Origin of the sequence: Pseudomonas sp. Q12-87, from assembly GCF_001269755.1 — a bacterium.
GTDB lineage: Bacteria > Pseudomonadota > Gammaproteobacteria > Pseudomonadales > Pseudomonadaceae > Aquipseudomonas > Aquipseudomonas fluorescens_S.
In genome coordinates this window covers 1-228,714 of sequence record NZ_LHVI01000020.1, presented here as the reverse complement: position 1 = coordinate 228,714, position 228,714 = coordinate 1, and the positions used below count along the sequence as shown (strand labels likewise).

198 protein-coding genes and 2 pseudogenes (1 of these 200 only partly in view) are annotated in these 228,714 nt (G+C 61.1%); 117 read left to right on the top strand and 83 right to left on the bottom strand.

The genetic code is table 11. From position 1 onward, the window contains the following. The 3 genes in view from AD663_RS14655 to AD663_RS14645 are tightly spaced (at most 44 nt apart) and all read right to left on the bottom strand, a layout consistent with a single transcriptional unit that may run on beyond the window. Positions 1–874 carry the 5' portion of an aldehyde dehydrogenase gene (locus AD663_RS14655; protein ID WP_053214014.1) on the bottom strand. Its footprint begins 608 nt before the window's first position, so the window shows 874 of its 1,482 coding nt (coding positions 1–874); its start codon is at positions 872–874; its stop codon lies beyond the left edge, outside the window. After that, on the bottom strand, positions 871–1,704 hold the full coding sequence (locus AD663_RS14650; protein ID WP_053214013.1) for an alpha/beta fold hydrolase: 834 nt from the start codon (positions 1,702–1,704) through the stop codon (positions 871–873). The genes AD663_RS14655 and AD663_RS14650 overlap by 4 nt, the downstream gene beginning before the upstream one ends. 44 nt (positions 1,705–1,748) lie before the next feature. Continuing rightward, entirely contained in the window at positions 1,749–2,339 is a 591-nt protein-coding gene (locus AD663_RS14645) for an amino acid synthesis family protein (RefSeq protein ID WP_003182108.1), read from the bottom strand. Positions 2,340–2,973: 634 nt separating this feature from the next. Here AD663_RS14645 and AD663_RS14640 point away from each other — a divergent pair. Genes AD663_RS14640 through AD663_RS14630 form a run of 3 tightly spaced genes read left to right on the top strand, consistent with a single transcriptional unit; the run spans position 2,974 to position 6,128 of the window. Next, positions 2,974–4,383 (top strand): circularly permuted type 2 ATP-grasp protein, encoded by a 1,410-nt coding sequence (locus AD663_RS14640; RefSeq protein WP_003182106.1) that lies wholly within the window; start codon positions 2,974–2,976, stop codon positions 4,381–4,383. A 3-nt stretch (positions 4,384–4,386) separates the two neighbouring features. After that, positions 4,387–5,337, top strand: coding sequence for an alpha-E domain-containing protein (locus AD663_RS14635; protein WP_003182105.1), 951 nt, complete (start codon positions 4,387–4,389; stop codon positions 5,335–5,337). Then, the gene (locus tag AD663_RS14630; RefSeq protein ID WP_003182103.1) at positions 5,334–6,128 is read left to right on the top strand and encodes a transglutaminase family protein; all 795 of its coding nucleotides are present in this window, start codon (positions 5,334–5,336) and stop codon (positions 6,126–6,128) included. The genes AD663_RS14635 and AD663_RS14630 overlap by 4 nt, the downstream gene beginning before the upstream one ends. 114 nt (positions 6,129–6,242) lie before the next feature. On the opposite strand, the gene AD663_RS14625 is transcribed toward AD663_RS14630, so the two are convergent. Next, a complete protein-coding gene (locus AD663_RS14625; protein ID WP_053214012.1) occupies positions 6,243–6,986 on the bottom strand; it encodes a GntR family transcriptional regulator in 744 nt (247 codons plus the stop codon). Between the two features lie 134 nt (positions 6,987–7,120). Here AD663_RS14625 and AD663_RS14620 point away from each other — a divergent pair, with 134 nt between their 5' ends. The 4 genes from AD663_RS14620 to AD663_RS14605 all read left to right on the top strand — a co-directional run bounded on the left by AD663_RS14620 (position 7,121) and on the right by AD663_RS14605 (position 12,146). Beyond that, positions 7,121–7,960 (top strand): ABC transporter ATP-binding protein, encoded by an 840-nt coding sequence (locus AD663_RS14620; RefSeq protein ID WP_003182099.1) that lies wholly within the window; start codon positions 7,121–7,123, stop codon positions 7,958–7,960. After that, positions 7,957–8,958 carry an ABC transporter substrate-binding protein gene (locus tag AD663_RS14615; RefSeq protein ID WP_053214011.1) on the top strand — a complete coding sequence of 334 codons (1,002 nt, stop codon included), beginning with the start codon at positions 7,957–7,959 and terminating at the stop codon, positions 8,956–8,958. Before AD663_RS14620 ends, AD663_RS14615 begins: the two co-directional genes overlap by 4 nt. Before the next feature lie 7 nt (positions 8,959–8,965). Continuing rightward, positions 8,966–9,715, top strand: coding sequence for an ABC transporter permease (locus tag AD663_RS14610; protein ID WP_003182096.1), 750 nt, complete (start codon positions 8,966–8,968; stop codon positions 9,713–9,715). Between the two features lie 61 nt (positions 9,716–9,776). Next, positions 9,777–12,146: a hypothetical protein gene (locus AD663_RS14605; protein ID WP_053214010.1), complete on the top strand. Its 2,370-nt coding sequence runs from the start codon at positions 9,777–9,779 to the stop codon at positions 12,144–12,146. A 37-nt stretch (positions 12,147–12,183) separates the two neighbouring features. On the opposite strand, the gene AD663_RS14600 is transcribed toward AD663_RS14605, so the two are convergent. The 13 genes from AD663_RS14600 to AD663_RS14540 form a co-directional block, all read right to left on the bottom strand. After that, positions 12,184–13,239, bottom strand: coding sequence for a hypothetical protein (locus AD663_RS14600; protein WP_053214009.1), 1,056 nt, complete (start codon positions 13,237–13,239; stop codon positions 12,184–12,186). A gap of 32 nt (positions 13,240–13,271) precedes the next feature. Beyond that, positions 13,272–15,083, bottom strand: a complete 1,812-nt coding sequence (locus AD663_RS14595) for a hypothetical protein (RefSeq protein WP_003182092.1) — start codon at positions 15,081–15,083, stop codon at positions 13,272–13,274. A gap of 3 nt (positions 15,084–15,086) precedes the next feature. After that, entirely contained in the window at positions 15,087–16,388 is a 1,302-nt protein-coding gene (locus tag AD663_RS14590; protein ID WP_003182091.1) for a hypothetical protein, read from the bottom strand. Between the two features lie 18 nt (positions 16,389–16,406). Further along, the gene (locus tag AD663_RS14585; protein WP_003182090.1) at positions 16,407–17,330 is read right to left on the bottom strand and encodes a hypothetical protein; all 924 of its coding nucleotides are present in this window, start codon (positions 17,328–17,330) and stop codon (positions 16,407–16,409) included. Positions 17,331–17,392: 62 nt separating this feature from the next. After that, on the bottom strand, positions 17,393–19,774 hold the full coding sequence (locus AD663_RS14580; RefSeq protein WP_053214008.1) for a hypothetical protein: 2,382 nt from the start codon (positions 19,772–19,774) through the stop codon (positions 17,393–17,395). Positions 19,775–19,786: 12 nt separating this feature from the next. Next, on the bottom strand, positions 19,787–20,926 hold the full coding sequence (locus AD663_RS14575; protein ID WP_053214007.1) for a hypothetical protein: 1,140 nt from the start codon (positions 20,924–20,926) through the stop codon (positions 19,787–19,789). Next, positions 20,896–22,350 (bottom strand): alkaline phosphatase family protein, encoded by a 1,455-nt coding sequence (locus AD663_RS14570; protein ID WP_053214006.1) that lies wholly within the window; start codon positions 22,348–22,350, stop codon positions 20,896–20,898. The genes AD663_RS14575 and AD663_RS14570 overlap by 31 nt, the downstream gene beginning before the upstream one ends. Beyond that, positions 22,340–23,569, bottom strand: coding sequence for a metabolite traffic protein EboE (eboE, locus tag AD663_RS14565; RefSeq protein ID WP_003182086.1), 1,230 nt, complete (start codon positions 23,567–23,569; stop codon positions 22,340–22,342). The genes AD663_RS14570 and eboE overlap by 11 nt, the downstream gene beginning before the upstream one ends. Continuing rightward, complete coding sequence (locus AD663_RS14560) at positions 23,566–24,450, bottom strand: TatD family hydrolase (protein ID WP_003182085.1); 885 nt, start codon at positions 24,448–24,450, stop codon at positions 23,566–23,568. Before AD663_RS14560 ends, eboE begins: the two co-directional genes overlap by 4 nt. A 38-nt stretch (positions 24,451–24,488) precedes the next feature. Next, complete coding sequence (locus AD663_RS14555) at positions 24,489–25,262, bottom strand: EboA domain-containing protein (RefSeq protein ID WP_033046043.1); 774 nt, start codon at positions 25,260–25,262, stop codon at positions 24,489–24,491. After that, positions 25,259–26,149, bottom strand: coding sequence for a UbiA family prenyltransferase (locus AD663_RS14550; protein WP_053214005.1), 891 nt, complete (start codon positions 26,147–26,149; stop codon positions 25,259–25,261). Before AD663_RS14550 ends, AD663_RS14555 begins: the two co-directional genes overlap by 4 nt. Beyond that, positions 26,146–28,020, bottom strand: a complete 1,875-nt coding sequence (locus AD663_RS14545; RefSeq protein ID WP_053214004.1) for a 3-dehydroquinate synthase — start codon at positions 28,018–28,020, stop codon at positions 26,146–26,148. Before AD663_RS14545 ends, AD663_RS14550 begins: the two co-directional genes overlap by 4 nt. A gap of 247 nt (positions 28,021–28,267) precedes the next feature. Further along, a complete protein-coding gene (locus AD663_RS14540) occupies positions 28,268–29,071 on the bottom strand; it encodes an AraC family transcriptional regulator (protein ID WP_033046042.1) in 804 nt (267 codons plus the stop codon). Between the two features lie 95 nt (positions 29,072–29,166). Between AD663_RS14540 and AD663_RS14535 the strand changes: the two genes are divergently transcribed. Both AD663_RS14535 and AD663_RS29325 read left to right on the top strand, forming a co-directional pair. Continuing rightward, positions 29,167–30,126 carry a threonine dehydratase gene (locus AD663_RS14535; protein WP_003182079.1) on the top strand — a complete coding sequence of 320 codons (960 nt, stop codon included), beginning with the start codon at positions 29,167–29,169 and terminating at the stop codon, positions 30,124–30,126. 263 nt (positions 30,127–30,389) lie between these two features. Continuing rightward, positions 30,390–30,899, top strand: a complete 510-nt coding sequence (locus tag AD663_RS29325) for a hypothetical protein (RefSeq protein ID WP_083455152.1) — start codon at positions 30,390–30,392, stop codon at positions 30,897–30,899. A 14-nt stretch (positions 30,900–30,913) separates the two neighbouring features. Here the strand turns inward: AD663_RS29325 and AD663_RS14525 are convergent, their stop codons facing one another. The 5 genes from AD663_RS14525 to AD663_RS14510 all read right to left on the bottom strand — a co-directional run bounded on the left by AD663_RS14525 (position 30,914) and on the right by AD663_RS14510 (position 34,478). Further along, positions 30,914–31,561, bottom strand: coding sequence for a helix-turn-helix domain-containing protein (locus tag AD663_RS14525; protein WP_003182077.1), 648 nt, complete (start codon positions 31,559–31,561; stop codon positions 30,914–30,916). After that, the gene (locus AD663_RS29090; RefSeq protein WP_003182076.1) at positions 31,558–31,719 is read right to left on the bottom strand and encodes a hypothetical protein; all 162 of its coding nucleotides are present in this window, start codon (positions 31,717–31,719) and stop codon (positions 31,558–31,560) included. Before AD663_RS29090 ends, AD663_RS14525 begins: the two co-directional genes overlap by 4 nt. A 120-nt stretch (positions 31,720–31,839) precedes the next feature. Continuing rightward, the gene (locus tag AD663_RS14520; protein WP_003182075.1) at positions 31,840–32,553 is read right to left on the bottom strand and encodes an ABC transporter ATP-binding protein; all 714 of its coding nucleotides are present in this window, start codon (positions 32,551–32,553) and stop codon (positions 31,840–31,842) included. Between the two features lie 14 nt (positions 32,554–32,567). Next, the gene (locus tag AD663_RS14515) at positions 32,568–33,425 is read right to left on the bottom strand and encodes an ABC transporter permease (RefSeq protein ID WP_003182074.1); all 858 of its coding nucleotides are present in this window, start codon (positions 33,423–33,425) and stop codon (positions 32,568–32,570) included. 60 nt (positions 33,426–33,485) lie between these two features. Further along, positions 33,486–34,478: an aliphatic sulfonate ABC transporter substrate-binding protein gene (locus AD663_RS14510; protein WP_003182073.1), complete on the bottom strand. Its 993-nt coding sequence runs from the start codon at positions 34,476–34,478 to the stop codon at positions 33,486–33,488. A 315-nt stretch (positions 34,479–34,793) separates the two neighbouring features. Here AD663_RS14510 and AD663_RS14505 point away from each other — a divergent pair, with 315 nt between their 5' ends. The 3 genes from AD663_RS14505 (at position 34,794) to AD663_RS14495 (ending at position 38,167) form a co-directional block, all read left to right on the top strand. Then, a complete protein-coding gene (locus AD663_RS14505) occupies positions 34,794–35,741 on the top strand; it encodes an ABC transporter substrate-binding protein (RefSeq protein WP_053214003.1) in 948 nt (315 codons plus the stop codon). Positions 35,742–35,994: 253 nt separating this feature from the next. Next, complete coding sequence (locus AD663_RS14500; RefSeq protein ID WP_256217215.1) at positions 35,995–37,284, top strand: APC family permease; 1,290 nt, start codon at positions 35,995–35,997, stop codon at positions 37,282–37,284. Between the two features lie 100 nt (positions 37,285–37,384). Then, the gene (locus AD663_RS14495) at positions 37,385–38,167 is read left to right on the top strand and encodes an EAL domain-containing protein (protein ID WP_053214002.1); all 783 of its coding nucleotides are present in this window, start codon (positions 37,385–37,387) and stop codon (positions 38,165–38,167) included. Positions 38,168–38,181: 14 nt separating this feature from the next. On the opposite strand, the gene gstA is transcribed toward AD663_RS14495, so the two are convergent. Further along, entirely contained in the window at positions 38,182–38,787 is a 606-nt protein-coding gene (gene gstA, locus AD663_RS14490) for a glutathione transferase GstA (RefSeq protein ID WP_053214001.1), read from the bottom strand. A gap of 144 nt (positions 38,788–38,931) precedes the next feature. On the opposite strand from gstA, the gene AD663_RS14485 reads away from it, so the two are divergent. Further along, complete coding sequence (locus AD663_RS14485) at positions 38,932–39,858, top strand: transcriptional regulator GcvA (RefSeq protein WP_003182068.1); 927 nt, start codon at positions 38,932–38,934, stop codon at positions 39,856–39,858. 60 nt (positions 39,859–39,918) lie between these two features. Here the strand turns inward: AD663_RS14485 and AD663_RS14480 are convergent, their stop codons facing one another. From AD663_RS14480 to AD663_RS14425, 12 genes are all read right to left on the bottom strand, one after another. After that, the gene (locus AD663_RS14480) at positions 39,919–40,896 is read right to left on the bottom strand and encodes an aliphatic sulfonate ABC transporter substrate-binding protein (RefSeq protein ID WP_053214000.1); all 978 of its coding nucleotides are present in this window, start codon (positions 40,894–40,896) and stop codon (positions 39,919–39,921) included. A gap of 111 nt (positions 40,897–41,007) precedes the next feature. Beyond that, positions 41,008–43,512 carry a TonB-dependent siderophore receptor gene (locus AD663_RS14475; RefSeq protein WP_053213999.1) on the bottom strand — a complete coding sequence of 835 codons (2,505 nt, stop codon included), beginning with the start codon at positions 43,510–43,512 and terminating at the stop codon, positions 41,008–41,010. Between the two features lie 36 nt (positions 43,513–43,548). Further along, on the bottom strand, positions 43,549–44,046 hold the full coding sequence (locus AD663_RS14470; protein WP_053213998.1) for a RidA family protein: 498 nt from the start codon (positions 44,044–44,046) through the stop codon (positions 43,549–43,551). Between the two features lie 25 nt (positions 44,047–44,071). Then, a complete protein-coding gene (locus AD663_RS14465) occupies positions 44,072–45,646 on the bottom strand; it encodes an FAD-dependent oxidoreductase (RefSeq protein WP_053213997.1) in 1,575 nt (524 codons plus the stop codon). Between the two features lie 33 nt (positions 45,647–45,679). Next, on the bottom strand, positions 45,680–47,812 hold the full coding sequence (locus AD663_RS14460; protein WP_003182058.1) for a TonB-dependent receptor: 2,133 nt from the start codon (positions 47,810–47,812) through the stop codon (positions 45,680–45,682). 468 nt (positions 47,813–48,280) lie between these two features. Continuing rightward, positions 48,281–49,240: a D-isomer specific 2-hydroxyacid dehydrogenase family protein gene (locus AD663_RS14455; RefSeq protein WP_003182055.1), complete on the bottom strand. Its 960-nt coding sequence runs from the start codon at positions 49,238–49,240 to the stop codon at positions 48,281–48,283. Beyond that, complete coding sequence (locus tag AD663_RS14450) at positions 49,237–50,424, bottom strand: acyl-CoA dehydrogenase family protein (protein ID WP_053213996.1); 1,188 nt, start codon at positions 50,422–50,424, stop codon at positions 49,237–49,239. Before AD663_RS14450 ends, AD663_RS14455 begins: the two co-directional genes overlap by 4 nt. 69 nt (positions 50,425–50,493) lie before the next feature. Next, positions 50,494–51,504, bottom strand: a complete 1,011-nt coding sequence (locus tag AD663_RS14445) for an ABC transporter substrate-binding protein (protein WP_053214075.1) — start codon at positions 51,502–51,504, stop codon at positions 50,494–50,496. Between the two features lie 14 nt (positions 51,505–51,518). Continuing rightward, positions 51,519–52,868: an LLM class flavin-dependent oxidoreductase gene (locus AD663_RS14440; protein WP_053213995.1), complete on the bottom strand. Its 1,350-nt coding sequence runs from the start codon at positions 52,866–52,868 to the stop codon at positions 51,519–51,521. A 12-nt stretch (positions 52,869–52,880) separates the two neighbouring features. Next, positions 52,881–53,834, bottom strand: a complete 954-nt coding sequence (locus tag AD663_RS14435) for an ABC transporter substrate-binding protein (protein ID WP_053213994.1) — start codon at positions 53,832–53,834, stop codon at positions 52,881–52,883. Between the two features lie 95 nt (positions 53,835–53,929). Beyond that, a complete protein-coding gene (locus AD663_RS14430) occupies positions 53,930–55,513 on the bottom strand; it encodes a rhodanese-related sulfurtransferase (protein WP_053213993.1) in 1,584 nt (527 codons plus the stop codon). Continuing rightward, on the bottom strand, positions 55,510–56,118 hold the full coding sequence (locus AD663_RS14425; RefSeq protein ID WP_053213992.1) for a cysteine dioxygenase: 609 nt from the start codon (positions 56,116–56,118) through the stop codon (positions 55,510–55,512). The genes AD663_RS14430 and AD663_RS14425 overlap by 4 nt, the downstream gene beginning before the upstream one ends. A gap of 240 nt (positions 56,119–56,358) precedes the next feature. Between AD663_RS14425 and AD663_RS14420 the strand changes: the two genes are divergently transcribed. Further along, positions 56,359–57,264 (top strand): LysR family transcriptional regulator, encoded by a 906-nt coding sequence (locus AD663_RS14420; RefSeq protein WP_053213991.1) that lies wholly within the window; start codon positions 56,359–56,361, stop codon positions 57,262–57,264. Between the two features lie 117 nt (positions 57,265–57,381). Next, positions 57,382–58,176, top strand: a complete 795-nt coding sequence (locus AD663_RS14415; RefSeq protein ID WP_053213990.1) for a class II aldolase/adducin family protein — start codon at positions 57,382–57,384, stop codon at positions 58,174–58,176. A 164-nt stretch (positions 58,177–58,340) separates the two neighbouring features. Here the strand turns inward: AD663_RS14415 and AD663_RS14410 are convergent, their stop codons facing one another. Then, positions 58,341–59,429, bottom strand: coding sequence for an LLM class flavin-dependent oxidoreductase (locus AD663_RS14410; RefSeq protein ID WP_053213989.1), 1,089 nt, complete (start codon positions 59,427–59,429; stop codon positions 58,341–58,343). Between the two features lie 382 nt (positions 59,430–59,811). Between AD663_RS14410 and AD663_RS14405 the strand changes: the two genes are divergently transcribed. The 10 genes from AD663_RS14405 to AD663_RS14360 all read left to right on the top strand — a co-directional run bounded on the left by AD663_RS14405 (position 59,812) and on the right by AD663_RS14360 (position 69,627). Beyond that, entirely contained in the window at positions 59,812–60,696 is an 885-nt protein-coding gene (locus AD663_RS14405) for an ABC transporter permease (protein ID WP_003182034.1), read from the top strand. A 1-nt stretch (position 60,697) separates the two neighbouring features. Beyond that, positions 60,698–61,510: an ABC transporter ATP-binding protein gene (locus tag AD663_RS14400; RefSeq protein ID WP_003182033.1), complete on the top strand. Its 813-nt coding sequence runs from the start codon at positions 60,698–60,700 to the stop codon at positions 61,508–61,510. Further along, on the top strand, positions 61,503–62,555 hold the full coding sequence (locus AD663_RS14395) for an ABC transporter substrate-binding protein (protein ID WP_053214074.1): 1,053 nt from the start codon (positions 61,503–61,505) through the stop codon (positions 62,553–62,555). The genes AD663_RS14400 and AD663_RS14395 overlap by 8 nt, the downstream gene beginning before the upstream one ends. 48 nt (positions 62,556–62,603) lie before the next feature. After that, the gene (locus tag AD663_RS14390; RefSeq protein WP_053213988.1) at positions 62,604–63,416 is read left to right on the top strand and encodes an energy transducer TonB; all 813 of its coding nucleotides are present in this window, start codon (positions 62,604–62,606) and stop codon (positions 63,414–63,416) included. 84 nt (positions 63,417–63,500) lie between these two features. Next, complete coding sequence (locus AD663_RS14385) at positions 63,501–64,226, top strand: MotA/TolQ/ExbB proton channel family protein (protein ID WP_003182027.1); 726 nt, start codon at positions 63,501–63,503, stop codon at positions 64,224–64,226. A 1-nt stretch (position 64,227) separates the two neighbouring features. Further along, complete coding sequence (locus AD663_RS14380) at positions 64,228–64,629, top strand: biopolymer transporter ExbD (protein ID WP_003182025.1); 402 nt, start codon at positions 64,228–64,230, stop codon at positions 64,627–64,629. Positions 64,630–64,845: 216 nt separating this feature from the next. Beyond that, positions 64,846–66,900, top strand: a complete 2,055-nt coding sequence (locus AD663_RS14375; RefSeq protein WP_053213987.1) for a pyridoxamine 5'-phosphate oxidase family protein — start codon at positions 64,846–64,848, stop codon at positions 66,898–66,900. A gap of 168 nt (positions 66,901–67,068) precedes the next feature. Beyond that, entirely contained in the window at positions 67,069–67,698 is a 630-nt protein-coding gene (locus tag AD663_RS14370) for a glutathione S-transferase family protein (protein ID WP_053213986.1), read from the top strand. 88 nt (positions 67,699–67,786) lie between these two features. Continuing rightward, positions 67,787–68,707 carry a LysR family transcriptional regulator gene (locus AD663_RS14365; protein WP_053213985.1) on the top strand — a complete coding sequence of 307 codons (921 nt, stop codon included), beginning with the start codon at positions 67,787–67,789 and terminating at the stop codon, positions 68,705–68,707. After that, a complete protein-coding gene (locus AD663_RS14360; protein WP_003182019.1) occupies positions 68,707–69,627 on the top strand; it encodes a LysR family transcriptional regulator in 921 nt (306 codons plus the stop codon). The genes AD663_RS14365 and AD663_RS14360 overlap by 1 nt, the downstream gene beginning before the upstream one ends. On the opposite strand, the gene AD663_RS14355 is transcribed toward AD663_RS14360, so the two are convergent. Then, positions 69,624–70,529 carry an AraC family transcriptional regulator gene (locus tag AD663_RS14355; protein ID WP_003182017.1) on the bottom strand — a complete coding sequence of 302 codons (906 nt, stop codon included), beginning with the start codon at positions 70,527–70,529 and terminating at the stop codon, positions 69,624–69,626. The two genes, AD663_RS14360 and AD663_RS14355, sit on opposite strands and share 4 nt — an antisense overlap. Before the next feature lie 110 nt (positions 70,530–70,639). Between AD663_RS14355 and AD663_RS14350 the strand changes: the two genes are divergently transcribed. After that, positions 70,640–70,987, top strand: coding sequence for a carboxymuconolactone decarboxylase family protein (locus AD663_RS14350; protein WP_003182015.1), 348 nt, complete (start codon positions 70,640–70,642; stop codon positions 70,985–70,987). A 113-nt stretch (positions 70,988–71,100) separates the two neighbouring features. After that, a complete protein-coding gene (locus AD663_RS14345) occupies positions 71,101–71,634 on the top strand; it encodes a DUF488 family protein (protein WP_003182013.1) in 534 nt (177 codons plus the stop codon). A 1-nt stretch (position 71,635) separates the two neighbouring features. Here the strand turns inward: AD663_RS14345 and AD663_RS14340 are convergent, their stop codons facing one another. Further along, complete coding sequence (locus tag AD663_RS14340; protein ID WP_003182011.1) at positions 71,636–72,583, bottom strand: DMT family transporter; 948 nt, start codon at positions 72,581–72,583, stop codon at positions 71,636–71,638. 74 nt (positions 72,584–72,657) lie between these two features. Between AD663_RS14340 and AD663_RS14335 the strand changes: the two genes are divergently transcribed. Further along, positions 72,658–73,512 carry a LysR family transcriptional regulator gene (locus AD663_RS14335; protein ID WP_003182009.1) on the top strand — a complete coding sequence of 285 codons (855 nt, stop codon included), beginning with the start codon at positions 72,658–72,660 and terminating at the stop codon, positions 73,510–73,512. 52 nt (positions 73,513–73,564) lie between these two features. Here AD663_RS14335 and AD663_RS14330 read toward each other — a convergent pair whose 3' ends face one another. Both AD663_RS14330 and AD663_RS14325 read right to left on the bottom strand, forming a co-directional pair. Beyond that, positions 73,565–74,929, bottom strand: a complete 1,365-nt coding sequence (locus AD663_RS14330) for an OprD family porin (RefSeq protein ID WP_003182006.1) — start codon at positions 74,927–74,929, stop codon at positions 73,565–73,567. 220 nt (positions 74,930–75,149) lie between these two features. Then, a complete protein-coding gene (locus tag AD663_RS14325; protein WP_003182004.1) occupies positions 75,150–76,856 on the bottom strand; it encodes an amidase in 1,707 nt (568 codons plus the stop codon). A gap of 238 nt (positions 76,857–77,094) precedes the next feature. Here AD663_RS14325 and AD663_RS14320 point away from each other — a divergent pair, with 238 nt between their 5' ends. From AD663_RS14320 to AD663_RS14290, 7 genes are read left to right on the top strand one after another with little or no spacing between them, the layout of a single operon-like run. Then, the gene (locus AD663_RS14320) at positions 77,095–77,772 is read left to right on the top strand and encodes a thermostable hemolysin (RefSeq protein WP_053213984.1); all 678 of its coding nucleotides are present in this window, start codon (positions 77,095–77,097) and stop codon (positions 77,770–77,772) included. Next, positions 77,762–79,243 carry an AMP-binding protein gene (locus tag AD663_RS14315; RefSeq protein ID WP_003182000.1) on the top strand — a complete coding sequence of 494 codons (1,482 nt, stop codon included), beginning with the start codon at positions 77,762–77,764 and terminating at the stop codon, positions 79,241–79,243. The genes AD663_RS14320 and AD663_RS14315 overlap by 11 nt, the downstream gene beginning before the upstream one ends. Further along, complete coding sequence (locus tag AD663_RS14310) at positions 79,240–79,899, top strand: TenA family transcriptional regulator (protein WP_003181999.1); 660 nt, start codon at positions 79,240–79,242, stop codon at positions 79,897–79,899. The genes AD663_RS14315 and AD663_RS14310 overlap by 4 nt, the downstream gene beginning before the upstream one ends. A gap of 2 nt (positions 79,900–79,901) precedes the next feature. After that, positions 79,902–80,711, top strand: coding sequence for an SDR family oxidoreductase (locus AD663_RS14305; RefSeq protein WP_003181997.1), 810 nt, complete (start codon positions 79,902–79,904; stop codon positions 80,709–80,711). Continuing rightward, positions 80,708–81,352 (top strand): tetratricopeptide repeat protein, encoded by a 645-nt coding sequence (locus AD663_RS14300; protein WP_003181995.1) that lies wholly within the window; start codon positions 80,708–80,710, stop codon positions 81,350–81,352. The genes AD663_RS14305 and AD663_RS14300 overlap by 4 nt, the downstream gene beginning before the upstream one ends. 11 nt (positions 81,353–81,363) lie before the next feature. Then, the gene (locus tag AD663_RS14295) at positions 81,364–82,026 is read left to right on the top strand and encodes a response regulator (RefSeq protein ID WP_003181993.1); all 663 of its coding nucleotides are present in this window, start codon (positions 81,364–81,366) and stop codon (positions 82,024–82,026) included. Further along, complete coding sequence (locus tag AD663_RS14290; RefSeq protein ID WP_003181991.1) at positions 82,023–83,390, top strand: ATP-binding protein; 1,368 nt, start codon at positions 82,023–82,025, stop codon at positions 83,388–83,390. Before AD663_RS14295 ends, AD663_RS14290 begins: the two co-directional genes overlap by 4 nt. 86 nt (positions 83,391–83,476) lie before the next feature. Here the strand turns inward: AD663_RS14290 and AD663_RS14285 are convergent, their stop codons facing one another. The 3 genes from AD663_RS14285 to AD663_RS14275 form a co-directional block, all read right to left on the bottom strand. Further along, the gene (locus AD663_RS14285) at positions 83,477–83,908 is read right to left on the bottom strand and encodes a DUF6691 family protein (RefSeq protein WP_003181989.1); all 432 of its coding nucleotides are present in this window, start codon (positions 83,906–83,908) and stop codon (positions 83,477–83,479) included. Between the two features lie 2 nt (positions 83,909–83,910). Further along, on the bottom strand, positions 83,911–84,345 hold the full coding sequence (locus AD663_RS14280; protein ID WP_003181987.1) for a YeeE/YedE family protein: 435 nt from the start codon (positions 84,343–84,345) through the stop codon (positions 83,911–83,913). A 76-nt stretch (positions 84,346–84,421) separates the two neighbouring features. Continuing rightward, positions 84,422–85,345 (bottom strand): universal stress protein, encoded by a 924-nt coding sequence (locus tag AD663_RS14275; protein ID WP_003181985.1) that lies wholly within the window; start codon positions 85,343–85,345, stop codon positions 84,422–84,424. Between AD663_RS14275 and AD663_RS14270 the strand changes: the two genes are divergently transcribed. The 3 genes from AD663_RS14270 (at position 85,344) to AD663_RS14260 (ending at position 87,869) form a co-directional block, all read left to right on the top strand. Then, positions 85,344–85,610 carry a hypothetical protein gene (locus tag AD663_RS14270; RefSeq protein WP_033046039.1) on the top strand — a complete coding sequence of 89 codons (267 nt, stop codon included), beginning with the start codon at positions 85,344–85,346 and terminating at the stop codon, positions 85,608–85,610. The genes AD663_RS14275 and AD663_RS14270 overlap by 2 nt on opposite strands. Further along, complete coding sequence (locus AD663_RS14265; protein ID WP_003181983.1) at positions 85,607–86,851, top strand: DUF4010 domain-containing protein; 1,245 nt, start codon at positions 85,607–85,609, stop codon at positions 86,849–86,851. Before AD663_RS14270 ends, AD663_RS14265 begins: the two co-directional genes overlap by 4 nt. Positions 86,852–86,957: 106 nt before the next feature. Next, entirely contained in the window at positions 86,958–87,869 is a 912-nt protein-coding gene (locus AD663_RS14260) for a universal stress protein (protein ID WP_003181981.1), read from the top strand. Between the two features lie 48 nt (positions 87,870–87,917). Here AD663_RS14260 and AD663_RS14255 read toward each other — a convergent pair whose 3' ends face one another. Next, positions 87,918–88,481 (bottom strand): GNAT family N-acetyltransferase, encoded by a 564-nt coding sequence (locus AD663_RS14255; RefSeq protein WP_003181979.1) that lies wholly within the window; start codon positions 88,479–88,481, stop codon positions 87,918–87,920. 233 nt (positions 88,482–88,714) lie between these two features. Here AD663_RS14255 and AD663_RS14250 point away from each other — a divergent pair, with 233 nt between their 5' ends. Further along, on the top strand, positions 88,715–89,605 hold the full coding sequence (locus AD663_RS14250) for a universal stress protein (RefSeq protein WP_003181976.1): 891 nt from the start codon (positions 88,715–88,717) through the stop codon (positions 89,603–89,605). A 55-nt stretch (positions 89,606–89,660) separates the two neighbouring features. On the opposite strand, the gene AD663_RS14245 is transcribed toward AD663_RS14250, so the two are convergent. The 3 genes from AD663_RS14245 to AD663_RS14235 are packed head-to-tail and all read right to left on the bottom strand — an operon-like array spanning position 89,661 to position 93,297. Then, positions 89,661–90,671 (bottom strand): FAD:protein FMN transferase, encoded by a 1,011-nt coding sequence (locus AD663_RS14245; RefSeq protein WP_050551574.1) that lies wholly within the window; start codon positions 90,669–90,671, stop codon positions 89,661–89,663. Then, on the bottom strand, positions 90,622–92,802 hold the full coding sequence (locus AD663_RS14240) for a PepSY domain-containing protein (RefSeq protein WP_053213983.1): 2,181 nt from the start codon (positions 92,800–92,802) through the stop codon (positions 90,622–90,624). The genes AD663_RS14245 and AD663_RS14240 overlap by 50 nt, the downstream gene beginning before the upstream one ends. A gap of 24 nt (positions 92,803–92,826) precedes the next feature. After that, positions 92,827–93,297, bottom strand: coding sequence for a DUF2271 domain-containing protein (locus AD663_RS14235; RefSeq protein ID WP_003181971.1), 471 nt, complete (start codon positions 93,295–93,297; stop codon positions 92,827–92,829). Between the two features lie 205 nt (positions 93,298–93,502). Here AD663_RS14235 and AD663_RS14230 point away from each other — a divergent pair, with 205 nt between their 5' ends. From AD663_RS14230 to AD663_RS14195, 8 genes are all read left to right on the top strand, one after another. Continuing rightward, a complete protein-coding gene (locus AD663_RS14230; RefSeq protein WP_003181969.1) occupies positions 93,503–94,162 on the top strand; it encodes a response regulator transcription factor in 660 nt (219 codons plus the stop codon). Further along, positions 94,159–95,499, top strand: coding sequence for an ATP-binding protein (locus AD663_RS14225; RefSeq protein ID WP_003181966.1), 1,341 nt, complete (start codon positions 94,159–94,161; stop codon positions 95,497–95,499). Before AD663_RS14230 ends, AD663_RS14225 begins: the two co-directional genes overlap by 4 nt. A gap of 174 nt (positions 95,500–95,673) precedes the next feature. Next, positions 95,674–96,405: a GntR family transcriptional regulator gene (locus AD663_RS14220; RefSeq protein ID WP_003181964.1), complete on the top strand. Its 732-nt coding sequence runs from the start codon at positions 95,674–95,676 to the stop codon at positions 96,403–96,405. Between the two features lie 132 nt (positions 96,406–96,537). Then, entirely contained in the window at positions 96,538–97,827 is a 1,290-nt protein-coding gene (locus AD663_RS14215) for an MFS transporter (RefSeq protein ID WP_053213982.1), read from the top strand. Between the two features lie 28 nt (positions 97,828–97,855). Beyond that, the gene (locus AD663_RS14210; RefSeq protein WP_053213981.1) at positions 97,856–98,686 is read left to right on the top strand and encodes an amidohydrolase; all 831 of its coding nucleotides are present in this window, start codon (positions 97,856–97,858) and stop codon (positions 98,684–98,686) included. A 156-nt stretch (positions 98,687–98,842) separates the two neighbouring features. Then, positions 98,843–101,026 carry a PAS domain S-box protein gene (locus tag AD663_RS14205; RefSeq protein ID WP_003181960.1) on the top strand — a complete coding sequence of 728 codons (2,184 nt, stop codon included), beginning with the start codon at positions 98,843–98,845 and terminating at the stop codon, positions 101,024–101,026. Next, positions 101,023–101,394 carry a response regulator gene (locus AD663_RS14200; protein ID WP_003181958.1) on the top strand — a complete coding sequence of 124 codons (372 nt, stop codon included), beginning with the start codon at positions 101,023–101,025 and terminating at the stop codon, positions 101,392–101,394. Before AD663_RS14205 ends, AD663_RS14200 begins: the two co-directional genes overlap by 4 nt. Before the next feature lie 128 nt (positions 101,395–101,522). Beyond that, on the top strand, positions 101,523–101,966 hold the full coding sequence (locus AD663_RS14195) for an HIT family protein (RefSeq protein WP_053213980.1): 444 nt from the start codon (positions 101,523–101,525) through the stop codon (positions 101,964–101,966). Positions 101,967–102,005: 39 nt separating this feature from the next. Here the strand turns inward: AD663_RS14195 and AD663_RS14190 are convergent, their stop codons facing one another. Beyond that, positions 102,006–102,863, bottom strand: coding sequence for a LysR substrate-binding domain-containing protein (locus AD663_RS14190; protein WP_003181954.1), 858 nt, complete (start codon positions 102,861–102,863; stop codon positions 102,006–102,008). 238 nt (positions 102,864–103,101) lie between these two features. On the opposite strand from AD663_RS14190, the gene AD663_RS14185 reads away from it, so the two are divergent. Genes AD663_RS14185 through metC form a run of 9 tightly spaced genes read left to right on the top strand, consistent with a single transcriptional unit; the run spans position 103,102 to position 113,243 of the window. Next, on the top strand, positions 103,102–103,944 hold the full coding sequence (locus AD663_RS14185) for a transporter substrate-binding domain-containing protein (RefSeq protein ID WP_053213979.1): 843 nt from the start codon (positions 103,102–103,104) through the stop codon (positions 103,942–103,944). A gap of 54 nt (positions 103,945–103,998) precedes the next feature. Continuing rightward, entirely contained in the window at positions 103,999–104,850 is an 852-nt protein-coding gene (locus tag AD663_RS14180; RefSeq protein ID WP_053213978.1) for a transporter substrate-binding domain-containing protein, read from the top strand. Further along, the gene (locus AD663_RS14175; RefSeq protein ID WP_053213977.1) at positions 104,847–106,271 is read left to right on the top strand and encodes an FAD-binding oxidoreductase; all 1,425 of its coding nucleotides are present in this window, start codon (positions 104,847–104,849) and stop codon (positions 106,269–106,271) included. The genes AD663_RS14180 and AD663_RS14175 overlap by 4 nt, the downstream gene beginning before the upstream one ends. Beyond that, the gene (locus AD663_RS14170) at positions 106,268–107,479 is read left to right on the top strand and encodes an aminotransferase class I/II-fold pyridoxal phosphate-dependent enzyme (protein WP_053213976.1); all 1,212 of its coding nucleotides are present in this window, start codon (positions 106,268–106,270) and stop codon (positions 107,477–107,479) included. Before AD663_RS14175 ends, AD663_RS14170 begins: the two co-directional genes overlap by 4 nt. Then, positions 107,476–108,210: an amino acid ABC transporter permease gene (locus AD663_RS14165; RefSeq protein WP_003181949.1), complete on the top strand. Its 735-nt coding sequence runs from the start codon at positions 107,476–107,478 to the stop codon at positions 108,208–108,210. Before AD663_RS14170 ends, AD663_RS14165 begins: the two co-directional genes overlap by 4 nt. Then, positions 108,200–108,988, top strand: a complete 789-nt coding sequence (locus tag AD663_RS14160; RefSeq protein WP_003181948.1) for an amino acid ABC transporter permease — start codon at positions 108,200–108,202, stop codon at positions 108,986–108,988. Before AD663_RS14165 ends, AD663_RS14160 begins: the two co-directional genes overlap by 11 nt. Next, on the top strand, positions 108,975–109,811 hold the full coding sequence (locus AD663_RS14155; protein WP_003181947.1) for an amino acid ABC transporter ATP-binding protein: 837 nt from the start codon (positions 108,975–108,977) through the stop codon (positions 109,809–109,811). The genes AD663_RS14160 and AD663_RS14155 overlap by 14 nt, the downstream gene beginning before the upstream one ends. A gap of 30 nt (positions 109,812–109,841) precedes the next feature. Continuing rightward, positions 109,842–110,441, top strand: a complete 600-nt coding sequence (locus AD663_RS14150; RefSeq protein ID WP_003181946.1) for a hypothetical protein — start codon at positions 109,842–109,844, stop codon at positions 110,439–110,441. Positions 110,442–110,486: 45 nt separating this feature from the next. Continuing rightward, positions 110,487–113,243 carry a cystathionine beta-lyase gene (gene metC, locus AD663_RS14145; protein ID WP_053213975.1) on the top strand — a complete coding sequence of 919 codons (2,757 nt, stop codon included), beginning with the start codon at positions 110,487–110,489 and terminating at the stop codon, positions 113,241–113,243. A 58-nt stretch (positions 113,244–113,301) separates the two neighbouring features. Here metC and AD663_RS14140 read toward each other — a convergent pair whose 3' ends face one another. The 8 genes from AD663_RS14140 to AD663_RS14105 all read right to left on the bottom strand — a co-directional run bounded on the left by AD663_RS14140 (position 113,302) and on the right by AD663_RS14105 (position 121,201). After that, the gene (locus AD663_RS14140; protein WP_003181944.1) at positions 113,302–114,171 is read right to left on the bottom strand and encodes a GyrI-like domain-containing protein; all 870 of its coding nucleotides are present in this window, start codon (positions 114,169–114,171) and stop codon (positions 113,302–113,304) included. 123 nt (positions 114,172–114,294) lie between these two features. Beyond that, positions 114,295–115,374, bottom strand: coding sequence for an ABC transporter ATP-binding protein (locus AD663_RS14135; protein WP_053213974.1), 1,080 nt, complete (start codon positions 115,372–115,374; stop codon positions 114,295–114,297). 30 nt (positions 115,375–115,404) lie between these two features. Then, entirely contained in the window at positions 115,405–116,358 is a 954-nt protein-coding gene (locus AD663_RS14130; RefSeq protein ID WP_053213973.1) for an SIS domain-containing protein, read from the bottom strand. A 24-nt stretch (positions 116,359–116,382) separates the two neighbouring features. Next, positions 116,383–117,258 carry a carbohydrate ABC transporter permease gene (locus tag AD663_RS14125; protein WP_003181941.1) on the bottom strand — a complete coding sequence of 292 codons (876 nt, stop codon included), beginning with the start codon at positions 117,256–117,258 and terminating at the stop codon, positions 116,383–116,385. Then, positions 117,258–118,163, bottom strand: a complete 906-nt coding sequence (locus AD663_RS14120) for a carbohydrate ABC transporter permease (protein WP_053213972.1) — start codon at positions 118,161–118,163, stop codon at positions 117,258–117,260. Before AD663_RS14120 ends, AD663_RS14125 begins: the two co-directional genes overlap by 1 nt. After that, complete coding sequence (locus AD663_RS14115; RefSeq protein ID WP_053213971.1) at positions 118,163–119,425, bottom strand: extracellular solute-binding protein; 1,263 nt, start codon at positions 119,423–119,425, stop codon at positions 118,163–118,165. The genes AD663_RS14120 and AD663_RS14115 overlap by 1 nt, the downstream gene beginning before the upstream one ends. Positions 119,426–119,474: 49 nt before the next feature. Beyond that, positions 119,475–120,404: an N-acetylglucosamine kinase gene (locus tag AD663_RS14110; RefSeq protein WP_053213970.1), complete on the bottom strand. Its 930-nt coding sequence runs from the start codon at positions 120,402–120,404 to the stop codon at positions 119,475–119,477. After that, positions 120,401–121,201 (bottom strand): DeoR/GlpR family DNA-binding transcription regulator, encoded by an 801-nt coding sequence (locus AD663_RS14105; RefSeq protein ID WP_003181937.1) that lies wholly within the window; start codon positions 121,199–121,201, stop codon positions 120,401–120,403. The genes AD663_RS14110 and AD663_RS14105 overlap by 4 nt, the downstream gene beginning before the upstream one ends. Positions 121,202–121,333: 132 nt before the next feature. Here AD663_RS14105 and AD663_RS14100 point away from each other — a divergent pair, with 132 nt between their 5' ends. Then, positions 121,334–122,614: a D-tagatose-bisphosphate aldolase, class II, non-catalytic subunit gene (locus tag AD663_RS14100; protein ID WP_003181936.1), complete on the top strand. Its 1,281-nt coding sequence runs from the start codon at positions 121,334–121,336 to the stop codon at positions 122,612–122,614. A gap of 51 nt (positions 122,615–122,665) precedes the next feature. Here AD663_RS14100 and AD663_RS14095 read toward each other — a convergent pair whose 3' ends face one another. Further along, positions 122,666–122,959, bottom strand: a complete 294-nt coding sequence (locus AD663_RS14095; protein ID WP_003181935.1) for a hypothetical protein — start codon at positions 122,957–122,959, stop codon at positions 122,666–122,668. Positions 122,960–123,134: 175 nt separating this feature from the next. Between AD663_RS14095 and AD663_RS14090 the strand changes: the two genes are divergently transcribed. The 5 genes from AD663_RS14090 to AD663_RS14070 all read left to right on the top strand — a co-directional run bounded on the left by AD663_RS14090 (position 123,135) and on the right by AD663_RS14070 (position 128,931). Next, positions 123,135–123,479 (top strand): cupin domain-containing protein, encoded by a 345-nt coding sequence (locus tag AD663_RS14090; RefSeq protein WP_033046035.1) that lies wholly within the window; start codon positions 123,135–123,137, stop codon positions 123,477–123,479. 325 nt (positions 123,480–123,804) lie between these two features. Next, positions 123,805–124,287: a formate dehydrogenase subunit gamma gene (locus AD663_RS14085; protein ID WP_003181934.1), complete on the top strand. Its 483-nt coding sequence runs from the start codon at positions 123,805–123,807 to the stop codon at positions 124,285–124,287. Further along, complete coding sequence (locus tag AD663_RS14080) at positions 124,281–125,840, top strand: NADH-quinone oxidoreductase subunit NuoF (RefSeq protein ID WP_053213969.1); 1,560 nt, start codon at positions 124,281–124,283, stop codon at positions 125,838–125,840. Before AD663_RS14085 ends, AD663_RS14080 begins: the two co-directional genes overlap by 7 nt. Beyond that, positions 125,837–128,713: a formate dehydrogenase subunit alpha gene (fdhF, locus tag AD663_RS14075; protein ID WP_053213968.1), complete on the top strand. Its 2,877-nt coding sequence runs from the start codon at positions 125,837–125,839 to the stop codon at positions 128,711–128,713. The genes AD663_RS14080 and fdhF overlap by 4 nt, the downstream gene beginning before the upstream one ends. Continuing rightward, a complete protein-coding gene (locus tag AD663_RS14070; RefSeq protein ID WP_003181931.1) occupies positions 128,710–128,931 on the top strand; it encodes a formate dehydrogenase subunit delta in 222 nt (73 codons plus the stop codon). Before fdhF ends, AD663_RS14070 begins: the two co-directional genes overlap by 4 nt. A gap of 174 nt (positions 128,932–129,105) precedes the next feature. Here AD663_RS14070 and AD663_RS14065 read toward each other — a convergent pair whose 3' ends face one another. The 5 genes from AD663_RS14065 to gcvA form a co-directional block, all read right to left on the bottom strand. Then, positions 129,106–129,426: an isochorismate lyase gene (locus tag AD663_RS14065; protein ID WP_053213967.1), complete on the bottom strand. Its 321-nt coding sequence runs from the start codon at positions 129,424–129,426 to the stop codon at positions 129,106–129,108. Between the two features lie 60 nt (positions 129,427–129,486). After that, positions 129,487–130,005 carry a cysteine hydrolase family protein gene (locus AD663_RS14060; protein WP_053213966.1) on the bottom strand — a complete coding sequence of 173 codons (519 nt, stop codon included), beginning with the start codon at positions 130,003–130,005 and terminating at the stop codon, positions 129,487–129,489. 258 nt (positions 130,006–130,263) lie between these two features. Then, a complete protein-coding gene (locus AD663_RS14055; protein ID WP_003181925.1) occupies positions 130,264–130,545 on the bottom strand; it encodes a hypothetical protein in 282 nt (93 codons plus the stop codon). Positions 130,546–131,199: 654 nt separating this feature from the next. After that, positions 131,200–132,339 (bottom strand): epoxide hydrolase family protein, encoded by a 1,140-nt coding sequence (locus tag AD663_RS14050; protein ID WP_053213965.1) that lies wholly within the window; start codon positions 132,337–132,339, stop codon positions 131,200–131,202. Between the two features lie 2 nt (positions 132,340–132,341). Further along, a complete protein-coding gene (gcvA, locus tag AD663_RS14045; protein ID WP_053213964.1) occupies positions 132,342–133,247 on the bottom strand; it encodes a transcriptional regulator GcvA in 906 nt (301 codons plus the stop codon). A 105-nt stretch (positions 133,248–133,352) separates the two neighbouring features. On the opposite strand from gcvA, the gene AD663_RS14040 reads away from it, so the two are divergent. From AD663_RS14040 to AD663_RS14025, 5 genes and pseudogenes are all read left to right on the top strand, one after another. Beyond that, on the top strand, positions 133,353–133,961 hold the full coding sequence (locus AD663_RS14040) for a LysE family translocator (RefSeq protein WP_053213963.1): 609 nt from the start codon (positions 133,353–133,355) through the stop codon (positions 133,959–133,961). A gap of 75 nt (positions 133,962–134,036) precedes the next feature. Beyond that, a pseudogene (locus AD663_RS14035) lies at positions 134,037–134,240 on the top strand (contractile injection system protein, VgrG/Pvc8 family); the annotation flags it as partial. A 2-nt stretch (positions 134,241–134,242) separates the two neighbouring features. Continuing rightward, positions 134,243–134,371 (top strand): annotated as a pseudogene (locus tag AD663_RS28390) (glyoxalase); the annotation flags it as partial. A 94-nt stretch (positions 134,372–134,465) separates the two neighbouring features. Continuing rightward, positions 134,466–135,086: a TetR/AcrR family transcriptional regulator gene (locus AD663_RS14030; RefSeq protein ID WP_003181913.1), complete on the top strand. Its 621-nt coding sequence runs from the start codon at positions 134,466–134,468 to the stop codon at positions 135,084–135,086. Positions 135,087–135,341: 255 nt separating this feature from the next. After that, the gene (locus tag AD663_RS14025; RefSeq protein WP_003181911.1) at positions 135,342–136,613 is read left to right on the top strand and encodes an OmpP1/FadL family transporter; all 1,272 of its coding nucleotides are present in this window, start codon (positions 135,342–135,344) and stop codon (positions 136,611–136,613) included. 16 nt (positions 136,614–136,629) lie between these two features. Here AD663_RS14025 and AD663_RS14020 read toward each other — a convergent pair whose 3' ends face one another. Then, on the bottom strand, positions 136,630–138,096 hold the full coding sequence (locus AD663_RS14020) for an efflux transporter outer membrane subunit (protein ID WP_053213962.1): 1,467 nt from the start codon (positions 138,094–138,096) through the stop codon (positions 136,630–136,632). A gap of 207 nt (positions 138,097–138,303) precedes the next feature. On the opposite strand from AD663_RS14020, the gene AD663_RS14015 reads away from it, so the two are divergent. The 5 genes from AD663_RS14015 to AD663_RS13995 all read left to right on the top strand — a co-directional run bounded on the left by AD663_RS14015 (position 138,304) and on the right by AD663_RS13995 (position 145,930). Then, positions 138,304–139,410 carry an efflux RND transporter periplasmic adaptor subunit gene (locus AD663_RS14015; RefSeq protein ID WP_053213961.1) on the top strand — a complete coding sequence of 369 codons (1,107 nt, stop codon included), beginning with the start codon at positions 138,304–138,306 and terminating at the stop codon, positions 139,408–139,410. Continuing rightward, on the top strand, positions 139,407–142,487 hold the full coding sequence (locus tag AD663_RS14010) for an efflux RND transporter permease subunit (RefSeq protein WP_053213960.1): 3,081 nt from the start codon (positions 139,407–139,409) through the stop codon (positions 142,485–142,487). The genes AD663_RS14015 and AD663_RS14010 overlap by 4 nt, the downstream gene beginning before the upstream one ends. Positions 142,488–142,519: 32 nt before the next feature. Continuing rightward, positions 142,520–143,806, top strand: coding sequence for a beta-ketoacyl-ACP synthase II (fabF, locus tag AD663_RS14005; RefSeq protein WP_053213959.1), 1,287 nt, complete (start codon positions 142,520–142,522; stop codon positions 143,804–143,806). A gap of 218 nt (positions 143,807–144,024) precedes the next feature. Beyond that, positions 144,025–144,858: an oxidoreductase gene (locus AD663_RS14000; protein ID WP_053213958.1), complete on the top strand. Its 834-nt coding sequence runs from the start codon at positions 144,025–144,027 to the stop codon at positions 144,856–144,858. A gap of 85 nt (positions 144,859–144,943) precedes the next feature. Next, complete coding sequence (locus AD663_RS13995) at positions 144,944–145,930, top strand: MDR family oxidoreductase (protein WP_003181899.1); 987 nt, start codon at positions 144,944–144,946, stop codon at positions 145,928–145,930. Positions 145,931–146,058: 128 nt separating this feature from the next. Here the strand turns inward: AD663_RS13995 and AD663_RS13990 are convergent, their stop codons facing one another. Next, on the bottom strand, positions 146,059–146,661 hold the full coding sequence (locus AD663_RS13990) for an XRE family transcriptional regulator (RefSeq protein WP_003181898.1): 603 nt from the start codon (positions 146,659–146,661) through the stop codon (positions 146,059–146,061). Positions 146,662–146,822: 161 nt separating this feature from the next. On the opposite strand from AD663_RS13990, the gene AD663_RS13985 reads away from it, so the two are divergent. The 10 genes from AD663_RS13985 (at position 146,823) to AD663_RS13940 (ending at position 156,200) form a co-directional block, all read left to right on the top strand. Beyond that, on the top strand, positions 146,823–147,518 hold the full coding sequence (locus tag AD663_RS13985; RefSeq protein WP_053213957.1) for a B3/4 domain-containing protein: 696 nt from the start codon (positions 146,823–146,825) through the stop codon (positions 147,516–147,518). Between the two features lie 161 nt (positions 147,519–147,679). Continuing rightward, on the top strand, positions 147,680–149,059 hold the full coding sequence (thrC, locus tag AD663_RS13980) for a threonine synthase (RefSeq protein WP_053213956.1): 1,380 nt from the start codon (positions 147,680–147,682) through the stop codon (positions 149,057–149,059). Positions 149,060–149,097: 38 nt separating this feature from the next. Continuing rightward, the gene (locus AD663_RS13975; protein ID WP_053213955.1) at positions 149,098–149,535 is read left to right on the top strand and encodes an Lrp/AsnC family transcriptional regulator; all 438 of its coding nucleotides are present in this window, start codon (positions 149,098–149,100) and stop codon (positions 149,533–149,535) included. 276 nt (positions 149,536–149,811) lie between these two features. Beyond that, positions 149,812–151,230, top strand: coding sequence for an aldehyde dehydrogenase family protein (locus AD663_RS13970; RefSeq protein WP_053213954.1), 1,419 nt, complete (start codon positions 149,812–149,814; stop codon positions 151,228–151,230). Between the two features lie 49 nt (positions 151,231–151,279). After that, positions 151,280–152,482, top strand: a complete 1,203-nt coding sequence (locus AD663_RS13965; RefSeq protein ID WP_003181888.1) for a PLP-dependent aspartate aminotransferase family protein — start codon at positions 151,280–151,282, stop codon at positions 152,480–152,482. A 141-nt stretch (positions 152,483–152,623) separates the two neighbouring features. Beyond that, on the top strand, positions 152,624–152,941 hold the full coding sequence (locus AD663_RS13960; protein WP_003181886.1) for a multidrug efflux SMR transporter: 318 nt from the start codon (positions 152,624–152,626) through the stop codon (positions 152,939–152,941). 173 nt (positions 152,942–153,114) lie between these two features. Continuing rightward, positions 153,115–153,897: a transporter substrate-binding domain-containing protein gene (locus tag AD663_RS13955; protein ID WP_003181884.1), complete on the top strand. Its 783-nt coding sequence runs from the start codon at positions 153,115–153,117 to the stop codon at positions 153,895–153,897. A 52-nt stretch (positions 153,898–153,949) separates the two neighbouring features. Then, positions 153,950–154,678 (top strand): ABC transporter permease, encoded by a 729-nt coding sequence (locus AD663_RS13950; protein WP_003181882.1) that lies wholly within the window; start codon positions 153,950–153,952, stop codon positions 154,676–154,678. Next, positions 154,675–155,385 carry an ABC transporter permease gene (locus tag AD663_RS13945; RefSeq protein WP_003181880.1) on the top strand — a complete coding sequence of 237 codons (711 nt, stop codon included), beginning with the start codon at positions 154,675–154,677 and terminating at the stop codon, positions 155,383–155,385. The genes AD663_RS13950 and AD663_RS13945 overlap by 4 nt, the downstream gene beginning before the upstream one ends. Before the next feature lie 53 nt (positions 155,386–155,438). Then, complete coding sequence (locus AD663_RS13940) at positions 155,439–156,200, top strand: ABC transporter ATP-binding protein (RefSeq protein WP_003181878.1); 762 nt, start codon at positions 155,439–155,441, stop codon at positions 156,198–156,200. 18 nt (positions 156,201–156,218) lie between these two features. On the opposite strand, the gene AD663_RS13935 is transcribed toward AD663_RS13940, so the two are convergent. The 5 genes from AD663_RS13935 to AD663_RS13915 all read right to left on the bottom strand — a co-directional run bounded on the left by AD663_RS13935 (position 156,219) and on the right by AD663_RS13915 (position 161,254). Further along, the gene (locus AD663_RS13935) at positions 156,219–157,169 is read right to left on the bottom strand and encodes an alpha/beta hydrolase (protein WP_003181876.1); all 951 of its coding nucleotides are present in this window, start codon (positions 157,167–157,169) and stop codon (positions 156,219–156,221) included. A gap of 52 nt (positions 157,170–157,221) precedes the next feature. Continuing rightward, positions 157,222–158,244, bottom strand: coding sequence for a transketolase family protein (locus AD663_RS13930; protein WP_003181874.1), 1,023 nt, complete (start codon positions 158,242–158,244; stop codon positions 157,222–157,224). Then, positions 158,241–159,089 (bottom strand): transketolase, encoded by an 849-nt coding sequence (locus AD663_RS13925; RefSeq protein ID WP_003181872.1) that lies wholly within the window; start codon positions 159,087–159,089, stop codon positions 158,241–158,243. The genes AD663_RS13930 and AD663_RS13925 overlap by 4 nt, the downstream gene beginning before the upstream one ends. A gap of 17 nt (positions 159,090–159,106) precedes the next feature. After that, the gene (locus AD663_RS13920; protein ID WP_003181870.1) at positions 159,107–160,408 is read right to left on the bottom strand and encodes an MFS transporter; all 1,302 of its coding nucleotides are present in this window, start codon (positions 160,406–160,408) and stop codon (positions 159,107–159,109) included. 96 nt (positions 160,409–160,504) lie between these two features. After that, positions 160,505–161,254 (bottom strand): SDR family NAD(P)-dependent oxidoreductase, encoded by a 750-nt coding sequence (locus AD663_RS13915; protein WP_003181868.1) that lies wholly within the window; start codon positions 161,252–161,254, stop codon positions 160,505–160,507. A 188-nt stretch (positions 161,255–161,442) separates the two neighbouring features. Here AD663_RS13915 and AD663_RS13910 point away from each other — a divergent pair, with 188 nt between their 5' ends. After that, on the top strand, positions 161,443–162,360 hold the full coding sequence (locus AD663_RS13910; protein ID WP_033046508.1) for a LysR substrate-binding domain-containing protein: 918 nt from the start codon (positions 161,443–161,445) through the stop codon (positions 162,358–162,360). A gap of 365 nt (positions 162,361–162,725) precedes the next feature. On the opposite strand, the gene AD663_RS13905 is transcribed toward AD663_RS13910, so the two are convergent. The 4 genes from AD663_RS13905 to AD663_RS13890 form a co-directional block, all read right to left on the bottom strand. Next, positions 162,726–163,871, bottom strand: coding sequence for an MFS transporter (locus AD663_RS13905; RefSeq protein ID WP_003181863.1), 1,146 nt, complete (start codon positions 163,869–163,871; stop codon positions 162,726–162,728). Between the two features lie 140 nt (positions 163,872–164,011). Next, positions 164,012–165,247 (bottom strand): aromatic ring-hydroxylating dioxygenase subunit alpha, encoded by a 1,236-nt coding sequence (locus tag AD663_RS13900; protein ID WP_003181861.1) that lies wholly within the window; start codon positions 165,245–165,247, stop codon positions 164,012–164,014. 194 nt (positions 165,248–165,441) lie between these two features. Continuing rightward, on the bottom strand, positions 165,442–166,803 hold the full coding sequence (locus AD663_RS13895; protein ID WP_003181859.1) for an MmgE/PrpD family protein: 1,362 nt from the start codon (positions 166,801–166,803) through the stop codon (positions 165,442–165,444). A 131-nt stretch (positions 166,804–166,934) separates the two neighbouring features. After that, complete coding sequence (locus AD663_RS13890; protein ID WP_003181858.1) at positions 166,935–167,891, bottom strand: LysR substrate-binding domain-containing protein; 957 nt, start codon at positions 167,889–167,891, stop codon at positions 166,935–166,937. 365 nt (positions 167,892–168,256) lie between these two features. Here AD663_RS13890 and AD663_RS13885 point away from each other — a divergent pair, with 365 nt between their 5' ends. The 9 genes from AD663_RS13885 to AD663_RS29610 all read left to right on the top strand — a co-directional run bounded on the left by AD663_RS13885 (position 168,257) and on the right by AD663_RS29610 (position 178,028). Continuing rightward, on the top strand, positions 168,257–169,291 hold the full coding sequence (locus tag AD663_RS13885; protein ID WP_003181855.1) for a glycine betaine/L-proline ABC transporter ATP-binding protein: 1,035 nt from the start codon (positions 168,257–168,259) through the stop codon (positions 169,289–169,291). A gap of 46 nt (positions 169,292–169,337) precedes the next feature. Beyond that, on the top strand, positions 169,338–170,291 hold the full coding sequence (gene proW, locus AD663_RS13880) for a glycine betaine/L-proline ABC transporter permease ProW (RefSeq protein ID WP_003181853.1): 954 nt from the start codon (positions 169,338–169,340) through the stop codon (positions 170,289–170,291). A 41-nt stretch (positions 170,292–170,332) separates the two neighbouring features. Then, positions 170,333–171,358, top strand: a complete 1,026-nt coding sequence (proX, locus tag AD663_RS13875; RefSeq protein ID WP_003181851.1) for a glycine betaine/L-proline ABC transporter substrate-binding protein ProX — start codon at positions 170,333–170,335, stop codon at positions 171,356–171,358. A gap of 98 nt (positions 171,359–171,456) precedes the next feature. After that, positions 171,457–172,527 carry a GlxA family transcriptional regulator gene (locus AD663_RS13870; RefSeq protein WP_003181849.1) on the top strand — a complete coding sequence of 357 codons (1,071 nt, stop codon included), beginning with the start codon at positions 171,457–171,459 and terminating at the stop codon, positions 172,525–172,527. Positions 172,528–172,629: 102 nt separating this feature from the next. After that, positions 172,630–173,949, top strand: coding sequence for an FAD-binding oxidoreductase (locus AD663_RS13865; protein WP_033046026.1), 1,320 nt, complete (start codon positions 172,630–172,632; stop codon positions 173,947–173,949). A 46-nt stretch (positions 173,950–173,995) separates the two neighbouring features. Continuing rightward, the gene (locus tag AD663_RS13860; RefSeq protein ID WP_053213953.1) at positions 173,996–175,324 is read left to right on the top strand and encodes an MFS transporter; all 1,329 of its coding nucleotides are present in this window, start codon (positions 173,996–173,998) and stop codon (positions 175,322–175,324) included. Positions 175,325–175,365: 41 nt separating this feature from the next. Beyond that, the gene (locus tag AD663_RS13855) at positions 175,366–176,268 is read left to right on the top strand and encodes a dihydrodipicolinate synthase family protein (RefSeq protein WP_053213952.1); all 903 of its coding nucleotides are present in this window, start codon (positions 175,366–175,368) and stop codon (positions 176,266–176,268) included. A gap of 1 nt (position 176,269) precedes the next feature. Continuing rightward, on the top strand, positions 176,270–177,760 hold the full coding sequence (locus tag AD663_RS13850) for an aldehyde dehydrogenase (protein ID WP_003181840.1): 1,491 nt from the start codon (positions 176,270–176,272) through the stop codon (positions 177,758–177,760). 106 nt (positions 177,761–177,866) lie between these two features. Next, the gene (locus AD663_RS29610; protein ID WP_083455151.1) at positions 177,867–178,028 is read left to right on the top strand and encodes a GntR family transcriptional regulator; all 162 of its coding nucleotides are present in this window, start codon (positions 177,867–177,869) and stop codon (positions 178,026–178,028) included. 218 nt (positions 178,029–178,246) lie between these two features. On the opposite strand, the gene AD663_RS13845 is transcribed toward AD663_RS29610, so the two are convergent. Next, entirely contained in the window at positions 178,247–179,161 is a 915-nt protein-coding gene (locus AD663_RS13845) for a LysR family transcriptional regulator (RefSeq protein WP_003181839.1), read from the bottom strand. A 258-nt stretch (positions 179,162–179,419) separates the two neighbouring features. Here AD663_RS13845 and AD663_RS13840 point away from each other — a divergent pair, with 258 nt between their 5' ends. The 4 genes from AD663_RS13840 to pgm all read left to right on the top strand — a co-directional run bounded on the left by AD663_RS13840 (position 179,420) and on the right by pgm (position 185,846). After that, positions 179,420–180,445 (top strand): zinc-dependent alcohol dehydrogenase family protein, encoded by a 1,026-nt coding sequence (locus tag AD663_RS13840; RefSeq protein ID WP_003181837.1) that lies wholly within the window; start codon positions 179,420–179,422, stop codon positions 180,443–180,445. 680 nt (positions 180,446–181,125) lie between these two features. After that, complete coding sequence (locus AD663_RS13835) at positions 181,126–182,616, top strand: hypothetical protein (protein WP_003181836.1); 1,491 nt, start codon at positions 181,126–181,128, stop codon at positions 182,614–182,616. 96 nt (positions 182,617–182,712) lie between these two features. Beyond that, positions 182,713–184,110, top strand: coding sequence for a PLP-dependent aminotransferase family protein (locus tag AD663_RS13830; RefSeq protein ID WP_003181834.1), 1,398 nt, complete (start codon positions 182,713–182,715; stop codon positions 184,108–184,110). Positions 184,111–184,199: 89 nt separating this feature from the next. Continuing rightward, positions 184,200–185,846 (top strand): phosphoglucomutase (alpha-D-glucose-1,6-bisphosphate-dependent), encoded by a 1,647-nt coding sequence (gene pgm, locus AD663_RS13825; protein ID WP_003181831.1) that lies wholly within the window; start codon positions 184,200–184,202, stop codon positions 185,844–185,846. Between the two features lie 95 nt (positions 185,847–185,941). On the opposite strand, the gene AD663_RS13820 is transcribed toward pgm, so the two are convergent. After that, positions 185,942–186,637 (bottom strand): pirin family protein, encoded by a 696-nt coding sequence (locus AD663_RS13820; protein ID WP_003181829.1) that lies wholly within the window; start codon positions 186,635–186,637, stop codon positions 185,942–185,944. 234 nt (positions 186,638–186,871) lie between these two features. Between AD663_RS13820 and AD663_RS13815 the strand changes: the two genes are divergently transcribed. Continuing rightward, on the top strand, positions 186,872–189,343 hold the full coding sequence (locus AD663_RS13815; RefSeq protein ID WP_053214073.1) for a UvrD-helicase domain-containing protein: 2,472 nt from the start codon (positions 186,872–186,874) through the stop codon (positions 189,341–189,343). 109 nt (positions 189,344–189,452) lie between these two features. On the opposite strand, the gene AD663_RS13810 is transcribed toward AD663_RS13815, so the two are convergent. Together AD663_RS13810 and AD663_RS13805 are read right to left on the bottom strand one after the other, a co-directional pair. Further along, on the bottom strand, positions 189,453–189,731 hold the full coding sequence (locus AD663_RS13810) for a DUF1652 domain-containing protein (protein ID WP_003181824.1): 279 nt from the start codon (positions 189,729–189,731) through the stop codon (positions 189,453–189,455). A gap of 194 nt (positions 189,732–189,925) precedes the next feature. Beyond that, entirely contained in the window at positions 189,926–191,389 is a 1,464-nt protein-coding gene (locus AD663_RS13805) for an MFS transporter (RefSeq protein ID WP_083455150.1), read from the bottom strand. A gap of 134 nt (positions 191,390–191,523) precedes the next feature. Between AD663_RS13805 and AD663_RS13800 the strand changes: the two genes are divergently transcribed. The 8 genes from AD663_RS13800 (at position 191,524) to AD663_RS13765 (ending at position 204,425) form a co-directional block, all read left to right on the top strand. Beyond that, a complete protein-coding gene (locus AD663_RS13800) occupies positions 191,524–192,429 on the top strand; it encodes a LysR family transcriptional regulator (RefSeq protein ID WP_053213951.1) in 906 nt (301 codons plus the stop codon). 333 nt (positions 192,430–192,762) lie between these two features. Then, complete coding sequence (locus AD663_RS13795) at positions 192,763–194,220, top strand: serralysin family metalloprotease (protein WP_003181819.1); 1,458 nt, start codon at positions 192,763–192,765, stop codon at positions 194,218–194,220. A gap of 57 nt (positions 194,221–194,277) precedes the next feature. Continuing rightward, entirely contained in the window at positions 194,278–194,703 is a 426-nt protein-coding gene (locus AD663_RS13790) for an AprI/Inh family metalloprotease inhibitor (RefSeq protein ID WP_083455149.1), read from the top strand. Positions 194,704–194,854: 151 nt separating this feature from the next. Beyond that, a complete protein-coding gene (locus AD663_RS13785) occupies positions 194,855–196,630 on the top strand; it encodes a type I secretion system permease/ATPase (protein ID WP_003181815.1) in 1,776 nt (591 codons plus the stop codon). Then, positions 196,627–197,952: an HlyD family type I secretion periplasmic adaptor subunit gene (locus AD663_RS13780; protein ID WP_053213949.1), complete on the top strand. Its 1,326-nt coding sequence runs from the start codon at positions 196,627–196,629 to the stop codon at positions 197,950–197,952. The genes AD663_RS13785 and AD663_RS13780 overlap by 4 nt, the downstream gene beginning before the upstream one ends. Before the next feature lie 14 nt (positions 197,953–197,966). Continuing rightward, positions 197,967–199,310, top strand: a complete 1,344-nt coding sequence (locus AD663_RS13775) for a TolC family outer membrane protein (RefSeq protein ID WP_053213948.1) — start codon at positions 197,967–197,969, stop codon at positions 199,308–199,310. A gap of 144 nt (positions 199,311–199,454) precedes the next feature. Further along, positions 199,455–202,475 (top strand): autotransporter serine protease, encoded by a 3,021-nt coding sequence (locus AD663_RS13770; RefSeq protein WP_256217216.1) that lies wholly within the window; start codon positions 199,455–199,457, stop codon positions 202,473–202,475. Between the two features lie 96 nt (positions 202,476–202,571). Further along, positions 202,572–204,425, top strand: coding sequence for a polyurethanase (locus AD663_RS13765; protein WP_053213946.1), 1,854 nt, complete (start codon positions 202,572–202,574; stop codon positions 204,423–204,425). A 104-nt stretch (positions 204,426–204,529) separates the two neighbouring features. On the opposite strand, the gene AD663_RS13760 is transcribed toward AD663_RS13765, so the two are convergent. Then, positions 204,530–204,754 (bottom strand): YgdI/YgdR family lipoprotein, encoded by a 225-nt coding sequence (locus AD663_RS13760; protein WP_003181803.1) that lies wholly within the window; start codon positions 204,752–204,754, stop codon positions 204,530–204,532. Between the two features lie 223 nt (positions 204,755–204,977). Here AD663_RS13760 and AD663_RS13755 point away from each other — a divergent pair, with 223 nt between their 5' ends. The 3 genes from AD663_RS13755 to AD663_RS13745 all read left to right on the top strand — a co-directional run bounded on the left by AD663_RS13755 (position 204,978) and on the right by AD663_RS13745 (position 210,914). Next, positions 204,978–206,630 (top strand): VRR-NUC domain-containing protein, encoded by a 1,653-nt coding sequence (locus tag AD663_RS13755; RefSeq protein WP_053213945.1) that lies wholly within the window; start codon positions 204,978–204,980, stop codon positions 206,628–206,630. Then, positions 206,627–208,921, top strand: a complete 2,295-nt coding sequence (locus AD663_RS13750; protein WP_053213944.1) for an ATP-dependent DNA helicase — start codon at positions 206,627–206,629, stop codon at positions 208,919–208,921. Before AD663_RS13755 ends, AD663_RS13750 begins: the two co-directional genes overlap by 4 nt. 61 nt (positions 208,922–208,982) lie before the next feature. Further along, complete coding sequence (locus AD663_RS13745) at positions 208,983–210,914, top strand: PAS domain-containing sensor histidine kinase (RefSeq protein WP_003181798.1); 1,932 nt, start codon at positions 208,983–208,985, stop codon at positions 210,912–210,914. A gap of 35 nt (positions 210,915–210,949) precedes the next feature. Here AD663_RS13745 and AD663_RS13740 read toward each other — a convergent pair whose 3' ends face one another. Further along, positions 210,950–211,180: a hypothetical protein gene (locus tag AD663_RS13740; RefSeq protein ID WP_003181795.1), complete on the bottom strand. Its 231-nt coding sequence runs from the start codon at positions 211,178–211,180 to the stop codon at positions 210,950–210,952. A 150-nt stretch (positions 211,181–211,330) separates the two neighbouring features. Here AD663_RS13740 and AD663_RS13735 point away from each other — a divergent pair, with 150 nt between their 5' ends. Then, positions 211,331–211,867 (top strand): hypothetical protein, encoded by a 537-nt coding sequence (locus AD663_RS13735; RefSeq protein WP_003181793.1) that lies wholly within the window; start codon positions 211,331–211,333, stop codon positions 211,865–211,867. A 22-nt stretch (positions 211,868–211,889) separates the two neighbouring features. On the opposite strand, the gene AD663_RS13730 is transcribed toward AD663_RS13735, so the two are convergent. Then, the gene (locus tag AD663_RS13730) at positions 211,890–213,227 is read right to left on the bottom strand and encodes a sodium:proton antiporter (protein WP_053213943.1); all 1,338 of its coding nucleotides are present in this window, start codon (positions 213,225–213,227) and stop codon (positions 211,890–211,892) included. A 345-nt stretch (positions 213,228–213,572) separates the two neighbouring features. On the opposite strand from AD663_RS13730, the gene AD663_RS13725 reads away from it, so the two are divergent. The 4 genes from AD663_RS13725 to ligD are packed head-to-tail and all read left to right on the top strand — an operon-like array spanning position 213,573 to position 219,728. Next, positions 213,573–214,958 carry an iron-containing redox enzyme family protein gene (locus AD663_RS13725; RefSeq protein ID WP_053213942.1) on the top strand — a complete coding sequence of 462 codons (1,386 nt, stop codon included), beginning with the start codon at positions 213,573–213,575 and terminating at the stop codon, positions 214,956–214,958. A gap of 9 nt (positions 214,959–214,967) precedes the next feature. Then, complete coding sequence (locus tag AD663_RS13720) at positions 214,968–215,948, top strand: class I SAM-dependent methyltransferase (protein WP_053213941.1); 981 nt, start codon at positions 214,968–214,970, stop codon at positions 215,946–215,948. After that, on the top strand, positions 215,941–217,104 hold the full coding sequence (locus tag AD663_RS13715) for a carboxylate-amine ligase (protein WP_053213940.1): 1,164 nt from the start codon (positions 215,941–215,943) through the stop codon (positions 217,102–217,104). Before AD663_RS13720 ends, AD663_RS13715 begins: the two co-directional genes overlap by 8 nt. Next, on the top strand, positions 217,101–219,728 hold the full coding sequence (gene ligD, locus AD663_RS13710) for a DNA ligase D (RefSeq protein ID WP_053213939.1): 2,628 nt from the start codon (positions 217,101–217,103) through the stop codon (positions 219,726–219,728). Before AD663_RS13715 ends, ligD begins: the two co-directional genes overlap by 4 nt. Before the next feature lie 156 nt (positions 219,729–219,884). Here the strand turns inward: ligD and AD663_RS13705 are convergent, their stop codons facing one another. Both AD663_RS13705 and AD663_RS13700 read right to left on the bottom strand, forming a co-directional pair. Then, positions 219,885–224,030, bottom strand: a complete 4,146-nt coding sequence (locus AD663_RS13705) for a CheR family methyltransferase (protein WP_053213938.1) — start codon at positions 224,028–224,030, stop codon at positions 219,885–219,887. A gap of 144 nt (positions 224,031–224,174) precedes the next feature. Beyond that, positions 224,175–224,786 carry a Yip1 family protein gene (locus tag AD663_RS13700; RefSeq protein WP_053213937.1) on the bottom strand — a complete coding sequence of 204 codons (612 nt, stop codon included), beginning with the start codon at positions 224,784–224,786 and terminating at the stop codon, positions 224,175–224,177. A 166-nt stretch (positions 224,787–224,952) separates the two neighbouring features. Here AD663_RS13700 and AD663_RS13695 point away from each other — a divergent pair, with 166 nt between their 5' ends. The 3 genes from AD663_RS13695 to AD663_RS13685 are packed head-to-tail and all read left to right on the top strand — an operon-like array spanning position 224,953 to position 226,439. After that, a complete protein-coding gene (locus tag AD663_RS13695) occupies positions 224,953–225,453 on the top strand; it encodes a CinA family protein (RefSeq protein ID WP_003181779.1) in 501 nt (166 codons plus the stop codon). Between the two features lie 9 nt (positions 225,454–225,462). After that, the gene (locus AD663_RS13690; RefSeq protein ID WP_003181777.1) at positions 225,463–225,981 is read left to right on the top strand and encodes a hypothetical protein; all 519 of its coding nucleotides are present in this window, start codon (positions 225,463–225,465) and stop codon (positions 225,979–225,981) included. An 8-nt stretch (positions 225,982–225,989) separates the two neighbouring features. After that, a complete protein-coding gene (locus AD663_RS13685) occupies positions 225,990–226,439 on the top strand; it encodes a DUF421 domain-containing protein (RefSeq protein ID WP_003181775.1) in 450 nt (149 codons plus the stop codon). Between the two features lie 695 nt (positions 226,440–227,134). On the opposite strand, the gene AD663_RS13680 is transcribed toward AD663_RS13685, so the two are convergent. After that, on the bottom strand, positions 227,135–227,992 hold the full coding sequence (locus tag AD663_RS13680; RefSeq protein ID WP_053213936.1) for an SDR family oxidoreductase: 858 nt from the start codon (positions 227,990–227,992) through the stop codon (positions 227,135–227,137). 189 nt (positions 227,993–228,181) lie between these two features. Here AD663_RS13680 and AD663_RS13675 point away from each other — a divergent pair, with 189 nt between their 5' ends. Next, a complete protein-coding gene (locus AD663_RS13675) occupies positions 228,182–228,586 on the top strand; it encodes a VOC family protein (RefSeq protein WP_053213935.1) in 405 nt (134 codons plus the stop codon). Positions 228,587–228,714: the final 128 nt, after the last annotated feature.

The following is a 228,714-nucleotide window of genomic DNA, read 5'->3' as shown; positions in this document are numbered from 1 at the left end:
AGCGCGAACCGGAGACGCAGCTCTGGCCCGATGCGGCATAAATGCCGGCAATCGCACCGTTGATGGCGCTGTCGAGGTCGGCATCGGCAAAAATGATATTCGGCGATTTGCCCCCCAGCTCAAGGGACAGCTTGGCGAAGTTCTCGGCGCTGCTGCGCACCACATGGCGGGCCGTGGCGGCGCCGCCGGTGAAGGCGATCTTGCGCACCAGCGGATGGCGGGTGAGGGCGGCACCGGTGCTGGGGCCGTAACCGGTGACGACGTTGACCACCCCTGGCGGAATACCCGCTTCCAGGGCCAGGCGCGCCAGTTCGAGAATGGTCGCCGAGGCGTGTTCCGATGGCTTGATGACAATGGTGTTGCCCGCCGCCAGCGCCGGCGCCAGTTTGATCGCCGTCAGGTACAGCGGGCTGTTCCAGGGAATGATCGCCGCGACCACACCCATGGCTTCGTGCACGGTGTAGGCAAACAGGTCGGGTTTGTCCAGCGGCAGGGTGCCGCCTTCGAGCTTGTCGGCCAGGCCTGCGGTGTAGTGGAAAAACTCCGGCAGGTAACCGACCTGGCCGCGAGTTTCACGGATCAGCTTGCCGTTGTCGCGGCTTTCCAGCTGGGCCAGTTGTTCTTTGTTTTCGGCGATCAGATCGCCCAGGCGCCGCAGCAGTTTGCCCCGGGCGGTGGCGGTCAGGCCACGCCAGGCGGGGCTTTCAAAAGCGCTCTGGGCGGCCTGCACGGCACGCTCGACGTCGGCTTCATCGGCGTCGGGCAACTCGGCCCAGGGTTGCGCCAGGGCCGGGTTCAGGCTTTCAAAGGTCTTGCCGGACAAGGCATCGACCCATTCACCGCCGATGCACATCGAAAAACGTGCGAGTGTCATGCAACGATCCCCTTTATTGGATTTTTCTGGGTGCTTGCCGTGTCGAGAAAGGTCAGCAGCAACTGGTTGACCAGGCGCGGCGACTCTACCGGCATCATATGCCGTTGCTCGGCGAGCACGGCAACCGTGGCGCCGGGAATTCGCTCGGCCAATTGCTGGGCCATTTGCGGCGTCGAGCCCGGGTCCAGTTCGCCGGTGGCGATCAGCGTCGGCACCTGGATGTTGCCCAGGTCCTCGGCGCGATACATGTCCTGGGTGGCGAACAACTCATAGGTGGTCAGGTAACCCTGGGGATCGTTCCCCGCCAGGGTCTGGCGCAGCGCGGCGATCTGCGCCGGGTTCGCCGCCTGGTATTCACGGCTGAACCAGCGCGACAACGCGGCTTCGGCATTGGCGTCCGGTCCGTGTTCGGCGGCCTGGGCGGTGCGGGCGATCACACCGGCGCGCTGTTCGGCGCTGCGGTTGAACACACTGTTGAGCACCACCAGGCCTTGCAGGCGTTGCGGATAGTGCAAGGCAAACGCACGGGCCACCAGGCCGCCCATGGAAAAGCCGATCACCGTTGCCTGAGGCAGTTGCAGGTGATCGAGCAGCTCCAGCAACTGGTCGGCATACCCGAGCAACGGCGTGCCGCTTGGCGGACGCGGGCTGGCGCCATGGCCAAGCATGTCGTAGGCAATTACACGGTACTTCGTGGCCAGGCCAACGACCTGGCCGCCCCACATTTCTTTGTTCAGGCCCACGCCGTGGATCAAGACCACGGGCTGGCCTTGGCCGGTTGCCAGGTAACTGGTGCCGGCCGGGGTGAGTTCAGCGGTGAGCCGAATCATGGAGCGCTCCTGCATGCCTTTTTATTGTGGTTGCCCGGCCTGGATCACTGCGCGTTTTCGGCGGCCAATTCTTCCAGATCGATATAGCGGTTGCCGATGCGCGGGTGCAGGCGTCCACCATCGGCGCAACCCAGCACCACGACGATCTCGTCGGCGCGCGGCGCGTCTTCGATCTGCATTTCCAGGGTGATGTAGTGCGAACGCAGGCCTTCGTCATCCTTGTGCATCATCGGAATCTGGATCGAGGTACCCGGGCCGCCGCGCTTGTTGGTAAAGCTCAGGTAGCTCTTGGCCTTGACCGCTTCACGGTAATGGTTGCCGAAGCGCAGGGTATGGATCACGGCGGAAGCGTGCTCGATTTCACCGTCGGCGCCCACCACGGCAGCCTTGCCATAGGCTTCGATTTTTTCCGCGCCGCCAATGATGCCCACCAGGCGCTCGACCATCAGCGCGCCGAGGTCGGAGCAGTTGGCGCGGATCTCAGGCTTGAGGTCTTCCACGAAGCCCCGGCCCAGCCAAGGGTTTTTCATGACCACCGCCAGCCCGACCATGGTCACCGGCTTGTCGGTGGCCTTGCCGCCTTCGATGAAGGTTTCTTCGACATAGCTGACGATCTTGCGAATTTCGAAACTCATGAGCTGCTCCCTGGGAGGATGGAATGTGTCAGTGCGTATGATGGTATACCATAATACTGAAGACGCAAATCCCCCCTGTCGATTTGCATTCGGGAGGCGACCGAAGGCCTGATGGAACGGCTGATCCTGGAGCGGCCCCGCATCATCGCGGGGCGGACGGGCTCTCGCTCGTGCATCGTTATGGGGCGCGGCGTGCCCCAGGGGTTGCGATGCCCGGCGGCGCCAGGGCGGTACGGCGCGTTCGCTCGGTAAATGAGTAGAAACTTCCCCGTTGCGGGTCGCTGGTATCAGCCAGGCCCCAGTCGTGCGAGCGCGGCGCCCGCGCAAAAGCCATGCAGGACGATGCGAGGGCAGAGGATTTATGGGGTTCTATTCATGAATGTCGCCAGATCGAAGAATAAATTCGCCTTTCGCCTGCCCTGCAATTGTTTTTCTATTAATGGAATGAGCCGCTACGCTTAGGCACAGCCTTTGCTAAGCATTCATTGGCCGGGTTTAAAGCACGGCGCCCCAATTCGCGATGCCCATCCATGGAGGATTCCCAGAACCGCACTCATCAAGACAAGGCAAGGCCAGACCATCGGAATGACGAAGTAATAAGAAATGCCGTGTAGAACGCGGCTGGGAGTTGGCTATGCCCCACGCTTTTTTCAATGAAATGTATGACGCCCAGGGTAACTGCCGCCCGCACTACCAAGCCTTTTCACGCTGGCTGGCGGACACCCCCCTTGAACTGCTCGAACAACGCCGCCGCGAAGCTGACCTGTTGTTCCATCGAGCCGGTATCACCTTCACCCTCTATGGCGACGAGCAGGGCACCGAGCGCTTGATCCCGTTCGACATCATTCCCCGCAGCATCAAGGCCAGCGAATGGCAGACCGTCGAGCGTGGCTGCATTCAGCGAGTCCAGGCTCTGAATATGTTCCTGGCCGACATCTACCACGGGCAACACATCCTCAAAGAGGGAATCATCCCGGCGGAACAGGTACTGGCCAACGAGGGTTACCAGATCGCAATGCAGGGCCTGAACCTGCACCGTGGCACCTACGCCCATATCGCCGGCGTCGACCTGGTTCGCGACGGTGACGGCAGCTACTACGTGCTGGAGGACAATTTGCGCACGCCCAGCGGCGTGAGCTACATGCTCGAAGACCGCAAGATGATGATGCGCCTGTTCCCTGAGCTGTTCGCCGCCCAGCGCGTGGCGCCGATCGATCATTATCCGAACCTGCTCCTCGACACCCTCAAGAGCTCCAGCCCGCTGGACAACCCCACCGCCGTGGTCCTGACCCCGGGTCGTTTCAACAGTGCCTATTTCGAACATGCGTTCCTGGCACGAGAAATGGGCGTGGAGCTGGTGGAGGGCGCCGATCTGTTCGTGCGTGACGACCATGTGTACATGCGCACCACCGCCGGCCCTCGGCAGGTGGATGTGATCTATCGCCGACTTGACGACGCCTACCTCGACCCGCTGTCGTTCAACCCCGATTCCATGCTGGGCGTGCCCGGGCTGATCGCAGTTTACCGAGCGGGCAATGTGGTGCTGGCGAACGCGGTTGGCACAGGCGTCGCCGATGACAAGTCGATCTACCCCTACGTCGACGAGATGATCCGCTTCTACCTCACCGAAGAACCGATCCTGAAGAACGTGCCCACCTGGCAATGCCGCAAGCCCCAGGACCTGTCCCATGTGCTGGCGAACCTGCCCGACCTGGTGGTCAAGGAAACCCAAGGTTCCGGCGGCTACGGCATGTTGGTCGGCCCGGCCGCCACGGCCGCGGAGATCGAAGATTTCCGTGCTCGGCTCAAGGCCCGCCCCGAAGCCTACATCGCCCAGCCGACCTTGAGCCTGTCCACGTGCCCGACCTTCGTCGAGAGCGGCATCGCGCCGCGCCACATCGACCTGCGTCCGTTCGTGCTGTCGGGCAAGGAAACCCGCCTGGTGCCAGGCGGGCTGACCCGCGTGGCGTTGCGCGAAGGCTCGCTGGTGGTCAACTCGTCCCAGGGCGGCGGCACCAAAGACACTTGGGTAGTGGAGGACTAAGACATGCTTTCAAGAACCGCTTCGGACCTCTATTGGATGTCCCGCTACTTGGAGCGCGCCGAGAACCTGGCGCGCATGCTTGAAGTCAGTTATTCGTTGTCGCTGATGCCTCAGGCCGGACGCAGCGATGGTCATGCCGAACTGGCAATGTCGCTGTTGGCGGCTGGCACGCTGGATGACTACAACGCGCGTTATGACGCCCTCAACAGCGAGCGCATGCTGCATTTCTTTGCCCTGGATGAAACCAATCCCGGCAGTATCTACAGCTGCCTGCGGGCGGCACGGGCCAATGCCCATGCGGTGCGTGGACGCATCACTGCCGACATGTGGGAGAACATCAACGCCACTTGGCTGGAGATGCGCAACATTGCCAGCAACGGGCTGGGCCGCTACGGCATCAGCCATTTCTGCGAATGGGTCAAGGAGCGCTCGCACCTGTTCCGCGGCGCGACGTCGGGCACGATCATGCGCAACGACGCCTACTGCTTCATTCGCCTCGGGACCTTTATCGAGCGGGCGGACAACACCTTGCGCCTGCTCGACGCGCGCTACGAAATGTTCGGCGAGGAGTCGGAAGAGGTCAGCGACAACTCGGCACGCGGTTACTACCAGTGGAGCGCCTTGCTGCGGGCCTTGTCTTCATTCGAGGCGTTCAACGAGATCTACCGTAACGCGCCCAACGCCGAACAGGTCTCGGAAATGCTCTTGCTGCGGGCCGACGTACCGCGTTCGCTGCACGCCTGCATCGAGGAGCTGGACCACATCCTCGCCAGCCTGCCCGGCAACAACGGCAGGCCGGCGCAACGCCTGGCCGCTGAGCTGAACGCACGCCTGCGTTATTCCGGAATCGATGAGATCCTCGCGTCGGGCCTGCATCAATGGCTGACCGAACTGATCGACCAGATCCGCCACTTGGGCCAGACCGTTCACGAGTCTTACCTGGAGGTCGTATGAAACTGTCCATACGCCACGACACCACTTATAGCTATGCCGATGAGGTGTGCACCAGCATCCAGTTCCTGCGCTTGACGCCCAAGGACAGCCAGCGCCAACGCATTCTTGAATGGCACTTGGAGCTGCCGCGGTTGGTGCGCAGCCAGATCGACCCCTACGGCAATATCCTGCACGTGATGACCATGGACGAACCCCACGGCGCCTTGGTGCTGACGGCTTACGGTCAGGTGCAGATCGATCAGACCGTGGAGAAGGAGACAGACAGCCAGTCGCCATTGCCGTTTCTGCGCACCAGCCGCCTGACCCAGGCCGATGACGTGCTCAGCGCGTTTGCCTTGGAGCAGTGCGGGGCACGGCGTGATCGTGCGGCGCTCACCGACTTGATGAACGCTCTGGCTGCACGCATGCCCTACAGCCCTGGCACGACGGCGGTCAGCAGTACGGCCGCCGAGGCGTTTGCCGGTGGGACGGGGGTTTGCCAGGACCATACCCACGCGTTCCTGGCGTGCGCGCGCAGCCTGGGTATTCCGGCGCGTTATGTCTCCGGTTATTTGTGTACCGAAGATGAGAGCCACCTGGCGAGCCACGCTTGGGCTGAAGCCTGGCTGGATGACGGCTGGTACAGTTTCGACGTGACCAATCGCCTGACCCGTCCCGACCGCCACCTGAAACTGGCGGTCGGCCTGGACTACCTCGACGCCTGCCCGGTACGCGGCATGCGCCGGGGCGGCGGGGCAGAGCAGATGCAGGCGCGGGTCCAGGTGAACTCGATGGTGCAGGTGCAGCACTGATCAAGAGACGTTAAGGCTGAAGGCCTCATCGCGAGCAAGCTCGCTCCCACAGGTTCCGCACTTTGGATCCCTGTGGGAGCGAGCTTGCTCGCGATGGCGGTGTGTCAAATGACATCAACCGCTCGAACCGGATTTGAACACCCCGCTGAGGACGAAAGCGTAGCGCTCCGGGCGGATAAAGAATGTCGTGCGGTCGCAGCAGCGGCCATCGGCAAAATAGGACGTGCGCTCCATGACCAACAACGCGGCCCCGCGCTTGATGTGCAGCGCGTTGGCCAAGCTCTTGTCGGCTTCTTGGGCACGGATGGCCAGGTCGGCACGGGTAACCGCCATGCCGGTGATTGACTCGAGGATGGAGTAGATCGGCTGATGTTCGACTTCCGCCCAGGCCACGCTGCCCAGCTCGGCGGGCAGATGACTGCGTCCCAGGGCGATAGGTTCATCGTCGACCAGGTGCAGGCGCTCCAGCAGCAGGCAGTCGCCCGTCGCTTCGAACACCCCGCGCAGGTTTTCTGGAACAGGCTGCAAGGTATGGCTGAGCACCCGCATGCTCGGTTGCAAGCCCTGCAACAACAACGCCTCATGAAAGCTGCGCAACGCATCGAGGCCGTGGCGTACCTGCTTGGCCGCGACAAAGGTGCCTTTGCCCTGTTTGCGTTCCACCACGCCGTCATCGCTGAGCTTGCCCACCGCCAGGCGGACCGTGACGCGGCTGACCCCGAACCGCTCGCCCAATTGCGCCTCGGACGGCAGCTTGCCGCTGGGCTCGAAGTCGCCGCGTTGAATTTCCTCCAGCAACCGATGGGCAATCTGTTCGTAAAGCGAGGTGGTGCTGTCGCGCAGAATGGACGTGGACACTGTCAGCTTCCATGGCCTTGAGTGGGGCAGGGTGCCTTCACTTCTAAGGTTATAAAAATAGGTTATTGGGACAACTTGTATTAATACGTATTATGTCAGGCATTCCCATTGTAAACGACCTGACGACACTTGCCATGCTCAAACCACTTTCTCACCCAAGGCCGCAGGCCGACGCGTTGACGGTCGATGGCATCAGCTTCAGCTACCCCAACGGGCATCGGGTGTTTTCCTCGTTCAGCCTGAACGCCAAGCCCGGCGAGTTCGTCGCCATCCTCGGGCCGTCCGGCTGCGGGAAAACCACCTTGTTGAACCTGCTCTCAGGTTTCGTTCAGCCACAAAGCGGCCGGGTCACCCTCAACGAGACCGCGGTACGCCCGGAGCGTTCTGAGTTGGGGTATGTGTTCCAGGCGCCGCAACTGTTTCCCTGGTTGAGCGCCCTGGAAAACGTCCGTTTCGGCCTGCGGATGAGCGCCCAAACCGACGAATCGCAGCAGCGTGCGCAGGCATTGCAATACCTGCGCCTGGTCGGTCTGGAAAGTGCGGCGCAGCGGTTGCCGCACCAGCTTTCCGGCGGGATGCAGCAGCGTGTTTCCCTGGCCAGGACCCTGGCATTGGAACCCAGCGTCTTGCTGATGGACGAGCCGTTCGCCGCGCTCGACGCCATCAGCCGCAACAGCATGAACGAAGAGACCTTGCGCATCTGGGCCGAACTGGGCCAGACGGTGCTGTTCATCACTCACGACATCGATGAGGCGGTGTTCCTGGCCGATCGGGTCATCGTGCTCAACATCGCGCCCGGCGGTATTCATAGCGAGCTGGAGATCGACCTGCCGCGCCCTCGCACCCATCTGAAAACCCGTCGCCTGCCCGCGTTTCTCGATTACCGCAACGAGCTGATGGAGCGCATCGCCTACGTGATGGACGCGCCCCACACCACTGTTCACCCCACCCCTCGACTCGAGCTGACCGCATGATCAAACGTTCGCTGCTTGCCCTTACCTTGTCTGCCGCCACGTTGGCCGGCAGCACGTTCGCCGTGGCCAACGAGGAGAAAACCTTGCGTGTCGGGTATGTCTTCGCCATGGCCAACGCGCCGGCGCTGATTGCCGACAAACAGGGTTACTACCGCGAGGAAGGCTTGAATGTCGACCTCAAGGCGCTGGGCGATGGCCCGGTGATCCAGCAGGCGCTGGCCGCCGGCGAGCTGGACATGGCCTACGTCGGCACGCCGCCGGTGTACCAGTGGTTTTCCCGGGGGCTGCAAAGCCGGATCCTGGCGAAGGTCAACTACGGTCAGGCTGCGGTGATTGTCGACGCGAAAAGCCCGATCACCGCCCTGGAAGCACTCAAGGGCAAGAAACTCGCCGGAGTGAAGAAGGGCAGCGGCATGGATGTGCTGTTGCGCGGTTATGTGCTGAAGGAAAAGGCCGGGCTCGATCCTGACAAGGACCTGGACATCATCGACATGCCGCCGGGCAACATGAACGCCGCTCTGGAGCGCGGTATCGTCGACGCCGCGTTTTCCTGGGAACCCTTCGTCAGCCAGTCGGTGCTGCGCGGTTCGAGCCGGATCCTGCTGGATGTGAACCAGGCGCTGCCCCAATACCCGTGGTACGTGGTGATTGCCTTGCCAAAGACCTTGCAGGAACGCCCGGACGATGTGGTGAAGCTGCTGCGTGCCCATCGCAAGGCCATTGCCTTCCTCAACGAACATCCCGCCGAGTCGAACCGGCTCATTGCCGAGGCATTCAAGCTTGAAGCGGTGCAAGGCCCGGACGGCAAGACCATCGCCCCCGAAGCCATCGTCGCCCAGGCCCGCACCCGACTGGGCTGGTCGGCGGACTTGCAGGCGACGGATATCCAATTCATCCAGCGCCTGATGGACTACTCCCATGATCTGGGTTTTATCGACACCACGCTCAAGACCGAACAGATCGTGGATACCTCCTTCCTGGAAAAAGCCGCGCATTGAGTCCGTCATGTCCTTGCCAAAACCGAACTGGGGATGGGCGTCGCTGCCGTTCCTGCTGTTGATCTGGGTGGCCCTGGCCAGCCGCTTTCCCACCTACATCCTGCCGCAGCCCTGGGATGTCGCTCGCGAGGCCGTGCGCTGGCTGGGCGATCTTTCGCTGTGGCAACACCTGCGAGCCAGCGTCCTGGAAGAACTGGGTGGTTTCTGCGCGGCGGTGGTCGTTGCGCTCCTGCTGGGAACGGCCGGTGGATTGTCCTCACGCTTTCGCGACTTCATTTCGCCGCTCAACAGCTTGTTCATGGCCATCCCACCCATCGCTTGGGCGCCGCTGATCATGATCATTTTCGGCCTGGGTTATGTCTCCATCGTGCTGGTGATTTTCATCGCCGCGATGTTCCCCATGGCGGTGACCATCCAGGAGGGCGTACAGAGCATTCGCGGCGGTGAAGTCCGAGCGGCGCGCACCCTGGGCGCCAATTCGTGGCAATTGCTGGCTCATGTCTACCTGCCGGCCTCGTTGCCGTTCGTGACCGCCGCCTTGCGCATCGGCTTCAGCCAGGGCTGGAGGGCGTTGGTCGCGGCGGAAATGATCGGCGCTTCCCAGGGCATCGGCTGGATGGTGTCCACTGGCGGGCAGATCGGCAACAGCAGCCAGGTACTCCTGGGCATCGTCGTGATCGGCCTGATTGCCTGGCTGATGGAAAGTTTTGTGTTCCGGCGCATCGAGCGCCACTACCAGAAATGGCGCGTGCAATAAGCCCGGCCCCTAGCCTCTCAATTCCTTCAAATCTTCAGTGAACCATTGCCCGAGGTGTCATGTGAGTAACGTTTTCGATCCCCGCGAAGCCGGGCACTACATCGCCCCGCAAGGCCTGTACGAGCGCAACAAGCAACGCCCGTTCCTGGGCAGTGTCCACTGCGACCGGGACACGCTGGTGGCCGGGCAATGGGATGAAATCACCCTGGTCTACGAGGTCGGCGGCAGCGGCCTGGCAGACGGTGCCTGGCTCAAGCTGGCCTTCAAGTTCTACTCGGACTGGGCCTTGTTCCAGACCTCGAACCCGGCCGGCCCCAACTATGTCAGCGCCGAATATCACGCCGGCGAGTTGGTGCCCGGCCAGAGCCAGGCCACGGTGCAGCACCTGAAAGTGCGCTTCGACCAGAAGGGCCATGAACGACCATTCCAGAAGGCGATCATCATCGACATCGTCGACGGTTATCTGAATCCGGGAGACAAAGTCATCATTCGCCTGGGCGACCGTCGCCAGGGCGGCGCCGGAACGCGGGTGCAGAGCTTCGTCGAGAAAGACTTCCGCTTCCGCCTGTTCATCGACCCATTGGGCAGCTCGAAATTCGCCGAGGTGCCGGGCGACCCATTGTTGGATATCGTGCCGGGGCCGGCGCAGAGCGTGCAGGTGATCGTCCCTCGGCTGGTCAGTGCGGGGGAGGCGTTCGATGCGTTGGTCAGGGTCGATGACGCCTGGGGCAATACCTGCCGCCACTTGCCGTTGAGCGGCGTGCTGACCCTTGTCGATCCTGAAGGGGGCGAGCGACGACAGCCGTTCACGTTGGCGGCTGAAGGTTGGGCGACGGCTCGGCTCGAGGGACTCGTACTCGGTACCGTGGGAGAGTGGCGGCTGTGCGCCGAAGTGGATGCGCCTTTTGTTCGCGGCGCCCAGGCCTTCGTCACCGTCGATCCGGCCGGCACAGCCTTGCGCCCGCTCTACGCCGACCTGCACGTACACTCCGATGACACCGTGGGCACCAATGATACGTTGTACAACCTCAGCTACGGCCGTGATGTCGCCGGGCTCGACATCCTCGGCTACACCGCCAACGACTTCAACATCACCGAGCAGCGCTGGGACCAGGCGGTCAGGCTGATCCACGAACTCAACGAGCCGGGCCGCTTCGTTTGCTATCCCGGCACCGAGTGGTGCGGTAACTCCTGCGCGGGCGGGGATCGTAATGTGGTGTTCCTCCATGACCGCAAACCCGAGTTCCCTTTTGACAACCAAGGGCGACTGGTGCGCTCCTTCGAATGGAACGAGTTCACCGCCGGCACCATCAAGCCGGGCGCCTGGCCGGTGGACGAGTTGTACGCGGCCTACGCCAAGGACCCCGAAGGCCACCTGATGATGCCCCATGTGGGCGGTCGCCGTTGCAATCTCGACTGGCACCATCCCGAGCTTGAGCGGCTGATCGAGGTTGGCTCGGCCTGGGGTCAGTTTCATTGGGTCTATGCCGAAGCCCTGCAGCGTGGCTATCGGGTCGGTGCTGCGGCCAACAGTGATGAACACCAGGGCCGTTGCGGTGGCGGCGTGCCGGCCACGGCCGTGTTCGGCTCGCGGGGTGGGCTGACCGGCGTGGTCGCCAGCGGTTTTGACCGGGCCAGTGTCGGCAAGGCCCTTCGTGCCCGGCGCACCTTTGCCACGACCGGCGAGCGCTCGTTTGCCAGCTTGCGCCAGGGTCGCCATTTTATGGGCGAGGTCTTCACTGCCGATTCGAAGGCTGTGCTGGATTATCGGCTATTGGGGGAGTCCGGTTGGGAGCAGGTCGATTTGTTCGACGGCGACCGATTGATCTGGTCGCGCAACCTGCATCAGGAGCTGGGGTTTTCCACGCAACGCATTCGCCTGCGCCTGGGCGGTGCGCGGATCAAGGATCGTTATCGCGGCGCCTACTGGACCGGCGAGATCCGCATCACCGGGGCGGTTATCAACGGTTTCCGCGTCTTGGGCCTGGATCATCCCGAGCAGACCGTCTGGCGCAAGGAGGCCACGGTCCTGGCCTTTCGCACCGACACCAACGGCGACACCGACAGCATCGAAATCGACCTGTCGCAACTGGCCGGCGCGACGCTGCAGGTCCACAGCCGCATCGATAACTACGTCAAGGTTGGCGATCCGTCTGAACCGCAACCCTACGTGCATGCCCCCACGGTGCTGATCGAGGTATCCGGCGAACAGCTGCTGGCGCAATCGCAAGTGATCCAAGAGCTACCGGGGGCGGAACTGAAGGTGTCCCTGGAAAGAACCACCGCTGCGCCGTTGCCGCGTGAGTTGCAAGGGACAATCGAACTGGCCCGGTTGAACCTGGAACCCGGCCGCGAACATCCATTGTTCATCTGCGCCCGCCAGCGCGATCAATCCCGCGTCTGGACCTCGGCATTGTTCCTTACGCTGTAGGCGCCCGGGCCGCCGCACTGAACCTGCCGGTATGGGTTCAGAGCTGCACCCGACGAAGCCTGCCTCTTAATGGCACTACCTTTTCATCTGGGGTCGGCAGGGGGCGACCGAGCAGCCCCATGCCTTCGCTGATCAATACCGCGTCTGGCAGCAGGCACAGGTTGGAAGGGGTATCCAGGCCGCGGGCGAGCACCGTGACCTGGGCCGTTGGCAAGTTGCAGCCCAGCAATCGCCCGCTGAAGCGGGTAAAGCCGCCATGCAAGGGTTCGCCATTCCAGTCGGGCGGCAAGGGCTGTTGCAGGCCCTCGCAGAGTTCCAGCACCAACAGGTTCCCGTCGGGGCGCAGCGCTAACCCGGTGGGCAATTGCAGGCCGCGTATCAAGACGTCGATCTCGCCGGTGGCGGGCCATACCCGAACCACCTGGCCTGCCTTCTCGGCGAAGTCGATGCCCTTGCGGGCCGGGTCGTCGTGCAGTTCTCCCGAGAACAGGCTGATCAGCACGGCGTCCGTCGCCGGTTCATACACCAGCGTAACGGGAACGGCTTCCTGGCCTTGGTCCAGTTCGGGCAGTTCGGCCAACACGCGCTCCACCTGACCGGTGGCGAACTCCACCAACTGATTGGTATCGGGCTTGACCGCGAGCCAACTGCGGCGGGTCGGGTGATAGCACAGCGCATTCAGGTTGCCACGGCTATGGAACACCGGTTCGGGCGGTGTGTATTGCAGGTCCAGCAGCTTGGAACCCTCGACATAATCGGTCTGGCTGACCAGGCAGCGCCCGTCACCGAAAGCGACGTCCGACACGCCCATGATTTCATCACGCATCATGCGCGCCTGCATGTTCATGGCGCGAAAACCATCGGCGACTGTTTCGCGGGGCAGATAGGCGCCCGGTTGGTGCGGATCCGCTCGCAATCGACTGATGCGGCCGCTGAAGGGCTGGTCGGGCAGCCCCGTGCCGGCTTCGGTGAACAACAGGCTGCCGTCGGCCTCCAGGCACAGGCCACGAGGGTTCAGCAGGTCCTCGGCGATGATTGTGCTCGGGCGCAAGGTTTCGCCCGGCTGGGCGGGGATATGCAGGGGCGCGGGCATAGGTTCTCTCCATGAACAAAAAGGGGACGCTTTCATTGCGGTGCTTGCCACGGTTCACCGGTGAGATAGGCCCGCAGCAGTGCCCGCTGGCAAGGCGACATCGAGCGCACCACGGGCATGAACAGCGTAGTGCCTTTGTAGGCATCGGAGGTGCGGGCGAGGATCGGGTTCTTCGCGCCCATGATGGCGTCGGGCTGATTCAGCGGGATGTAGCGCGACATGGCGGGGAACGCCAGGTAGTGAAAACGCAGGACGTTGGGGTACATCAGCGGCCAGGTGATGATGGTGCCCTTGGGAATGCCGAAGTCGGCCTGCGCGTATTTGCGAAAGTTGGTGAAATAACTGCTGCTTTCAAGACCATTGGCCGTGCAGGTCAGGGCGACGAAACCCGCCTGGGCGGCGCTATTGGACTTGAGGCTCACTGGAAAACTGACTGAGAGCTGACCGGCGGTTACGCTCAGCGAGGCCGGGAAATCGAGGAAGTCCCAATATTGCGGCTCGTCATACGATGCAATCGCCGACGCTTGCAGGCCGATTTCGGTCGTGGCGGGGACGGGGCCGCCCAGGAATCTGACTTGAAGGGTGATCGACAGGCCGTTGGCGTAGTCCTCCAGGTAGACGTTGCGCTGGTCGGCGTAGAGCCGATAGGGCGATTCCGTGGCTTGCAAAGTGGTGTTGGCAACCTTGCCAGGCGCACTGATCGTCAGGACGGTGCTCTGTGCCGCCAGCTTCTGGCTGGCGGTCATGGGCAGGTCGACGATACCGCCATAGACGTAGTAGTCGAGCAGGGGAGAGCTGGTCGGCTCGAGGGTGGCCAACACGGTAGTGCCTGCGCTGATAGTCACGGGGCCATAGTTCGCGTTGGGCCCGATAGGGCTGGTGATGTCGTCCCTGACGGCCCTGAAGGTTTCCTTCGGAATGACATTCACCATGTCGATGCTCAGGTAGCCGTTGGTGCCTAGCTCGGCATAGCCGGCATTGCTCGTATCCTGGTTGACCAACTGCCGGCCCGGCTGGCAGTTCAGCGGCTCGTCGGCGAAGGCCGGGGCCAACGTGCCGATGACACGGCCGATGCTGGGGTTGGGGGTGTATTTACCGGCGGCGTAATCGGCGTCCAGTTGGGCGGTGGTCATCGTGGGGCACATTTCGAACATGACGAAACGCAGGACGATGCCCGTCGCGCCCGGTGCCTGGATGATCGAGCGCAGGCCGCTGCTGTTCTGGTTCCAACTGACGATGCTGCTCAAGGGGAACGTCAACTGGAACGTGCCGCTGGCGTGGAACGATCCTGGCGCGTCCATTTTCGCCGGCAACAGCACACGTCCCTCCACGTCAAAACTGTTGCACACGGTATTGCTGCGGATCAGCAATTGGATGTTGTCGTTGCCACCGATCTGCAGGCCGCCGACGAAGATCTGGGTCGTTGTCGAGGCGGTGGGGTCCAGGTCCACCATCATCGGGCCGGAAACGGGGCCCTGGCCGGTTACCGGATCCACCGAGCCGAGCAGGTACACGGCCTGGCCCACCAGGTCGCCGGTGGTGTTGATGCTGCCTGGATTGCCCTGGGAGCTGATCAAGGCGTTCTGCATGTCGACGACGTGCTGCCCGTAGTGGTTCCAGCCACCGAGGGTGTATTTGTCCTTGCCTTGGGGGGTATTGATGATGTCGTTCAGTTGATCGTCGGTGCAGGACTGGGCACTCGGCGCCACGGTCGAGGTGGTCAGGTCGAAGAGCGGCCATGCCGGATTGCCGTCATAAGCAATGGTGCGCGAGTTGTTCGGGACGCTGACGTCGGTGCGGATACCGCCCCAGAAGTTCAGCCGTGGTCCATTGAGAATGCTCATGATCTATTTCCCGTCCTGGGTGGTTTTGGCGGCAGGTGCGTTGGCGAATTTGAACAGGTAGGAATAATCGGCCTTGTAGGGGCTTTTGACCGGTGTCGCCATCGAGTGGCAATTCATGCAACTGCTGTTGGGCTGGATGTAGCTTTCCATGGTCACGTTGGCCGAAAGGGCGGGTGTCGGCTGGCCCAGCGGGTTGCTGGGATTGTCCGGCATCAACGGGCGCTGGGTGGTGATGAGCTGGTAGTACTTCAAGGCGCTTCGTTGCAGCCCCGGGTCGCTGCGGTAACGGCTGTTGACGCCATTGGTGATGTCAGCGATCGGGGTAAACCGGTTGAGCGGGTTCGGGGTCTGGAACGTGGTGCCGGGTTTCGGCACGCAGACAAGATGTGTGCCTTGGGTCTGCCAGTCGCAGGGCGATTGGTTGAGGGTGGCAGGGGGCGCGGTGGCGTTGAAGTAGGAATAGGCGATGCCGGAAGTCGGTTGGTCAACCCATTGACCGTTCACCAGTGCCTTGGATGGGACGTTGTCGATCTGCTCGAACGTCGACCAGATCCACTGCGGATAGCCGTTCACCTTGGTGATGATGTGCAGGCCCACCAGGCCCAGGTAGGCCTCGGTGACACCCGTGCGCTGGCCCTGGTCGTCGAACGTGGCCACGCGGGCGAGCATGGTCAGGTAGTGGCTGGCGTTGTCATGGGGGGTGAGGATGCGCCAGCTCGATTTGACCTCGATAACGCCATTGGGGAAGAGGATGTTGCTGGCCTTGGAAACCACCGCGGCGTTGTAGAAGCTGTTGGCAACGATGTAGTTGTAGGAGGTTTCGTTGGCGGAGATGTCGTAGTACGTCGGGTTGCCGGCCTGGTCGATCAGCCAGCCGCCGACGGCTTGGTCGACGGCATTCACCTGGCTGCTGTTTTTCAGCGCGGCGATGTTGATGATGCCCAGGCTCTTGGCAAGCTGCGGGGTGTTCCATGGGCCTGGATCAGCCCCCTGTGGCAGGAAGATTTCTTCCACGGTCTTGTAGGTCTGCCAGACGGTGTAGCCAGGGTCCCCCGGTTGTTTGCTGCAGTCGGGATCGCCGCGCTGCCCCGCCTGGACGGGCCAGTTCAGCGCTATGAACAGCTGCCAGCTGTATTGATCGAACAGGTCCTGACTGGCTGTGGCGGTTGGTGCTGAGCTGGGAGGCTGGCAATTGAGATTCGTGGCGAGCGCTGACGGCGTGGCTTGCTGGGACTGCTCCAGTGCCAGGCCCGGCAGGCTGGCCAGGCCCAGCAGTATCAGGGTGAAACGGATTGTGGTTTTCATGGCGATCCTTCGACGGGGTCAGGGTTTGCGCTGCATGAGCTTGTTCCACTGGGCCTTCTGGCCGTTGCCCTGCGAAGCCGGCGGCTCGAACAGTTGGCAGGGCGGAGGATTTGCCGGGCACATCGCGGCCACCTGCGCCCAGGTCTTGGCAGGGTCGGGTTTGGCGATGCGAAAGTGGGTGTAGTTCTGGCTGACGATAGGGGCGTTGGCGACGCTGGCGTCACCGGAGAAAAAGAACGACTGGGGCTGCCGGTAAAGCGGCTGTCCGGACATTTTCTTGTAGAAGGCATAGCCGAACAGGATCGGACCTTGCGGCGAGTCCAGGTCCAGGGCGTAGGCCTGCACGCTGCCATCGAGGTTTTTGCTGCGCGCGGCGCTGTAGGGCAGGTGCTGGATGAAGTCTTGCCGCGGCGGATGATTCATCGGCGAAAACATGCAGCAGGCTGGCATGTCCTTGGGGCGATCTTGCGGGTAGGTCAGGAAGTACGCCTTGTTGCCCAGGGACACGAAGGAGCAGGTGTAGTTGTTGTTCTTGATCGGGAAGATCGGCAGGCAGTATTTCTCGTAGTGCTCCATCATCGCCCCGAAGCCGTCGCCATCGGCCGGGATATAAGCCGTGTCGTAATAGCTGGTGCCCCGGGAGACGGTGTAGTCCGCCGGTGTCAGCGTGGCCGGGGGATTGCTGTAGGGCGGCGGGTTTTTTTCGTAGTTGTGCATTACCCGGTACATGGTCCAGTCGCTGATCCAGGCCGCCGGGAAAAACGGATCGGAAGGCTCGCCCGGGGTACGTTTGGCGATGCAATTGCCGTTCTGTTCGTTGCAACCCTCGGTGTTGTGCACGCCCATGGTGAAGTACACCACGCCGCTGTCCTGTTGGGCAAAGAGCCCCGGACTGAACAACAGGATCAGTAACAACAGTCGGTTCAAAATGCAGGCTTTCATATCGACACTCCTGTGCAGTGCCGGGCGGCGGGCTCGCCACCCGGTGATCCTGGGCGAAATCGTCAAAGGCCGTTGTAGTCACTCATGCTGAGTTTCTTGGGCGGATAGTTGAATTTCACCAGGCGCTTGGCCCACAGCTCCAGGACGGCGCGGCGGCTTTGGGACATGTCCCGGGTGATGGGCATCGCAAGGGTGCTCTGGTCCTGGTAATCCTTGCTGATCAGCAAGATCAATTGGTCGACTGCGCCCTCCACGCGCGTCCGGGAATTGAGCGGCATGAACTTGTTCATGATGGGGTACAGGTAATAGAAGGTCTGCAGGATCTTTGGATAAATGAACTTGTCCCACAGCAGCTCTGGAGCGTTTGTCTTCTCGTAGATGGCGTTCCAAGTGTCGATGAAGTCCTGTTGCAACTGCATGTCCAGTGGCAGCACCCGTATCGGTGCGAGGAAGTCGACGTAGGCCTGGGTGATCGGGAAGCTGAACGGAATGGCCGGTTTTTTGCCGTTCTCCTGCACGAAGAAGCGCAAGGTAGGGAAGCCTGGCGCCACTGCCCGGCAGCCTATCTGGGCGATGCCTTGGGCGTTGGTGGTGATGACGGCGTAGGAGTAACTGACGCTGCTGGCCTTCTTGTCCTGCAGTGTACCGGTGCCATTGATGCCTTTGTCGAAGACCAGGCAGGGGCGCAGGTCGACGGCGACCGGGGTACCGGACGTTCTGAGGAAGTCTTGATACCCGACCGGGTTGCCCACGGGTTCGGGCACGTCCTGCAGGTCGGTCAGCCGGCGACCGCTGCCGGTGCTTCGATAGAGGGCGACCTTAGGTGCGTCGATGAACTGCGGCAGGTTGGCTGTATTGTTGATACGGGCCGACGGGTAGTCGTAGAACAGCGTGAAATCGGCCGCATTACTGAAAGCCAGGTAGTAATGGCTGCTGGTCACCATGTAGGGATTGCCGTACTCCGCCACATACAGCGTGGTGTTGACGGCCGGCAGACCATTTTTCTGCACCATGATGCTCAGCGTCTTGCGGTCACCGACATCGATGAAGCTGCCGCTCTCGATGACTTCCGCGGTCCACAGTTGCTGGCCGGCGGCCATCTTCGGAGGGGCGGCCGGGATGCGCTGTTGCAGCAGCAGAGGACCGGACTGCAGCAGTGCCTTGGCTTCGGGGTTGAGCGTGAGGTCGAGGATGCCTGAACGTAGCTCGAAAGCCGATTGCTGGTATTTATCGAAGCCGAAGCCGATCCCCGCCATGAACCGTCCCTTCTGGCGCACGCCCAACAGGTAGTCTCCGGCGTGGAATTTCTCAGGGACCAGGATGTCGGCTGCGGGGTCCACGGGATAACACGGGAACGTGTTGCTCAGGTCCAGCGACAGGGTATTACCGTTGATCTGCGCCGAGATCACCCCCAATGGGACACTATGATTTCCATCGGGACCCGGTTGAACGACCGAGATTGGCTGGGTGGGTACCAGGCGGACCCCGGCGGGAGCGGTGGGGTATTCGTTGGCGAGCCACAGACCGAGCACCGCCGAGGTGCGGCTGTAGGCGGGGTTGAAGAAAATCTGGTTGACGTTGTTCAAACCTTCCCTGTACAGGTCACGCACTTTCGCCATGATGTCCGGGTGGTTGGAACGGGTGTTGGGGCGCTGCGTGTAATCGTTGAACACACCGTTCTTGTCGTAGCAGGTCAGGTAGGTTGAAAATCGGAACATCAGACCCTGTGCCCCTTGCTGCGTCATCTGCTGCTGGAGGTTGGCCAGCAGACGCGAGCTGCCAATCGCCCATTCCAGGTTCTCCTTCGGAAAGCAGGTCTGCCAGGTGGTGCTGATGTTCACCAGGCTACCCAGGGCTCCCCAATTGAAGTTCAGGAAGCGGTCCATCATCCGATACTTGCGGTTGAGGGTCAGGCCGCAGGACGTATCCCCCAGCACCAGTTTGTCGAAATACAATGCCGTGAACGTGTTCTGCCATGGGCTGATGTCCACGAAGCGCGCCGGGGTCGGGGCGGAGCTGCCCAGAGGGCTGCCGAGTAAGTGGTATTGCGCGCCGATCAGCGAATCCTGATCGATATAGGTATTGGCCTGCAGCTCGCCACCGATGATGGTCGAGGTGGTTTTCCCGTAGTTCACCAGACCGCAACCGTTATCACCGAACAGATCCCATTCGGCGGGCATGTACGGGTCATGCTTCGGATTGATATTGCCTGGCACTTGTTGCACATAGATCGGCATGTCGGCCATGTACTGCGTCGAGAGAGTCCATGGCATCAGCCTGTCGGGGGCATTGTGGGGGTCGATGCCGAAGTGCTTCACGAACGGCCAGTTGATGTCCATGTTGACCGCGTCGTACAGCGGGAACATGTCATTGTTGTTGGCCGTCGGCGGGTTCCAGAACATCTCGCCGTTGAGGTAGATGCGGGGGAAATTCAATATGCTCATGTCGTGCTCTCCTTAGCGTTGCCACTGGGCGTGTTTCAACGACCAGACAAAATCCAATTTTTTGTAGCCGACGAAGGCCTTCTCCGGCAGCGGTGTAGTGGGATAGGTGAGACCGCCTGAGGTCGGGATGGCGAAACTGAAGTAACCGTTGTTCTTCGAGTAGGCGGCGGTGCCGTGGCAAGCCAGGCAGGACGAAGTGTCCTGGAATGCCGACTCCAACTGCGAGTTAGCCAGGACCTGGGTAATGGGCTGGAATTGCACGCCGATCAACTGGTACTTCGACAGCGTCGGGTTATTGGCCTGGAACCGGGCGTTGACCGGTTTGGCGTCCGCTGTCGGCCCGGTGCTGTTTGTCATCGGCGCAGGCGGATAGTCCTTGTTCACGGTGTACTTGGGGTTGTTGAGATTTTCGAAGGTGGTCCAGACCCAGTCGGGGTTCAGTTTGTTGACCACATGCAAACCGCTCAACGCCGCATAGCCGACCTTGTACCCGGTGCCCACGGCGTAGTAGGCCTGGGCCACGTAGTAGCCATCTTTTTCCAGCTGCTTCTTGTAGTTCGCGTCCGTGCCGATCCACAGCCAGGCGGTTTTCAACTCCCAGGCCGTGACCGGAAAGTTCAGGTTGCTTGTCAGGGCCTCTTGACCATTCACGTTGTAGACATTGGTTTTTACGATGTAGTCGTAGGTGTCCTGGCCCATCAGCAGTTGAAAGCGCACTACGTGACCTTGTTGTGCGGCAGGCACGGCAACGCCGCCCATGGCCAGGCTCAGGCCGTCGACCTGCTGTACGGCGTTGATGTTATGCAGGAGACGGTTCGGGTCCAGCCCCAGGGCTTTGGCTTGCCTGAGCACCTCGCTCGGTGGCTTCATGCGGCTGTCATACGAACCGGGGTTGGCGCCATTGGCCAGATAGACCTGATCGGAAGGCTTGAACAGCTCCCACTGACGGCTGTAACCCTTGGCGTCGGACTGGTTCAAACAGACGAACCAGTTCCAGGCCATGGTCTCGGGGCTGTCGGTAAACGCCTTCCGGGTCGTGTTGATGTCGGCTCCAAATTGCAGGAAGTTGCTGCAATTGAAGTTATTGGCGTTCTGTGCCTGGGCCAAACCGGCCAGGGCACTTAGAACAGTGATGGAAATGGCTCGCCGCATGGAAGCTCCTTGGCATTCGCCGTATCGGCATGAGGGTGCCCCAGGAAATGTTCGAGGAGCAGTTGCTTCACCGCCGTGGCCGCAAGGTGCTGTGGCAACGGCAGATCACAATTAGTGATGAGCAGCGGGCCTGTCGTTTTACTCGCGGGCAGCCGACCGTGGCTGCCGCGGACCAGGCGGGTGTCCAGTGGAATCAGGTCCATGTAGTAGCGAAAGCCGAGCTTTTTCTGCAGCAGACGGCGCGCCACTTTCAATTTCGGGAAGCGAATGGCCGGGTCGACGAACAGCTCGAGCGGGTCGTAGCCCGGCTTGCGATGGATGTCCACGGTGCGGGCAAAATCCGGGGCCTTGCGATCGTCGAACCAGTAGTAGTAATCGAACCAGTAACCGGCTGCGGCCACGGCCACCAGCTCACCGCTGCGAGGATGATCAAGCTGCCAGGCCCGTTGCTCGGTTTTATCCAGCACCCGTTCGACGCCGCTCTGGCGCTGCAACAGCGCCTTGACACGCGGTATGTCCTGCGCCTGTTTCACGTAGATATGCGCGATCTGATGATCGGCCACGGCAAAGGCCGCACTGGCACCAGGATCGAGCAATTCCCAGGTCAATGATTGGCGCACCTGCAACAGGTCTTCGGCCCGCAACACTCGGTTGATGGAAACGGACTGCGTGACGGCCTCGATCCCGTATTCGGACAGCAGCATCACCGCCGCGCCTTGGGCCTGGGCAAAGGCGAGCAGACGGCCCACCTCACTGTCGATGGCCCGCACCTCGTCGGCGATCGACGGGTGATCGGGCCCCAGGCGTTGCAGGCTATAGTCGAGGTGGGGCAGGTAGATCAATTGCAGATCGGGGCGGTCGAGCTGGAATTCAGCGATGGCGCAGTCGACGATCCAGCGGCTTGAGGCGATGCCGGCCGCCGGGCCCCAGAAGCCCGGGAAGGGAAACTTGCCGATCTGCTGTTCGATACGCTCGTGCAACGAGGCCGGCGTCGAATACAGGCCGAACTCCTTGCGGCCATCAGCCGGGTAGTGCGGTCGCGGGGTGATGGCAGCGTCCACATCCGCATACATGTTGTACCACCAGAACAACTGGCTGCAGCGAAACCCGGGCCGCTGGCGCTTGATGGTCTGCCAGACCTTTTCCCCTTGGATCAACGCGTTGGGTTGCAGCCAGAAACGCACTTCGGCCTGATCGCGCAAATACCAGCCATTGCCGACAATGCCGTGCTCCGATGGCGGCAATCCGGTGAGGATCGAGGCCTGCACTGTAGACGTGACGGCCGGGAACACCGGCTGCAACGTGGCCATTTTTGCGGTCTTCAACAGGGCGTTGATGTGCGGCGTCGCATCCCCGAGCAAGGCGGGCGTCAGACCGACCACATTAATCAGCAGCAGCGGCTGACAAGGCTGTTCAGAGGACATCGGCGCAGGCCTCCAGCCCATGGGGCTGCAGCAACTGCCGCTGCCGTAGTTGCTCTTCGACCCAACGCAGTTCGGCCACGATTCCCTGGAGTTGAGCGTGCTCGGTGGTGGGGCGCAACTGGCTGGGCAGGACGCCCCAACTGTAGGTTTCCACTTCGAGTACCGGGCGAAAATCCCCATGGTCCGCGAGGAAGTCGAAGGTCTGCGACAGGGCAATCTGGCTGCCGCTGAGTTCCGGCAACAGCAATTGCTCGCTGAACAGCGGGATGTGGAAATGAATCCTCAATTCGGGGTGGGAAAACTGGTTATTCTCATGCTCATCCAGGGCTGCGGGCAGGTCCGGCCAGGCCGATAATGGGGACTGGCCATCGCGTGCCTTCACTTGATGCAGGTAGGTCGGCTCGGCAAAGCTGCTCAATGTCTTGAGTACGTGCTCGCGGCGCTGGGCATCTTGAGGCAGGCGACAGATCAGGGCGTTGGACAGCTGGATCTTGCCGATGGGGACCTGGGCCTGACGCAGCCGGGCCAGCGATTCATAGCAGTTTTCGAACATCACCGCCTGATGGCAGACGTCAAAGCACAACGCCAGATGTTCATGGTGTGGGTCCATGGCCTGCCAGTGGCGGAAGAAGGCGATGGCTTGGTCGGTGTTTTCCAGCACGCAATCGGGCTCCATCTCCAGGCAGACCAGGATTTTCTTGCCCGTCTCCCGTTGCAGCCGGGCCAGCGCGGCGGTGAGCTCGCGCAGTTGTTGCTCGGCCTGTTGCTGCAACGTCGGGCTCCAATGGGCGGCGTAGCCCAGCGGCACGCTGGAGATCACCCCCTGGTGACAGTCCGCTGGCAGGGCCTGGGCGAGAAACCGGGCCAGGTCCATGCTGTACGCCAACCGCTGGGGGGCGGCCCAACTGGGCCGGTAGACGTCGGCTTTCACTGCGCCCTGGTGAAACTGGCCGTAGGGAAACCCGTTGAGCGAGGTCAGGCGCAGCCCGCTGCGTTGCAGCAGGTCGAGGAAGTCGGTGCGTGCCGAGGCGTGTTGGAGTTCGGCGGCGGCGCGGGCGCTGATCCACATTCCGCTGTCCTGCCTGTCCAGCCCGCGCAGGGTTCGTACGGTCTGGAAATGCCGGTCGATGGATGCACGCAGCCCGCCCAGGTCATGGGTCGGGTGCACGTTGCTGCAATAACCGATCTGCGTGGCAGTCCAACCCATGGCAGCGCTCATTTGATCACCGGCTCCTGGCCGCGCAGGGCCGAGTTTTCCTGCCACTGCCGCCGCTGGTCGATAGGCAGGGGCGTGCCGACCAAGGCTTTGTCCAACTGGCCGCTCTGGGCAAAAAAGTCCACCGGGTTATGGAACAGCACTTGCTCGACCTGGGCTTCGCTGAAGCCGGCCGTCAGCATCGCCTGGCCGGTCTTGGGCACCTTGAGCGGGTCGCTGATGCCCCAGTCGGCGGCGCTGTTGACGACCATTTTTTCGGTGCCGTACTGCTGCAGCAGGGCGACCATGCGCTGTTCCGACATCTTGGTGTTGGGGTAGATGGAGTGGCCGCGCCAACAGTCGCTGTCCAGCACCAGGGGCAGTGTCAGTTCATTGAGGTGGTCGATGATCACCAGATGTTCGGCGATACCGACCTCGCGAATGACCGCAAGGGTGCGTTTGGTACCGCCGATCTTGTCGCGGTGCGGCGTGTGCACCAGCACCGGCAGATTGAATTGCCGGGCCAGCTCCAATTGAGCGGCGAGGAAGCGATCCTCCTCCGGCGTGATGTCGTCGTAGCCGATTTCGCCCACTGCCACCACACCGTCCTTCACCAGGTAGCGCGGCAGTATCTCGAGCACCTCATTGGCCACCGACAGGTCGTTGGCCTCCTTGGGGTTCAGGCCGATGGTGCAGAAGTGATGAATGCCAAACATGCTGGCGCGAAAACGCTCCCAGCCCAGCAGTGTGTCGAAGTAGTCAATGAAGCTGCCGACACTGGTCCTGGCCTGGCCCTGCCAGAAAGCCGGCTCGATGATCCCGGTGATGCCGGCGGCCGCCATGTTCTGATAGTCGTCGGTGGTGCGGCTGACCATATGGATGTGCGGGTCGAAGTACTTGAGCATGGTGAATCCTCGTCGTATGGGCAGGGACGGGCGGGGCATCAGTTCGGCGAAGGGCCGTCCAGGTGAACCCGCCATTGCAGCGGCAAGCGTTGTTGCTGGCTCAGGCCGGCCAGGCGCTGACGTTGCGCCGGGCTCAGCAGGTCGAAGGCGATCACGTGGGGCAAGCCGGCGGACACCGTTCGTTCGGCGGCGAGTTGTTCGTCCAGCAGGTCGAGGGCCAATTGATTGAGGGTGACGCCTTGTCGGTGCGGCAGGCCGACCAGGCGCCGCACATCGAGGCCCATGCCCAGCGCCTTCAACACCAGTTGGTTGAAGGCTCGTTCGTCGTAATGACGCGACGGGTAGGCGTTGTCCAGGGCGAGGGCGGCGAACACCTGGCTGTTGCAGGTGCGCCCGGCCTGAAGCGCAAGGTCGACGCACACCCCACGGCTATCGAACCAATCGAGGGCTTTCAAGGTGGCGATCTTTTCCTGATCGTCGCCCCACAGGAACAACTGGCGTAGCAAGGGCACTTGTTCGCCGAGGGGCTGCTGCTCCAGCACTTGGGCCAACATCAATGCCCGCGCCAGTTGCACGTTGCTCCAGCCCTCGCTGTCGGGCAGCGCACACTCTTTGAGGTTGCGTTTGCATTGGCTGCTCAAGCGCGCTGCGGTGTTGGCGTCCGGGCGTTGGGCAAGCTGCTCTTGGGCCTGACGCCACCAGCGCCGTTCGATTTCATCGAGCGGATGGGTGAAGTTTTGGCGTTGCGTGTTCAGGCAGTCGTGGCGCATTTGGAGGGCCGGCGATGCCTGCGCCGTGAGGTCCGTGTTCATGTTGGTTTGACCCAGCGCTGGAAATGAGGGAGCAGGAAAAACACCAGTACACAGAGCAGGCTGCCCAATGGTTGGTCAGCCACGGCCAGCACGAGGGCATCGAACAGCGGCAGGGCCGCCAGGCCTGCGCCGATAAAGGCGCGGACCTGTCGTTGCCGCGGGTTGGCGAGGTTGCGCCAGTAATGCCAGCCCAACCAGCCGAGCCATATCAGTAACACCGGCCAAAACCAGACGTTGTCGCTATAGATCGCCAGGGCGAGCGGACTCAGCATCAGCAACAGGGGCAGGCGGCTGATCAGTTGGTTGCGGTGTTCCTGGCGAGCCAGGTAGGTCAGGCCGCTGATGTAGACGCCCAGCAGCAGGGCACAGAGCCAGATCGGTTGCGCCGGCACCGCCAGGCTTGCCGCTGCGGTGAGGTAGAGCGCCGAGCGGCAGGCACCCATCAGCCAGACACTGTGGGCGTATTTCTTGTGCAGCAGGTTGTAGCCCAGGATGCAGCTCACCAGCAGGATGGCGCTGCCGACCAGCCAGTGCGGCTGCTCGATCAGCCGGCTCAGGCCCAGCAGCGAGGCCGCGGCCAGCACCAGCAGCAACGCCGTGGCCAACCGTACTTGCTGGCGGCTGACCAGGCCCAGGGCAATCGGCCGCGGATTATGATGTTGTTGGTCCCAGTCGGCGTCCAACAGATCATTCAGCAACATACCGGCCAGGTATAGCAGCGACAATGCTGCCAACAGCAGGATCCACACCAGGGAAGACGGCGGTGCCAAGCCGCCGGCGCTGCTGGCCAACAGGGCGGCGGCCAGGGTATTGGTCCACACCGTGGGCAGGTTGGACACGCGGCCGAGGGTCATCCAGGCCTTGAGGTCCAGCGACGCCTGGCTCATTGCGCACACCCCTCGTTCAGGGAAAGTCCAAGGTCGACCTGGGTGGACAGCCGCTGTAGCGCCTGCTCCATTCGTGCGGTATCGATTTCGTGCACGTCCACCGACTCACCGATCCGGTTGAGCATGGGGATGGAGAGTTGGCCGCCCAGATGCTGGCGGAACTCCTCCAGCCCGAGCAAAACCTGCGAGCGCCCTTGGGCGTCTTTCAAGGTCAGTTCCGGCGGGTTCAGGCAGAAACCGAGCTTGAGCAGCAGATGCAGCAGCCGTTCGGTGTCGCTGTCGCTCAACAACCCCAGGGCGTTGGCATAGAGCCCGTCAAGGGCCATGCCCACCGCGACGGCTTCACCGTGGCGTAGCCGATGGTGGCTGAGGTTTTCCAGTTTGTGGGCGGCCCAGTGCCCGTAGTCCAAGGGGCGCCCGTTGCCGCGCTCGAACGGGTCACCGGCGCCTGTGATGTGCGCCAGGTGCAATTCGGCGCAGCGGCGGATCGCGTAGCGGCTGGCTGGATGATCGAAATGGGCGAGGGCGTCGGCCTGTTGCTCCATCCATTGGAAAAAAACCTGGTCTTTGATCAGCGCCACCTTCACAGCCTCGGCCAGCCCGGCGATCTGGTCGCGTCGGGTCAGGCTGGTGAGCAATTGGAAGTCGTTGATGACGGCGGTGGCGGGGTAGAACGCTCCCAGCAGGTTCTTCTGGCCGAAGGCATTGATGCCGTTTTTCACACCGATACCGGCGTCGTTCTGGGCGAGCACCGTACTGGGGATACGTATCAGGCGAATGCCGCGGTGAAACGTCGCGCAGGCGTAGCCCACCGCATCCAGCACTGCGCCGCCGCCCAGGGCCAGCACATAGCAATGCCGGTCCAACCCATGCTGCAGCATGTCGCTATACAGGCGTTGCAACACTTGCGAATCCTTGCTCGACTCGCCGGCTGGGACCGCGATTGTCGGGGCCTGCAGATGCAGATCCGGGAAATGGCTGGCGAAGTAAGCGTTGATTTGCACGGGCAGTTGCGGGGCGCTTTGCAGCAACTGTTCATCGGCGAATACCAGCACCGTCACCGGCCCCCTGTGCCCAGCCATGAGTTGGTGGTGCAGGCAGGGATTGAGCGGATCGAACAGATGATCGGTAAACAGCACCGGGTAGTCGTAGCTGACCTTGAAGCGTCCGTGCAAGGGTGGGTCCGCGTCGTGCCGGCGCAGGGACTTGAACAGGCTGTAACCAGCGATAAAAAGCCCCGGCAATACCATGCTGGCGAGCAGCGTCACCAGCAACGCGTTCTGTTCGACGAGGAAGGCGCCGATGGCGGTGTAGGCCAACGCGAGACCGGCGTTGGCCAGCGTGGTGACCAGGATGAACGGGCGCAGTGGATAGCGTTGCATGCCGGCGGCGACGACCGATGTTTCCGCGAGGACCGGCACGCCGCGCAGACAGATCAGCGAGAGCGTGCCCAACCGATAGGCCAGTTGCCCCGGTTGGCGCTGATGCAGGCCCAGGCGGCCGGATAGCAGGCGTAGATAGCCGGCGCCCAGCGCATAGCCCAGTCCGGCGCCAAGGCACAGCCCGATGAAAATCGCCAGGTAACCCCCCAGGCTGCCGAGCATGGCCACGGCCAGCAGCGCGACCATGCTCGATGGGACCGGCAGCACCACGTCCAGTGCCAGCAGGGCGATCAGCAGCAGCGCCAGGTTGAATTTCTGCGAGGGTGTGGAGGGCAGGTACAGGTTGAGATGGGCCAGGAAATCCTGGATCTGTTGTTCGAACAACAGGAAGCTGGCGATCACCAGGCCAGAAAAGCAAACCAGTGACAGCCAGAAATGTCCGGCTGCTCCTCTTTGCGAGAGCAAACGATACCCACGGCCATGCTTCATCAAGCATCCCTCTTGTTGTTATGACTGATTCCATGTCAGTAATTGAAAGCAACGCCGAGTGTATGTTTTAGGTCGATGGACGCCTCGCCCGAGGGGCTGGTTTAGATGCGGTTCATGAAGTGGTGGGAGACAGGGTTGAATCTAGACGGCCAACGTATATTTGCAAGGCCATCTGATGGCAATTTGATTTGAAGCCGGATTTAGTCGCCGAATGATTGGCATCAGCCGATTGCCCGGCTCGTCACGGTTATCTACGCAACCGCGCCGGGCTGATGCCCAGGCGTTGCTTGAACACCGTGGTCATGTGCGCCTGGGAATTGAAGCCGCAGGTGTGGGCGATCTCGCTCAGCCTGGCGGTTGAGTCGCGCATCAGGGCCCTGGCCTTGGCGAGGCGTCGGTCGATCAGGTAACTGTGTGGGCTCTTGCCGGTTACATGTTTGAACGCCCGCATGAAATACCCTTCGGACAACCCCAGCAGGTCAGCCATCGCCTGCACCTCCAGCGGGCCTTCGAGGCCGGCATCGATGAATTCGTCGAGCAGGCGCATCCGGTTGCCGGTGATGGACGCTGGCGAGGAGGCCGGAGAGGTTTCGCTTCCCTTCACCCGCAGCGCCAACCCGAGCGCCCAGGCCTCCCAATCGTCCTCGACGCCGGGATGCAACAGCGCGCGGCGCATTCGCAGGGCGAGGGCAATGGCCTGTTGGTCGATACGGTTGTTGAATGCATGCGGTCCCTCCAGCGTAGCGCCGTCGGTGCGCATGAGCCGCAGGTATTCGCCGCCCATGGGCGACTCGGAAAATACATCACACCCGACCGGGACAAACGCCAGGCCATTGGGCATGGCCTCGAACGGCAGCACCCGGTCGCTGCCAATGGCGTGCCGGCCGCGCTGGCTGTCGAAGGCAAAACCGATCGCCGACTGGGTCGCTACATAGCGGGTGGCGTAGGCGCAGCCGGGCAGCAATTCGATCGCCCAAGGCCCTGCCTCGATCCGACGGACCGGTTCTGGCGGGAGGGGCGGCTGGCGATTTCGATGGCTCATGAGCGCCATAGTAGTGAAGACCGGGCATAAAAGTCAGGTCGGTTTTTTGAAAGCCGGCCTGTGATGCCCGTGGCTAGACTGGGCAAAAACCAGGAGGCACAGCCATGCACAAACTGACGCGCGACGATATCGAACAGGCGGCACGCCACGTGTACCAATTCATGCCCGCAACCGCGCAATACGCCTGGCCGTTATTGGCACAACGGCTTGGCTGCACGGTATGGGTCAAGCATGAAAACCACACACCCACCGGTGCTTTCAAGGTGCGCGGCGGCCTGACTTTCATGCACTGGCTCAAACGCACACACCCTCAGGTCAAGGGCATCGTCACGGCGACTCGGGGCAACCATGGCCAGAGCCTGGCACTGGCGGCCAGCGCACTGGGGCTGAAAGCCTTGATCGTGGTGCCCAATGGCAATTCACTGGAAAAGAACGCTGCCATGCGTGGCTTCGGCGGCGAAGTGGTCGAGCATGGCCGCGATTTCGATGAGGCCCGAGACGAGGCGGCACGCCTGGCGCAGGTGCATGATCTGTTCCTGGTGCCGCCGTTCCACAGCGAGTTGGTCAAAGGCGTGGCGACCTACGCCCTTGAATTGTTCGAGGCTGTGCCGGACCTGGACACCGTCTACGTGCCCATAGGCTGTGGCTCGGGCATATGCGCAGTGATCGCCGCCCGCGATGCCCTGGACTTGAAAACCCAGGTGGTTGGGGTGGTGTCCAGCGAGGCGACGGCGGCGAAGTCTTCGTTCGAGACGGGAACCCTTTGCGAGACCGCTTCGGCGAATACCTTTGCCGACGGCCTTGCGGTACGCAAACCCATTCCCGAGGCTTTCGCCATTTATGCGGCGGGCGCGGCGCGGATCGTGTCGGTCAACGATCATGAAATTGCCGAGGCCATGCGCGTCTACTACACCGACACCCATAACCTTGCCGAAGGAGCAGGGGCAGCAGCCCTCGCCGCGCTTATACAGGAGCGCGAAGCGATGAAAGGGAAGAAGGTGGCTGTGATTCTTTCGGGCGGGAATATCGATCGACCGGTGTATGCGAACGTGATGAGTGAATAGGTTAGAACGTTTATTTCTTACGGTTATTAATATAGGCGATAATTGCATATCCATGACCGTGGAATCGAAGCTGTCGTTTGTGGATTTTCTGCAATCGAATCCATACCCGCGCAGCGGCAGATAAACCGGCATTCTTCGCCCCGTTTAGACTGCTTGAACGTTCATTCCAGCTGTTCGATCGCCATCTTGTTGGACGCGGGCCGATGCTTAGAATCGCCCCCATCAGCTTCGTCCAACTACCGATCCTTACAGGAAACACCACCATGATGAACGCCATGCAAATGCAAATGCCGATGAACGCCAACATGCCGATGATGCCCATGATGGGCATGCCGATGATGATGGCGACCATGACCTGCGAAATGATGGACGACGGCATGATGTGCAAAATGATGCCTGCCGCCGGCATGGACATGGCCATGTTCAAGAACAGCGCCGACATGATGCAGATGATGATGAACTGCGGCATGCCGATGATGATGCACTGCGGCAACATGAGCATGATGTGCATGTCCTCGGCGAGCATGGCCATGCCGATGTCGAGCATGATGATGCCTATGCCGATGATGGGCATGCCGATGCCATCGATGAAGTGCGTGATGGAATGCACCGTGATGGCCGACTGCATGATGTGCAAGGTCATGCCGATGGCGGGCATGAACATGGACATGATGAAAAACTGCTGCGCCCTGATGATGAAAATGATGAGCGACTGCAGCATGCCGATGATGATGAGCTGCAATGGCATGCCAGTGATGTGCTGCACCTGCTGATCGCAGCCGGGCTTTCAGTCCAGGCGTTCCGGGTAGGTCACCACCAGGTACGCCACCGCTTCGCTGTCGGCCGGGTTGCGATAGCGGTGCGGCTGGTCGGCGTAAAACAGGATCGAGTCGCCCGTGGAAAGTAGATAGCGTTCCTCATTGACGCTGATTTCCAGCACCCCTTGGGACACCACCAGGTTTTCCTGGACGCCGGGGCCGTGTCCCTCGGACTGCTCCTCACCCAGCGGGCTGAGGCGCAATTCGTAAAACTCCGATTGGCGTGCCACGTCGAAAGGAAACAGGGTACGGCTGACAAAGGCACCGTTGGCGCTGACCAGGCGTTTGCTCTGGCTGGCCGACAGCACCGCCACACCTTCGAAGGCACGGTGTTCGAGAAACGCCGCCACCGACACTTTCAGACCCTTGGCAATCTTGCACAGCACCTTGATCGAGGGCACGCTGCGCCCGGACTCGATCTGCGCCAGCATCGCCCGGCTCACTCCGCATTGGCGGGCGAGGGCGTCGAGGGACAGGTGCCGCTTGCCTCTGAGGCGTTGCAGGTTCTGCGCGACCCGTTCGCAGATCGGATCTTCATCCAAGGCTTCCAGGTTATTCAGATCCACTTCGGGTTCGTCGGCGCTCGCCAGAAAGCGCGAGGGTTCCTGGGCGCTCACGCGTGGTACGTCTTGGTCGGCTGGGTTGCCTGGACCCATTGGAACGCCTGGTAACCCGCATTGCGCGCATACATTTCCCACATGGCCCGCGCCAGTCGCTGGGCTTGCTTGCGCTTGCGGTACTGGACGAGGTCGATAACGTTGTCAGTCTGTTTCATAAGGCACTTCGCTGTCGTGACCAATGGGACGGGATGGGTTGAGAGTACGTGGTTATGTTTATAACCATAAATACTGATTGTTTATTTATTAATTCATTTACGTTATTAGAAATCGCCCGCTCAAATTACATGGGCGCGATGCAATTCGGTCAGGCACAACGCTTTTAGCTGGGCCAGCAGCGAGTCCCGGCGATCACGCGGATGGTTGAGTCGCACGCTCAACTCTTGGCGAATGCTGCTGGGGCGGTTGTCCATCACCAGTACCCGGTCGCTCAGGTACAGCGCCTCGTCGACATCGTGGGTCACCAGCAGCAGGGCAATGGCGTGACGCTGGGCCAATTGCAGCAACAGGTCTTGCAGTTTCATCCGGGTAAAGGCGTCCACCGCGCTGAACGGTTCGTCCAGCAACAGCACCCGTGGCCGCGAATACAGCCCGCGGGCGATGGCCACCCGTTGCGCCATGCCACCGGACAGCGTCTTGGGCAACGCAGCGGCGAAGCCCGCGAGACCGACTTCCTCGATCAATTGTGCGACCCAGGCCTTGTCGTAACGGTCGTCATCAACGAACCCGATGTTCTGCTCCACCGTCAGCCACGGCATCAAGCGCGGCTCCTGGAACACGAACGCCAAGGGCTCGGTACGGCTGAGCAGCCGCCCTTCGAAGTCCGTTTCCAGGCCGGCGATGATGCGTAGCAAGGTGCTTTTGCCGCAGCCGCTGGGGCCCAGCAGGCTGACGGTTTCCCCTGGTTGCAGTTGCAGGTGGATATTGTCGAGGACCGTGGTGGCGGCGAAGGTCTTGCGCTCGACATGGATGTCCAGCAGGGCTTGGGTCATGGTCAATCCTTGGTCTAGGTGCTCTGGCCATTGAAGGTGTCGCGCCATGCCAGCCAGCGCTTTTCCAGGCTGGCAAGAATGCCGTCGCTGAGCTTGCCCAGCACGGCGAGCACGATGATTGCGGCAAGCACGATGTCCGGCCGCGACGTTTCGCGACCGTCGCTGAGCAGGTAGCCCAGGCCTTTGGTCGCGGCGATCAGTTCGGCGGCCACGAGGAACATCCAGGCCAGGCTCATGCCGCTGCGCAGGCCGGTGAACAGGCCGGGCAGGGCGGCCGGCAGGAGAATCCGCCGCACCAGGCGCCGGCGACTGAAACCGTACATCTGGCCGACCTCCACGAGCTTGCGGTCGATGTTGCGTATCGCCGCCACGCCGTTGAGGTAGACCGGAAAGAACGCACCTATGGCGATCAGCACCACTTTTGAGGTTTCGTCGATGCCCAGCCACAGCAGGAGCAACGGCACCCAGGCCAGGCTCGGGATCGAGCGCAGGCCGGCGAAGGTTGGCTCAAGGTAGGCCTCGGCTTCCCGGCTCAAGCCGACCCAGGCAGCGAACATCAACGCCAGCCCCGCACCGATGGCAAAGCCCAGCAGGACCCGCAGCAGGCTGGCGCCGATGTGCTTCCACAGCGCGCCTTCGGCCAGGTCACCCAAGGTCATGGCGATCTCGCTGGGGGCCGGCATCTGGTAGGAGGGCAGCCAACCGATGCGCACGATGATCTCCAGGACCACGATGATCAGCACCGGCAGGACCAAGCCTTTGGCCCGCAATTGCCAGCGAGCGGAGTCGAACAGGGGAATCTTGCCCGATGCGGACAGAGCCAATCGAGCGTCCAGATGTTTGCCGGTGAGGTCATTGCTGTTGCGGCTCATGGGGTTCTCCGGCAACGCCGGATTCGCGCCTGGCGCGGACCCGACGTCGCGTGGCGATGGTTATTGACGGGCCACGGCCTGCTGCAGGCCGGTGTCGAGCAGTTGGTCGATCACCTGATCCACGTTTACCCCACGACGCACCAATTCCTCTGAGACCAGGATCGGCGCGGCAGCTTTGGAGGCCAATACATCCTTGGCACTCAACTGCGGACTGCCCAAGTCAGTGCGTGACAGTTGCAGTTTGGCCACTTCGAGCGGCAGTCCGGATTCGTCCGCCAGCAGCGTGGCCAACGCTTGCGGATGCTGCACCGACCACTCGCGAGCCTGCTCATACGCGGCGAGGACGGTCTTGATGGTTTGCGGGTGCTCCTGGGCATATTTCTCCGTGACGCTGACCACGCCATAGCTGTTGAAGCCAGGGTTGCGGTACAGCAGGCGCGAGCCGGCCTGCACTTCGCTGGCGGCCATGTGTGGGTCGAGGCCGGCCCAGGCGTCGACGTCGCCTTTCTCCAGGGCGGTACGCCCGTCCGGATGCTGCAAATGCACCAGCTCCACGTCGTCTTTTTTCAGCCCGGCCTGTTGCAGGCTGCGCAGGGTGAACAAATAGGGATCGGTGCCTTTGGTGGCGGCGATTTTCTTGCCCTTGAGGTCGGCGATGGTCTGGTAGGGCGAGTCCTTGCGCACCACCAGGGCGGTCCATTCGGCGCGACTGTAGACGTACACCGATTTGATCGGGCTGCCGTTGGCCCGGCTCAGCACGGCGGCAAGGCTGGCGGACGAGGCGAAATCGACACCGCCGCTGTTGAGGTACTCCAGGGAGCGGTTGCTGCCCTGGCTGAGAACCCAGCTCACCTTGGTCTGGGGGAGGGCTTTTTCCAGATAGCCGAAGTGCTTGAGCACCAGGCTGACCGGTGAGTAATAGGCGTAGTCCAGGTGCACTTCGGCGGGGTCGCTGGGCGCAGCCTGTGCCAGCGATTGCAAGCTCAGGGCCAGGGCGCAGGCACTGAGCAGGTGGCTGGCACGGACCAGCGAGAAGCGAAAGTCGAATTTCATGGAGCTGCTCCAGATAAGGCGGCGAATAGGCGTCTTTTTTATTTCCAAAAGATCGCCAAGCAGGAAGAAGTCCTGCATCCAAGGAATATCGCAAACTCTGTGCCACGGCCGGGAAACGGCCGGTTTTCGCGCAGCTGTGGAATGCCGGACGCAACGGCGATGTTGCCCAGGCAACAGTCTGTTGTGTCGCTGTTGCTGGCCCGACACTGTTCGATTTCCGACTATGAGCTTATGCGTTTATAGAATTTCAAACGCCTTCCATGAGCGCGTTATGTTCTATGTAACTCATCCAACCACTTATTCCCAGGAACCCTCATGAAGCTCTCTCGCTGCCTGCGCCGCTTGATCACCGGCACGTTGTTCGCCGTTCCCTTGGCCCAGGCCGCCGAGCCGTTGGTACTCCACGTCGGCGACCAGAACTATTACAACGTGCGGGCTTCGGTAGAGGCTTCGGGCGTACTCGAAGGCGCGTCCTACAGCGTCGACTGGAAACACTTCCAGGCTGCTGCGCCCCTGGCCGAGGCGTTGAGCACCGGTGACCTTGATGTGGGTTTCCTCGGCGATTCGGGCTTTTTGTTCCTGGCGGCGAAACAGGCCCCGGTGAAGTTGATCGGGGTCTCGCGACAGAACCCGGACACCATCGCACTGCTGGTGCCCAAGGACTCACCTGTCAAGACCATCGCTGATCTCAAGGGCAAGAAAGTCACCTACTGGCCCGGCGCCTGGAGCCAGCAGCTGACCTTGCGGGCGTTGGAGCAAGCCGGTCTGCCCGCGAATCATGTCGAGTTCATCAAGCTGATGCCCATCGATGCGGCCGCGGCGTTGCCCCAGGGCAGCATCGATGCCTTTCCGGTGTGGGAACCCTATATCTCCCAGCAGATCCTGTTTTCCGGTGCCCGGCCGATCCTGACGGCGAAGAACCTGATGCCCGGTCTCAGCGCCATTGCCGCGTCGACACCGGCCATTGACAGCAAGCGCGAGGCCCTCGCCGATTTTCTTGGACGTGTGAAGCAAGCCCGCGCCTGGGTCGACAACCACACCGACCAATACGCCGACCTCTGGGCGAAGAAAGCCAATCTTGACCAGAACGTCTCGCGCCACTGGCTGCGCCAGGCGCATATGAGCATCGGCCCGGTGGACCAACAGGCCGCCGCTGACCTTCAGGGCACGGCGGACTTCCTGTTCAAGGTCAAGGCACTGCCGACTCCGCTGGCTACGGCCGGGATCATCGACACGTCGTTCAGCCAGGCCTTGAGCCGCTGAATCGAGGCGTCACCCACCCGCCATCGCCTGCCCGTTCGCCATGACGGCGCTGTGCTCCAGGCCCCGGATAGCGGGCCTGGCGCCAACATTTATGAACTTTCCCCCGGTGAATATTTCCACTGCTCAGAGAGTCATGCCATTGCCTGGCGCGGAGCCTGGCATTGCGTCACTGCATGACCATTGCCTGAGCCAGAACATGAATGTGACGCCTCCCCAATCCAGGGCCAAACTGCGGCGAGCCGTGAGCGGATCGATGCTGTTTTTTTTCATTCTCGGTGATGTCCTCGGTGCCGGGGTCTATGCACTCGCCGGGACCATCGCAGGGCGCGTCGGGGGCGCAATCTGGGTGCCGTTGTTGCTCGCGCTGTTTTTCGCGATGCTCACTGCCGGCTCATATGCCGAACTGGTGACGAAGTACCCGCAGGCCGGTGCGGCTTCGGTATTTGCCGAGAAAGCCTATAAGGCTCCGCTGATTTCTTTCCTGGTCGGTTTTTGCATGCTGGCCGCTGCGGTGACCAGTGCGGCCGGTCTCTCCCTGGCCTTTGCCGGCGATTATCTCGGGGCATTCGTCGACGTCTCGCCCCGCGTCGCGGCGTTGGCTTTTCTGGTGGTGATAGCGCTGTTGAATGCCAGGGGCATCAAGGAGTCGCTCGGGGCGAACCTGGTGATGACGATCATCGAGCTTTCCGGCCTGATCCTGGTCATCGTGGCGGCAATCTGGTTTTTCAGGTCTGGACAGGGACACTTGGACAGCGCCCTGCAATTCAAGCCTGGCGTCAGCCCCTGGCTGGCGGTGTTGGCAGCGGCGTTGCTGGCGTTCTATTCGTTTGTCGGCTTCGAGACATCCGCCAACCTCGCCGAGGAAATACGCGACGTGCGCCGTGTCTATCCGCGCGCATTGTTCGGCGCGTTGCTGGCCGCTGGCATCGTCTACATGGCGGTAGGGGTCGCCGCTTCCTCGGTGTTGTCCATGGATCAACTGGTTGCGACCTCGGCGCCTTTGCTTGAGGTCGTGCGGGTGTCGGGGATCGATGTTTCGCCACGGGTGTTCGCGTTCATCGCACTCATAGCGGTCGCCAACGGTGCGTTGTTGACGCTAATCATGGCGAGCCGGCTCACCTACGGGATGGCCTGCCAGGGTCTGTTGCCGGCACCCCTGGCGAAGGTCCTGTCCAAGCGGCGGACACCGTGGGTGGCTATCGTTGCCACGACCCTGGTGTCCATCGCGCTGACCCTGACAGGCACGCTCGCCACGCTGGCCGAGACGGTCGTCCTGTTGCTGCTTTTCGTATTTTTGAGTACCAATCTGGCGGTATTGGTGCTGCGGCGTGACAAGGTTGCGCAAGATCACTTTCGGGTTCCGACCTGGGTGCCTGTCCTGGCCATCGTCTCGTGCTTGTTGTTGCTCAGCCAGCAAAGCCTGGAAACCTGGTTGCGCGGTGCAGCCATGGTCTTGGCCGGTGTGCTGTTGTATGCCTGCACGCGCATGGCCATGCCGATGGCAAAAGCCAGGCTAGGCGGTGGGTCCGGGCCTTCGCCATGACCGAGGTGCTTCAGAAAGGCCGGCGCTTGCCGATTCATGTGGCGTTGGCTAGCGTGCTTCGCAACGGCAGGGTTCCCGCCACAGTAATGGAATATTGATCATGACCGACCGTTTACCCCCCACGTTCAAATCCCTTGGCTGCGCTGAATGTCGTGACCATGACGCACTCGGGTTTGACTTCACCATGGCGTTCCAGCCCATTTTCAATGTCCGTACCGGCGCAACGTTTGCTTATGAGGCCTTGGTGCGCGGCGTGAATGGGGAGTCGGCCGGTTATATCCTGGGGCTGGTGAATGACGGCAACCGCTATCGGTTCGACCAGGCGTGTCGGGTAAAGGCCATCGAAGAAGCCGCCAGGCTGGGCATCCTGGACATTCCGGGCTGCCTGTTGAGTATCAATTTCCTGCCGAACGCCGTGTACCGGGCCGAGACCTGCATTCGCGCCACGCTGGAAGCCGCTCGCCTGGCCAGCTTTCCACCCGACCGGCTGATGTTCGAAGTCACCGAGGGCGAGAAACTGGACCATCCCGACCACCTCAAGTCGATTTTCGTGGAGTACGAGCGCCAGGGCTTCACCACCGCCATCGATGATTTCGGTTCCGGCTATTCGGGCCTCAACTTGCTGGCCCTGTTCCAGCCCCAAGTGTTGAAGATCGACATGGCGCTTACCCGCAACCTCGATCAAGACCCCGTCAAGCAAGCGATCGTCGAGGGCATCATCCTGGTTGCGAGGCGCCTGGGGATCGTGGTCATCGCCGAAGGTATCGAGACCCAGGAAGAAAGCGCGGCGCTTTTGGACCTGGGCGTCGAATTGATGCAGGGGTTCTTGTACGCGCGGCCGCAGGTGGGCCACCTTCCTACGTACAGTTTTGACTTGAAGTAGCGCGTAGCCGCCGGCTATGACGCCGCCGCTTCCGCAGCCATGGCAACCCCCACGCTCGGACGTGCGCGAATACGTGCCATGAACGACGCGAGTATCGGCCAATCCTCGATCTCGATATGCAATGACGGCAACCAGCCAAGAACGGTGAACAAGTAGCAGTCGGCCAGGCCGAAGCTGCCCATCAAGTAGTCCTGCTGCTCCAGGGACTGGCTGAGGTAATCCAGGCGTTTGAACAGCTTCTCGCGCAAGATGGCTTTGGTCCCTTGGGCAATGTCAGCGTTGAACAACGGGGCACTGCCGCTGTGAATCTCCGAGCTGATGAAATTCAACCATTCTTGCAGGCGGGCCCGTTCCCAGGTGCCGTTGGCCGGTGCGAGCGCATTGCCCGGTACAAGGTCGGCCAGATACTGGACGATGGCAGGCCCCTCGGTCAGCACGTTGCCGTTATCCAACATCAGGGCCGCCACGTAGCCCTTGGGGTTGATGGTCAGGAAATCCACGCCGTTGGCGGTTCGCTTGGTCTTGTTGTCGACCCGGATCAATTCGAACGGCAAGTTCAATTCACGCAGCACGATGTGCGGGGACAGTGAACAGGTCTGCGGAGCGAAATACAGTTTCATGGTTGTCCTCAGGTACGCATGGACGTTCACCGAGGCAGGGCAGCGCCCCGGTACGTGCCGTTAGAATCCGCGAGCGCGGTAGCATTTTCAAAGGACATCTGTGGTGCTAGCTTATGACAAAATCTCATGAGCACCCTGATCCCAATGGCCACCCGACTCCCTTCCCTCAATGGCCTGAAAGCGTTCGAATCAGCCGCTCGGCACATGAGTTTTACCCAGGCCGCGCTGGAGCTGAATGTCACCCAGACGGCCGTCAGCCATCAGATTCGCCGGTTGGAAGATGAGCTGGGGGTGCGCTTGTTCCTGCGGCTCAAGGATGGGCTGGCCTTGACCCGTGAAGGCCAGGCGTATTTTCCTGACGTTCGCTCGGCATTCCAGGCGTTGCGGTACGCCACCGGGCAGTTGCTGGAAACCGACAGTCACCATGTCTTGACGATCAGTACGCTGGTTTCGTTTGCCTCCAAATGGCTGTTGCCTCGATTGGCATCCTTCCAGCAAGCGTTTGCGGATATTGATGTGCGTATTACGGCTTCCACTGAGATGGTCGACTTTCGCAAGGGCGGGATTGACGCGGCTATTCGCTACGGCACCGGTGACTGGCATGGGCTGCGCTCGGACTGGCTGATGTCCGATGAGGTTTTCCCGGTGTGCAGTCCTGAATTGTTGAAAGGTCCCAACGCCCTCAAGGATCCGTCCGATCTGGCCCATCACACGTTGCTGCAGGTCAGCGGGATGACCCATGACGATTGGAACCTTTGGTTGACTGCCGCCGGCCAGCCGAAAAAACAGGCCGAAGGCTCGCGGCTGACCTTCGACCTGGCCATGATGGCGGTCCAGGCTGCGGTCGACGGCCTGGGTGTCTGCATCGGCCGCTCGACCTACGTCGATGACGACCTGAAGGCGGGGCGGTTGGTTGTGCCCTTTGATCTGAGGCTGAAGTCGGATCTCGGGTTCTATCTGGTGACGCCCCATGAACTGGCGAACACCAGGAAAGTGCTGGCGTTCAGGACCTGGCTGATGGATTTGGCCGGTCAACCGGACACGCCGAAGGTCGATGCATTTCTCCGATAGCAGCAGCTTTGCATGACCTTCGCCTGATGGTCCGCCGCAGAAAAACCGCACCTTTGGCCCTTACGGCTTCCAGACCTCCACGTCGTGGGCATCCACCGCGTTGGGCAACAGCCCGGCGGTGAAGAACGCGTCGGCAATTTTCTGTTGTTCGCCAAGCTGATCGGCCTTCACCGGTTGGACCTGGTAGCTGCGATGGGTGTTGGCCGCTTCGACTGTTTCCACATCGAGATTACCCCACAGCGGGCCTAGGACTTGGGCCGCATCGCGCGGGTGTTTTTTTGCCCAGTTGCCGGCCTCCTGCAGTTGCTCGTAAACCAGTTTGAGAACCTCGGGGTGTGCCTTGGCGTAGCGTGTGCTGGTCAGGTAATAACGCTTGTAGCTGGCCAAGCCGCTACCGTCGGCCAGGGTGCGCGTCGGCAATTGACGCTGCACGCCACTGAGGAAGGGCTCCCAGGTGACCCAGGCGTCGACTTTGCCGTTCTCGAAGGCGGCCCGGCCATCGGCAGGGGACAGGTAGGCGGGCTCGATGTCGGAAAACTTCAGGCCGGCCTTGTTCAGCGCGGCGATCAGCAAATAGTGGGCGCCCGCCGCCTTGGTGACCGCGACTTTCTTGCCTTTCAAATCCGCCAGTTGCTGTAGCGGTGAATCCTTGCGCACGACGATGGCCTGGGCGGAAGGCGAGGGCGCTTCCTGGGCGAAGTAGGTGAGCCTGGCCTGAGCGGCCTGGGCAAAAATCGGCACTGTATCCGCCACGTCGGCGCTGACATCGACGTTGCCAACGTTCAAGGCTTCCAGCAACGGCAAGCCGCTGGCGAACTCGTGCCAGCTCACGTCGATATCTGCCTTGGCGAGGGCTGCTTCCAGCTTGCCTTGGGTCTTGAGCAAGGTGATCAGGGTCGATGATTTCTGGTAACCGATGCGCAGGGTTTCCCGCGCCTGGGCCGGGAGAACCAGGGACGACAAGACCAGCGCAACGATCACGCCGGCCAGGGCGGGGCGACGCAATATCGCCCCGGGATGGTTGATGAGTCTTGACATGGCATGCTCGACATTTGACTAAGGAATGGGTGAAGCGCCACTGAATCCTATGGTTATAAAAACCAATTTATAAATACTTTTTATGCATTAGCTTAGGCGGCTTTGCCTCCATCAAAACGCATATTGCAGGCGCGTGTAGTAATACCCGCCGGTGAAGCCGAAGGGCGAATAACTGCCCCAGTTATCGCCGAACGATGAATTGCTGACACCGATGTGGTCGGGGTATTTGTCGAACAGGTTCTGCGCGCCCAGGGCGACCGTCAGTTGCTTGTTGATCGCATAGGCCACGTCCAGGTCGGTGATCCATTTGGCGGAATAGTCGCGATCCAGGCTTGAGTCACTTGAGCTGTTGACTTCGGTGTAGGTGCCATAGCGGGTCAGGCGCAGGTTGACGTCGAAATCGTCGACGGCCCAGTCGGCGGCGAAGATCATCTTGCTGCTGGGGGACGTCTTGGTGATCAACGCCTGCGATTGACGTCCGAGCAACTGGTAGCCGCTGCCCAGGGCGGTCAGTTGCGAGGGCGTGTCGTTGACGCTGAGGATTTTCGTGTGGTTGTAGTTCAGTGCGGCGGTCCATCTCACCGATCCGTAACGCTCCAGGTTTTGCCGATAGTTGCCGACCACATCGACCCCGGACGTCCGGGTATTGGCGCCATTAGTGAAGTACTGGGCACCGGCCGTGGCCGGCACGCCGATGCTGTCGAGCAGGGCGGCGACGCCCGGGCCCTGGAAGCGTTCGCTGAGCGCCAGGCGGTCGCGCAGGTTGATCACGTAGCCGTCCACGGTCAGGCTCACGTCTTCGCTGGGCGTCACGGCGAAGCCGAGGCTGAAATTGGTAGAGCGCTCGGGTTTCAACGATTCGGCGCCGAGTGCCTGGGCACCGGCTGAATCCACCGGCAGGATCACATAGTTGTAGGGCTGGTAGACGCCGTTGATGGTGTCGAACCCGGTCGAGCGGGCGGTAAAGATCTGGTTGGCCAGCGAGGGCGCGCGAAAGCCGTTGCTGATGGTGCCGCGCACCGCGAACACCGGGTTGAATTCATAACGCGTGCTGAGCTTGCCGCTGCGGGTGCCGCCGACGCCTTCGTTGTAATGCTCGTATCGCGCGGCCAGCCCGAGGTACCACTGCTCGATGGGGTAGAAGCCCAGGTCGATGTAGCTGGCGACACTGTTGCGGCTGACTTTCTGCGCGTCTTCAGGGGTAATGCCGTTAGTGACCTGGGCGCCGGGGTCGGGGCGTTCCCCGGCACGTGGATGGCCGGCCGGGAACACATAGCCGCCATCGATGTAGGAGGCCTCGGAGCCGGCACGGGTCTCGTAGCTTTCCCGGCGATGCTCCAGGCCAAGGGCGACATCCAGTGGTTTTGCCAGGCCGATCTCGTAGCTGTTCTTCAGGTCCAGGTTGCTGGTCAACTGATCGGCGATATAGATGCCCGAGGTGAACTTGTTCGGCGTGTTTTCCCCCAACGACGGGTTCTGGTTGTTGTAGGTGCGTTGCTTGGCGTAGTTACGCCCGTAGGTGCTGCTCAGGTCCCATGCCCAGCCGCCGAAGTCCTCGCCCTTGGCGCCGAAGACGGATTGGAAGTCGGTTTCGTTGACCAGCCAATAGGGGCTGTAGCCATCGGGATAACCGTTGGGGCCGGTGGTAATGGTGTTACGGCCGCTGGGCAGGCGGAAATTCTGGCCGTCGTTGTTTTCCCGCGTCGCCAGGGTGGAGAACGAATAGAGCGTCACGGCGTCGTTCAACGGTAGGTCGAGGTTGTAGCCGACATCGGCCAGCTGGCTGCGGGGCAGTCCGTAGCCCTTGTAGGTGTGGTGGCTGGCATCGGCCTCGCGCGGGTCGGGCGACCCGTCGGCCTGGGGATAGTAATGGGCGCTGTAGCCGTTGCTGCCGGCCTTGTTGTCGCGCTCCTGGTAGCGGGTGTCGAACGAGACATTCAGCACGCCCGCTTCGCCCACTTCAAAGCCATAGTTGAGCGCTTGCTGCGCGGTGCCGCGCTTGCCGTCGTAGCCCTGGCCAAGGGTGGTGTCGGAACTGCCGCCGGTGGTCTGCTTGAGGATGATGTTGATCACCCCTGAGATGGCATCTGAGCCGTACTGCGCCGCCGCGCCGTCGCGCAATACCTCGATATGATCGACGGACGCCACCGGGATCAGGTCGAGGTCGCTGGGCGCAGCGCCGCTGTTGATGCCATTGATGTTCAGCGTGGCGCTGGTGTGCCGGCGCTTGCCGTTGACCAGCACCAGCACATGGGATGCGGTCAGCCCACGCAGGGTGGCCGAGCGCACCACGCCGCTGGCATCCCAGCCGGCTCGGTCGGGCAGGTTGAAAGAGGGGATGAACTTGCTCAGCGCCTCCAGCAGGCTTGGCTTGCCCACTGCGCGCAGTTGCTCGCCGGTGACTACGTCGATGGGGGTCGGGCTGCTGGTCACGGTGCGCTCGACCGTGCCACGGTTGCCGGTGACCACCACTGTTCCCAGGGTAGGCGCTCCGCTCTCGGCGGCCTCGAGATTGAACGAGGCGAGGCCACAGGCGATCGACAACGGTAGCAGCAGCGGGCGATAGGCGGGCACGCCGAGGCGCCCGGTACGTGGGTCATTAAGGCAGTTGGACATGGGAGGGATGCTCCTGAAGATCGGTTGGGACCCGTGTCACTTCTTGCGAGCGGCGACGGCTTCGATTTCCACCAGGCCGCCGGGCAGCGGCAGCGCGACGACTTGCACGGCGGTGCGCGCCGGTTTGTTCGGCTGTTCGGCGCTGCCGAAAAACGGCGTGTAGCCTTCCTGCAGTCCGGCGAAATCAAGCTTGCCGCCCTTGGCCGGATCGCCCACCAGGAACACTCGCAACTGCACCACATCCCCCAGGCCCAGCCCCTGGCTTTGCAGCACACCCTTGAGCTTGTTGAGGATCGAGGTGGTCTGGGTCGCGGTATCGCCATAAGCGGCAAACGAGTCCTTCGGCGCTTTCGGGTCATGCAGGTCGGCGAGCAGCCCGCTGACGAACAGCAGGTCCGTCTGGGCCGGCACCGACACGGCCAGGGAAATCGGGAAGTTGGAATTGGGCAACGCGATGCGCTTGATCTCGTCGGCGTGGCTGGCGGAAACGGTGGCGGTCATGAGCAATCCTGTGAGCAGCGTCAGTGGTTTCATCGATAAGTCCTTTATGGGAAACAAGTCAGGCAGCAACACCCGGTTGCTGGCGCTCGGCATGCCTGCCGATCAACGAGACAATCCGCCGCGCCGAGTCGGCGGCGGTGTTTTGCCAGATGCCGACGCCACCATGGGCGAGGGCATCGCTGGCCAGATAGGTGCGGCCTTGGGGTTGGTTGAGGATCTGGTAGGCCTGCTCGCCCACTTCATCGTTAACGATCCAGGGGCCTTTGCTGTAGGGCACTTTGGACCAGTTGATGGCCACCGGTTTCTGCAGCTTGGCGCTGTGGCCGGGGTGTAGCAGCTCGACGGCTTGGCGCGACGAAGCAAACTGCTCGGCCAAGGATTTCTGGCTGAAGGACTGCGCGGCGTCGCTGGTGTTATAGGCGGCTACGAGAATGCCTTGGGCGCTGTTCAGTCGGTCGCTGGGGTACCAGAGGCCTTTGACTTCATGGTCCAGGTAGGACAGCCCGCCGAAGATGTTGAAGTCGGTTTCCCAGAAGCGCGGCGACTGCCAGGCCACTTTGTTCGCCTGATCGCTTTGCGCGCTGAGGATCGCTTGCTTGAAGGACGCGCTGAAGTTGCTCGGTACCTTGGCCAACAGCGGCAGGGGCACGGTGACGATGGCGTAGTCGGCGCTCAGGGTCTGGGTCTTGCCGGTCTGGCGGTCCCGGTAGGTGATGCGGCTGCCTTGCTCGGAGGTCTGGATATCGCTGACTTCGGCCTGCAACCGCACCGAGTCCTTGAGGTGTTCGTAGAACGCGTGGGGAATCCGGTCCATGCCGCCCACCGGTTGGAACATGGTCGAGGAAAACTCGGGGATTTCATCGAACACCAGTGCGCCCCAGAGCTTGGGATTGAGCAACGTCTGCAACTCCAGCGGCGTGCGCGTGACGCCGGTTTGGTCGCCCGCGCCAGGAATGCGCGTATACCCCGAGCGCACCGAGCCCTTGTATTTAAAATCCGTGTTGAGGTCGCCGTAGACCTTGAGGAAATTCAGCAACGCCTGGCGATCATCGACGCTCAGATCCTGGTCCAGGGCCTTGCGGCTGACGGTGCGCGCCAGCAGCTCGGACAGTTGCCCGCGGGTGTCGTTGACTGCCTGGCGCAACTGGAATGCCGGCTGGCGAGCGTCCGGCAAGGCCAACGCGTTGCGACTGCTGTTAACCAGCACTTGCAGCTCGACGCCCAGTTCGCGGCAATAGCCGAGGATTGTCTGGTGGTGGCTGGGAATGCGCGCGGGGCCGGCATTGAAGAACTGCCCGTCATCGAAATCCACGGTCTGGCTGATGCCGTCGTCGAACTGGACCTGTGTCCCGCGTCGCAGGGTCCAGTTGCGCCCGCCGACCCGCTCGCGGGCTTCGAGGACCGTCACGGTGAAGCCGGCCTTGCGCAGTTCATAGGCACTGACCAGCCCGGAAATACCGGCGCCGACCACCACCACATGCTTGCCTTTGCCACTGCTGCCCAACTGCAACGGGCTGAAGGTGGCGGCCACGGCCTGAGGCGTGAGCCCCAGCGCATCGAGTGCGCCAACAGCGGCGCTATAGCCGCCGACGGCGGCAATACGGGAAATCATTTGCCTGCGAGTGAAAGCCATGAAGTGCTCCTTGGCATGCTTGCCGATCAGGGGTCAGAGGTCGTAGCGCACCGACAACAACAGGGTTCGCGGATCGTTGACGGAGTAGTAGCGGGCACCGCTTGCGGGTACATAGCCGACTGCTTGCGGGTAGGCGCGGTCGAGCAGGTTTTTCACCGACAGCGTGGTGGTCCAATGACCGTCACCGGAGATGTAGCGGGTGTTGGCGTTCCAGAACGTCTGCTGGGGAATTTCCTGGACGTCATCGTTCAACGCATTGGCGTAGGACTTGGTCTGGAACTGCGCGTCGGTGCCCGCCAGCCACGTGCCGGGCAAACCGGCCGGGATGGTGTAGTTGAGGCCAACACTGGTGTTCCAGCGCGGCGAGTACACCAGCTGCTTGCCGTTGGCATCGACCCCGGCGCCGCTGGCGTTTTCGAAATCGTCGTACTGGCTTTGCAGGTAGCCGAGGTTGAACGTCAGTTGCAGGTCGTGGGTCAACGCCGTGAGGGTTTCCAGCTCGACGCCGTAGGTGTGGGCCTGGCCGACGTTGGTCCGCAGGCTGACGCCCAGCGCTGGGTCGTAAGCGTTGGTTTGCAGGTCCTTGTAGTCGTTGTAGAACAGCGCGAGGTTGGCACGCAGGCGACGGTCGAAGAAGTCGCCCTTGAACCCGGTTTCCCAGGTGGTGACGTCTTCCGGAGAAAACGCCTGCTCGGCGGCGGCCTGGGTCGGCGCGCGGTTGTCGTACCCACCGGCCTTGAAGCCTTTGGCGACGTAGGCGTACTGGTTGAGGTGCGGTGTCCAGGCGTATTCGAAGCCGAGTTTCGGGCTGGTGGATTGCCAGGACTTGCTTGAATCGGCGCTGAAGTTGGTGCCGGTGATCTGCCGGTCGGTGTTGACCACGTAATTGGTGTAGTCGAAGTTCTTGTGTTCGCGAGTGAACCGCAGGCCGGCGATCAGTGACAGTTGCTGCGTGACCTTGTAACTCCCCTGGCCATACAACGCGTAGCTCTCGGTATTGGTCGTGCTGTATTGACCCTGGCCGATCACCCGATTGCGCGCAACCGAATAGGTCAGGCTGTCGCGCTCGGCGTCGAATTTTTCCCGGTACAGGTACAGGCCAGTGCTGAAACTGAAATCGTCATAGTCGCCGTTGAGCTGGAATTCCTGGGTGGCATAGTCCTGCTTGTAGGTGATCAGGCTGTTCTGGATAAGGGCCGCCTGTCCGGAATTGTCATAGTCCACCGGCTGGTTGAAGGCCGAATAGGCCGTTACCGATTTGAAACTCAGATGATCATCGAGGGTGTAGATCGCCCGCAGCACCGAGCTGCCCTGGTCGAGGCGGTTCTTCGGGTTGAGGCTGCTGTAGCTCTTGAACTTGTCGAAGTGGCCGTCGGCGTCGAAGGGGGTATAGCTGGTGGTGTCGCCACGGTCGAAGGTGCCGGCCAGCGTCAGTTGCACATCCCAGGGCGAGTCGATGGGGTTGAAACGCAACTTGCCGCGGTAGGACTGCAGGTCGACATTATTCACGTCCTCGCCGCGGGTGGGGTTGGAGACGGTGCCGTCGCGGGTCAGGCGAATCGCCGAAAAGCTGCCGAACAGGGCGTTGTCCACCAACGGGCCGCTGATCAATAGCCGGCCGTTCTGTGCGTTGTAGTTGCCGGCGCCGAGTTCGAAGAACCCGCGGGTTTCCTGGGTCGGATCACGGGTGATCACGCGGATCGCGCCGGCGCTGCTGTTGCGCCCGTAAAGCGTGCCCTGGGGGCCGCGCAGGACCTCGACGCGCTCGACATCGTTGAAGTCGAGCATCGAGGAAATCGCCCGGGGGATGTACAAGTCATCGGCATAGACCGCGACGGCGGCTTCCTGGATTGGATCGGTCTCGCCGATGCCACGAATGCCGTAGGTCTGGGCGCTGTAAGAGATCGACTGGCGACTGAGGGTCAGGTTCGGTACCTGCCCTGAAAGGTCGCGGATGCTCTTGATCTGCTTGTCTTCAAGGGCGTTTTCATCGAACGCGGAAATCGCCAGCGGGGCTTTCTGCAAGTCCTCGCTGCGGTGTTCGGCGGTGACGGTGACAACGGGCAGGGCACCATCCTTGGTGTTTTCTTCGGCGTGAGCCGACAGCCCGAACAGGGCCAGCGATACGGCCAATGCCAAGCGGTTTGATGTGAAGGTGTCATGCATGGTGAGCCCCGGGTATGTAGATGCTGCGTGGGTGTTGTCTTTTTTTGGGCAAAGCGTTGCCGTAGTCATGGCGGTGAATGCCATGGCGGCGGTGGCTCGGGCCGGTTTCAGGTTTGGGTGTGCAGGTGACCGTGGGGTGGTGTCGGCCGGAAAAACATAGCGTTCCGAGAGCCTCCACCTGGTCAGGGGTCGGTGATGGTTGTAACAGTATTTGTATAATAGATCGTTGTAAAAGTCCGATTTGTTATAAGTTAATTATAAAAAATAGACATTAAATATTGATGTTAAATGCGGAAAGCTGATATTCGCAGTGCACAACCCTGTGGGAGCGAGCCTGCTCGCGATAGCGGATTCACAGTCAACGTCCATATGACTGACACACCGCCATCGCGAGCAAGCTCGCACAGTTGTTTGGGGTGGTTTCAAGAAATTCCATGCCCGCCAGATACCTCTGGGAGCATGCGGTTTTCAGTAGCCGCGCCGCACGTTGGCCAGGTTCTCCGGCGCCAGCCCATTCAGGAAGCGCTCAAGATTGGCCAGGAAACTGTCGGCTATTTCATGACGGCTATTGCTGGAAATCGCCGAAGTGTGGGGCGACAGGCGCACCCGGGGGTGGGAGTAGAGCGGATGGCCGTCGGGCAGCGGTTCGGGATCGGTGACGTCCAGTGAGGCCAGGCCGAGGGTGCCTTCGTCCAGGGCGTCGAGCAAGGCCCCGTGGTCCAGCAGGCCGCCACGCGCGATGTTGATCAGGTGCAAACCCGGCTTGGCACTGGCGAGCACCGGGCGGTTGACGATATGCCGGGTTGCGTCAGTCAGGGGCGCGGCCAGCACCAGGTGATCGGATCGGCAAAACAACTGATGGATGTCCTGCGCGGCCTCGACGCCCTCTACCTCGAACGGCGTCTGGCTTTGCCGCAACGCCAACACGTTGATGCCCAGGGCGTGGGCCTTGGTCGCCAGGCTGCGGCCAATCGCACCAAAACCAAGAATGCCCAGGGTACTGCCCTTGAGTGGCGTCAGGGCGCTGAATTGCCATTGCGAATCATGCACCCAGATATCCGGCAGGCGTTTGGCTGCCGCGAAGATCGACGCCAGGGCGAATTCGGCGATGTTGTCGGCGGCGCTGCCCCGGGAGGTGCTCACCGGCGGGCCGTTGAACAGCCATCCGGGGTAGAAGTCGATGCCCGAAGACACCACTTGAATCCATTTCAGTGCGTACGGCCAGCCCGGCGGCGGTGTGTCCGGAGCCAGGTAGCCTCGCACGTTGATAGGGCGGGCCAGCAAGACACTGACTTCGGCCGGCAGGTCGCTGGGCACGCCGGCCGGTACATCGAGGACTTGCGCGCCCGGGTGCGTCTGTTCGAGGCGTTGGCGGATCACATCGTTGAAGTCTTTATCCAACTGGCTGGCAATCACGAGCGTGCTCATGCAAGGTCCTTTTTCTGGCGTTGGGCAAACACCGCTTTGCCGACGCCTTGCAGCACGGCGTCGTTTTGCGGGGTGTGGACGCGACTGCACAGCACGTCGCGGTAATGCCGCTGCAGCGGATTGTGTCGCGACAGGCCGGGGTTGCCCGACGCTTCGATGGCCAGCTCGACAGCGCGGATGGCGTTACCGGTCACCAGATATTTCAGTTGCGCGGCATGGGCGGCCGGGGTTCGCCCTTCAGCGGCGGCATCCAGCAGGCTGCGATTGGCGAACAGCAAGGTGTCGATGTGCCCGAGGATTTCCTGGAAACGTGGCAGGGTCGACAACGCAGCACCGAGGTTGGACGGTTTGCGCTGTTCCAGCCATTCCACGAACCAATCCCGCGCAGCCTGGGCGACGCCGTCGTAGACCGCCGAGAGCAACACCGACATCCACAGGAAGCCGTCGCCGTCCAGCTCGGGTTGCGGCGCGCTCCAGCGGCTGACGCTGACGGCGTGATCCAGTGGCACCAGCACGTTGTCGAACAGTACTTCGTGGCTGCAAGTGGCGCGCATGCCCAGGTGATCCCAGTCGTCGATGATGCTGATTCCGGGTGTGTCCTTGTGGACCAGCCAAGCCCCCACCAACGGATCTTCGTCGGTGCTGCGTGCCCAGACGCTGAACCAGGTCAGGCCGTGGCTGCCGGTGGAGTAAATCTTGCGCCCGCTGATGCGCCAGCCTTCGGAGGTGCGCCTGGCGATGGTCGCCGGCAGCCCGCCACGGGCCGGAGTGCCCAGGTCGGGCTCGACACGCAGGGCATTGATCAGCGCGCCTTCGCGCACGGCATCCTGGGCCACGCGCAAGCGCAATGCCTCGGGCCAGTTCCGATTATCCTGCAGGCGCGAATGCTGAAGGTACTGCATCACCAGAATCAATGCAGTGGAAGGCTCGCCCTTGGCGACCGCACTGATCACCTTGCGCGCCTGCACCAGGCTCGCGCCGCCACCGCCCAATGCCTTGGGCACCGTCAGGGCCAGCAGGTCATGCTTATGCAGCAGTCTGAAATTGTCCTGGGGAAAGGCGCCGGTCTCGTCATAGATGTGCGCCGTAGCAGCCAGTTGCTGGCTTAAGCGTTCGAGCAACGTGTCGAAACCGGCTGCATCAACCGATTGCAGCGAGGGTGGACGTGGAGAAGGAAGACTCATGGTGCGTTCACTCGATCAAAAGGGTGAGAACCAGATGCGGCCCTTGGGGTGAGGCATCAGAGGCAGGGCTCATATCGGCAACAGGCGGAAATTGCGGTCCCACAGCGGACTCACGTCGAGGCGTTCGCTCAGCACGCCGGCGTTGAAGAACAGGTCGGCGACCTCCTGTTGCGAGGCGATGGCCTGGTCGCTGACTTCGACGACTTTCCACGGCTGGCTGCGGTTGTTGTACATGTCCAGGAACACGGCTTTATCCACGCCCAGCAACTGCGCCGACTTGGCAGCCCAGGGTTCGGGGTTGTTGTTGATCCATTCCAGGGTGCGCGCCTGCCGCTGGATATAGTCCTGGATCGCCTGCTTGCGCAGTGGGTCTTCCAGGGCGGCAGGCCTGGCGGCGATCAGGTAGTTGCCCGAGAGGTAGCCCAGGGCGGTTTTCAATACCCGGGCGCCGCTGCGGAACTTCGCCAACTGGATGAATACGCCGTAGATCACCCACGCATCGAGCTGGCTGCTCTGGAAGGCGGTGAAGCCATCCTGGGGGGTGAGCGCCACCGCCGTGATGTCGTTCATGGTCAGGCCTTGTTCCTTCAAGGCCTTGATCAGAAAGTAGTGGGACGTGGTGGAGCGCACATAGCCGACGCGCTTGCCGCGCAGTTGCCCGATCGATTCGAGGGCGGAATCCTTGGGAATCAGAATCACCTGGTTGTTCACATCACCATGTAGCACTGCGATCAGGCGCGGCTGACGGTGGCTCTGGATGGAAAAGATCGGCGGTATTTCGCTCATGCCGCCCACGTCCAGGCCGCCCGAGGCCAGTGCTTCGACGATCAGGTTGCCGCCCGCGAACTCGGCGTATTCGACTTTGTAGGGAGTATTGCCGGTGCCGGCCTCGTCGACGAAATAAGAGTCCTGGCCCCGGTAGGTTGCGACACCCAGCGTCAGCTCAGAAAGGCCTTTGCCTTGGGCGAAGGCACGTGGGGAGAGCCCCAGGGCAGACAGCCCCAACGCGCCCAGGGCGATGGAACTGGCCGTAAGGAAATCGCGACGATTGAACGGCCCTGCCGTAAGGTTTTTGATCATGGTCGGGCGCTCGCTCATGCCACGGCCTCGCGGGTCGGTTCGCTGGCCCGGGACTGTGCGTAACGGTTGGCGGGCACTGGCAGGCCAAGGTTGTCGCGCAACGTATCGCCGTTGTATTCGCGGCGAAACAATCCGCGCTGCTGCAGGACAGGCACCACGAGTTCGGTGAAATATTGCAGGCCGTCCGGCAGTAGCGAGTTGATGATGAAACCATCGGCCGCGCCGTTCTCGAACCAGGCTTCAATGGCGTCGGCCACCTGTTCGGGAGTGCCGACAAAGTCTCGCCGTGGCTGGGAGAAACGCAGGGCGACTTCGCGCAAGGTCAGGCCTTCGTCCCGGGCCAATTGCTTGATCCGGTCCGAGCCGCCTTTCTGGCTGTTGGCGCCCAGGTCGCCCAGTTCAGGGAAGGGCGCATCCAGCGGATATTGGCTGAAATCATGGTCATTGAAGGGGCGGCCAAGGGCGACGATGGCATCTTCGATGCTCACCAGTGCCACCGCTTGTTGGTAGCGGTCTTCGACTTGCGCTTCATCGCGCCCGACGATCGGGCGGATGCCGGGCAGGATCGACAGCGCCTGAGGATCGCGCCCGAAGCCCTGGGCGCGTTTTTTCAGGTCCTGGTAATAGGCGCGCGCTTCGTCGAAGCCCTCGGCGCCGACGAAAATGGCGTCGGCATTCCCGGCGGCGAAGTTGCGCCCGTCCTCGGATGTGCCGGCCTGGAAAATCACCGGCTGGCCCTGGCGGGAGCGGGCGATGTTAAGGGGGCCTTTCACCGAGAAGAATTCGCCCTTGTGCTCCAGGGCATGCAGTTTGCCGGGGGTGAAGAATTCACCCGTCTGCTTATCGTAGGCGAAGGCGTCGTCTTCCCAGGAATCCCACAAGCCCTTGACCACCTCCACGTGTTCCTTGGCGATCCGATAGCGCACGGCGTGCGGCGGGTGCTCGGTCTTGCCGAAGTTGTCAGCGGTGCCGCTGAGCCACGACGTCACCACGTTCCAACCGGCTCGCCCACCGCTGATATGGTCCAGCGAAGCGAACTGGCGCGCCACTTGGTAGGGCTCGGTGTAGCTGACCGTCACCGTCGCCACCAGGCCGATGTTCGACGTCACTACCGCCAACGCCGAGAGAACGGTCAGCGGCTCGAAGCGGTTGAGGTAATGCGGACTGGATTTTTCATGAATGTGCAGGCTGTCGGCGATGAACACGAAATCGAACTTGGCGCCTTCGGCCAGTTGCGTCTGTTGCTTGTAGAAACCGAAGTGGGTGCTGGCATTGGGCAGCGCCTGCGGATGGCGCCATTCGCCCCAGCCGTGGCCGACGCCGTGGACCATTGCACCGAGTTTCAGTTGGCGTTGTTTGCTCATGGTTCTGCTCCTTTAGCGTGAGGCCTGGGCGAGTGGGGCACGCAGGGTGTTGAAGCTCTTGTCGAAGCCTTGCGAGACGTCAATGCGGCGGGTCAGCAAGCCTTCTTCCTGATAGATATCGGCGGTCGCCTGGAGGCCGCTGACGACAGCGTCGTCAATCACCACGGGGTGCATGTGGGTGGCATTGGCCACGCTCAGGTGAACCGCCAGGGGCAGGCCGGTGATCCGGGCCTGGGCGGCGGCGTATTCGTTGGGGTGCTCGTTGCTCCAGCGAAAGGCCCGGTCGACCCGGGCGACAAAATCGTCCAGTTGCTGGCGTTTTTCGGCGATGGCCTGGCTGGTGGCGGCGAGGTAAAGATGATTGCTCAGCAGGCTGCTGCCGCTGACCAGCACCCGCGCCTGGCTCTGGGCGGTCACGACCGTGGTGAAGGGGTCCCAGGTGGACCAGGCATCCGCGGTGCCGTTATCCAGCACCAGTCGGGATTCGCTGGGCAGCAGGAAGACGAATTCCACGTCCTGGGTGCTCAGGCCGGCGCTGCGCAGGGCCTTGATCGCCAGGTAATGCCCGATGGAACCGCGCGTGGTGACGATACGCTTGCCCTTGAGGTCGGCGACTTGCTTGATGGGCGAATCCTTGGGAACCAGAATGGCCGTGGTGTTGCGTCCTTCAGCATGGATGATGCTGACGACCTTGAGCGACGCGCCGGCGCCCAGGGCGAACACGTAGGGTGCATCGCCCAAGGCGCCGATATCCACGGCGCCGGCATTCAGCGCCTCGCCCAACGGCGCGGCGGCGGGGAACTCGGAAAACTGTATGTCGTAGGGCACATCCTCGAGCTCGCCGGAAACCTCCAGCAAGGCCTTGATGGTGGATTTCTGATTGGCAACTCGCAGCGGCTGCAAGTCGGCGGCGTGGGCCGGGCCAAAGGCGAGGGCGATCAACAGTAGGGGTAGGGTCAGGCGCATCGGAGGTTCCAGGCTGAGTGTTGCGTTCAGCGCCTCCGCCTGGAGAAGGGGTCGGCTGGTGTGGGCGGGGGCCGGTCAACCGACCCCCGTCGGGTTCAGATCACGAAAAAACCATGGGTGCCGTCGCGGGCCAACTGGTCAACCAGTCCGTACTCCCAATCCAGGTAGGCCTGCATGGCCTCCCGTGGGCTGTCGGTGCCCTCGTAAGGTCGGCGATAACGGTCGATACGCGGCGAGGCCAGGCGGGTTTCGCCGTGCTCCAGTGGTCGTTGCGTGGCGATCCAGGCGGCCGTGCCGTTGCGCAGGAGAAATACGTCCTTGCCGGTCAGTGCCTCGACTTCGGGGACCGCCAGCCGGGCCAATTGGCTGCTGCCGCAGGTCAACACGTAACGTTGGGCCGGCGGCACCTTGGCCAACGCCTCGCTCAACTGAGCGCGCAGGACCCACCACGCACCGGGAATATGGCGCTTGACGTAATTGGCGCTGCCGGTGAAATCCAGCACCACGGTATCGCCTTCGGCCAGCCACTGTTCGAGGGTTTCCGGGCTGATTTCCTCAGCTTGCGGCGGTACCGGCACCGGCGCTTTCCACGTGCCCTGTTCGCTGAAGTGTGCGGGCTGCAAGTCATCCAGCACATGCACTTCCCAACCCAGTTGCGCGAGCCAGGAGGCGGACATATTGGCGCGCACGCCGTCATCGTCCATCAGTACCAGGCGCGCGCCACGCACGCTGGCGAAATGATCGGTTTCCTGCACCAGTTGCCCTCCGGGAGTGGAGCGCGAGGCAGGCAGGTGGCCGGCTTCGAATTCTTCCGGGGTACGCACATCGAACAGGTAGGTGCTGCGTGTCGGTTCCTGATGCCAACGGTGCAGGTCGGCGAGGGTGGCGCGCCCCACCAGGGCCTTGTCGGCGACACGGCGGGCATCGCGGGCGGCGACGTCTCGGTGTTCTTCGTCGGTGGCGGCAAAGCGGCGCGACTGGCCGTGCTCCAGGGTCTGGCCGGCCAGGGTCCAGCCAATGGTGCCGTTGCGCAGGGCCGCCACCGGGTTGTCGATGCCCGCATTGATCAGCGACTGGGTGCCGATGATGCTGCGGGTACGCCCGGCGCAATTGACGATGATGCGGGTCGCCGGGTCTGGGGCGAGTTCGCGGGCACGCAACACCAGTTCCGCCCCAGGCACGCTGATGCCACCGGGAATGCTCATGGTCTGGTATTCGTCGAAACGCCGGGCGTCGAGCACCACCACGTCGGCCTCGGCGTCGAGCAACGCCTGGACTTCTTCCGCCGCCAGGGACGGGGTATGGCGCTGGTTTTCCACCAGCTCACCAAAGGCCTTGCTTGGCACATTGACGTCGATGAACAACTCGCCGCCGGCCTTGCGCCAACCCTCAAGGCCGCCTTCGAGGACACTGGCATTGCTATAGCCCAGTTCCTGCAAGCGTTGCGCCGCGATGCCCGCCAGGCCTTCACCGTTGTCATAGACCGTCACCGGGGTGTCGCGCCTCGGGATGCGCGAATACACCTCCAGCTCGAGCTTGGACAGCGAAATATTGGCGGCGAACAGCGGATGCCCTTCGGCAAAAGGGGCCTCTTCACGGACGTCGATAAGGGCCAGTTCTTCACGGTTCAGCAACGCCTGGCGAATCTCGGCGTAAGAGCGGGTAGGTGCGGTGCTCATAGGGCTTGGCTCTCTTTGGACAGGTCCCAGATATTGGGCAGGAAGGCGTTGGAATAACCGGAAATGAACAGTTTCTCGCTGCCGTCGGGCTGGTACACCGCCCGGCGGACGGCGCCGATGTTGGCGCCATAGACATGGATGCTGATGGAAACCCGGTCATCGAAGGCATTGCTGACCTGATGGATATCGCCGATCTTGGGAGACACTGCTTCGACCTGGCCTGGCACCAGCCGTATGGGGGGGGCCTCAGGCGCCAGGGTGCCGTCGGGATGGCGGGCGAAGCCTTGGGAGTGTTCGGCGCCGCGCAACATGCCGATCAAGCCCCAGACCCGATGATCGTGGATCGGCGTACGTTGCCCCGGCCCCCAGACAAAACTGACCACGCTGAAACGCTGCCGCGAGTCGGCGTGCAGCAGGTATTGCTGATAGCGTTCGGGGTCTGGTCGGGCGAAATCCTCGGGCAGCCAATCGTCATGGCTGACCAATTGAGCGAGCAGCTTGCCACCACGATGCAGCAGGTCGCCTTCGCGAGGGTTTCCGTCGATCAACTCCGCCAGGGCGCCGATAAATGCTCTGAGTCTCTCCGGGTGTCGGGCCTGGGTCATGGCGATTCCGTCGTTGGGGTGAATATCTGTTTTCAGGATTTAAGCATAATGATTTTTCTTAATATGCTATTTTTTTATGATTAGGTTATAGCTGAAAGGAATTTAGAACGCTTGTGCATAGAGTTAGAGGTTATCGATCGGTGTGCCGGGCTATCCAGGCATGCGCAATGGCACTATGCTTTTTCGCAGCGCGTTATGCTTTTCAAACATCTTATTGACTGTTCTCTATGTGCGGGCCAAATGAAAATTGACGATATTGACGCCTTTGTCGAAGTGATTCGTTGCCAGTCCATCAGCCATGCCGCCGAAACGCTGCAGCTGACGCAACCGGCCATCACGCGGCGCGTGCAGAACTTCGAGCAAGCGTTGGGCGTGGAATTGTTCGACCGCAACACCAAGCCGCTCAAGCCCACGTTGATTGGTACGCGGGTCTACGAGCAGTGTCGCCTGATCTTGCGAGAGATGGACGCCCTGCGCGAGCTGGTTGCCACCGACGCGCCGCCGACCGGCCTGTTGCGCCTGGGCGTCCCGCAAACGATCGGTGATGTGGTGCTGCTCGATGCGCTCAAGCATTTGCGCGTGGAGTATCCCGAGTTGCGTGCCCAGGTTGTCACGGGCTGGGGCAGCCAGTTGGTTGGCAAGATCGAGCGTGGCGAACTGGACGCAGCGGCGGCGTTGTTTCCCGCAGGCAAGATTTTTCCGGACAACATCGTCGGCGAGTCGATCGGCAAGATGGAACTGGTGGTGGTGTGCGCCAGTGCACAATTGCCCAAGCGTCCCTGCAAGCTGGCCGATGTCTACCAGAATGGCTGGATCCTCAATCCGGATGGCTGCGGTTTCCGTGCCGGGTTGCAGCGGACCTTGTCGGACCAGGGCCTGGCGTTGCGGGTCAACCTGGAAACCTTCGGCACCGAATTGCAGCTGGGCCTGGTCGCCGATGGCCTGGGCCTCGGCCTGGTGCCGCGTCCGCTGCTGGAGCGCAGCGTCCACCGCGAACAATTGGCGGCCATGCCGCTGAAGGATTTCAAGCCGGTGATGGATCTGTGGCTGATCTATCCGCACTTTTTGGGCAACCTGCAAGGTCCAGTGGACGCCTTCGGCAAATTGGTGGCCGGATCGCTGCAGAAAGTCAAAAACGCTGCGTGAGCTGGTCATATCATAAAAAAAAATAATAATTAGCTTAGATTAAAATGTGCTTTTTATTATTTTTTGTCTTCCCCTAGGCTTCCTGGAGATCCTTAAGGCCATCCAGGAAGTTTTGCCATGAGTAGCGTCAGCCCGTTATCCAGCGTTTCGAAAAATGTTCGCCAGCGTGTCAGCCCCGAAGAATGGGAGGTGCGGGTGAAGCTGGCCGCCGCTTATCGGCTGGCAGCCTTGTTCAAATGGACCGATCACATCTATACGCATTTTTCCGCGCGGGTGCCTGGGCCTGATGAGCATTTTCTTATTAACGCCTTCGGCTTGCTGTTCGATGAAATCACCGCGTCCAACCTGGTCAAGGTCGACATCGACGGCACCCTCGTCGATGACCCGACGGGGTTGGGCATCAACTACGCCGGTTATGTGATCCACAGCGCCATCCACGGTGCCCGTCCGGACCTTCAAGCGGTGCTGCACACCCACACCCGTGACGGCATCGCCGTGTCGGCCCAGCGCGATGGGCTGCTGCCGATTTCCCAGCATTCCATCGCCTTCTCCGGGCGGGTCGCCTATCACGGCTACGAAGGCATCGCCCTGGACCTCGACGAGCGTGAGCGGCTGGTGGCGGACCTGGGGGACAAGAGCGTGTTGATCTTGCGCAACCACGGTTTGCTGACGGCGGGAGTCAGCGTCGAGCACGCTTTCCAGCAGCTGCAAGGGCTGGAGCGCGCCTGCAATATCCAGACCGCGGCACAGGCGGGCGGCAATGCCGAACTGATCTTCCCCCCGGCGGACGTCGTGGCCAAGGTCGAAACCCAGGCCGAAGCGCTCAAGAGCGGTGACGGGCCTGGGGTGGCGCGGCATTGGAATGCACTGATCCGGCAGTTGGAACGGACCGACGTCGACTACAAGAACTGAGCTTTTAATCGGGCTTGCAGCTTTGCCTGGCAGACCGCCTTCGCGAGCAAGCTCGCGATAGCGGTGTGTCAGCTTGCAAATTGTCGAATGTGCCGCCGCCTTCGCGGGCAAGCCCGCTCCCACATTTGGCCTGACACGCCGCTCAAGCAAAAAAGCCCACTGTTTCACGCGACTTTTTCTGCGGCCTGGCGCTCGCGTTCGGCGAGGAGTTGGCGGGTCAGTGGGATGAGGCGCTTGCCATAGTCGATGGCATCTTCGAGCGGGTCGAAGCCGCGGATCAGGAAAGTGGTGATGCCCAGGTCGTAATAATCGAGCAGGGCGTGCGCCACTTGTTCCGGGGTGCCTACCAGGGAGGTTGAATTGCCTTGGGCACCGAGCAGGTTGGCAATGCCGGTCCACAGGCGCTTGTCCAGGCGCGCACCTTGGGCAGCGGCGGCCAGCAGGCGTCGCGAGCCTTCGTTCGGGGGCTCGCGGCGAACGAAGCCATTCTGTTCGGCCAGCGCAGTGGCCTGTTGCAGGATGCGTTCGGCACGATCCCAGGCCTGTTCCTCGGTGTCCGCCAGGATCGGTCGCAACGACAGGCTGAAGCGAATGCTGCGGCCATGCCTGGCGGCTTCGGCGCGAACCTGGTTCACCACATCGCGAACCTGCTCGTAGGTTTCACCCCACAAGGCATAGACGTCCGCATGCTTGCCCGCTACAGCGATGGCCGCCGCCGATGAGCCGCCGAAGTACAGCGGGATATGCGGCTGTTGCGGTGACTTTACCTGCGAGTGAGCACCGTCGACCTGGTAGTACTTGCCCTGGTAATCGAAAGGTTGCTCGCGGGTCCATTCCTGGCGCACCACATCGAGGTATTCATCGGTGCGCGCGTAGCGCTCGTCCTTGCCGATGTGGCTGCCGTCCGCGCGCAGTTCGCGATCATCGCCGCCGGTAATGATGTGCACGGCGGTGCGTCCGCCGTTGAACACATCCAGCGTGGCGAACTGGCGGGCGGCCAGGGTGGGGGCGGCAAATCCCGGCCGATGAGCAATCAGGAACTTCAAGTTGGTCGTCACGCTGGCGGCGTGAGAGGCGATCAACGTGCTGTCCGGACTGTTGGAATGAAACGCGACCAGCGCCCGGTCGAACCCTGCCTCTTCATGAGCCCGGGCGACTTGCTCGACGTATTCGGGTTGGAGGACAGGGCCGCTGCGAGGGTGGATTTCCGAGGCGTGGTGGCCGCCGATGAAGCCGATGAATTCAATACTCATGGTGGGGTCCTTTTCGTTGAACGGGCGTATTTGAAGCCTCCACCGCGTGGGGTCGGTCCGTGATGATGAAAGGTAGGCGCAGCAAGGCAAGGCTGTGAAATGCCGATTTGTTCTAAGTTAATTATGAAAAATATTAATCAAAATTCATTGAGTGCATCAGCAATATGCATTTTGCAGGTGGTTGGCCGCAGCCGCTGCAGTCCGCGCCGGTTGAGGCGTCTTACTATGCAAATAATTTATCTGATATGCGCTATATCTGATTTTTAATCATATTAGGTTATTCCTAAAAAGAATTTCACTGCGGTTTTTTATGCGAATAGCATGAATCCCGAAGCTGATGCATGGCGTTTGCAGCCATGTTCTTTACGAGGAAGGACGCCTGATGACCGACAAGACTTTCCAGACACAGAGCACCAGCAGCTCGTTTTCCATCGATAAGGCCGTTCGCCTCGGCGCAGCACACCAGGGACTGTCGCGGCTGGCCCCCGACTGGTTGCGCAATTGGCGCACGCCCGAGGCGCTGTTGCGGTTGATCAGCCCCTTGGTATTGCTGCTGCTGTGGGAGCTGGCGTCACGCTGGGGCCTGATTCCGCAGCGGATCATCGCCGCGCCGTCGCAGATCGGCGGGACGCTGTGGGCCATGATTGCCTCGGGAGAACTCGGCAAACATCTGTTGGTCTCGCTGCAACGGGCGCTCGTGGGATTGAGCATCGGTGTGACGATTGGCGTGGTCGCGGCGCTGATCAGTGGGTTGTCGAAACGCGGCGAAGTGGTGCTCGATTCGCCGATGCAGATGTTGCGCACGATCCCTTCGCTGGCCCTGGTACCGCTGTTCATCCTCTGGTTCGGCATCGGCGAATTCACCAAGATCGCCCTGATCGTCATCGGCACGACCTTTCCGGTGTACCTGAATCTTTTCGCCGGCATTCGCAATATCGACCCCAAGCTGATCGAGGCGGCCAACACCCTGGGGCTGAGCCGCCGGGAGCTGATCTGGCATGTGATCCTGCCGGGTTCCTTGCCTTCCTTTTTTGTTGGCCTGCGCTATTCCCTGGGTATTTCCTGGCTGGCGCTGGTCTTCGTCGAGCAAATCAACACCACCGCCGGCATCGGCTACCTGGCCAGTGACGCGCGGGACTTCATGCGCACCGACGTGATTGTGATCTGCCTGCTCATCTACAGCATCCTCGGCCTGTTGATCGATGGACTGATCCGCACGCTGGAGCGATTTGCCCTGGCCTGGCGCCCAACTTTTGTGAGGAACTGACATGTCGAGCATCGAACGCGTGGATGCATCCAAACCCACGGAATCAGCAGCACCTGTGCAGTTGCGCAATGTGGTGCGTCAATTTGGCCAGCAACGAGTCATCGACGGCCTGGACCTGGATATAGCCCCGGGGGAATTTGTCGCATTGCTGGGCGCCAGCGGTTCGGGCAAGACCACCTTGTTGCGCAGCCTGGCGGGGCTCGACAGCATCGACAGCGGTCAGTTGCGAGTGCCCAAGGCTCGGGCTGCGGTGTTCCAGGAGCCCCGGCTGATGCCGTGGAAGCGCGCCTGGAAGAATGTCGTCCTCGGCCTGCGCATTCCTGACGCCAGGCTCCGCGCGGTGGAAGCCCTGACCGAGGTGGGCCTGGCCCATCGGCTGGAAGCCTACCCGGCGACGCTCTCCGGTGGCGAAGCCCAGCGGGTAGCGCTGGCCCGGGGCCTGGTGCGCGAACCCAAGCTGTTGCTGCTCGACGAGCCGTTCGCCGCCCTCGATGCGCTGACACGGATCCGCATGCATCGGCTGATCATCGACTTGTGGCGCAAGCATACGCCCGCCGTGTTGTTGGTCACCCACGACGTGGACGAAGCCATTCTGCTGGCCGATCGGGTGATCGTGCTGGCCAACGGCAAGATTGCCGAACAATTGACGATCGACCTGCCCAGGGCCCGGGACACCGGCCAGGAAGGTTTCCAACAGATTCGCACGCGCCTGCTGGAGCTGTTGGGGGTTGAACGGGTCGAGCCGGCGGCTCAGGCAACCGGCGCGGCGCGTCAGGCGCCGAGCACCAATGTCCGGCGTTTTGCCCATGGCTGATCGGTCGATAAAGGCCTCCCGCAGGCCAGTATATTTCTGGAAAGCCACGGTTCTGCTGGCCGGCGCCGTGCTGTTGCTCAGTGGTTGCGGCGAGAGCGCTGACACTCGACCGCCGTCCGCCGGGGCTGCGGACTTGTCCGGCGTGACGCTGGTGCTGGGCGACCAGGCCAAGGGCCTGCGCACGGTGGTGGAAGCGTCGAAGGCACTGGACGGCATCGAGTACAAGGTGCAATGGGCGAACTTCCAGGGCGCGGCGCCGTTGTTCGAGGCCCTGCGCGCCGGTGCAGTCGACCTGGCGCCGGCCGGTGATACACCGGTACTCGCGGCCGCCACGGGCGGTACGCCGCTGCGCATTGTCGCGGTGCGGCGCGGCCAATCGCGAAGCATCGCAATCCTGGTGCCGCCAGACTCGCCGATTCGCAGCGTCGCCGACCTCAAAGGCCGCAACGTCGTGGTTTCATCGGCCCGGGGCAGCATCGCCCAATACCTGCTGATTCGCGCCCTGGCGAAGGCTGGCGTCGAGGAACAGGACGTCAAGGTGGGTTTTGTCCTGCCCACCGATGCCTTGCCGGCGTTCAATGCCGGGAAAATCGAAGCCTGGGCAACCTTTGGCGTCTACCAAGCGTTTGCCGAGCAGAAGGGCGCCCGGGTATTGATCAGCGGCGAGGGCATCAACTCGGGGCTGACGTTTATCACAGCGTCCGATGAGGCCTTGGGCGATCCGCTCAAGCGCAAGGCGCTGAGCGATGTCCTCGGCCGTTTTGCCAAGGCCTTCGAGTGGGCGCAGGACCATCCCGAGGAGTACGCCCAGGTCTTCGCCAAGGCTAACGACGTACCCCTTGAGGTTTCGCAAACGTTGCGCCGCTGGGGCGATGAATCGCTGGTCCCGGTTGAGGCACGAGACGTCCAGGCGTTGCAGCAGGTCGATGATTTGTTCGTGGAGAAAAAGATTTTTCCTCACCGTGTCGATGTCAACGCGCTGATGGACGACCAGGTGTTTGCCCCGGGATCTGCGGCACTGAGGCAATCGGCGTCGACGCGTTAGTCCCGCGTCAGGCGCATGTTCAATCGGGTTATTCAAAGGAGTCGATGAATGGGCAATGTTCAGAGCGCCACCCAGGCCCTGGAAGTTTTCCGGCGCCCGCTGCCTGGCGGTGAGCTGCTTGATCTTGGCCGGGCCTTTCGCGAGCCGCTGGGTACACTGCGGTTGCACACCACGCCCAAGGGCGTGTTGAGTCGCCGCGAAGGGGTCTTGCTCGGAGTGTTCGCGTTGGTGCTGCATGGTGCGGTGATCGTCTGGGTCAACCAGGCGCCAGCGCCACTGTTGCCGGTGGTGCCGCCGCAGGTCCCGCCGATGACCATCGAGTTTTCCCAACCTGCGCCACCGGTGGTAGAACCACCACCTCCGGCACCGATTCCACAGCCTGCGGCCGAGCCACCGCCGCCGGTCGAGGATGAGCTGGCGGTCAAGCCACCGCCGCCCAAACCCATTCCCAAGCCTAAACCAGTGCTCAAGCCGCCGCCCAAGCCGGTTGCCAAGGCGGTGGAACAGCCGCCTGCGCCGCCCGCGCCGTCACAACCGGTTGCGGCCCCGGCGCCTCCCGCACCACCCGCGCCGAAACCGCTGACCCCGCCGTCGGCCAGCGCTGGCTACCTGAAGAACCCGGCGCCTGAATACCCGTCGCTTGCCATGCGCCGTGGCTGGGAAGGGACGGTGTTGTTGCGGGTGCATGTGCTGGCCAGTGGCAAGCCCGGCGAGATCCAGATCCAGAAAAGCAGTGGCCGCGATCAGCTCGACGACGCAGCGCTGGCGGCGGTCAAGCGCTGGAGCTTTGTCCCGGCCAAACAGGGCGATGTTGCCCAGGACGGCTGGGTCAGCGTGCCCATCGATTTCAAAATCAAGTAACTCAACTGTACCCAGAGACCGCGGGCCACCTGACAAAAGGCGCATCGCTGCAACCGATCTAATGCCTTGTTGGAGAGCCTGACCATGAACCTGATCGCATCGCCTTTTGAATCCATCGAACATGCCGTCATCTGGGTGTTGATCCTCTTTTCCGTTGCCACCTGGGGGCTGGCCTTGCTCAAGGGTGTGCAGTTCACCCGCCTCAAGACCCAGGATCGCCGCTTCCATAAACGCTTCTGGGCCGCCTCCAGCCTCGATTCGGCTGCTGAACTGGCCCAGGGCCAACCGGGCGCCGCGGCCCGTGTGGCGCTGGCCGGCTACGCGGCGATCCAGGTGCCGGAGGGCGCTCAAGCGGCCGATCTGAGCCAGTCGATCAACCACCAGGACCGGCTCGAGCGCGCCTTGCGCCAGCAGATCGTGCGCGAGCGCCGCTCACTGGAAAGCGGCCTGGCGATTCTCGCCAGTATCGGCAGCACCTCGCCCTTCATCGGTCTGTTCGGGACTGTCTGGGGCATCATGTCGGCGTTGAAGGGCATCAGTGCCGCCGGCTCGGCGAGCCTGGAAACCGTGGCCGGTCCCATCGGTGCCGCGCTGGTTGCCACGGGTGTCGGTATTGCCGTCGCGGTGCCGGCGGTGCTGGTGTACAACTATCTGCTTCGGCGCCTGAAGCTGACCGCCGCCGACCTGGATGACTTCGCCCACGACTTCTACAGCCTGGCGCAGAAAAACGCCTTCCGCGTGTTGTTGCACCCGGTACTGAGCAAGTCCGGCGCGACTGTCGCCGGGCAGAAAGTGAAGGAGGCGTCTTGATATGGCCTTCTCGACACAAGACAGTGATGAGGTACTCAGCGAGATCAACGTGACGCCCCTGGTGGACGTCATGTTGGTGCTATTGGTGGTGTTCATCGTCACGGCGCCGCTGCTCACCAACGCCATCCCGATCAACCTGCCAAAGACCGAGTCGGTGGCGCCGGTGGAGCAGAAAGACCCGCTGGTGGTGAGCATCGACGACAAGGGCAAGGTGTTCATCAACAAGGACGAGATCCAGGCGGACCTGCTCGAATTCAACCTGCAGGCGGCCAAGGCAAAGAATCCGGAGGTGCGTGTGCAATTGCAGGCGGACAACGGCGTGAACTATGGCGAGGTCGCCCGCGCCATGGCATCCATCGAGCGCGCCGGGATTACCAAGCTGTCGGTGATCACGGCGAAATAGAAGGACGACGCGCCCACGTCGCTTCGCTGTATCGGCCTGCCCACGCCACCGTTCCATTTTATGAAAGGGTGGATTGCAGTTTGTGCGTATTCCTGCGCAGCCGCTTTGGGATGAAGATGACTCCACCCACCTGCACACCCGTGCGAGTGCGGTGCACGATTCCTAACCGGAGCGCACTGGCGCAGGCTGTCCTGCTGCGGGCGCGAGGAGCAGCTGATGGACGAAGCCTTGAAAGCAAAACCCTCGCCTTGGCATGAAGGAGAGCTGACATTGCAGCGCTCCGTCGGGGCGGTCGACATGATGGCCAGCGTCGGCCAGCGGCAACTGGCGCGCACCTGGATGCCGGACCAGCATCGCGAGTTCTACGCCCAATTGCCTTTCGTGGTGTTGGGTGCGGTGGATCGGCAAGGCGACGTATGGGCGACCCTGCGCACCGGTCAGCCCGGCTTCATGAATTCGCCCGACCCGCAGACCTTGCACATCCACTGCGAACCGCAGCCCAACGACCCGGCCCAGGAAGGCATGGGCGAGGGCGATGCCATCGGCATGCTGGGCATCGAGCTGCACACCCGTCGACGTAACCGCATGAATGGCGTCGTACGCGGTCAGCTTGAGCAAGGACTGGATATTTCCGTTAGCCAGGCCTATGGCAACTGCCCTCGCTACATCAACCTGCGCCAGTATCACTTTGTCGACGAGCAGGCGCTCGCGCCTCGGCCATTGACCGCGACGGACCCGTTGGTCCGTCGGCTGGTGACGGCGGCCGATTCGTTTTACATCGCCACTTATGTCGTGCGCGACGGCGAGCGGCAAGTCGATGCCTCCCATCGCGGCGGCAAGCCAGGGTTCGTGCGCATGGACGAAGACGGGTCGCTGACCGTTCCCGACTTTTCCGGGAACCTGTTCTTCAACACCTTGGGCAACATCCTGCTGAACCCGCGTGCGGGCTTGGTGTTCATCGATTTCCAGACAGGCGACCTGCTGCAAATGAGCGGTTCGGCGCAAGTCCTGCTGGACGACCCGCAAATTTCGGCGTTTCAGGGCGCCGAGCGGTTGCTGCGTTTCACCCCGCAACGCATCGTTTACCGGCCGGCGGCCATCCCGTTGCGCTGGAAAGACCAGGACGAGGGCGACTCGCCCAACTCGCTGATGACCGGCAGTTGGGAGCACGCCGCTGAACGCTTGCAGGCCGAGGCCTTGCGTACCCACTGGCGTTCGCTGCAGGTCACGCGGGTGGTGGATGAAAGCCCCAGCATCCGTTCGTTCTACTTGCAGGCGAGCGACGGGGCGGGTTTGCCACGGTTCGAAGCCGGGCAGCATTTGCCCGTGCGGGTCCTTCTGCCAGGGCAGAAAACGCCATCGATCCGCACGTACAGCGTGTCCAGCGCGCCGTCGGATGATTTCCTGCGCATCAGCGTCAAGCGCGACGGCACGGTGTCGTCCCACTTGCATGACCAGGTCCAGGCGCTGCATGAAATCGAGGCGCGCGCCCCCCAGGGCCATTTCACTGTTCAGCCCACCGAGCGGCGCCCCTTGGTGCTGTTGGCGGCGGGGGTCGGTATCACGCCGCTGCTGTCGATGTTGCGGGAGGTTGTTTACCAGGGCCAACGCATCAGCCGCATGCGCCCGGTCTGGCTGGTACAAAGTGCGCGCACCGTGGCCGACCTGGCGTTTCGCGAGGAGCTCGACGAACTGGCGGCGCGCGCCGGGGACAGGCTGCGGATACTGCGCGTGGTCAGCCAACCGGCCCTCGACGTGAATGTCGGTGAAGGCTACGACTTGGCGGGCCGGATCGACGTGGAGCTGCTCAAGCGCCTGCTGCCCCTCAACGACTACGACTATTATTTGTGCGGACCGGGCGGCTTTACCCAGGCGCTGTATGACGGATTGCGGGGCCTGCGCATCCCTGACGACCGCCTGCACGCAGAAACTTTCGGCCCCTCCACGCTAGTGCGCGACATCGAAGTCAGCGTGCCCGCAGCCGAGCAAGTGCCCGCCGCGAGCGACGCGGTGAAGGTCCTGTTCGCCAGCTCCGGCAAGGAAGCGCGTTGGGAGCCGGGCAATGGTTCGCTGCTGGAGCTGGCCGAGGCGCGCGGATTGAACCCGGAGTTCAGTTGCCGTGGCGGTTCCTGCGGCACCTGCAAGACCCGCTTGACCCGTGGCCAGGTGCATTACCTGACCCAGCCTGCGGAGCCGGTGGCCGAGGACGAGGTGTTGATCTGCTGCGCGGTGCCGGCGCAGGGCAGTGAAACCCTGGTGCTCGACATTTGACGCGAATGCCGGCGCGCTGCATCCCGCTGAGGCCGGATGCGGCGGTCGACTCTTTCGTTGGATGAAATGCTGGATTGTAAAAGCTGGTTATTCCGGTGCCTGGCAAGGGAGTAGAGGATAGCGCCATCGACGCGATTGCCGCTTCGAGCCAACAGTACGGAGTACGTCATGCCTGAGAAAGCGATCAAACTTTATCGCCACCCCTTGTCCGGTCACTCCCATCGCGTCGAGCTGATGTTGTCCCTGCTGGGCCTGCCGACCGAGTTGATATTCGTCGACCTGATGAAGGGTGAGCACAAGACCCCGCAATTCCTGGCCATCAATCGTTTTGGCCAGGTGCCGGTGATCGATGACAACGGCACCGTCCTGGCCGACTCGAACGTGATCCTGGTCTACCTCGCGGCCAAGTACGGCAAGGGGCAATGGCTGCCGGACGATCCGCTTGCCCAAGCCAAAATCCAGCGCTGGCTTTCGGTGGCCGCCGGCCAGATCAACCAGGGCCCCGCTAACGCGCGGTTGATCACCGTATTCGGTGCAGGTTATGACGCGGCAGATGCCATTAAGCGCTCCCACGCGCTGTTGCAGGTCATGGAACAGGAATTGGAACAAAGCAAGTTCCTGGCAGGTGACCAACCGAGCATCGCTGACGTTGCCGCCTACACTTACGTGTCACACGCACCGGAAGGCAACGTCTCGCTGAGCGACTACCCGCAGGTCCGTGCGTGGCTGGGCAGCATCGAAGCGTTGCCGAATTTCGTCGGCATGCAACGCACCGCCAAAGGCTTGCAACAGGTTTGATTCCGGAGCCAGGGGCGAGCGCCGCAATTCCTCGCGGCACGCCCCATCCCGCTGCACTTGAATTTCTTCAACCCAGGCTGAGTCGCCCATGGATCGTTTCCAGGAAATGCAGGTTTTCATGGCTGTTGCGGAAGAAGAAGGCTTTGCCGCGGCCGCACGCCGGCTGCGCATCTCGCCCCCGAGCGTGACGCGTGCCATCGCCGGGATGGAAGAGCGCATCGGAACCCAACTGCTGTCGCGCACCACCCGCAATGTGCACCTGACCGAAGCGGGGCAACGCTATCTGGAAGATTGCCGGCGAATCCTGGGCGAACTCGACGAGGCCGAGGAGGCGGCTGCCGGCAGCTATTCGATACCGTGCGGATACCTGACGGTCACGGCACCGGTGCTGTTTGGCGAGTTGTACATCGCGCCGCTGCTTACCGATTACCTGGACCAGTTCCCGTCGGTGCATCTCAACGCCTTGTTGGTCGACCGCGTGGTCAACATTGCTGACGAAGGGATCGACGTGGCGATACGCATTGGCCATTTGCAGGAAACCAACCAGCACGCCATCAAGGTCGGGGAGGTCCGGCAGGTGATCTGCGCGGCGCCTGCCTATTTTCAGCGACATGGGACACCCAGGCACCCCGAAGAGTTGAGCCAGGCCAATATCGTCATGTCTTCGGCCAGCCACTTGCTCAGCGACTGGCAATTCATGGCGCAGGCAAAGCCGTTGAACCTGCGTTTCGAGCCGCGCCTGGTGGTCACCGCCAATCAGGCCGCGATCAACATCGCCTGCCAGGGCTGGGGCGTCACTCGCGTGCTGTCCTATCAAGTCGCCAGGCAGGTGGCGCAGGGAACGCTGGAAGTGGTGCTCAAGGAATTTGAACTGCCGGCGTTGCCGATTCACGTGGTGTATCAAAAGAGCAACCGGATACCCGCCAAGGTCCGCACGTTTGTCGATTTCCTGACGGACCGGCTCGGGAGCGACGCCACGCTCAAGCCGGTCGCCAAAGGTAGCGCTTGATGGGGCGATATCATGAAATGCTGATGTTTCATGCGCTCTCGCAGTGCCCCAGCCTCGCCTCGGCGGCCCATCGTCTCAACGTCTCCGGTCCCACCGTGGTCCGTGCCATCGCTCGCCTGGAAGCGCGGCTCGGGGTGCAGCTGTTGCAGCGCAGCACACGCGGGGTGGTGCTGACGGAAGCCGGCGCGGGCTTCATGGCCGATTGCTCGCGCATTCTCAAGGGCATCGACGATGCCGAGGCTTTGGCCAAGGGTTGGCATGTCCAGGCGCAGGGCAATCTGACGGTCTTGTTGCCCTTGCTGTTCAGCCGCTACGTCATGTCCCCGCTGCTGGCCGGCTATATGGATCTGTATCCGCAGATCAAGGTGTTTGCCCACTACCATGATCGTTTCCCGAACATGAGCGAAGAGGGGCTGGATGTGGCAGTGCTGGTGGGCCGGTTACCCAGTTCTTCATTGATCGCCCGACCGGTCGGCAGCGTTCGTTCGATCGTCTGCGGCAGCCCTGGTTACCTGGCGATTCACGGTGAGCCCGAAGTGCCGCAGGACCTGCGCAATCACCGATTGATTGCCGCGCAAGCCAATCAGGACAGGGTCCGCTGGTCCTTCCAACAGCAAGGCGAGACAAGTTGCATCAACGCTCGCACGCGGCTCAGTTGCGCCACGCTCCAGGCCGCCATCGATGCCGCAGCTCATGGCGCGGGGTTGACCCGTTGCCTGAGCTACCCCTTGTACGACTATTTGAACAGCGGCCAATTGCGCAGGATCTTGCAACCTTACGAGCCGCCCTCGCTGCCGGTCCATGTGGTTTATCGGGAAAGGCGCAAGGCGCCAATGCGGGTACGCAGCTTTGTCGATTACGTTGTCGATCGCCTGCGTGAACACCCGGCCATGCGGCCCGATGCGGCATTTTTTGGTTAGATCCCGCGTCGAACTTTTCCTGGCGCCTGGCCGTAGATGTCCTTGAACTTCTTGCTGAACGCGGCCTGGGATTGATAGCCGACCTGCACCGCAATATCGCTCAGCCCCAGGTGTGAGTGGCTCAGCAGGCCGAAGGCCAGCTCCATGCGCACCTGCGTCAATAGCACCCACGGCGAGGCGCCGGCCACATTGACGAACGCGCGCATGAAACTGGCGCGGGACATGTTGGCGATGTCCGCCAGGCCTTGAATGGTCCATTCATGCGCCGGATCCGCCAGGATTGCCTGCCAGGCCCGGCCCAGGCGCTTGTCGCCGAGCAGGGCCAGCGCGCCGCTGTCCTGGCCCTGGCTGGCCAGGTGCGTGCGTAAAATCAGCGTGAACAGTGCCTGGGTAAGTGCGTCGAGCAAGAAACGGGCGCCGACTTTATCGTCGTCAGCCTCCTGCCGGATCACCCCGACCAGCGCCGATAACGGCCCGTTGGCCGGCCCCGCGCCGCTGGGAATCACCAGGTAATCGGGCAGGGATGCGAACAGCAGCGAAGCACGGTTGTAGTGAAAGCCACCGCACAGCATGTCCAGTTCCGGGCTGGCGCCGCCGATGCGATGAATCGGCAGCGTGCCACCGGTCACCTGCTTAGGAGTGCTCGGCGGCACGCTCTTTCCGGGGCTGTGCATCACGTGCCGCGCGCCGCGGGGCAACAGCAGAATGTCACCGGCGCGCATGGGCAGGCGCTGCCCGTCGGGAAATTCCACCCGGCACTCTCCCGCCAGCACGATGTGATAGGGCGCCGTGCCCAGGGCCTGCTGTTCATGGTCCAGGGCCCAGTCGCCCTCGAACTGGCAACGCAGATCCAGGCTGCCGCGAACGTTGGCCAGGCTGATGAGTTTATCGATTGCATTCATTTGAGCGTTTCGCAAAAAAAACTGAGCGCATCGGACAAAACCTTCCCGCGCCAGGATGGAAAACTGAGGGCGTTGAAACAGTACACCCAACCCACTCAGGAGTTAATGCCATGTTCCATAACTGGTCCGATTTGTTGTCTTCCGTCAAGAAAGCCTTTGGCGCTCTGGGCCGCAGCAACCCCAAAATGGTCAAGGCCTACATGGCCCTTGGGGAAGCCGCCAGCGAAAACAATGTGCTCGATGCCAAGACCCGTGAACTCATCTCGATTGCCGTGGCAGTCACCACCCGCTGCGATGGTTGTATCGCCACGCACACGGACGCCGCCATCAAGGCCGGCGCCAGCCGCGAGGAAATCGCCGCCGCCCTGGCAACCGCGATTTCGTTGAACGCCGGCGCGGCCTACATCTACTCGCTGCGTTCGCTGGAGGCGTATGACACGCTGAAAGAACAGGCTTGATTTCCACGCCCTGCCAAGCCCCGGCCCTTTAAAGGTTCCGGGGCTTTTTGTTTGAAGAACCATTGCTTCCCTGCGGGGCCTAACGGCAGAGCCTATCGTTTGGATGTTCACGTATGGAAAGTTACCCGGTTTACACGATTGGTCACTCCACCAAGACCCTCGACCAGTTCGTGGATATCGTCAAAGGTTTTAGCATAGGGATGATTATCGATGTCAGAACGGTCCCCCGGTCCCGGACCAACCCGCAATACAACCTCGATACGTTTGGACAACAGCTGGCTAATGTGGGAATCGGGCATGAGCAGATTGCCCAGCTCGGTGGACTGCGCAAGAAATCCCGGACGGTGGGCGATGAAGTCAATTCGTTCTGGGACAATCGCAGCTTTCACAACTACGCCGATTACGCGCTCTCGGATGAGTTTGAAGAAGGCCTGGATCGCCTTTTGGAACTGAGCAGAACCCAGCGTTGCGCGATCATGTGTGCGGAGGCGGTCTGGTGGCGCTGTCACCGCAGGATCATCGCGGACTATCTGTTGCTTCGCGGTATCGAGGTCATCCATATCATGGATAAGGACAAATCGACCAAGGCCGTGCTGAATCCTGCCGCGAAGGTGACTGGGTTGAAGCTGACTTACCCTGCAAGCTAGATCAACTGGCTTGCGATCGTTTCGCCTGCCGCGCTTCCGTGCGCACCACCAGCCAGATCCCCATGCCCGACACCGCCATGCCGGCCACCATCTGCCAGGAAAGCGGCTCGCCGAACATGGCCCAGGCCCAGAGCATCGTAATCGGCGGGCTGAGGTACAGGACGCTGGCGACCCGAGTGGCTGTCGCGCGGCGCAGGCACATCCAATACAGCCCATAACCGCCCATCGTCGATAATCCCGCGGTCCACAATACGCTCAGGGCAAAGCCTGTGGTGGGAAGGGGCGCGAGACTGCCTTGGGAACCTTCGATGACAGCGAAGGCGATACCTGAGACGCAACATTGCAGCCACAGGTTGGGCAGCAGCTCCATTGATTCGGAGGGCGCCAAGTGTTTCTGCCAGAGAGTCGCGACGGCGAGCGAAAGCATGCCCAGCAGTGGCAGGCCATACGCCCACAACGGGGCATCGCCCCAGGCCAACGCGCCGTGGGTCACCAGCGAAACGCCCAGCAGACCGATGAGCAGGCCCACCCAGACCTGCCAGGCCAGTCGTTGTCCAAGCACGCCTGCGGTCAACAGCGCCAGGCACATCGGCAGCAGATCGGCGACCAGCGCGGCCAGGCCCGCGGGCACGCCGAGGGCAATCCCCTGGGTGATGCCGGCCAGATACCCCGCCATGGCCAGCAGGCCGATGCCGGCATTTTTCAGCAAGACGCCAGGTGAGGTGCGCCGGAGTGATTTGGCGACGAAGGGAAACAGAACGAGCGTGACCACGACGCAGCGCCAGAACACCACCAGCAACGCCGGGGCGTAATCGAGGGAGAACCGCGCACCGACGAACCCTGAGCTCCAGGCCAGGAGCAAGGCGGCTTCAAGCAAAGGCAGGGGAAGCGCCCGGCGCCAGTCAGCACGGTAGAGAGGGGGGCAAGACAGCGATTTATTCAGGTCCATGGCCTCAGCCTACGAAACCTGTGTAATCTGATAAATCAAAATAATCTGCATCAATTATTCACGAAGATTAAACCATGCCGGCCATACTCGATATTGATCTGATCCGCACATTCCACACCGTGGCGCGCATTGGCAAATTCAGCGCGGCGGCGCAATTGCTGCACAAAAGCCCGGCGGCGGTGACCGTGCACATACAGCGGCTGGAAGTGGTCGCCGGCGGGCGCTTGCTCAACCGCGACAATCAGGCTGTTTCCCTGACCGCGCTGGGCAAACGGCTGCTGGTGGCCACGGCGGAGTTGCTCAGCACCCATGACCGAGTGTTGGCCGACCTGCAGGGCACCCGCCTGGCCGGGCGCATTATCCTCGGCGTACCGGACGAATACGCCGACCATGTCATCCGCGACATTCTCCCGACCTTCACGGCTGCGTGGCCCAACGTGGTGCTGGAACTCAAGACCGCGCCGAGCTACGCGCTGCGCGACCTGGTACAGCGCGGCAAACTCCAGGCGGCGGTCCTTACCCAGCCCAAAGGCGAGCCGAGCGCAGAGGCTCAAGTGCTGGTTTCCACCACACCCGTCTGGGTAGGTCCCGCCCATGCCGCAGTTGCCTCGATGGTGCCGTTGCCACTGGCCGTTCACGCGGCGCAGTGCCCTTATCGGCAAGCGATGATCGAGTCCCTCAGGCAAAGCGGACGCAAGACTCGCATCGTCCTGGAAAGCCCCTCCAACCAGGCCGTCAAGGCGTGCGTGGAAGCCGGCCTGGCGATCAGCCTGATCGACCGCGCCCGGGTGACGGAGGCGATGCGGATTCTTGAGGGACTGCCTGCCATCGCCGAGCATGAAGTGGTGTTTCTACGGTCGCAGGCCTCGCACGCCGACGAAGCGGTGGACTTGCTCTGCCACGCCATGGCGCAACGTTTTCGCTTGTAGCGCCGACAACGCTGCGTCGTCGACGGTTTGGAGAAGGGCACGACTTGCCGGGTCAAAGCGGTCCGAGCTTGAGCGGGTACTGGATCACCACATACAGCCTGTCGATATCATCGCCGGCCTGGGCGCTGTTGGCTCGATGGGTGACGTGGGACAGTTGCACCGACAAATCCTTCGCCGGACCGGACTGCACCACATAGTGCAGGTCCAGGTCGCGCTCCCAATGACGGCCTCCAGCCCGTTGTTGTGGCTGATAGGTGCCGCTGTCAATATCGAACGGGTTGTAGGCGCCGCCTTTCGGAGCATGACTGCCGTCTATCCCGCGTCCGGTCACATAACGGGCCATGAAGCTCAGGCCGGGAATGCCCAGGGTCCCAAGATCCAGGTCATACCGTGCTTGCCACGACCGTTCGCCCGGGCCATTGAAGTCGGCGTATTTGATCGAGTTGGCCAAGTAGATGGAGTCGCCGCCGACAAAATCGAAAGGCGTGTCGCCGTGGATTTTCTGATAGGCCAGGGTGAATGCCTGGGCGTTGATCCGGTATTTGCCGGACAGGCTATAGGCGGTGGTATCGATGGCTCCAGCCGCTGCCTCGCCCTGATCGCGGGTGTGATACAGGTTGCCGTCGAGGAACAGGCCGCCGAGCGTCGTATGGACATTGCCGTAGTACTGGCGCCACGTATCGCTCAATTCCGAGGCGTAGAAGGCGCCGCCGGTAGCCTGTCCGGCGAGCAGGTCGGCGCCGATGAAGTCGATGTCGTGGTTGCGCGTCGTGGCACCGTAGCCCGAAAAATCACCTTTGCCGGTCGAGGCGTCCTGGTTCTTGAAAGCATAAAAATGGCCGGCCTGCACATCGATACCTTGGATTGACTGGTTCGACAGAAGCCAACCGCTGGCGTACTCCGGTTGCAGGCGCTTGTCTGCGGTGTCGAACACCGGAGTCGCCACGGTCATTTCGCCCACCGCCAGGGTGGTTTGTGCACTGCGGAACTTCAGCGCACCGCCCGCGCTGGAATAGCGCGCCTCGCTGCGACCGTCCTGGTCCAGCGGCAGCAATCCGGTCCCGGAATGCCCTTTGCCACCGTCCAGTTTCAAACCGAGAAAACCATGGGCGTCGATACCTACACCGATCGTGCCAGGAGTGAAACCGGACTCGAACGATGCGATGAAACCCTGGGCCCATTCCTGTTTGTAGCTTTTGCCCGTCGGGTTCTCGGTACGGTAGTCATTGTTGAGATAGAAGTTACGGCTGAGCACATCGAGCGTTGCCCCCTCAAGCAAGCCAGGGGAATCTTGGGGGCCTTCCTGCGCCAGCGCCGACGCGCTGCAGGAGGTGAGCAGCGCAAGGAACCAGAGCGGCTTCAGGGAGACGGGCACGGGGTCGGGCGCGAAGACGTTGTTTGGTGCAGTTGGCAGCATGCTTCCTTTCCCGCGTGGAGAGTGACTTTCAGATCAAGGTCGCCATTCTTGATGGCGACGCGCGGGCGAGCGAGTTAATCGTTGTTAATTGCGCTTGGGCGAGGGAGGGGAAATCGAGCAGGTGAACACCGAGTACACCCGCCTGGCTGCAGCCGATGCGGATGACCCTCGTTGCGGTATCGTGGAAAAGGGGCGGTATATCCCGCCCCTCCTTACTTTTTCACGCCGACAATGGCGGTGTGCGAGGCGGGACCTGCCGCTTCGAGCCAATCGATTCGAACGCCGAGGCCAACTGCAACAGCGTCGAATCGTCGTAGGCGCGACCGGCGAACGTCAGCCCGACGGGCATGCCGATGTCTGCCATGACGCCCATCGGCACGGTGACGGTGGGCACGCCCAGGTGGCGAATGGCGAGGTTGCCATTGGCGACCCAGACGCCGTTGCTCCAGGCAATGTCGGCGGAGGCCGGGTTGACGTCCGCATCCGCCGGCCCGACGTCGGCGACGGTCGGGAAGATCACCGCGTCCAGGCCAAGCTGCGCCATCCAGTCCTCGAGATCGATTCGGCGCGTTTCTTCAAGGCCCCGCAAACCGTCAGGCAATGTCGGAATCTGGTCCCAAGGCGTGATGCCGCGCTGGGCCATCTTCACGTATTCATCCATGCCCGCGGCAAGGTCATCCTCGCGGTTGGGCAGGGTGCCGGGGTCGTGGGGGAAGATTTGCGGCCCGTCGACGTCCGCCAGGCGGTTGAGTTTCGGATCCCCGTTGGCCCGCAGGAAATCATCGAAGGCCCAGGCCGACAGGTCCCACAATTCATGGTGCAAAAACTCCTTGGATACCAGGCCACGGGTGTACACCGTCGGTGCGCCGGGTCGATCGCCCTCGCAGTTGGACACCAGCGGGAAGTCCACTTCGATCACTTTAGCGCCACAGGCTTCAAGGGCCGCACGAGCCTCTTGCCACAGGTCGATTACCGAGGCGCGGGTGATGATCCGCTGCCCGGTGGGGCCACCGATGCCGGGTTTTTCCGCCGTACCTGCTTCGGGATCGGCATTGATGTACATCCGTGGCACGCCGAGCCGAACGCCGGCGAGTGTCCCTGGATTGCTTGCAAGGCTCAGGTAGGAGGCAGGGCGAACCGAGTCGACGCTGGGAATCGGTACCCAGGGTTGCAGCCGCCACAGGTCACCACGGGTGTCCGGGTCATGGGCCACCACCACGTCCAGCACCTCAAGAAGGTCGGCCATGGTCCGGGCGAAGGGTACGACGACGTCCATCGTCGGCGTCAGCGGCCAGTTACCGCGCACCGAGATCACGCCGCGCGAGGGGGTATAGGCGCACAAACCGTTATTGGATGCCGGGCCGCGTCCGCTCGACCAGGTTTCCTCGGCGAGACCGAACGCCGCGAAACTGGCCGCAGTGGCCGTGCCGGCACCGTTCGAGGAGCCCGAGGCAAACGGCGCGGTGAGGTAGTCGCCGTTGTAAGGACTCTCCGCGCGGCCATATACCCCGCGTTGCATGCCGCCATTGGCCATCGGCGGCATGTTGGTCTTGCCCAGGCAGATCGCCCCGGCAGCACGAAGCCGCTCGATGGTGAACGCATCGCGATAGGCGACCAGATCCTTGAAGGCCGGGCTGCCGGAAGCCGCGGTGAGGCCCTTCACCAGGTAACTGTCCTTGGCGGTGTAAGGGATGCCATCGAGCGGGCCCAGGGCCTGGCCGCTGGCCCGACGCGCATCGGACGCCTGCGCTTCCTTCAAGGCATCGGGGTTGCGCACGACCACCGCGTTGAGGGCAGTGGGGGTCTCTGGGCCATCGTAGGCATCGATCCTGGCGAGGTAGGCTCGGACAAGCTCTACCGCAGTGGTCTGGCCCGATTCGAGCGCAGCGCGCAATTGGGCAATGGAAGCTTCGGTGATTTCGATCATGTTGTTGGCACCGCGGCAGTGGGATAACGAGGAGTTCGGGTTCATTGAGTGGATCCTGACCTATCAGGTCATCTCAACATGGATATTTATCGGTCTTGGCCACTGTACTACGGAAAAGCAGCCAGGGGCAGTTCAGGATTATTTTTCGAACGTGCCCAAATGGGATATCCGTCGCCTTCAGACTTCGTTAAGAAACGGCCTCGATACTTTCTCCCACTAGCCCGGAGAACGTAGACCCATGCCCCATTTCGACTGGAACATCCGCCTGCCGCTGGCCTTTGGTGATGGCGGCCCGCCGGTTCGCCACCTTCACCGGGCCCTGTCGGGAGAGCCTCGGCGAGCAGAATTCGAAGCGTTTATCCAGCAGCGTTTCCGCAAGGTTCACGGCGCCGATATCCGGCACTTCATGCCAGAGCTGTTCGGCCTCGATGACGTCAATGGCACGCTCTGCGCAGTCGCTGGGGTGCGTCGGGCCGCCCAAGGGCCGCTGTTTCTCGAACGTTATCTGGATGAGCCCATCGAGCCTTTGATCAATGCTGCCGCGGACCGTCCTGTGGATCGCGCCGGCATCGTCGAGGTTGGCAACCTGGCTGCCAGCGACACAGGCAGCGCCCGGCTGAGCATCATTGCGATCACTTATTTGCTGGCCATGGGCGGCCTGGAGTGGGTCGCGTTCACCGGCAACGCCGGGCTGGTCAACAGCTTTCATCGCCTCGGCCTCAAGCCCGTGACCCTGTGCCCGGCCGACCCGCAGCGCCTGGGCGAGGATCGTCACCTTTGGGGCCGCTACTACGAGAGCCAGCCGTGGGTCCACGTCGGAAACATCCGCGCCGGCTTCATTCATTTGCGCAATATCGGTCTGTTCAATCGCCTGGGGCTCTTGCCAACTCACGGGGAGACCAGCCATGTCGCCTGAAATGCAACTGTTCAAGCGCACCCTGCGCGGGCACGCCGAGCGTCGAGGCCACGCGGTAGCGCTGTGGGGCGATGGCTCTCAGCTGGACTACGCCACGCTTTATTCCGAAGTGATGTACCGCCAGCAACGCTTGCGCGATGAGCAGGTTCGCGTCGTCGCCCTGGCGTTGGACAACGGCATCGAAGCCATCCTCTGGGACTTGGCCGCGCTCTTCGAAGGACTGCCCTGTGTTCTCCTGCCCGGATTTTTCAGCCAGGCCCAACGCCGCCATTGCCTGGAGCAGAGCCAGGCCGAGCGGGTGATTGCCGAACCGGCATATGCAGAGGAACTCCAAGCCGCTGGTTACCAGCAAAGAGGCGAGTTCTGGGCGCGTTGCTTCGACGAGCCGAGCCGCCTGCCGGCGGGTACCGCCAAGCTGACGTTCACCTCCGGCACGACCGGCACGCCCAAAGGCGTCTGCCTGGCCGCCGACAGCATGCTACGGGTTGCCCGAGAGCTGGAGCAGGCCAGCCAACCGGTCGAGGCAAGGCACCATCTGGCCTTGTTGCCCTTGGCGATTCTGCTGGAGAACCTGGGGTGCTACGCGGCGCTTTATGCCGGTGCGATGCTCAGCCTGCCCAGCCAGAAGACCCTCGGCATCCAGGGCGCCAGCGGGGTCGACCCGACGCGCCTGCTGGGGTGCCTGGCCGAACGTCGTGCGCAAAGCCTGATCCTGGTGCCGCAGTTGCTGTTGATGCTGGTGATGGCCGCTGAGCAGAAAGCATTTAACCCGCACACTGTTCGCTTCGCCGCCGTGGGCGGGGCGCGGGTATCCCAAGATCTGCTGCAACGGGCCCAGCGCATCGGATTACCGATATTTGAAGGCTATGGGTTGTCGGAATGCGCTTCGGTGGTATGCCTCAATCGACCACAGGCCCATCGCGCCGGCAGTGTTGGCCAGCCGTTGCCCCATGTGGAGGTACACCTGGCCGACGACGGTGAAGTCATGATCAAAGGCTCGACCCTGCTGGGTTACCTGGGTGAGCCCACGCTTGACGGCCAATGGTGGCCCAGCGGCGACCTGGGCGAGTTCGACGCTGACGGCTACCTCTATCTGCGCGGGCGCAAGAAGCATCAGTTCGTGACCAGCTTCGGCCGCAACGTCAATCCCGAATGGGTCGAAGCCGAACTCACCCAAGGCGGTGACATCGCCCAGGCTTTCGTCTATGGCGAGGCACTGCCCCACAACCACGCGCTGCTTTGGCCCAGCCGCGCCGATTGCTCCGATCATGCGCTGGAGATGGCCGTGGCCAAGGCCAACGCGGCATTGCCCGACTACGCACGGGCCCATCGCTGGACGCGACTGCAGGAACCTTTTACGACGGCCAACGGCCTGCTTACCGCCAACGGCCGCCCGCGCCGTGATGCCATCGTCGAGCATTACCGGGCGCTGCTCATCCCATCCGTTTCGTCCCAGGAGTTCTCTTCATGAATTTTTTCGACACGTTGCAACAAGCCACCGAGCAGGAGCGGCAGACGCTGTTCAATCTGCCGATCATCCGTGATGCCCTCAATGGGCAGGTCAGCCTGGCCAGCTATCGGGCGTTCCTGATCCAGGCGTACTACCACGTACGCCACACGGTCCCGTTGATGATGGCCTGCGGCGCGCGCCTGCCCACCCGCCTGGAATGGCTGCGCAAGGCCGTGTGCGAGTACATCGATGAAGAATATGGCCACGAGCAGTGGGTGTTGGATGACATCGCCGTGTGCGGTGGCGACAAGGAGGCGGTGCGCAACGGCCAACCGTCGCTGCCCATCGAACTGATGGTCAGTTACCTCTACGACTTGATCGCCCGGGGCAATCCGGCAGGACTGTTCGGCATGGTCAACGTGCTCGAAGGCACCAGCATCGCCCTGGCGACCCATGCCGCCGACAGCATCCGCCAGCGCCTGGAATTGCCGCCCACGGCGTTCAGCTACCTCAGCTCCCACGGGTCGCTGGACATCGAACACATGCAGACCTACCGCGGCTTGATGAACCGGCTCGAAGATCCGGCGGACCAGGCAGCGGTGATTCACGCCTCCAAGGTCGTGTACCAGCTCTACACCGACATGTTCCGCGGCTTGCCCCGCGATGGGGGAGCGTGATCATGCGCCTGTGCGATGCCCGTGTTGTATTGACCGGCGCCAGCGGTGGGATCGGACTGGCCATCGCCGAGGCGCTTTGCGCCAGTGGCGCCCGGGTACTGGCCGTCGCCAGGCACCGCGAAGCGTTACAGCCGTTGATCGAGCGCTACCCGCAACACATTTGCTGGGTCGGCGCCGACCTGACCTTCTTGGCCGACCGGCGCAAGGTCCTGGTCGCCGCCGAAGCGCTGGGCGGTATCAACCTGCTGATCAATGCTGCCGGGGTGAACCACTTCGCCATGCTCGAACAATTGGACGATAGCGAGATCACCGCCATGCTGGCGTTGAACATCAGCGCGCCGATCTGCCTGACCAAACTGCTCCTGCCGCTGCTCAAGGCGGCCGACAGCGCCATGGTGGTCAACGTGGGTTCAACCTACGGCTCCATTGGCTACCCCGGCTATGCCAGCTACTGCGCCAGCAAGTTTGCCTTGCGCGGGTTTTCCGAAGCGTTGCGCCGGGAGCTGGCCGATACCCGCGTCGGCGTACTGTACGTGGCGCCACGGGCCACGCGTACATCGATGAACAGTCCGGCAGCCGATGCCCTCAACGAGGCACTGAAAGCCAATGTGGACGACCCGCAAACCGTGGCATCGGCGGTTATCCACGCCATCATCGGCGACCGCCGCGAGCTCTATCTGGGCTGGCCTGAACGCTTTTTCGTCGGCCTCAACAGCCTGCTCCCCAACCTGGTGGACCGTGGCCTGCGCAAGCAATTGGCACTGGTCCGCCGCCTCAGTCATAAACCCGAGAACGAGCACCTCAAGCCATGAAAAAGATTTTTACCTGTCTACTGGTCGCGGCCTTGAGCCAAAGCGTCTGGGCACTGGACGCCGTCGACCAGCAGCGCCTGGGCGACATCCAGCAGCGCTGGGCGCACATTCAATATGAGCTGCCCGAGGGGCAACGTGCCGAGGCCTTCGAGAAGCTGGCGGCGCAAGCATCGCAGTTCAAGCAGGAACGCCAGTCGGTGGCCGAGGCGTGGATCTGGTCCGGCATCGTCAGCAGCGGTTGGGCCGGCGCCCAAGGCGGGATCGGTGCGCTGGGCAAGGTCAAGGACGCCAGGGCCGATCTGGAAAAAGCCCTGGCGCTCGACCCCAAGGCACTGCAAGGTTCGGCCTACACCAGTCTCGGCGCACTTTATGACCGGGTGCCCGGCTGGCCCCTGGGGTTTGGCGACTCGGACAAGGCCGAGCAGTTGCTCAAGCAAGCGTTGCAACTCAACCCCAACGGCATCGATAGCCTGTACTTCTGGGGCGATCACCTCTACCGTCAGAAGCATTATGTTGAAGCCAGGGCGGCCCTGCAAAAGGCCTTGCTGGCAGCGCCGCGACCAGGGCGCGAAAGCGCCGATGCGGGAAGGCGCAAGGAAATCCAGGCGCTGCTGGCCGACGTGGACAAGAAACTCGACTGACAGGAGTATGCGTGCGTTTATTACTGATCGAGGATGACGTGGCACTGGGCGAAGGCATCCGGGAGGCGCTGGTGCGCGAGGGCTATACCGTCGACTGGCTGCAAGACGGGAGCAGCGCCTTGCATTCGTTGCTCAGTGAAACCTTCGACTTGGCGGTGCTCGACCTTGGGCTTCCACGGATGGACGGCCTGCAAGTGCTGCGTCGCTTGCGCGACAGTGGCTCCAACCTGCCCGTGCTGATTCTCACCGCCCGTGATGCCACCGAGGATCGCATCGCCGGGTTGGATGCCGGGGCCGACGATTACCTGGTCAAGCCCTTCGACCTGGCGGAGCTCAAGGCCCGGCTCAGGGCGTTGCTGCGGCGCAGCGCCGGCCGCGCCCAGGCGCTGATCGAACATGCCGGTATCAGCCTGAACCCCGGCACCCAGCAGGTCAGCTACCAGGGCAGGCCAGTGGCATTGACGCCCAAGGAATATCAGTTGCTTCATGAACTGCTTTCACCGCCGGGTCGGGTCATGACCCGCGATCATTTGATGCAGTTGCTTTACGGCTGGAGCGAGGAGGCTGAAAGCAACACGCTGGAAGTGCATATCCACCACCTGCGCAAGAAATTTTCCACCGATCTGATTCGCACCATTCGCGGTGTGGGTTATCTGGTGGAGGAGCGACGATGACTTCGATCCGCCACCGCACGCTGACGTTGATCCTTGGCCTTTTGTTCCTTGGCCTGCTGATCATCACCGTCTTCAATTTGCATGACAGCAACCATGAAATCGCCGAAGTCTACGACGCCCAACTGGCCCAGAACGCCCGCCTGCTGCAAGGCGTCATGCGCATGCCCATGGCCAGCAAGGAGCACGCCGAGCTGTACCAGGCGTTCAATGCGGCGCTGGGGCTGGCGGAGCCCAAGGTCGATGGCCATCCCTATGAAAGCAAAATCGCTTTCCAGGTCTGGAATGCCCAAGGTGCGGTGCTGGTGCATACCTCCAGTGCCCCGTCTTTCAAATCACCTCCAAGTGCCCCTGGTTTCAGTGAGGTGGTCGACCAGAGGAACCATACATGGCGGGCGTTCGTCCTGGACGACGCGCAATACGGCCTGAAAATCTGGGTCGGAGAGCGCGACGACGTACGGGCGGACCTGGTTGATCGCATCGTTCGTCACACAGTGGTGCCCAACCTGATCGGCAGTTTGATCCTGGCCGCGGTGATCTGGCTGGCTATCGGCTGGGGGCTCAAGCCCCTGGTGGATATGGCCGCGAAGTTGCGCGCCCGCCACCCGGGTTCCCTCGAACCTTTGCAAATGATGCCGCTGCCCACGGAACTCGAACCCATGCAGGCGGCGCTCAACCGTGTGCTTGCGCAGATCCAGGAGGTGATGGGGCGTGAGCGACGCTTCATCGCCGACGCCGCCCATGAAATGCGCACGCCCCTGGCGGTGCTCAGGGTACATGCGCAGAACCTGATGGAGGCGGGCAATGAGCAAAGTCGTCGCGAGTCCTTGGAGCACCTGCTGGTCGGGGTTGATCGCACCACGCGCCTGGTCAACCAGCTGCTGACCATGGCACGCCTGGAGCCGCCAGCTGTTGTGCCGGCGCCGGCGCTTATCGATCTACCCGCCACGGTGCGTGCCAGCCTGGTGCAATTGACCCCCTGGCTGTTGAGTCGGGGCCTGGAACCGGTCCTGGACGTTAGCGATGGGATTGAGCCGGTTCGAATCGACCCGGTGTCCATCGACATCGCCCTGAATAATCTTGTGACCAACGCAGCCAATTTTTCTCCGGCCAACGGCACGATCACCGTACGGCTGGCCAAGAAGGAGGATCACTACGAGCTGTCTGTCGAGGACCAGGGACCGGGTATCAACGAGGCCGAGCGTGAGCGGCTGTTCGAGCGATTCTACAGCCGTGGCAATGACCAGGGAGCAGGGCTTGGCCTGACGATTGTACGGACCATCGCGAATCGTCTGGGAGGACGCATACGCTTGGAAAATCGCCCCGAGGGCGGGCTCTGCGCGACCTTGGAAATAGGGCTCCTTTGAGCGAGTTTCCCGTATCACAACGGTTTGCGGGCCCGGAACGCTGCTCAGACAGGCTCCTCGAGTAACTGGGCATAACGAGTCGCTGGTTAAGGCGGGAAGGGACCCCAACGCCGGGTTTCCAGCGCAGTAAACAACAACATGCCCACCAGCATGGCCAGCATGAACATGACGGCTTGCCAATGCCCGGTCAGCAAAATCGCGACGGCGGGTCCGGGACAGATTCCGGCGATGCCCCAGCCGATGCCGAACAGCAGGCTGCCTCCGATCAGTCGAGGGTCGAGTTCGCGCTTGACCGGCAACTGCATCGGATTGCCCAGCAGCGAGTGGGTCCGCTGGCGCGCCCAGGCCAGGGGGGCGATGGCTGTGCCAATCGCGCCGATCATCACTAACGCCAGGGAGGGGTCCCAAGTGCCGGCCAAATCCAGGAAACCCAGCACTTTTTTCGGGTTGGTCATGCCTGCCAGGAGCAGGCCGATGCCGAAGAGGAGTCCAGCGATGAATGCCGTCAATTTGCGCATGATCAACCTCCCATCACATGTCGCAGGACAAATACTGTAGCGAAACCGCTGAGCATGAAACACGCCGTGGCGGCCATCGAGCGTGGCGAGAGACGCGACAGGCCGCATACGCCATGGCCGCTGGTGCAGCCCGAGCCGTAGCGGGTGCCTACTCCGACCAACAGGCCCGCGACAATGAGGCCGAACCAGCCGGTTTGGAACTCGAGTGGAGGCAATGCTGCAAACACGCCCCATAACAGCGGTGCGGCGACCAGGCCCAAGAGAAACAGGGCTTTCTCACCCAGCCCTTCGCCGCCACGCTGCAAGAAGCTGCCGATCACCCCGCTGATGCCTGCAATCCGCCCATTGGCGACGACAAACAGACTGGCCGCCAAGCCGATCAACATCCCGCCGGCAAGGGATGACCAAGGCGTAAAATTGAGCCAGTCAAGATTCATCAGAGTGCTCCGGTATTCGATGGTCGATGTTCACCCAGATTCCCGCAATAAGCACGATCTGTCTGTTGGGTTGGACTCAGTCAAACTGCTGCGGCGCAATCACCCACACGCTGCACGGCATCTTATACAACAGCGCCTCCACGGTACTGCCGATCAGCTTGTGCACGCCGCGGTAGTGCACTCGTCCCATGACGATGACATCGATTTCATGGGTGGCCGCGTAGCTAGCCAGCACCTTGGCCGGGTCGCCCATGATCATGCGTCGCTGTTCAGGGGCGATGCCGTTGCGTTCGGCCAGCGCGTCGAAGGCTTCGCTCTGGGATTCGTAGAGTTGGCGGGCCAGGGTCGAGGAGAAGAACATCGAGCCATTGCCGAAGCCGTATTCGGCGGCGGTCATGGAGGACAGGTCATAGGCGTAAATGACTTCCAGTGTTGCGTCGCAGGTCGCCGCGAGTTTGTTGGCTTCGCTCAGGATCCGGTCGTTGAGGCCTTCGTACTGTCCATCGTGATGGAAGGGGTCGATGGCCGCCAGAATCCTGCGCGGGCGCGCATGGGTGACCTTGTTGACAAAATGCAGGGGCGCTTCGCAATCGCGCAGCAGGTGCACATCCAAAGGCGTGAACATCATGCGCGAGAACCAGGACTCATGGTCCACTGACTTGATCAGCGCATCCATCGGCTGCTCCTTGAGGTGAGTCAGGATCTCCTGCAAGGGTCGCTCGACCCAGGCCACTTCTGTCGTGACTTCAAGGCCAAGGTTACGCAGCGGCCTGGCCTGTTCCTCCAGCCACTGCCGGTGGCGTTCAACGTAGCCCAGGCGCATCTGTTCCAGCGCCTGTTCATTGACCAGGCCGGCCGTCGCCAGGCCTTCAAGGTAGTCGAAAGCGACAATGTGCAGCGCCGCGCCTTTGGCCCTGGCCAATGCGGCCGCCCGGTCGAAGGCAGGGCTGTGCTCCATCAGCGGTGACACGACGAGCATCAAGCGTGGTTGAGTGGACATGACATACCTCCCGGACAAGTACCTGATTGCACCGGGCGACCCTTCGCTCGGCGTGGTGGCTGGCTTGATCATGATCGCCATCGAGCGTGGTCATTTGATCTGCGTCAAACTCCTCTCCAAAGCATGGCATCAGGGGCGGCAGCGGCGGGGCAATAGCGCTATGGTTGCTCATGATCAAGCGTTCCAGGGCGAGAGCAGAGCAGGCCGGGTGTTCTTTCTGGCTGCCGCGACCACCGGAGCCCTCGCCATGGAGCCTTTGCAATGACTGAAACCCTGGCCTTCGCCAATGCCGCCGCTGCGCTGGGGATCGGCCTGCTGGTGGGACTCGAGCGTGAACGGCGCAAGGGTGAGGGGGACCGGCGCGACTCTGCGGGCCTGCGTACCTTTGCCATCACTTCGCTGCTCGGTTACGTCACGGTCCAGGCGGGCGGCCCGGTGTTACTGGGGTTCATGACCCTGGCCCTGGGGGCGCTGGTGACGGCGGCATACTGCAGGAACCTCGACAAAGACCCTGGCATCACCAGCGAAGTGGCGTTGTTCGCGGTGTTGGGATTGGGCGCGCTCTGCGTGAGCGCTCCGGTCTTGGCCACGGCGATTGGCGTGGTGATGGTCGGGCTGCTTGCCAGCCGCCAACCGTTGCACCGCTTTGCCCGCAGCCAACTGAGCGCCGCCGAACTGCGTGACGGCGTGGTGCTGTTGATCGCGGCCTTGGTGGTGCTGCCCCTGGCGCCGGATCGTTTCCTGGGTCCGTACCATGCAATCAACTTGCGCACCATTTGCACCCTGACGGTCATGCTGATGGCGGTAGGGGCGCTGGGGCATGTCGCGGTTCGCACCTTCGGTGCCCGCTACGGCTACGCCCTCAGCGCGATTGCCTCGGGGTTCGCCTCCGCGACGGCGACTGTCGCTGCCATGGGTGACATAGCGGCAAAGCAGCCCGATAACCTCAAGGTCCTGAGCGCCGCGGCTGTCCTGGCCAACCTGGCGACACTGGCTCAAATGACGCTCATTGTCGGTGCCGTTGAACCGGCGCTGTTGCATTGGATGTGGGGGCCGCTGCTGTGTGGCGGTTTGATGACTTTGATTTACGCCGGCCTGCTGATGTTTCCCCTACCGAAGGAATCGTCCGCCAAGCCGATCAAGTTAGGCGGGGCGTTCAGTCTCAAGTTGGCCTTGATGGTCACACTGACCATGACCGGTATCACCGTCCTGTCGTCGGCGATGCTTGATACATTCGGGCAGGCCGGTGTGGTCGTTACCGCCATCTTCAGTGGGCTGGCCGATGCGCATGCCTCCACGGCTTCCATTGCTTCACTGGCAAAGGCCGGCTTGCTGCCTTTTGACGGCGTGACCGTACCGGTCTTGATGGCGTTGAGTAGCAATTCCCTGAGCAAATGTGTGGTGGCTTGGCTCAGTGGTGGGCGAGGCTTCGCTGGGTATGTGGTACCCGGCCAAGTGCTTTTGACGCTAGCGATGTGGGGCGGGGTGCTGTTCCCCAATCTTTGAAACTCGATGATTTCATTTTGATGAAGATCAAGCCTCGTCTCTGGCGTGGGTGCAATGCTGAGGCCTCAATCCTTCAGATGGCAGCCGCCACGTACCGAGGTGTTTCATGTCCCAGACTCAACGTTTATTGCTGGTAGCGCCCGACGCGATGATCCGCACTCCGGCGTTCGATCGAGCCACCGAACTGGCCCTGGCGCTGAACCTGCCCCTGCACATCATCGCGATCGATTATTTGGAACTGCTCTCGGTGGCCGGCCTTTTCGCGCCCGAGCAAGTTAAGCTGGCACGAGAAGGCTATATAGAAACGCACCGGCATTGGCTGTGGCAACAGGCCGAGCTGGCGCGGCGGCATGGTGTTGAGGTTACGAGCGAGGTTATCTGGAGCAAAGACGCCTACCAAGCCTTGCAGCACTACGTCAAAGAGATGCCCTTGGCATTGATCATCAAGGACGCCGAGCCGGAACCGGTGTTGAAGCGAATCTTTTTCACGCCGCTGGACTGGCGCTTGCTGCGCGACTGCCCGGTGCCGGTGCACTTGGTCACCGATGCGCGCCACCCCCGGTTGCGGCGTGTCCTGGCGGCCGTTGATGTGCTGCGCAGCGAGGAGCAGGACCTGGTGTTCAATGACCAGATCGTCGACGCTGCCGTGAAACTGGCCGAGCAGTGCAACGCCCAGGTCGAGTTGCTGCACGCCTTTGACTGGACGGCCGTGTATGCCTCGGACATGGGCATCGGCGCGCTGCCCCTGGCCACCGGGCTCTACGAAGCGTTGGGCCAGGCCCAGCACGAAGTCTTCGAGTCCCTGGCCGAGCGTCACGGGGTTGCGCCGCAGCAGCGCCATTTCATCGAAGGCGCGCCCCTGAACAGCATCTGCAAGTTTGCCGCCGATCAACAGATCGATGTCATTGTCATGGGCACCACGGGGCACCGTGGCCTGGATCGGCGCCTGGGCACGACGGCCGAACTGCTGTTGCAACGGTCACCCTGCAGCGTCTGGGCGATCAAGCCGCAGGCCTGATGGGGTACGCTGCGCGAGGCCGCTCAAGGCCTCGCGTCAGCGTATGAGCTACAGGTAAAGCCGGTGGATGACCTGCCGGGTATCGTCGGGGTCGGAGCGGGTTTCGAATCCCAGGCTATGGGCCAGGTCGCGCATCGGGGCATTGTTGGCGGCGTCGACGGAATACATCTGGTGATAGCCATTCTTGCGCGCTGCCTCGATCAGGTGTTCCATCAGCAATGTGCCCAGCCCCAAGTGCTGCCATGGATCGGCGACGGTCACCGCGCACTCGCATTCGTGTTCGCCCGTTGCGCAATAACGGCTGACGCCTATTTCGATCAACTTGCCGTTGTCGTGGACCAGCGCGATATAGGCCATGTGAGTCTTGCAATCAATGTCCATCAACTGATCGAGCATGGCGGTGCCTGGTTCGTTGATTTGCGCCAGAAAGCGCATGTGGCGGGACTCCGACGAAAGGGCCTTGATGAAGTCATATTCGCGCTGGCGGTCTTCTTCCCTGAGCGGTCGGATCAGTACATGCCTGCCGTCCTTGAGTGCCTGAATCCAATGTTTGCCGCTGATGCGAGCGTACAGGGCAGCAGCGCGTTCGTTGTGGTCTTTGACAGTCAGCATGATGCGATCCTCCATCGAGTGGAAACGTGCGAAGCCGCAGAGAAGCCGCGCATTGGGTTCCGTTTTACCCTCTCGGCAGCGCTCGGTTCTGATCTGGATCAGTGCCCCAGTACCCATCCGTCGATTGCCCTGCTCTTGATATAGATCAAACCGCTCCAGGCTTGGATGGGTGCACGCTGTAGACCACGCCGCAAGGTTTGAACCTGAGGCGAACAAGCCCCTGGAGGTGTGCGATGCGGCAATACCAACGTCTGCTGTTGATCGTCGAACCCGACCTGCATCCCTCTGCCGCCATGCGCCGGGCCTGCGCCCTGGCCAGGGCCAGCGGCGCTGCGCTGCACCTATGCGCCTTCGTCCAGCCGCCACCACGCACCCATCTTTGGGGGGAGAAAATTGACCAGGCGACGGTCGAGCAATATCTGCACCGCTACCGTCGCTGGATGATGGAGGAAGCGTCGATGCTCAAGGAGGAGGGGCTGGACGTGACGACGCACGTGGTGTGGACCACTCATCCGTTGCTGGACATCCTGCGTTATATCGAACAGTTCCAGCCCGACCTGTTAATCAAGGACGTCACCCTCGAACCCTTGCTCAAGCGCGTGTTCGCAACCCCCCTGGATTGTCATTTGTTACGAGACAGTCCGGTGCCGGTGCATTTGGTCAGCCAGGCAGTGCATGGTCTGCCGCGGCGGGTTGTGGCCGCAGTGGACCCTTCGGACCCTGAGGCCAATGCGCTGAACGAGCGCATCGTCCATGCGGCCGGCGCACTGGCTTCGCAATGCGAGGCTTCATTGCATTTGCTGTATGCCTGCGACCTGTCGCCTGCGTTCGACGGCGAAACGTCATTGTTGGCCGGCGCCTGGGATGACGATTTTGCCAATGCGTTGCGCGAATCGCTGCACATGTCATTCATCAACCTTGCTGAACGTTGCGGTGTACCGGCCGAGCGCCGACACTTCGTGATCGGTCTTCCAGTGCCGGTGATCCAGGAGTTCCTGGAGGAGTTCGAGGTGGACGTCGTGGTGATGGGCACAGTGCAACGCACCGGCCTGGAGCGCTTGGTGGGTAGCACGACGGAGCGAGCCTTGTACTCGGTGCCGGGCAGCTTGTTGGTGGTTAGATGATAAGCATGAGGAGTCGATGATCTGGCGGATGGGTAAATCGCGATCGCGGGCAGGTTCAGCCAGGCGCATAAAAGGGGGCTACAGGTATCTCTCCACCAACAATGGAGATTTCCTCGAGCCGCGCACCTTTGCGCACCACGAACAAGGCATCCATCCCGCGTTCCTGCGCCAGACGGGTGCCTTCGGTTTCCCCCAGTACCATGAGCGCCGTCGCCCAGGCGTCGGCAAGCATGCAAGAGGCGGCCAATACGGTGACGGCTGCAAGCGAGTTGCGTAAGGGCGCGCCAGTACGTGGGTTCATGGTGTGGGCATAAGACTGACCCTGCACATCGACCCAATGCCGGTAGTCCCCGGACGTGGCGATGGCGGTATCGCTGAGCTCCATCACGCCCATGACCTCGCGTATACCCCGACAGGGTTTCTCGATGGCCACGGTCCAAGGCCGGGCGTCAGGTTTTTCGTGGCCGGCGCGCATTTCGCCGTCAATGCCCACGAGGTAGCGCATGATCCCAAAACTTTCCAGGCTGCGGGCCAGTTCATCGACAGCAAAGCCTTTGGCGATGCCGTTCAGGTCAAGGTTCAGCGGTGCCCGTTTGCGAACCTGTCGACGTTGTGAGTCCACTATCAGCGCTGTGTCGGTCGGCAGCGGAGTTCGCAGCGGCAATGCACTGAGTGTCGGCTGCGTGATGGTCAGTTCGCCGGGACCGAAGCCCCAGGCGCCTACCAGATCGCCCACGGCGATGTCGAAGGCGCCGCGCGATTGCTGACCGACCCGCAACGCGGTGGAGAGCACCATGGCCAGCTCTTCAGGCACGGATATCCATTCCTGCAAGGGCGCGTCGTTAAGGCGATTGAGGTCGGAACCGGGCTTCCAGATGGACATCTGCTGGTCCACCCGGGCCACTGCGCGCGCCAGGCTGTGGCTGATTGGGTCGGTGTCGAGTCCGGTTTCGGCGTAGAACAGGGCGGTGTAGCGAGTGCCCATGGTTTCGCCGTTCAGGCTGTATCGCTGCCATTCAGTACACGTCTTCACGATAGCGTCCTTGTGCCTTGAGGGTGAGCACATCAAGTTCGAGCGGTGCCAGTATTTCGTCCAGGGCCAGCATCACGCCTCTGCCCATTTCGCGGCCGCCGCATACCAACACCTGGGCGCCTTTTGCGATCAACCCGCGCAGGATCCGGGCATCGCTGATCAGCCGGTCTTGCACGTAGGAGCGGTCCTTGGCCCGGGAGAAGGCCGCATGCAATGCGGTGAGCCGATGGTCAGCCAAGTAGTGGTTGAGCTCGGACTCATAGAGAAAGTCCGAGGCAGGATTACGCCCGCCCCAATACAAATGCATGGGGTGATGGGCTTTGTTGTTGCGAATAAAACCAGCCAACGGACCTATGCCGGTCCCGGCGCCAATGAGGATCACCGGGTGAGCACTGGACACCGGACGAAACTGCGGGTTGGGCTGGATAAAGGCTTGGATCGGCGCACCGATGCGCAAGCCGTGGAGAAACTCCGAACACACGCCTCCCTTGTGCTTGCGTACACAAATCTCCAATACGCCGTCCCGCGAATGACTGGCCAGGGAATAGAATCGCGGAACGGGGTCGCCCGGAGGCAGGATGCCAACCAGGTCGCCCGCTTCAAAATCCGGCAGCCTCTGCGAAGCGGTGAAACGCAATACATGCGTGGGGGCATCCATCTGTTCGCCATAGGCAATGCGTTCGGCCAGCACCCATTGCTGGGTGTGTGGGTGCGGCGGGATGTGTGTCAACGCCAGGTTTTGCCCCAACACCTCGCTCAAGGCCTGACCCCAGTGTGTAAATGCCTGAGAAGACTGGCGATTGATCGTCCCCAGCCCCATCAACGGCGAACCCCCGGCCTGCAACAGGGCTGCGTGCACGTGATGGGCAAAGCCACAGAAGTGTGGAAACTGACGGTCGCCAAAGCCCAGCACGGCAAACGGCAGGCCGGGCTTCAAGCGGGCTTCGGCCAGCCGTGCCAGGAACTGTGAAGCCGAGGCTGGGGCATCGCCGTCACCGTGGGTCGCCGTGAGGATGAATAGGCGTTGAGCGTTGGGGTAGTCGTTGGCGTATTGATTCATCATCGCGCTATGCACGCGGTGGCCGACTTGGTGCAGAGCATCATGCAAGGCGTTGGCGAAGCCCCAAGTGCCGTTGGTCTCGGTGCCCACCAATATCACGGTGTCGGCCGATTGCGCCGGACTGTTATGACGGATGTTCGGACCGGCCTGTTGGCGACGGCGCCACATCAGGATGCCGGTGATGCTCATCAACGGCACGCAGAGGGCACAGAGGCCCAGCAATAGGCCCAACCACCAGAGCCCTTCACCGGTGTGCAACCGGTAGATCAATTCGTAAAGGTTTTGCATCGAGTCGTGGGCTTGATAGGACAGCAGGGTGCCGCTGACCGGATCCACGTAGCCGTCGCCCTGGGCCGTGCGCAGGGAAAACACGTCCTGAGGGTTATCGGGGCTGGGGTAGACGAGCTCGCGCAGGTTATTCAGATCAGTGTTTTGCAACGCTCGCAGGCTCGACACCGGCGACGCCGGGCCAGCGCTGATGTGATCGGGAAACGTAGGTTCGAGCTGACTGCCATCGGCGATAAATTCGAAGGTCGTGGCACACAGGTAGAGCCCGCTCAGGGCTGACAACATGAGCCCCAGCAAGGCCAGGCGACCCACTTCAGCGTGCCAGCGCTGGCTGAAGTTGCCGCGCAATGGCCGCAGCAGATTGCGCCAACCGCCCACTCGCCGCACCAGCAACAGCGCTCCAGACCCTGACAATATCAGCATGAACAGCGCGCCGATGCCCGAGATCCCGTGGCCCGGTGTGCCCAGCAACAGCGCGCGGTGCAGATCTTTTATCCAGCGAAAAAGGGCCGAGGGCACGTAGGGCGCCAGACTTTCACCCGTCAGTGGATCGACCTTTTCGGCCCCAGCCTGGCCGTCCTGATTGAAGTAGACGACAACGGTCCCTGACGCTGTGCGCTGGATCTGCTCCACGCCTGGAAAATGGCTCGCAACACGCCCGGCCAATTGGGCGACAGTGACTTGCCCGGTCGAAGTGCCGGTTGCGTTCAAGCGTTCCAGGGCCGGATCGACAGACAGTACTGCGCCGCTGATGGCTAACAACATCACCAGCAGGGCGGCGACCAGGCCGGGCAAGGAGTGGAGTTGGCGAAGCATGTTCAGCCTCCAGAAGTACAGGTGCTACAACGCGTAGGTAAAGGATTCGATGTAGGTATTGCCTGTCGCCGGTTTGCCTGCACCCGCCGAGGTCAGGGGCACGCTGACATCGGCACGGGCATCGCGCTTGTCTTCGACGGCGCTGTCGATGCGGATCTGATACCCGGCATCGATCAGGGTGTCCGCCAGCTCGACGCTGACCTTGAGGGTGTCGCCGCTGCCGACGCTGGCACCGCTGACGCCGTCGAACTCGCTCGGGTTCATCTTGCTTGCGCGGGCCCAGTCGGCCAGATGCTTGTAGTACTTGGCTTTCTTGCCGGCGACCCAAAGGGTTTTCTGATATTGGCCATTGGCGTCTGTGACATAGATCACCAGGTAGGCATCGTTTCCGCTGTAGCGTTTGAGCTGCGTGGTCAGGGTCACTTCACGTGCCTGGGCCAGTGTTGGCAGGGCGATGATGCCGGCGAGAAAGGTTGCAGCGATGATCTTCTTCATGGGGTGTCCTTTTGATCGTTGGGTCAAGAGCCTGGACTCGATTGCTGACAGCCAGCTGAACCCTGGCCGGCGTCATGCTCGTGCCGTTGCGCAGCGTCGTTGCTGGCAGACCTTATGGTGGATTCCTGACAACCACCTGAATCTTCAGATTCACGTCAGCCAGGGCGGGTAGGGTGCTGCACGATCACCCTCACAGGAGCTTGAAATGCGGGTTTTATTGGTTGAGGACGCGCCGGGGTTGGGAGAGGCGGTGCGCGAGCAGATTACCGAGGACGGCCATGCCGTCGATTGGGTGCAGCGGCTCGCTCATGCGCGCAATAGCGTGCGCGCGATCCCCTACGACCTGATACTGCTTGACCTGATGCTGCCCGACGGGCGCGGGTTGGATTTCTTGCGCCAGCAGCGCCGCGCAGGAGACGCAACGCCGGTGATCATCCTGACCGCCCAGGACCAGATATCCGACCGTATTGCCGGCCTGAATGCTGGCGCCGATGACTATTTGGTCAAGCCCTTCGATTTGTTCGAGCTTTCGGCTCGGGTGGCGGCAGTGGCCCGTCGTTACAGCGGCAACCCCAACCCGCAGATCAGGCTCGGTGAACTGCAGCTCGATATCAGCGCACGTACGGTGCAGGTGGCCGGCGTTTGCGTCGACCTTACCGCGCGGGAATGGGCGCTGTTGGAGGCCTTCATCCAGCGCCCCGGTGCGCTCCTGTCCAAGGCGCAGCTTGAAGAGCGGCTGTACGCCTTTGGCGCCGAGATCGAGAGCAACACCATTGAGGTCTATATCAGCCGGATGCGCAAGAAGCTCGGTCGCGACCTCATCGAAACCGTGCGTGGCATGGGCTACCGATTGGTGTCGCCATGAAGCGCTCGTTCAGCCTGCAAAAACGTCTCGGCCTGGGACTTACGCTGGGCATGACTCTGCTTTGGCTGGCAGCGACGGCCGGCGCTTGGCGGGGATTGCAACATGAGTTGGACGAGGCGTTTGACAGTGCCCTTGAAGAAACCGCCCAGCGCATGTTGCCCCTGGCTGTGCTAGGCCTCGGCAATCGGACGGAGCCGGGCCAGATGCAACAGGTAGTGAGCTTGACGACGCACAAGGCATACCTGACGTACCAGGTGCGTGATGCCGGCGGCAGGGTCCTGATGCAGTCCTACGATGCCAACCCGAAGATATTCAGCGAACAGCCCTTCGAGGGCTTTTCCAGCACTGGAAAGTACCGCTTATACGGCGCCAGTACGCAAGACCAGACGCTGTTCATCGAAGTCGCCGAGCCCTTGCACCATCGCCGCGAGGCCGCACAGGAAGCCTTGTGGGCCTTGTTGTCGCCCTTATGGCTGTTGATTCCCGTCAGCCTGCTGGGCACCTGGGCATTGGTGCGCCTCAGCCTGCGCAGCGTGCGGGCTTATCGCGGCGCCTTGGAGGCCCGTGGCGCAGGTGATTTATCGCCGATCAGCGTGACACGCCTGCCCTCGGAAATCGATCCGCTGGCCGACGCGGTCAATCACTTGCTGGAACGCATGCGCAAGGCCCTCGACGCCGAACGCAGCTTCACCGCCAACAGCGCACATGAGTTGCGCACGCCGTTGGCCGCGACGTTGGCGCAAGTCCAGCGCCTACACCATGAAGCCCCCGAAGGTCCGTTGCGGTTGCGTGTGCAAAAGATTGAAAGTGCATTGCGCGAGTTAGCACGCCTGTCGGAAAAACTCATGCAGCTGGCCAAGGCCGAGGGGGGCGGGCTTTTATCACAAACGCCCCAGGATCTTATCCCCTCGTTGGCACATGTGGTGGACGAGTGGCAGCACAGCAGCGCTCGCCGGATCGACTTGCAACTTCCGGCGCAGGCCTGCGTTTATTCGAGCATTGACCCAGACGCATTCGGCATTCTGTTGCGCAATTTGATTGAGAACGCGCTCAAATACGGAGCGACGGATCAACCCATCCAAATCATCCTTGACGACCAAGCGCTGCTGCGCGTGATTAACGGCGGCCCGACCGTGCCAGAAGCCGTGTTGCACCATTTGACCGAGCGTTTTGTGCGCGGTGAGAGCCGAATCGGTGGTGCTGGGCTGGGGCTGGCGATTGCCAAGGCGATCGTGCAAGGAATCAACGGCAGAATGTCCCTGATGTCACCCGCCGATGGCCGGCAAGACGGCTTCGAAGTCCGCATCTGGCTTCCGCTTGCACGTGTCGAAAGCTGACTGCAGCACGGTTCCCGAGCGTTTTTGCTAGCCGATGTCGAGCGCGGTCCTTAACTGCGAAGGGCTCCGTTCGTCAGCCACACCTGCTTTCCAATCTTGACAACCCGCAGGGGGAGGGCAAATACTCGCCCCAAGATTCATATAGATGACTACATAACAAGGTGAATAAGGTCGATGAACGCGCTTTCCAGTGATGTCCGCCTGCCGCTATATCAACGCCTGCGCGACCATTTGGCCGAGCAGATCGCCAACAATCGCTGGCGGCCGGGGGAGGCGATTCCTACCGAGGCTGCGTTGTCAGCGGAGTACCAGCTGTCCACCGGCACGGTGCGCAAGGCGATCGACGCGTTGGTCAGCGAAGGCGTGCTGGAGCGCCAGCAGGGTCGAGGCACTTTCATTCGTCGGCCGCAGTTTCAATCCTCGCTGTTCCGTTTCTTCCGGTTTCAATCCGCCTCGGGAGAGCGCCGGGTGCCGGAAAGTCGAATTTTATCCATCGAACCGGTGCCTGCGCCCTCGGCTGTCGCCCAGGCGTTGGGCCTGCCGGTCGATGCGCCGGTGATCCGTCTCGTTCGTGTGCGGCTGCTGGACGAGGAGCCGGTACTCGCCGAAGAAATCTGGCTGCCGCGCAGCCGGTTCCAAGCACTGCTTGAAATCGACCTGAATCAAAAAGGGCCATTGCTTTACCCCATCTACGAAGAAATCTGCGCTCAGGTGGTGGCCTACGCCGAGGAAACCCTCACCGCTGAGTCGGTGAACGAGGTCCACGCGCGGCTGCTGCACGTACCGGTCAACAGCCCGGTGGTGGTGATCGAGCGGCTGGCGAGGGATTACGCCGGCAATCCGCTGGAATGGCGACGCTCTCGCGGGCATGCCGAGCATTTCCGCTACAGCGTGGAAATCCGTTGAACCTGCCGGTTTAGCGGACACCGGCGGCGAGTCGGTCGCCGTTGTCGTTTTCGTTTTGTTTGCCAAGCCTTGCCCCGTAGCGGCGCGGTTCGCTCTCGGCTGCCTATCGTTCCACTTATAAGGATAAGAACCATGTTCAGTTGGTATCGCCAAGTCACAGCGCGTGAGCGCAAAACGTTTTGGGCCTGTTTCGGCGGTTGGTCGCTGGACGCCCTCGAAGTACAGATGTTCGGCCTTGCGATTCCGGCGCTGATCGCTGCTTTCGCCTTGACCAAGGGCGACGCGGGGCTGATCAGCGGCGTGACGCTGGTGACTTCAGCCATTGGCGGCTGGGTCGGCGGCACGCTGTCGGACCGCTACGGGCGGGTGCGCACGTTGCAATGGATGATCGTGTGGTTTTCCGTCTTCACCTTCTTGTCGGCGTTCGTCACGGGTTTTCACCAGCTATTGATGGTCAAGGCCCTGCAAGGGTTCGGCATTGGCGGGGAATGGGCCGCCGGTGCGGTGCTGATGGCCGAAACCATCAATCCCAAGTACCGCGGCAAGGTCATGGGCACAGTGCAAAGTGCCTGGGCGGTGGGCTGGGGCCTGGCGGTGGGCGTCTTCACCCTGATCTACTCCTTCGTCCCGCAGGACATGGCCTGGCGGGTGATGTTCGTCGTCGGCCTGCTGCCGTCGTTCCTGATCATTTGGGTGCGGCGCAATGTCGAGGAGCCGGACAGCTTCCAGCGCCTGCAAAAGGACAAGGCCATCCCGCAGAATTTCTTCAAGTCCCTGGGCGGTATCTTTCGTCCCGAACTGATCCGTGTGACCTTGTTCGGCGGATTGCTGGGGCTGGGCGCGCACGGTGGTTATCACGCGGTGATGACGTGGCTGCCGACCTTCCTCAAGACCGAACGCAACCTGTCGGTGCTCAATTCCGGTGGTTACCTTGCGGTCATCATCTTGGCGTTCTGGTGCGGTTGCGTGGTCAGCGGCCTGTTGATCGACCGCATTGGCCGGCGCAAGAACATCGTGCTGTTCGCGCTGTGCTGTGTCGTCACGGTGCAGTGCTACGTGTTCCTGCCGCTGAGCAATACCCAGATGCTGTTCCTAGGGTTCCCGCTGGGCTTTTTCGCGGCGGGCATTCCGGCGAGCCTCGGGGCCTTGTTCAACGAGTTGTACCCGGCCGATGTACGCGGCGCCGGCGTGGGGTTCTGCTACAACTTCGGCCGGGTGCTCTCGGCAGTGTTCCCGTTCCTGGTCGGGCACATGAGCGATTCAATGTCGTTGGGCTCGGCCATTGGCATCGATGCCGGGATCGCCTATGGCGTGGCGGTGATTGCGGCGCTGTGTTTGCCGGAAACCCGGGGCCGCAATCTGGATGCATCGAACCCATCGCAGCCAGCCCCGGCCTTGGACAACCAGGGCGCGCGAGCCTGACGACCTCTACCTTCGATAGATGAAACCCATGCCTGATAACCGTTTCACGCCGATCACCGGCATCGATTCACATGCCCACGTGTTCAGTCGCCAGCTGACCCTGGCGACGGCGCGGCGCTATACCCCGGGTTATGACGCCACGCTCGAACAGTACCTGGGCCACTTGCACGCCCACGGCCTGAGCCATGGCGTATTGGTACAACCCAGTTTTCTCGGCACCGACAACCGCTATTTGCTGGACGCGCTACGGCAGGCGCCGCAGCGGTTGCGCGCAGTCGTGGTGCTGGAACGGGATGCCAGCGCTGCCGAAATGGGCGATATGGCCCGGCTGGGCGTAGTCGGCGTTCGCTTGAACCTGATGGGCCAAGCCTTGCCTGACTTTAGCGCCACTGCCTGGAGAAGCTTCTTTGGCCGCATTGCCGAGCTGGACTGGCATGTCGAGTTACATGCCCCCATGGCGGACCTGCCAATACTGTTGCGGCAGTTGATACCGTTCGGCGTCAAGTTGGTGATCGATCACTTCGGTCGTCCGGATGCGCGTCTGGGCCTTGATCAGCCGGGCTTTGCCGAGTTGATCGAGTGGGGACCTGGCGGGCAGGTCTGGGTCAAGGTGTCGGGCATTTATCGATTGGCCGCCACCGACCAGCAGAACCTCGAATTTGCCCGCGCCTCGTTGTCGTTGCTGGAGCAGAGCTTCGGTCCGCGGCGCCTGGTATGGGGCAGTGACTGGCCCCACACGCAGCATGAGCAGGACGTCGATTTCGCAACGGTCGCTGGGCAGTTGCAAGCGTTGCAGTGTTCGCCCTCGCTCATGCACGCGTTGACGGTGCAAGCGCCCCGGGAACTCTTCGGGTTCTGAGTGGCAAAGACAGTAATATCAAGTTCGCTGAACTAGGGCCGTCAATAAGGATCTAGAGTCCATTACCGTGCTGTAGAAATATCCATGCCTATCGGCGGCTCGGGTAGGCAGCACGGGAAGCAAGGGCGTTGCAGCCAGGCGGTTTGAGGATGACAGATGTCGAATATTGAAGAGCTACCCAGGGAAGGGCTTGCACCCAGCGAGTATGAGAGCCTGATCGCCATGGGAACGGACGCGCTCGATGCGATTCCCGGTGCGGTGTATCTCTGTGATCGCGACGGGTGGCTCGTCAGGTACAACCACGAGGCGACCGAGTTGTGGGGAAGGGCGCCGGTACTGGGCGAAAACGGTGACCGCTTCTGCGGCTCCCATCGTCTTTTCTCGCTCGAAGGAACGCCCCTGGCGCATGACCATGGCCCGATGGCTTGTGCCCTCGCTGCAGGCGTTGCGGCGCGCAATCAGGAAGCCATCGTCCAGCGTCCGGATGGCTCGCGGTTCGTGGCGCTGATGAATATCCGCGCGTTGCGAGACCGGCGAGGCATCATCCAAGGGGCAATCAACTGCTTCCAGGACGTCTCGGCGCATCACGCCATGGCCGATGAGCTTCGGCGCAAGAGTGCCGACCTCGAGGACTTTTTCGAAAACAGTGCCGTGGGCCTTCATATTGTGAGTGGCGAGGGCATTATCCTGCGCGCCAACAAGGCCGAACTGGCGCTCCTGGGTTACTCGGCGGACGAGTACATTGGTCGTCACATTACCGAGTTTCATGTCGATGAGCCGGTGATCGGCGACATCCTCACCCGATTGCAGAGCGGTGACCGTCTGGAGGGCTATCCGGCGCGCCTGAAGGCCAAGGACGGTTCGATCAGGCATGTAACGATCACCTCGAATGGGCGTTTTGCCGACGGCAAGCTTTTCAACACGCGTTGCTTTACCGTCGATATGACCTGCGTCCATGCCGCCGAAGTCGCGCGACAGGAGAGTGACGACCGGCTTTCGGCGACCTACGAAGCGGCCACGATCGGCATTGCCGAGGCCGACATCGACGGTCGCCTGTTGCGCGTCAACGACGCCCTTTGCAAGATGCTGGGCCGCTCGCGTGAAGAGCTCCTGTCGATGACCTTCCTCGACTATACCCATCCCGAGAGCGCAGCCCAGGACGCGGCGCTGTACGCGCGTCAGGTGGCGGGGGAATTCGACAATTACGAGCTTCGCAAACGCGCCTTGAAACCTGATGGTGAAGTCCTGTCTCTCGACATCCACAGCTCTTCGGTCCGGGACGCAGGCGGTAAGTTTCGTTACGGCGTGCGCGTGTTGCAGGACGTCACGCTGGCGCGGCGCATGGAGAACCAGGTCCGCGAGAGTGAACGGCACATGCGCAACCTTCTCGAGGCGCTGCCGGCGGCGGTGTATACCACCGACGCCGAGGGCCGCATCACGTTCTACAATCGCGCCGCTGTCGAGCTGTCGGGTAGAACGCCGCAGTTGGGCGACATGTGGTGCGTGACCTGGAAGCTGTTCAATACCGACGGCACTGCGTTGCCGCATGACCAATGCCCCATGGCGGTGGCCTTGAAGGAGAACCGGCCGATACGCGGCGTCGAGGCCATTGCCGAGCGGCCGGACGGTACCCGCGTACCGTTCGCCCCGTACCCCACGCCGTTGCACGACGCCGATGGCAACCTGGTGGGCGCGATCAACATGCTGGTGGACATCACCGAGCGAAAGCAGGCGGAGAACCGGCAGAAGACGTTGATCGACGAGCTCAATCATCGGGTCAAGAACACCCTTGCCACGGTGCAGTCGCTGGCCGCCCAGACGGCGCGCAATGCAGCGGATGCAAAAGATGGTTATCGGCGATTCGAAGCCAGGCTGCTGGCGCTGTCCCGGGCCCACGACCTGTTGACCAAGCGGCATTGGGGAAGTACACCCCTGGACAACTTGGCCCAAGAGGTGTTGATGCCGGTCTTCGGGGCCGAGCCCGACCGTGTCGTGTTCGAGGGGCCTTCCATTGATGTTGGCACGCGTGTGGCGCTCAACCTCACGATGACGCTCAACGAGTTGGCGATCAACGCACTCAAGTACGGCGCCATGTCAGTCGAGACGGGGACGCTGTCGGTCGCTTGGCGCGTGCAATCTCAACCGAACGGCACGCTGTTGAACCTGGACTGGCAGGAGCAGGGCGGGCCACCCGTCTCCGAGCCGGAGCGGGAAGGGTTGGGTTCTCGCTTGATGAAGCGCTGCATCGAGCGCGACCTGGGTGGGGAATTCGACCTCAACTTCTCCCCGCAGGGGCTTCGCTGCCGCCTGTCATTCATGATCGGAGCGTCCGGGGCATGACCCCATTCGCGGGGACCCGGGTGCTCGTTGTCGAGGATGAAGGCGCGATCGCCTTGTTGATCGAGGACATGCTGGAAGAGTTCGGATGCCGGGTGGTGGCGTCCGTTGCCCGACTCGCCCCGGCTTGTGAAATGGCCAGGACGGTGATGGTTGACCTGGCCATCCTGGACGTCAACCTGGCCGGCGAGCGGGTGTTCCCGGTGGCCGATATTCTGCGCAGTCGCCATATCCCCTTTCTTTTCAGCACAGGCTACGGCGCCAGCGGCGTACCGCCCGAGTACGCGGGTTGCCCGGTCTTGCACAAGCCGTATTCCGAACGCGAACTGCAGCAGACAATCGCCGTTGCGCTGGCCGGTGGCTCGCGATAGCGGCCTGCCAATCCTCGTCACAGAAGTTGGGCCGGTGTGTTTTGTGCCTTTGGACTGTGCTACACCTCTTACCGACCGATGCTTGCTCACCGGCAGGCGATCTTTCTAAAACCTTTGACGGAGTAATCATGAGTCTCCACGGTCATTACGATCCGCAGAACATTTTTGCGTTGATCCTTCGCGGCGAGGCGCCGTGCTACCAGATTTACGAGGACGCCGATGTGTTGGCGTTCCTGGATCTCTTTCCCCAATCGCGCGGTCATGTCCTGGTCATTCCCAAAGCGTCCCAGGCGCGCAATATCCTTGAAGTCGAGCCGACGGTCCTGGGGGCGATGATGTCCGCCGTGCAGCGGCTGACGCGCATCATCGTCGAGGAGTTGCAGCCGGACGGTGTCCAGGTCGCGCAGTTCAATGGCGCGGTGGCCGGGCAAACGGTCTATCACATCCACATGCACATCATTCCGCGCTGGGAAGGCGAGGTGCCTGGTGTGCATGGCAGGGGCAAGGCGGATCCAGAAGAACTTGCAGCGCTCCAGGCGCGCCTGGTCGAGCGCATTCGCGCAGGGGCCTGACGCAGGGCCGCATGAAGGGCACGGTTGGCGCGCGTTGGATCAGCTGCCGTGCCCCTGACTATTGCGGATCAGCTCATACGCCCGGCGCACCAGCGGATTGAGCGTGTTCGGCCGGATCCACAAGTGATAGGTCACGTCCGGTAATCGCGGCAAGCCATCGTTCTCGCCCAGTACGCGCATGTCCGGGCCGAGCATCTCCATGCTTCGCGGCGTGACCCCCAGGCCGGCGCGCGTGGCGGCCTTGATGCCGATCAGGTTCGACGCCAGGTACGCCTGGCGCCACGGGATATTCGCGCGCTCAAGGGCCTCCAGGGCATAGCGCCGATAAATACTCGGTTCGTCCACCAGGATCAGCGGCAAAGGCTCGCCAGGGTTGTGAATGTACTGGGCCGAGCAGATCCACCACACCGGCGACGTACGCAAGGCAAAGCCTTCCAGGCTCGGGTCCTGGCGGGTGGAAATGATCATGTCGACCTTGCCTCGGTGCAGGTCGTCCATCAGGAACGGGCTGCGGCCCACATCGATTTCCAGGCGCAGGCGCGGGGCCGAACGGGCGATATGGCTGAGAATCGGCGGCAGAATGGTGTCGGCGATATCATGGGGCGAGCCGATGCGCAGCACGCCGCTCAGGCTGCTTTCGCGCAGGGAACCGAGAATGTCATCGTTGAGCGACAGCATCTGCCGGGCGTGGCGCAGCAATTGCTGGCCGGCTTCCGTGAGCTGTTTCTGTCGCCCGCGTTTTTCGAACAGGCTCACGCCCACCTGTTGTTCCAGCCGTTGCATGTGCTGGGTCACCGATGATTGTGTACGGGAAAGCTGCGCGCCAGCTTCGGCAAAGCTGTGGTGATCGACCACGGCGATGAACGTGCGCAGTAACTCGAGATCCAGGGTCGACATAGGCGGTCATATCAAGGGAACAAAGATAAACATTACATAGTTTTATGGATTCAGTGGAAGCTCTTTACGAAAGTTTGGCTCGGGCGCAGCAAATACAGCCATATAAGCGAATGGCCTAAACGCGCAACCGTGTGAGTTATAACGATATGAGATATTTGCATTTCCGTTGCGTCCACGCTGTACCTAGCATGCCCACTCATCAGGTCGGGGTACGCCGATCATCCATGAGGGGAATTCCATGTTGCTCGAGCGCTCACCCGTAAAACGATTGCTGCCTGTCATGTTGGGCGCCTTGATCTCGCTATCGGCCGTCAACATCGCGCGTGCCGATGCCACCCTGGACAAGATCGAGCAGCGCCATGAGTTGGTGGTCGGTGTGCTGCTCTCGGGCGGACCCTTCGGCGGCATCGATCCCGCGACCCAGAAACCTCGCGGCTTGAACGTTGACCTCGCTGAAGAACTCGGTCGGCAGCTGGGCGCCACGGTGCAACTGGTGCCGGTATTGCCCGCCAACCGCGTGCAATTCCTGCAACAAGGCAAAGTCGATCTGCTGGTTGCCAACATGGAATGGACAGCGGAGCGCGGCGACATCCTAGGGTTCGTGCCCACGCCGTTCTACCGCGTCGGTGGCACGGCGGCCGTGCTCAAGGACAGCAAGATCCGTCGTTGGGAGGACCTGAAGGGCCAACCGGTGTGCACCTCCCAGGGCAGCAGCTACATCAAGCCGCTCACCGAGCTGGGCGCAGAGATCAAGGCTTTCAAGAGCTCCTCGGAATCGCTATTGGCCCTGCGGGGCAACAACTGCGTCGCGGCGGTGCATGACGCCACCCTTATCAATCCGTTGATTGCCGAGAACGCCGAATGGCAGGGCTACCGCGCCCTCAATCCGGAGCTGAACCCTGCGCCTTCGGTGATCTGGACCCGCAAGGGCGAAAGCGATACCCAGGCCCGACTCGACCCGATCATCAAGCAATTGCACCGCAGCGGCTGGCTGATCGAAGCACAGACCCGCAACCGCATCACCCCCGCGTCACCGGCCCTGGTGGAATTGCAGAAGCAGTTCCAGGCCAACGGCGCCTGACCGCCGTCGCACTGTCCACCGTCCTCAACGACCGTCGCTCAAGGTACGCCACGCATGACTGCATTTTTTTCCGTTAGAACCCTGGCCTCGTGGTGCCTGGCAGGCGCCGCCGTTTGCGCTGCCAGCCTGGCCCAGGCCGATGCAACGCTGGACAAGATCGAACAGCGCCACGCCATCAGCGTCGGGGTGATGCTCAGTGGTGCGCCATTCGGCACGATCGACCCCAAGAGCGGCGAACACCTGGGCTACAACGTCGAGTTGGCCAAGGGCATCGGCCAGGCGCTGGGGGTCGAGACGCAAACGGTGTCGGTGCTGGCGCCGAACCGTGTGCAATTTCTTCAGCAGGGCAAGGTCGACATCCTGATCGCCAACATGCAGTTCACCGAGGAGCGCGGCGAGATCCTCGATTACGTGCCGACGCCTTATGAAGAAGTGGGCGGGGCTGCGTTGATCCGCAAGGGCGCCGGCATCACCCAGTGGGCCGATCTCAAGGACAAACCGGTCTGTGTGTCCCAGGGCAGCAACTTCATCAAGCCGTTGCAGGAAACCTACGGCGCGCAGATCAAGGCGTTTCGCAGTCAGTCCGAATCGCTGTTGTCGCTGCGCGGCAATGGCTGCGTGGCAGCGGTGCACGTGAGCCCGACGATGCACGCCTTGCTGAGCGAAGCCGAATGGCAGGGCTTTGAAGTGCCGCTGCCGGGGGATTTGATTCCGTCCAATTCAGTGATCTGGCTGCGCAAGGGCGAGCACGACACCCAGGCCAAACTCGACGCCATCGTGCGCGATTGGCATCGCAGCGGCTGGCTGCTCGAGTTGGGCGAGCGCACCGGCATGGCGCCGTCCCAGGCCTTGCGTGATTTGCATGAGCAATACCGCAACGCAGCGCCGCTGGCCGCTCAGCCATGAGCCAATCGTTGTGGGCGACCCTGCAAGCATTGCTTGGCGCCGACCATGTGCAGAGCAGCGAGGATGCTGCGCCGTACCTGACCGACAAGCAGGGCCGTTATGTCGGACACGTGCTCGCCGCCGTGCACCCGGGCACAACCGAAGAAGTCGCGGCAGTGGTCCGCGCCTGTGCGGCGCAAAGTACGCCGATCGTGGTGCAGGGCGGTAACACCGGATTGATGGGCGGCGCCACCCCGGACGCCAGCGGCCGCGCCGTATTGCTGCTGCTCGATCGGATGAATCGCGTGCGTGCGGTGGACACCGACAACGACACCCTGACCGTCGAGGCCGGTTGCATCCTGCACACAGTCCAGGAAGTGGCCCGTGAAGCCGGTCGCCTGTTCCCCTTGAGCCTCGGCGCCGAAGGCAGCTGCACCCTCGGCGGCAACCTGGGCACCAACGCCGGCGGCACCGCCGTGCTGCGCTATGGCAATGCCCGTGAGCTGACCCTGGGCCTGGAGGTGGTCACCGCCCAAGGCGAGATATGGAACGGCCTGCGGGGTTTGCGCAAGGACAATACCGGCTACGACCTGCGGGACCTGTTCATTGGCAGCGAAGGCACGTTGGGCATTATCACGGCGGCGACCCTGAAACTCTTTCCGCAGCCCCGGGCCCAAGTCACGGCATTGCTGGCTTTCGACTCGTTGGAACAGGCCGTGGCTTTGCTGTCCCATGCCCGCAGCGGTTTCGGCGCCAACCTGACCGCGTTCGAGTTGCTCAGTGCCGAGTGCCTGGCGTTGTTGCGCGAGCAGTTCCCTGAAGGGCCGCGACCTTTTCTCGGCGCGCGCCAGCCGTGGTTCGCGCTGCTGGAACTGTCGGATAACCACAGTGAGGGGCATGCGCGGGAAACCTTCGAACAGGTCCTGGGCGAAGCCTTCGAGCAAGCCCTGCTGGCCGATGCGCTGATCGCCGAAAGCCTGGCCCAGAGCCAAGCGTTCTGGCAGTTGCGCGAGAACATGAGCGAGGCGCAAAAGCGTGCCGGTCGGAACATGAAACACGACATTTCGGTACCGATTTCCCAGGTCGTGGCGTTCGTTACCCATACCGATGCGCTGTTGCAGCAGCATTACCCGGGGGTGCGGTTCTACACCTTCGGTCATCTGGGCGACGGCAACCTGCATTACAACGTCGCCCATCCGCTGGACGCCACGGTGGACGCACACATGGCGAATTACGCCGCACTCAGCCAACAGGTACATGACAGTGCCCACGCCCACGGCGGTTCGATCAGTGCCGAGCATGGCATCGGCCAGCGCAAGGTGGGCGTGCTGGGGCGCTATAAAAGCGAAGTGGAGCTGGACCTGATGCGCCGCATCAAGCAAGCCTTGGACCCGCACAACGTGCTCAACCCGGGCAAGGTCCTGCAAGGAGGCCAGCCATGACGCTTCGTCTGTCCAAGCGCGTGCAACGCGTCTCGCTGTCAGCCAATGCCGCCGCCAAATCCCGTGCCATGGCCTTGCGGGATGCCGGCCGTGCGATCCTCGACCTGACCACCGGCGAGCCGGATTTCGACACCCCCGACCACATCAAGCAGGCTGCCTACGCCGCCATTGCCGCCGGGGCTACCAAGTACACCCCGACGCCGGGCGTGAAGGCGTTGCGCACCGCGATACAACGCAAGCTCGGCCAGGAGAATCGCCTGGACTATCCGCTGGAATCCATCGTGATTGCCAACGGCGCCAAGCAGATCATTTTCAATGCCTTCGCCGCGACGCTCGATGACGGTGACGAGGTGCTGGTGCCCGCACCGTATTGGCCGTCCTTTCCGGACAGCGTGCGCATCAATGGCGGTGAGCCGGTATTCATCGAATGCGGGCTGGAGCAAGGCTGCAAGCTGACGCCGCAGGCGCTTGAGCCACACATCGGCGAGCGCACCCGCTGGTTGATCCTCAACGGCCCCGGCAACCCCAGCGGCGCGGTGTACAGCGAGGCCGAGCTTCGCGCTCTAGCCGAGGTGCTTCGGCGCCATCGGCAGGTGCTGGTCCTGCTGGACGAGCTCTACGAACACATCCGCTTCGATGGCTCCCAGGCCTTCAGTCTGCTCAATGTCGCGCCGGATTTGCAGCCACGCTGCCTGCTGGTGGGCGGAGTCTCCAAGACCTACGCCATGACCGGCTGGCGCATTGGCTTCGGTGCCGGGCCGCAGACGTTGGTCGAGGCCATGACCGTGGTGCAATCGCAATCCACCTCCGGCGCTTCTTCGGTCGGGCAAGCTGCCGCGTTGGCAGCGTTCGAGGGTGGCTTGGATTTTCTGTCGGCGCAGGTCGCCGCCTACCGTCAGCGCCGGGACGTGTTGGTGGAGGCCTTGAGCCGTGTCGATGGGCTGCAAGTGCTTGAGCCCCAAGGCGGCTTTTTTGTTTTCGTGCGCTGTGCCGGGTTGCTCGGGCGCTACCGCCCGGACGGCCAGCGACTGGACACCGATGGGGATGTTGTCGCGTATCTGCTCGAAGAAGGCGTCGCGGGTGTGGCGGGCAGCGCCTATGGCTTGTCGCCGTGGTTTCGCCTGTCGATTGCCACGGCCACCGAGACCGTTCGTGAGGCCGGGCACCGTATTGCTCACGCCTGCGCTCAACTGAGGGGCGAGCCATGAGTCATGGGTTGCAATGGTTCGTCCAATGGAGCGCCGGACTCGGCCTGAACTACAGCTTTTTGCTCGATGCCTATCAGCGCGGGACCCTGGAGCAGGGCGCGTTGACCACATTGCTGCTGTGCCTGTTGACCATCGTCGGCAGCCTGCTGGCAGGTGTCGGCCTGGCGGCGATGCTGACCTCGGGCACGCCCTGGTTGGCGAAGCCCGCCCGAGTATTCGTCGAAGTCACCCGCAACACGCCGACCCTGGTGCAGCTGTATTGCGCATTCCTGGTACTGAACATGCTCCTGACCCAGGCGGTAGGCGCGGCCAACCCGCTGACGCCGTTTGCCTGGGTGGTGATCGTGATCTCGCTGCACAAGGGCGCGTTCCACGCCGAAGCCTTGCGTGCCGGCATCGAGGCCGTCCCCGCGGTAACCCTGGAGGCGGCCAGCTCGTTGGCATTCAGCCGTCGCCAGTTGCTGTGGAACGTGCAGCTGCCGCTGGCCCTGCGGTTCGCCTTGCCGGCGCTGATCAACAATCTCATTGATCTGGTGAAGATGACCGCCGTGGCCTCGGCCATTGCCGTGGGGGACATCACCTACGCCGCCATCATGATCTGGACCCAGAGCGATAACGTGCTGGAACTGATGATCCTGATCCTGTCGTTTTTCGGCCTGTTGAGTTTCATCGTCAATTGCGTGGGGCGCTTCCTGGAAGCGCGCCTGAGGATGCCCGGTTATGGCCATTGAATCTTCCGTGGGCGCGCCGCTGGCCTGGCCGCGCCGGCATATCGGCAAATTGCTGTTGCTGGCCGCCGCGCTGCTCTGGCTGCTGTACATCGCCCCGCAAAGCCCGGTGCTCAAGGCCTTGTTGCAATGGAGTCCGGCGCTGATCGCCGGGTTCGGCCAGAACGTTCTCATCAGCCTGCTGGCCATCGGGCTGGGTTCGGTGGCTGGCGTGCTGGTGGGCGCCATGGTCCTGTCGCCCCTGCGCCTGTTGCGTTTGCCGGCGCGGATCTGGGTGCAGGTTTTCCGCAACGCGCCCTGGCTGGTGCTGATTTATTTCACCACCTATGTGTTCCCGTTCGAGATCCGTATCGGCAGCGGCTATGTCTCGTTCCCGGACTGGGTCAAGGTCACGCTCGGGCTGGCACTGCCGGCCAGCGCCAATGTCGCGGAAATCTTCCGTGGCGCCATTGCGTCGATCCCCAGCACCCAATGGGAAGCCGCGCGCTCCCTGGCGTTTACCCGCGGGCAGATCTTCCGCTCGATCATCCTGCCGCAGTGCTTCAAGCGCATGTTACCGCCCTGGATGAACCTTTACGCGGTCATCACCATGGGCACCGCATTGGCCTCACTGGTGGGCGTGCACGACGTGATCGACACCGCGCAGATCGCCAGCAACACGGTGAACCTGACGGGCTTCACGGTGGTGATCTACCTGAGTCTGCTGGTGCTGTTCTTTGCCTACTGCTATCCGATCTCCCGCCTCACCCAGCATTTGGAGCGACGCTATGCCTTCTACTGAAACCGTCGCCGAACCTTTGGTCAGCCTGCGCGACCTGCATTTGTCGTTTGGCAGCAACCCGGTGCTCAAGGGCATCGACCTGGACGTCCACCGTGGCCAGGCTGTGTCGATCATCGGCCCGTCCGGCTCGGGCAAGTCGACGATCCTGCGCTGCATCACCGGCCTGTTGCAGCCCCAGCGCGGCAGCATTCGCGTCGGCGCAACCGAGGTCCACACCCTGACCCAGGAAGCCCAGCGCATCGAACTGCGCAAGCGCGTGGGGTTTGTGTTCCAGCAATACAACCTGTTCCCGCATTTGTCGGTGCTGGAGAACCTGGTCATCGCGCCGCGCAAGGTCCTGGGGCGTAACCGCAGCGACGCCGAGAGAGACGCCCGCGCCTTGTTGGCCAAGGTGCGCATGGAGCACAAGGCCGACGCTTATCCGGGCCAGCTCTCGGGCGGTCAGCAGCAGCGGGTGGCGATTGCCCGGGCGCTGGCGATGCGCCCGGAGCTGATCCTGTTCGATGAGGTGACCTCGGCCCTGGATCCGGAAACCGTCGGCGAGGTGCTCACGGTGATCCGCGAGCTGACCGAAGAGGGCATGACCTGCGTGCTGGTGACCCACGAAATGCGTTTCGCCGAAGAAATCAGCGACATCGTCTATTTCACCGAGAACGGGGTGATCGTCGAGCATGGCAGTGCCGCGCGGATTTTCCAGCACCCGGCCAGTGAGCGCACCCGAGAATTCTTGCGGCATGCGCTGGGCGACCCTGGCCGTCGGCCGCCCATCGCCAACGACCCCTACCTGCTGACCAACCTGAGTCGCTACAGCCTGTCCGTCTGACTTTCCAGCCTGAACAATGGAGCCTGCCCCATGAGTACGTTTAGCCGTCCCGATGTCATCGAAGATTTCCTGCAGAAGGTACGCGTGATTCATCAACGTGGCGTCGACCGCGCCGCCCTGGTGGAAATCGTTGCGCTGTTGGAGGCCCTCGCCGAGCGCCGCGACCTGTTCAATTTCGACGCCTTCCCGCCGCCAGTGGCGGGGCAGGGCAGCACCGCGTTCCGCTACCGCCTCAATGACGACGGCGACACCCCGACGCTGTACGTGAACTCGCTGTTGCCGGGCAAAAGCACGATCGCGCACAACCACGAGACCTGGGCGATCATCAGTGCCGTCGAGGGCCAGGAAATCAACTACGTCTACCAGCGTGACGACGAAGGTCGCGAGCCTGGGTACACCACCTTGCGCCTGGAAAAGGAAGTGGTGGTGCAGCCCGGCACGTCCATCGCGTTCCTCGGCGAAGACCTGCATGGCATCCGCGTGGCTGGCGAGCAACCAACCCTGCACTTTCACCTCTATGGCTTGCCGCTGGAGTCGCTCAATGGCCGTTACGGCGTCGAAGCCGACGGGCGCATTCTCAACTACAACGCTTCGCAGATGGCGCCGTCGATCAAGGCCTATGCCCACTGACGCCACCTCACGTTTGTGCCATTTCATTTTTCCAGCGGGACTTCCATGAGCCAGACCATAACGCCCGGGCAATTGCAGCAGTGGTTGTTCGACGGGCAAGAAATCGCCCTGTTTGATGTGCGCGAGCACGGCCAGTACGGCGAAGCCCACCTGTTTTTCGGGGTGAACCTGCCTTACAGCCGTCTGGAGCTGGAGGCCCTTCGCCTGGCGCCAAACCTCCAGGTTCGGTTGGTGATTTATGACCAGGATGGCGGCGGCCTGGCTGAGCGCGCGGTCCTGCGCCTGGAAGCGCTGGGGTATGCCAGCGTGCACAGCCTGGCCGGTGGCGCGCAGGGTTGGCAGGCGGCCGGTCATCAGCTGTTCGCCGGTGTGCATGTACCGTCCAAGGCGTTTGGCGAGAAGGTCGAGGAGGCCCGGCACACACCGCATGTCACTGCCCGCCAACTGGCCCAATGGCAAGCCCGGGGCGAACCGCTGGTGATCCTCGACGGCCGACCGTTCGAGGAGTACCGCAAGATGACCATTCCCGGTTCGATCTGCTGCCCCAACGGCGAGCTGGGTTATCGCGTGCACGACCTGGTGCCGAACGAGCAGACGCCCATCGTGGTGAACTGCGCCGGTCGAACCCGCAGCATCATCGGCGCCCAGACGCTGATCGACCTGGGGCTGAAGAACCCGGTCTATGCCCTGGAAAACGGCACGCAGGGCTGGTATTTGGAAGACTTCCAGCTGGAGCATGGCAGCGACCGTCGGTACGCCGATGAAGTGTCGCAAAGCAGCCTGCCGACGCAGCGCCTCGCGGCAGCGCGTTTGGCTGAGCGCGCCGGTGCGCCGACTGTTGCGGCAGCGCAGGTCGAACAGTGGGCGAGGGAGGCGCGGCGCAGCCTGTTCCTCTGTGATGTGCGCACCGCCGAGGAATTCGTCGCCGGCACGTTGCCGGGGGCGCAACACACGCCGGGTGGGCAGCTGATTCAGTCCACCGATCTTTACATCGGTGTGCGCCAGGCCCGCGTGGTGCTGTTTGACAATGACGGTGTACGGGCACCGATCATCGCCGGCTGGCTGCGGCAGTTGGGGCATGAAGCCTATGCATTGGCGCAAGGCGTGGACAGTGGCCTGGCGTTGCCGGCTGCGAAGCTCGTCTTGCCTGAAGCGCTGCCCCTGATCAGCGCCCAGGCCTTGGCCGATGCGCTGAAGGATGATGCGGTTGCATTGATCGACCTGCGTCCGAGCATGGCCTACCGCAAAGCTCATATAGCAGGGGCTCGCTGGTCGATCCGACCGCTGTTGGCTCGTGCCCTGGCAGGTGAGCGACGTCCCGTGGTGCTGGTGGCGGACGATCCCCGGCTGGCCGCATTGGCCGCGCTGGAATGGCCCGAGGCGTCGTTCAGCGTGCTGGACGGCGGATTTGATGCCTGGCGTGGGGCAGGGTTCGCGGTGCGGGAAGGGGCTGGCACGCTGGCGGACGAACAATGCATCGACTTCCTGTTCTTCACCCATGATCGCCACGCGGGAAACAAGGATGCAGCGCGACAGTATCTGGCCTGGGAGATCGGCTTGCTGGCGCAGATGAACGACGACGAAATCGCCAGCCTCAAGCCCTTGCATCCGCCCCATCGCAAGCCTGCCGGCGAGCGAGTCCGCACCCGCCTGGTCCATGGGGCGCGGCCCGAGAACGGCAACGGCGCGCGGTCAGTCAATGTATCGGTCAGCCGTCTGAGCACGGTGCTGTTCGACAACCTGGCGCAAATGCGCGACGCCCGCTCACGGCGCGACAGCGAGCGAGTGCTGACCTATGGTGCGCGGGGTAATCCCACCGCGTTTGCCCTGGAAGATCTGGTCACTGAATTGGAGGGCGGCTACCGCACCCGCTTGTTCGGCACGGGGCTGGCGGCGGTGGCACAAACGTTCCTGGCCTATTTGCGCCCCGGCGACCACGTGTTGATTACCGATGCGGTGTATTCGCCGGTACGGCGCCTGGCGCGGGACTTTCTCGAAGCCTTCGGCATCGAAGTCAGCTACTTCGCCCCCGATGGCAGCGACTTGCCCGGGCGACTGCAAGCCAACACCAAAATGGTCTACACCGAAGTCCCCGGTTCGTTGCTCTACGAACTCTGCGACCTGCCGGCCATCGCCGCCCTCTGCAAGCCGCGCGGCATCCTGTTGGCGGCGGACAATACCTGGGGATCGGGTGTGCTGTACCGGCCACTGGAGTTGGGCGCGGACATCTCGATCATGGCATTGACCAAATACCTCAGCGGCCACAGCGACGTGGTCATGGGCAGCGTCTGTACCCGCCAGCAAGCCTGGCCGGCCTTGGCGGCCATGAGCGACACCTTCGGCAGCACGGTGAGCCCGGACGACGCCTACCTGGTACTGCGCGGCGCCCGTACGCTGTTGCCACGCTTGGATTTACACGAGCGCCAGGCATTGGAAGTCGCCCAATGGCTACAGGCGCAACCGCAGGTGAAGCGGGTGTTTCATCCGGCGTTGCCCGAGCATCCCGGCCATGCGCTGTGGCAGCGGGATTTCAAAGGCAGTAACGGATTGCTGTCCTTCGAGCTTCGCGAAGCCGACGATGCATACCTCGAGCGCTTCATCGATGCGTTGCAGCTGTTTGGGTTGGGGGCTTCCTGGGGCGGCTATGAAAGCCTGGTGACCGTCGCCGAGACCAGGGATCGCGACAGGACCGAGGACCGGGCGTTAAATCCTGTGGTGCGGCTGCATATCGGCTTGGAGGATGTCGACGCGTTGGTTGAGGACCTGCACAATGGGTTCGCGGTGGCTGACGCGGCCCCTTAATGCGCAACTGAGCCGTCGCCACCGCGAGCAGGCTTGCTCCCGCAGATTGTTTGCTCCGCTATTGCAGCGGCACATACACATCGGTCTGCCATTGATCCTGCGGCGTCTCGGGATACACGCTCAGGTAATGGAAGAACAGCGGCTGGTCCCGCAGTTCTTCTCCACTGGCAGGCAGCCAATCGCGGTAGACCGGATAGATCGTTTCGCCGATGTGATCCGGTGACCCCGCATGTCGCACCACGGCGTAGCGACCGCCAGCAATGATGCGTTCATGCACGCCGGACGCATTTGGCGCCACGGCCTCATGAATCTCGCCACAGATGGCGAAGCGAAACGCATGCGCCGGTGTTGTATCGGGGTTGTTGAACGGAATGCCAAAGGTCCGGCTCGATACCACCGGCGACTGTCCGCTGTGCATGCGCCACTCGACAAACTTGCGCACGCTTTCATTGACGAGCCCGGTGGGCCCGCAATGCTCAAGGGCAGCGACCCTGACTTCAGGGAATTGCACGATTCGTACTTGCATGATGATCGTCCTGGAAAAATGAGGGATGGCGAACACCGCATTCCAGACCTGCCAGTTCGGTTCCTTGCGAAACGCACTCGGCGTCATGCCAAACGCCCGCCTGAACGCCCTGGAAAAGGCCTCGGGACTTTCAAAACCGGCATCGGACGCAGCGTCCAGTATCGAATGGTCAGCGAGCGCAGCGAGGCGATGTGCCGCCCGTCGTAGCCGCATCAGCTGCACATAACGGGAGACTGGCACGCCGACGAACCCGGTGAACTGTCGGTGGAAGTGAAAGGCCGAAAAATTCGCCACTTGGCTCAACGCCTTTACCGACAGGTCGCCTTCGAGGTTGTCATCGATATAGGCGAGCACAGCGTCGAAGCGTTTGGTGTAAGCAGAGTGGGTCGGCATGTCAGGCACTGGTAAAGGCTCTTGGAGGTACGGTCGGCAATAGAGTCGACTATACCGGCATGGACGCGCCTAGCCGGGTTTGCTCAAGATTGATTTTTCCCGCCCGGCAGTATCGCTGCCCGTACTATCGCTTCAGTCAACCCGCATCCCACTGGCCTTCTCGAACACGTGCAACTGCTCGCAACGCCCCTGTAACGTCACCTGGTCGCCCAATGCCAGGCTGTCGCGCCGTGACAGTGAGGCCATCACCTGGGCCCCGCATGAATGCCCGTAGACATGGCTGTCGGCGCCGGTTGGCTCGATCAGTTCCACGCCCAGTGGCAGCGAGAACGTTGCGCCTTCCAGCGCCGCCAGGGTCACATGCTCGGGTCGGATGCCGACCACCACCGGCGTCGAGGGCAGCCGATCGATGTGCCGGCCGAGGGCGATCCTGTGGCCACCGACCCGCACGAACGACAGCGTACCTTCATGCTCCAGCGCACCCTCGATCAGGTTCATCGCCGGAGAGCCAATGAAGGTCGCGACGAAGAGGTTGACGGGACGGTCGTAGACCTCGATGGGCGCGCCGACTTGTTCGATGCGCCCGGCGTTCATCACCACGATGAGGTCGGACATGGTCATGGCCTCCATCTGATCGTGGGTCACGTAGATAGCAGTCGTGCCGAGCCGGCGTTGCAGCGTGCGGATTTCAATGCGCATCTGCACCCGCAGCTTGGCGTCGAGGTTGGACAGCGGTTCGTCGAACAGAAACACCTGGGGCTGGCGCACGATGGCCCGGCCCATGGCGACGCGCTGGCGCTGGCCGCCCGACAAGGCCTTGGGGTAGCGCTCCAGGTACGGCGTGAGGCCGAGCAGGGCGGCGGTTTCCCGCACGGCCTTGTCGATGCGTTCGGGCGACTCCTTGCGCAGATGCAGGCTGAAGCCCATGTTCTGCGCCACCGTCATGTGCGGATACAGCGCGTAGTTCTGGAACACCATGGCGATGTCCCGGTCCTTGGGCGAGAGGGTGTTGATGACTTTGCCATTGAGCTCAATGGTCCCGGCACTGACGGTTTCCAGTCCGGCGATCATTCGCAGCAGCGTTGATTTGCCGCAGCCGGACGCCCCGACCAACGAGACGAACTGACCGTCGGCGATGGCCAGGTCGATGCCGTGCAGCACCGCAATCGCGCCGTAGTTTTTTTGCAATTGTTGAATGTTGACCGTTGCCATTGGGAAACCTGCCTGTGTCGGAGCCGCAATTCAGGAAAGGCGCACAACCTTGGTCAGGTGGCGCGGTGCGGTGCTGTCCAGATGTTTGTGCTGGGCCAGGCGTTCGCCGAACAACTGCAACGCCGGCAGGATCGCCAGGCTGCGGTCCAGGCCCTGCTGGCCGATGCCGATCGAAAGATCGCCCGGACCGCCGAAACCGATGACTCGCGCACCCTTGGCTTGCAGTTCGGCGCACAGCTGGCTTTCTTCTTCAAACGTTTCGGGGCTGTAGATCAGCACCACGCAGGTTTTTTCGTCGACCAGGCTGACTGGCCCATGGCGGTACTCCAGCGGATGGAAGACTTGGGTGTAGGTCAGGCTCATTTCCTGCAATTTCAGCGCGCCTTCGCTGGCCAGGCCGTAATAGGCGCCGCCGCCCAGGTACACGAAGTGCGAGCGCGAGAGCAGATCGCTGTTGAGCTGACTGTCGAGGCTGCGCATCGCTTGTTCGGCGCTGGCCGCAATCGCCGGGTCGAGCTCCACACCGGCCAGACGCAAACCGAGCAGCAGCATCAGGCTTGCCGAGCTGCTCATGACGATGCCTTCGAGGGCGTGTGTCGGGGCAAACAGTACGTGGTCGCTGTTGCGCGCCAGGCTGCTGTCGGCTTCGCAGGTGATGCCCAGGGTTTCCAGGCCCCGTGTGCGGCTGGCATCGACGGCCTGCACGGTTTCGGTGGACTCGCCGCTGCGCGACAGGGCGATCACCTTCACGTCCGTTGTGGTGGCCAAGTAGGCCGCTGGGCGCCGGGCCCATTCTCCACCCGGAACGGCGATGGCGCGCTTGCCGTTGAGGTTCAATGCACCGGCGACGGTTTGTGCCAGGTAGTAGGAGGTGCCGCAACCGACCACCACCGTCGTGGCAGCCGTGAAGTCTGGCAGTGGCTGAGTCAACGCCGAAGCCCAAAAAGGAAATTGCTCAACGATGACCTGTTCAGTGATGTTCATGGGGCAGTCCTTTCAAGAGAGGGTTTATTTGGTCGCGCCGGCAATCAGCCCGCGTACCAGGAAACGGTTGAGGAAAATCACCAGCAGCACCGGTGGCAGCATCGCGATCACGCCAGCGGCATTCATCAGGCCGTAGTCGACGTAGTTGCGGGTGACGAATTCGGGAATCAGCACGGTCAGCGACTTGGTCGCGAGGGACGGCGAGAACACCAACGGAACCATGAACTGCCCCCAGGCGCTGAGGAACGTCAGGATCGCGGTGGCGATCAGGCCCGGCGCCGCCAGGGGCAGGACGATGCGGACCAGGGTGTAGGTGCGGCCCGCGCCGTCCAGCCATGCCGCTTCTTCCAGCGATACCGGCAGCGACTGGTAAACACTGCGCATCAGCCACAAAGCCAGCGGCAAGAAGGCGGAGACGTAGATCAGCGTCACGCCCAGGTAGGTATCGATCAACTGCAGGCTGATCATCAAGCGGTACAGCGGGATCATCACCGTGTACGCCGGCACCGCCATGCTCGCCACCACCAGCGCGAACAACAAGTCGCGACCGGGAAAGCGCAGGCGCACAAAGGCGTAGCCACCGAACGCGGCCGCCACCAGCGTCAACAACGTCGCGGCCACCGAGGTCACCAGGCTGTTGATGAAGGCCCTGGAAAACTGCGGCCACACCGATTGCACTTCGTTACCCTGGGACGAACTGCTGGCGCCGAACAACTTGGCGAAGTGCTCCAGGGTCGGGTGCTGTGGCCACAGATGCAGCTGGCCACTGAGCATCTCGCGCGGGTCGGTGAAGCTGGTGATAACCGCCCAATACACTGGGCCCAACGACCACAGTACGAGCGCCAGCAACGCCAGGGCGAACCCGGCCTTGCCCAGGCCTTCGAAGAAATATCGGCGCATCAGTCGAACCTCGTTTCGCGGTAGACCTTGAGCACATAGACCATCGATACCAACAGCGAGGCGATCATCGCCAGCACCGACAACGCCATGCCATAGGAGAACTTCAGGTTCTGGAACGCCGACATGTACACCTGGATGATCAGGCTGCGGGTGTCCAGGCTCGCCCCGTTGAGGATCCACGCTTCATCGAACAGGTTGAAGGCGAACACCGTCGACTGGCTGAGGGAAATGGCCAGGCCACCGGCAATCAGGGGCAGGGTGATCATGCGAAAGCACTTGATGCGCCCGGCGCCGTCGAGCTTGGCGGCTTCATACAAGTCACCAGGAATCGCCTGCAACGCCGCGAGCAAAATGATCGCGGTGAGCGGCAGCATGCGCCATACGTGGACCAGGGAAATCAGCAGCAACGCGGTGTGATGGTCGTTGAACCACACTTGGTTTTCACTGATCAGCCCAATGCCCTTGAGCAGGTTGTTCAATACGCCGTAGCTAGGGTTGTAGATCCACAGCCAGACCAGCGCATTGACCACCGGTGGCAAGCACCAGGGCAACACCAGGATCGCCAGCAGCCATTGGCGGCCATGCCGTACCTTGTTCAACAGCAGCGCGGCAGCCAGGCCTCCGAGGGTTTCCAGCACCACCGCCAGCACGACGTAGACCAGGGTGTTCCAGGTGGCGTGCTGGACGTTGCTGTCGGTCGCCAGGTTCTGGTAGTTGAGCAGGCCGACGAAGGGCGTCCCGGGGCGCATCGGGTCTATCCGATACAGGCTGTCGAACACCGTGGCCAGCAGCGGCACGAAGACCAGGATGGCCATCACCAGGATGATCGGCAGCACATACGCCAGGCCGAGCCAGGTTTCACCCGGTGTGGGGCGCAAGCGCTCCCTGATGGAGGTCAATGTCATCACGGCTGCATCGCGCTCTTGGCTTCTTCGGCAATTTGCGCCACGGCCTGGGCCACGGTCAGTTGCCCTTTGGCGGCCTGGTTCAGGGCACTGGACGCCGCACTGGTGAACTGCGGGTACCAGACGGGTGTGCCTTGCTTGAACAGTGGATCGACCAGCGTGGCCTGTTGCAGGATCACGTCACCGCTCTTGAGCTTGCCTTCGCTGTTGAGCTGCTTGAGCACGCTGGTGCGGGTGGGCAGGTTGCCAAGGGTCTTGTAGCTCTCGATCTGGTTCTCGGGTTTGATGAACCAGTTGATGAAGGTCCTGGCACCGTCTTTGTTTTTTGCCGTGGCGGGGATGCCCATGGCTTCCGGCAGGCCGATAGTGCGCGCGGTTCCGGTGGTGCTCAGCATCAACGCGGCGGCGACGTGTTCGGCCACCTGGGATTTGCTCGGGTCGCTGTAGACCGCGACGTTGCCGGCCCAACCGGCGAGGTCGAACGAGGCGTCACCTTTCTTGAACAGCTCCTGCACTTCGACGTCCTTGAGGCCGGTCGCCGCTGGGCTGATCAGACCTTGCTTGAGCGCTTCGATTTCAAACGCCATGGCCCGGTAGCCGGCCGAGTCGGGCTTGATGAATTGCGGTTCGAATTGCTCGTTGAACAGCTCACCGCCAAACACCTTGGTCAGCAGATACCAAGCGGTGGCGCTGCCTTCAGTGGCGGACAAGGGCAGGGCGATCGGGTATTGCGTGATGTTCTTGGCCTTGATCGCCTTGGCGTCGGCCAGCAACTGCTCAGGCGTGGTGGGTGCGGTCTTGATACCCGCACGGTCGAGGTGGTCGCGGTTGTAGATCAGCACCCGGAAATCGTTGGCATAGGGCACCGCCAACAGCTTTCCCTCAACCATGAAGAATTTCGCCGAAGGGATGTCCGCCAGGGTCGCGGCGTCCACGGCATCGTTGAGTGGCAGGTACCAGTTGGCGGCGCCAAATTGACCGACCCATGACCAGTCCACTTCCGTGGTGTCGGCCGGTGGGCTGCCGGCAATCATCGAGGTGGCGACCTTGGTCAGGATCTGGTCCCAGCCCAGCGTCTGCGTATCCAGCGTCACGCCGGTCTCGCTGGCGAGGCGGTCGGTCATGCCCTTGGGCAGGGTGCCCCAGGGCGGCAGCAGCACTTCAGTGACGTTGGCGGCGGCTGCGGCCACAGGTGCCAGGGTCGGGACCGCAAACGACAGCGGCAACAGCGCGAGCGATGCAAGCAAATGGCGTCGGAGCATGGCAAAACCTCTTCATCGGGAAAGGGGAGGTTGACGGCAGTGCAAGGGGCTAAAGATTCAGCGACAGTTGTTCGATCCAGCGCTGGTCGGGGTTCCATCCCGCGTTGTGAGCGGCGCGCCACAAGGCGCCACCGATGGGGGGCAGGCGGGGTGGGCAGGCGACGGCGCCAATGCGACGGCGAATGCCATCGAGCATCGGCGTGTGGGCGAAGACACCCCCGGCGTAACTCCAGGTCGCCGGCCCGCTCAGGCCCAGTCGGCGCCAAGCAGTGTTGATGTGTTCGGCCAGGTGCGCTGCGGCCTCGTCCATCACTGCGATTGCCGCAGCATCGCCGGCCACCGCCGAGGTCGACACGCATTCGGCCAGGGCCGCCATTGAGGCCCGGCGATTGGCTAGGCCGTAGACCCAATCCGCCAGTTGATCGGGGGCCAGGCCCAAGTGATCAAGCAGGGCCTGGGTCAGGTGTGGCTGATAGGCGCGGCCGTCGAGGCTGCGGCTGGCAAGGGTCAACGCTTGCCGACCGATCCAATAGGCGCTGCCTTCGTCACCGAATACATCGCCCCAACCGCCGACGCGTAGATGCTCGGCACCGGGCTGGTTACGGCTGGCCCAGGCCATGGAACCGGTACCTGCGAGAATCAACACGCCTGCGCCTTGCCCGGCGAATGCACCGTCGAAGGCTATGCGCACATCGTTTTCTACAAGGACCGGGCAGGACAATGCGCGTTGCGCGGTGTCGCGCTGGGCGATGGAACATTCGGCCAGTTCGCCATGCATCGGCAGCCCGAGCACGGCGGCGGCCAACGGCAGCCTGGCGGCCGCTTGCAGCAGTGCGTGCAACTGAGCGGACCACTGTGGATTGGCGATCGGATCAAGTCCGGCCGCCGTTTCACAGTGCAGCACCCGGCCCTGGCGATCGGCTACCGTCACCCGGGTTTTCGAGCCGCCGCTGTCCAGCCCCAACACGCAATCATTCATGCCTGTACGTCCCGGGCGGCAATGGCTTGGCTGGAGGCTTGCAACGTGGCGCAGCCCTGTTCGTGCAAGCGCGCCCACCAACTGGCAGACAACTGTTCGTCACTGATCACCGTCAGGTTCTTGTCCAGCGGGGCAACACGGTAGGTGAGGCGCTGATCGAACTTGCTCGAGTCCGCCAGTAGCAGGGTTTTGGCGGCGCGGGCGAGCATCTTCTGGTTGAGCTGCGCTTCACTGGCATCGAGGCTGTAGATGCAGGCATCCGGCGCGATGGCACCGGCACCGAGGAACAGTTGATCGAACCACAAATTTTCGATCATCGCTTCGGCCAGGGCCCCGACCATCGATGCGTTCTCTGCCCGCAACTGCCCACCGAGCAGGACGATCTTGATGCCCGGTGTGTTCATCAACACTTGAGCGACGTTCAGGCAGTTGGTGAACACCGACAGCGGCATCGGGTCCAGGCGCAGGCGGCGGGCCAGTTGCAGCACCGTGGTGCCCGCGTCGAGGAAGATGGTCGAGCCCGGCGCGATCTGCTCGTAGGCCAGTTCGGCAATGGCGCGCTTGGCGAAAAGGTTCTGGTTTTCCCGCAGGTCGAAGGCCACCTCGACCCCGGCGCTTTTGGCGATACGCGCACCGCCATGGGTGCGGTGAATGGTGCCGTCGGCCTCCAGGCTCAGCAGGTCCCGGCGCACGGTCGCCAGGGATGCATCGGCGACTTCGGCGATGGTCTGGATAGTGCTTTCGCCATGGCTGTAGAGGTGCTGACAGATCAGTGAAAGGCGCTCGTCTTTAGTCACTTGGGCTGCTCATTAGTGATTCATAGGAATGAAATATAGAGCCAAAAAAATCACTGTCAATCAAAATAATGATTGAAGTTGATCGTTTTCCTCTCGTATGGTGATCTCCCACGTCATCGAGAGGCACTGCTCATGCAAGGTCATTATCTTCAAAAACTGTCAGGTGCCCACGGCCAAGGCCGCGCCATCGGCATTACGTCGGTGTGTTCGGCACACGCCCTGGTCATTGAAGCGGCGTTGCGCTGCGGCCAGGCCGGCACGGCGCCGGTGCTGATCGAGGCGACGTGCAACCAGGTCAACCATGAGGGTGGCTATACCGGCATGACCCCGGCGGACTTCCGCCGCTTTGTGCTGGAGATTGCACAGCGCGTGGGTTTCGATCCGCAGCGCTTGATCCTCGGCGGCGACCACCTGGGGCCGAATCCCTGGCGCCACCTGCCGCCGCAGCTAGCCATGCTCAACGCCGAACGCATGCTGGAAGCCTACGCCCGGGCAGGTTTCAGCAAGATTCACCTTGATACGAGCATGGCCTGCATGGGCGAGAGCGATCCGCTCGACGGCGCGCTGGTGGCCGAACGTGCGGCACGCCTGGCGGCCGTGGTCGAGCGAACGGTGAACGATGCCGGCCTGCCGTTACCGTTCTACGTGATAGGCACCGAAGTGCCGGTGCCGGGCGGCGCCTCGGAGAAGGTTGAGGACCTTGAGGTGACCACCCCGCAATCAGCCTTGGAAACGATCGCACTGCATCGCCAGGCTTTTATCGCCCAAGGCCTCGACAGCGTGTTTGCGCGAGTCATTGGCTTGGTAGTCCAGCCTGGTGTCGAGTTCGGCAATGAGAACGTAGTGGTCTATCAACCTGAAAAGGCCCGGGCCCTCAGCGCCATTCTTCAGGGTGAGCCGCAACTGGTATTCGAGGCTCACTCCACCGACTACCAGCCAGCCAGCGCGCTGCAGCATCTGGTGCGCGACGGCTTTGCGATTCTCAAGGTCGGCCCCGGCCTGACCTTCGCCCTGCGTGAAGCGCTCTACGCGCTGGACCACATCGCTGCCGCGCTGCGCTCAGTGCCGGAGCAAGAAAGCCTGCGCAGGACCATGGAGTCACTGATGCTCGCTGAACCGCACTACTGGGATCACTATTACCACGGTGACGACGCCGCATTGCGCGTGCAGCGACACTTCAGCTACAGCGACCGCATCCGCTACTACTGGCCGTTTGCAGCGGCGAGTCGCGCGGTGGAGGAGATGTTCCTGGCCTTCGGTGATGAGCCGATTCCTGAAACGTTGGTGAGCCAGTATCTGCCGCTCCTGTACCCGCAGGTGGCGAGCGGACAGGAAAGCAGCACGGCACGTGAGCTGGTATTGGCGGCGATTGGGCAGGTGTTGGGGCAGTATCGGGAGGCGTGCGGGGGGTAGGCGACTGCCCAGCGGGGCCTGTGCGCTCAAGGGTTCGGTCCGGGTCGACCGTTACCCGCATTCAACCCAAACGCGATACCTGATATGCCGATCAAACGAGTCTTCCGGGTTTTCGTAAGCTTCGAGTTTTTCCAGGAACCCCGATTGTTCAAGGCTAGCCAGGTCTTCAAGGGTCCATTCAGAAGGAAATTCGCTGGAGAAGTCCTTACCCAGATGTTCAACCCAATGATCAACCGGGAAGGGGAGGTAACCGATCCACTCCGATTGATAGGTAATCTCGTCGGAGTCGCTTCCAATCACCCTGGCGTCGATCGTGTTCTTAATCGTTTTTTGACGTTCATTCATGGTGTTCGACCTGGCTCTCAGGGCCGGTGGCATGTGGCTCCGACTGGAATTATAAATAAAGAAACGGCTAGGTGGTGTTTTCCCGTTTTCGACCCTTGGTCGCCTCACGCCTCGTCACAGCCTCGCGAGCGTCTAGATTCTAGTCAGAGCCCGGGCGTGCAGAGAGGTGTGCAGGATGAGCAACGAAGGAAGGGTGCCCGAGACGAAAGGGGTTACGGTGCAGTTACTTGAATCGATTGACCTGGGGCCGGAAATCGAGGGAATGGCAGGGCGCCAACTTCGAATGCGTAAGGTGACCATCGAGCCTGGAGGCGTCTTCGGGCCGATGCACGACCACAAGGACAGGCCCGGCACTGTCTACATCTTGCAGGGAACGATTACTGACCATCGAAATGGAATCGCCACGGACTACGGACCAGGCGTGGGCTGGCCCGAGGACAGGAACACCACACACTGGCTTGAGAACAGAGGCGCCATAGCGGCGGTGGAAATCTCGGTCGATATCGTCAGGCAAGAATAGGTTTTGGCTTGAGTGCTGGCCCCATCCCAACCGACAGCCACAAGTCGCCTACAATCATTAGCGTATCTGGCCTCGCACGCCGCCAGACGACTTCTTGCGCCGAGTCGCTTTCAGGACGGGTTTTGTCGTCCACGTGCAATCGCCAACCCCCGGGAGTGGCAAGCTGTAAAGATGCCCCGGATCAGGTGCGCCAAAGACACTTGGCCGGAGAGCTAGGATGGCGATCGGATCTGCCACGCTACCGTGACGTGGGCCGACGCCCAAGCCAAGACTCCGGACGGCTGCCGCCATGCGGCGGTGTCGTTCGAGATGCCGAGGTACGTTTATGCCTGATGAGACGCTTCACCTGCCCTTGATCCACAGCGTTCTGGAGCGCGAGAAGGACACCCCCGGTGCCTTGCTGCCGATTCTCCATGCCATCCAGGGAGGCTGCGGGTACGTGCCCGACGTCGCCGTCCCTGAAATTGCCCATGCCCTCAACCTCAGCCAGGCTGAAGTGCGCGGGGTGATCAGCTTCTACCACGACTTCCGCACCACGCCGCCGGCGCGCCATACCCTGCGCCTGTGCCGGGCCGAGTCCTGCCAGAGCATGGGGGCCGAGGGCCTGGCGGCGCAGTTGCGTGAACAACTCTCGCTGGACGACCACGGCACCAGCGCCGACGGCAGCATCAGCCTGCGGCCGGTCTATTGCCTGGGGGCCTGCGTGTGCTCGCCAGCCCTGGAGCTGGACGGCGAACTACACGCCAGGCTCACCCCCGAACGTCTGCGCCAGTTGGTCAATGGTTGCCTGGAGGATGGTTCATGCTGACGCTCTGCATTCCCCGCGATTCAGTGGCCCGCGCGGTCGGCGCGGACAGGGTGGTCGATGCGCTGGTCCTCGAGGCCGAACGTCGCCAATTGCCCCTCGAAATACGGCGCACCAGTTCCCGGGGTCTCTATTGGCTCGAACCGCTGGTTGAACTCGAAACACCCGAAGGCCGGTTGGGCTTTGGCTCTGTCACGGTACAGGACGTGCCGGGGCTGCTCGACGCACTCGCCCATGATCCAGGCAGTCATTCCTCGGCCCTGGGGCTGGTGGAAAACATTCCTTATCTCAAGAGCCAGCAGCGCCTGCTGTTCGCTCGCGCCGGCATCACCCAGCCGCTGTCCCTGGACGACTACCGCAATCAAGGCGGGTTTTCGGGCCTGGCCCGGTCCATCCAGATGGACGGCGCCGACGTGGTCGCCAGCGTGCTCGATTCGGGCCTGCGCGGTCGCGGCGGTGCGGCGTTCCCGGCGGGCATCAAGTGGCGCACCGTGCGCGATGCTGTCGGTGCGCAGAAATACGTGGTGTGCAACGCCGACGAGGGTGACTCCGGGACGTTCGCCGACCGCATGCTGATGGAAGGCGATCCCTTCTTGCTGATCGAAGGCATGATCATCGCAGGCATCGCCGCAGGCGCCACGATGGGTTACATCTATGTGCGCTCGGAATACCCGGCTGCCATCAGCACCCTCAACGAGGCCCTGGGCATCGCCCGGGAAGCCGGTTACTTGGGCGCCGATGTCAGCGGCAGCGGGCATGCTTTTGAATTGGAAGTACGGGTGGGCGCCGGCGCCTATATCTGCGGTGAGGAAACGGCGCTGCTGGAGTCCCTCGAAGGCAAGCGCGGCACGGTGCGCGCCAAGCCACCGCTGCCCGCCATCCAAGGTTTGTTCGGGCTGCCGACGTTGGTACACAACGTGGTGACCCTGGCCTCGGTGCCGATCATCCTGGAGAAGGGCGCGCAGTTCTATCGCGACTTCGGCATGGGACGGTCCCTGGGCACGATGCCGTTTCAACTGGCCGGTAACGTCCGTCACGGCGGGCTGGTGGAACGCGCCTTCGGCCTTAGCCTGCGCGAGTTGGTGGAAGGTTATGGTGGCGGTACCGCCAGCGGTCGGCCATTGAAGGCCGCACAGGTGGGCGGGCCATTGGGCGCCTGGGTGCCCCCTGCGCAATTCGATACGCCGCTGGACTACGAAGCGTTCGCCGCCATGGGCGCGATGCTCGGCCACGGCGGCGTGGTGGTTGCCGACGACAGCTTGGACATGGCCCACATGGCCCGCTTCGCCTTGCAGTTCTGCGCCGAGGAATCCTGTGGCAAATGCACGCCATGCCGGATCGGCTCCACCCGTGGGGTGGAAGTGGTGGACCGCTTGATTGCCAGCACCGATCCCGCTGCCCGTCAGGAACAGGCTGCGTTGCTGCAAGACCTGTGCGACACCCTGCAATACGGCTCGCTCTGTGCCCTGGGTGGGATGACGTCCTACCCTGTCGCCAGCGCCCTGAAGTATTTCCCCGCCGACTTCGGTCTGGCGACCACGGAGGCCGACCAATGATCAACATCTTCGATCCCAGCAGTGACATGGACCTGGGCACCCCGGCGCGTGAAAGCGACGTGCAAGTCAGCCTGACCATCGACGGTCGCGAAATCAGTGTTGCTTCCGGTACCTCGGTCATGCGCGCGGCGGCCTTGCTCGGCACCGCCATCCCCAAGCTCTGCGCCACCGACAGTCTGGAAGCCTTCGGCTCCTGCCGCATGTGCCTGGTGGAAATCGACGGCATGCGCGGTTATCCGGCGTCCTGCACCACACCGGTGACCGAAGGCATGGTGGTACGCACCCAGACGTCCAAGCTCGCGACACTGCGGCGCAACGTGATGGAGTTGTACATCTCCGACCATCCGCTGGACTGCCTGACATGCCCGGCCAACGGCAACTGCGAACTGCAGACGGTGGCGGGGCAGGTGGGCCTGCGTGAAGTACGTTACGGCTACGAAGGCGCCAACCACCTGGCCGAGGCCAAGGACGTATCCAACCCTTATTTCGACTACGACCCGAGCAAATGCATCGTGTGCAGCCGCTGCGTGCGAGCCTGCGAGGAAATCCAGGGCACCTTCGCCCTGACCATTACCGGGCGCGGCTTTGACTCCCGGGTGGAAGCGGCCGGCGGTGATAACTTCCTCGACTCCGAATGCGTCTCCTGCGGCGCCTGCGTGCAGGCTTGCCCGACGGCGACCTTGATCGACAAGAGCGTGGTGGAAATCGGTCAACCGGAGCGCAGCGTCATCACCACCTGTGCCTACTGCGGTGTGGGGTGTTCCTTCCGCGCCGAGATGAAAGGCGAGCAATTGGTGCGCATGGTCCCGGACAAGAACGGCCAGGCCAACCACGGCCATTCCTGCGTCAAGGGTCGTTTCGCCTGGGGTTATGCCACGCACCCGGACCGCATCACCAAGCCGATGATCCGCAAGCACATCAGCGACCCGTGGCAAGAGGTCAGCTGGGATGAGGCCGTCACTTACGCTGCCGGCGAGCTGCGCCGCATCCAGCTCAAGTACGGGCGCGACTCCATCGGTGGCATCACCTCCAGCCGTTGCACCAACGAAGAAACCTACCTGGTGCAGAAACTGGTGCGCACCGCCTTCGGCAACAACAACGTCGACACCTGTGCCCGGGTTTGCCATTCGCCTACCGGTTATGGCCTCAAGCAAACGCTGGGGGAATCCGCCGGTACGCAGAACTTCGACTCGGTGATGAAGGCTGACGTCATCCTGGTGATGGGCGCCAACCCGACCGATGCGCACCCGGTGTTCGGTTCCCAGCTCAAGCGTCGGCTGCGTCAGGGCGCGCGGTTGATCGTCATCGATCCGCGCCGTATCGATCTGGTGGATTCCCCCCACGCCCGCGCCGACCTGCATTTGCAGCTGCGCCCAGGCACCAACGTGGCGATGCTCAACGCACTGGCTCACGTGATCGTCACCGAAGGGTTGGTCGACCAGCGTTTTGTCGAGGAACGCTGCGAGGCGGCAGATTTTGCCCGCTGGCGCGACTTCGTCAGCCTGCCGGAAAACTCGCCTGAAGTGCTGGGCCCGGTCTGTGGCGTGGACGCCGATCAGATCCGCGCCGCCGCACGGCTCTACGCCACCGGCGGCAACGCGGCCATCTACTACGGCCTCGGCGTCACGGAGCACAGCCAGGGCAGCACCTCGGTGATGGGCATCGCCAACCTGGCAATGGTCACCGGCAACATCGGCCGCGAAGGCGTCGGGGTGAACCCGTTGCGTGGGCAGAACAACGTCCAGGGCTCCTGCGACATGGGCTCGTTCCCCCACGAGTTGCCCGGCTACCGGCACATCTCCAACGAAACCGTGCGTGCCCAGTTCGAACAGGCCTGGAACGTGACCTTGCAGCCCGATCCGGGCCTGCGCATTCCCAACATGTTCGAGGCCGCCCTGGACGGCAGCTTCAAGGCGCTTTACTGCCAGGGCGAGGACATCGCCCAGAGCGACCCTAACACCCAGCACGTGACCGCAGCGCTGAGTGCCCTGGAATGCGTCATCGTCCAGGACATCTTTCTCAACGAAACGGCCAAGTTCGCCCATGTGTTCCTGCCGGGCAGCTCGTTCCTCGAGAAGGATGGCACGTTCACCAACGCCGAACGCCGCATTTCTCGGGTGCGCAAGGTCATGGAGCCCCTGGCCGGCAAGGCCGATTGGGAGGCCACCATCGCCCTGGCCGACGCCCTGGGCTACAAGATGAACTATCGTCATCCATCAGAAATCATGGACGAGATCGCCAGCCTTACACCGACCTTCACCCGCGTCAGCTACGCCGAACTGGACCGTCACGGCAGCCTGCAATGGCCGTGCAACGATGCCGCACCGGACGGCACGCCGACCATGCACATCGACGAATTCGTTCGCGGCAAAGGGCGCTTCATGCTCACCGGCTACGTGCCGACCGAGGAGAAGGTCAATAGCCGGTACCCGTTATTGCTGACTACCGGGCGCATCCTCAGCCAGTACAACGTCGGCGCCCAGACGCGGCGCACCGACAACGTGGCCTGGCACGAGGAAGATCGCCTCGAAATCCACCCGGCCGACGCCGAAAACCGCGGCATCGTCGACGGCGATTGGGTTGGCATCGGCAGTCGCGCCGGGCAAACAGTGCTACGGGCCAAGGTAACCGAACGGGTGGCGCCGGGCGTGGTGTACACCACGTTCCACTTCCCGGAATCGGGCGCCAACGTGATCACCACCGACAACTCCGACTGGGCCACCAACTGCCCGGAATACAAGGTTACGGCGGTGGAGATCGTGCGGGTCAGCCAGCCTTCGGAATGGCAGAAACGCTATCAGGCCTTCAGCGATGAACAAGGACGCCTGCTCAAGGAGCGTCGCCATGCCGAAAAAGCCGAGGTGCGTCGATGAGTTCTGAAAGCCTGATCAAGATGGCCAACCAGATCGCCCAATACTTCGCCAGTGAGCCGGACCACACGCTGGCGGTGAATGGCGTTCGCCAGCACATCAAGAGCTTCTGGACCCCGGGCATGCGCCGGGAATTGGCGGGGTGGGAGCAGAAGCATCCCGATGCGGTGCTGCATCCATTGGTGCTGGAGGCGTTGGTAGAGCCGCAGGGCGCTGCCTGACAGGCATCTACACCAGGAAGACTGTTACTCCTTGTGGCGAGGGAGCTTGCTCCCGCTCGGCTGCGCAGCAGTCGCATAACCGAGCGAGGCGGTGTGCCTGACGAAACGGAATGAGGGGGGCCGCTTCGCGACCCAGCGGGAGCAAGCTCCCTCGCCACGGATCCGTGGGATGGCTCAGGTGTCGGACTGATGGGCCGACCAGTGTTTCATCTCTTCGGCAATGAAGTGCGTCACCAAGTCTCTGTACATCTTCTCTATGGCATCCGGGTCCAGCCCTTCGGCCTCGGCCCACTCACGCCGAGTCGCAAGCATGGCGTTGAAGCGCTCGGGGGCTCGCACTGCTGTCGCCGAGGTCTTGAATTTCGATGCGGCCAGTACGTATTGGAATCGTTTGCCCAGCAGTTGGATGACAGCCTGGTCGAGGGTATCGATTTCCTGACGGATGTCTTCCATGCCTGCGCACTGCGAGGGGGAGAGGCGATTGTTGACTTCCATGTGGTTTGCTCCGTTTGTTGAAGGGGGTCGGCTCGATCGAGCCGAACGGCCTATGTTGGTTTAGAAGTGCCAGTCTTTAGCTTCAATCAGCTGACAGAAGGGCCCCGCCAGCGTTGCATTGTGATGCGCGACGATAACATCTGCCTTCAGGGTTGGCGTGTCTGCGCAGGTATGACCGTCGGCGATCAGCACGGCATCGAACCCAAGATCACGGGCGGCGCGGCAGGTGCTGTCGACACAATATTGGGTCTTCATCCCGGTGATCACGATGCCTTCTGCTCCACGGGCTTTCAAGCGATTGGCCAGGTCCGTCATGACAAATGCGTTGGGGCGGCTTTTTTCGAAGATGACTTCGCCGCCTTCCAGCAACAGTTCCGGCACCAGTTGCGTTAGTGGACTTTCGGAGGCTATGGGCGAGCCGGGTGGACCCACATGACGAGCCAGAAAAATCGGGGCGCCGGCCTGGCGAGCCTGAATCAACAGGCCATTTAATGTGCTGAGCAGTGCATCGCCAGCCCAGGGTTTATCCGGGCCATGAAACAACCCGACCTGCATATCGAGAATCAACAGTGCATACATGGTGTTTTCCTTGCGTTTTTGCCAGTGACGCAAGGGCAAAAGAAAAGGCCCTTACCATCGCTGGCGGGCCTTTGGGATCCGTGTGTTACTGACTCACGACATCTCGCACGACCCGTCTGGGGTGGTCGTGGTTGTGGTGGTCGAGGCAATTCGAGAAAGAGTCATGGCCTGACGGTACCTGCCAGCGAACCGGCTTGGCAAGCCCTGCATGCTCGACCCCGTGGCGAGGGAACAAACTCCCTCGCCACAGGAGGTTGGCTAGCCTTCGAGACCGCGCCGTTCGATCACGCCGAACACGTCGGTTACATCTTGCACCAGGATCCGGGCGACGTTGGTGATGGTATTGATGTCGCTCTCTGCTGAGTCCCGCAGGCTGCTGCAGGCGACCAGCGTCAGGTAATCGAGCGTGGCGTGCAGGCGTTCGCTGACACAGGCGTGGAGTTCCGGAAGCGGGGCGTGGGTGTCGATCAGCAGGACGGGGTGGGTTGTGGCGGTTTGGGTGAGAGGAGTGAAGCGGGCAGATGCTTGATTCGTTGTCATAAAGTTGCACTCGTTCGATAGAAAGAAGAGCCACCTTTCTGCTGCGAATCATAGGGGTGGCAGTTGCGCGAGGGTTCGCAGACCGAGGAACGAATCCAAAACTCGGCAGACTCGAAAGCCTCCCGCGCGCAACCGCCATAAAATGAAAGCGGGCAAGTTTGCCTGAATTTCATTTGACGGTATCTAGATTTGTTCACTCGGGCTGCGAAACCCAATCACCAACCAAGGCCAGTGACGACCCAACTATAGAAGCCGATTCCAGCCGCAACAACCGACCTGTAGGACGCACGCGATCCCTGTGGCGAGGGAGCTTGCTCCCGCTCGGTGGCGCAGCCGCCGCAAAACCGGTGCCTGCGGTGTGCCTGGCGAAACGAGACGGCCGGTTTGGGGCCGCTTCGCAGCCCAGCGGGAGCAAGCTCCCTCGCCACGGGAGGTAAATTCCTACAAATATTTAGGACGGCCAGACACCGCCACTGCGCATATCCAGAGGCCAATCACATTCCCTTGTGGCGAGGGAGCTTGCTCCCGCTCGGCTGCGCAGCAGTCGCAAAACCGATGCCTGCGCTGTGCCTGGCGAAACGAGGTGGCTGGTTTGGGGCCGCTGCGCGCCCCAGCGGGAGCAAGCTCCCTCGCCACGGGCTTTAGCGGCTCTCGCTAGCGAAAGCCCCGAAAAAACGCCCTGATATCCTCCGCCAACAACTCCGGCTGCTCCAACGCGGCGAAGTGACCGCCACGGGGCATGGCGGTCCAGCGCTGCACGTTGCAGCAGCGCTCCACCCAACTCCTTGGCGGCATGGGCAGCTCCTTGGGAAACAGCGCCACCCCAACCGCAGGCTTCAGCCGTTCGCCGCTGTTGAACAGCAATGGTCGCTTGCTGCCTTCCACGTACTGGCGAAACGACGAACCGATGCAGTTCGTCAGCCAGTACAACGTCACGTTGGTTAGCAGCCATTCATGATCGATGGCGGGACTTTCATCGCACCAGGACAGGATCTTCTCCCCCATCCAGGCCAACAGCCCGGCCGGAGAATCATTCAAGCCCACGGCCAGGCTTTGTGGCTTGGTTCGCTGGATATGCCCATAGGCGCCTTCGGCATCGGCGAATGCCGCCGCGCGGTGCAGGAAGGCCGCTTCTGCCTCTGTCAACGGCGGTTCGGTTTCGTCAAGGGGAGGGCGATAAGAGCCCGGAATGTAATTCAGATGAATGCCCGTCACCCGCTCGGGAAACCGCACGCCGAGCCAGGTCGACACGCCCGCACCGATGTCCCCGCCCTGTGCGCCGAACCGCTCATACCCCAACCCCCTCATCAATTCATTCCATAAGCCGGCAATGTCATGCGGCCCCCGGCCTGGCTGCTGGAACGGCGCGGAAAAGGTGTAGCCGGGCAGCGACGGCACCACCACATCGAAGGCATCCGCAGCGTCACCGCCATGGCGGGCCGGGTCCGTCAGCAGCGGAATGATGCGCTGCATCTCGATGAAAGAACCGGGCCAACCGTGGGTCAGGATCAACGGCATCGGCGCCGGGCCGACACCCCGTTGATGAATGAAATGCACCCGCTGCCCACCGATGTCGGCGACAAATTGCGGCAGGCGATTGAGCGCTGCCTCCTGGGCGCGCCAATCGAAGGTGGTCGACCAGTGCGCAATAAGGCCCCGAAGCACTCCCATGTCCATGCCTTCACTCCAGCCCTGATTGGCCAAAGGCTCCGGTAGCCTCGTGTTCAACAGGCGATGCCGGAGGTCTTCAAGGGCGATGTCGGGGATGTCGATGGAGAAAGGTTCGATGAGCATGATTACGCCTTTGGTTGGGCGGTGGCTGACTGCTGAATCTGCGAAAACAACCAATCCACAAAAACCTGCGCTTCACCCACCGCATCCCGAGACACGCCGTAATAGTAACGAGGCAACGGAAGGCGCAACGCAGGCAATGGACAGGTCAGGCGCCCGTTGGACAAATCCCTGCCCAACAACGAAGCCGGGCACAACGCCACGCCGAGGCCATCGACGGCTGCCTGCAGGACGAGGTGCATGTGGTCGAATTGCAGGGTTGGCGGGTTGCGCAAGGGCTTGATGCCGGCGTGCGCTGTCCAATCCTGCCAATCGCTGCTGCGGGTCTTGCCTGACAGCAACGTGTGCCGCGCCAGGTCGTGGACGCTGTCCAGCGGCACGCTTTGCAGCAGCGACGGCGCGGCGACCAGCAGCAGGTCGTCTTCCAGTAATACGGTGGGCTGCACGTTCGTTGACCATCCGGACTGCCCACGGCGGATGACTACGTCGAAGGGGTCTCGCGATGGGTCTGGCGGGCGGGTGCTGGTGACCACTTCGGGTTTGATGTCCGGGTAGAGCGCCATGAAGTCCGGCAGCCGCGGGATCAGCCAGCGCACCGCGAAGGAGGGACGCACGTTGAGGGTCACTTTGCGCTGGGACGCGTGGCGGGTCAGGGCGGCAGCGGCGTTGGCGATCTGTGTCAGTGCCTGGTTGATTTGTTCGTAAAACGTCTTGCCTTCAGGCGTAAGCAACGACTGGCGGGTTCGCCGCTCGAACAGCCGCACGCCCAGGCGTTCTTCGAGCAGCTTTACGTGACGGCTGACGGCGCTGTGGCTGACGTGCAGTTCCTCGGCTGCGCGGCTGAAACTCTGGTGGCGAGCGGCAGCGGCGAAGGCGCGGACGGCGTTAAGCGGGGGGAGGTTGGCGATCATGTGTCTAATTTAGTCACATATGAGGCGCAATTAAAGCGTTTGTCAGCGTTCAGGCGTCACGCCAACCTGAAGGCCTTATCAATGCGCCTTCATGTGGAGTTACTCATGGCCGATTATGGACTTTTTCTGCTGCTGGCGACGCTGACGGTACTCAGCCCCGGGCCCGGCGTGGTGTTGACGATTTCCAATGCCCTGCGCCATGGCTGGAGTGGTGCGCTACCAGGCATCTTCGGTATCGCGTCCGGGGCGTTTATCGTGGCCGGTCTTTGCGCCAGTAGCGTCGGACTGATCCTGGCCGCCTCGGCGACGGCCTTTACGATGCTCAAGTACATCGGGGCGATGTATCTGTTGTACCTGGGCTTCAAGATGTGGCGGACCCAAGGTTTTATCCCCGAACTCACCGCGACTTCGTCGCGTCCATGGCGGCGATTTGTCGAGGCGCTGTCCATTCAGTTGCTCAATCCCAAGGCCGGGTTCTTCTTTCTTGCGGTATTCCCTCAGTTCATCAAGTCGGCGGGCAACTACTACAGTCAGTTTTTCTTGCTGGTGTCGTCCTATGCCGGGCTGGTCGTATTGATCCATTGTGGTTATGCGCTGATGGCGAACGGGGCCAGGGGCTGGCTCTCATCGGGCCAGGGGACGAGGGTCGTCGGCAAATTGTCGGGCGTTACTTTCCTGGGATTTGGTGTGTTGATGGCCTCTGCCAGCAAATGACCGCAGAGCGCCAATAAAAACTCAAACTGATGAAGCTCCAGCCGTCGCGTAAGTCCGGGTCGTAGGAGTTTCTCTGTGCGCGACTACCCCCGGCGCGAGCAGGTCATGCAATACGATGAAAGCGACCTGGCCTTCATCGACCGCCTATTGGCTGAGGTCGGCATCTGGTATCGCTTCACCAGCGACGAACGCCTGGGCATCGACGTGGTGGAATTGCACGACGACCAACGCCATTACCAGCGCGGCATCAAGCTGCCGTGTCGCCCGCAATCGGGCCTGGTGTGATCGAACCGTATATTCGCTTCAAGGGGCAGGTTGGCGAACAAGCCACGATGTTCCTGTTCGATCCTTGCGGTAATGCGCTGGAGTTCAAGGCGTTCAAGGATATGAGCCAGCTGTTCGCGAAATAAACAGGCGACGGGTTTCCGGACGAGGGCGTTTTGTGACTTGATTACTGTATGGTCACAAGTTGTCAACATTCTTGTGGATGCGTAAGCTACGCCCATGAATCAGCCATCAGCGTCTTCGCCCAGCACCCGCGGTCCAGCCGATCACGACATTCGCGACCAGATTGTCGCGGCGGCCCATGAACATTTCAGTCAATACGGCTTCGGCAAGACGACGGTGTCCGATCTTGCCAGGGCCATCGGGTTTTCCAAGGCCTACATCTACAAGTTCTTCGACTCCAAGCAAGCGATCGGCGAAGCCATTTGCACCAATTGCCTGGCGCAAATCGTTGCTGCGGTGGAACAGGCCATCAATGAAGAGGGCATTTCGCCGACGGAGCGCTTTCGACGCCTGGTCAGGACAGTGATTACCACGGGTGTCGACCTGTTTTTCAACGACCGCAAGCTCTACGACATTGCGGCATTTTCCGTGTCGGAGCGCTGGCCCAGTTCACGTAACTATGATGCGAAGATCAAGGGTTTCGTGACGCAGATCCTGCGGGAAGGTCGAGAACTCGGTGAGTTTGAGCGCCGGACTCCGCTGGATGAAACCGTGGAGGCGATCCACTTGACGCTTCGTCCTTTCGTCAATCCGTTGTTGCTGCAGTACAACCTCGACTATGTGGAAGTGGCCCCGACACTCACCACCAACCTCATCTTGCGTAGCCTGATGCCTTGAGCGTGAGTATCTAACCCACGCCTTGCACCGAGGCCGTAGCGCTTCAACGCCAGCCCTTGTTCTGCCCGGAACAGGGGCTCTTATTTGTCCGTATCGTGACTATTGACACATATGGTCACATGAATAAATATGGCGCGGCGTGAGGCTGGCGGGTGGGATGCGTTGCATGACGGCGTCCCCCCTCACGTCATTGCGACACACAGACAGAGTTCCCCCTACCGCAGCCACCGCTGCTGTTTTCCTAGAGTCCCAATAATGAAAAAAATCTTGCTCAGGGGGCCCATCGGCCTCGCCGTCATGCTCGCGTCCTCCCAGGGTTTTGCGAGCGGTTTTGCGTTGAACGAACAGAGCATCAGCGGCATGGGAACCGGATTCGCCGGTCGTTCTTCCTCGGCAGAAGATGCGAGTACCGTCTTCGGCAACCCGGCGGGCATGTCTCGTCTGAAAAAAGAGGAGGCCAGCCTCGGTGCGGCGACATTGGTCGCCAAAACCGATATCAGCCAGACCCGCAGTACGTTCGGCGGTGAGGAGGATGGGGACATGGTCCCGGCGACCACCGTGCCCATGGGGTATTACGTCAAGCCCATCGATGAACAATGGGCCTTCGGTGTCGGCTTCTATGTGCCGTTCGGCTTGATCACCGATTATGGAAGCGGTTATGCCGGACGTTACTACGCCAACAAAAGCGAGGTGACGACCCTGACGTTCCAGCCCACCGTCAGCTACGCCTTCAACGACAAGGTTTCGATCGGGTTCGGCCCCACCATCAACCGTATCAGCGGCGAGATATCCGGAATGGTACCCAATCCGCTGAGCCCTGGTCGCAACGATGGGAAACTCAAAAGCACCGGTGACGACACGGCGCTGGGGTTCAACGCCGGGATCCTCGTGCAGGCGACGGACCGCACGCGCCTGGGGGCTACTTATCACTCCAAGGTCAGCTATCACCTGGATGCCAAGTCCAAGCTCACGGGCGGGATCTTCAGCGTGCTGGGCGTCAGCGGTCGCAGCTATGACGCTTCGCTGGATGTGGATACGCCGGAGTCGGTGGACCTCTCTGTGACGCATCAACTCAATGATGACTGGACCTTGTACCTGGGCAGCACCTGGACACGCTGGAGTCGCTTCAAGGAGCTGACCATCGAGAACAGCGGTTTGCCTCCACTATTGAGCGGTCAACTGGGCACCGTCAGCGAAGAACAGAGCTGGCACGACACCTGGGCGCATGCGATCGGCACGGCCTACCGGTTGAACGATCAATGGGTGCTGCGTGCCGGCCTGTCGATGGACCAGTCGCCTGCCAACAACACCAACCGTGGCCCGCGCATTCCTACGGGCGACCGCAAGGTGATCAGCTTGGGTGCGGGCTGGACGCCGGTGGACGATGTCACCATCGACGTCGCTTATTCCTATCTGTGGGAGGAGAGTGTGCACGTCAACGAAACCTCCGCGACGCGGGGTGCCTACAGTGCCCGGTACAAGAACAGCGCGAGCGGGTTCGGTACTTCCGTCAGCTATCGCTTCTGATTGAATGAGCGTCCGGTCATTGGCCGGCCAGCGCGACGGGCTGCGCTTCGGGCGCCTGCCAGCCCCCACCGAGCGCCCGGAACGCGGCGACCGCTGCCCGGGCCGACTCTGTCTGGGCTTGCGCCCGGGCATCGGAGGCCTGCAGCAGCGTCTCGTCGGCTCGCAGCACATCGATCAGGCTGGCGGTGCCTTGCTCATAAGCGCTGAACGAGGACTCGCGAGCCTGTGCCAGCGACGTCTCGCCTCCGGTGAGGGTAACGGCTTGGGCTTGCCGGTTGACCAGGGCGGAGAATGCATTTTCGACATCCTCGGTCGCGCGCAACACGGACTGACGATAGGCCGCCAGGGCTTCGGCTTCCTGGCCCTTGGCTTGGTCGATCTGGGCGTTGATGCGGCCGAAATCGAACAGTCTCCAGCGCAAACCCAACACTCCCGAAGCCTGGCTGGCGCCGCCGCTGAACAAGTGTCCAGCAGATACCGAGGTGGCACTGCCCAGCAACGCACCGAGGGAGAATTTCGGATAGTACTCGGCGACGGCCTCGCCGATCCGCGCATTGGACGCGGCAAGGCGCCGCTCAGCCACGATGAGGTCTGGGCGACGACGCAGCAGATCGGCGGGGGTTCCCGTGGCGTTCATGGGTGGCGCCGGGGGGATATTGCCGGTGGATGCCAGTTGCGCGCGATGGGTGCCGGGCGGCGCGCCGAGCATGATGTCCAGGGCATTCATCGCCGTCTCCAGTCCGGTTTGCAGCACCGGCACTGTCGCCTGGACCTGTGCCAGTTCGCCTTCGGCTTGGTGAACCTGATAGCGGGCGGCGAGACCTTCACCATAAAGCAATCGAACTTTTTCCAGCAGCTCCTGCCGGGTCTTGGCCTGTCGGTTCGCGATGTCCAGTCGGGCCTGCAAACCTCGGACGGTCATGTACAGGTCGGCTGTCTGCGCCGCGACGGCCAGTCGCGTGGCCGCCATGCCCGCCTCGGACGCCTGGTACTCGGCCAATGCCGCCTCGCGCCCGCGACGCAGGCCGCCGAAGACATCCAATTCCCAACCTGCCTCAAGGTTCAGCGCATAGGCATTTCCATACCGATCGTAAACGGGGGTCGAATCCAGAACCTGGCCCAACGGTGTCTCGACGGACTGATAGGCGCGTGCGGCCTGGCCGTTGACGGTCCCCGACGGCAGCAGCGCCGCGTTCGCCGCCCCCAAGCCTGCCCGGGCCTGGGCGACGCGCGCCGATGCCTGGGCCAGATCCAGATTCTGGGCCAACGCCTGGGTAACGAACTCGGTCAGCGCCGGGTCAGCGAAGCCTTCCCACCAGACCGCAAGGCTGGCCTGCGCCGCGTTGGATCGCTGGTCGACGACAGGCTGGCGAAGGAAACGATCCGAAAGCGGGGCGTCCGGACGCAGGTAATCCGGACCGACCGCGCAGCCTGTTATCAAGGAGGCACTCATCAAAACAGCGAAGGGGCGTAGAGGAGGCATCGGGAATCCTGGAGGCAAGCTAGGTGTGACCATATTATATTATGGTCACACCCTGTCAATGCGACCACAGGCAGGGTTCGCTAAGAATGGACGTGGAAACCAAAGAACAAAGCACGCGAAGCAGGGCTTCACATTTTGTGACCATTGACATACATAGTCACTAGAATGAGAATGCGGCTCTCGTCCTTATTTATCAAAAGGGAACCTATGCTCCGGCTTCGACCCGTCACCCTTGCCGCTTGCCTGCTACCCCTTGTCCTGACGGCGTGTGGGGAATCTTCCACCGAAGATCCACGCACGCTTGCTCCTCTGGTGAGGGTCTGCGAGGTCCAGGGTTCGCCCGATATCGCGCGTTCGTTCACCGGCGTCGTGGCGGCTCGTGTCCAGAGTGACCTGGGGTTCCGGGTCTCTGGCAAGATCCTTGAACGCCTGGTCGACGCCGGGCAGACGGTCAAGCGCGGCCAACCGCTGATGCGCCTCGATCCAGTCGACCTGGGGTTGCAGGCGCGGGCACAGCAAGAAGCTGTCACGGCCGCTCGGGCCCGCGCCAAACAGACTGCGGACGATGAGGCGCGCTATCGTAATTTGGTGGCTGCGGGGGCAATTTCCGCGTCGGGCTACGACCAGATCAAAGCTGCTGCCGACACCGCCAAGGCGCAACTCAGCGCGGCCCAGGCGCAGGCTGACGTCGCCGTCAATGCGTCCGGCTATGCCGTGTTGCTGGCCGACGCTGACGGCGTCGTAATGGACACGCTTGCAGAGCCGGGGCAAGTCGTCAGCCCTGGGCAAACCGTCGTCCGGCTGGCCAGGGCCGGGCAGCGCGAAGCGGTCGTGCAGTTGCCGGAGACACTGCGTCCGGTTCCCGGTGCCACCGCGCAAGCCACGCTTTATGGCACGGCCAGCGGCGCAGTCACTGCCCGGCTCAGGCTGCTCTCGGATTCGGCCGACCGGGTGACGCGTACCTTTGAGGCGCGTTATGTGCTGGAGGGGGCGCTGGCCAATGCGCCGCTCGGCTCCACCGTCACGCTTCGTATCGCCGAAGGCGCTGCACAGGATCGCGTGCTGCAAGTGCCCATCGCGGCGGTCTACGACCCGGGCAAAGGCAGCGGTGTCTGGGTCATTGACGGTGAACCCGCGAAGGTCAGCTGGCGGCCCGTGCAGGTTGTCGGCTTGAGCGACGACACCGCACGCGTCGCGGGCGACTTGAAGATCGGCGAGCGTATCGTCGGGCTGGGGGCGCATTTGCTGCGCGAGGGGGACTCGGTGCGACTGGCCCAGCAGGACGGCGTGAAAGTCGCCGGGAGCCATCCATGAGCCTCAATTTGTCGGCAATCGCCGTTCGCGAGCGCTCTGTCACCGTATTCCTGATTTTTCTCATTGCTGTTGCGGGCACATTGGCGTTTTTCAAGCTGGGGCGTGCCGAGGACCCGCCGTTCACGGTCAAGCAGCTGACGGTCATCACCGCCTGGCCAGGTGCGACGGCGCAAGAGATGCAGGACCAGGTCGCCGAGCCGCTGGAAAAACGCCTGCAAGAGCTGAAGTGGTACGACCGCACGGAAACCTATACCCGGCCCGGCCTGGCCTTCACCATGGTGTCGTTGGTCGATCGCACGCCGCCGTCGCAAGTGCAGGAAGAGTTCTATCAGGCGCGCAAGAAGCTCGCCGATGAGGCCACCCGGCTGCCGGCCGGGGTCATCGGGCCGCTGGTCAACGACGAATATTCCGATGTGACGTTCGCGCTGTTCGCCCTGAAAGCCAAGGGCGAGCCCCAGCGGTTGCTGGCGCGGGATGCCGAGGCGTTGCGCCAGCGCCTGCTGCACGTGGGGGGCGTGAAGAAGGTCAACATCATCGGCGAGCAGGCCGAGCGGATTTTCGTTTCCTTTTCCCATGATCGACTGGCCACGCTCGGTGTGTCTGCCCAAGACATCTTTGCCGCGCTGAACAGCCAGAACGTACTCACGCCGGCCGGCTCGATCGAAACCAACGGGCCGCAAGTTTTCCTGCGGGTGGACGGGGCCTTCGACAAACTGGAAAAAATCCGTGATACGCCCCTCGCGATCCAGGGGCGTACCTTGAAGCTCTCGGACGTTGCCTCCGTCGAACGGGGCTACGAAGACCCGGCGACCTTCCTGGTGCGCAACAATGGCGAAGAAGCGTTGTTGCTGGGTGTCATCATGCGCGAGGGCTGGAACGGCCTGGACCTGGGCAAGGCGCTGGACGCCGAGACGCAAAAGATCAACGAAGGCATGCCGCTGGGCATGACCCTGACCAAGGTTACCGATCAGGCTGTGAACATTGACTCGGCTGTCGGCGAATTCATGGTCAAGTTCTTCGTCGCCTTGCTGGTGGTGATGATCGTTTGCTTCCTGAGCATGGGCTGGCGCGTCGGCGTGGTGGTTGCGGCGGCAGTGCCGTTGACGCTGGCCGTGGTGTTTGTGGTGATGGCGGCCACCGGAAAGAATTTCGACCGCATCACCCTCGGCTCGCTGATCCTGGCGCTCGGGTTGCTGGTGGACGACGCCATCATCGCGATTGAAATGATGGTGGTGAAGATGGAGGAGGGCTACGACCGGATCAAAGCCTCCGCCTACGCCTGGAGCCATACGGCCGCGCCAATGCTGTCCGGTACGCTGGTGACGGCGATCGGCTTCATGCCCAACGGCTTCGCGCAATCCACCGCCGGCGAATACACCAGCAACATGTTCTGGATCGTCGGCATTGCCTTGATCGCTTCCTGGGTGGTGGCGGTGGCCTTTACCCCTTTCCTGGGCGTGAAGATGCTGCCGGACATCAAGCCTGTCGAAGGCGGCCATGCGGCGATCTACAACACCCGCCACTACAATCGTTTCCGGCGGATCCTGACGCGTGTCATCGCCCGCAAGTGGTGGGTGGCCGGCACGGTGATCGCTACGTTTGTCGTGGCGATTCTCGGCATGGGTCTGGTCAAGAAACAGTTTTTCCCGACATCCGATCGTCCGGAGGTGTTGGTTGAAGTGCAAATGCCCTACGGCACATCCATCGAGCAAACCAGCGCCACCGCCGCCCGGATCGAGGCCTGGCTGCAAAAACAGGATGAGGCAAAAATCGTCACGGCTTATGTAGGGCAGGGAGCGCCGCGCTTCTACCTGGCAATGGCGCCGGAGCTTCCCGATCCATCGTTCGCCAAGATTGTGGTGTTGACCGACAGCCAGGAGGCGCGTGAAGCCCTCAAGTTTAGGCTGCGCGAGGCGGTTGCCGCAGGGCTGGCGCCCGAAGCGCGCGTGCGCGTGACGCAGCTGGTATTCGGACCTTATTCGCCGTTTCCCGTGGCTTACCGGGTGATGGGGCCAGACCCGTCGACGTTGCGTGAAATCGCAGCGAAAGTACGAGGCGTGATGCAGGCAAGCCCCATGATGAGAACCGTCAATACCGACTGGGGCCCGCTGGTGCCGACGCTGCATTTCAATCTCGACCAGGATCGCCTCCAGGCGGTCGGGCTTACATCCAGCGCAGTCGCGCAACAGCTGCAATTTTTACTCACGGGGGTACCGATCACGGCGGTACGCGAGGACATTCGTTCGGTGCAGGTGGTCGGTCGCGCTGCGGGCGATATCCGGCTCGATCCCGCCAGGATCGAAGGTTTCACGCTGGTGGGGGCGTCGGGCCAGCGCATCCCGCTGTCCCAGGTCGGCGAGGTGGATGTGCGCATGGAGGACCCGATCCTGCGGCGCCGCGATCGCACGCCGACCATCACAGTTCGCGGCGATATCGCCGAAGACTTGCAACCACCGGACGTATCGAGCGCGATTTTTAAGTCGTTGCAGCCGGTGATCGACGCACTGCCTGACGGGTACCGTATCGAGCAGGCGGGGGCCATCGAGGAATCGGGCAAGGCCGGCAAGGCCATCGTGCCCCTGGTGCCAATCATGGTTGCCCTGACGTTGCTGATCATCATTGTGCAGGTGCGTTCGATCTCGGCGATGATCATGGTGTTCCTCACCGCGCCCCTGGGACTGATTGGCGTGGTGCCGACATTGCTTATTTTCAATCAGCCCTTCGGTATCAATGCCCTGGTTGGCTTGATCGCACTTTCGGGCATCCTGATGCGCAATACGCTGATTCTCATCGGGCAAATCCATCACAACGCGCAAGAAGGGCTCGATCCGTTCCAAGCGGTGATCGAAGCCACCGTGCAGCGGGCTCGTCCGGTGCTGCTGACGGCCCTGGCGGCGATCCTGGCATTCATCCCCCTGACGCACTCGGTGTTCTGGGGAACGCTGGCCTACACCCTGATCGGGGGCACATTCGTGGGCACCATCATGACGCTGGTGTTCCTGCCGGCGATGTACTCCATCTGGTTCAGGATCCGTCCTGCCCACAGCGCCCAAACTGAAACCGCAAGGCTGGCCTAGGCGAGCGCCTGCCGAACAATGAAGAGGTTCTTATGATTACTCCCCAGGGTCAAAAACGAATCGTAGTCACCGGTCTTGGCATTGTCGGGCCGTTGGGGTGCGGGGTCGAAGCCGTCTGGCAGCGGTTGCTGGATGGACGCTCCGGTATCCGCAACCTGCCTGAGGCTGTAACTGAGGGCACCGGGGTTGCGGTTGGCGGCCAGGTGCCGTCGTTGGAGGAAGATGCCAGTGCGGGCTACGATCCGGACCGGGTTATTACGGGCAAGGATCGCAAGAAGATGGACCGCTTCATCGAGTTTGCCCTCGTGGCGGCCGACGAAGCCTTGCAACAAGCCGACTGGCACCCGACAGAAGTCGCGGACCAGGAGCGGACCGCCACGATCATTTCATCGGGCGTGGGTGGCTTCAGCACGATTGCCGAAGCTGTGCGGACCACCGATTCGCGGGGCCCACGCCGCCTGTCACCGTTCACCGCGCCGGCCTTCCTCGCCAATATGGCGGCCGGAAACGTGTCGATCCGGCACGGCTTCAAGGGGCCTCTCGGCGCGCCCGTCACCGCCTGCGCTGCCGGGGTTCAAGCCATCGGTGACGCGGCCAGGCTCATCCGCAGTGGCGAGGCGGATATTGCCCTGTGCGGCGGCACCGAAGCGGCGATTGATCGCGTGACCTTGGGTTGTTTTGCGGCGGCTCGCGCACTCTCCAGCGGATTCAACGAGCGCCCGCAGGAGGCGTCGCGGCCCTTTGATCGCGAGCGTGACGGCTTCGTCATGGCCGAGGGCGCCGGTATCCTGGTCATCGAATCGCTGGAGCACGCATTGGCCCGCGGAGCCACGCCCCTGGCTGAGCTGGTGGGCTATGGCACCAGCGCCGATGCCTACCACCTGACGGCAGGCCCGGAGGATGGCAACGGCGCTCGCCGCGCAATGGAGCAAGCCTTGCGACAAGCCGCCGTCAACGCTGCCGACATCCAGCATATCAACGCCCACGCAACCTCCACTCAGGTCGGCGACAACGGTGAGCTGGCGGCGATTCGTGCGGTGTTTGGCACAGGCTCGGGCGTGGCGATCACTTCGACCAAATCCGCCACCGGCCATCTTTTGGGCGCGGCGGGCGGTATCGAGGCGATCTTCACGGTGTTGGCGCTGCGCGATCAAATCGTGCCGCCAACGCTCAACCTGATTAACCCCGACGAGGCGGCTGAAGGGCTCGATCTGGTTGGTCTGAAGGCTCGGAAAATGCCTATCACTCACGCGCTGTCCAACGGCTTCGGGTTCGGCGGGGTCAATGCCAGCGTTCTGTTCCGTCGCTGGGCGCCTTGATTTTCCTTATGGGCGGTAAAAGGAATGCCGGCGAGGGTGACTAGTCGGGTGCTATCGACTTTATAGATGTCATCCAGCATCAAAAACATTGACCGCTTCGATTATGATCATCATCATAAGCCTGCCAGTCGATGACGCGCGCTGATGTCGGATCCATGACCGCTCACAGTTGCTGATCTTCCGACCGGATAATGTCGATAACCGGAAGGAAATTAATGATGAACAACAAACGTGTGGCATTGGTGACTGGCGCTTCATCCGGCATTGGGGAAGCCATCGCCCATAAGCTCGTCGCAGCAGGCTACAGCGTCTATGGCACCAGCCGGCGAGGCGGGGCTGGCGGCGGGGAGGGGGTCCCACTGTTGAAGCTTGATGTCACCGACGATGCCAGCGTCGAAGCGGCCATAGAGGCGTTGCTGCGGTTGGAGGGGCGGATCGATTTGTTGGTCAACAACGCCGGCTTCGGCATCGCACCCGCCGCAGCGGAAGAGAGCACGGTCGAGCAGGCCAAGGCTGTTTTCGATACCAACTTCCTCGGCATCGTTCGGATGACTCGCGCGGTTGTGCCGCACATGCGAAGCCGGGGTGACGGTCGCATCATCAACATCGGCTCTATTCTCGGGGTCGTGGCTGTTCCTTACGCGGCCCTCTATTGCGCCAGCAAGCATGCGGTGGATGGTTATTCGCAAGCGTTGGATCATGAATTGCGTACCCATGGCATCAGGGTTACGGTGGTCGAGCCTGGCTATACCAAGACTCAGTTCGAGACCAACAACCTTCAGCCCGACGCCAAACTCGACGTGTACGAAGCCATTCGAGTAAAAGTGACGAAAGTGGTGAACCAGGCCATGGCGACCGGCGACGGCCCCGACGTGGTGGCCGAAGTGGTACTGCAGGCCGCGCGCGCCGAGCGTCCGAAGTTGCGCTATACCGCTGGCAAAGCGGCCGGTCAGTTGCAGTTCCTGCGCAGCTTCGCTCCAGCGCGCTTGCTGGATACGGGCATTCGCAAGGCGCTGAAGCTCGATACCAAACTGCCTTCCCAGGCACACTGACTCGGCCTGGCCATAGCTGTCGCTGTGACTGTTGCATTCGCCCGGCTGCGATGACGATCCGTTTGAACGAACAGGACAAGAAATCATGACATTCAAGGCACTGCTCACGAGTAAAACCGGCGACGCGATCTCGACCCAGTTGGTCGACTTCAGGGACGAGGACTTGATGCCCGGTGACGTCACCGTCGCGGTCGAGTTCTCCACGGTGAACTATAAGGACGCCATGGCCCTGAGCGGACGTTCACCGGTCATTCGTCAGTTTCCGCTGATTCCGGGCATCGACTTCGCCGGCATTGTCGAGACGTCCAGTCATCCGGGGTTCAAGGCCGGCGACCGGGTGCTGGTCAACGGTTGGGGGCTGAGCCAGACCCACCACGGCGGTTTTGCCCAGAAGGCACGGGTGAGCGGCGACTGGCTGGTGAAAATCCCGGATGTTTTCTCAACCCGGGACGCCATGGCGGTCGGCACGGCAGGTTACACGGCGATGCTCAGCGTGTTGGCACTGGAGCACGGCGGACTGGCCCCTGATCGAGGCGACATTCTAGTCACCGGTGCCAGCGGCGGCGCCGGCTCGGTGGCAATCGCGCTGCTGTCTGGCCTGGGCTATAGAGTGGTCGCGTCGACAGGGCGCCAAGAGGAAGCCGACTATCTGCACGACCTTGGCGCGGCGCAGGTCATCGACCGCAACACCTTGTCGCAGGCAGGCGCACCGATCGCCAAGGAGCGCTGGGCCGGTGTGATTGATTCGGTCGGCAGCTATACCCTGGCCAATGCCTTGGCACAGACCCAGTATCGCGGCGTTGTCGCAGCCTTCGGTCTGGCCCAGGGCGCGGATCTCCCCGGCTCGGTGTTGCCCTTCATCCTGCGCAACGTAACCCTGGCCGGTATCGATTCGGTCAATGCGCCGCAAGAGGTGCGTCTGCAAGCGTGGTCGCGACTCGCCCAGGACCTGGACCTGGGCAAGCTGGCCCGCACCACCCAGATGGTTGGCTTGGCAGAGGTTCCGGCCGTTGCCGGGCGGGTGCTGGAAGGCAAGGTGCGCGGGCGCACTGTGGTGGATGTGAACGCATGAGCAACCCTTTCGGTGGCGCTGGCGTTTTTGTTCGTTGTACGTGCTGAGGGCAGGATAGCGGCTCGCGGATAGGCAGCCCTTGGAATGCGGCGGGCTCGCCCGCCCTGGGCTGCCAGCCTGCAAACTATCTATTGATGCATTTCCGTCACGGACATAGTGAACACCAACCTGGATCTGCCCGCATTGGCATAGGAATGGGGCACATCGGTTTTAGCCACTGCTGAACTTCCCGCCGGAATGACCAGCTCTGTTTCCCCTACCACGCATTTCAGCGTGCCTTTCTCCACATGAAACAATTCAAGCGTGCCTTGAGGGTGTCCCGGCGAAGCGAAAGATTCGCCTGGATGCATTTCCCAGCGCCACAGCTCGATCATGTTCGGGCCGGAAGCTCCCGCCAGAAGCCGCGCTGTACCTCCCTGGTCTCCCGTCCAGAGAATGGGGATGTCTTGGCTGTCGATGATATGGGCGGATGGGGCTTCGGTCACATTGACGATGTCTGCAACGGACAGGCCCAGCGCGGCTGCTATTTTGCAAAGGATGCCGATACTGGGATTGGCCGTGCATTTCTCGATTTCCACGACCATTCCTTTGCTCACGCCAGAGCGACGGGAAAGCTCATCCAGCGTGATCTTCTGCGCCTTGCGAGCCTGTTTGAGGGTGCGCGCGACGGCCAGACTGACGGCGTGAGCATCGGCACCTGGGGTCGTCGACAGACTGGTATTCGTGGTCATTGAGAGGTCACGGGAAGAAATGTGCGGGGATTTTCGGTCGTTAGTAATAGTCCCGTCAATCGGCTCATTCGTTATAGTAGATGAAATTGGTCATTATATTGACTTTGGTGGTCGGCGCTGGATAGCATGAAAAACGCCATTTGGATTCCTGGAGGTTTTTGATGCTGTCCGTACTGCCGTTAATCGACCAAGCCGTTGCAGAGCTGGCCCCGCAGTTCAGGGCCCTGAGCATTGTGGTGCAGGCCGCGCCGCTGACCCATCCTGAAGTCGCTCAGGCCGCTCTGGACCGTGCTTGCAAGGCGGTGCAGGAGGGTGGGCCAAGCTGGGGGGAGGCTCATCTGGCCGCATGGGCCGAAACATTCCGAAAGTTTGGGGCCAAGCCGCAGCGCACCCCTTGTTCTGCCGAAGCGTTGCGTAAACGGGTTCTGCGCGACGGCAGCTTGCCGAGCCTGGATCCCATCGTCGATCTCTATAACGCCATCAGTATTGAGTACGCCATCCCCGTCGGCGGGGAAAATATAGAGGCCTATACAGGTTCCCCGCGCCTTGCCGTCGCCGATGGCACCGAACCCTTTGACACCATGAAGGAGGGCGCTCCTGCTTTCGAGTATCCAGACGCGGGCGAAGTGGTCTGGCGAGATGACAAAGGTGTGACCTGCCGTCGTTGGAACTGGCGCCAAGGTGTCCGAACTCGGCTCGGTGCCGATGCAAAACACATGTGGTTCATCCTCGAAAGCTTGCCGGCGATGCCGCTTGAAGCCTTGACGGAAGCGGGGGACAAGTTGATCGAAGGCCTGCAGAAAATGATGCCAGGCGTCCAGATCGAGAATTCATTGATTGGCCCTGGGGCCAAATAGTCGACGGAACACCGTTGGGGAGATACGTAGGTCATTATATTGACTTTCCTGGTCAATGGAGTGAAGCTGGATCAAAGGCGATCAAAACCGCCCCATTGAATTCCAGCGGAGCACCACCTTGCCGGTGATCGCTCGAAAATGGCCTGAGGTTGTCTTGGATCATGAAGTACGTCAGCACACGGACGCCCGGTAGAACATTCGAATTCAGCGAGGTCCTGATGGGGTCCTACGCGCCTGACGGTGGCTTGTACGTACCGCACAAGGTACCTCGCTTGAAAAAAGAACAACTCTCAACGCTTGAATGGTTGCCCTTTCATGAATTGGCTCGCTATGTGATCGAGCCATTCCTGGGAGGCTGGGTTGAGCAAGATCTGCTGTCTCGGATGCTCAAAGAAACCTTCGATCCCTTCACAAGCAATGCAGTCGCGCCCCTTTACCAGACGGCAAGTAACGAGTGGATACTTGAGTTGTTTCATGGACCGTCAGGCGTCTACCAAGACTTTGGCCTGCAATTGATGTCTCGTTTTATAGAACACGGTTTGCTGATATCTGGAAAGAAGGCGCTAATTGTAGGTTGCACCGGCGGAGATACCGGAGTCGCGGCAATAAAAGCATTTTCAGGAATGCAGGGCGTTACCTTGTTGGTATTGCACCCCTCCAAAGGGATAACGGAAGAGGATCGCCGACGCTTACTGAGTGCTGGAGAAGGCAACGTTGTAAATGTAGCGGTCGATGGGGATTATGCTGATTGTCATCGTTTGTGTGAGCAGTTCTTCAAGCAAGACAATCATGCGCAGCAGTATCTTGTTTCGTTCAATTCAGTGCATTGGGTTCGCGTACTTGCACAGCTGACGTTCTATTTCTATTCCGCCCTTCAGCTCGGGGCGCCTAAAAGGGAAGTGGCCTTCAGTGTGCCGGCCGCGAATTTCGGTGCGCTCTATGCCGGGCACATTGCCAAACAAATGGGGCTGCCGCTTCGGCAGTTGATCGTCGCCACGAATACCAATGCCGGCCTGCATCACTTTCTCCAATCGAATCTGTACAGTCGAAATAAAATTCGTACGACCCGTACACCTAGCATGAATGTTTCGCTGGCGTCGAACTTTGAGCGTCTACAGTGGAGCATCTTAAATCGATGCGGCGAAAAAGTAGCTCGTAATATGGAATTGTTAGAAGGTGAGGGCGCCGTTCAATTAGAGCAGGATGGCTGGCTGGAGGCGCGGAAATTGTTCGATTCGCTCGCTGTGGAAGATTCGGATGCATTCGATTGCATGGGTGAGGTGTTTGCACAGAGCGGCTATCGGATCAGCCCCAACACCGCTATCGGCCTGCGCGCAGCCCGTGTCAGCAGGCGCAGCTTGCTTATACCGATGATCTGTCTGGCGACCACGCGTCCCAACAACACTGGCGTGCTAGACGATACGTTGGAAACGTTCGGCTTCCTGAGGTCAGAAGACGCTCCCGTACGGAGCGAGCAAAACTGCAATTCGATTCCTAACACTATCGGGGCGCTGACTTCTCTCGTCAGGTCCTTGTCCTAAGACACGGAGTCTCACTCGTTACAAGCTTGGAGCCAGAGATGAAACGTGTTCTCGATAAAACTGATGAAAAAATCCTGGAGGAGCTGACGCGTAATTCCCGCTTGGCGCACAACGACATTGCGATGAAGGTCAACTTATCCAGGAACGCAGTCAGGCTGCGAATCGAACGGTTGGAGCGCGACGGTTATATCAGGGGCTATACAATTATCAAAGGCATGCCCTCCAGTGATGTCGGCCCGATCAATGCGTTGATATTTGTCTATCGTAAAGACCGCATGCGTGACTCGGAAGTTGTTCGTTCCGTTGGAGCGATGCCCGAGATTGTCTCCTGCAATGTAATGAGCGGCGATCTTGATATTGTATTGACGGTTCAGGCAATGAGCGCCGATCGCATCCACAGGATATGGAATGAAGTTTCGGCGTTGCCGGGTGTGCTGAATACGATGACGTCGTTTGTTCTGTCCAGCGCAAAATAGCAAATTGTCCTGTTGTGCGAGCATTCTGCTCGCAACAACGTTCTGTTTGCCATATTCGTAAAGTCAAGTTGGCGGATTACTATCTCACTATCACAACATAACCATGAGACGCCCATCGTGACTGCGTATAAAAAAGCATTGCTTGGTTTTGGTGGTGTTAATCGCGCTCTGGCTCAGTTTATTGGGTGCGGGAGCAGGTCTTTTTGAAACGGCTTTTGCATTGCTCGACGATACCGTGAGCATTCACAAACAGAAAACCACGTCAGGTCAGTCATCATGAATAGCTTGAGTCTCTCGCTGGCTGCTGATTACAAGGCCATCACGGTGTTCAGTCCGTTCGACGGTAGCAAGGTAGGCGAAGTGGCAGACATGCCTGCGTCATCCGCCACCACGATAGTCGATACCGCGATTTTAGGTGCTTCGATTGCCAAGCAGATGCCGCGACATGAGCGCGCGCGCATCTTGGAGAAAGCCGCAGGTTCAGTCGAGCGTGACAAGGATACCTTCGCCAAATTGATCGTCGCGGAGTCTGGCAAAACGCTCAAGCAGGCGAGAAAGGAAGTGCTGCGCTGCGTCAACACGTTGAAGCTGTCTGCCGAAGAGGCCAAGCGTAACGCCGGGGAGGTCATCCCTTTTGATGCCTACGCCGGATTTGAAGCCCGTCAGGGATGGTTCACTCGTGAACCGTTGGGCGTCATCGTCGCCATCACGCCTTACAACGACCCGCTTAATCTGGTTGCGCATAAGTTGGGGCCCGCCATTGCGGGGGGAAACGCGGTTGTTCTCAAACCGTCCGAGCTCACGCCGCTATCAGCCATCAAGCTGGTCGAGTGCTTGATCGATGCGGGCCTGCCTCCGGTTGTCGTCACCGTTGCCACCGGAGGCACCGCGCTGGGCAAGGCGCTGGTCGCCCATCGCGCCGTGCGCATGGTGTCGTTCACTGGCGACTTTGTCACAGGTGAGCAGATCTCTCGCACGGCCGGCTTGAAGAAACTGGCCATGGATCTTGGCGGTAACGCACCGGTCATTGTGATGGCTGATTGTGACTTGGATGAAACAGTCGATTCATGCGTGTCGGGAGCTTTCTGGGCAGCCGGTCAAAACTGCATCGGTACCCAGCGGATCCTCATCGAGGCCCCACTTTACGAATTATTCAAAACGCGTTTTGTTGAAAAGACCCGTCAATTGATCGTCGGCAACCCTGCTGATGAGCAGACAGACGTGGGGCCGATGATTACCGAGGCGTCAGCCAAGCGTACCGAAGCGGTGGTCAACGACGCCATCACCAACGGCGCCACCGTGTTGTCTGGCAATACACGCAACGGTTCGCTCTATTCACCGACCGTCCTGGAAGGCGTCGACCGCTATTGCAGGTTGTGGTGCGAAGAAGCGTTCAGCCCGGTGGTCATCCTCCAGAGCGTCGCCTCCCTGGATGAAGCGTTGGCGCTGGCTAACGAACTTGAATACAGCCTGCATGCCGGGATCTTCACCAGCAATCTGAACGTTGCAATGACAGCAGCCAAACGACTGGAGGCGGGCGGGGTGATGATCAACGACTCTTCGGACTATCGCTTTGATGCAATGCCTTTCGGCGGTTTCAAGTACGCAAGCATGGGCCGTGAGGGGGTTCGTTTTGCCTACGAAGATATGACGCAGCCCAAGGTCATTTGCATTAACGGTGTGAGTGGAAGCTGAGCAACACCCTCGACTCCAGAACGAATCACAACAATAAAGAGGAATTGACATGCGTCCCGATAAACACAATCTTTTGACATTATCTGCAGCGACGCTGGCTGTTCATGGCGGGAACGTCGCGGATGTCACCAGTGGCGCTGTCCGTACGCCATTGGTCATGGCTAACTCCTATCTCCTCCCGGAAGATCCGGCGACCATGGACTGGTCCAGCCCGGATGGTCTCGTATATACGCGTAATCAAGGTCATAACCAGGTCTGTCTTGAAAAGAAGCTCGCAGCCCTCGAGGGATGTGACGACGCGGTGGTTTTCGCGACCGGCGTCGCGGCGTTGCACTCGGTGTTCTTTTCATTCTTGAAAAGCGGTGACCATGTCATTGTCAGTGACATCACCTACCAGGCAGTCTGGCGCCTGTTCGCAGAGCTACTGCCTGAACGTTATGGTATTGAAGCAACGTTCGTAGACGTCGGTGACCTGGAGTCGGTGCGTAAAGCCATTCGGCCCAATACCAAGCTGATCCACACCGAAACGATCGCCAACCCCACCACAAAGGTTGCAGACATCAGCGCGTTGGCTGAAATTGCACATGCCCACGGCGCACTTATCTCAGTGGACGCCACGTTCACTCCGCCTCCATTTTTCCGCGCAAGCGAACACGGCGTCGACTTCGTCATTCACTCATTGACCAAGTACATCAATGGGCATGGCGACGCCATGGGCGGGGTGGTGATTGGCTCCAATCAGCTGATCAACAAGATCAAAAATGATGCACTGGTGGATCTTGGCGCGACCATTTCCCCATTCAACGCGTGGATGATAATGCGTGGTTCAGTCACGTTGCCACTGCGCCTGAAGCAGTTGCTGGATACGGCTGAAAGGCTCGCTCGGTTTCTGGACTCCGACGATCGGATTGCCTACGTCTATTACCCGGGTTTGCCTTCCCATCCGCAGCATGAGCTGGCGAGACGGCAATTTGCAGGCAAAGGCTTCGGGGCGGTGATGGCCTTTGCGGTGAAGGGCGATCCTGATGCGCAGAACCGGTTTGTTTCGAATCTGCGCATCATCACTTCAGCTGTTTCTCTAGGGCATGACGAATCCCTGATCGTGCATGTGGGCGCGGAAGGTCGGGGGGGCTTTGACAAGTATCCCGAAGAGTTCCGCCAATACGGTCATTTGCGTTTTTCTGTGGGATTGGAAGACCCGGAAGACTTGATAAAAGATATTGGCTTCGCGCTGGACGAAACATTCAATTGATTTAAATACAGGCATCACGCAACCAGGGTTTGGTCAACCCGTTTTTTTACCCCCGTGCTCGCGGGGGGCTTTTTAATAATCGCTGATTGAATTGCCTGCGTTCGTGGCCAGTTATCTATTTTTTGTATTCGGGAGAGCGTCGTGGCTTGGATAAGTTTAATCGTGGCAGGAATATTTGAAGTGGTCTGGGCTTTTTCGATGAAACAATCTGAAGGGTTTACGCGATTAGGGCCAACGGTTATTACCTTTATCACCGTGATTGCCAGTTTCGCCTTGTTGTCGTTCTCGATGAAGAGCTTGCCGCTGGGCACGGCGTATACCATCTGGACCGGTATCGGCGCTGTGGGCGCCTTCGCGGCGGGTATTTTCTTCATGGGGGAGCCCGCCAGCCTGTTGCGGATCGTGGCGGCTGTTTTGATTGTCAGCGGCTTGCTGATGATGAAACTTGTGTCCGCCTGAAAGCGAGCATTTTGCTCATGATAACGTTCAGTTTGCCATATTCGTAAAGTCACTGTGGTCAGGTAACGTTTATGTAAGGCGCTGGCCTGTAACTAATAATATAGAGTGCCAAGTTTTAACGCAGTCAGATGTCTACTGCCCTTAATCCAATTACAATATCTAGGGATGTACTTATGATTTCGCTGAAAAAACTGTATTTGATAATGTTCTTTGCACTGTGCACAAACGCGGTGTCAGCCAAAGAGTACGCCACCTTGCGTTTCGGAGTGGATGCCAGCTACGCGCCGTTTGAATTCAAGGCGGCCGATGGCAGCCTCAAGGGATTCGACATTGATTTAGGCAATGCGATTTGTGCAAAGCTTCAAGTCAAATGCTTATGGGTGGAGAGCGATTTTGATGGCTTGATTCCCGGTCTCAGGGCCGGCAAGTTCGACGGCATTCTCTCGTCAATGACCGTGACGCCGCCGCGTGAAAAAGCGATCGATTTTTCAAATGAGCTGTTTTCCGGATTCACGTCTTATGTGTTCAAGAAAGGCTCGGGCCTGAGCTCAGATGTGGCGTCACTCAAGGGCAAGACGGTTGGCTACTTCCAAGGCAGTATCCAGGAAGCCTACGCCAAGGCTGTCCTGGACAAGGCTGGCGTAAAGATCCAGTCCTATCAAAACCAGGACCAGGTGTATTACGACCTGGTAGCTGGGCGGCTCGATGCATCCCTGCAGGACACCCTCCAAGCGCAGCTGGGATTTATCATGTCACCTCAGGGCGCCGATTACGAAATGAGCCCACCGGTCGATAGCCCGTATCTTCCCACCAAAACCGCCATCGGCATTGCCAAGGGCGATGCGCAACTCAAGGCTCTGCTGGATAAAGCGATCCAGGCCCTGCACGACGAAGGCACTTACGATTCGATCCAGAAGCAACACTTTGGCGATCTGAATCTGTACAGCGGCAAATAACCCCCCAGCGCTCGTCCGTTGGATGGGCGTCTATCGCTATAGGTTGTCGATCATGTTCGAAACACTATTAGGTGCCCTGGGGCTCGGCGCATTCAGCATGAAAGGGTTCGGTCCCTTGCTGCTCGAGGGTGCCTGGATGACCGTCAAGCTCTCGTTGTCCGCCCTGGCGCTCAGCGTATTGCTCGGGCTGATCGGGGCCAGTGCCAAACTTTCCAGCCTCAAGCTGCTGCGCTTGCCGGCGCAGCTCTACACAACGCTGATTCGTGGGGTGCCGGACCTGGTATTGATGCTGTTGATTTTCTACAGCCTGCAAACCTGGCTGACGGTTATCACGGACGCGTTGGACTGGGAGTACATCGAGATCAACCCCTTCGTCGCCGGCATCATCACCCTGGGGTTCATCTATGGCGCCTATTTCACCGAAACCTTCCGCGGCGCCATGCTGGCCGTTCCCCGTGGCCAGGTCGAAGCGGCTACCGCGTATGGGCTAAGTCGCGTCCAACGTTTTCGCTTCGTGGTCTTCCCGCAAATGATGCGGTTCGCGCTTCCGGGTCTTGGCAATAACTGGATGGTGATCCTGAAAGCCACCGCACTGGTGTCGATCATCGGCCTGGCCGACTTGGTGAAGGCTGCTCAGGACGCAGGAAAGAGCACCTACCAGTTGTTCTTTTTTCTGATATTGGCGGCGCTGGCATACCTGGTCATCACCAGCATCTCCAATGTCGTCCTGCGTTGCCTGGAGCGGTATTTCGCGGCGGGCTCACGGGAGGCGGTGCGATGATCGAATTGTTGCAGGAATACTGGCGCTCTTTCGTCTACAGCGATGGAAGCCAAATCACCGGTTTGGCAATGACGCTGTGGTTGCTCAGCGCATCGATTTTCATTGGATTCGTCGTGTCGATTCCACTGTCCATCGCTCGCGTTTCACCCAGGTTCTACGTGCGCTGGCCGGTGCAGTTCTACACGTACCTGTTCAGGGGAACACCGCTCTATATCCAGTTGCTGATCTGCTACACCGGCATCTACAGCTTGGCTGCGGTACGTGCCCAGCCGGTGCTGGATGCGTTTTTCCGCGATGCCATGAACTGCACCATTCTTGCCTTCGCCTTGAATACTTGCGCCTACACCACCGAAATATTTGCCGGGGCCATTCGCAACGTCGCCCATGGCGAGGTCGAGGCTGCGAAAGCGTATGGCCTCTCAGGCTGGAAGCTCTACGCCTTTGTGATCATGCCTTCAGCACTGCGTCGTTCGCTGCCGTATTACAGCAACGAAGTCATTCTGATGCTGCATTCGACCACGGTGGCGTTCACCGCCACGGTGCCAGACATTCTCAAAGTGGCGCGTGACGCCAACTCCGCAACTTTCTTGACCTTTCAATCGTTTGGGATCGCGGCGCTGATCTATCTGGCAGTGACTTTTGCCCTGGTCGGCCTGTTCCGAGTCGCCGAACGTCATTGGCTGGCTTTCCTGGGCCCGGCGCACTGAGCCCTTGCCTGACACGGCTGCTGCCATTCCGCTTTAGAGGATGATTACCGAAAATGTACAAATTGACCGTTGACGGCCTGCACAAGAAATACGGTAGCCACGAGGTGCTCAAAGGGGTTTCCCTTCAAGCGGAAACAGGTGATGTCATCAGCCTGATTGGCGCGAGCGGCTCCGGGAAGAGCACGTTCCTGCGCTGTATCAATTTTCTTGAAACCCCTGATGACGTTGCCATGAGCCTGGATGGAAAACCGATCCGCATGGTTAAAAACCATACTGGATTGCGGGTGGCGGATGATCGAGAACTGCAGCGATTGCGCACCCGCTTGGCCATGGTGTTCCAGCATTTCAATCTGTGGGGGCATATGTCCGTGCTCGAGAACATCACCATTGCCCCACGTCGTGTGCTGGGCATCAGCAAAAAGGATGCAGAAGACCGTGCCCGACGGTACTTGGATAAAGTCGGCTTGCCTGCCCGTGTTGCCGATCAGTTCCCTGCGTTTCTTTCAGGCGGCCAACAGCAGCGCGTAGCGATTGCCCGTGCGCTGGCCATGGAGCCGGAGGTCATGTTGTTCGACGAACCCACTTCAGCGCTGGACCCGGAGGTGGTGGGCGAAGTATTGAAGGTTATCCAGGGGCTCGCCGAAGAAGGCCGGACCATGATCATGGTGACCCATGAAATGGGATTTGCACGCAAGGTGTCGAACCAACTGCTGTTTCTCCATCAGGGGCTTGTCGAAGAACAGGGTGGGCCAGAGATTCTGGATAACCCCCAAAGCGAGCGCCTGCAGCAGTTTCTGTCCAATGGGCTGAAGTGAAAGGCCTTGCCGTGAAGATCACGCTGACGCGGTCCACATTCTGCCAAGGGCAAGCGCGACATCGCTCCTGCATTGATCGGTCATTCGCCCGGGATACTGATCGAACATATGCGGGACGCCCGGGTAGACGTGAAGCTCGCTGGACACGCCTGAGCGGGAGAGTTTCAGTGCGAAGTCCACACCTTCCTCAAGAAAAAGATCCAAGCTTCCGACGCCGATAAAGCTGCGTGGCAACCCCCCTAGATCATCCGCCAGCGCGGGTGAAAACAGGCAGGCTTTTTCGTCTCGGGCGGCATACGACCCTTGCAGGCATTGCCAGCAAAACTGGTTGGCCTGTGGCCGCCAATTCAACGTGCCGGTGGTGGGATTGGCCGAAGGTGCTGCCGCCGAGCCGGTTCGGTGGTCGAGCATCGGGTAAATCATGAGCAGGCCTGCGACTGAATACTCGCGGCGCTCGCGAACCAGCAGGGCCAATGTGGCAGCCAGGCCGCCACCGGCACTGTGGCCCATGATCACGACTTTTTGCCGATCGAGGCCAAGCGCATGGCTTTGACGAAAAAGCCAGTCCAGCGCCGTGTAACAGTCCTCCAGCGGCGCAGGAAATGGATGTTCTGGAGCCAGCCGATAATCGACCGCGACGATCACCGCTTGCAACTCGTCAGCGAGATCGGCCAAGTAATCGTCGGCCATTTCCGGGCTTCCCAGCACGAAACCGCCGCCATGCAAGTAGAGGATAGAGGGGAGCGATGGGGTCTCAATAACAGGGGCAGGTCGGTAAATGCACAGGCGCACCCCATCGGCATCTGCGGTATCGCCTGTCCAGCGCTGTTCGCCGCGCGACGTCTCGGGGGTTTTCGAGTTCGCGCCTATTCGGGCTCGGATGCCGGGGAGGGCGGCGAGCGTCCATTCGCTGGAGGGTTCTTCAAGGAAAAACGCGTAATCGGGGTCCAGCAGGTGGTCAACGTTCAAGGGATACTTCCTCCTTGTCAGGGGGCTGATCGGCCCCCCGCCGATTTAAACCCTATAACCAACCCTTGATCTGCGTACACACAGCTTGGGTAGAAATACCGTAACGATCATGCAATGTCGGAAGCGCGCCAGCATCGAGAAAGGCGTCCGGCAAGGCGATTTGCCTGAACGTCGGCGTCACTGCATTGCGCAACAGCACGGTTGCCACCGCTTCGCCCAATCCGCCGATGATGGAATGATTTTCCGCCGTCACTACCAGTCGCCCCGGCTTCCTGGCCTCCGCCAGAATGGTTTGTTCATCCAAGGGCTTGATGGTGGGAACGTGCAGCACCGCGACATCCACGCCGTCAGCTTGAAGCGCCTTGGCCGCTTCCAGGGCGCGCATGGTCATCAAGCCAGTGGAAATGATCAAGACGTCATTGCCGGTGCGCAGGGTCTTGGCTTTGCCGATCTCGAATGTATAGTCATATTCGTCGAGCACCAGCGGTACGTTACCCCGCAGCAATCGCATGTACACCGGGCCTTGATGCGCCGCTATGGCGGGCACGGCCTGTTCGATTTCCAGGGCATCGCAGGGATCGACAATCATCAGGTTGGGCATGGCGCGCAAGATCGCCAAGTCATCAGTTGCCTGATGGCTGGGACCATACCCGGTCGTGAGCCCGGGCAAGCCACAAACGATTTTGACGTTGAGGTTTTCCTCGGCAATCGCCATGCAAATGAAGTCATAGGCCCGGCGCGAAGCAAACACCGCGTAAGTGGTGGCGAAGGGCACGAATCCCTCCCGAGCCATGCCCGCCGCCGCGCTCATCAACAACTGCTCGGCCATGCCCATCTGGTAAAAACGCTCCGGGTGCGCTTTCGCAAAAATATGCAGGTCGGTGTATTTGGACAAGTCAGCCGATAAGCCCACGATATCCTGGCGCTGATCCGCGAGCGTGGCCAAGGCATGTCCAAAAGGTGCGGATCTGGTGGCCTGACCTTCAGCGGCAATCGATGCAATCATTGCGGAAGTTGTCAGTTTTTTCTTCACGGTCGCCGGCGCCTGAGCCGTAGTGTTGGTCGCGTTACTCATAGCGTCTTGCCTTCTTCGAGGTTGTTCAGGGCCACATCCCATTCATGCTCATCCACGCGGATGAAGTGAGTTTTTTCGCGGGTTTCCAGGAACGGCACGCCTTTGCCCATCTTGGTATCGCAAATGACCACGCGCGGTTGCGCGGCGCGATGGTGGCGGGCGGCGTCGAACGCCTTGACCAAAGCGTCGAGATCGTTGCCGTCTACCCGCTGGGTGAACCAGCCAAAGGCTTGCCATCGGTCAACGATGGGTTCAAATGCGAGCACCTCGCTGGAATGCCCGTCGGCTTGCTGGTTATTGACGTCGACGATGGCGATCAGGTTGTCGAGTTTCCAGTGCGAAGCGGACATGACCGCTTCCCAGGTAGACCCCTCATTCAGCTCGCCATCCGACAGCAGGTTGTAGACGAAAGAGGCGGATTGCTTGCGCTTCAAACCCAGGCAGGCGCCAACCGCGATACCCAGCCCCTGGCCCAGCGAGCCGCCGGTGATTTCCATGCCGGGGGTGTATGCGGCCATGCCGGACATGGGCAAGCGGCTGTCATCCGAACCGTAGGTTTCAAGCTCGTCCAGTGGAATGATTTCAGCTTCGATCAGCGCGGCGTATAGCGCGATCGCATAGTGGCCGATGGAAAGATAAAAGCGATCACGCTGTTCCCATTCGGGATCTTCGGGCTTGTAGTTCAAGGCATGAAAGTACGACACGGCCAGCAAATCTGCCGCGCCCAGCGCCTGGCCGACGTAGCCCTGGCCCTGGACTTGACCCATGCGCAAGGCATGGCGGCGAATGTTATGGGCACGCTGCACCAGGGTGGTGGACGACGCGCGAGATAATGTGACAGTCATGGAAATTCTCCGTTAACTCAACGATTGACCGACGCGGCTGGAATGCGCAGCACCAGGCAGGCACCGATACACAGCACAGCGGTAATCAGGTACATGCCAATGGCGCTCGAACCGGTCGTGGTAGTGACCCATCCAATCAGGTACGGCGAGCAGAAACCCGCAAGATTGGCGAAGCTGTTGATTCCGGCGATCCCCGCAGCGGCGGAGACGCCACCGAGCAATGTGGTGGGCAGCATCCAGAACAGCGAAGACGCCGAGAGCACACCTGCTGCTGCAAGGCACAGGCACAACACCGACAGCGTCAGGTTTGCGCCGAACACCGCCGCCAACGTGAGGCCCAGCGCGCCGGCGATCATGGGCCCGACCAGGTGCCAGCGGCGTTCTTGGTGCTTGTCGCCGCTGCGCCCCATGAGGACCATCGCGACGATGGCGCACAGGTAGGGGAGACTGGTCAGCAATCCGATGTACATCGGGTCGGCTACCCCGGCGTTGCGGATAAGCGTCGGCAACCAAAAGGTGATCGCGTATTGGCCCATGACTACGCAAAAGTAGATGCACGCGAGAGTCCAAAGGCGACGGTCCCGCAGGAACGCCCCGACCGATGCATGGGTGACCTTGCGGCTGTTGTCCTCGGCCAACTCTTTGCTCACCAGCGTTTTTTCTTCGTCGGTGAGCCAGGTCGCCTGGTGGACGCCATCCTTGAGGTAAGCCAGCACCATCAGGCCGACGATGACGGTCGGAATGGCTTCGATCACGAACATCCACTGCCAGCCCGCCCAGCCATGAAAACCTGCGAACTTGGTCATGATGTAGCCCGAGAGCGGCCCGCCGATCATCCCTGAGAGCGGAATGGCGATGAACCACAGCACGGTCATCTTGGCGCGGCGGTAGGAGGGGAACCAGTACGTGAGGTAAAGCAGCAAGCCCGGCGCGAGACCGGCCTCGGCGATACCCAGCAGAAAGCGCAACGTATAGAACTGCCAGGCGGTTTCGACGAAAGCGAAGAGGGCGGAAATGATGCCCCACGAGATCATGATGCGCGCGATCCAGCGCCGGGCACCGACCTTGTGAAGGATGAGGTTGCTTGGCACTTCGCAGAGGAAATAGCCAAGGAAGAACACGCCCGCGCCTAGGCCGTATACGGTCTCGCTCAGGGACAGGTCATTCATCATCTGCAGCTTTGCGAACCCGACATTTACCCGGTCAAGGTAAGCGCACAGGTAGCACAGCATCAGGAAAGGCATCAGTCGCCAGGCAGTTTTTCGATACGCGCTTGAGCGTACCGAGGACACAGCGTCGAGTGTCATGGTGGTCATCATGATGGTCTGATCTCTTGTTTTTATAGAACGCCGGACTTGCGGCCCGACGTATCTTCGATCCAGAACTTAATGGACAGCGTGTGGCAATCCCTGTCGTCAGTGGATCAACATGCCGCCGTTTACATCGAGCGTGATGCCGGTGAGGTAAGAGGACAAGTCGCTGGCAAGAAACAGCGCCGCATTGGCGACATCCTGGGCGGCGCCAAGCCGGCCCAGCGGGATGCTTTCGATGATGGCGTGGCGCCGATCATCCTGCATCAGGCCGCCGGTGATGTCGGTATGGATCAAACCTGGCGTGATGGAGTTGACGCGAATGTTGTCCGCGCCAAACTCCCGCGCCATGGCCTTGCCCAATCCGAGCACACCGGCCTTTGCCGCGCTGTAGTGCGGCCCGCCGAAAATTCCGCCGCCGCGCTGGGCAGAGACGGAGGACATGCAGACGATGCTGCCCGAAGCCTGGGAACGCATCGCCGGGATGACCGCCTGCGACATCAATAGCGTGCCGCGCAGGCTTACATCCAGAACCTTGTCATAATCGCTGGGACGAATGTCCAGGGTCTTGATCGGTTGCGTGATGCCGGCGTTATTGATGAGTATGTCGATACGGCCGTACTGCTCGATAACCTTGGCGACGGCTGCTTTGACTTGTGTCTCATCGGCGACGTTGGCGGCCAGGCCCAGATGGCCGTCGCCGAGGGAGGCCGCAGCGTCACGGGCGGCGGATTCGTCGAGATCCAGGATCACAACGCGGGCGCCGTGTTTGGCGAAGGTAATCGCCGTTGCGCGGCCGATACCACGTTCGGATGCAGCGCCAGTGATAATCGCGACTTTGCCTTGAAGAAGCATGAGGATTTCCTCTGATTGTTTTTATGGTTCGATTCAGTAATCGATGACTCAGAGTGGTCTCCGTCGGCAGGCCGAGCAATAACGCAAACGTCACTGCTACATGAATAAAATTCAGCGCTCGTCAACATAAGCCGCAAATGCTTGAATGGGATTACCCGTTCGAGACCAAAACAATAGGCTGGACACTGATGCACCAGGACGATATCCCTTCATCCAAGCTGCCACCGCTGAGAGCAATTCAAGCCTTCGAGCAAACCGCCCGTTTCGGCAACCTGGCAAGGGCCGCCGAAGTGCTGGACCTCACGCCCTCAGCGATCAGCCACCAACTGGCCAAGCTGGAGGTCATGATTGGGCGACAGTTGTTCGTCCGGGCGGCGCGCGGCGTAACGCTGACCCCCGTGGGTGCGCAGTACTTGAAGGACATTTCCGGTCTGTTGCAGAGTCTTGAAGTCGCTACGGAGCGGGCCGCGAGTGACGTGAGCCTGGATTGCCTGCGGCTGCATTCCTCACCCAGCTTCGGCTTGCTCTGGCTGATGCCCCGGTTGGAGTCGTTTCGCTTGACCAACCCGGACATCCAAATCAACTTGTCTTGCTCGTATGAATCGCTGCATTTCAGCCACGACAAGATCGATGTCGATATTCGTCATGGCCGGCCCGAGTGGCCCAGCTATGAAGTGCGCACCGTGCGCAACGAAAGCTTCGCTGTGCTGGCCTCGCCCAAGCTGATCGCGCGCTGCACGGTGAACACCGCCGCGGATCTGCTGGCGCAAGATCTGATTCTTTCCGAAGCGACCTTGCTCCGATGGCCCGAGTGGTTCGCCCAGCATGGCCTGGCACACCCCGAAAAACCCTACGCCTTGAGTTTTGACCGATCCTACATGAGCCTGGAAGCGGCGAGCCACGGCTTGGGATTCGCCCTCGAAAGCACACTGCTGGCGCAAAAATACCTCGCCAGCGGCTCACTGATTGAAGTCGCCCCCGAAGCGCTGAGCGCTGCGGTAGCTGCCCACCATCTGGTTTTCCCGAAGGCTCATTCCAGTTATCCCAGGGTCAGGCGATTTCTGGGATGGATGGAAGGGGAGTTAGGGCATGGTTTTGTGTTTTGAGGTTATGGCTGTTCGAAGGGTGAGTACCGTTTATTTTCTAGAGGCTCTCTGGATCGCCAAAGAACATTTTGACTGGGCTCTAAAACGGTAGTTACAGCCAGAAAACATAGAATTTTGCCCCAATTTTTGCCCCAATTGCACTGGGTGTGGGAGTGATCGCGAGTGGCGATTTATGACATGGATCTGGGTGGCCGTGGTTGGTATTCAGTGCGCCTCCCGATACTGGATGAGAACCCGAATGTGGCAAATCCGTGGTCGTTCGGAAAAGGATATGGAATATGAGTGGATATCCCTAAGCGAACTTGTCGGGCCTGTTTCTCAGCCCCTATTCAGCGATAATCTCTAGTTATCCAAATATTGATGGATCACACGCGCAGACAGTGCGCGGCAGCGCTCACAAATAGTAGAAGAAACACCAGGCCCCCTAACGCAAATGAAAGACTGCTCATATGGGCAACGAAACCGATCACCGCCGGGCCTATCAAAATTCCTGCATAGCCCATGGAGATAACCGCCGGTATGGCGACTCTTTGGGGCATGCGGTCCTGTTTTCCGGTGGCGGTAAACAGCACGGGAACAATGTTCGAGCATCCTGCGCCGAGCAATGCATATCCCAGTAACGAGGCAGGCCAGCCCTCGAATCCAAGCGATACGAGCATGCCGGTGGCAGCAATCATTCCGCCATAAGCCACCACGCGCACGCCGCCGAATCTGCGTACGAGGGCATCCCCTGTCAGCCGTCCCAGGGTCATCGCCGCCGCAAAACTGGCATAACCCAAGCCGGCCAAGGTGGGCTCCATGTTCCGGCTGGATACGAGAAAGACAGCACCCCAGTCCAGTACTGCGCCTTCGGTTAAAAAAACGATGAAGCACAGCGCGCCCAGTAAAAAGACAATGCCTTTTGGGATCGCAAAGATCGGGCCGTTTTTTTCGGTTCCATAGGTCAATAAACTTGGAATCGCTTTATACAGGCACCCCATTACCACGATGACGACGCACAGCACTGAAAACACCGGTTCTAATCCTATGCTCAACAGTGCAGTCAACGCGCCGGCACCCAGAATGCCTCCGACGCTGTACAGGCCATGGAACCCCGACTGAAGTGCCTCGCCACTGTTTTTTTCCACAATGATGGACTGAATGTTCATCGCACAATCCAGCATGCCCATAGCCGCGCCAAACAGCACTACGGCCAATGCCAGGCCCGGCAGCCAACTGAGGCTGCTCAACAGTACAAGCAATACACATAAAGTCGCAGTGGAACACACAATGACTGGGCGGCAGCCGTAACGTGCGGTGAGGTGCCCGGCAAACGGCATGGCAACAATCGACCCCACGCCCAGGCCCAGCAGCAAAAGCCCCAACCCGCTTTCGTCCAACCCCGTGCGCGCCTTGGCAAGCGGCACTAAGGGCGCCCATGCCGACATGACAAGCCCTGCGATCAGGAAAGCAATACGGGTTGACGTGCGTTCGCCGTAATTGGCGTTGATCGCTAACGATGACGTAGTCATTTGAATCACCCAAACAGGCACACGAAGAAAGGCCTGGCAGCGACTGCGCTGAGGCCTGGAAGGAGGAAGGGACAAGTTGCTAAGGCGTAAGCCTTTCAATGCACGACTGTATTGAAAGGCTTACCCATCAGGCATCGTTATTATCCGACAGACTTCAAGGGGATAGGCCCCTTGATCCTTTCCATCATGGTGGCGCAATACCAATCATCGAATTGGCAGACACCGGTCTCGGCGGTCTCGGAATACGGGCCTGGCTCATAAGAGGGTGAAGTCACACCACGCTGCGTGCCTTCTACCAGAGTGCGGTCCTGATCGTTGGTCGCGATCCATACCTTTGTCAGTCGATCAATGTCGTAGTCCACGCCTTCTACGGCAGTTTTGAGCACCAACCACTTGGTGGTCACCAAGGTTTCCGTCGCGCTGATGGGGAGCACGCGGAAGCTCAGAGCGTGGTCCCCCAGGAAGTGGTTCCACGTCGACGGATAGTTGAAGTACAGCAGTGCGCCGATATCCGCTTCGCCGGTGGTATCCAGGCGGCTGGTCACTGCGGGCTTGCCATCCATGGTGTAGCTCACCGCGCCCTTGGACAATGGGATGCGGGTCATGCGGAACTGGCCTTTGATGTCCATCACCAAGCGGCTCGGCAAGCCGGCTTTTTCGCATTTGTTCCAGTAAGCGGAAAGCTCGGGGTCGTCGTCGCCGCTGGTGCCGCCCACGGAAAGGTTGTCCACGAACGATTGCAGCAGCTCGGGGTGAGATCCGTCGCAGTGGTAGCACTCACGGTTATTTTCGAAGACCAGTTTCCAATTGCCTTTCTCGACGATATTGGACTCAAAGGCCACTTTGCAGTCATCGAGGTTATGCGGGGCGACAAAGGGGGTCACGGCGGTACGGAAGTGTTCGAAATCCGGTGCTTTGCTCGCGACACACACATAAATAAAGGTGTTCACGATTTCGCAGTGAACGCTTTTGAGGTTGTATTCGGATTTGTCGAAATCCTGCCCCATGTTCCCGGCGAATAGCAGGTTGCCGTCCAGCTCGTAGGTCCACTTGTGGTAAGGGCACACCATTTTGGCGACTTTGCCATGGTCGGCTTCACAAATCTTGGCGCCACGGTGGCGGCAAGCATTGTGAAATGCTCGCACCTGGCCGTCCTTGCCGCGTACCACAGCCACCGGGTAGTCACCCACTTGCAGCGTGAAGTACTGACCGGGCTTTTCCAGTTCAAACGTGTGTCCGGCGAAGATCCAGTCTTTGTGCCAAATTTGCTCAAGGTCCTGGCGATAGACGCCTTCGCTGCTATAGAGCTTTCCCGGGAGTGAGTGCCATGGTTTACGTTGGGCAATCAGGTCAAACACGGTTTCTTTATTATCCATCTTATCCTCCCAGGATAAATAACGTGAGCGCTCACCTTTAACGGTGACTTTTGTAGTGCTCTAAAAGTTCGGCATCGGTTGGCTGCTTAGTAGCGGTGCAATAACTTCATGGCCTTTTTTAGATAGATGACAGCCTAGGGGGCTGTCGCGACGCCCGCAAACGACATTTCGTAGGGGCAATCAATAATTCCAGGTTATCGATCAGCCGCTTCCTCGGAATGCGTAACGCCTGAAAATATAGGCTCCAGCGTCGTAATGGCTGAGTGCGCCTGACCCAATGAATGAATCGCGTGCTTCACCGCAAGGCTTCGTTCAACTCCAAGATTGCTACTGAACAGGTCGAATTTTCCATCCAGCTCAGCGGCCGTCATCGCGGTGTGCGGATCACCTTTTGCCGCTGTCACAGGGCTGACGATGATCGTACCGTCTTTCAAGGTAAGGGTAAGTCTGGAAAGAATTTCATCCGGGAAACGCGCGGAAATATCCGCCGCTTCGACAATCTCGATGCGTGAACTCAGCGAGAGAATATCGGGTGCGGTGATTGAGCCCCCCGTGATTTCATCAGGCCCCAGCTTGCCTCGCACAATCAGCGCTGCCAGCGGAAACGCCAACGCGTATTGGGCTTCATCTGCGTTACGTGGGGTATGGCCCTGCAGGCACATCGATTCGAAGAACGTTTCCACGCGAATTGTTTCAAGAGTGCTCGCGCTCACTTCGGGATGCTGGCGCTGTAATTCAAGCATTGCCGTCAAGGCGGGTTGTGCCCATCGGCATACGGGCCATGGTTTGAAGTACTGGCTATCGATTTCCCAGCGGTTTCCTATATCCGCCCAGTGCGGCGCGACACTTGGGTCTTCCACGATCTCCGCGGGGGCACCGGTCATGCCTGCCTGCGCCATCAACAGTGCATTCAAGCCAACGTAAGCGCCTGCTCCATGTGCATCGCGCAACATGGTCGGTGCCAGCACCACACGCATCATTGGGCAGCGTGCGCTGAAATACTCGGCAATGCCCAATGCGTGCCGAAAGGTCGGCTCATCGAACTCAAGCAATCGTGCTCCAGCACACACCACGCCCATGGCGGAAAAACCACCAGAAGCGTGGTAGGTGGGTGAGGTTGCCATCAATGCAGTGCCAGCGCGCAGCGCGGTTTCATAGCCAATGCACAGCACCGAAAGAAGTTCGTGCCCGCTGATCTCCAGGCCGTTGTGGTGCAATGCGTCGGCCAGGGCCAGCAACGCCGGAACCACCGTTGCGCCGGCGTGCCCTTTGGATTTGAAGTGCCCTTCGTGAGCGTCCAGGCTGTCTGCGGAAAATCCGCCAGCCCAGGCGGCTCCAAGCATACTGACGCGCTGGCCATCGAACATCAGCCGACTGGTGTACACACCACCGGGGTAGTGGAGGCGTGCATAGCTGCGCATTATCTCGCTGGTGTCATTGGATGCCGCACCGGCCATCACACCGACGATATCCAACAGGCTGTTTCTGAGTATCGCTTGCGTGTGGGCGGGTGCTTGTTGGAGATCGAAATCGCGACAAAATTCGAACAGTGACATCCCGGGCATTCCTTACGAAAATCATTATGGTGTCGCTGCACGATGATCCAGCGAGGGCTCACCGTTCCAGCAACATTTTCGTAGGGCAATCGATAACAAAAATGACGACTCTGCTTCTAAGGCATGCGGCGTCAGCGGGGGAACTTGGCCAGGAGCCATTCACGAAACCGGCGCAGCTCATCTTCGTTCTCGGCGTTTTCTCGACAGCTTAAGTAGTGCGAACTGTTGCGCAGCTGAACTTGCTGCTGGATCGGCCGCACCAACACCCCACGCTCTACCAGCCGGGTAACCAGGTGGTTCCAACCCAGGGCGATACCTTGGTGGGTCAGCACCATGCTGATCAGCAAGTTGTAGTCGTTGGCATTGAAAATCTGGGGGCTGTCTTGCGGGCGATCATCAATGTCAATCGACTGAAAGGCAAACCAGACACCCCAGTCAACGTGCTCGGCTACCTGGGATCGTCCGTAGGGGCTCAGGTTCAGCAGGGCTGAGTCTCTCAGGCCTTCGATCGTCGAGATTTCCGGGTGTTGCTCCAAAAATTGCGGGCTGCACACGGGATAGATCACGTCATGGCACAACGGGTAGCTTTTATAGTCGTCCCGGACACGGGCCATTTTGGTAATGAAGACGTCCGGCTGTACCCCGGGCTCCATGGTCAGGAAGTTCTGCGTCGTGACCAGGTTCAACTCAATGCCGGGGTTTTGTCTGATGAATTCGGGCAGGTGGTCTGACAGCCATAGGGCGGAAAAGGCGGGAGAGCAGCAGACGGTCAGCATTTTTTTGGAGGACTGGCTGCTGCGGATTCGCTCGGCTGCCTGGGCGATGTTTACAAATGACAGCTGCGCGGCATCAAAGAACACTGCCCCGGCAGAAGTCAGTTCGACAGCACGCCCTACGCGGTTGAAAAGCTGCGCACCCAAGTACTCCTCCAGCTCGCGAATCTGCCGGCTGATAGCCGCCTGCGAAACACAAAGCGCCTCGGCGCCGAGAGTGAAGCTCTCGTACTTGGCAGCCGCTACAAACGCTTTCACGGCCCTCAACGACGGCATTTTCAGCAGAATGCTGTCAGGGTCGACATGCTTTGACATCCTTACGTTCTCCTCATGCAGCCGCTCCCCAGCGAAGCGACGCGAGAGTAACTGAAGCCAGGCGGTAAAAACGGTGTGCAGGTCGTTTTTGAGACATTACGGGTCGTTCCTGTGTGCCGCAGCAAGAAAACTGTCCGCTTGAGACGATCTATAACCCGACGTTATCCAATTGTCCCTGTAAATGTAGTTGGAATTGACGGTGGGTTACTACTAAATTTGAAACATCCCTCTTTCCTAGGGGCCAAAAAATAATAAAAGGAAACCCGTCGTGAAACTCTCTATTCATTCCCGCTGCCGTTTAAAACTATTTTCGATCGTTTGCGCATCGCTTAAAGCGAATAGTGCTGAACACGAAGGGGCAAGGTATGACTAATTCCGACGAAATCATTTCCGTCAAAAATGTCTATAAGGTATTCGGCACTCAACCGGACCTTGCAATGAAGTTGCTGGCTGATGGGGCCTCGAAAGAAGAGGTCTTTAAAAAAACCGGGCAAGCTATTGGCGTCTTTGATGCGAACTTTTCCGTCCGCCGCGGCGAGATCTTTGTCATCATGGGGCTGTCGGGCTCCGGTAAGTCAACCATGGTCCGCTTGTTCAACCGCTTGATTGAACCCACCAGTGGCTCGATCTTTCTGAATGGTAAGGAAATCACCGGTCTGGCGGATAAAGACCTTCTGCAAGTGCGCAGGAAAGACATGGGCATGGTCTTTCAATCCTTTGCGCTGATGCCGCACATGAGCGTCATCGACAACGTCAGCTTTGGTTTGGAGATCAGCGGCGTCGCCGAGAAAGAACGCTACTGCCGCGCCATGGGCGCGCTGGCCCAGGTTGGGCTTGCTGGTCAGGAGTTCAGCTTTCCCCATCAACTCTCCGGCGGCATGCAACAGCGCGTCGGCCTCGCCCGAGCCCTGGCCAATGACCCGGCGATCCTGTTGATGGACGAGGCGTTTTCGGCCCTCGACCCGATGATTCGTAGCGAGATGCAGGGCGAATTGATTAAGCTTCAGGCCGAGCAGAACCGCACCATCATCTTCATTTCCCACGACATTGAAGAGGCCGTACGGATCGGCCACCGCATCGCAATCATGGAAGGCGGTCGGGTGGTGCAAATTGGTACACCGCGCGAGTTACTGTGCAACCCCATCAATAAATACGTGCGCGATTTCTTTAATGGATTCGACACCAGTCGAATCCTGAAAGCGGGCGATATCGCTCAACAGGACACCAGCATCACCTATGAGCCTGGTCGTCACACCCCCCTAAAAGCAGAAGCTTCGCTCAGAGAGATTCTGCATATCGTCGCGGCCTCCGCAACGCCTATGCCGGTGGTGGATGAAGTTGGCCTGTATAAGGGCTCGATTTCTCAAGGCCATCTTCTGAGCTGCCTGAATAATAGTTAATTTGAATAATCAGAGCAGTCTCAAGTTCTGAGGGCGAGGAAGTATCATGTCGGACTTTAATTATTTGGACCCGTTCCAAAGTTTCACTGTTCCATTGGGCGCTTGGGTTGAAGCGACGCTGACTTATCTGGTACATAACTTTCGGGAAGTCTTTCGCTCGATTCGATGGCCGGTTGACCAAGTGCTTGATGGTGTTCAGTGGGGCCTGCTTTCCGTGCCCCCCACAGTATTCATTCTTATCGCCGGATTGATCAGTTGGCAGATCGGCGGTAAACGAATCGCAATTTTCAGTATCGCTACATTGACCGGACTAGGCTTGATCGGTGTATGGGCCGATGCCATGGTGACTCTCGCTTTGGTCCTGACTTCATTACTCTTCTGTGCGGTTATTGGTATTCCCCTGGGCATCTTCTGTGCCCGCAGCGACCGAATGGAAGTGATCGTGCGTCCGGTGTTGGACGCGATGCAAACATTGCCTGCTTTCGTTTACCTGGTGCCTGTGGTGATGTTGTTTGGCATCGGTAACGTTCCAGGCGTGATCGTGACGATTATTTTCTCGGTTGCGCCCTTGGTGCGCCTGACCAACTTGGGCATTCGCCAGGTACCCGCCGATAAGGTCGAAGCCGCACGTGCGTTTGGCTGCACCGCCACCCAGATGCTGTTGAAGGTCCAACTGCCCCTTGCGGCGCCGACCATGATGGCCGGATTGAACCAGACACTTATGCTTTCACTTTCGATGGTCGTCGTTGCTTCGATGATATCCGTTGGCGGGCTTGGGCTGATGGTATTGAGCGGCATCGGCCGCCTGGACATGGGGCTGGCCAGCGTCGGCGGTGCTGGCCTGGTACTCCTGGCTGTCTTCCTCGATCGTTTGACCCAAGCGATGGGTGAGCGCAGCAGTGATCTGGCAACCGGCCAGCGTTGGTACGAAACCGGGCCGGTTGGCCTAGTGATGAAACTCAAGAAGAAAAAGAACGTAGCACACCCAGTGACTAACTAAGCACACCTGCTCACCTACTATAAATTCAAGCGTGGTGAAATATGAAACTTGCAAATCTCAAGCAAACCGTCGTCGCGACGCTGATGGCGTCCATGTTGGGTGCAACTGCATGTTCGGCAGCGTACGCCGCTGATGCAAACAAACCGGGTGACGGTGTTTCCATCACGCCTATTTTCCCGACTATCGCTGAAGAGCGTTTTCGCGGTGAGGTGGCGATTGCAGGCTTGAAAGACCTTGGCTATGACGTGAAGGCCCCAAAGGAAGTTGATTACCCCGCGATGTTCCTGGCGCTCTCCTATGGCGATGCGGATTTCACCGTGCATGAGTGGGAGAACCTGCACGCTGCCTTTTATAAGAAAGGCGGCGGCGACGACACCATGGTGAAAGTTGGCCAGGTCATGAAGGGCGTGCTGCAGGGCTACATGATCGACAAGAAAACAGCCGACGCATACAACATCAAGGATCTCTCGGATTTGAAGAAGCCGGAGATCGCCAAGCTGTTCGACGCCAATGGCGATGGCAAGGCAGACATGACAGGCTGCAACCCCGGTTGGGGCTGCGAAGTGATGGTTGAATACCACATGAAAGCCTATGGCCTGAGCCCAACCGTCGTGGACAACCGGGGTTCTTACTTCGCGCTGATGGCAGATACTATCGCCAGGTTCCAGCAGGGCAAACCCGTGTTGTATTTCACCTGGGTGCCGCAATGGATCTCCAGCGTGCTGGTGGAAGGGCGCGACGTCGTATGGCTGCCGGTTCCGTTCACCTCGTTGCCTGATGGCCAAGACAGTAAAGACACCTTTTATCAGGGTAAAAATCTCGGTTTCCCGGTGGATACCGTTAACGCTGTGATGAACAAAGAGTTTGCCGAGAAGAACCCGGTGGCTCGCAAGTTTCTGTCGGAAGTCAGTATCACCACGGACGACGAAAGTGCCCAGAACCTGCGCATGCAAAAGGGTGAGAAATCACTCGCTGACATCAAGCGCCATGCGGCCGAATGGATCAAGGCTCACCAGGCGCAATACGATGGTTGGTTGAGTGACGCGCGCGCCGCAGCCAAGCAATAGAAAACAGCAAGGAAAGTGCTGCCAGCTCGATTGAGCTGGCCGTACGCGGGACCGGCTGCGTTTGTTTTACGTAATAAAGTGATCAGGTGGCGAAGATAATGGATACCTTCCAAAGCTCGTTGAAGTTCCAGAATATTGGATTTCGGCAAACTACCGACTCGGTCGGTCATGAAAAAGTTGTACGGGTGGCATTCATTTTGCTCGACCACTTTTCATTAACCGCACTCTCAACAGCGATGGACGCGCTGGCGACCGGCAATCTGATCAACAGTAATACCGTCTACAAAGTATCGACGTATTCGCTCTTGGGCGGACTGGTTGAAAGTGATATCGGCATACCGTTGTCGTCGGAACGTTTGAACGTTGAAAAAATCAATCACGATGCACTTGTGGTTATCGGTGGCCAGCGGGTAAGGCTGTCCAGCAACCCCACCATTCGCCGCGCATTGAAAAAGGCGGCAGGGGGAAGGGGCATCGTCGCTGGTGTATGGAATGCTGCGTTTTACCTGGCCGATGCGGGCTTGCTCGATGACCAGGATTGCGCCTGTCATGCCGATAGTTGTGCGTTGATAAACGAGTATTACCCCCAAGTGAAAACGGGGGAGTCCGAATACACCTTTACCCAGCGGCGCGCGACGTGCGCTGGTGCTTCATCCACGCTGGATATGATCCTGGCAATCATGCAGGACCTCAGCTCACAGCGCGATGCTGATCTGGTGGATGAAATCAAACGTGTACATCAACCCAAAAAGCCTCAATTCAATACTGTAACCCTAGGTGCTGTCAGCCTGGTTAAACCGGTACCTCGCCCTCTGAACGTTGCGGTCTCGCTGATGGAAAACCACATTGAAGAACCCATGGAAATCGATGAGATCGCCAGCCACGTGGGGGTTTCGCGTAGACAGCTTGAGCGCAGATTTGCGCGCTATTTAAACGCGGCGCCCAACCGCTACTACCTGGAACTGCGACTTACCCGCGCCCGCCAACTGATTACTCAAAGTAATCGCTCGTTGACGGACGTGGCACTCGCTACCGGTTTTGTCAGCTATCCGCACTTTTATAAGCGCTTCAAGGATTTGTTCGGCCTGCCGCCCATGACGTTCCGGGATAACTACTATTCCAGCGACTTTAGCAATTCGGAACGCTATGCCATTGCGGCAGGTTTTTGAAACGCGTTTTGCCGCTGTGTCGTCGGTTAGTTACTCAGTTTATTTCGTCCTGCGCATTGTGTTGTGTTGGACCCGGTAATGCATTCAACTTAACGGCCTACTATTATGAAAGTTACCTCGTTACCCGCCGACGATAATAGCTGTGGCTGGTTTCATTTAAGCCGCCCGCGTAAGCCTAATCCCGCCCATCAGGGGCACAGTACTGCCCGTTGGGTGATTGTTGGTGCGGGCTTTACCGGGTTGGCGGCAGCACGGCAACTGGCGTTGAGTTTTCCGAATGACGAGATCGTGCTGGTTGAGGCTCAGGAGGTCGGCCTGGGGCCATCCGGCAGGAATGCCGGGTTCGCTATCGATCTGCCCCATGATATTGGGGCAGAGGATTACATCGGCGACATCACCCTCGCCAGGACCAGCCTGAAGCTCAATCTGGCGGGGCAATCCATTCTGCGCGACTTGGTCGATCAACATGGCATCGACTGTCAGATGAAGGCCTGCGGCAAGTATCAGGCGGCCGTGGAGGACCGCGGCATCGCGGTACTCGAAGCCTATCGGCGTGGGCTGGATAAGTTGGATCAGCCTTATCAAATGATTGAGCAAGATGAGCTGCCTCATCACCTGGGTACGCACTTCTACCGCAAAGCTTTATATACGCCAGGTGCCGTTCTGCTTCAGCCATCGGCACTGGTCAAGGGGCTCGCTGACCATCTGCCAGCCAACGTGACGTTGTATGAGCGTACGCCGATTCTCGAAGTTGAGTACGGTGCGAAAACCGTACTGAAACATGCCAATGGAAGTATCACCGCCGACAAGCTGATCCTCGCGAACAACTCATTTGGCATGCGCTTTGGTTTCCTCAAGGGCCGGATGCTGCCCATCTATACCTACGGCAGTATTACGCGGCAATTGACGCCAGAAGAGCAGGCACAACTCGGTGGAAAACCGTATTGGGGCGCGATCCCAGCTGATCCATTTGGGACCACCGTCAGGCGTACACCGGATAATCGCTTACTGATCAGAAACAGTTTTAGCTTTAATCCCGACGGCCGCAGCGACAGTCGATATAACGAGCGATTCCTACGCCGACATAAAGCCTCGTTTGATAAACGCTTTCCCATGTTGCCCAACGTCAATTTTGAATACACCTGGGGCGGTGCATTGGCCATGACTCGAAACCACAACGGTTTCTTTGGTGAGTTGGCCCCCAACGTTTATGGGGCATTGGGTTGCAATGGCCTAGGCGTGACCCGCGGCACAGTGACAGGGCAACTGCTTGCAGAGTGGCTCGCGGGCCAACGTGATGAACGGATCGACTTTCTATTGAACGCACCCGGGCCGAACAGTAACCCGCCGCAGCCGTTTCTCTCGTGGGGTGTCAACGCAAATCTTAAATGGGGGCAGTACCGCGCCGGTCGAGAAAGCTGAGGTCACTTTAGCTGGCTATTGCAAGCACTGAGGATAAGGACAAGAAATGAAGAGCGCTGTTGTTTCAATTGAAGACGTCCCGCTCAATGGGTTTCACCGGCTACTTACTGTTCGTTCAGGCGGCGGTTCCTTTGTTGACGGATACGTTCTGAGGATTATCGGCGTCGCGCTGATACATATGTCAAAGTCCCTGGCGCTGGATGATTTCTGGGAGGGCATGATTGCCGCCTCCGCATTGATCGGGATTTTTTTCGGTGGCTTCCTGGGCGGTTGGTTGACCGATGTCATGGGGCGCAAACATCTCTTGTTTGCGGGGCCTACCTTATTCATCGTCGCGTCCCTGGCGCAATATTGGGCCGAGTCGGCCATCGTTATATTTTTCCTGCGGTTGTTGTTGGGTATTGCCGTTGGTATCGAATACCCAGTGGCAACATCGTTACTCGTCGAATTCCTTCCCAAGAAATTCCGTGGCCCACGATTGGCGATGCTGACCATCCTCTGGTTCGCTGGTGCCGCGACCGCCTACATCGTCGGCGAAGTCATGTTCAATGCATTGGGTTCGGATGCCTGGCGACTGGTACTGGCCAGCGCCGCAGTCATCGGCGTCCTGTTGTTTATCGTGCGTCTGGGCACGCCGGAATCACCGCGTTGGCTGATCAAGCAGGGGCGAACAGCGGAGGCCGAGGCGATTATCAAGCAGGTGTATGGCGAGCATTTCTCGCTGGCTAATCTGCCCGAGGAACCTTCCGGCGAAAAGATCACGATCTTCAATCTTGTGCATTCCGGTTACGGTAAGCGCATGTTGTTTGTGGTGGTGTTCTGGACCTGTTCTGTCGTGCCGCTGTTCGCTGTTTATGCATTCGCCCCCAAGGTGTTGGCGGCGTTGAAAATTACCGGTGATTCGGCCTCGCTGGGCTCGGTTGCGATCACATTGTTCTTCGTCATCGGCTGCATTATCTCCACCCGGATAATCAATTCGATCGGTCGGCGAAATCTGCTTATTTACAGTTTCCTGTGTTCAGGCTTGGCGTTGTTGGGTCTGGCCATCGGCCATGCGGGCCCTAGCCTTCTGGTGCTGTTCTTTTTCGTCGTTTACGCCCTGTTTATCGGCGGCGCACAAGTGCTCACACTGGTTTATCCCAATGAACTGTTTTCCACAGAAATTCGCGCTTTTGCGGTCGGCGTAGGCACGTCGCTCTCACGCATCGGGGCCGCCGCGGGCACTTACTTGGCGCCTATTTCATTGAACAAGTTAGGGGTCGCCGAGACCCTGTATGTCGCCGCCGCCATTTCGTTGGTGGGGCTCGTGTTGTCTTGGGTGCTGGCGCCTGAAACGCGGTCACTCAACCTGCAACAAGCCGCCTCGTTGAATTAGCAACCCCTGGATCAACCCTTGGAATTACTGGAGAAAACAGCATGAACTTTGACGGCATTTTTACCCCCGCGATAACTCCGCTCTCTTCGGATGGTCAAGTTGATTACTCGGTCTTTGATGAAGTGCTTGAATACCTGGTCGAGTCCAAGGTTCACGGCATCATTATCGGCGGCTCCACGGGCGAGTATTACGCTCATACGCCTGCTGAGCGTCTGGCGGTGGCTGAACGTGCGAAGAGTGTCCTGCAAGGTCGTCTGCCGCTGGTTGTCGGCACCGGCGGGATCAGAACCGAGGATTCGGTGTATTTCGCTGAGCAAGCGAAAGCGATCAAGGCAGATGCGATCCTGGTGGGTTCGCCGCCTTATGCCTTGCCCACCCAAAAAGAAATCGCCGCCCATGTGCTGGCGGTAGACAAGGCAGCAGGCCTCCCCATCATGCTCTACAACTACCCGGCGCGTATGGGGGTGGCGATGGGGGATGAGTTCTTCGAAGCGATTGCGCAGTGCAAAAACATTGAAGCAATCAAAGAAAGCTCCGGGGAAATGAATCGCCTGCATCGCCTGGCCTGCGCCCATCCTTCGATCCAGATCTCGTGCGGTTGGGATGATCAAGCCCTGGAGTTCTTCGCCTGGGGCGCTCGCAGCTGGGTATGCGCCGGCTCCAATTTCATTCCTCGCGAACACGTTGCGCTGTATGAAGCCTGCGTGATTGAAAAGGACTTCGACAAAGGCCGCCGCATCATGTCGGCCCTGCTGCCGTTGATGGACTTTCTTGAAGGCGGCAAGTTTGTGCAATCGATCAAGCATGGCAGTGAGCTGATTGGCTTGCGTGCCGGTGGTGTCCGCGCGCCATTGCAAGCGTTGGAAGAATCCGAGAAGCAGGCGCTGAAGGCGGTGATCCAAACGCTTAAACAAAACGTTGCGCACATTGTGGGAGGTGCTTGAAATGGCCGATTTGCTGAGTAAAGAAGCCTACCGCGAACTGGCCGGCAAGCTTGAGTTTCGCACTCAGGCGTTCATTGACGGCCAGTTTCGCAGCGCGAAATCAGGCCGTACGTTCACCACCACCAACCCGGCCACCGGTGACGTACTGGCCGAGATTTCGGCCTGTGATGCCGAGGACGTAGACGTGGCGGTGGCGGCTGCCAAGGCAGCGTTTGAGGATGCACGCTGGCAGGGTCTTTCACCTGCTGTACGTAAAAGCGTGCTGCTGCGTTTTGCCCAGTTGTTGGAAGACAACTCGCACGAACTGGCGGTACTTGAAAGCCTGGACAGCGGCAAACCCATCCGCGAGTGCCAGAACGTTGATGTACCAGAGACAATCCACACGCTGCGTTGGCACGCCGAACTGATCGACAAGATCTACGACGCTACCGCGCCGGTGGGTTCGGGCGCTGTGACTATGGTGGTACGCGAGCCCATCGGCGTAGTGGGCCTGGTGCTGCCGTGGAATTTTCCGCTGCTGATGCTCGCCTGGAAAATCGGTCCGTCGTTGGCCGCAGGTTGCTCGATCGTGGTCAAGCCAGCAAAGGAAACCTCGCTGAGCGCGCTGCGTGTCGCTGAGCTGGCGTATCAGGCCGGTGTTCCCGCCGGCGTGTTCAATGTGGTGCCTGGTGGCGGCAAGGAGGCAGGTGAACCGTTGGGCCGGCATGGTGACGTGGCCATGGTCAGCTTTACCGGCTCGACCGATACGGGCCGGATTTTCCTCAAGTACTCCAGTGAATCCAACCTCAAGCGCATCGTGCTGGAATGTGGCGGCAAAAACCCAGCGGTGGTGATGAATGATGCCGAGGATATTGACCAAGTCGCGCAGCATGTGGTGAACGGTGCCTTTTGGAACATGGGCGAAAACTGTTCGGCGTCTTCGCGCCTGCTCGTTCATACCGATATCAAGGAAGCGTTGCTTGAGCGTATTCAGGTGCACCTCAAAGACTGGAAAATGGGCGACCCACTTGACCCGGACAACCGCTTGGGTTCAATGGTCAGCAAAGCGCATTTTGAGAAAGTGCGGTCCTACATCGAGCATGCCAAGGACGAAAAGCTGACTGTTCTGGCGGGCGGCAATACTGTTGACAATATCTTCGTAGAGCCGACCATCCTGGACGGAGTAGGGCGTAGCAGTCGCCTGTTCCAAGAGGAAATTTTCGGCCCTGTGCTAAGTGTCACCACCTTCAATACCCTTGATGAAGCCATCAAACTGGCCAACGATACGGCCTATGGTTTGGCAGCGTCGGCGTATACCGGCAACCTGCGTAATGCGCTGAAGCTCTCACGCGGCATCCGCGCCGGCATTGTGACCGTCAACTGTTTTGGAGAGGGGGATGCGTCTACACCCTTCGGTGGTTACAAGGAGTCGGGGTTCGGTGGGCGGGACAAATCCATCTGGGCGCACGACCAATACACCGAGATAAAAACCATCTGGATCGACGCCTCCTGAGTGCTGCAGAGGGCGTGACGGCCTTATCGCCCCAGTCGCGGGGACTGGGGCAATTTCGAGGCTGTAAAGGGGTGGGGCGAGCAGGCAAGCAACCGACGGAGTTGTCGTGAATAGCGAGCAAGGTCTCTACGAACGGCTGAAGCAACAGATCCTGACATTGCAACTGTCGCCCAATCAGTTGCTCGCTGAAGTGCCACTCAGCGCTCAGCATGGCGTTTCTCTTACGTCTATCAGGGATATCCATCGCCGCCGGTCAGTTGAAAGATAGGTGGTTATCCAATCTCATCATGGCGCCAGAGTCAGCTCAATGGGGCAGGCAATACGCCGCGACATTCTGAATGGGCATTAGGCTGGGGGCATCCTTTTCAAACCATTCAAAGCATGCTCTCAGATGCGCCCCCAATGTAGCAATCCACTGGAAGTGGATGGATCTCCATGGCTATGAAAAGCCAGAAATGATCAGATAAACAGCCTGCCCAACGACACCTAAAGACTCTCAGGATCGCCAAAAAACATCTGAATCCGCGAACGCAACCAGCGCTCGCCCGGGTCGTTGTCCTGGGATCCGCGCCAGGCCATGTGCAGTTCGAAGCTGCGCACCGGTATGGGCGGGTCTTCAGCGCGCACGCCGCCGGCGGCGGTCAGGGCGTCGGCGGTGTAGTCGGGCACCGTTGCGATGATGTCGGTGCCTGACAGCAGCGTGCTCAAGCCATTGAATTGCGGCACGGCCAGCACCACGTGGCGCTTGCGGTCGAGTTTTTCCAGCTCTTCGTCGATGAAGCCGCTCAAGTCACCGGCGAAGGACACCAGTGCGTGGGGGCGGGCGCAGAACTCATCCAGGCTAAGGCGTCCCGGTGCGGTGTCGGCTCGCAGCACCTTGGGCATGCTGCGCCGCAGGACCTTGCGCTTGGCGTTGGCCGGCAAATCGTCGGTATAGCTGACCCCAATGGATATTTCACCGGAGGCCAGCAAGCCGGGCATCAGGATGTAATTGACTCGGCGAACCACCAGCACAATGCCTGGGGCTTCGGCGCGCAGGCGCTTGAGCAGCATCGGCAGCAGGGCGAACTCGGCATCGTCCGACAGGCCGATGCGAAACACCGAGGTGCTGGTGGCCGGGTCGAATTCCGCCGCGCGGCTGACCGCCGTGGAAATCGAATCCAGCGCCGGAGAGAGCAGGGCGAAGATCTCGACCGCCCGGGCCGTGGGCTCCATGCTTCTGCCCGTGCGTACGAACAGTGGGTCATCGAACAGGCTGCGCAGGCGTGACAGCGCGGCGCTGATGGCCGGTTGGCCAAGGAACAATTTCTCGGCCGCCCGGGTCACACTGCGTTCATGCATCAATGTTTCGAACACGATCAACAGGTTCAGGTCGACACGCCGCAGGTCATTACGATTCATCTGGGGTCCTGGCAGATTCGGGAAACTTGACGTGAGCGGCCATATGGCAACAATGGCCGGCATGAATCTTACGGGGAAAGGCTGGTACTCTGCACCGGCTAATTCAGCTTTTTTGAGGTTGAGTCCTACAGGACTGATTCGTTTTTCCTACTGCGGAATCAATGACAGGCATGTCGACTATTAATAGCCACTGATGGTCTTGGGTACAAAGCCCGGATAGAGTTCATGGCATTAGAGGTTACTTTGACGAGGTTTGCGATGTCCCGCACGATCCGTTTTCACAAGTTTGGTGGTGCCGAGGTGCTCAAATGCGAAGAGCATGCGGCGGCTCTTCCTGCGCCAGGAGAAGTGCAGGTCCGTGTCGAAGCGATCGGCATCAGTTGGTACGACACCTTGTGGCGCCAGAACCTGGCGTCGTCCCAGGCACGCCTGCCTTCGGGCCTGGGCCATGAAATGGCCGGCGTGGTCACGGCCGTCGGCGACGGCGTCGACGACCTGGCCGTGGGCGACAAGGTCGCCAGCTTTCCGGCCGAAAGCCCGAACGATTATCCGGTTTACGGCGAGGTTATCGTACTGCCACGCACCGCCCTGACCCGGTATCCCGATGTGCTCAGCCCGATCGAAGCCGCGGTGCATTACACACCGCTGTTGATTGCCTACTTCGCCTACATGGACCTGGCGCGGGTCAAACCCGGGCAGTTCGCCTTGGTCACCGATGCCAGTCATTGCGCCGGGCCTTCCTTTGTCCAGTTGGGCAAGGCCTTGGGTGTACGGGTGATCGCAGCCACCAAGACGGCTGACGAGCGTGAATATCTGTTGTCGCTAGGTGCCGAAAAAGTCATCGTCACCGAAGAGCAGGACTTGCTGATGCAAATCAACAAGCTCACCGACAACCGTGGCGTCGATGTGGTCTTCGATGGCCTTGGCGGGCCGCAGATGTCTTTGCTCGGTGATGTCCTGGCCCCCCGTGGCAGCCTGGTGCTGTATGGCTTGCAAGGCGGCAACCAGACACCTTTTCCGGCCTGCGCGGCGTTCCAGAAGAACATTCAGTTCTTTGTGCACTGCATCGGCAACTTCACCGGCAAGCCGGAATTGGGGATCATCCAGGACCAGGTGGCGCTGCAACGCGCATTGCGCGATATCAACCAATTGACCGCTGATCGCGTGCTGTTGCCACTCAAGACTCGGGTCTTCCCGTTCGCCGAGTTTGTCGAAGCGCACCGCTACATGGGCGAATGCCCTTGCCGGGAGCGTGTCGCCCTGCAGGTTGTCGAAACCGCCTGATACCTGTCCCTGCGCAAGAGTCATTGTTCCTGGGCTCTTGCGCCGCCTTCGGCCTGATCGGCCATCCTTTGCCCGCTCCTGATCTTCCGCCTGGCGGCGGTGCGCCCGCGTCCTGCTGCGCCCCTGCGACTGGCCTGTCTCTTCGTCGAGACTCCTTCCGTTTGCCCTCGAACATCTGAACTGGTTTTTGTCCTTAATCTGTATCTTCTAATCATTGTTTAAGTCCTGATAATTGAAGGCTGATTTCCATCTCAAGGAAGAAGTCGTGGCGCGGTATAACTTTTTTGAACAGCTTGATCCTTCAGGACACATTGAAGGCGCATCGAGCGTTACTTGGTACAAGGCGGTCTATCGACCATGGGGAAGACCGGGCGGGGCAGAGCACCAATCGATGTTCGGCAGGTTCTTTATTTCTTGTACTCATTGTCTGTGGGACGTTGTCGGAATTCTCCTAGGACGCGTAAAACAGGTGGGTAACGCCAGCAATATCAGTGGCTTAAGTGATGTAGATAAAAACTGCAGGCAGACTTAGTGCATATGTATCAAATAATTACGGCAAGCAAAGTTTGATTCTGCTGCCAATACTCTCTGCAGTACTAAAACAATCCATCAGGCCAACACGTCGCGTTGTCACGTTGGTGCGGTGCGACACCGATATTCGAATTTCCAGGTAAACGGTTATGACTGCAATCCATGAGCAAGCAATGAACCACGTGTATCAACAGATACTGCAACGACTGTCTGGTTTTTATTCCCGGGCGGAACGTACCGCGTTGCAGCTTTTGATCCAGCGCTTGATTGTCGCCGCCGGCGGCATCGAGCGGATCGGGGATTATCGTGTGCTGACCGTTCAGAACGGCAGTCGGGAAGGCTTCTACGTCCTGACCGCTTTGCGGGCCGCGCAGTTGAGCATTGCCGGCAGGAATCCGGTGACGTTCGCCTTGCGCGTCGCCACGCCCCGCCTGAGCGAAACCACCCAGGCGACGCTGGAAAACATCCACCGCTGCTACAGCGCGCTGTTTGTCTACGACGATCCCCGGGTCGAATTGCTGATGGCCGATAATCGGGAAGTGGTGCCGTTCAATCACAAGCAACCTCTGTCAGCGGCGGGGTACGAAGCCAATCGGATGGACATGCTTACACTGGGGCACCTGCGCTCGGCAGACAGCCTTCTGGAACTCGGGGATGAAGGCTATCTGGCGATGGCGGAGTTCTATCGGCATATGGCCCGCTGGGAGTCCGGTGTGGATTCGCTGGTCAGCAGCGATACGCCGCGCAAGCAGAGGCAATTCATGTCAGGGCTCCAGCGCGCGACCCGCAAAATCGGCCTGGTCACCGACAGTACGGGGAGCTTCGAAGGCCTTTTTGCGCACCTTGATAGCTTGGGCAGCGACCCCTATGGGCATTTCTATGGTCCAGAGCGCATCGCGCCGTGGCAGCCCGAGGGTCATTTCGAGGCATGTCGTCGCGTGGGCTTTATCGGTATCGACGATCTGCTGGTTGTTCGTTCCGAAGGCACGAATTGGCCGCTGTTCAACGAATTCCTGAGGGTGCGGACCGATAGACTCATTCCATCGGCGCGTGAGAATGAGTACCTCAATCCGCTTCTGGCGGCTCATTTGCATGGCCTGCATGCTTGTTACATTCAAGGGCGCAGCTACGAAACCGGCTACGGGGACTATGTACAGCGGGCGATCATGATCATGCATCGCAAGCGTTTGCCGGAGCACGCCTGCGAACAGGCCCGGACGCTCTTCGGCTCGCCTGTGTCGATCCCCGAGCGTCGTGCACAGGCCGCGCTTCACGCGCATAAGGTCCTGGGGCTCAACGAAACACAGTTGGTGTGCATGCTGTTTGCCCCCTTCGTGGCGCAAGGTGCTGGCCTGGAGCATTTCCTGCGTTGCTGTCACCCCGGCATGCTGGTGGCCATGCCGGACCTGCACAAGGCCATGCAGGGGGCGACCATCGCTGACCAGGTGGCGCAGTGGATGGTCGAAGTCAGCGGCCTGCCCATCGAAATCCTCGTCAAGCTGTACGGATCCAGCATTGCGTTGCCGGAACAGCCTGATACGGCCCCGGCGACTGACCTGCAGCGCGCCATCGACCGTGACGACAGCACAGAAGCCGGGCAGGGCGGCGATGGTCCGTGCGAACGCTCGGTACGGCACTGAGGCGCGCGGTTTGACGGCCTTCTCCCGCCCCTATCCGGTTGTTGCTCCTGCCGTTGTAAGGTGGCCGGCCGCACCCCGATTTCCGGGCCTGACCCCATGAAAGGTTGCCGGGAGACAGACTTCGCCTACCAGGCGGTTTATCGGTACCTGACCACGCTGATCAACGAGCTGGGGGCAGATGCCCGGGTGCGCCTGCCATCGCTGCGCCAATTGGCCGAGCGTTTGAATGTGTCGATTTCAACCATTCAGTACGCCTATTCGTTGCTGGAGAAAGAAGGGCGGGTCTATTCGATTGCCAAGTCCGGCTATTACGCGCTACCGGTGCCGAGTGTTGCGACTCTGGGCGGCGGGGATGACTTGCTCGAAACCCTGTACGTCAATGCGCGGCGTCCGGGCATGCGGGTGCTCAGTGCAGATGAACCGGCGGCGATGCAGCCGCTGGACAGCCCTTTGCTGTTGCTCGAACGGGAGTTGTTGCGCCAGTACCCACGCTCCTCGCAAGCGCCCTCGCAGCCTTGGGGCGAGCTGGAGCTGCGCACCGCGCTGGCAGCCCGCTACACCTCCTCGCCGGCGCGCTGCTGGAATGCCGATGACGTCTATATCGGCGCCGATCTGAGGGGTGTCCTGGACATCCTGATCGCCGTGCTGGCCCTCAGGGGCGCCACGGTGCTGATCGAGTCGCCCTGTGATTGGACGGTCTTGCGCTTGCTGCAGACAGCCGATGTCCACGTCATCGAGCTGCCGCTGCAGTCGGGCGGGCAGATCGATATCGAGCAGATGGAGCAACTGCTGCTAAGCGAAACGGTGCGCCTGGCCGTGCTGTCTTCATCCCTGAACATGCCCAGGGGGACGTTGGTTCCTGAAGACAACCGACGCGCCGTGGCGCAATTACTGGAGCGCCACGGCACCTGGGTGCTGGAGAACGACAGCCATACGGACCTGGCATTCGATACCGGCGTTACGCCTTTTCGGGACTTGCTCGACCCGGATCGGTTGATCGTCTACTCCACCTTCGAAAAAACCATCGGGCCAGAGGCACCGTATGGCTACGTGCTATCGCGCCAGTTGACCCTGCACCTGCAGCGACATTTCCTGCTGCGCGCGTTTCGTCTGTCGCCGATTCGGCAAAAAGCCATTGCCCGCTTGTACAGCAACGGCCGGATCGACCAGCATTTATTGGTTCTGCGGCGCCTGCTGCGGGAAAGCGCGGCATCAGCCACGCAACTGCTGCGCGAGAGGTTGGGTGACAGCCTGCAATGGGCTGAGCCCCAGGGCGGTGCGACGATCTGGATGCGCTCGACGCGGCGGGTTGAGCTGCGCCGGGTTTTCCATCGGTTGCTGGCCCAGCGAATCGTCATCGCGCCGGGAGAACTGTTCAGCCTTCAGGGGCTGTATGGGCAGCACTTGCGCCTGACACATGCCCTGGATGGGGCGCATGATCTTGACGCCGTAATTTGCGCGTTGGCGGATGCCCTGAGGCTCGAACAATCGTAACGGACCGAAATGGATCGAACCCGTCGCGCCATGGTCGAACTGTCAGTAAACTGCATCCCATTTCCCGAGCCACTATCCAGAGGTTTTGCATGACAGTCAGTCCATTTGCGGGCAAGCCGGCACCGGCAGAGTTGTTGATCGATATCCCGCGACTGGTGACGGCCTACTACACCGGCCGACCCGATGCCTCGGTGGCAACCCAGCGTGTGGCGTTCGGCACTTCCGGTCATCGTGGCAGCTCCTTTGACCTGGGCTTCAACGAGTGGCACGTGCTGGCTATCAGCCAGGCGATCTGCCTCTACCGTGAAGCCCAGGGCATCACCGGTCCGCTGTTCATCGGTATCGACACCCACGCGCTGTCGACCCCGGCGGGCACCAGCGCACTGGAGGTGTTCGCGGCCAACGGCGTGACCGTGATGATCGCCGAGGGCGACGAGTACACCCCGACGCCTGCGGTTTCCCACGCCATTCTTTGCTATAACCGTGGCCGCACCACGGGCCTGGCGGACGGTATCGTCATCACGCCGTCCCACAACCCACCGCAAAGCGGCGGCTACAAGTACAACCCCACCAACGGCGGCCCCGCCGATACCCACATCACCAAGTGGATCGAAGCCAAGGCCAACGAACTGCTGGCCAACCAACTGGCAGGGGTCAAGCGTATCAGCTACGAGCAGGCACTGAAGGCCGATACCACCCACCGCCATGACTACGTCAACACATACGTGGCGGACCTGATCAACGTCATTGATTTCGATGCCATTCGAGGCGCGGGGCTGCATCTGGGCGTCGATCCCCTGGGCGGTGCAGGGGTGCGCTACTGGCCGGCCATTGCCGAACATTACCGCCTGGACCTGGAAGTGGTGAACACCCATGTGGACGCCACCTTTCGCTTCATGACCGTGGACTGGGACGGCCAGATCCGCATGGACCCGTCCTCCAGCCACGCAATGCAAGGGTTGATTGGCCTGAAGGAGCGTTTTGACGTGGCCTTTGCCTGCGATCCGGACCATGACCGCCACGGCATCGTGACGCCATCCGGCGGCCTGCTGGCGCCGAACAACTACCTGGCGGTGTCCATCGATTATCTGTTCCAGAACCGTCCGCAATGGCGCGCCGATGCGGCCGTGGGCAAGACGGTGGTCAGCAGCGGCCTGATTGATCGCGTCGCCAAGCGCCTGGGCCGTCGCCTCTATGAAGTACCGGTAGGTTTCAAATGGTTTGCCGACGGCCTGTTCGATGGCTCCTTGGGCTTTGGTGGCGAAGAAAGTGCCGGTGCTTCGTTCCTGCGCAAGGATGGCGGCGTCTGGAGCACTGACAAGGACGGCCTGATTCCAGCCTTGCTTGCGGCAGAGATGACTGCACGTACTGGTCGCGATCCAAGCCAGGCCTACCGAGCCCTGACCGATGAGCTGGGCGAACCGTTCTCGGTGCGCGTCGATGCCAAGGCCAGTCCACAGCAGAAGGCGCTATTGAGCAAGTTGGCGCCTGATCAGGTGGCGTCCACCGAGCTGGCCGGGGAAAAGATCCAGAACATCCTCAGCCACGCACCCGGCAACGACCAAGCCATCGGCGGCTTGAAGGTGATGACCGAAAACGGCTGGTTCGCCGCGCGTCCGTCCGGTACCGAGGACATCTACAAGATCTACGCCGAAAGTTTCCTCGGCGATGCGCACCTCAAGCAACTGGTGGACGAGGCGCAAACCCTGGTGGACGGCGCTATTTCCGGCGCCTGACAAACCCGTGGCGAGGGAGCTTGCTCCCGCTCGGTTGCGCGGCAGTCGCCTGAAAACAGGCGGTTGCCGCGCAACGCCACACGGCCTGCACAGTGCTACGCCAGATCCACGAGGACGATTTCGCTGTCTTCAATGGCGGTAACTCGCAATGTCCTTTCGGCTTCAATCGCAACACCGTCTCGAGCTTGTGCTCGTAACCCATTGATTTCTATCGATCCTGTAGCCGGAACAAGATAGGCGCGACGTCCTTCATCCAGCACGTACTCAGCTGTTTCTCCTGCCTTCAGATTGGCCGCTACCAATCGCGCATCGGCGCGGATGCGCAGGCTTTCATCGTCGCCGGCCTTACCGCTGGCGAGGGTCACGAAGCCTTCGCGCAAACCCTTGGGAAACGGCTTGGCCCCCCAGGACGGCGCCAAGCCTGCCTCGTTGGGAATGATCCATATCTGGAATATGCGCGTGGCCGTCGACTCGAGGTTGTATTCACTGTGGGCAATGCCGGTGCCGGCGCTCATGACCTGCACATCGCCCGCCTCGGTACGGCCCTTGTTGCCCAAGTTGTCCTGGTGGGTGATCGCACCTTCGCGCACATAGGTGATGATTTCCATGTCCCGGTGCGGATGCTGCGGAAAACCGCTGCCGGCAGCGATGACATCATCGTTCCATACCCTCAGGTTGCCCCAGTTCATACGCTGTGGGTCGTAGTATTCGGCGAACGAGAAATGGTGGTGCGCGTCCAACCAGCCGTGATTGGCGGCGCCCAGGGAAGCGAAAGGCCTGAGTTCGAGCATGATCGTGTCCTTTTGCAAATGAGTGAATAGGGTGTGATGGAGGGCATTTTCAGCGAGGAACACATCGATAAAAAGCGTAAAAACCGCGTCAAAGCTATCGGTTATCTAGATATAAAACCGCTATCCAACTTTCACTTCATCGCCTAACTCACTGACAGCAAAGCTTTTGGCTGGAACCTGGCGGCAAATACAGACACCATAGCCGCCATGATTCAGAACACCGGAGTCCCAAGCGTGGCGCAACACACTCCCGATCTTCCCCCCGAGCTTTTGCCCCTGGCCCAGATGCCATTGTTCAAGCGCCTGGCCGCGCGTTTTTTCGGCCATGGCCTCACACGCCTGCGAGCCCAGCATCGAGCCTCTTGGCTGCACGGCCAGGCCGATGGCTTTCGCAGCGGTCATAGCGCCGGTTTTGACTATGGCTATAAGGAAGGTCGGGCTGAAGGTCTTGAAGAGGGCCGCCAGGTCCTGCTGATTCGCGACTCGCGCAGTACCGAGCATCCGGCGCCGCAGGTAGACGACCTGTTGTTCGATGATTGGCGCCTGCCTTTGACTGCCCCGTTGAAAAAGCGCATCCGGGCGGACGTTGCCAGGTTGTTGCCGGCAGAGGCGCAGCCCAGCGCTGCGCAATGGAAAATGATTTTCAGCGACACGCCGTCGACATCGGTGGTTGCCGGGGCAGGCGCGGGAAAATCCACGACCCTGGTGCTGCGCATTGTGCTGCTGGTGCATTACTTGGGGTTCGAGTTGGACTCGATGACCGTGGTGACGTTTACCCGGGAGTCGCGCAAGGATTTCATCCAGAAACTGATCGACGTGTTTGGCTTGTGGGGGCGCACGGTCAGCCTCAAGGAAGCCCGCGATCTGGTCCGTACCTTTCACTCGCGCATCCTGCCCATGGTCCGCAGCCTGCCCGGGTTTGAGCGGTTGCAGGCGTTTGAAACCCTTAGCCATCGCGCTGAAACGGGCGATGACGATAGCCCCGGCAACCCATTCGACTTGCGCATCAACGATGCCCAGCGCCAGCAGCTCAACGCGTGCTATCACAGTCTTTACCAGCGGGATGAGCGCTTCCGTGAGCTGATCAAGCCGTTGTCCCGGCACGCCCTGCAACTCAAGGAGCTGGAGCGCGACCACCCGGACGTGCAAAAACGGGTCGCCGTGACCGAACTGGCGGCCCAGCGCGACGAGGAACTGTGCGACGCCATCGAAGACCAGTGGCGGCGCGCCGGCGCCTGGCCGATCAAAGGCATCGAGGCGAAGCGGCAACGGTTCGAGATCAACGGTTCGACGTTTCATTGCCACGGCTACGTTCCGTCGCTGGACGCCTGGGTCATGCTGGGCTTCGACCCCAGGGAAGATGCCCGGCTGAGCCGGCCGGGCGCGAAGTTGAGTATCCGTGCGGAGTGGGCGGTAAAGCGCACCCTGTTTCAAGCTTTCTGTCGTAAGCCATTGATATGGACAGAAAGCTATGAGGCATCAAAACGTGTCCTGGCTTCCCTGGCGGGCGATGCGAGCGCAGGGCCAGGGTTCGATTACAAAGTAAAGGGCGAGCTGGGCTCGGCGCCCTTGCTGGACTGTTTTGTAGCGGCGGCAGGCTTTATCGAGAACCTTGGCCTGGATGTGCCGGATGCGGTGGGCCGGATGTCTTTCGCCCAGGACGACCCGGATCGGTTCTTTTTCGAGGCGTTGAGCCGTTATTGGCGGGCATTCGAAGACCACTTGCTCGATCAGTCACCGCCGGTCATGACCTATAATCGTATGTTCGCGTTGTTCAGCGAGCATTCGCCGGAAAACTTCAAGTTGCTCGGCGACGCGCTGCTCCGGCCGCTGTCGCACCTGATGATCGATGAGTTCCAGGACGTTTCGCCGCAAATCGTTTCCTGGCTGCGAGCCAGTCTTCGAGAAGTGCGCAGCCGTGGTCCAGCGATGCATGTGGGGCGCGGCGCCCAGTGCTCTTCGTTGTTGTGTGTCGGTGATGACTGGCAGTCGATCTATGGCTGGCGCGGTAGCTCACCCAGCTACTTCATGGCGTTCGACAAGCAATTCCCGTCGCCGGCGACAACCCGGGTGATGCTGACCGACAACTACCGCAGTCACCAGCACATCATTGATGCGGCCGAACATATCGTGCGGGCTGCCGCGGCAATCCCAGGCAAGAAGGCCAAGGCTGCTGGCCAGGCTCGCTCGTTGAGTCCGGTCAACGTGCTGGATCGGGACGACGAAGGGCTGGCCCAGCGGCTGGACGCACACTATCGCAACGGCGATTCGATCTTGATGCTGTATCGAAAAAGCAGCGATAAGTCATTGATTGAAAAACATATTCAACCAACACTTAATGTAGATTCTAACTTGCCATATGCTGCACGACGCATCAGGCAAATGACCTTTCACAGCGCCAAAGGGCTGCAAGCCGATGCCGTATTCTTGTTGGGCGATTGCCAACACCTGACCACCTCGCCCTACAAGAATCAGGTTTATCGGATGGCCGGGCTGGGCCAGGTGGGAGATGCGCAACCCTACGACGCTGCGCAGAAAGACGAGATCCTGCGCCTGGCATACGTAGGTATTACCCGCGCCGTGCAGCACTGTTATTGGTACGTTGATGGCCAGGATAGCCAGGCTGCCAATGCTCCCAAGGCGTCGGACCGTATCGGAACGGGCAAACCGTTCTTCGCCGACCATCGACGTACTCGCAACGGATAAGCGCCCATAAAAAAGGGCTGCCATGCAGCCCGGTGGGAGCAATTTCCCTTGTCATCGGAGGATCGCTGCCCTGACGCGGGCAGCGATGCGCAAAATGTAGAGGTGTTTATCAGGAGGCAAACCGTCGCAAACCCACCGGCGGCACGAAGGACTCCAATTCGGCTTCCACCGCTTCGATGATGCGTTCCACATCGGGAGCGTTCATCACGGTCGCGCAGGGGATGCCGGCTATGGCGATCATGGTTTCGCCGCTGGCACGGTCAAACAGCCGGGCAACCATACTGCCTGGCGCGTCCATGCTGGCTTCGAATCCCATGGGATGGAAGTGCCAGCGCATCAACTGGCAGGCGTTGGGGAACGTAACCTTGCTGAAAGATCCTTTATTCATGTGTTGCCCGCCTTCTTCAATCGAGCGTTTCCTTTTGCTCATGTCAGGAAGGAAGAGCCATCGTGGCTCCACCAGTGAAAACTAAAAATAGCACCGGAAAATGAAAGTCATGTGGATTTTTTCATTCCGTTTTGCGATTGGTTCCGCTTTTTTTGATCTGCATCATCGCTTCAGCAATCATGTCCAGAACGCCATCATCTGTCAGAGGCGGTTTCAGAGGGCTCAACCAGGGGGCCTTGCACGCGGTATTTAACGGCAATGACCAACGCCAGGACCATCAACCCCAAGGCGACGGCGAAAGCCATGTGCAAGCCTTCCGCCACCGCCTGTGCAGAAGCGCTGCCAAGGTCATTCGTCCCCAGCGCACTGGCGAACACCGCGCCCAATACCGATGCCCCGGTGAAGAAGCCCAGGTTGCGCGACAGGTTGAGCAGCCCGGCGATAACGCCCCGCCGTTGGGCGGGCAGCTCCGCCATGACAGCCGTGTTATTGGCGGTCTGGAAGAAGGCGTAGCCGAGGGTCGTCACCACGATAGCGCTGAGGTAGCCGCCGACGCCAAGGGCCGGTGACACCAGCGAGAGCATCAGGCAGCCCGAGACCATGGTCGCCAGCCCGACGATGCGCATGGGGCGCACGCCGAAACGATCCGCCAGGCGTCCGGCCGGTACGCCGGCAAGCGCCGCGACGGACGGTCCGGCCGCCAGCACCAGCCCCACATGCGCCGCAGGTAACCCCAAGGCGATGGACAAGTAGAAGGGCCCGACCAGTAAGGTGGCCATCATCACCGTTGCAACCAGGGCGCTCGTCGCCAGGCCCGAAACCAGCAAGCGGTCCCGAAACATCCCCAAGGGGATCAACGGCGACACTGACCGCGCTTGGGCCAGGACGAACAGCCCGCCGCCCAGGATCGCCGCCAGCAATAGTGCCAGGTTCGTTCCGCCAAAGTGCCCGCGCCCGGTAGTCATGGCCAAGGCATAGGCGGCCAGGGTCACGGCCAGCAACAAAGTACCGGTGATATCGAAGCGGGCTCCCTCGACCTTCACCGATGCTTGTCCGGCCGGCAACGATTGCCAGGCCAGCCACCACGTCAATAGCCCGAGGGGAACGTTGACCAGGAACAGCGCCTGCCAGCCAAACCCGCTGATCAAGGCGCCGCCGAAAGAGGGCCCAAGGGCGGTGCCCACCGCCGACAGCGTTGCCAGCAATCCCATCGCGCTGCCGGTCTTTTCCTGCGGAACCGTTTCGCTGACCAAGGCCAGCGTCAACGTCATCATGATGGCGGCGCCCAGGCCTTGCAGCGCGCGCCCGACGATCAATAGCCCAAGCGAAGGCGCCACGCCACAAAGTGCCGATGCCAGGGTGAACAGCGCAATTCCGGCCAGCAGCAGCTTGCGCCGGCCCATCAGGTCGCCCAAGCGACCGACGCTGACAATCAGCGTGGTGATGGCCAGCAAATAGGCCAGGACCACCCATTGGACGCGTTGGAACGAGGCATCGAACGCCTCGGCCAGCATTGGCAGCCCCACGGCGGTGATACTGGCTCCCAGGGATGCCAGCAGCGTCGACAAAGCAAGGCTCGCCAGCGACCAGCGTGCGGAAGAGGGCAGGTCAGCGCGCGTGGCGACCATCGGGCGATGTTCCGTGTTGATGGGCTTCATGTGAGGGGTACCTGTCTACGGCTGCGGTTCTGGAAAAAGCTGCCGAAACGTTACACCCGGGCATGACGTGGCGGAAGGCGCAGCATTTGCAGGTTATAGTTGCAACTAACGCCATCTCTCATTAGGGCCCAGCCATGTCCGCACCCGACCTCAATTTGTTGATCACCCTCGATGTGCTGCTGGCTGAGGGCAGTGTGGCCCGGGCCGCCCAGCGGTTGCAGCTCAGTCCGTCAGCGATGAGCCGGGCGCTGGCGCGGTTGCGCGAAACCACCGGCGATCCCCTGCTGGTACGGGCCGGGCGCGGATTGGTGCCGACCCCACGCGCGCTTGAGTTGCGCGAACAGGTCAGCCAGTTGGTGCAGGACGCCCAGGCGCTACTGCGCCCGGTGCAGGCGCCGGACCTGGGACGGTTGAACCGAACCTTCACGCTGCGCACCCGGGAGGGATTCGTGGAGAACTTCGCCATTGACCTGATTGCTCGTATCAACCAGCAAGCGCCTGGCGTGCGGTTGCGTTTCGTGGAAAAGACCAACAAGGACAGCACGGCGCTGCGCGAGGGCGCCGTGGACCTGGAAACCGCTGTGGTGGACAAGGACACCCGCCCGGAGCTGCGAACCCAGGCGTTGTTCGGCGACCGGTTGATCGGTGTGGTGCGCGCAGGGCATCCATTGAGCCAGGCTGCGGTGAGTGCTGCCGATTACGCAGCAGGCGAACACATCGGCGTCTCGATGCGTGGGCTGGATCAAGGGCCTATCGACGATGCCTTGGCGCTGTTGAACCTGTCGCGGCGCATGCTTACCACCGTCCCGGGCTTTTCTTCAGCGCTGGGACTTGCCCGCTCCAGTGACCTGATCGCCAGCGTGCCCGAACGCTACACCACCAGCCTGCGTATCGGCATGCACAGCTTTGCGCTGCCGTTCGCCCTGCCGCAATTCACGATTGCCATGCTCTGGCACCCGCGGATGGACGCCGACCCGGTGCATCGCTGGTTGCGCAGCTGCCTGCGGGAAGTATGTGCACGCAAGACCAGCGCCTTTTAGTAGATATTAATTAATAGCACTTCACTGGCACTTAGTTGGTAAATCGGACATATCGTGGCGAGACGGCTAGTTATCGATATTTAATATTTAAATAGAGTTTTGTCCGACAATCCGCAGCGGAATCATTCGCGTGCCCGCATTAACGGGGCCAAGCCGTATCAACTACGAAGAGCAGCGATTTGCGCAAACGGGCGGGTCAAAAAAACTGCTAGACGTTTGATTTCCAATTGTGTCAGGTTTCTTACGTCCTCATTGGGCGAGTGATAGGACGATCTCGCCAGAGATTGTCTGTCTGACCAAAACTGTTCCATTTGCAAACAAGGAAGTGTGTTTATGTCGAAAGTCAAAAACAGCGCTATTGATTCCTCCGAACAACTGCTTTGGGCCCCGCAATCATTGGCGGCGTCCAGTAACGCGTTCAACCAGATCAATAGTTTCAGCCATCAATACGATCGGGGCGGCAACCTGACCGTCAACGGCAAGCCGTCGTACTCCGTCGACCAGGCGGCCACGCAATTGCTGCGCGACGGCGCGGCCTACCAGGACCGGGACGGCAGCGGCAAGATCGAGCTGACCTATACGTTCCTGACGTCCGCTTCCTCCAGCACCATGAACAAGCATGGGATCAGTGGGTTCAGCCAGTTCAGCGCCCAACAGAAAGGCCAGGCGGCGCTGGCCATGCAATCCTGGGCGGACGTGGCCAACGTCACCTTCACCGAAAAGGCCAGCGGCGGTGACGGACACATGACCTTTGGCAACTACAGCGGCGGCCAGGATGGCGCAGCGGCATTTGCTTACTTGCCCGGCACCGGCGCCGGTTATGACGGTACCTCGTGGTACCTGATCAACAGCAGCTACACCCAGAACAAGAATCCGGACCTGAACAACTACGGCCGCCAGACCCTGACCCACGAAATCGGTCACACCTTGGGCCTGGCGCACCCTGGCGACTACAACGCCGGCGAAGGCAGCCCGACCTACGATGACGCCACTTACGGCCAGGACACTCGCGGCTACAGCGTCATGAGCTACTGGAGTGAGAGCAATACCAGCCAGAACTTCAGCAAGGGCGGGGTCGAAGCCTACTCCTCGGGTCCGCTGATGGACGACATCGCGGCCATCCAGAAACTCTACGGCGCCAACACCACCACCCGCACCGGCGATACCACTTACGGCTTCAACTCCAATGCCGGTCGGGATTTCCTCAGCGCCTCTTCGTCTTCGGACAAGGTGGTGTTCTCGGTATGGGACGCGGGCGGTCGCGACACCCTGGACTTTTCCGGCTTCACCCAGAACCAGAAAATCAACCTCAACGACGCCTCGTTTTCCGACGTGGGCGGCATGGTGGGCAACGTGTCCATCGCCAAGGGCGCGGTCATCGAAAACGCCATTGGCGGCTCGGGCAGCGACCTGTTGATCGGCAACGCTATCGCCAACGAGCTCAAGGGCGGTGCCGGCAACGACATCCTCTGGGGCGCTGGCGGCGCCGACAAGCTGTGGGGTGGTTCAGGCTCGGACACCTTTGTGTTCGCCGCCAGTTCCGATTCGCGGCCAGGGGCCACGGACCAGATCCTCGACTTTGCCAGCGGCCTGGACAAGATCGACCTGACCGGCATCACCCAGGGCGCGGGCCTGCATTTCGTCAATGCCTTCACAGGGGCGGCGGGCGATGCGGTGTTGTCGACCTCGGGCGGCAACAGCCTGTTGTCGGTGGACTTCTCCGGGCATGGCGTGGCTGATTTCCTGGTCAGCACCGTCGGCCAGGCAGCTGTCTCGGACATCGTGGCCTGATGCACCCGTCCCGCGGAAGCCATCGCTGCCGCGGGATTCCCGGTCAGGATGAGACCCATGTGTAAAGAATCCACGCGCCGCAGCGCCCGGGCAAGCGCCGGGTTGCTCGCTACGCTGATGATGTTATACGGAGAAGTCGCCATGGCGCGCAGCCTGTTATTAGCAGAACCTTCACAACTGGCCGGTCAGTGGCAGGCGGTCTTGTCGGGGCCGCAGGAAAATCCGCAGACCCAGGCCATACAGGACAAGCCGTCGAATACCTGCCTCATCGAACTTCGGGCGGACCAGACCCTGGCCGGGCAAACCGAATGCCTTGGGCATTGGTTGGGAGAGGAACCGGTGCATTGGTTCACCGAGCCTGACGGTCTTTCATTGATTAGCAAAGATAACGCCAGGACGCATTTGGGCCAGCACCAGGCGCGGTATTACCAAGTAACGCTGAAGTCCGGCTTGATACTCAGGCTTGAACGCAAAGCCCCTTGAGACGTCCATTAACCGCTGGGCATAGTTATGGATGATCGAGACATGCTTGTTTGAGCAAGTAGCGGCCTCGGCAGAGGCCAAGTTAATAAACAAAGATTGGTAAGTTGAATAACGGCCAGGTTCCTGGCAAAGCCAACAGCAAGGAAGACCGATGAACAAGGCAAGGAGCGCTGCCGCTGTGCCGCTGATTAAAGCATTGGGTGAATATAAAAGTATCCTGATCAGTGTCGGTTGCTTTACCGCGCTAATCAATGTCTTGATGCTCGCGCCTTCGATTTACATGCTGCAAGTCTATGACCGCGGACTGTCCTCGCAGAATGAAACCACCTTGGTGATGTTGTCGTTGATGGTGGTGGGTTTCTTCGTGTTCATCGGGTTGCTGGAAATGGTGCGCAGCTTCGTGGTCATTCGCATCGGCAGCCAATTGGAGCGACGCTTCAATCTCCAGGTCTACAGAGCCGCGTTCGAGCGCAACCTGCGCCAGGGAGAGGGCAACGCTGGCCAATCCCTGGGCGACCTTACCCATATCCGCCAATTCGTCACCGGCCCGGCGCTGTTCGCCTTCTTCGATGCGCCCTGGTTTCCCGTGTACCTGGTAGTGATCTACCTGTTCAACGTCTGGCTCGGCGTATTTGCCACGGTCGGCACCGTGCTGTTGATTGGCCTGGCCTGCCTGAACGAGGCCATGACCAAGAAGCCGCTGGGGCAGGCCGGCGTCTATTCGCAACAGTCCAGCCAACTTGCCACCAGCCATTTGCACAACGCCGAGACTATCCAGGCCATGGGCATGCTCGGAGTGCTGCGAAGCCGCTGGTTTGCCGTGCACTCGCGGTTCCTTGGCCTGCAAAACCAGGCCAGCGACACCGGCGCGGTGATCAGTTCCCTGAGCAAGACCTTGCGCCTGTGCCTGCAATCGCTGGTGCTGGGGTTGGGCGCGCTGCTGGTGATCAAAGGCGACATGACCGCCGGGATGATGATTGCCGGCTCGATCCTGATAGGGCGGGTACTGAGCCCCATCGACCAGTTGATCGCCGTGTGGAAGCAGTGGAGCGGCGCCAAGCTGGCGTACCGCCGTCTCGATGCGCTGTTGCAGGCGTTTGCGCCCCAGGATGACGGTATGACCCTACCGCCGCCCAAGGGCCAGGTGAGCTTCGAGCACGTCAGCGCCGGGCCACCGGGCCAGCGCCAGGCCACGCTGCAACAGGTCAGTTTCAGCCTGGCGGCCGGGGAAGTGCTCGGCGTGTTGGGCGCCTCGGGCTCCGGCAAGTCCACCCTGGCCCGTGTGCTGGTAGGCGTGTGGCCAACCCTCGCCGGGACAGTGCGTCTGGACGGGGCGGACATCCACCGCTGGAATCGTGAGCAGCTCGGCCCGCACATCGGTTACTTGCCCCAGGATATTGAGCTGTTCAGCGGCAGCATCGCCGAGAACATCGCCCGGTTTCGCGAAGCCGACCCGCAAAAAGTCGTGGCGGCTGCGCAACAGGCCGGCGTTCATGAACTGATCCTGCGCATGCCCCAGGGCTACGACACGGTGCTCGGGGAGGATGGCAGTGGCCTTTCGGGCGGGCAGAAGCAACGCGTGGCGCTGGCCCGGGCGATGTACGACCGGCCGAGCCTGGTGGTGCTCGACGAGCCCAACTCCAATCTCGACACGGTCGGCGAGGCCGCGCTGGCCGGCGCGATTGCCCAGATGAAAGCCCAGGGCAGCAGCGTCGTGCTGGTCACCCACCGTTCCTCGGCGCTGGCCCAGGCCGACAAGTTGCTGGTGCTCAACGAAGGCCGAGTGCAGGCCTTTGGGCCGAGCCAGGACGTGCTGCGGGCGTTGTCGGGCCAGTCCGAATCACCGCGGGACAAGGCCATGGCGGCGCCCAACGGGTTGAGCATGAGTCGCCAATACCAGACCGCCAGCAAGCCAAGCGGCGCATGAGCAAGGATCGCGAGATGAATCTGGAACATTCACACAGCCCCGAGCACGATGCCCGGTTCTTTACCCGCATGGGCTGGGTCCTGGCGCTCGTCGGTGCCGGCAGTTTTTTCACTTGGGCCAGCCTGGCGCCGCTGGATCAGGGCATCGCGGTGCAAGGCACCGTGGTGGTTTCGGGCAAGCGCAAAGCGGTGCAGTCGATCAGCAGCGGCGTGGTCAGCCGGATCCTGGTACGCGAAGGCGAGGCGGTGACGCAGGGCCAGCCCTTGTTCCGCCTCGACCAGACCCAGGCCGCCGCCGACGTGCAATCGCTGCAAGCCCAATATCGGATGACCTGGGCGAGCCTGGCGCGCTGGCAAAGCGAACGGGACAACCTGGCGCAGGTGAGTTTTCCGCCAGCCTTGAGCCACGATCCCGACCCACGCCTGGCCTTGGTGCTTGAAGGCCAGCGGCAGCTGTTCAGCAGTCGTCGCGAAGCCTTTGCCCGGGAGCAGGCGGCGTTGCGTGCCGGCATCGAGGGCGCTACTGCGCAACTGGCCGGCATGCGCCGCGCCCGGAGCGATTTGATCGCCCAGGCCGAATCCCTGCGCCTGCAACTGGCTAATTTGCAGCCCTTGGCGGACAACGGCTACATCCCGCGCAACCGCCTGCTGGACTACCAACGCCAGTTGTCACAAGTGCAGCAGGAACTGGCGCAGAACAGCGGTGAAAGCGGGCGGGTGGAGCAGGGGATCGTCGAGTCGCGCCTGAAATTGCAGCAACACAACGAGGAGTATCAGAAAGAGGTGCGTACCCAGCTGGCCGACGCCCAGCTCAAGAGCGAAACCCTGCAAGAGCAATTGAAGTCCGCCGGATTCGAGTTGCAGCACAGCGAAATCCTCGCCACCGCCGACGGCATCGCCGTCAACCTGGGGGTGCACACCGAAGGGGCGGTGGTGCGCCAGGGCGATACCTTGCTGGAGATCGTGCCCCAAGGCACGCGCCTGGAAGTGGAGGGGCACCTGCCGGTCAACCTGATCGACAAGGTCGACGCCCATTTGCCAGTGGACATCCTCTTCACGGCCTTCAACCAGAACCGCACACCACGCGTGCCCGGGGAAGTCAGCCTGGTTTCAGCCGACCAGATGGTCGATGAGAAGACCGGCGCGCCGTATTACGTCCTGCGCAGCAGCGTCAGCGACGTGGCGATGGAAAAGCTCAACGGCCTGGTGATCAAGCCTGGCATGCCGGCTGAGATGTTCGTGCGCACCGGCGAGCGCTCACTGCTCAATTACCTGTTCAAACCGCTGCTCGACCGAGCCGGCTCTGCGTTGACCGAAGAATAAGGATATCCGGCGGTATGAAGCGTTTCCAATGGTGGGCCGTGCTGGCCCTGTCCGTGTGCAACAACGTCTGGGCCATGGGCCCCTTTGAGTTCTATGAGCAGGCGCTGCGTAATGATCCGGTCTACCTCGGCGCGATCAAGGAGCGCGACGCAGGCCTTGAGAACCGTGCCATCGGCCGCGCCGGCCTGCTGCCGCACCTGGGCTACAGCTACAACAAAGGCCGCAACCAGTCCAAGGTCACCTACCTCAACGATCGCGGCGCCAGCCAGCACGACGATCGCAACTACAGCAGCTACGGCTCCAGCCTGACCCTGCAACAACCGTTGCTGGACTACGAGGCGTATGCCGCTTATCGCAAAGGCGTGGCCCAGGCACTGTTCGCCGACGAAAACTTTCGCGGCAAGAGCCAGGAATTGTTGGTGCGGGTGCTGAGCCAGTACACCCAGGCGCTGTTCGCCCAAGACCAGATCGACATCGCCCAGGCGAAGAAGAAGGCGTTCGAACAGCAGTTTCGGCAGAACGAGCACCTGTTCCGCCAGGGCGAAGGCACGCGCACCGACATTCTCGAGGCTCAGGCGCGCTACGAGCTGGCGATCGCCGAAGAGATCGAGGCCCGAGACGAACAGGACGCTTCCCTGCGCGAGCTTGGCGCGGTGATTGGCGTGCCCACCCTGGACATTGGCGACCTGGCCCCCCTCAACGACACCTTCCAGACTTTTGCGTTGCAGCCGGCCACTTTCGACACTTGGCACGAGATGGCGGTAAGCAACAACCCGAACCTGGCGTCGCAGCGCCAGGCCGTGGACGTGGCGCGCTTCGAGGTGGAGCGCAACCGCGCCGGCCACCTGCCCAAAGTCAGCGCCTACGCGACGATGCGCCAGAACGAATCGGAAAGCGGCAACACCTATAACCAGCGCTACGACACCAACACCATCGGCCTGGAAGTCAGCGTGCCGCTCTATGCCGGCGGCGGGGTCTCGGCGTCGACCCGCCAGGCCAGCCGCACCATGGAACAGGCCAAATACGAACTGGATGCCAAGACCCGTGAGACGCTGATCGAGCTGCGCCGCCAGTTCAGTGCCTGCGCGTCGGGCGTGAACAAGCTCAAGGCCTACCAGAAAGCCCTGGCCTCGGCCGAGGCACTGGTGGTGTCGACCCGGCAAAGCATTCTCGGCGGCGAGCGGGTCAACCTCGACGCCCTCAACGCCGAGCAGCAGCTCTACACCACTCGTCGCGACTTGGCCCAGGCTCGCTACGACTACCTCATGGCCTGGACCAAGTTGCATTACTACGCCGGCACGTTGGGAGCCCAGGACCTGGCGAAAGTGGATGAAGCATTTTTGGCGCAAGAGCGCTAGCCGGCTGCCGCTGTGACAGGGGCAGGGCAAACCAAAGGTTTTTGGCAACAACTTTGGCAATCACTAAGGAAGGTTCGGATGAAACACAAAAAACAACCCGGGCAAACGGGCCGGCTGTTTCTGTTGAAAACCCTCAACCACGCCATGCTCTGCGCCCTGGCGACCCTCGGTACGGCCCACGCCGCGCCGTATGTCGAGAGCGGCAGGCCGGGGAATCCGGACAGCTGGCGCAGCAGTGAATTCAATGCCGAATGGGGCCTTGGGGCGGTCAACGCCCAGCAAGCCTACGCCGCCGGCTACACCGGCAAGGGCGTCAAATTGGGGATCTTCGACCAACCCGTCTACGCGGCACATCCGGAGTTTTCCGGCCCCAACAAGGTCGTGACCCTGGTCACCAGCGGCATCCGTCAATACACCGACCCGTACATCCCGGTAAAGGCCGGTGATCCGTTCCGCTACGACGGTTCACCCACGGTGGGTTCCGATGGCAAGCTGGGCTCCCACGGCACACACGTTGGCGGGATTGCCGCCGGCAGCCGCGACGGTGGCCCGATGCATGGCGTGGCGTTCGATGCGCAAATCATCAGCGCCGACAACGGCGACCCCGGCCCCGAAGACGGCATCATCCTCGGCAACGATGGCGCGGTGTACAAGGCCGGTTGGGATGCCCTGATTGCCAGTGGCGCGCGCATCATCAACAACAGCTGGGGCATCGGCATCACCGACCGTTTCGACCAGGGAGGCCGTGACCCAGCGTTCCCGCACTTCACCGTGCAGGACGCACAACTGCAATTCGACCAGATCAAGCCGCTACTCGGCACCCCGCCCGGCGGCGCGTATGAAGGCGCTATCGCCGCGGCCCGCAGCGGGATCGTGACGATTTTCGCCGCCGGCAACGACTACAACCTGAACAACCCGGACGCCATCGCCGGGCTGGCGTATTTCGTCCCGGACATCGCACCGAACTGGCTCACCGTCGCCGCGTTGCAAGTCAACCCGGATACCGCCAGCCCGAACCCCTACACCATCAGTACCTTCTCGTCGCGCTGCGGCTACACCGCGAGTTTCTGCGTGTCAGCCCCCGGCACCCGGGTCTATAGCGCCGTGATCGGTGGCACCAGTGCCGATGACCTGACGGTGGGTTACGGCAACAAGAGCGGTACGTCGATGGCGGCGCCCCATGTGGCCGGCAGCGTTGCGGTGCTGATGGAGCGTTTCCCCTACATGACCGGCGCGCAGGTCGCCAGCGTGTTGCGCACCACCGCCACCGACATGGGCGCGCCGGGTGTCGATTCGCTGTATGGCTGGGGCATGATCAACCTGGGCAAGGCCATCGATGGCCCGTCGATGTTGGTGACCGAGCAGGACATTCCCGAGGCGTATCGAATCGAGGGCGCCTATGGCTCCGGCCAGTTCGTCGCGGACCTGCCGGGCATCGGCGCGATCATCGACGCCGGCAAGCCTACCGAGCGGGTGTGCAGCGGGATCCAGTGTGGCCTGGATGTCTGGCGCAACGACATTTCCGGCCATGGCGGGCTGACCAAGCAGGGCATCGGCACGTTGGTGCTGACCGGCGAAAACACCTACAGCGGACCGACCCTGGTCAATCAAGGGCGATTGGCGATCAATGGCTCGCTGGCTTCGGCGGTCACCGTTAACGACGGCGGTGTGCTCGGTGGCAACGGTCGTATCGCCAGCCTGACCGCCAACCGTGGCGGCAGCGTGGCGCCGGGCAACTCCATCGGCACCTTGCAAGTGGCCGGGGACGTGACGTTCCAGCCCGGCTCGAACTACGCCGTAGAAGTCTCGCCTACGTCCAGCGACCTGATCGTTGCCGGCGGCAAGGCCTCCATTGACGGGGCGACGGTGTCGCTGTCCCTGGAAAACAGCCCGACACTGCTCAGCGCTGGCGAGGCGAAAAGCCTGCTCGGTCGGCAATTCAATATCCTGCAGGCCGCTGGCGGTATTGATGGGCGCTTCGGGGAGGTGTTGCCCAACTATGCGTTTCTCGGTGGTGACCTGGCCTACACCGCAGGCGGCGTCCAACTGGCGGTGGAGCGTAACGACGCATCGTTCGCCAGCCTGGGCCTGACGCGCAACGAACGCGCCGTCGCCGTCGCCGCCGAAGGACTGGGCGCGGGCAACGGGCTTTATGAAGCCTTGCTGCTGTCGCCCAGCGCTGCCGTGGCGCAACAGGCATTCCAGCAGCTGTCCGGTGAGATCCACCCGGCCATCGGCACGCTGCTGATCAACGACAGCCGCCAGTTGCGCGATGCCGTCGGCGATCGCTTGCGCCAGGACGCGTTGTATGACGCTGGTACACCGACCGATGCCGACAGCAATGCCTGGTTCAAGGTGCTCGGTGCCTGGGGCAAAGACGATGGAGGGCATGACAACGCCAGTACCAGCCATTCGATCGGCGGCCTGCTGGCCGGTGTCGATGGCTTGATCGGCGACCAGACCCGACTGGGCTTCGTCACCGGTTATAGCGACAGTTCGTTGAGCATGGGCGACGGCACTCATTCATCCGTCAAAGCCGACAGCTATCACCTGGGCGTCTATCTGGGCCGTGAAATCGATGCCTTGCGCTTGACCGCAGGCGCCGCCTATAGCTGGCACCGCATCGACGTCAAACGCGATCTGCAATGGGGTGACGTCAGTGGCCGGGAGAAAACCAAGCGTGACGCCCGGACCGCCCAGCTGTTCACCGAGGCGGCGTATCGCCTCGACCTGCAACCGATAGCCCTGGAACCGTTCGCGAACCTGGCCTACGTGCACCTGGACAGCGACAGCTTCCATGAAAAAGGTGATAGCGCGGCCCTGCACAGTGGCGACGATCGCCGCGACGCCGTGCTCTCGACCCTGGGTCTGCGTGCCAGTCACACCCTGGCGTTGTCGCAAGCGCAGCAACTCCAGTTGTCCGGGTCCCTGGGCTGGCAGCACAACCTGAGCGACACCCGCTCCGAACAGGACCTGGCTTTTGCCGGCAGCAACGACACTTTCGCGGTGCGCAGCGTGTCCATGGACCGCAACGCCGCCGTGATCGGCGCTCGAGCCGGCCTTGCGGTGGCCAAGGATGTGCGCGTCAACCTGGACTACAACGGCCTGCTCGGTTCCAGGGATAAATCCCACGGCGTGGGCCTGACGCTGGATTGGCAGTTCTGACCAAGCCCCTCTGTGGCGAGGGGGACGTGCCCTTGCCACAGCCAATCCCCTGAAACCCGGTTTCAGCATTCCAACAACAAAAAGCGAGCAACCACCATGGGTATCTACGATTACAAGCATTTCAGCACCCCTGAATCCAAGGCATTGGTCGGCGATGCGATGGCGATCATGCTGTATTCCTATCACAACCTCGACAACGGTTTTGCCGCCGGCTACCAGCACAACGGTTTCGGCACCGGCTTGCCGGCGACGCTGGTCACGGCGCTGCTCGGCGGCAGCGATTCCCAGGGCGTGATTCCCGGCGTGCCATGGAACCCAGACTCGGAAAAGCTCGCCCTGCAAGCGGTGCAGAAGGCCGGTTGGACCCCCATCGGCGCGTCGCAGCTGGGCTACACCGGGAAAGTCGACGGTCGCGGCACGTTCTTTGGCGAAAAAGCCGGCTACACCACCGCGCAAGTGGAGATCCTGGGCAAATACGACGCTGCGGGGCACCTGACGGAGATCGGTGTGTCGTTTCGTGGTACCAGCGGTCCACGGGAGGATCTGATCGGCGATTCCATTGGCGACATCATCAACGACGTCATGGCAGCGCTGGGGCCCAAGGACTATGCAAAAAACTACGTGGGTGAAGCGTTTGGCAATCTGCTGGCGGATGTCGCGAAGTTTGCCCAGGCCCATGGCCTCTCGGGCGACGACGTACTGGTCAGCGGCCACAGCTTGGGCGGCCTGGCGGTCAACAGCCTGGCGGACTTGAGCACCAGCAAATGGTCCGGGTTCTATGCCGACGCCAACTACATTGCCTACGCCTCGCCGACCCAGAGCAGCACCGACAAGGTCTTGAACATCGGCTATGAAAACGATCCGGTATTCCGCGCCCTGGATGGCTCGACGTTCAACTTCGCTTCGGTGGGCGTGCACGATGCACCGCAGGAGTCGGCGACCAACAACATCGTCAGTTTCAACGACCACTACGCCTCGGCGACGTGGAACGTGCTGCCGTTTTCCATCCTCAACATTCCCACCTGGATTTCCCATTTGCCCACCGGCTACGGCGATGGCATGGGCCGGATCCTGGGCTCGGCGTTCTACGACCTCACCGAGAAAGACTCGACCATCATCGTTGCCAACCTGTCCGATCCGGCGCGCGGCAATACTTGGGTGCAAGACCTCAACCGCAACGCCGAGGCCCACAGCGGCAGCACTTTCATCATCGGCAGCGACCGCGAGGACCTGATCCAGGGCGGCCAGGGCAATGATTACCTGGAAGGCCGCGCCGGCAACGACACCTTTCGCGACGGCGGTGGCTACAACGTGATCCTGGGCGGGCAGGGTAACAACACCTTGCAATTGCAGCAGTCGGTGAAGGATTTCAGCTTCGCCCATGACGGCACCGGGACCCTGTACATTCGTGATGCCCATGGCGCGATCAGCATCACCCATGACATCGGCACTTTGGTCAGCCAGGAATCCGGGGCGTTGTGGGGGCTGCTGAAAAACGAGGTGAACCACAGCGTCGGCGCCAATGGCCTGGTGACGGGCGCCAACGTCACGGCGTATGCGTCATCGGTCAAGGGCGGCGCGGCCGACGATACCCTGTTGGCGCGCGCAACCGGCGACTGGCTGTTCGGCCAGGACGGCAATGATGGGCTGGTGGGCGGGGCGGGTAACGACACCTTTGTCGGCGGCACGGGCAATGACCTGATGCAATCGGGAGGCGGCAGCGACACGTTTGTCTTCAACGGCGCGTTCGGCCAGGACCGGATCAGTGGCTATGACGCGGGGGACAAGCTGATATTTCTCGGCGTTCAAGGCGCCGGCTCGGGTTACGACTATAGCGAGCACTTGTCACAAGTGGGCAATGACACGCTGCTCAAGGTGGGGGACAGCTCCGTGACCCTGGTGGGTGTGGGGATTGCCCAGTTGGGCGGCGAGGGGATCGTGTTCGCCTGACATCGCTATCACGAGCAAGCTCGCTCCCCTTGAGGTTCTGTTGTGAACGACCCTGTGGGAGCGAGCAAGCTTGCGATGACGGCCTGTCAGGCAAACACCGAAGATCAGTCTTCCTTGCGAATAGTCGCTACGTCATCAGCACGGACCCGGACTTTCTTGCCGGCAATATCCTCGAATTCGTAGAAGCCGTCGCTGGTGCGCGTATTGGGAGTGTCCTTGGTCAAATACTGAGTACCGTTCTGCAGGGTCACCACGGTAGGCGACGCGCAGCCGGCCAATGCCAGGAAAGCCACGGTGACCAGGGGCAGGCCCAGAGTCCTGATGTTCATAACCATAACCTCTCACTCAAAGGACACGGATCAACTGATTCGACCGCGCCATCACGTTTAGTCAACCGCCATTGGTCTCGCTTACCGTAGGAAAGTTCATCAGCGATAGAAGGATTTCACCTTAAATATAGGGAACCGTTCATCTTTTGCAGTTGCCTGGGCCGTTCGTTGCTGTTATCTGTACGCATAACCAGTACTTTCGCTTCCTTCGGCGCTTTGTTCCGTGACAGCCAGCTCTCTCGACGATCCCTTTTACTACCTGAACAACTTCCAGCAGGTGCTTGCCTGGTTGGCGAAGCGTTATGCCGACGTGCTCAGCGCCGAGGAACAGCGGTTCATCGACGAATTTGCGCTGTTGTCGCGTGCCTCCCAAGGCTTGCTGGTGCGGATGGTCATGCGCAAGGGTTTGCGCTTTCGCCACAGCAAGCTGCATTACCCGGAAATTGGCGATATCGGCGTTGCCGTGGAGCCCTTGCTGGCCCATGGCTGGGTCGAAGAACAGGCTCCCCTGGGCCTCGACGAACTGTTCGACGTGTTGCTCAAGCCGGAAATCCTTTTGTACCTGGGCCATCTGATCGAGCGACCCAAGGCGAAAAAGACCGAATGGCAGCAGGCCCTGCGCGATCACTTCAGTGAGCCCCAGCCGTTTAGTGCCTGGTGCCCGCAACTCGATGACCGGCTCTACAGCCTGACGATCATGCCCCTGTGCGACCGGCTGAGATTGATGTTTTTCGGCAACCTTTACCAGGACTGGTCGGAGTTCGTCCTGGCGGACCTGGGCATCTACACCTACGAAACGGTCGAGTTCAGCGCCGAATCCCGTGGCTTGCGCAACCGCCAGGACGTCGATGCCGGCCTGTTCCTGCACCAATGCCAGCAGCACTTCGAAGCCGGCGAATCCCTTGAAGACATCGTTGCCCAGGTCAATGACTTGTCCCTGGACAATCCTTGGCTGGAGCGGCGCCGGAGCAAGCTGTTGTTCCAGATCGGCCAGCACGGCGAGCGCATCGGTGATTTCGCCCTGGCCTTGAGTCTGTATCGCGATTGCACGTACCCGCAGGCGCGGTTGCGGATGATCCGCGTGCTGGAGCGCATCGGCGAATATGCCCTGGCCCTTGAATTGGGCGAAGCGGCCGCGCAAGCGCCGCAGGATGGCGCTGAAACCCAGGCCTTGCTCAGGATCCTGCCCCGGTTGCGCCGCAAGCTGGGCGGGCCACCGGTACCGCGCGCCATGGCCCGGGAGGTGGAACGGCTGGACTTGCATCTGCCCCGTGTCGACCCGGCGTTGTCGGTGGAGTACCACGTCCAGGCGCACCTGCACGATGAATCAGCTCCCGTGCATTACGTCGAGAACAGCCTGATCAATTCGCTGTTCGGCCTGCTGTGCTGGCCGGCGATCTTCGCGCCACTGCCGGGGGCGTTTTTCCATCCGTTCCAGCGCGGACCGGTGGACTTGCTCAACGAAGATTTCCACAGCCGTCGCGCCGAGCTGTTCGCGGCCTGCCTGGCGGAGCTGGACGATGGGCGCTATCGGGACACCATCGTCCGGCGCCACGCAGAAAAATGGGGCGTGCAATCGCCTTTCGTGTTCTGGGGCGCACTGTCCGAAGCCCTGCTGGAACAAGCCCTCGAATGCCTGCCGGCCGAGCACCTCAAGCACTGGTTCCACCGTCTGCTGCTGGACATCAAGGCCAACCGCGCCGGCATGCCGGACCTGATCCAGTTCTGGCCGCAGCACAAGACCTACCGCATGATCGAGGTCAAGGGGCCCGGTGATCGCCTGCAAGACAACCAATTGCGCTGGCTGGAATTCTGCCACGAGCACCAGATGCCCGTGGCGGTCTGCTATGTGCAGTGGGCGGAGCAGGGCGCATGACCCAGGCGTCGGGCTACAGCATCGCGGTGCGGGCGTTGTGCGAGTTCACCGCCAAGGCGGGCGACCTGGACCTGCGCTTCACGCCGTCGCCCACCGCCCTTGAAGGCATCGCCGGCCACCGCACCGTAGCCTCGCGACGTGGCGAGGGCTACCAGGCCGAGGTGCCCCTGGAGGGCCGCTACCAGGCGTTGCACGTCAAAGGTCGCGCCGATGGCTATGACCCGGCCCGCAATTGCCTCGAGGAAGTGAAGACCTACCGCGGCGATCTGACCAAACAGCCGGACAACCATCGGCAATTGCATTGGGCCCAGGCGAAGATCTATGGCTGGCTGATGTGCCATAAGTTGCAGCTGCCGCGCATCGACGTCGCGCTGGTGTACTTCGACATCGTCAGCGAAAAGGAAACCTGTCTGCGGCAAAGCTGCGAAGCGTCGCAACTCCAGGCGTTCTTCGAAGAACAATGCGCGCTGTTCCTGGCCTGGGCCGAGCAGGAAATGGCCCATCGGCAGGCGCGTAACCTCGGGGCGCAGACGCTGGGCTTTCCCCATGCCAATTTCAGGCAGGGCCAGCGGCACCTCGCCGAGTCGGTGTTCAAGGCCGTCAGCACCGGGCGTTGCCTGATGGCCCAGGCACCCACTGGCATCGGCAAGACCCTCGGCACACTGTTTCCCATGCTCAAGGCCCTGGCGCCGCAGCAGCTGGACAAGGTGTTCTTTCTTACCGCGAAAACCCCAGGGCGCAAGCTGGCGCTGGACGCTGCTCATGTGATTACCCGCAGCGCGCCATCGATGCCGTTGCGGGTGCTGGAAATGATTGCCCGGGACAAGGCCTGCGAACACCCGGACAAGGCCTGTCACGGCGAATCCTGCCCGTTGGCCCGAGGGTTCTACGACCGTTTGCCAGATGCCCGGGCCGCAGCCAGCCAAGTCACGTTGCTCGATCAGGCGGCGTTGCGCGAGATCGCGCTGGCCCATGATGTCTGCCCGTATTACCTCAGCCAGGAGATGGCTCGCTGGGTCGATGTGGTGGTCGCCGACTACAACTATTACTTCGACTTCAGCGCCTTGCTGTTCGGCCTGGCCCAGGCTAACGGCTGGCGCGTCGCGACCCTGGTGGACGAAGCTCACAACCTGGTGGAGCGGGGGCGCAAGATGTACAGCGCGACCCTGGATCCGTCCACGTTGGCGGCGGTGCGCAAAACCGCGCCAGCGGCATTGAAGAAATCCCTGGACCGGGTCCATCGCCAGTGGAATGCCTTGCATGCACCACAGGTGGCGGCCTATCAGGCGTATGAAAAACCGCCGGAAAAACTGCTCCAGGCCTTGGCAACCTGCACCACCGCCATCGGCGACTACCTCAATGACCATCCGCAAGGTCTCGACAGCGGTTTGCAGGCGTTCTACTTCGACGCCTTGCAGTTTGGCCGGGTGGCGGAGTCCTTCGACGAGCACTTTCTTTTCGACATCCACAAGCGCGAACTCGGCCGCCAGCGCAGCGTGTCCACGTTGTGCCTGCGCAACGTGGTGCCGGCCGGCTTCCTGCGCCCGCGATTCACGGCCTCGCGCAGTACCGTGCTGTTTTCCGCGACCTTGAGCCCTCGGCACTATTACGCCGACCTGCTGGGTACGCCGGCGGACACCGTGTGGATCGACGTCGAGTCACCGTTCCAGGCCGAGCAGTTGGATGTCCAGGTGGTCAGCCGGATCTCTACCCGTTTTGCCCACCGCCAAGCGTCGCTGGAACCGATCGTCGAGCTGATGGCCCGTCAGTTCAACGAACGGCCGGGTAACTACCTGGCCTTTTTCAGCAGCTTCGATTATCTGCAGCAAGTGGCCGCGCTGTTTGCGGCGCGGCACCCGCAGATCGCGACCTGGACACAGTCACGTGGCATGGGCGAAGCGCCCCGGCAGGCCTTTCTCGAACGGTTCATGGAGCACAGCCAAGGCATCGGCTTTGCGGTGCTGGGCGGCGCCTTTGGCGAAGGCATCGATCTGCCCGGCTCGCGGCTGATCGGCGCGTTCATCGCCACGTTGGGGTTGGCACAGTTCAACCCGGTCAACGAGCAGATCAAACAGCGCATGGCGACGATTTTTGGCGATGGCTACGACTACACTTACCTCTATCCGGGCCTGCAAAAAGTCGTACAGGCCGCCGGCCGCGTCATCCGCACCCAGCAAGACCGCGGCGTGGTGATGCTGATCGATGATCGGTTCGGCGAGGCGAGGGTGCAGCACTTGTTGCCGCGTTGGTGGTCAGTGGCTCAGGAAGAACATGCTCCAAAATCCCAATAGTTTTTCCTGACACCCGACTTGCGCGATACTCCGCAGAAATCCACATGGATGCCCCGGCCAGATGCCCGATAACGACCTCAAGACTGCCCTCATCAACCAAGAACAGCGCTTTCGCCTGCTCATTGACGCCGTGGTCGACTACGCCATCTACATGACTGATCCGTCGGGGATCATCACGAGCTGGAACTCAGGCGCAAGGCGCTTCAAGGGGTACGAAGAGGCCGAAATCCTCGGCCAGCACTTTTCCCGGTTCTATACCGATCAGGACCGCGCCGCCGGCCTGCCGCAACGGGCGCTGGACACTGCTGTGCGTGAGGGACGTTTCGAAGGCGAGGGCTGGCGGGTGCGCAAGGACGGCACGCTGTTCTGGTCCCATGTGGTCATCGACCCGATCATCGACAGCCAGAGCGGTGCATTGCTGGGGTTCGCCAAGATCACCCGCGATCTGACCGATCGCAAGATGGCCGAGGAAACCCTCAAGCAAAGCGAGCAGCAGTTCCGGCTGCTGGTGCAAAGCGTGACCGACTACGCCATCTACATGCTCGACCCGGATGGCCAGGTCACCAACTGGAACCTGGGGGCGCAGCGAATCAAAGGGTACCTGCCGACTGAAGCCATCGGTCAGCATTTCTCGATGTTCTATACGCCCGAAGATCGCGACGCCGGGGAGCCGAAGCGTGCCCTGAGCATTGCCGCCAGCGAGGGGCGCTTCGAGAAAAAAGGCTGGCGCTTGCGAAAGGATGGCACGCGGTTCATGGCCCATGTGGTCATCGATGCGATCCGCAGCGATACCGGCACGCTGCTGGGGTTCGCCAAGATCACCCGCGACATCACCGACGCCACCCAGGCCCAACTGGCCCTGGAACAGGCCCGCGAGGCGCTGTTCCAGTCGCAGAAACTGCACGCCATCGGCCAGCTCACCGGCGGCATCGCCCATGACTTCAACAACCTGCTGACGGTGATCCTCGGCAACCTGGAAATCGTGCGCAAGCGCATGCCCGTCGATCCCAAGCTGGCGCAATTGCTGGACAACGCGACCCAGGGAGCGCTACGCGGCGTTTCGCTGACCCAACGCATGCTGGCGTTTGCCAGAAGGCAGAAACTGACCTACGAATCAGTGGAACTGCCGGTCCTGGTGCAGGGTATCAGCGGCTTGTTGCGAAGCTCCATGGGGCCTTCGATCAATGTCCAGACCCGCTTCGCCGAGTCACTGCCGCCGGTTTTGGCCGATATCAACCAATTAGAGCTGGCGATCCTCAACCTGGCAACCAACGCCCGGGACGCCATGCCTCAAGGCGGTAGGATACTGATCGCGGCCGAAGAGAGCCCGGACACCGGAACCGCCACAGATGTGCCGATGCCACCGGGGCGCTATGTTTGCCTGTCGATCGTCGACGAAGGCGAGGGCATGGATGAGGCGACATTGGCGTCGGCCATCGATCCTTTTTTCACCACCAAAGGCGTCGGCAAGGGCACAGGGCTGGGGTTATCCATGGTCCATGGCCTGGCCGAGCAATTGGGTGGGCGCTTGACGCTCAAGAGCCAGAAGGGCACGGGCACCACCGCCGAGCTATGGTTGCCGGTTGCCGGCGATTCGGCGCCAGGCAACTCGCCGGTTCAAGCGCTACAACCGCAGCCGGTCCATGAATTGCTGGTGCTGGTGGTGGACGATGACAGCCTGGTGCTGACCAGCACCCGATTGTTGATCGAAGACCTCGGGCACCGGGTGATTTGTGCGCCGTCGGGTGCCCAGGCGCTGGAGTTGCTCGAGCGTCATCCGGATATCGATCTGGTCATCACCGACATGGCCATGCCTCAGATGGACGGCGCGCAACTGGCGAAACTGCTGCGCGAGCGGCAACCGACACTGCCCATCATCCTGGCCACCGGTTATGCCGAGCGCCTGGAAGGCTTTGCCACGCAGTTGCCTCGGTTGATCAAGCCGTTCAAGCAGATCGACCTGGTGCGAATCATTGGGCAGACGATCAGCTAGCAGCCGGACAGCCTGGCTCGCCGCAGGGCACCTGCCTACTCGGTATTTTTCTTGAACCCGCGCAAGTTCATCGCACACAGGCAAAACTGCAGCACGATCAGCGCATACGCGTCGGTATGAAGCCCCCAGACCACCCACAAGATATTGCTGGCGATAAAACAACTGAACCCCGCCACCCGCCGCCGCGGCTGGCGGGAGCCGATCAACCAGGCGGCCAGTACCGTGACGGCCATCGCCGGCCATTGCACCCATCCAAGATAATCCACACTCAGGTCCTCAGGCCTCGACGATCTTCTGACCCTGACGGCCTGCGAGCGTTTCGTTGAATCCGCTGCGCCTTTGGTCCATTGGCTTGAACTTGCCCGGTCGCGGGTTTCCTAATAAGTCCCAATCATCGCCGAGGAACCCTCCGCGCAATGCCCAAGATCCTGACCGGCCAGACCCCGGACGAAGAACTGACCGAACACAACGCCAAGCTGTTCGGCTCTCCCAAGGAGCGGCTGGATTTCTATCGTCGGGAGATCCAGTACGAAACCAGCATCCTGGCCAATCGAACCGATGCCTACCTGGCTGCCCAATCTTTTTTGGTGATTGCCTTTGCCTCGTGCATGGCCAATCTGAATCCTGAGTGGGGCAAGCTGTTTACCCTGATCGTGCCGCCATTGCTGGCCTTGCTGGGCTTCTTGAGTTCGCTCAACGCCTGGCCGGGCATCCGCGCGGCGTACGAGATCATCGACCATTGGCATTTCAAACAAAGCGAGCTGTTGCGCGCCGAACCCTTGATGGGCTTGGTCTATGACGAGTCGCCGCTGTTCAGCGAGCGTGAATCGACCCACAAGGGCTACCGCAAGTCGCTGCTGTTTTCGCTGCGTACCCCGTGGATCTTTGCCAGTTTCTGGGTGCTGCTGGGGGTGTATTCGGTGTTCATCCAGGTGACCGATCCCGGCGGCTGAACCGCAGCCTGCACGCCAGGGTTCAATCCGGCTTCTGTTGACGTTCGTACCACCCCAGGGACGGCTGTGTGCTCAGCCCATGCACCAGAATGCTCAGCGCCACCACCGACAGCGTGAGGTTGATGCACAGCTGCGCCACGTCGGGGCGCAAGTCATGATTCAAGGCGTAGAACAGATAGAACAGGCTGCCGATGCCGCGGATGCCGAACCAACCGATGAGCAGGCGTTGCGGTCGATCCAACAGCGGGCCCCAAGGGATCACCATTACGCTCAACGGGCGAATCACGGCAAAGAGCAGGGCGCCGATGGCCAACGCTCGCCAGTCCCAATGATTGGCCAGGACCACGCCCAGCAGCGTCACCAGGAACACTTCCATGGAGCGTTCCACCAGGCTGCCGAACGCCAGCATGTCGCCCATCATCACCCCGGCGGCGACCTGGCCTTCGTCCAGGGATTCGGTATCGCCCACCACGGCTTGCTGAGGATCGACAGCCTCATGGCCGACCACCGGTTGCACCCGATGTTCAGCCGGCGTCTCGTCGCCGTCAGTCGATTGCACCTCGGCCTGGCGCAGTCCCAGCCCCGCGGCAAACACCGAGAGAAAGCCATAGGCCTGGACCGAATCCGCCGCGACGTAGGCCAGGGCAATCAGCGCCAGGGCCAGGTAATCGTTGGGTGACAACGTGCTATCGGCGTTCCTGATGCGCATCGACAAGGTCAGCTTGCCGATGCCACGGCCCATCCAGTAGCCGATCAGCAAACCCGCCGGCACCGCCCACAGCACATGGCGCAGGGTCCAGTCGCCGAGAAATCCGCTGCCGTCCTCACGCAGCATCAGCAGGCCCAGGATCACGAAGGGGAACGCGGTGCCGTCGTTCAGCCCGGCTTCGCCCGAGAGGCCGAAACGCACCCGGTCGTCATCCCGCGCATCGTTGACCTGGACCAGCGCCGCCAGCACCGGATCGGTGGGGGCGAGCATCGCACCGATCAGCATCGACACCCCCCAACCGAGGCCAAACAGATAATGCAACGCCAGGCACAGCCCGGCGATGGTCAGGATCATGACCGGACCGGCCAACCCATAGGCGACGCGCCAGGTCAGGTTGTTGAGCGGCAGGCGCAGTTTCAGGCCGCTGACGAACAGCGAGAACACCACCGCGACTTCCGTGAGGTGTTCCATCCAGACCGAAGAGTCGCCAACGTCCAGCCTCAGCAGCCCGAGGCCCATCGGCCCGATCACCACCCCTAGCACCAGGCAGATCGCCGATGTCGTCACCGGCATCCAGCGCAGGTAGGAAGAGGTCAATGCCAAGGTCAACAACACGGCGCCGAGCACCGCCACCCATACTGAGAAAATCATCGTTGCTCCTTGGATGGCCTGGCGTGGGTCGTTCAAACGAACGGCTGGAACCGACGCTTGTGGCCTGCTTCTGTGGCGAGGGAGCTTGCTCCCGCTGGGCTGCGAAGCGGCCCCAAAAACCGCAAGCACTACGCACGTGTGCGGGAGCAAGCACCCTCGCCACATAACAGCGTTTCCGACTTAAAGCATTCGAGACCCGCTGCGAAGCGAGGGTTCCCGTCAAAACCGTGCGGCCCCGTTTATCCGGCTGCTTTTCAACTCAAGGGAATTTTTCACCGCGCGCAAGGCTCTGCAAAAGGAGAGACGTGCTGATTCAGCGTCCAGCAGAAAACCCAAGAGGCCCTTATGACTGTGCTGACACCCCTCCAGGCCCGGCCTGCCACTGTACAACCGGTCACTCATGCCGGAACCGTTCGCCAATCCTACGAACGGCTGCTCCATGGCCCGGACGACGCTGACAAACAAACGCTCGCCCAAGCGCTCCTGCAGTCGTGCCTCGAACAGGCCAGCGCGCTGCCCCAGGACATGCCGGACGATCCCGCCGCGCTACAAGCCTGGGTCGAACAACACAGTGCCGGCGTCGCTCGGCAATACGCCGAGTACCTGGAACGGCGCAAAAGCGGTGGCCCCCGCGAATTTTTCACCAGCAAGGCCCACGCCTTGTATTTCCTCCAAGCCGTGGCACCGACCAAACTGGTGGATGGCGCCTGGCTCTACGGCGTACTCAAGCACTGGCATGACCACCGTTTCGAAGGGCTGCTCTGCACTTACCTGGAAGAGCTGGGGGACGGTTATCCAGCGCAGAACCATGTGGTGATCTACCGCAAGCTGCTGGCCGAACACGGACTGCCGGATGCGCCAGACATCGACGACGAGCGCTACCTGCAAGGTGCGGTGCAACTGGCATTGGGGTACGCAGGCGATGAATACCTGCCCGAGGTCATCGGCTACAACCTGGGCTACGAACAACTGCCTCTGCATTTGTTGATCAGCGCCTATGAGCTGACCGAACTGGAGATCGATCCCTACTATTTCACGCTGCACGTGACCATCGATAACGCCAGCACCGGCCATGCCCACAAGGCCGTGCAATCGCTCATGCAGTTGATGCCGATGGAAGCGGACCGCGAAGCATTCTGGCGTCGGGTAACCCTGGGCTATCGCCTCAATGACCTGGGGCAGGGCAGCCGGGCGATCATCGAGTCGTTCGACGTGTACCGCGAAGTTCTCGACATGCTCGAACGCAAGCGGCCCTTCGGCCAACACATGCATTCCGACTACTGCAAGTTCGAAGGCAAGACCGTCAATCAATGGCTGGCAGTGCCAGGGCAATTGGAAGGTTTTCTCGAGGCGCTGCAAGGCAAGGGCTGGATCAAGCGCCACCAGGACCCGCAGGACAGCCGGTTCTGGACGCTGATCGAAGGTGCCGGCGCGGCCATGTTCGGCGTGTTCAGCCCCTATGAAAAACAACTCCTGCACGATTGGATCGCCGGAGACTGGCTGGAAAAAGGCCCACGTCGAAGCCCACGGCGGGCCCACGGTGCAAGCTGTGAGCCGCCGATGCCGGTGCAAGACCCGGACGTCCAGCGCTTGGAGCAAACGCTGCGCAGCCAGTCACCGGACCAACAGATACAGACCCTGCTGCCTTGGCTTTCGGCCCGCTGTCATAGCCACCCGGCTGGACTGTTGGCGACCCGACGGTTCATCGAACTCAAATCCATACTTCGCTAGGAGCCCTGTATGAATCAGGAGGAACGCCTGTCCGAACCCGACCTGGCGCTGTTGCAGCTGGGCCGACGCCTGCACGCCGACGGCTATCGCTTCATCACCCCGACGCCGCTGACCCACGAACGGGTCAACCAGCGGCCCGGCAACGAACGTTCCAAGACCTTGCGCGACGTATTCGGCTGGTCCCGACCCTTTGCGCCGGGGTTGATCAGCGCCGATGAACAGCGCCAACTGCAAGACGCCCATGTGTTGGAGGCTCGCGATGGCCTGTTGTACAGCCAGGTGCGCTGGTCGAGCCTGGATGGCTTGCTGTTCGCCCACTCGCCATTTCCCACCCAGGCCACCGATGCGGTGTTCTTCGGCCCGGACAGCTACCGCTTCGCTCAACTGATCCATACTCACCTGCAACAGAACTTCGGCGCCGTGCACCGTGCGGTGGACATTGGCTGCGGCGCCGGTGTCGGGGCGATTGTGATCGCCCGGGCCCGGCGCGAGGCGCAAGTGCTGGCCCTGGACATCAATCCGCAGGCACTGCGCCTGTGCGCGGTGAATGCCGCCCTGGCCGAAGTCGGCAATATCGAGGTCGCCCACAGCGACGTGCTCCAGGATGTGGAAGGCGAATTCGACCTGATCGTCGCCAACCCACCGTATATGGCCGACCCGGCCGAGCGCGCCTACCGCAATGGCGGTGGTGTGCTGGGCGCCGGGCTGTCGCTGCGCATCGTCGAGCAGGCCTTGCCCCGGCTCACGGCCGGCGGTTCGCTGGTGCTCTACACCGGCGTGGCGATGGTCGACGGCCGTGATCCGTTCCTTGAAGCGCTGGGGCGCTGGCGTGACTCGGCGGAGTTTGCCTGGACTTATCGAGAATTGGACCCGGACGTTTTCGGCGAAGAGCTGCTGACCCCGGGTTATCAGGACGTGGAAAGGATCGCCGTGGTGGCGTTGGTGGTAACCCGCATCGGTGCGGGCATCGGAGGGATTGTCGATGAATAGGCATCTGAAGTTCGGCATTGAAGAGGAATACTTCGTCACAGACCTGCAAACCCGCTGCATGCCCGAACAGCCGTCCTTGGCGGCGGTACAGGCTTGTCGGGTCGAGTTGGGCGAACACTTCGCCCATGAAATGTTCCAGAGCCAGGTCGAGATGGCGTCGCCGATCTTTCAGAGCCTGCCGGAAGCCGCCGAGTACTTGAACCAGGTGCGTACCGGCCTGAACCAGTGCCTGGCCCCCCATGGCTTGGGCCTGCTCAGCGCGGGGTCGCATCCAATGACCACCCAAGTCTTGCAGCCCACCGATGAATTGCATTTTCAGCAACTGTTCGATGATTACCAGCGCGTGGCGCGACGGAGCGTGTTGTCGGGCCTGCATGTACACGTCGAAGTGCCGGTGGACAGGGATCGGGTCCGGGTGATGAACGAGGTCTTGCCGTGGCTGCCGATGTTGCTGGCCCTGAGCGCTTCTTCACCGTTCTGGAACGGCGCCTACAGCGGGTTCAGCAGTTACCGCCAGGTGGCTTGCGATGAATGGCCGCGCATGGGGGTGCCGGAATTCTTCAAGGACGAGGCGGCGTTCGCCAGCTATGTGGGCATGCTCATGCGGACCGGCTCTATTCACCAGCCCAGCGACTGCTGGTGGGTCATACGGCCTTCGTCGCGCTATCCAACCCTTGAGCTGCGAATCTGCGATGCCTGTCCGAGGATCGAGGATGTGTTGTGCATCGTTTCACTGTTTCGCCTGATGGTGGCTCATGCCGTCGCCCAGCCCGGGCCTGGCGATAACTACAGCTTGATGTCCCACTGGATCCTCAAGGAAAACCGCTGGCGGGCCAAGCGCCACGGAAGCCTGGCGGAGTTCATCGCCGAAGGGCAGGAGCAGCCGATGCTCATGGGCGAATGGCTGACGTTGGCGGAACAGACCTTTGGCGAGACAGCCGCGCAGCTGGGTGTCGAGGATGTGTTCACCCAAGCACGTCGCATCGTGCAGGAAGGCACCAGCGCCGATCGCCAGGTTGTCCTTTACGAGCAAGGGTTGCTGCTGGGTGACTCCATCGAGGAGGCGTTGGGTCGGGTCGTCGATCAATTGCTGGCGGAAACAGCCGGGATGCCCGTGGCCGACCCGACCTTGCAACAGGTAGCAGGTGGCCCATGAGCAGCAAGAACCTCGACGACTACAACCGCATGCGCGATTTCGCCGCCACTCCGGAGCCGGCGGCGAAGCGCCCGCGCAAATCGGCAAAAACCGCCCACGCCTTGCAGTTCTGCATCCAGAAACACGACGCGACGCGGCTGCATTACGATTTCCGCCTCGAACTGAACGGCGCCCTCAAGAGCTGGGCAGTGCCGAAGGGGCCGTCCCTGGACCCCAAGGTCAAGCGCCTGGCGGTGCATGTCGAGGATCACCCACTCGATTACGCGACATTCGAAGGCAGCATCCCCGAGGGGCATTACGGTGCCGGCGATGTCATTGTCTGGGACCGTGGCGTATGGATTCCCCAGGGCGATCCCTCTGAGGCCTATGAAAAGGGCCGGCTCAAGTTCGAGCTGCAAGGTGAAAAGCTCAGTGGCCTGTGGAACCTGGTGCGCACTCATATGCCCGGCAAGCAAGAACAATGGTTTTTGATCAAGCATCAAGACGAAGCGGCCCGTCCCGAAAGCGATTACGACGTGGTGCAGGCCGAGCCGGACAGTGTGCTCAGCGACCGTACCATCGTGCCCAAGCGTCGCGGCAAGGCCGCCGCTGCCAAAGCTGTGAAGGCACCGGAACAAGCCGCTAAACCGAAGTCGACCAAGAAGACCTCGAAAACCAGCCTCAGCGGCGCAGTGGCCGGACCGATCCCGGAAACCCTCAAGCCGGAGCTGGCGACCTTGGTGGAAAGCGCGCCCGATGGCGAGTGGCTCTACGAAATCAAGTTCGACGGCTACCGGGTCATGGCCCGGATCGAAAATGGCGAGGCCAGGCTGATCACCCGCAACGGCCATGACTGGACCCATAAACTGCCAAAGCAGGCCGAAGCCCTGGCCGCGTTGGGGTTGGAGTCGGCTTGGCTCGACGGGGAAATGGTCGTCGCCGATGACCAAGGCGTGCCGGACTTCCAGGCACTGCAGAACGCCTTCGACGCCGGCAGCAGCGGCAAGATTGCCTATTACCTGTTCGATTTGCCGTATCTCAACGGCGCGGACTTGCGCAAGGTCCCGGTGGAAGAACGGCGGGCGGCGCTGGAAGCGGTATTGAAGGATAACGACAACCCCTTGCTGCGTTTTTCCGACGCATTCGAAGAAACCCCCGAGGCCCTGCTCAACAGCGCATGCCAGATGCGCATGGAAGGCCTGATCGGCAAGCGCATGGGCAGCGCCTATGTGTCCCGACGCAGCAGCGATTGGATCAAGCTCAAATGCAAGAACCGCCAGGAGTTCGTGGTCGTCGGTTTCAGCGAACCCAAGGGCGCCCGCAGTGCCTTCGGCGCGCTGCTGTTGGGGCTGCATGATGCCGACAGTGGTGAATTGCGGTACGCCGGCAAGGTCGGCACCGGGTTCAACGAAACCACCCTGAAAAGCATCTACCAACAGTTGCTGCCCCTGGAAACGAAAAAGCCCGCAGTGGTCAACCCGCCCACCGGCTACGACGCCAAGGGCGTGCATTGGCTGGAACCGACCTTGCTGGCTGAAGTGGCTTATGCCGAGATGACCAAGGAAGGCTCGGTCCGCCATGCGGTGTTTCATGGCTTGCGCAACGATAAGCCGGCCAAGGAGATCACCCAGGAACTTGCCAAACCGGTGAAGAAGCCCGCTGCAACCAAGAAAATCGCAGCCAAGGACGAGCCCGAGGCGCCGTCGACCAAATCCAAGGCGAAAGCCAAAGCCAAAGCCGCCCAGGCGCCGGCCATGGACGGCAAGGTCCGTATCACTCACCCGGAGCGGATCATCGACGCGAGCAGCGGTACTACCAAGTTGCAACTGGCTGAGTATTACGCCAGCGTCGCCGAGTTCATCCTGCCCGAATTGGCCGAGCGCCCGGTCGCGCTGGTCAGGGCGCCGGACGGAATCGCTGGCGAGCTGTTTTTTCAGAAGAATGCCGAGCGCCTGGCCATTCCCGGCATCACCAGCCTGGACAAGTCCGTGACGGGGCACCCGGTGATGATGATCAATAACGCCGAGGCGCTGATCGGCGCGGTGCAAATGAGCACTGTGGAGCTGCACACTTGGAACGCGACCTCAGTGGACCTGGACAAACCCGATCGCTTCGTTCTGGACCTCGACCCGGATCCGGCGCTGCCCTGGAAAAGCATGGTCGAAGCGACGCAACTGACCTTGTCGGTGCTCGATGAACTGGGCCTCAAGGCATTTCTCAAGACCAGCGGCGGCAAAGGTATCCATATCGTGGTACCACTGACGCGCAAATTGGGCTGGGACGAGGTCAAGGGTTTCAGCCATGCCATCGTCAGCCACATGGCCAAGCTGCTGCCGGACCGTTTCTCCGCCGTCTCCGGGCCGAAGAACCGGGTAGGGCGGATCTTCATCGATTACCTGCGCAACGGCCTGGGTGCCACCACCATTTGCGCCTATGCCGCACGCACCCGGGAAGGATTGCCGGTGTCGGTGCCGATCTTTCGCGAAGAAGTGGCCGAGCTCAAGGGCGCGAACCTGTGGAACGTGCACAACGTCCATGAACGCCTGGCGGAAGTCGGTCACGAGCCGTGGGCTGGTTTGAAGAAAACCCGCCAGAGCATCACCGCCGACATGCGCCGGCGGATCGGGATGAAGAAAGAGCGGTAAGCCGTTCGTGGCGAGGGAGCTTGCTCCCGCTGGGCTGCGCAGCAGTCCTTAAGCCAGGCACTCAGACCGTGTCCGAGCTGTTTGGGACCGCTGCGCGCTCCAGCGGGAGCAAGCTCCCTCGCCACACAAACCCAAGCCGATTTCAGAAAGCGGCGCTTAGCTCACATGAGAGCGCCGCAACTGCTCGATCGTCTCGATCATTTCGTCATAGGACACCGGCTTGCCGATGTGCTGGTCGAACCCCGATTGGCGGGACTTCTGCTTGTCGACGGAGGCACCGTAGCCGGTCAGGGCGATGGCGGGCACGTTTTTGAGGTGAGGCAGTTCGCGCAGCGCCTGCATCAATTCGTGCCCATTCATCACGGGCATGCCCAAGTCGGAAATGACCACGTCGAAACGTGCATTCTTGGCTGCTTCCAGCGCTTGCAGTGGCTGGTCGAAGCCAACGACCTCGGCATCTTCCATCTCCAGCAGGAGCTTGAGGGTCTCCAGCACGTCGGGGGAGTCGTCCACCAGCAGGATGGTCAGCCCCCGCAAGCGTCCGACCTGCTCATCGGCGTTCGACGGCTTGGCCTCGGCCTCGTCGGTCTTGCTCAAGGGCAGGCGCAGGATAAACGTGCAGCCCTTGCCCAACCCTTCGGATTTGACTTCGATACTGCCGCCGTGGGCCTCGGTCAATTGTCGGACCAACGACAAACCAATGCCGAGCCCCTCGCGTTGATGGGTGGCGTGCTGGGTTTCGGCCTGGCCGAACAAGTCGAACACCTCATTCAGATGTTCGGCGGCGATGCCTACGCCCGAGTCGGTCACGTCCAGTCGCGCGACGTTGCCTTCACGGCATGCAACCAGTTGTACGCGGCCCCCGCTTGGCGTGAACTTGACGGCGTTGTTCACCAGATTCCAGATGATCTGCTCCAACCGCGTCGGGTCGGCATAGACCACCAGCTCGCCGCCAGGACCTTCGGGCAGTTCCAAAGACACTTTGTTGGGGTGGTTGTCGTTGATGACCACGGTATAGATGTCCTGCAGCACCCGGCCCAGGTCCACCGCCTGGCGCTTGAGGCGCAGCTTGCCGGTACGCACCCGCGCCACGTCCAGCAGGTCATCAATGATGCGCGCCTGGCTGGCGACGGCATCGCAGATGGTGTTGATGGCCTTCGCCGCTGCACTGACGGTCTTGGTCACCGGCAGGCGGCGCAGCAACTCGGCGTTGAGCTGGATCAGGTTCAGCGGATGCTTGAGTTCGTGGGACATGACCGCGAAAAACTCGTCCTTCAAATGACTGGTGTTCTGGGTTTCCATCAACCGCTGGGTCTGTTCTTCATGTATGCGCTTGTGACCGGTAAGGTCGCGGGCGATCTTCACGTAGCCCTGCAGATGATCACTGCTGAGTAGCGTTACCTCGCCACTGCAAAAGAACTTGCTGCCGTCCTTGCGCTGGTGCCAACGCTCATCCTCGCAGCGACCATGGGTACGTGCGGTGCTCAGTTCGGTTTCCGGGACACCGTTGCTACGGTCTTCGGTCGAGAAAATGAAATCGTAGTAGGCGCCCTCGGCTTCGCCCTTGGTGTAGCCGAAGATAAGCTCGGCGCCGGTGTTCCAGCTGCTGATCACACCCTGTTCGTCCAGCAGGATAATGGCGTAGTCCCGGGTGCTTTCAGCCACCAGGCGCATGCGTTCCTCTCCCAGGCGCAGCTCTTCTTCGGCGGCCCAGCGCGTGGTGATGTCGATAAAGGTCAGTACGGTCCCGTCGATATGGTCCTCGCTGGAGCGGTAGGGCAGCAGCCTGGCGATGTACCAGCGGCCGCCTTTGCTGCTGACTTCCCGCTCGATCATGTTCAGCGATTCGAACACCTGTCTGGCGTCCGCGCCCAGCTCCGGGTAATCCAGCCGATGGGTGATGTCCAGCAACGAACGCCCGGTGTCCACCGGCAACATGCTGAAAATCTCGGTGGCGCGGGGGGTGAACCACTTGATGCGCATGCTGCGGTCGACGAATACCGTGGCGATGTCGGTGGAGGCGATCAGGTTGGTCAGGTAATCATTGATCTTGTCGGTCTCTTCCACCTTGGTCTTGAGTTCGTAATTGACCGTCAGCAGCTCTTCGTTGATCGATTGCAGCTCTTCCTTGCTGGTCTCCAGCTCCTCGGTGGCCGAGCGCAGTTCCTCGTTGATGGCCTGCATTTCTTCGTTGGAGGCCTTGAGCTCCTCGCTGGAGACTTCAGCCTGCTCGATGGTGTCCTGCAACTGTAATTTGGTACGTTGCAGCTCGCGCTCGAGGTTGGACAGCACCTGGTTTTCAGTCTGGCTGGCACTGGTTTCCAGCAGTTCGGCGGGGTCGATCTCCGACTCCTCGAAGATCACCAGGACGAAGTCCCCATCGGACTCCTCGTCGCGGTAGGGCTGAGCCAGCAAGTCCACGTGGTAACGACGGCCGTCACGCTCCATGCTCACTTGGCGGGATTTGACCGCCTGGCCACTCTGATGCACCTGGAACAACGTGGTGCGGATCTCCAGGCGCAACTGTGGGTTGACCAGCGCCAGCAGGTTGCGCGTCATCTCTCCGCCGACGTGCCGCAGAAACTGCCCGGCACTTTCGGACATATGCAGGATTTCGGCATTGGCATCGACGATCATGCTCGGCGGCGCGGCATGCTCGATCGCGCGCAGATGGATATCGGCAAACGACACTTTGCGCGGAACCAGAATTTGCGGCGTGGGGGCCAGGGTGCTGCGAATGTAGCCGCCACGGGGCATCGTCGGGGTACGGCGGCTGCTGCTGGTGCCGTACTTGGCGCGAAAGATCCGGTTGCGTTTGTCTACAGGGGTGAACAGGTCCTGGCAGGCATCGGCCGATTCGGAAGAGCCCAGGAACAAGTAGCCACCGGGGCGCAGGGCGAAGTGGAACATCTGCAGGATTTCCCGTTGTACTTCACGATCCAGGTAGATCAGCAGGTTGCGGCAGACAATTAGGTCGATCTGCGAGAAGGGCGGATCGGACAACAGGCTGTGCTTGGCGAACAACACGCGCTCGCGGATTTCCTTGCGCACCCGATAGACCGAACCATCCTTGTGGAAGTACTGGCGCAGCCGGGTCGGCGGTACGTCGGTGACAATGGCCTCGGGATAGGTCCCGGCGCGGCCCGCCGCGATGGCGCGCTCATCGATATCGGTGGCGAACACCTGCAGCTTGGCGCTACTGCCCTCGTGTTGCAGTTGATCGCTGAGCAGCATCGCCAGGGTATAGGCCTCTTCGCCCGTCGAGCAGCCGGCCGACCAGACGCGTATCTCATCCGATGGCGTGGCGCCCGGTTCGACAGGCTTGAGCAGGTTGGGCAGTACATCGCGTTCAAGAGCCTCGAACGCCTCGCGGTCACGAAAGAAGTTGGTCACGCCGATGAGCAGATCGCCCAGCAGGGCCTTGGTTTCGTCCGGATGGTTTTGCAGGTAGGTGTAATAGCTGGGCAAGTCCGGCTGGGCGGTGACCTGCATCCGCCGCTCGATGCGTCGCAGCACGGTGGCGCGTTTGTAGTGCTTGAAGTCATGCCCGGTGCCGGCCCGTAGTTGCACCAAGATGTCCTGCAAGACCTGCTCGGCCGCGACGGCTTCACGTTCGTCAGCCGGTGGATGGGTATGGATTTCCGGGTCGTTGGCGGTTGGCAGGCGGATGGCCTGGCTGTTGCGCCACAGCTCCATGAGTTTCTGTGGCATTTCCGCCACCGGCAGTACCAGATCCACCATCTGGGTGTCGATGGCCGCTTGTGGCATGCCATCGAATTCGGCATCGGTCGGCGATTGGGCGATGGTCACGCCGCCCTGTTCCTTGATCCGCGAAAGCCCCACCGCGCCGTCGGTACCGGTGCCGGACAAGACCAGGCAAAAGGCCCGTTCCTTGTGCACGTCAGCCAGATCGCGAAAAAACAGATCGATGGCGACGTGCCCCCCTACGCGTGGCTCCGCCGGAGCGACCCTCAAATAGCCATCATTCATTTGCAATTGTTGGGAGGGGGCAATGACGTAGACGTGGTTTTTCTGGATCGGGACCGACTCGGTGACTTGCAGCACCGGCATCTTGGTCGATTCCTGGATGATCTGGCCGGCAATGCTCTGATGGTTGGGTGCCAAGTGCAAAATGATCACAAACGCCATGCCGTTGTCCTTCGGCATGTGTTCGAAGAAGGTTTTGATGGCCTGCAAACCGCCCGCCGAGGCGCCAATACCTACCACCGGAAAGTCCAGTGTGCTGGGGCTCAGCTCTCTACGCTGCGGCACGTTGGGAGAGCGTTTGCTGGAAGACGACATAATTATTGGCCTTAAGGTCGGCAGGCAGTCCGGCGAGCCGCTCGATTCAAGAATGCAAAGACACCGAGGATAATCGGGTTGTGTCCGAAATGCGAAATCGCGTGCGTCCAATGTTCGACTGGCGCTGCGCGACCTCATGGGGCGTCAACCTATCGGCGCGCGTAAATATTCCGGCTGCAAGACGTTGAACCATAGCAGGATCATTTCCACCAGGATGGTCACCAGCATCAGCAAGCCGACACCCCATACGCTAGCCGAATACAGCAGACCTTGTTCCTTCTTCAGCCCCATGAACTTCGGCAGCCCGACGAACAGCAGGAATGTCGAGTAGGCAGAGGCGATTGCAAGCACCGCCACCGCCAGCCAACGGCTGGGATAGAGGCCGAAAATACCGGCGAGGAAATACGGCGTGGCGGTGTAGGCGGCAAAGCCGATGCACTGATTGAGGGTTGGACGGGTCTCGAAAGCGCGCGACATCCAGCGGATGAACAAGCCCATGAGCGCCACGCCGACGACGATGGTCAGGTACAACAGCACGCACAATTGCAGTGCGCTGGCGCTGCTCAGCCGCACGGTTTCGTTTTCCGCCAGGCTCCAACCGGTCCAGGTGATGCCGATGAACAGGCACACCGCCGGAATCAGTGCCAACAGCAGCAGGTGCGCAAGGTAATGCCGCGGATGTTCCTGCTCTTGCTCACGGATGTCCTTCCAGGCGAATTCGGGGTGCGTAAACAATTTGACGATAGGTGCGGACATGACGACCTCCTGATCCAGACGGCCTCTGCATGAGGCCCTATGTTTTTGAGGTACGGGAACTGGCAGGGGTTTCATTTATTTGGCTACACGGGCAGCGGTGCGATAAAGGGAATGAATCGGGACGGCGGGGGTCAACCCAACAGCACCATGAAAGGAACCTGTGACCATGACCATCGCTTATTCCCTGGTGGATTACCTGCGTGAACACGACTTGCGCCTGACCACCGCCGAATCCTGTACCGCCGGGCAAATCGTGACCTTGGTGGCCGAAGTGCCGGGCAGCGGTTCAATGATCGAAAGTGGTTATGTGGTCTATTCCCCGGAGGCAAAACAGCGCTTGCTTGGGGTCAATCCACGGACCATCGAAACCTTTAACCTCACCAGCCGTGAAGTGGCCGAAGAAATGGCCATCGGCGCCCTGCATGACGCCAATGCCAACGTCGCGGTGGCCACCACTGGCATCCTCGGGCCGGACGACATGGACGGCATACCCGCCGGCACGGTGTGCTTTGCCTGGGCCTTCGATGTGAATGGCCGTCGGGCGCTGTTCAGTCGCCAGGAACGCTTCTTCGGCAGTCGCAGCCAAGTGCAATTGTGGGCTGCCGAACATGCCCTGGCTCAACTGCCGCATTTTCATCAACGTGCCTTGGCCGGTGAATACAGGTAGGGGGCCCAGATGACCCAGTACAGCGACCCCGAGGAGTTTCGCAACCGAGAATTTCCGGTGCGCGAAGACATGGCGTTCCAGCTCAAGGCCTGGCGTTTCGAGCGGGTGGGCTGGTACATCTTGGTCCTGTTGGTGATCCTGACTTTGCTTGGATTGTTTTCCCGCGGCCCATTGAGTTCCCGTGAGGCGCACAGCAGCGATGGCCGTCTCGACGTCGAATACGAGATGTTCCATCGAAACGGCTCCACCAACCCGATGATCGTCCACCTCAGGGGCCAGCCCAACGCCGTGCTGGAGATTGAACTGGGCGGTGAGTGGCTGGACGGCTTTGATGTGCAGACGCTGCAGCCTCAGCCCTTGCGTTCGGCGAGCGCCGGGCAGGGCATGCGGGTTTGGATCCAGGCCGATGCCCAAGGGCACGCCAGCCTGCATTTGTCGCTGCTGGCCGAGGGGCTGGGGCTCTACAGCAGCCGCATCACCGCGCCTGGTGGGGCTGCGGTGAGTTTCGATCAATTCATTTTCCCATAGGGTGACGTATGGACTCGGTGTTGCGGGCCGCCGCGATGTACATGGCGTTGATGGTGTTGTTCAAGATCGCCGGGCGCCGCTCGTTGGCGGAGCTCACCACCTTCGACTTCGTACTGCTGATGATCATCGGCGAGGCCACCCAGCAAGCGCTGCTGGGGGACGATTTTTCCATGACCAACTCGCTGATGGTGATCGTCACCCTGATTGCCATCGACATCGGTTTTTCATTGCTCAAGCAACGGTCGACCTGGGTTTTGCAGCTGATCGACGGAGAGCCCACCATCATTGTCGAAAACGGCCGGATCCTTGAGGCCCGCATGCGCCACGCCCGGCTGGTGGAAGCCGACATCATGGAAGCGGCACGCTCCAGCCAGGGCATCGAGACACTGGACCAGATCAAGTTTGCGATTATCGAGCGTAACGGAAAGATTTCGGTGATCGCCAACGACAAACCCTGAGCACCGCAGGGTTGTGTGTAGAACATGGATCTTGTGAACGACACACCTCCACTGTGGGAGCGGGCTTGCTCGCGAAGGCGTCGGAACATCCAATAGCGATGCAAGCTGACCCACCGCTTTCGCGAGCAAGCCCGCTCCCACAGGGTTTGTGTGTTGGACATGGATCTTGTGAACGAACACACCTCCACTGTGGGAGCGGACTTGCCCGTGAAGGCGTCGGAACATCCAATAGTGATGCAAGCTGACCCACCGCTTTCGCGAGCAAGCCCGCTCCCACAGGGTTTGTGTGTTGGACATGGATCTTGTGAACGAACACGCCCCCACTGTGGGAGCGGGCTTGCTCGCGAAGGCGTCGGAACATCCAATAGTGATGCAAGCTGACCCACCGCTTTCGCGAGCAAGCCCGCTCCCACAGGGTTTGTGTGTTGGACATGGATCTTGTGAACGAACACGCCCCCACTGTGGGAGCGGGCTTGCTCGCGAAGGCGCCGGAACAGTCAATAGCGATGCAAGCTGACCCACCGCTTTCGCGAGCAAGCCCGCTCCCACAGGATTTGTGTGTTGGACATGGATTTTGTGAACGAACACGCCCCCACTGTGGGAGCGGGCTTGCTCGCGAAGGCGTCGGAACATCCAATAGCGATGCAAGCTGACCCACCGCTTTCGCGAGCAGGCTCGCTCCCACATGGAGATCGTTAAAGCATCGGCTTACCGCCCGTAACCCCATACCGCGACCCGGAAATGTAGCTGGATTCATCCGAAGCCAGCAGCACATAGATCGGTGCCACTTCCACCGGTTGACCGGGACGGCCGAGGGGCGTCTGGGAGCCGAAATTCTGTACTTCTTCCTCGGGCATGGTCGCCACGATCAGCGGCGTCCAGATCGGTCCCGGCGCCACGCTGTTGGCCCGGATGCCCTTGGGCCCGAGCATCTGCGCCAGGCCGCCGGTGAAGTTGGCGATGGCGCCCTTGGTGGTGGCATAGGCCAGCAGCGTGGGCTTGGGCATGTCGGAATTGACCGAACTGGTGTTGATGATCGAGCCGCCCGGCTTCATGTGCGGCACAGCGGCCTGGCAGATCCTGAACATCGCCGTGATGTTGATATCGAAGGTGCGCACCCATTCTTCGTCCGGAATGTCCTCCAGGCGCTCATGGGTCATCTGGAAGGCAGCATTATTGACCAGCACGTCGATGCGCCCGAAGCGCGAGACGGTTTGCTCGACGATTTTGCTGCATTGGGCCTTGTCGGCCAGATCACCGGGCAACAGCAGGCACTGGCGGCCGGCCTGTTCGACCCAGCGGGCGGTTTCCTTGGCGTCTTCATGTTCATCCAGGTAGGCGATCGCCACATCCGCGCCTTCACGGGCGAAGGCAATGGCCACCGCGCGCCCGATGCCACTGTCGGCGCCGGTGATCAGGGCTATCTTGTTGGCCAGGCGTCCGGAACCGGTGTAGCTCTGTTCGCCACAGTCCGGGTAGGGATCCATCTTCTGCTGCGACCCAGGCACGGGCTGGCTTTGTTTCGGAAAGGGTGGAAAAGGGTAATCGGCCATTGTCGTTCTCCATGCTCAATGTGGTTGAGATGGAGGGTGGACTGTGGTTTTTTGGGCAGAGTTCGGTTGGATTTTCCAGCCGGTCGATGAGCGTAATAGTGGCGTTTCGTCGCTGAGTCGTCGGCAGGGGCGAACGTCCGGCGCGGCTGTATTTCCAATCCAATACTCAATTCGATAAGGAGCGGGACAATGTTCAGCCATATACAAATCGGCGCGCGCGACCTGCCGAAAATGGTCGCTTTTTATGATGCGGTGCTGGGATGCCTGGGGTTGGTGCGCATGGCGAGCGAAAATGACTCGGGGCCGCCGGGGGAGGGCTGGCAGCAACCGGGCAAGCGCTGGCCGCAAGTGTTCGTCCAATTGCCTTTTAATGGCTTGCCCGCTACCTGGGGCAACGGCATGCAAGTGAGCTTCGCCGCCGACTCCCCCGAGACCGTGCGCGCGGCCTGGGAACAGGCGATTGCCCTGGGCGGCTTCGATGAAGGTGCGCCAGGCCTGCGACCGCAATATTGCGAGGGGTATTTCGGTGCCTATTGCCGCGATCCGGAGGGGAACAAGCTGTGTTTTGTTCATGCGCCGGGGATGCATGAATGAACTTTATGTGGCTGCGCCGGGATGCATGACACAAACTTTATGTGTGGCGAGGGAGCTTGCTCCCGCTGGGGCGCGAAGCGGCCCTTAATTCAGCCGACTCGGTCGTTCAGATACACCGCATGCTCTGG

What these genes read in the sequence shown, in the direction of transcription:
- AD663_RS13970 (WP_053213954.1), top strand. Translation starts at nt 149,812, where the DNA reads ATGAATAGCTTGAGTCTCTCGCTGGCTGCTGATTACAAGGCCATCACG.
- AD663_RS13820 (WP_003181829.1), bottom strand. Translation starts at nt 186,637, where the DNA reads ATGCTCGAACTCAGGCCTTTCGCTTCCCTGGGCGCCGCCAATCACGGC.
- AD663_RS14520 (WP_003182075.1), bottom strand. Translation starts at nt 32,553, where the DNA reads ATGACCCAAGCCCTGCTGGACATCCATGTCGAGCGCAAGACCTTCGCC.
- AD663_RS13905 (WP_003181863.1), bottom strand. Translation starts at nt 163,871, where the DNA reads ATGACTACGTCATCGTTAGCGATCAACGCCAATTACGGCGAACGCACG.
- AD663_RS14225 (WP_003181966.1), top strand. Translation starts at nt 94,159, where the DNA reads ATGAAGCGCTCGTTCAGCCTGCAAAAACGTCTCGGCCTGGGACTTACG.
- AD663_RS13745 (WP_003181798.1), top strand. Translation starts at nt 208,983, where the DNA reads ATGCCCGATAACGACCTCAAGACTGCCCTCATCAACCAAGAACAGCGC.
- AD663_RS14535 (WP_003182079.1), top strand. Translation starts at nt 29,167, where the DNA reads ATGCACAAACTGACGCGCGACGATATCGAACAGGCGGCACGCCACGTG.
- AD663_RS14650 (WP_053214013.1), bottom strand. Translation starts at nt 1,704, where the DNA reads ATGATTCGGCTCACCGCTGAACTCACCCCGGCCGGCACCAGTTACCTG.
- AD663_RS29325 (WP_083455152.1), top strand. Translation starts at nt 30,390, where the DNA reads ATGATGAACGCCATGCAAATGCAAATGCCGATGAACGCCAACATGCCG.
- AD663_RS13940 (WP_003181878.1), top strand. Translation starts at nt 155,439, where the DNA reads ATGTACAAATTGACCGTTGACGGCCTGCACAAGAAATACGGTAGCCAC.
- AD663_RS13985 (WP_053213957.1), top strand. Translation starts at nt 146,823, where the DNA reads ATGCTGTCCGTACTGCCGTTAATCGACCAAGCCGTTGCAGAGCTGGCC.
- AD663_RS14610 (WP_003182096.1), top strand. Translation starts at nt 8,966, where the DNA reads ATGTCCTTGCCAAAACCGAACTGGGGATGGGCGTCGCTGCCGTTCCTG.
- AD663_RS13785 (WP_003181815.1), top strand. Translation starts at nt 194,855, where the DNA reads ATGAACAAGGCAAGGAGCGCTGCCGCTGTGCCGCTGATTAAAGCATTG.
- AD663_RS13830 (WP_003181834.1), top strand. Translation starts at nt 182,713, where the DNA reads ATGAAAGGTTGCCGGGAGACAGACTTCGCCTACCAGGCGGTTTATCGG.
- AD663_RS14385 (WP_003182027.1), top strand. Translation starts at nt 63,501, where the DNA reads ATGAACCTGATCGCATCGCCTTTTGAATCCATCGAACATGCCGTCATC.
- AD663_RS14495 (WP_053214002.1), top strand. Translation starts at nt 37,385, where the DNA reads ATGACCGACCGTTTACCCCCCACGTTCAAATCCCTTGGCTGCGCTGAA.
- AD663_RS13700 (WP_053213937.1), bottom strand. Translation starts at nt 224,786, where the DNA reads ATGTCCGCACCTATCGTCAAATTGTTTACGCACCCCGAATTCGCCTGG.
- AD663_RS14265 (WP_003181983.1), top strand. Translation starts at nt 85,607, where the DNA reads ATGACTGAAACCCTGGCCTTCGCCAATGCCGCCGCTGCGCTGGGGATC.
- AD663_RS14170 (WP_053213976.1), top strand. Translation starts at nt 106,268, where the DNA reads ATGACGCTTCGTCTGTCCAAGCGCGTGCAACGCGTCTCGCTGTCAGCC.
- AD663_RS14425 (WP_053213992.1), bottom strand. Translation starts at nt 56,118, where the DNA reads ATGACCCAGGCCCGACACCCGGAGAGACTCAGAGCATTTATCGGCGCC.
- AD663_RS14290 (WP_003181991.1), top strand. Translation starts at nt 82,023, where the DNA reads ATGACTTCGATCCGCCACCGCACGCTGACGTTGATCCTTGGCCTTTTG.
- AD663_RS14315 (WP_003182000.1), top strand. Translation starts at nt 77,762, where the DNA reads ATGTCGCCTGAAATGCAACTGTTCAAGCGCACCCTGCGCGGGCACGCC.
- AD663_RS14615 (WP_053214011.1), top strand. Translation starts at nt 7,957, where the DNA reads ATGATCAAACGTTCGCTGCTTGCCCTTACCTTGTCTGCCGCCACGTTG.
- AD663_RS14575 (WP_053214007.1), bottom strand. Translation starts at nt 20,926, where the DNA reads ATGCGGCGAGCCATTTCCATCACTGTTCTAAGTGCCCTGGCCGGTTTG.
- proX (WP_003181851.1), top strand. Translation starts at nt 170,333, where the DNA reads ATGAAACTTGCAAATCTCAAGCAAACCGTCGTCGCGACGCTGATGGCG.
- AD663_RS14415 (WP_053213990.1), top strand. Translation starts at nt 57,382, where the DNA reads ATGAGTAGCGTCAGCCCGTTATCCAGCGTTTCGAAAAATGTTCGCCAG.
- AD663_RS14500 (WP_256217215.1), top strand. Translation starts at nt 35,995, where the DNA reads ATGCTGTTTTTTTTCATTCTCGGTGATGTCCTCGGTGCCGGGGTCTAT.
- AD663_RS14305 (WP_003181997.1), top strand. Translation starts at nt 79,902, where the DNA reads ATGCGCCTGTGCGATGCCCGTGTTGTATTGACCGGCGCCAGCGGTGGG.
- AD663_RS13730 (WP_053213943.1), bottom strand. Translation starts at nt 213,227, where the DNA reads ATGATTTTCTCAGTATGGGTGGCGGTGCTCGGCGCCGTGTTGTTGACC.
- AD663_RS14095 (WP_003181935.1), bottom strand. Translation starts at nt 122,959, where the DNA reads ATGAATGAACGTCAAAAAACGATTAAGAACACGATCGACGCCAGGGTG.
- AD663_RS14620 (WP_003182099.1), top strand. Translation starts at nt 7,121, where the DNA reads ATGCTCAAACCACTTTCTCACCCAAGGCCGCAGGCCGACGCGTTGACG.
- AD663_RS14160 (WP_003181948.1), top strand. Translation starts at nt 108,200, where the DNA reads ATGGCCATTGAATCTTCCGTGGGCGCGCCGCTGGCCTGGCCGCGCCGG.
- AD663_RS13910 (WP_033046508.1), top strand. Translation starts at nt 161,443, where the DNA reads ATGCACCAGGACGATATCCCTTCATCCAAGCTGCCACCGCTGAGAGCA.
- AD663_RS14570 (WP_053214006.1), bottom strand. Translation starts at nt 22,350, where the DNA reads ATGTCCTCTGAACAGCCTTGTCAGCCGCTGCTGCTGATTAATGTGGTC.
- AD663_RS14350 (WP_003182015.1), top strand. Translation starts at nt 70,640, where the DNA reads ATGTTCCATAACTGGTCCGATTTGTTGTCTTCCGTCAAGAAAGCCTTT.
- AD663_RS14390 (WP_053213988.1), top strand. Translation starts at nt 62,604, where the DNA reads ATGGGCAATGTTCAGAGCGCCACCCAGGCCCTGGAAGTTTTCCGGCGC.
- AD663_RS14640 (WP_003182106.1), top strand. Translation starts at nt 2,974, where the DNA reads ATGCCCCACGCTTTTTTCAATGAAATGTATGACGCCCAGGGTAACTGC.
- AD663_RS14485 (WP_003182068.1), top strand. Translation starts at nt 38,932, where the DNA reads ATGGCCACCCGACTCCCTTCCCTCAATGGCCTGAAAGCGTTCGAATCA.
- AD663_RS14555 (WP_033046043.1), bottom strand. Translation starts at nt 25,262, where the DNA reads ATGAACACGGACCTCACGGCGCAGGCATCGCCGGCCCTCCAAATGCGC.
- AD663_RS14365 (WP_053213985.1), top strand. Translation starts at nt 67,787, where the DNA reads ATGGATCGTTTCCAGGAAATGCAGGTTTTCATGGCTGTTGCGGAAGAA.
- AD663_RS14155 (WP_003181947.1), top strand. Translation starts at nt 108,975, where the DNA reads ATGCCTTCTACTGAAACCGTCGCCGAACCTTTGGTCAGCCTGCGCGAC.
- AD663_RS13725 (WP_053213942.1), top strand. Translation starts at nt 213,573, where the DNA reads ATGACTGTGCTGACACCCCTCCAGGCCCGGCCTGCCACTGTACAACCG.
- AD663_RS13795 (WP_003181819.1), top strand. Translation starts at nt 192,763, where the DNA reads ATGTCGAAAGTCAAAAACAGCGCTATTGATTCCTCCGAACAACTGCTT.
- AD663_RS14130 (WP_053213973.1), bottom strand. Translation starts at nt 116,358, where the DNA reads ATGAACATCACTGAACAGGTCATCGTTGAGCAATTTCCTTTTTGGGCT.
- AD663_RS14325 (WP_003182004.1), bottom strand. Translation starts at nt 76,856, where the DNA reads ATGATCGAAATCACCGAAGCTTCCATTGCCCAATTGCGCGCTGCGCTC.
- AD663_RS13760 (WP_003181803.1), bottom strand. Translation starts at nt 204,754, where the DNA reads ATGAACATCAGGACTCTGGGCCTGCCCCTGGTCACCGTGGCTTTCCTG.
- AD663_RS14165 (WP_003181949.1), top strand. Translation starts at nt 107,476, where the DNA reads ATGAGTCATGGGTTGCAATGGTTCGTCCAATGGAGCGCCGGACTCGGC.
- AD663_RS13895 (WP_003181859.1), bottom strand. Translation starts at nt 166,803, where the DNA reads ATGTCACTGTTCGAATTTTGTCGCGATTTCGATCTCCAACAAGCACCC.
- AD663_RS14245 (WP_050551574.1), bottom strand. Translation starts at nt 90,671, where the DNA reads ATGTGCTCACCCTCAAGGCACAAGGACGCTATCGTGAAGACGTGTACT.
- AD663_RS14445 (WP_053214075.1), bottom strand. Translation starts at nt 51,504, where the DNA reads ATGATCAAAAACCTTACGGCAGGGCCGTTCAATCGTCGCGATTTCCTT.
- AD663_RS14235 (WP_003181971.1), bottom strand. Translation starts at nt 93,297, where the DNA reads ATGAAGAAGATCATCGCTGCAACCTTTCTCGCCGGCATCATCGCCCTG.
- AD663_RS14405 (WP_003182034.1), top strand. Translation starts at nt 59,812, where the DNA reads ATGACCGACAAGACTTTCCAGACACAGAGCACCAGCAGCTCGTTTTCC.
- AD663_RS14460 (WP_003182058.1), bottom strand. Translation starts at nt 47,812, where the DNA reads ATGCATGACACCTTCACATCAAACCGCTTGGCATTGGCCGTATCGCTG.
- AD663_RS14585 (WP_003182090.1), bottom strand. Translation starts at nt 17,330, where the DNA reads ATGAAAGCCTGCATTTTGAACCGACTGTTGTTACTGATCCTGTTGTTC.
- fdhF (WP_053213968.1), top strand. Translation starts at nt 125,837, where the DNA reads ATGATCAACATCTTCGATCCCAGCAGTGACATGGACCTGGGCACCCCG.
- AD663_RS14280 (WP_003181987.1), bottom strand. Translation starts at nt 84,345, where the DNA reads ATGAATCTTGACTGGCTCAATTTTACGCCTTGGTCATCCCTTGCCGGC.
- gcvA (WP_053213964.1), bottom strand. Translation starts at nt 133,247, where the DNA reads ATGATCGCCAACCTCCCCCCGCTTAACGCCGTCCGCGCCTTCGCCGCT.
- AD663_RS13850 (WP_003181840.1), top strand. Translation starts at nt 176,270, where the DNA reads ATGGCCGATTTGCTGAGTAAAGAAGCCTACCGCGAACTGGCCGGCAAG.
- AD663_RS14450 (WP_053213996.1), bottom strand. Translation starts at nt 50,424, where the DNA reads ATGAGTCTTCCTTCTCCACGTCCACCCTCGCTGCAATCGGTTGATGCA.
- AD663_RS14100 (WP_003181936.1), top strand. Translation starts at nt 121,334, where the DNA reads ATGCAAGGTCATTATCTTCAAAAACTGTCAGGTGCCCACGGCCAAGGC.
- AD663_RS14220 (WP_003181964.1), top strand. Translation starts at nt 95,674, where the DNA reads ATGAACGCGCTTTCCAGTGATGTCCGCCTGCCGCTATATCAACGCCTG.
- AD663_RS14355 (WP_003182017.1), bottom strand. Translation starts at nt 70,529, where the DNA reads ATGAATGCAATCGATAAACTCATCAGCCTGGCCAACGTTCGCGGCAGC.
- AD663_RS14310 (WP_003181999.1), top strand. Translation starts at nt 79,240, where the DNA reads ATGAATTTTTTCGACACGTTGCAACAAGCCACCGAGCAGGAGCGGCAG.
- AD663_RS13770 (WP_256217216.1), top strand. Translation starts at nt 199,455, where the DNA reads ATGCTCTGCGCCCTGGCGACCCTCGGTACGGCCCACGCCGCGCCGTAT.
- AD663_RS14215 (WP_053213982.1), top strand. Translation starts at nt 96,538, where the DNA reads ATGTTCAGTTGGTATCGCCAAGTCACAGCGCGTGAGCGCAAAACGTTT.
- AD663_RS14040 (WP_053213963.1), top strand. Translation starts at nt 133,353, where the DNA reads ATGGCCGATTATGGACTTTTTCTGCTGCTGGCGACGCTGACGGTACTC.
- AD663_RS14360 (WP_003182019.1), top strand. Translation starts at nt 68,707, where the DNA reads ATGGGGCGATATCATGAAATGCTGATGTTTCATGCGCTCTCGCAGTGC.
- AD663_RS13870 (WP_003181849.1), top strand. Translation starts at nt 171,457, where the DNA reads ATGGATACCTTCCAAAGCTCGTTGAAGTTCCAGAATATTGGATTTCGG.
- AD663_RS13835 (WP_003181836.1), top strand. Translation starts at nt 181,126, where the DNA reads ATGACTGCAATCCATGAGCAAGCAATGAACCACGTGTATCAACAGATA.
- AD663_RS14085 (WP_003181934.1), top strand. Translation starts at nt 123,805, where the DNA reads ATGCCTGATGAGACGCTTCACCTGCCCTTGATCCACAGCGTTCTGGAG.
- AD663_RS14455 (WP_003182055.1), bottom strand. Translation starts at nt 49,240, where the DNA reads ATGAGCACGCTCGTGATTGCCAGCCAGTTGGATAAAGACTTCAACGAT.
- AD663_RS13765 (WP_053213946.1), top strand. Translation starts at nt 202,572, where the DNA reads ATGGGTATCTACGATTACAAGCATTTCAGCACCCCTGAATCCAAGGCA.
- eboE (WP_003182086.1), bottom strand. Translation starts at nt 23,569, where the DNA reads ATGAGCGCTGCCATGGGTTGGACTGCCACGCAGATCGGTTATTGCAGC.
- AD663_RS13750 (WP_053213944.1), top strand. Translation starts at nt 206,627, where the DNA reads ATGACCCAGGCGTCGGGCTACAGCATCGCGGTGCGGGCGTTGTGCGAG.
- AD663_RS14270 (WP_033046039.1), top strand. Translation starts at nt 85,344, where the DNA reads ATGACATACCTCCCGGACAAGTACCTGATTGCACCGGGCGACCCTTCG.
- AD663_RS14025 (WP_003181911.1), top strand. Translation starts at nt 135,342, where the DNA reads ATGAAAAAAATCTTGCTCAGGGGGCCCATCGGCCTCGCCGTCATGCTC.
- gstA (WP_053214001.1), bottom strand. Translation starts at nt 38,787, where the DNA reads ATGAAACTGTATTTCGCTCCGCAGACCTGTTCACTGTCCCCGCACATC.
- AD663_RS14000 (WP_053213958.1), top strand. Translation starts at nt 144,025, where the DNA reads ATGAACAACAAACGTGTGGCATTGGTGACTGGCGCTTCATCCGGCATT.
- AD663_RS14560 (WP_003182085.1), bottom strand. Translation starts at nt 24,450, where the DNA reads ATGCTCAAGTACTTCGACCCGCACATCCATATGGTCAGCCGCACCACC.
- AD663_RS14010 (WP_053213960.1), top strand. Translation starts at nt 139,407, where the DNA reads ATGAGCCTCAATTTGTCGGCAATCGCCGTTCGCGAGCGCTCTGTCACC.
- AD663_RS14060 (WP_053213966.1), bottom strand. Translation starts at nt 130,005, where the DNA reads ATGTATGCACTGTTGATTCTCGATATGCAGGTCGGGTTGTTTCATGGC.
- AD663_RS13920 (WP_003181870.1), bottom strand. Translation starts at nt 160,408, where the DNA reads ATGATGACCACCATGACACTCGACGCTGTGTCCTCGGTACGCTCAAGC.
- AD663_RS13685 (WP_003181775.1), top strand. Translation starts at nt 225,990, where the DNA reads ATGGACTCGGTGTTGCGGGCCGCCGCGATGTACATGGCGTTGATGGTG.
- AD663_RS14320 (WP_053213984.1), top strand. Translation starts at nt 77,095, where the DNA reads ATGCCCCATTTCGACTGGAACATCCGCCTGCCGCTGGCCTTTGGTGAT.
- AD663_RS13675 (WP_053213935.1), top strand. Translation starts at nt 228,182, where the DNA reads ATGTTCAGCCATATACAAATCGGCGCGCGCGACCTGCCGAAAATGGTC.
- AD663_RS14255 (WP_003181979.1), bottom strand. Translation starts at nt 88,481, where the DNA reads ATGCTGACTGTCAAAGACCACAACGAACGCGCTGCTGCCCTGTACGCT.
- AD663_RS13680 (WP_053213936.1), bottom strand. Translation starts at nt 227,992, where the DNA reads ATGGCCGATTACCCTTTTCCACCCTTTCCGAAACAAAGCCAGCCCGTG.
- AD663_RS14370 (WP_053213986.1), top strand. Translation starts at nt 67,069, where the DNA reads ATGCCTGAGAAAGCGATCAAACTTTATCGCCACCCCTTGTCCGGTCAC.
- pgm (WP_003181831.1), top strand. Translation starts at nt 184,200, where the DNA reads ATGACAGTCAGTCCATTTGCGGGCAAGCCGGCACCGGCAGAGTTGTTG.
- AD663_RS14195 (WP_053213980.1), top strand. Translation starts at nt 101,523, where the DNA reads ATGAGTCTCCACGGTCATTACGATCCGCAGAACATTTTTGCGTTGATC.
- AD663_RS13950 (WP_003181882.1), top strand. Translation starts at nt 153,950, where the DNA reads ATGTTCGAAACACTATTAGGTGCCCTGGGGCTCGGCGCATTCAGCATG.
- AD663_RS13780 (WP_053213949.1), top strand. Translation starts at nt 196,627, where the DNA reads ATGAGCAAGGATCGCGAGATGAATCTGGAACATTCACACAGCCCCGAG.
- AD663_RS14120 (WP_053213972.1), bottom strand. Translation starts at nt 118,163, where the DNA reads ATGACATTGACCTCCATCAGGGAGCGCTTGCGCCCCACACCGGGTGAA.
- AD663_RS13925 (WP_003181872.1), bottom strand. Translation starts at nt 159,089, where the DNA reads ATGACTGTCACATTATCTCGCGCGTCGTCCACCACCCTGGTGCAGCGT.
- AD663_RS13735 (WP_003181793.1), top strand. Translation starts at nt 211,331, where the DNA reads ATGCCCAAGATCCTGACCGGCCAGACCCCGGACGAAGAACTGACCGAA.
- AD663_RS14065 (WP_053213967.1), bottom strand. Translation starts at nt 129,426, where the DNA reads ATGGAAGTCAACAATCGCCTCTCCCCCTCGCAGTGCGCAGGCATGGAA.
- AD663_RS14545 (WP_053214004.1), bottom strand. Translation starts at nt 28,020, where the DNA reads ATGAAGCATGGCCGTGGGTATCGTTTGCTCTCGCAAAGAGGAGCAGCC.
- AD663_RS14150 (WP_003181946.1), top strand. Translation starts at nt 109,842, where the DNA reads ATGAGTACGTTTAGCCGTCCCGATGTCATCGAAGATTTCCTGCAGAAG.
- AD663_RS13805 (WP_083455150.1), bottom strand. Translation starts at nt 191,389, where the DNA reads ATGAAGCCCATCAACACGGAACATCGCCCGATGGTCGCCACGCGCGCT.
- AD663_RS14015 (WP_053213961.1), top strand. Translation starts at nt 138,304, where the DNA reads ATGCTCCGGCTTCGACCCGTCACCCTTGCCGCTTGCCTGCTACCCCTT.
- AD663_RS14550 (WP_053214005.1), bottom strand. Translation starts at nt 26,149, where the DNA reads ATGAGCCAGGCGTCGCTGGACCTCAAGGCCTGGATGACCCTCGGCCGC.
- AD663_RS13840 (WP_003181837.1), top strand. Translation starts at nt 179,420, where the DNA reads ATGTCCCGCACGATCCGTTTTCACAAGTTTGGTGGTGCCGAGGTGCTC.
- AD663_RS13945 (WP_003181880.1), top strand. Translation starts at nt 154,675, where the DNA reads ATGATCGAATTGTTGCAGGAATACTGGCGCTCTTTCGTCTACAGCGAT.
- AD663_RS14070 (WP_003181931.1), top strand. Translation starts at nt 128,710, where the DNA reads ATGAGTTCTGAAAGCCTGATCAAGATGGCCAACCAGATCGCCCAATAC.
- AD663_RS14260 (WP_003181981.1), top strand. Translation starts at nt 86,958, where the DNA reads ATGTCCCAGACTCAACGTTTATTGCTGGTAGCGCCCGACGCGATGATC.
- AD663_RS13995 (WP_003181899.1), top strand. Translation starts at nt 144,944, where the DNA reads ATGACATTCAAGGCACTGCTCACGAGTAAAACCGGCGACGCGATCTCG.
- AD663_RS14335 (WP_003182009.1), top strand. Translation starts at nt 72,658, where the DNA reads ATGCCGGCCATACTCGATATTGATCTGATCCGCACATTCCACACCGTG.
- AD663_RS14090 (WP_033046035.1), top strand. Translation starts at nt 123,135, where the DNA reads ATGAGCAACGAAGGAAGGGTGCCCGAGACGAAAGGGGTTACGGTGCAG.
- AD663_RS14180 (WP_053213978.1), top strand. Translation starts at nt 103,999, where the DNA reads ATGACTGCATTTTTTTCCGTTAGAACCCTGGCCTCGTGGTGCCTGGCA.
- AD663_RS13690 (WP_003181777.1), top strand. Translation starts at nt 225,463, where the DNA reads ATGACCCAGTACAGCGACCCCGAGGAGTTTCGCAACCGAGAATTTCCG.
- proW (WP_003181853.1), top strand. Translation starts at nt 169,338, where the DNA reads ATGTCGGACTTTAATTATTTGGACCCGTTCCAAAGTTTCACTGTTCCA.
- AD663_RS14185 (WP_053213979.1), top strand. Translation starts at nt 103,102, where the DNA reads ATGTTGCTCGAGCGCTCACCCGTAAAACGATTGCTGCCTGTCATGTTG.
- AD663_RS14080 (WP_053213969.1), top strand. Translation starts at nt 124,281, where the DNA reads ATGCTGACGCTCTGCATTCCCCGCGATTCAGTGGCCCGCGCGGTCGGC.
- AD663_RS14330 (WP_003182006.1), bottom strand. Translation starts at nt 74,929, where the DNA reads ATGCTGCCAACTGCACCAAACAACGTCTTCGCGCCCGACCCCGTGCCC.
- AD663_RS14515 (WP_003182074.1), bottom strand. Translation starts at nt 33,425, where the DNA reads ATGAGCCGCAACAGCAATGACCTCACCGGCAAACATCTGGACGCTCGA.
- AD663_RS14205 (WP_003181960.1), top strand. Translation starts at nt 98,843, where the DNA reads ATGTCGAATATTGAAGAGCTACCCAGGGAAGGGCTTGCACCCAGCGAG.
- AD663_RS13810 (WP_003181824.1), bottom strand. Translation starts at nt 189,731, where the DNA reads ATGAATAAAGGATCTTTCAGCAAGGTTACGTTCCCCAACGCCTGCCAG.
- AD663_RS14110 (WP_053213970.1), bottom strand. Translation starts at nt 120,404, where the DNA reads ATGAATGATTGCGTGTTGGGGCTGGACAGCGGCGGCTCGAAAACCCGG.
- AD663_RS14420 (WP_053213991.1), top strand. Translation starts at nt 56,359, where the DNA reads ATGAAAATTGACGATATTGACGCCTTTGTCGAAGTGATTCGTTGCCAG.
- AD663_RS14135 (WP_053213974.1), bottom strand. Translation starts at nt 115,374, where the DNA reads ATGGCAACGGTCAACATTCAACAATTGCAAAAAAACTACGGCGCGATT.
- AD663_RS13890 (WP_003181858.1), bottom strand. Translation starts at nt 167,891, where the DNA reads ATGTCAAAGCATGTCGACCCTGACAGCATTCTGCTGAAAATGCCGTCG.
- AD663_RS14580 (WP_053214008.1), bottom strand. Translation starts at nt 19,774, where the DNA reads ATGAGCATATTGAATTTCCCCCGCATCTACCTCAACGGCGAGATGTTC.
- AD663_RS14275 (WP_003181985.1), bottom strand. Translation starts at nt 85,345, where the DNA reads ATGTCCACTCAACCACGCTTGATGCTCGTCGTGTCACCGCTGATGGAG.
- AD663_RS14125 (WP_003181941.1), bottom strand. Translation starts at nt 117,258, where the DNA reads ATGCGCCGATATTTCTTCGAAGGCCTGGGCAAGGCCGGGTTCGCCCTG.
- AD663_RS29090 (WP_003182076.1), bottom strand. Translation starts at nt 31,719, where the DNA reads ATGAAACAGACTGACAACGTTATCGACCTCGTCCAGTACCGCAAGCGC.
- thrC (WP_053213956.1), top strand. Translation starts at nt 147,680, where the DNA reads ATGAAGTACGTCAGCACACGGACGCCCGGTAGAACATTCGAATTCAGC.
- AD663_RS14510 (WP_003182073.1), bottom strand. Translation starts at nt 34,478, where the DNA reads ATGAAATTCGACTTTCGCTTCTCGCTGGTCCGTGCCAGCCACCTGCTC.
- AD663_RS14285 (WP_003181989.1), bottom strand. Translation starts at nt 83,908, where the DNA reads ATGCGCAAATTGACGGCATTCATCGCTGGACTCCTCTTCGGCATCGGC.
- AD663_RS14505 (WP_053214003.1), top strand. Translation starts at nt 34,794, where the DNA reads ATGAAGCTCTCTCGCTGCCTGCGCCGCTTGATCACCGGCACGTTGTTC.
- AD663_RS14375 (WP_053213987.1), top strand. Translation starts at nt 64,846, where the DNA reads ATGGACGAAGCCTTGAAAGCAAAACCCTCGCCTTGGCATGAAGGAGAG.
- AD663_RS14470 (WP_053213998.1), bottom strand. Translation starts at nt 44,046, where the DNA reads ATGAAACCACTGACGCTGCTCACAGGATTGCTCATGACCGCCACCGTT.
- AD663_RS13715 (WP_053213940.1), top strand. Translation starts at nt 215,941, where the DNA reads ATGAATAGGCATCTGAAGTTCGGCATTGAAGAGGAATACTTCGTCACA.
- AD663_RS13900 (WP_003181861.1), bottom strand. Translation starts at nt 165,247, where the DNA reads ATGGATAATAAAGAAACCGTGTTTGACCTGATTGCCCAACGTAAACCA.
- AD663_RS14190 (WP_003181954.1), bottom strand. Translation starts at nt 102,863, where the DNA reads ATGTCGACCCTGGATCTCGAGTTACTGCGCACGTTCATCGCCGTGGTC.
- AD663_RS13705 (WP_053213938.1), bottom strand. Translation starts at nt 224,030, where the DNA reads ATGTCGTCTTCCAGCAAACGCTCTCCCAACGTGCCGCAGCGTAGAGAG.
- AD663_RS14250 (WP_003181976.1), top strand. Translation starts at nt 88,715, where the DNA reads ATGCGGCAATACCAACGTCTGCTGTTGATCGTCGAACCCGACCTGCAT.
- AD663_RS14410 (WP_053213989.1), bottom strand. Translation starts at nt 59,429, where the DNA reads ATGAGTATTGAATTCATCGGCTTCATCGGCGGCCACCACGCCTCGGAA.
- AD663_RS14055 (WP_003181925.1), bottom strand. Translation starts at nt 130,545, where the DNA reads ATGACAACGAATCAAGCATCTGCCCGCTTCACTCCTCTCACCCAAACC.
- AD663_RS13915 (WP_003181868.1), bottom strand. Translation starts at nt 161,254, where the DNA reads ATGCTTCTTCAAGGCAAAGTCGCGATTATCACTGGCGCTGCATCCGAA.
- AD663_RS14440 (WP_053213995.1), bottom strand. Translation starts at nt 52,868, where the DNA reads ATGAGCAAACAACGCCAACTGAAACTCGGTGCAATGGTCCACGGCGTC.
- AD663_RS14230 (WP_003181969.1), top strand. Translation starts at nt 93,503, where the DNA reads ATGCGGGTTTTATTGGTTGAGGACGCGCCGGGGTTGGGAGAGGCGGTG.
- AD663_RS14435 (WP_053213994.1), bottom strand. Translation starts at nt 53,834, where the DNA reads ATGCGCCTGACCCTACCCCTACTGTTGATCGCCCTCGCCTTTGGCCCG.
- AD663_RS13855 (WP_053213952.1), top strand. Translation starts at nt 175,366, where the DNA reads ATGAACTTTGACGGCATTTTTACCCCCGCGATAACTCCGCTCTCTTCG.
- AD663_RS14595 (WP_003182092.1), bottom strand. Translation starts at nt 15,083, where the DNA reads ATGAGCATTCTCAATGGACCACGGCTGAACTTCTGGGGCGGTATCCGC.
- AD663_RS13800 (WP_053213951.1), top strand. Translation starts at nt 191,524, where the DNA reads ATGTCCGCACCCGACCTCAATTTGTTGATCACCCTCGATGTGCTGCTG.
- AD663_RS13965 (WP_003181888.1), top strand. Translation starts at nt 151,280, where the DNA reads ATGCGTCCCGATAAACACAATCTTTTGACATTATCTGCAGCGACGCTG.
- AD663_RS14380 (WP_003182025.1), top strand. Translation starts at nt 64,228, where the DNA reads ATGGCCTTCTCGACACAAGACAGTGATGAGGTACTCAGCGAGATCAAC.
- AD663_RS14465 (WP_053213997.1), bottom strand. Translation starts at nt 45,646, where the DNA reads ATGGCTTTCACTCGCAGGCAAATGATTTCCCGTATTGCCGCCGTCGGC.
- AD663_RS13720 (WP_053213941.1), top strand. Translation starts at nt 214,968, where the DNA reads ATGAATCAGGAGGAACGCCTGTCCGAACCCGACCTGGCGCTGTTGCAG.
- AD663_RS13955 (WP_003181884.1), top strand. Translation starts at nt 153,115, where the DNA reads ATGATTTCGCTGAAAAAACTGTATTTGATAATGTTCTTTGCACTGTGC.
- AD663_RS14645 (WP_003182108.1), bottom strand. Translation starts at nt 2,339, where the DNA reads ATGAGTTTCGAAATTCGCAAGATCGTCAGCTATGTCGAAGAAACCTTC.
- AD663_RS14590 (WP_003182091.1), bottom strand. Translation starts at nt 16,388, where the DNA reads ATGAAAACCACAATCCGTTTCACCCTGATACTGCTGGGCCTGGCCAGC.
- AD663_RS14200 (WP_003181958.1), top strand. Translation starts at nt 101,023, where the DNA reads ATGACCCCATTCGCGGGGACCCGGGTGCTCGTTGTCGAGGATGAAGGC.
- AD663_RS14600 (WP_053214009.1), bottom strand. Translation starts at nt 13,239, where the DNA reads ATGCCCGCGCCCCTGCATATCCCCGCCCAGCCGGGCGAAACCTTGCGC.
- AD663_RS13790 (WP_083455149.1), top strand. Translation starts at nt 194,278, where the DNA reads ATGTGTAAAGAATCCACGCGCCGCAGCGCCCGGGCAAGCGCCGGGTTG.
- ligD (WP_053213939.1), top strand. Translation starts at nt 217,101, where the DNA reads ATGAGCAGCAAGAACCTCGACGACTACAACCGCATGCGCGATTTCGCC.
- AD663_RS14630 (WP_003182103.1), top strand. Translation starts at nt 5,334, where the DNA reads ATGAAACTGTCCATACGCCACGACACCACTTATAGCTATGCCGATGAG.
- AD663_RS13860 (WP_053213953.1), top strand. Translation starts at nt 173,996, where the DNA reads ATGAAGAGCGCTGTTGTTTCAATTGAAGACGTCCCGCTCAATGGGTTT.
- AD663_RS13845 (WP_003181839.1), bottom strand. Translation starts at nt 179,161, where the DNA reads ATGAATCGTAATGACCTGCGGCGTGTCGACCTGAACCTGTTGATCGTG.
- AD663_RS14115 (WP_053213971.1), bottom strand. Translation starts at nt 119,425, where the DNA reads ATGCTCCGACGCCATTTGCTTGCATCGCTCGCGCTGTTGCCGCTGTCG.
- AD663_RS13990 (WP_003181898.1), bottom strand. Translation starts at nt 146,661, where the DNA reads ATGACCACGAATACCAGTCTGTCGACGACCCCAGGTGCCGATGCTCAC.
- AD663_RS13695 (WP_003181779.1), top strand. Translation starts at nt 224,953, where the DNA reads ATGACCATCGCTTATTCCCTGGTGGATTACCTGCGTGAACACGACTTG.
- AD663_RS14020 (WP_053213962.1), bottom strand. Translation starts at nt 138,096, where the DNA reads ATGCCTCCTCTACGCCCCTTCGCTGTTTTGATGAGTGCCTCCTTGATA.
- AD663_RS14400 (WP_003182033.1), top strand. Translation starts at nt 60,698, where the DNA reads ATGTCGAGCATCGAACGCGTGGATGCATCCAAACCCACGGAATCAGCA.
- AD663_RS13975 (WP_053213955.1), top strand. Translation starts at nt 149,098, where the DNA reads ATGAAACGTGTTCTCGATAAAACTGATGAAAAAATCCTGGAGGAGCTG.
- AD663_RS14345 (WP_003182013.1), top strand. Translation starts at nt 71,101, where the DNA reads ATGGAAAGTTACCCGGTTTACACGATTGGTCACTCCACCAAGACCCTC.
- AD663_RS14635 (WP_003182105.1), top strand. Translation starts at nt 4,387, where the DNA reads ATGCTTTCAAGAACCGCTTCGGACCTCTATTGGATGTCCCGCTACTTG.
- AD663_RS14395 (WP_053214074.1), top strand. Translation starts at nt 61,503, where the DNA reads ATGGCTGATCGGTCGATAAAGGCCTCCCGCAGGCCAGTATATTTCTGG.
- AD663_RS14210 (WP_053213981.1), top strand. Translation starts at nt 97,856, where the DNA reads ATGCCTGATAACCGTTTCACGCCGATCACCGGCATCGATTCACATGCC.
- AD663_RS13930 (WP_003181874.1), bottom strand. Translation starts at nt 158,244, where the DNA reads ATGAGTAACGCGACCAACACTACGGCTCAGGCGCCGGCGACCGTGAAG.
- AD663_RS14540 (WP_033046042.1), bottom strand. Translation starts at nt 29,071, where the DNA reads ATGGCGCTCATGAGCCATCGAAATCGCCAGCCGCCCCTCCCGCCAGAA.
- AD663_RS13775 (WP_053213948.1), top strand. Translation starts at nt 197,967, where the DNA reads ATGAAGCGTTTCCAATGGTGGGCCGTGCTGGCCCTGTCCGTGTGCAAC.
- AD663_RS14030 (WP_003181913.1), top strand. Translation starts at nt 134,466, where the DNA reads ATGAATCAGCCATCAGCGTCTTCGCCCAGCACCCGCGGTCCAGCCGAT.
- AD663_RS14340 (WP_003182011.1), bottom strand. Translation starts at nt 72,583, where the DNA reads ATGGACCTGAATAAATCGCTGTCTTGCCCCCCTCTCTACCGTGCTGAC.
- AD663_RS14175 (WP_053213977.1), top strand. Translation starts at nt 104,847, where the DNA reads ATGAGCCAATCGTTGTGGGCGACCCTGCAAGCATTGCTTGGCGCCGAC.
- AD663_RS14475 (WP_053213999.1), bottom strand. Translation starts at nt 43,512, where the DNA reads ATGTCCAACTGCCTTAATGACCCACGTACCGGGCGCCTCGGCGTGCCC.
- metC (WP_053213975.1), top strand. Translation starts at nt 110,487, where the DNA reads ATGAGCCAGACCATAACGCCCGGGCAATTGCAGCAGTGGTTGTTCGAC.
- AD663_RS14050 (WP_053213965.1), bottom strand. Translation starts at nt 132,339, where the DNA reads ATGCTCATCGAACCTTTCTCCATCGACATCCCCGACATCGCCCTTGAA.
- AD663_RS14430 (WP_053213993.1), bottom strand. Translation starts at nt 55,513, where the DNA reads ATGAGCACCGCACCTACCCGCTCTTACGCCGAGATTCGCCAGGCGTTG.
- fabF (WP_053213959.1), top strand. Translation starts at nt 142,520, where the DNA reads ATGATTACTCCCCAGGGTCAAAAACGAATCGTAGTCACCGGTCTTGGC.
- AD663_RS14480 (WP_053214000.1), bottom strand. Translation starts at nt 40,896, where the DNA reads ATGTCAAGACTCATCAACCATCCCGGGGCGATATTGCGTCGCCCCGCC.
- AD663_RS14240 (WP_053213983.1), bottom strand. Translation starts at nt 92,802, where the DNA reads ATGCTTCGCCAACTCCACTCCTTGCCCGGCCTGGTCGCCGCCCTGCTG.
- AD663_RS13885 (WP_003181855.1), top strand. Translation starts at nt 168,257, where the DNA reads ATGACTAATTCCGACGAAATCATTTCCGTCAAAAATGTCTATAAGGTA.
- AD663_RS14300 (WP_003181995.1), top strand. Translation starts at nt 80,708, where the DNA reads ATGAAAAAGATTTTTACCTGTCTACTGGTCGCGGCCTTGAGCCAAAGC.